236 protein-coding genes, 1 tRNA gene, 1 pseudogene and 1 riboswitch (2 of these 239 running past the window's edge) are annotated in these 226,474 nt (G+C 55.5%); of the genes and pseudogenes, 119 read left to right on the top strand and 119 right to left on the bottom strand.

Translation table 11 applies throughout. The features are described from left to right. From rsxG to QOY30_RS12860, 4 genes are all read left to right on the top strand, one after another. Window positions 1-482, top strand: the 3' portion of a protein-coding gene (gene rsxG / locus QOY30_RS12875; protein ID WP_283745023.1) for an electron transport complex subunit RsxG. The gene continues 148 nt to the left of window position 1, outside the view; only the last 482 of its 630 coding nucleotides appear in the window; its start codon lies beyond the left edge, outside the window; it ends in the stop codon at window positions 480-482. Continuing rightward, on the top strand, window positions 479-1,159 hold the full coding sequence (locus tag QOY30_RS12870; RefSeq protein WP_283745022.1) for an electron transport complex subunit E: 681 nt from the start codon (window positions 479-481) through the stop codon (window positions 1,157-1,159). Before rsxG ends, QOY30_RS12870 begins: the two co-directional genes overlap by 4 nt. Window positions 1,160-1,277: 118 nt before the next feature. Then, on the top strand, window positions 1,278-1,559 hold the full coding sequence (locus QOY30_RS12865; protein ID WP_283745021.1) for an RnfH family protein: 282 nt from the start codon (window positions 1,278-1,280) through the stop codon (window positions 1,557-1,559). Between the two features lie 21 nt (window positions 1,560-1,580). Further along, the gene (locus tag QOY30_RS12860; RefSeq protein WP_283745020.1) at window positions 1,581-2,819 is read left to right on the top strand and encodes a cation:proton antiporter; all 1,239 of its coding nucleotides are present in this window, start codon (window positions 1,581-1,583) and stop codon (window positions 2,817-2,819) included. 44 nt (window positions 2,820-2,863) lie between these two features. Here the strand turns inward: QOY30_RS12860 and QOY30_RS12855 are convergent, their stop codons facing one another. The 3 genes from QOY30_RS12855 to QOY30_RS12845 all read right to left on the bottom strand — a co-directional run bounded on the left by QOY30_RS12855 (window position 2,864) and on the right by QOY30_RS12845 (window position 5,151). Beyond that, window positions 2,864-3,298 carry a bacteriohemerythrin gene (locus QOY30_RS12855; protein WP_283745019.1) on the bottom strand — a complete coding sequence of 145 codons (435 nt, stop codon included), beginning with the start codon at window positions 3,296-3,298 and terminating at the stop codon, window positions 2,864-2,866. Then, window positions 3,295-4,155 carry an SIR2 family protein gene (locus QOY30_RS12850; RefSeq protein ID WP_283745018.1) on the bottom strand — a complete coding sequence of 287 codons (861 nt, stop codon included), beginning with the start codon at window positions 4,153-4,155 and terminating at the stop codon, window positions 3,295-3,297. Before QOY30_RS12850 ends, QOY30_RS12855 begins: the two co-directional genes overlap by 4 nt. A gap of 231 nt (window positions 4,156-4,386) precedes the next feature. Beyond that, window positions 4,387-5,151 (bottom strand): 3',5'-cyclic-nucleotide phosphodiesterase, encoded by a 765-nt coding sequence (locus QOY30_RS12845; RefSeq protein WP_283745017.1) that lies wholly within the window; start codon window positions 5,149-5,151, stop codon window positions 4,387-4,389. 126 nt (window positions 5,152-5,277) lie between these two features. On the opposite strand from QOY30_RS12845, the gene QOY30_RS12840 reads away from it, so the two are divergent. The 4 genes from QOY30_RS12840 to QOY30_RS12825 all read left to right on the top strand — a co-directional run bounded on the left by QOY30_RS12840 (window position 5,278) and on the right by QOY30_RS12825 (window position 9,863). Further along, window positions 5,278-5,514: an AbrB/MazE/SpoVT family DNA-binding domain-containing protein gene (locus QOY30_RS12840; RefSeq protein WP_283745016.1), complete on the top strand. Its 237-nt coding sequence runs from the start codon at window positions 5,278-5,280 to the stop codon at window positions 5,512-5,514. Window positions 5,515-5,516: 2 nt separating this feature from the next. Further along, on the top strand, window positions 5,517-5,915 hold the full coding sequence (locus QOY30_RS12835; protein ID WP_283745015.1) for a type II toxin-antitoxin system VapC family toxin: 399 nt from the start codon (window positions 5,517-5,519) through the stop codon (window positions 5,913-5,915). Window positions 5,916-6,255: 340 nt separating this feature from the next. Further along, window positions 6,256-9,195 carry an HsdM family class I SAM-dependent methyltransferase gene (locus QOY30_RS12830; RefSeq protein WP_283745014.1) on the top strand — a complete coding sequence of 980 codons (2,940 nt, stop codon included), beginning with the start codon at window positions 6,256-6,258 and terminating at the stop codon, window positions 9,193-9,195. Window positions 9,196-9,263: 68 nt separating this feature from the next. Then, window positions 9,264-9,863, top strand: a complete 600-nt coding sequence (locus tag QOY30_RS12825; protein WP_283745013.1) for a hypothetical protein — start codon at window positions 9,264-9,266, stop codon at window positions 9,861-9,863. Window positions 9,864-9,966: 103 nt separating this feature from the next. Here QOY30_RS12825 and QOY30_RS12820 read toward each other — a convergent pair whose 3' ends face one another. Then, a complete protein-coding gene (locus tag QOY30_RS12820) occupies window positions 9,967-10,869 on the bottom strand; it encodes an NAD(+)--dinitrogen-reductase ADP-D-ribosyltransferase (RefSeq protein WP_283745012.1) in 903 nt (300 codons plus the stop codon). Between the two features lie 109 nt (window positions 10,870-10,978). Between QOY30_RS12820 and nifH the strand changes: the two genes are divergently transcribed. From nifH to QOY30_RS12785, 7 genes are all read left to right on the top strand, one after another. After that, window positions 10,979-11,857 carry a nitrogenase iron protein gene (gene nifH, locus QOY30_RS12815; protein ID WP_283745011.1) on the top strand — a complete coding sequence of 293 codons (879 nt, stop codon included), beginning with the start codon at window positions 10,979-10,981 and terminating at the stop codon, window positions 11,855-11,857. A gap of 191 nt (window positions 11,858-12,048) precedes the next feature. After that, a complete protein-coding gene (gene nifD / locus QOY30_RS12810) occupies window positions 12,049-13,524 on the top strand; it encodes a nitrogenase molybdenum-iron protein alpha chain (RefSeq protein ID WP_283745010.1) in 1,476 nt (491 codons plus the stop codon). A gap of 83 nt (window positions 13,525-13,607) precedes the next feature. Further along, a complete protein-coding gene (gene nifK, locus QOY30_RS12805) occupies window positions 13,608-15,176 on the top strand; it encodes a nitrogenase molybdenum-iron protein subunit beta (RefSeq protein ID WP_283745009.1) in 1,569 nt (522 codons plus the stop codon). A gap of 104 nt (window positions 15,177-15,280) precedes the next feature. Continuing rightward, window positions 15,281-15,502 (top strand): putative nitrogen fixation protein NifT, encoded by a 222-nt coding sequence (gene nifT, locus QOY30_RS12800; protein WP_283745008.1) that lies wholly within the window; start codon window positions 15,281-15,283, stop codon window positions 15,500-15,502. Between the two features lie 118 nt (window positions 15,503-15,620). Continuing rightward, window positions 15,621-15,821, top strand: a complete 201-nt coding sequence (locus QOY30_RS12795; RefSeq protein WP_349496690.1) for a 4Fe-4S binding protein — start codon at window positions 15,621-15,623, stop codon at window positions 15,819-15,821. A gap of 118 nt (window positions 15,822-15,939) precedes the next feature. Continuing rightward, window positions 15,940-16,647 (top strand): dinitrogenase iron-molybdenum cofactor biosynthesis protein, encoded by a 708-nt coding sequence (locus QOY30_RS12790; protein ID WP_283745007.1) that lies wholly within the window; start codon window positions 15,940-15,942, stop codon window positions 16,645-16,647. Between the two features lie 15 nt (window positions 16,648-16,662). Continuing rightward, window positions 16,663-16,932 carry a DUF6129 family protein gene (locus QOY30_RS12785; protein WP_283745006.1) on the top strand — a complete coding sequence of 90 codons (270 nt, stop codon included), beginning with the start codon at window positions 16,663-16,665 and terminating at the stop codon, window positions 16,930-16,932. Between the two features lie 25 nt (window positions 16,933-16,957). Here the strand turns inward: QOY30_RS12785 and QOY30_RS12780 are convergent, their stop codons facing one another. The 3 genes from QOY30_RS12780 to crcB are packed head-to-tail and all read right to left on the bottom strand — an operon-like array spanning window position 16,958 to window position 18,084. Next, entirely contained in the window at window positions 16,958-17,287 is a 330-nt protein-coding gene (locus QOY30_RS12780) for a DUF190 domain-containing protein (RefSeq protein ID WP_283745005.1), read from the bottom strand. A 24-nt stretch (window positions 17,288-17,311) separates the two neighbouring features. Further along, a complete protein-coding gene (locus QOY30_RS12775) occupies window positions 17,312-17,689 on the bottom strand; it encodes an HIT family protein (protein WP_283745004.1) in 378 nt (125 codons plus the stop codon). Further along, window positions 17,689-18,084, bottom strand: coding sequence for a fluoride efflux transporter CrcB (crcB, locus tag QOY30_RS12770; RefSeq protein WP_283745003.1), 396 nt, complete (start codon window positions 18,082-18,084; stop codon window positions 17,689-17,691). Before crcB ends, QOY30_RS12775 begins: the two co-directional genes overlap by 1 nt. Before the next feature lie 73 nt (window positions 18,085-18,157). After that, window positions 18,158-18,234, bottom strand: a riboswitch (Fluoride riboswitch). 121 nt (window positions 18,235-18,355) lie between these two features. Between crcB and QOY30_RS12765 the strand changes: the two genes are divergently transcribed. Beyond that, window positions 18,356-18,778: an EamA family transporter gene (locus tag QOY30_RS12765; protein WP_283745002.1), complete on the top strand. Its 423-nt coding sequence runs from the start codon at window positions 18,356-18,358 to the stop codon at window positions 18,776-18,778. 118 nt (window positions 18,779-18,896) lie between these two features. Here the strand turns inward: QOY30_RS12765 and QOY30_RS12760 are convergent, their stop codons facing one another. From QOY30_RS12760 to QOY30_RS12740, 5 genes are all read right to left on the bottom strand, one after another. Further along, window positions 18,897-19,505 carry an HD-GYP domain-containing protein gene (locus QOY30_RS12760; RefSeq protein WP_283745001.1) on the bottom strand — a complete coding sequence of 203 codons (609 nt, stop codon included), beginning with the start codon at window positions 19,503-19,505 and terminating at the stop codon, window positions 18,897-18,899. A 144-nt stretch (window positions 19,506-19,649) separates the two neighbouring features. Then, window positions 19,650-20,690, bottom strand: a complete 1,041-nt coding sequence (locus QOY30_RS12755; protein ID WP_283745000.1) for a hypothetical protein — start codon at window positions 20,688-20,690, stop codon at window positions 19,650-19,652. A gap of 106 nt (window positions 20,691-20,796) precedes the next feature. Beyond that, complete coding sequence (locus tag QOY30_RS12750; protein WP_283744999.1) at window positions 20,797-20,946, bottom strand: hypothetical protein; 150 nt, start codon at window positions 20,944-20,946, stop codon at window positions 20,797-20,799. Window positions 20,947-21,270: 324 nt separating this feature from the next. Further along, window positions 21,271-21,738, bottom strand: coding sequence for a protein tyrosine phosphatase family protein (locus QOY30_RS12745; protein ID WP_283744998.1), 468 nt, complete (start codon window positions 21,736-21,738; stop codon window positions 21,271-21,273). 76 nt (window positions 21,739-21,814) lie between these two features. Then, window positions 21,815-22,465 carry a RipA family octameric membrane protein gene (locus QOY30_RS12740; RefSeq protein WP_283744997.1) on the bottom strand — a complete coding sequence of 217 codons (651 nt, stop codon included), beginning with the start codon at window positions 22,463-22,465 and terminating at the stop codon, window positions 21,815-21,817. A gap of 234 nt (window positions 22,466-22,699) precedes the next feature. On the opposite strand from QOY30_RS12740, the gene modA (QOY30_RS12735) reads away from it, so the two are divergent. Next, entirely contained in the window at window positions 22,700-23,470 is a 771-nt protein-coding gene (modA, locus tag QOY30_RS12735; RefSeq protein WP_283744996.1) for a molybdate ABC transporter substrate-binding protein, read from the top strand. A gap of 254 nt (window positions 23,471-23,724) precedes the next feature. On the opposite strand, the gene QOY30_RS12730 is transcribed toward modA (QOY30_RS12735), so the two are convergent. Genes QOY30_RS12730 through QOY30_RS12720 form a run of 3 tightly spaced genes read right to left on the bottom strand, consistent with a single transcriptional unit; the run spans window position 23,725 to window position 28,371 of the window. After that, the gene (locus QOY30_RS12730) at window positions 23,725-25,074 is read right to left on the bottom strand and encodes a di-heme oxidoreductase family protein (protein WP_283744995.1); all 1,350 of its coding nucleotides are present in this window, start codon (window positions 25,072-25,074) and stop codon (window positions 23,725-23,727) included. After that, a complete protein-coding gene (locus QOY30_RS12725; protein ID WP_283744994.1) occupies window positions 25,071-26,348 on the bottom strand; it encodes an ABC transporter substrate-binding protein in 1,278 nt (425 codons plus the stop codon). Before QOY30_RS12725 ends, QOY30_RS12730 begins: the two co-directional genes overlap by 4 nt. Window positions 26,349-26,358: 10 nt before the next feature. Beyond that, window positions 26,359-28,371 carry a TonB-dependent receptor plug domain-containing protein gene (locus tag QOY30_RS12720; RefSeq protein WP_283744993.1) on the bottom strand — a complete coding sequence of 671 codons (2,013 nt, stop codon included), beginning with the start codon at window positions 28,369-28,371 and terminating at the stop codon, window positions 26,359-26,361. 335 nt (window positions 28,372-28,706) lie between these two features. Here QOY30_RS12720 and QOY30_RS12715 point away from each other — a divergent pair, with 335 nt between their 5' ends. From QOY30_RS12715 to QOY30_RS12680, 8 genes are all read left to right on the top strand, one after another. Further along, window positions 28,707-29,516, top strand: coding sequence for a TOBE domain-containing protein (locus QOY30_RS12715; protein WP_283744992.1), 810 nt, complete (start codon window positions 28,707-28,709; stop codon window positions 29,514-29,516). Between the two features lie 10 nt (window positions 29,517-29,526). Further along, on the top strand, window positions 29,527-30,291 hold the full coding sequence (gene modA / locus QOY30_RS12710) for a molybdate ABC transporter substrate-binding protein (RefSeq protein ID WP_283744991.1): 765 nt from the start codon (window positions 29,527-29,529) through the stop codon (window positions 30,289-30,291). A 12-nt stretch (window positions 30,292-30,303) separates the two neighbouring features. Further along, window positions 30,304-30,990 carry a molybdate ABC transporter permease subunit gene (gene modB, locus QOY30_RS12705; RefSeq protein WP_283744990.1) on the top strand — a complete coding sequence of 229 codons (687 nt, stop codon included), beginning with the start codon at window positions 30,304-30,306 and terminating at the stop codon, window positions 30,988-30,990. Continuing rightward, on the top strand, window positions 30,987-32,075 hold the full coding sequence (gene modC, locus QOY30_RS12700) for a molybdenum ABC transporter ATP-binding protein (protein WP_283744989.1): 1,089 nt from the start codon (window positions 30,987-30,989) through the stop codon (window positions 32,073-32,075). Before modB ends, modC begins: the two co-directional genes overlap by 4 nt. Before the next feature lie 18 nt (window positions 32,076-32,093). Next, window positions 32,094-32,933 carry a ModD protein gene (modD, locus tag QOY30_RS12695; RefSeq protein ID WP_283744988.1) on the top strand — a complete coding sequence of 280 codons (840 nt, stop codon included), beginning with the start codon at window positions 32,094-32,096 and terminating at the stop codon, window positions 32,931-32,933. Next, a complete protein-coding gene (locus QOY30_RS12690) occupies window positions 32,930-33,379 on the top strand; it encodes a GNAT family N-acetyltransferase (RefSeq protein WP_283744987.1) in 450 nt (149 codons plus the stop codon). The genes modD and QOY30_RS12690 overlap by 4 nt, the downstream gene beginning before the upstream one ends. A gap of 153 nt (window positions 33,380-33,532) precedes the next feature. Then, window positions 33,533-34,303, top strand: a complete 771-nt coding sequence (locus tag QOY30_RS12685) for a 4Fe4S-binding leucine-rich repeat protein (RefSeq protein WP_283744986.1) — start codon at window positions 33,533-33,535, stop codon at window positions 34,301-34,303. 284 nt (window positions 34,304-34,587) lie between these two features. Continuing rightward, on the top strand, window positions 34,588-35,553 hold the full coding sequence (locus QOY30_RS12680; RefSeq protein ID WP_283744984.1) for a hypothetical protein: 966 nt from the start codon (window positions 34,588-34,590) through the stop codon (window positions 35,551-35,553). A gap of 77 nt (window positions 35,554-35,630) precedes the next feature. Here the strand turns inward: QOY30_RS12680 and QOY30_RS12675 are convergent, their stop codons facing one another. The 15 genes from QOY30_RS12675 to QOY30_RS12605 all read right to left on the bottom strand — a co-directional run bounded on the left by QOY30_RS12675 (window position 35,631) and on the right by QOY30_RS12605 (window position 51,260). Beyond that, window positions 35,631-38,714: an efflux RND transporter permease subunit gene (locus QOY30_RS12675; RefSeq protein WP_283744983.1), complete on the bottom strand. Its 3,084-nt coding sequence runs from the start codon at window positions 38,712-38,714 to the stop codon at window positions 35,631-35,633. Between the two features lie 3 nt (window positions 38,715-38,717). Then, entirely contained in the window at window positions 38,718-39,773 is a 1,056-nt protein-coding gene (locus QOY30_RS12670) for an efflux RND transporter periplasmic adaptor subunit (RefSeq protein ID WP_283744982.1), read from the bottom strand. Further along, window positions 39,770-41,065, bottom strand: a complete 1,296-nt coding sequence (locus tag QOY30_RS12665) for a TolC family protein (protein WP_283744981.1) — start codon at window positions 41,063-41,065, stop codon at window positions 39,770-39,772. The genes QOY30_RS12670 and QOY30_RS12665 overlap by 4 nt, the downstream gene beginning before the upstream one ends. Window positions 41,066-41,103: 38 nt before the next feature. Further along, the gene (locus QOY30_RS12660; protein ID WP_283744980.1) at window positions 41,104-41,532 is read right to left on the bottom strand and encodes an OsmC family protein; all 429 of its coding nucleotides are present in this window, start codon (window positions 41,530-41,532) and stop codon (window positions 41,104-41,106) included. Between the two features lie 7 nt (window positions 41,533-41,539). Continuing rightward, window positions 41,540-41,971, bottom strand: coding sequence for a hypothetical protein (locus QOY30_RS12655; protein ID WP_283746067.1), 432 nt, complete (start codon window positions 41,969-41,971; stop codon window positions 41,540-41,542). 5 nt (window positions 41,972-41,976) lie between these two features. Continuing rightward, window positions 41,977-42,207 carry a thioredoxin family protein gene (locus tag QOY30_RS12650; protein ID WP_283744979.1) on the bottom strand — a complete coding sequence of 77 codons (231 nt, stop codon included), beginning with the start codon at window positions 42,205-42,207 and terminating at the stop codon, window positions 41,977-41,979. Window positions 42,208-42,226: 19 nt separating this feature from the next. Next, entirely contained in the window at window positions 42,227-42,475 is a 249-nt protein-coding gene (locus QOY30_RS12645) for a YgaP family membrane protein (protein ID WP_283744978.1), read from the bottom strand. Window positions 42,476-42,533: 58 nt separating this feature from the next. Beyond that, the gene (locus QOY30_RS12640; RefSeq protein WP_283744977.1) at window positions 42,534-42,803 is read right to left on the bottom strand and encodes a thioredoxin family protein; all 270 of its coding nucleotides are present in this window, start codon (window positions 42,801-42,803) and stop codon (window positions 42,534-42,536) included. A gap of 2 nt (window positions 42,804-42,805) precedes the next feature. Then, the gene (locus QOY30_RS12635; RefSeq protein WP_283744976.1) at window positions 42,806-43,843 is read right to left on the bottom strand and encodes a permease; all 1,038 of its coding nucleotides are present in this window, start codon (window positions 43,841-43,843) and stop codon (window positions 42,806-42,808) included. 357 nt (window positions 43,844-44,200) lie between these two features. Continuing rightward, window positions 44,201-46,975 carry a sensor domain-containing protein gene (locus QOY30_RS12630; RefSeq protein ID WP_283744975.1) on the bottom strand — a complete coding sequence of 925 codons (2,775 nt, stop codon included), beginning with the start codon at window positions 46,973-46,975 and terminating at the stop codon, window positions 44,201-44,203. A 252-nt stretch (window positions 46,976-47,227) separates the two neighbouring features. After that, a complete protein-coding gene (locus tag QOY30_RS12625; RefSeq protein ID WP_283744974.1) occupies window positions 47,228-47,779 on the bottom strand; it encodes a hypothetical protein in 552 nt (183 codons plus the stop codon). 118 nt (window positions 47,780-47,897) lie between these two features. Further along, window positions 47,898-48,290, bottom strand: coding sequence for a hypothetical protein (locus QOY30_RS12620; protein ID WP_283744973.1), 393 nt, complete (start codon window positions 48,288-48,290; stop codon window positions 47,898-47,900). Window positions 48,291-48,461: 171 nt separating this feature from the next. Next, window positions 48,462-49,874, bottom strand: a complete 1,413-nt coding sequence (locus tag QOY30_RS12615) for a hypothetical protein (protein WP_283744972.1) — start codon at window positions 49,872-49,874, stop codon at window positions 48,462-48,464. Window positions 49,875-50,076: 202 nt separating this feature from the next. After that, entirely contained in the window at window positions 50,077-50,445 is a 369-nt protein-coding gene (locus QOY30_RS12610; RefSeq protein ID WP_283744971.1) for a hypothetical protein, read from the bottom strand. A 281-nt stretch (window positions 50,446-50,726) separates the two neighbouring features. Beyond that, window positions 50,727-51,260, bottom strand: coding sequence for a sigma-70 family RNA polymerase sigma factor (locus QOY30_RS12605; RefSeq protein WP_283744970.1), 534 nt, complete (start codon window positions 51,258-51,260; stop codon window positions 50,727-50,729). Between the two features lie 294 nt (window positions 51,261-51,554). Between QOY30_RS12605 and nifE the strand changes: the two genes are divergently transcribed. From nifE to QOY30_RS12540, 13 genes are all read left to right on the top strand, one after another. Next, window positions 51,555-52,961, top strand: a complete 1,407-nt coding sequence (nifE, locus tag QOY30_RS12600; protein WP_283744969.1) for a nitrogenase iron-molybdenum cofactor biosynthesis protein NifE — start codon at window positions 51,555-51,557, stop codon at window positions 52,959-52,961. 238 nt (window positions 52,962-53,199) lie between these two features. Then, complete coding sequence (nifN, locus tag QOY30_RS12595; protein ID WP_283744968.1) at window positions 53,200-54,753, top strand: nitrogenase iron-molybdenum cofactor biosynthesis protein NifN; 1,554 nt, start codon at window positions 53,200-53,202, stop codon at window positions 54,751-54,753. Between the two features lie 10 nt (window positions 54,754-54,763). After that, window positions 54,764-55,177 carry a NifB/NifX family molybdenum-iron cluster-binding protein gene (locus QOY30_RS12590; RefSeq protein ID WP_283744967.1) on the top strand — a complete coding sequence of 138 codons (414 nt, stop codon included), beginning with the start codon at window positions 54,764-54,766 and terminating at the stop codon, window positions 55,175-55,177. Then, window positions 55,174-55,584, top strand: a complete 411-nt coding sequence (locus QOY30_RS12585; protein WP_283744966.1) for a SoxR reducing system RseC family protein — start codon at window positions 55,174-55,176, stop codon at window positions 55,582-55,584. Before QOY30_RS12590 ends, QOY30_RS12585 begins: the two co-directional genes overlap by 4 nt. 24 nt (window positions 55,585-55,608) lie before the next feature. Further along, a complete protein-coding gene (locus tag QOY30_RS12580) occupies window positions 55,609-56,070 on the top strand; it encodes a NifX-associated nitrogen fixation protein (protein ID WP_283744965.1) in 462 nt (153 codons plus the stop codon). A 213-nt stretch (window positions 56,071-56,283) separates the two neighbouring features. Further along, window positions 56,284-56,502, top strand: coding sequence for a CCE_0567 family metalloprotein (locus QOY30_RS12575; protein ID WP_283744964.1), 219 nt, complete (start codon window positions 56,284-56,286; stop codon window positions 56,500-56,502). 11 nt (window positions 56,503-56,513) lie between these two features. Beyond that, a complete protein-coding gene (gene fdxB / locus QOY30_RS12570; protein WP_283744963.1) occupies window positions 56,514-56,804 on the top strand; it encodes a ferredoxin III, nif-specific in 291 nt (96 codons plus the stop codon). Between the two features lie 121 nt (window positions 56,805-56,925). Continuing rightward, entirely contained in the window at window positions 56,926-57,249 is a 324-nt protein-coding gene (locus tag QOY30_RS12565) for a (2Fe-2S) ferredoxin domain-containing protein (RefSeq protein WP_283744962.1), read from the top strand. A gap of 56 nt (window positions 57,250-57,305) precedes the next feature. Further along, window positions 57,306-57,617: a hypothetical protein gene (locus tag QOY30_RS12560; protein WP_283744961.1), complete on the top strand. Its 312-nt coding sequence runs from the start codon at window positions 57,306-57,308 to the stop codon at window positions 57,615-57,617. 7 nt (window positions 57,618-57,624) lie between these two features. Next, a complete protein-coding gene (locus QOY30_RS12555) occupies window positions 57,625-57,894 on the top strand; it encodes a nitrogen fixation protein NifZ (RefSeq protein ID WP_283744960.1) in 270 nt (89 codons plus the stop codon). A 2-nt stretch (window positions 57,895-57,896) separates the two neighbouring features. Next, window positions 57,897-59,435 carry a nitroreductase family protein gene (locus tag QOY30_RS12550; protein ID WP_283744959.1) on the top strand — a complete coding sequence of 513 codons (1,539 nt, stop codon included), beginning with the start codon at window positions 57,897-57,899 and terminating at the stop codon, window positions 59,433-59,435. Window positions 59,436-59,451: 16 nt separating this feature from the next. Beyond that, window positions 59,452-59,922, top strand: a complete 471-nt coding sequence (locus QOY30_RS12545; RefSeq protein WP_283744958.1) for an ankyrin repeat domain-containing protein — start codon at window positions 59,452-59,454, stop codon at window positions 59,920-59,922. Next, on the top strand, window positions 59,915-60,232 hold the full coding sequence (locus tag QOY30_RS12540; protein WP_283744957.1) for a hypothetical protein: 318 nt from the start codon (window positions 59,915-59,917) through the stop codon (window positions 60,230-60,232). Before QOY30_RS12545 ends, QOY30_RS12540 begins: the two co-directional genes overlap by 8 nt. 17 nt (window positions 60,233-60,249) lie before the next feature. Here the strand turns inward: QOY30_RS12540 and hpaR are convergent, their stop codons facing one another. Next, window positions 60,250-60,705, bottom strand: a complete 456-nt coding sequence (gene hpaR, locus QOY30_RS12535) for a homoprotocatechuate degradation operon regulator HpaR (RefSeq protein WP_283744956.1) — start codon at window positions 60,703-60,705, stop codon at window positions 60,250-60,252. Window positions 60,706-60,892: 187 nt separating this feature from the next. Between hpaR and QOY30_RS12530 the strand changes: the two genes are divergently transcribed. Together QOY30_RS12530 and QOY30_RS12525 are read left to right on the top strand one after the other, a co-directional pair. After that, window positions 60,893-62,107, top strand: coding sequence for an MFS transporter (locus tag QOY30_RS12530; RefSeq protein ID WP_283744955.1), 1,215 nt, complete (start codon window positions 60,893-60,895; stop codon window positions 62,105-62,107). Between the two features lie 168 nt (window positions 62,108-62,275). Beyond that, window positions 62,276-63,526, top strand: coding sequence for a dicarboxylate/amino acid:cation symporter (locus QOY30_RS12525; protein ID WP_283744954.1), 1,251 nt, complete (start codon window positions 62,276-62,278; stop codon window positions 63,524-63,526). Between the two features lie 109 nt (window positions 63,527-63,635). On the opposite strand, the gene QOY30_RS12520 is transcribed toward QOY30_RS12525, so the two are convergent. From QOY30_RS12520 to QOY30_RS12505, 4 genes are all read right to left on the bottom strand, one after another. Beyond that, complete coding sequence (locus tag QOY30_RS12520; RefSeq protein WP_283744953.1) at window positions 63,636-64,010, bottom strand: Gfo/Idh/MocA family oxidoreductase; 375 nt, start codon at window positions 64,008-64,010, stop codon at window positions 63,636-63,638. A gap of 116 nt (window positions 64,011-64,126) precedes the next feature. Beyond that, entirely contained in the window at window positions 64,127-66,922 is a 2,796-nt protein-coding gene (gene ppdK / locus QOY30_RS12515; RefSeq protein WP_283744952.1) for a pyruvate, phosphate dikinase, read from the bottom strand. A 188-nt stretch (window positions 66,923-67,110) separates the two neighbouring features. Next, the gene (locus QOY30_RS12510) at window positions 67,111-67,653 is read right to left on the bottom strand and encodes a flavodoxin (protein WP_283744951.1); all 543 of its coding nucleotides are present in this window, start codon (window positions 67,651-67,653) and stop codon (window positions 67,111-67,113) included. Between the two features lie 67 nt (window positions 67,654-67,720). Continuing rightward, window positions 67,721-68,278: a hypothetical protein gene (locus QOY30_RS12505; RefSeq protein ID WP_283744950.1), complete on the bottom strand. Its 558-nt coding sequence runs from the start codon at window positions 68,276-68,278 to the stop codon at window positions 67,721-67,723. Between the two features lie 118 nt (window positions 68,279-68,396). Between QOY30_RS12505 and greB the strand changes: the two genes are divergently transcribed. Next, a complete protein-coding gene (gene greB, locus QOY30_RS12500; protein ID WP_283744949.1) occupies window positions 68,397-68,957 on the top strand; it encodes a transcription elongation factor GreB in 561 nt (186 codons plus the stop codon). A gap of 153 nt (window positions 68,958-69,110) precedes the next feature. On the opposite strand, the gene QOY30_RS12495 is transcribed toward greB, so the two are convergent. From QOY30_RS12495 to purE, 4 genes are all read right to left on the bottom strand, one after another. Next, entirely contained in the window at window positions 69,111-69,245 is a 135-nt protein-coding gene (locus tag QOY30_RS12495) for a hypothetical protein (protein ID WP_283744948.1), read from the bottom strand. Between the two features lie 82 nt (window positions 69,246-69,327). After that, complete coding sequence (locus QOY30_RS12490) at window positions 69,328-69,561, bottom strand: hypothetical protein (protein WP_283744947.1); 234 nt, start codon at window positions 69,559-69,561, stop codon at window positions 69,328-69,330. 441 nt (window positions 69,562-70,002) lie between these two features. Further along, on the bottom strand, window positions 70,003-71,235 hold the full coding sequence (locus tag QOY30_RS12485) for a class II fructose-bisphosphate aldolase (protein WP_283744946.1): 1,233 nt from the start codon (window positions 71,233-71,235) through the stop codon (window positions 70,003-70,005). Window positions 71,236-71,245: 10 nt separating this feature from the next. Further along, on the bottom strand, window positions 71,246-71,794 hold the full coding sequence (gene purE, locus QOY30_RS12480) for a 5-(carboxyamino)imidazole ribonucleotide mutase (protein ID WP_283744945.1): 549 nt from the start codon (window positions 71,792-71,794) through the stop codon (window positions 71,246-71,248). Window positions 71,795-71,861: 67 nt separating this feature from the next. Here purE and QOY30_RS12475 point away from each other — a divergent pair, with 67 nt between their 5' ends. Continuing rightward, the gene (locus QOY30_RS12475) at window positions 71,862-72,272 is read left to right on the top strand and encodes a hypothetical protein (RefSeq protein WP_283744944.1); all 411 of its coding nucleotides are present in this window, start codon (window positions 71,862-71,864) and stop codon (window positions 72,270-72,272) included. Window positions 72,273-72,283: 11 nt separating this feature from the next. Here QOY30_RS12475 and QOY30_RS12470 read toward each other — a convergent pair whose 3' ends face one another. The 5 genes from QOY30_RS12470 to QOY30_RS12450 form a co-directional block, all read right to left on the bottom strand. Continuing rightward, window positions 72,284-72,586 carry a hypothetical protein gene (locus QOY30_RS12470; RefSeq protein ID WP_283744943.1) on the bottom strand — a complete coding sequence of 101 codons (303 nt, stop codon included), beginning with the start codon at window positions 72,584-72,586 and terminating at the stop codon, window positions 72,284-72,286. Then, window positions 72,583-74,922, bottom strand: coding sequence for a nitric oxide reductase activation protein NorD (locus tag QOY30_RS12465; protein ID WP_283744942.1), 2,340 nt, complete (start codon window positions 74,920-74,922; stop codon window positions 72,583-72,585). The genes QOY30_RS12470 and QOY30_RS12465 overlap by 4 nt, the downstream gene beginning before the upstream one ends. A 75-nt stretch (window positions 74,923-74,997) precedes the next feature. Continuing rightward, entirely contained in the window at window positions 74,998-75,801 is an 804-nt protein-coding gene (locus QOY30_RS12460) for a CbbQ/NirQ/NorQ/GpvN family protein (protein WP_283744941.1), read from the bottom strand. 131 nt (window positions 75,802-75,932) lie between these two features. Continuing rightward, window positions 75,933-76,289: a ribulose bisphosphate carboxylase small subunit gene (locus tag QOY30_RS12455; protein ID WP_283744940.1), complete on the bottom strand. Its 357-nt coding sequence runs from the start codon at window positions 76,287-76,289 to the stop codon at window positions 75,933-75,935. Between the two features lie 94 nt (window positions 76,290-76,383). Further along, window positions 76,384-77,805 carry a form I ribulose bisphosphate carboxylase large subunit gene (locus QOY30_RS12450; protein ID WP_283744939.1) on the bottom strand — a complete coding sequence of 474 codons (1,422 nt, stop codon included), beginning with the start codon at window positions 77,803-77,805 and terminating at the stop codon, window positions 76,384-76,386. 164 nt (window positions 77,806-77,969) lie between these two features. Here QOY30_RS12450 and QOY30_RS12445 point away from each other — a divergent pair, with 164 nt between their 5' ends. The 8 genes from QOY30_RS12445 to QOY30_RS12410 all read left to right on the top strand — a co-directional run bounded on the left by QOY30_RS12445 (window position 77,970) and on the right by QOY30_RS12410 (window position 86,889). Continuing rightward, complete coding sequence (locus QOY30_RS12445; RefSeq protein WP_283746066.1) at window positions 77,970-78,914, top strand: LysR family transcriptional regulator; 945 nt, start codon at window positions 77,970-77,972, stop codon at window positions 78,912-78,914. 105 nt (window positions 78,915-79,019) lie between these two features. After that, window positions 79,020-79,595 carry an RNA polymerase sigma factor gene (locus QOY30_RS12440; RefSeq protein WP_283744938.1) on the top strand — a complete coding sequence of 192 codons (576 nt, stop codon included), beginning with the start codon at window positions 79,020-79,022 and terminating at the stop codon, window positions 79,593-79,595. A gap of 38 nt (window positions 79,596-79,633) precedes the next feature. Further along, a complete protein-coding gene (locus QOY30_RS12435) occupies window positions 79,634-79,960 on the top strand; it encodes a hypothetical protein (RefSeq protein WP_283744937.1) in 327 nt (108 codons plus the stop codon). A 1-nt stretch (window position 79,961) separates the two neighbouring features. Then, complete coding sequence (locus tag QOY30_RS12430; protein ID WP_283744936.1) at window positions 79,962-80,624, top strand: NAD(P)-dependent oxidoreductase; 663 nt, start codon at window positions 79,962-79,964, stop codon at window positions 80,622-80,624. Between the two features lie 115 nt (window positions 80,625-80,739). Continuing rightward, entirely contained in the window at window positions 80,740-81,456 is a 717-nt protein-coding gene (locus QOY30_RS12425) for a TetR/AcrR family transcriptional regulator (protein ID WP_283744935.1), read from the top strand. A 55-nt stretch (window positions 81,457-81,511) separates the two neighbouring features. Continuing rightward, window positions 81,512-82,456, top strand: coding sequence for an efflux RND transporter periplasmic adaptor subunit (locus QOY30_RS12420; RefSeq protein WP_283744934.1), 945 nt, complete (start codon window positions 81,512-81,514; stop codon window positions 82,454-82,456). Beyond that, a complete protein-coding gene (locus QOY30_RS12415) occupies window positions 82,453-85,527 on the top strand; it encodes an efflux RND transporter permease subunit (RefSeq protein ID WP_283744933.1) in 3,075 nt (1,024 codons plus the stop codon). The genes QOY30_RS12420 and QOY30_RS12415 overlap by 4 nt, the downstream gene beginning before the upstream one ends. 33 nt (window positions 85,528-85,560) lie before the next feature. Then, window positions 85,561-86,889: a TolC family outer membrane protein gene (locus tag QOY30_RS12410; protein ID WP_283744932.1), complete on the top strand. Its 1,329-nt coding sequence runs from the start codon at window positions 85,561-85,563 to the stop codon at window positions 86,887-86,889. Here QOY30_RS12410 and QOY30_RS12405 read toward each other — a convergent pair. The 7 genes from QOY30_RS12405 to purM form a co-directional block, all read right to left on the bottom strand. After that, window positions 86,886-89,378: a bifunctional diguanylate cyclase/phosphodiesterase gene (locus QOY30_RS12405; protein WP_283744931.1), complete on the bottom strand. Its 2,493-nt coding sequence runs from the start codon at window positions 89,376-89,378 to the stop codon at window positions 86,886-86,888. The two genes, QOY30_RS12410 and QOY30_RS12405, sit on opposite strands and share 4 nt — an antisense overlap. A 5-nt stretch (window positions 89,379-89,383) precedes the next feature. Next, the gene (locus QOY30_RS12400) at window positions 89,384-89,491 is read right to left on the bottom strand and encodes a YfiR/HmsC family protein (RefSeq protein ID WP_283744930.1); all 108 of its coding nucleotides are present in this window, start codon (window positions 89,489-89,491) and stop codon (window positions 89,384-89,386) included. A gap of 143 nt (window positions 89,492-89,634) precedes the next feature. Further along, window positions 89,635-90,903: an RsmB/NOP family class I SAM-dependent RNA methyltransferase gene (locus QOY30_RS12395; protein ID WP_283744929.1), complete on the bottom strand. Its 1,269-nt coding sequence runs from the start codon at window positions 90,901-90,903 to the stop codon at window positions 89,635-89,637. After that, window positions 90,890-91,945 carry a DUF3108 domain-containing protein gene (locus QOY30_RS12390; RefSeq protein WP_283744928.1) on the bottom strand — a complete coding sequence of 352 codons (1,056 nt, stop codon included), beginning with the start codon at window positions 91,943-91,945 and terminating at the stop codon, window positions 90,890-90,892. Before QOY30_RS12390 ends, QOY30_RS12395 begins: the two co-directional genes overlap by 14 nt. Then, window positions 91,942-92,646 (bottom strand): DUF3108 domain-containing protein, encoded by a 705-nt coding sequence (locus QOY30_RS12385; RefSeq protein ID WP_283744927.1) that lies wholly within the window; start codon window positions 92,644-92,646, stop codon window positions 91,942-91,944. The genes QOY30_RS12390 and QOY30_RS12385 overlap by 4 nt, the downstream gene beginning before the upstream one ends. A gap of 3 nt (window positions 92,647-92,649) precedes the next feature. Further along, window positions 92,650-93,288 (bottom strand): phosphoribosylglycinamide formyltransferase, encoded by a 639-nt coding sequence (gene purN, locus QOY30_RS12380; protein WP_283744926.1) that lies wholly within the window; start codon window positions 93,286-93,288, stop codon window positions 92,650-92,652. Window positions 93,289-93,291: 3 nt separating this feature from the next. Then, on the bottom strand, window positions 93,292-94,335 hold the full coding sequence (gene purM / locus QOY30_RS12375) for a phosphoribosylformylglycinamidine cyclo-ligase (RefSeq protein ID WP_283744925.1): 1,044 nt from the start codon (window positions 94,333-94,335) through the stop codon (window positions 93,292-93,294). Between the two features lie 165 nt (window positions 94,336-94,500). On the opposite strand from purM, the gene hda reads away from it, so the two are divergent. The 9 genes from hda to panD all read left to right on the top strand — a co-directional run bounded on the left by hda (window position 94,501) and on the right by panD (window position 101,560). After that, on the top strand, window positions 94,501-95,163 hold the full coding sequence (gene hda, locus QOY30_RS12370) for a DnaA regulatory inactivator Hda (protein WP_283744924.1): 663 nt from the start codon (window positions 94,501-94,503) through the stop codon (window positions 95,161-95,163). A 100-nt stretch (window positions 95,164-95,263) separates the two neighbouring features. Then, complete coding sequence (locus QOY30_RS12365; protein WP_283744923.1) at window positions 95,264-95,917, top strand: hypothetical protein; 654 nt, start codon at window positions 95,264-95,266, stop codon at window positions 95,915-95,917. Between the two features lie 73 nt (window positions 95,918-95,990). Continuing rightward, window positions 95,991-96,653 (top strand): histidinol-phosphatase, encoded by a 663-nt coding sequence (locus QOY30_RS12360; RefSeq protein ID WP_283744922.1) that lies wholly within the window; start codon window positions 95,991-95,993, stop codon window positions 96,651-96,653. A gap of 85 nt (window positions 96,654-96,738) precedes the next feature. Continuing rightward, a complete protein-coding gene (gene pcnB, locus QOY30_RS12355) occupies window positions 96,739-98,085 on the top strand; it encodes a polynucleotide adenylyltransferase PcnB (protein WP_283744921.1) in 1,347 nt (448 codons plus the stop codon). After that, complete coding sequence (folK, locus tag QOY30_RS12350; RefSeq protein WP_283744920.1) at window positions 98,082-98,666, top strand: 2-amino-4-hydroxy-6-hydroxymethyldihydropteridine diphosphokinase; 585 nt, start codon at window positions 98,082-98,084, stop codon at window positions 98,664-98,666. The genes pcnB and folK overlap by 4 nt, the downstream gene beginning before the upstream one ends. A gap of 61 nt (window positions 98,667-98,727) precedes the next feature. Then, window positions 98,728-99,369, top strand: coding sequence for a deoxynucleoside kinase (locus tag QOY30_RS12345; protein ID WP_283744919.1), 642 nt, complete (start codon window positions 98,728-98,730; stop codon window positions 99,367-99,369). Beyond that, window positions 99,369-100,160: a 3-methyl-2-oxobutanoate hydroxymethyltransferase gene (panB, locus tag QOY30_RS12340; protein WP_283746065.1), complete on the top strand. Its 792-nt coding sequence runs from the start codon at window positions 99,369-99,371 to the stop codon at window positions 100,158-100,160. The genes QOY30_RS12345 and panB overlap by 1 nt, the downstream gene beginning before the upstream one ends. Further along, window positions 100,160-100,987: a pantoate--beta-alanine ligase gene (panC, locus tag QOY30_RS12335; protein ID WP_283744918.1), complete on the top strand. Its 828-nt coding sequence runs from the start codon at window positions 100,160-100,162 to the stop codon at window positions 100,985-100,987. The genes panB and panC overlap by 1 nt, the downstream gene beginning before the upstream one ends. A gap of 180 nt (window positions 100,988-101,167) precedes the next feature. Then, window positions 101,168-101,560: an aspartate 1-decarboxylase gene (gene panD, locus QOY30_RS12330; RefSeq protein ID WP_283744917.1), complete on the top strand. Its 393-nt coding sequence runs from the start codon at window positions 101,168-101,170 to the stop codon at window positions 101,558-101,560. Between the two features lie 103 nt (window positions 101,561-101,663). On the opposite strand, the gene purB is transcribed toward panD, so the two are convergent. The 6 genes from purB to QOY30_RS12300 form a co-directional block, all read right to left on the bottom strand. Then, the gene (purB, locus tag QOY30_RS12325; RefSeq protein ID WP_283744916.1) at window positions 101,664-103,034 is read right to left on the bottom strand and encodes an adenylosuccinate lyase; all 1,371 of its coding nucleotides are present in this window, start codon (window positions 103,032-103,034) and stop codon (window positions 101,664-101,666) included. Window positions 103,035-103,215: 181 nt separating this feature from the next. Next, window positions 103,216-104,268 (bottom strand): mechanosensitive ion channel family protein, encoded by a 1,053-nt coding sequence (locus QOY30_RS12320; protein ID WP_283744915.1) that lies wholly within the window; start codon window positions 104,266-104,268, stop codon window positions 103,216-103,218. A 16-nt stretch (window positions 104,269-104,284) separates the two neighbouring features. Further along, complete coding sequence (gene mnmA / locus QOY30_RS12315) at window positions 104,285-105,361, bottom strand: tRNA 2-thiouridine(34) synthase MnmA (RefSeq protein WP_283744914.1); 1,077 nt, start codon at window positions 105,359-105,361, stop codon at window positions 104,285-104,287. After that, window positions 105,354-105,800, bottom strand: coding sequence for an NUDIX hydrolase (locus QOY30_RS12310; RefSeq protein WP_283744913.1), 447 nt, complete (start codon window positions 105,798-105,800; stop codon window positions 105,354-105,356). The genes mnmA and QOY30_RS12310 overlap by 8 nt, the downstream gene beginning before the upstream one ends. A 64-nt stretch (window positions 105,801-105,864) precedes the next feature. Beyond that, complete coding sequence (locus QOY30_RS12305) at window positions 105,865-106,074, bottom strand: hypothetical protein (RefSeq protein ID WP_283744912.1); 210 nt, start codon at window positions 106,072-106,074, stop codon at window positions 105,865-105,867. Between the two features lie 99 nt (window positions 106,075-106,173). After that, window positions 106,174-106,259: transfer RNA gene (locus QOY30_RS12300), tRNA-Leu, on the bottom strand. Between the two features lie 234 nt (window positions 106,260-106,493). On the opposite strand from QOY30_RS12300, the gene queA reads away from it, so the two are divergent. The 6 genes from queA to QOY30_RS12270 all read left to right on the top strand — a co-directional run bounded on the left by queA (window position 106,494) and on the right by QOY30_RS12270 (window position 112,502). Further along, a complete protein-coding gene (queA, locus tag QOY30_RS12295) occupies window positions 106,494-107,516 on the top strand; it encodes a tRNA preQ1(34) S-adenosylmethionine ribosyltransferase-isomerase QueA (protein WP_283744911.1) in 1,023 nt (340 codons plus the stop codon). After that, entirely contained in the window at window positions 107,513-108,613 is a 1,101-nt protein-coding gene (tgt, locus tag QOY30_RS12290) for a tRNA guanosine(34) transglycosylase Tgt (protein WP_283744910.1), read from the top strand. The genes queA and tgt overlap by 4 nt, the downstream gene beginning before the upstream one ends. A gap of 86 nt (window positions 108,614-108,699) precedes the next feature. Beyond that, complete coding sequence (gene yajC / locus QOY30_RS12285; protein WP_283744909.1) at window positions 108,700-109,044, top strand: preprotein translocase subunit YajC; 345 nt, start codon at window positions 108,700-108,702, stop codon at window positions 109,042-109,044. A 42-nt stretch (window positions 109,045-109,086) separates the two neighbouring features. Further along, window positions 109,087-110,898, top strand: a complete 1,812-nt coding sequence (gene secD / locus QOY30_RS12280; RefSeq protein WP_283744908.1) for a protein translocase subunit SecD — start codon at window positions 109,087-109,089, stop codon at window positions 110,896-110,898. Between the two features lie 36 nt (window positions 110,899-110,934). Beyond that, a complete protein-coding gene (gene secF / locus QOY30_RS12275; protein WP_283744907.1) occupies window positions 110,935-111,867 on the top strand; it encodes a protein translocase subunit SecF in 933 nt (310 codons plus the stop codon). An 8-nt stretch (window positions 111,868-111,875) separates the two neighbouring features. Beyond that, window positions 111,876-112,502, top strand: coding sequence for a DedA family protein (locus tag QOY30_RS12270; protein WP_283746064.1), 627 nt, complete (start codon window positions 111,876-111,878; stop codon window positions 112,500-112,502). 3 nt (window positions 112,503-112,505) lie between these two features. Here QOY30_RS12270 and gluQRS read toward each other — a convergent pair whose 3' ends face one another. From gluQRS to clpS, 3 genes are read right to left on the bottom strand one after another with little or no spacing between them, the layout of a single operon-like run. Continuing rightward, window positions 112,506-113,441 carry a tRNA glutamyl-Q(34) synthetase GluQRS gene (gluQRS, locus tag QOY30_RS12265; protein WP_283744906.1) on the bottom strand — a complete coding sequence of 312 codons (936 nt, stop codon included), beginning with the start codon at window positions 113,439-113,441 and terminating at the stop codon, window positions 112,506-112,508. Next, the gene (gene clpA / locus QOY30_RS12260; protein WP_283744905.1) at window positions 113,416-115,674 is read right to left on the bottom strand and encodes an ATP-dependent Clp protease ATP-binding subunit ClpA; all 2,259 of its coding nucleotides are present in this window, start codon (window positions 115,672-115,674) and stop codon (window positions 113,416-113,418) included. The genes gluQRS and clpA overlap by 26 nt, the downstream gene beginning before the upstream one ends. Then, the gene (clpS, locus tag QOY30_RS12255; RefSeq protein WP_283744904.1) at window positions 115,675-115,977 is read right to left on the bottom strand and encodes an ATP-dependent Clp protease adapter ClpS; all 303 of its coding nucleotides are present in this window, start codon (window positions 115,975-115,977) and stop codon (window positions 115,675-115,677) included. It lies immediately after the preceding gene. Window positions 115,978-116,223: 246 nt separating this feature from the next. On the opposite strand from clpS, the gene QOY30_RS12250 reads away from it, so the two are divergent. From QOY30_RS12250 to QOY30_RS12175, 16 genes are all read left to right on the top strand, one after another. Further along, a complete protein-coding gene (locus QOY30_RS12250) occupies window positions 116,224-116,427 on the top strand; it encodes a cold-shock protein (protein WP_013029103.1) in 204 nt (67 codons plus the stop codon). Window positions 116,428-116,553: 126 nt separating this feature from the next. Next, window positions 116,554-117,096: a pseudouridine synthase gene (locus QOY30_RS12245; protein WP_283744903.1), complete on the top strand. Its 543-nt coding sequence runs from the start codon at window positions 116,554-116,556 to the stop codon at window positions 117,094-117,096. Between the two features lie 504 nt (window positions 117,097-117,600). After that, window positions 117,601-117,846, top strand: a complete 246-nt coding sequence (locus QOY30_RS12240) for an FmdB family zinc ribbon protein (RefSeq protein ID WP_283744902.1) — start codon at window positions 117,601-117,603, stop codon at window positions 117,844-117,846. Next, on the top strand, window positions 117,843-118,463 hold the full coding sequence (locus QOY30_RS12235) for a DUF502 domain-containing protein (RefSeq protein ID WP_283744901.1): 621 nt from the start codon (window positions 117,843-117,845) through the stop codon (window positions 118,461-118,463). Before QOY30_RS12240 ends, QOY30_RS12235 begins: the two co-directional genes overlap by 4 nt. Window positions 118,464-118,506: 43 nt before the next feature. Further along, window positions 118,507-120,303: an aspartate--tRNA ligase gene (gene aspS, locus QOY30_RS12230; RefSeq protein WP_283744900.1), complete on the top strand. Its 1,797-nt coding sequence runs from the start codon at window positions 118,507-118,509 to the stop codon at window positions 120,301-120,303. Window positions 120,304-120,305: 2 nt separating this feature from the next. Beyond that, entirely contained in the window at window positions 120,306-120,794 is a 489-nt protein-coding gene (locus tag QOY30_RS12225; RefSeq protein ID WP_283744899.1) for a guanyl-specific ribonuclease, read from the top strand. Between the two features lie 2 nt (window positions 120,795-120,796). Beyond that, window positions 120,797-121,171, top strand: coding sequence for a barstar family protein (locus QOY30_RS12220; protein WP_283744898.1), 375 nt, complete (start codon window positions 120,797-120,799; stop codon window positions 121,169-121,171). Next, a complete protein-coding gene (gene nudB / locus QOY30_RS12215; RefSeq protein WP_283744897.1) occupies window positions 121,171-121,620 on the top strand; it encodes a dihydroneopterin triphosphate diphosphatase in 450 nt (149 codons plus the stop codon). The genes QOY30_RS12220 and nudB overlap by 1 nt, the downstream gene beginning before the upstream one ends. Continuing rightward, window positions 121,613-122,710 (top strand): quinolinate synthase NadA, encoded by a 1,098-nt coding sequence (nadA, locus tag QOY30_RS12210; RefSeq protein WP_283744896.1) that lies wholly within the window; start codon window positions 121,613-121,615, stop codon window positions 122,708-122,710. Before nudB ends, nadA begins: the two co-directional genes overlap by 8 nt. A 57-nt stretch (window positions 122,711-122,767) precedes the next feature. Further along, entirely contained in the window at window positions 122,768-123,511 is a 744-nt protein-coding gene (locus tag QOY30_RS12205; RefSeq protein ID WP_283744895.1) for an endonuclease/exonuclease/phosphatase family protein, read from the top strand. After that, window positions 123,508-124,674: a cardiolipin synthase ClsB gene (clsB, locus tag QOY30_RS12200; protein WP_283744894.1), complete on the top strand. Its 1,167-nt coding sequence runs from the start codon at window positions 123,508-123,510 to the stop codon at window positions 124,672-124,674. The genes QOY30_RS12205 and clsB overlap by 4 nt, the downstream gene beginning before the upstream one ends. 146 nt (window positions 124,675-124,820) lie before the next feature. After that, window positions 124,821-127,307: a glycogen/starch/alpha-glucan phosphorylase gene (locus QOY30_RS12195; RefSeq protein ID WP_283744893.1), complete on the top strand. Its 2,487-nt coding sequence runs from the start codon at window positions 124,821-124,823 to the stop codon at window positions 127,305-127,307. Then, complete coding sequence (glk, locus tag QOY30_RS12190) at window positions 127,304-128,284, top strand: glucokinase (protein WP_283744892.1); 981 nt, start codon at window positions 127,304-127,306, stop codon at window positions 128,282-128,284. Before QOY30_RS12195 ends, glk begins: the two co-directional genes overlap by 4 nt. Before the next feature lie 261 nt (window positions 128,285-128,545). Further along, window positions 128,546-130,432: an ABCB family ABC transporter ATP-binding protein/permease gene (locus QOY30_RS12185; RefSeq protein WP_283744891.1), complete on the top strand. Its 1,887-nt coding sequence runs from the start codon at window positions 128,546-128,548 to the stop codon at window positions 130,430-130,432. Window positions 130,433-130,502: 70 nt separating this feature from the next. Then, window positions 130,503-131,417 carry a D-alanyl-D-alanine endopeptidase gene (gene pbpG / locus QOY30_RS12180; protein WP_283744890.1) on the top strand — a complete coding sequence of 305 codons (915 nt, stop codon included), beginning with the start codon at window positions 130,503-130,505 and terminating at the stop codon, window positions 131,415-131,417. Window positions 131,418-131,449: 32 nt separating this feature from the next. Then, window positions 131,450-131,761: a hypothetical protein gene (locus tag QOY30_RS12175; RefSeq protein ID WP_283744889.1), complete on the top strand. Its 312-nt coding sequence runs from the start codon at window positions 131,450-131,452 to the stop codon at window positions 131,759-131,761. Window positions 131,762-132,253: 492 nt separating this feature from the next. On the opposite strand, the gene QOY30_RS12170 is transcribed toward QOY30_RS12175, so the two are convergent. Beyond that, complete coding sequence (locus tag QOY30_RS12170) at window positions 132,254-133,657, bottom strand: aminotransferase-like domain-containing protein (RefSeq protein WP_283744888.1); 1,404 nt, start codon at window positions 133,655-133,657, stop codon at window positions 132,254-132,256. 143 nt (window positions 133,658-133,800) lie between these two features. On the opposite strand from QOY30_RS12170, the gene QOY30_RS12165 reads away from it, so the two are divergent. Next, the gene (locus tag QOY30_RS12165) at window positions 133,801-135,021 is read left to right on the top strand and encodes a 4Fe-4S binding protein (RefSeq protein ID WP_283744887.1); all 1,221 of its coding nucleotides are present in this window, start codon (window positions 133,801-133,803) and stop codon (window positions 135,019-135,021) included. A gap of 196 nt (window positions 135,022-135,217) precedes the next feature. Here QOY30_RS12165 and QOY30_RS12160 read toward each other — a convergent pair whose 3' ends face one another. The 5 genes from QOY30_RS12160 to QOY30_RS12140 form a co-directional block, all read right to left on the bottom strand. Beyond that, a complete protein-coding gene (locus tag QOY30_RS12160) occupies window positions 135,218-137,755 on the bottom strand; it encodes a diguanylate cyclase domain-containing protein (RefSeq protein ID WP_283744886.1) in 2,538 nt (845 codons plus the stop codon). 370 nt (window positions 137,756-138,125) lie between these two features. Further along, window positions 138,126-138,656, bottom strand: a complete 531-nt coding sequence (locus tag QOY30_RS12155) for an acyl carrier protein phosphodiesterase (RefSeq protein WP_283744885.1) — start codon at window positions 138,654-138,656, stop codon at window positions 138,126-138,128. A 47-nt stretch (window positions 138,657-138,703) separates the two neighbouring features. Continuing rightward, window positions 138,704-139,684, bottom strand: a complete 981-nt coding sequence (locus QOY30_RS12150; RefSeq protein WP_283744884.1) for a bile acid:sodium symporter family protein — start codon at window positions 139,682-139,684, stop codon at window positions 138,704-138,706. 37 nt (window positions 139,685-139,721) lie between these two features. Next, window positions 139,722-141,311, bottom strand: a complete 1,590-nt coding sequence (locus QOY30_RS12145; protein ID WP_283744883.1) for a gamma-glutamyltransferase family protein — start codon at window positions 141,309-141,311, stop codon at window positions 139,722-139,724. A gap of 167 nt (window positions 141,312-141,478) precedes the next feature. Continuing rightward, window positions 141,479-141,820: a hypothetical protein gene (locus tag QOY30_RS12140; RefSeq protein WP_283744882.1), complete on the bottom strand. Its 342-nt coding sequence runs from the start codon at window positions 141,818-141,820 to the stop codon at window positions 141,479-141,481. Window positions 141,821-142,073: 253 nt separating this feature from the next. On the opposite strand from QOY30_RS12140, the gene QOY30_RS12135 reads away from it, so the two are divergent. From QOY30_RS12135 to QOY30_RS12115, 5 genes are all read left to right on the top strand, one after another. Then, complete coding sequence (locus tag QOY30_RS12135) at window positions 142,074-142,391, top strand: ArsR/SmtB family transcription factor (protein ID WP_283744881.1); 318 nt, start codon at window positions 142,074-142,076, stop codon at window positions 142,389-142,391. Window positions 142,392-142,412: 21 nt separating this feature from the next. Then, a complete protein-coding gene (locus QOY30_RS12130; protein ID WP_283744880.1) occupies window positions 142,413-142,910 on the top strand; it encodes an arsenate reductase ArsC in 498 nt (165 codons plus the stop codon). 4 nt (window positions 142,911-142,914) lie between these two features. Continuing rightward, window positions 142,915-143,937 carry an ACR3 family arsenite efflux transporter gene (gene arsB, locus QOY30_RS12125; RefSeq protein ID WP_283744879.1) on the top strand — a complete coding sequence of 341 codons (1,023 nt, stop codon included), beginning with the start codon at window positions 142,915-142,917 and terminating at the stop codon, window positions 143,935-143,937. Between the two features lie 226 nt (window positions 143,938-144,163). Continuing rightward, on the top strand, window positions 144,164-144,478 hold the full coding sequence (locus QOY30_RS12120; protein ID WP_283744878.1) for a toxin-antitoxin system TumE family protein: 315 nt from the start codon (window positions 144,164-144,166) through the stop codon (window positions 144,476-144,478). Beyond that, on the top strand, window positions 144,462-144,830 hold the full coding sequence (locus QOY30_RS12115; protein WP_283744877.1) for an HVO_A0114 family putative DNA-binding protein: 369 nt from the start codon (window positions 144,462-144,464) through the stop codon (window positions 144,828-144,830). Before QOY30_RS12120 ends, QOY30_RS12115 begins: the two co-directional genes overlap by 17 nt. A 406-nt stretch (window positions 144,831-145,236) precedes the next feature. Here QOY30_RS12115 and QOY30_RS12110 read toward each other — a convergent pair whose 3' ends face one another. Continuing rightward, a complete protein-coding gene (locus QOY30_RS12110; RefSeq protein WP_283744876.1) occupies window positions 145,237-146,124 on the bottom strand; it encodes a phage exclusion protein Lit family protein in 888 nt (295 codons plus the stop codon). A gap of 457 nt (window positions 146,125-146,581) precedes the next feature. After that, window positions 146,582-146,899, bottom strand: a complete 318-nt coding sequence (locus QOY30_RS12105; RefSeq protein ID WP_283744875.1) for a MarR family transcriptional regulator — start codon at window positions 146,897-146,899, stop codon at window positions 146,582-146,584. 219 nt (window positions 146,900-147,118) lie between these two features. Here QOY30_RS12105 and QOY30_RS12100 point away from each other — a divergent pair, with 219 nt between their 5' ends. Then, window positions 147,119-148,279 carry an aminotransferase-like domain-containing protein gene (locus QOY30_RS12100; RefSeq protein WP_283744874.1) on the top strand — a complete coding sequence of 387 codons (1,161 nt, stop codon included), beginning with the start codon at window positions 147,119-147,121 and terminating at the stop codon, window positions 148,277-148,279. Between the two features lie 35 nt (window positions 148,280-148,314). After that, window positions 148,315-148,539, top strand: a complete 225-nt coding sequence (locus QOY30_RS12095) for a glutaredoxin family protein (RefSeq protein ID WP_283744873.1) — start codon at window positions 148,315-148,317, stop codon at window positions 148,537-148,539. Here QOY30_RS12095 and proB read toward each other — a convergent pair. Together proB and cgtA are read right to left on the bottom strand one after the other, a co-directional pair. Continuing rightward, a complete protein-coding gene (proB, locus tag QOY30_RS12090) occupies window positions 148,534-149,652 on the bottom strand; it encodes a glutamate 5-kinase (protein ID WP_283744872.1) in 1,119 nt (372 codons plus the stop codon). The genes QOY30_RS12095 and proB overlap by 6 nt on opposite strands. Next, on the bottom strand, window positions 149,649-150,731 hold the full coding sequence (cgtA, locus tag QOY30_RS12085; protein ID WP_283744871.1) for an Obg family GTPase CgtA: 1,083 nt from the start codon (window positions 150,729-150,731) through the stop codon (window positions 149,649-149,651). The genes proB and cgtA overlap by 4 nt, the downstream gene beginning before the upstream one ends. A 475-nt stretch (window positions 150,732-151,206) precedes the next feature. Between cgtA and QOY30_RS12080 the strand changes: the two genes are divergently transcribed. Then, a complete protein-coding gene (locus QOY30_RS12080; protein WP_283744870.1) occupies window positions 151,207-152,031 on the top strand; it encodes an abortive infection family protein in 825 nt (274 codons plus the stop codon). A gap of 196 nt (window positions 152,032-152,227) precedes the next feature. Continuing rightward, window positions 152,228-152,755, top strand: coding sequence for a hypothetical protein (locus QOY30_RS12075; protein ID WP_283744869.1), 528 nt, complete (start codon window positions 152,228-152,230; stop codon window positions 152,753-152,755). 83 nt (window positions 152,756-152,838) lie between these two features. Here the strand turns inward: QOY30_RS12075 and QOY30_RS12070 are convergent, their stop codons facing one another. Together QOY30_RS12070 and QOY30_RS12065 are read right to left on the bottom strand one after the other, a co-directional pair. Further along, a complete protein-coding gene (locus tag QOY30_RS12070; protein ID WP_283744868.1) occupies window positions 152,839-153,273 on the bottom strand; it encodes a hypothetical protein in 435 nt (144 codons plus the stop codon). Between the two features lie 87 nt (window positions 153,274-153,360). Then, on the bottom strand, window positions 153,361-153,723 hold the full coding sequence (locus tag QOY30_RS12065; RefSeq protein WP_283744867.1) for a hypothetical protein: 363 nt from the start codon (window positions 153,721-153,723) through the stop codon (window positions 153,361-153,363). A gap of 147 nt (window positions 153,724-153,870) precedes the next feature. On the opposite strand from QOY30_RS12065, the gene QOY30_RS12060 reads away from it, so the two are divergent. Then, the gene (locus QOY30_RS12060; RefSeq protein WP_283744866.1) at window positions 153,871-154,104 is read left to right on the top strand and encodes a helix-turn-helix domain-containing protein; all 234 of its coding nucleotides are present in this window, start codon (window positions 153,871-153,873) and stop codon (window positions 154,102-154,104) included. A 529-nt stretch (window positions 154,105-154,633) separates the two neighbouring features. Here QOY30_RS12060 and QOY30_RS12055 read toward each other — a convergent pair. Further along, complete coding sequence (locus tag QOY30_RS12055) at window positions 154,634-158,545, bottom strand: EAL domain-containing protein (protein ID WP_283744865.1); 3,912 nt, start codon at window positions 158,543-158,545, stop codon at window positions 154,634-154,636. Window positions 158,546-159,226: 681 nt separating this feature from the next. Further along, window positions 159,227-159,850: a tyrosine-type recombinase/integrase gene (locus tag QOY30_RS12050; RefSeq protein WP_283744864.1), complete on the bottom strand. Its 624-nt coding sequence runs from the start codon at window positions 159,848-159,850 to the stop codon at window positions 159,227-159,229. Window positions 159,851-160,004: 154 nt separating this feature from the next. On the opposite strand from QOY30_RS12050, the gene QOY30_RS12045 reads away from it, so the two are divergent. From QOY30_RS12045 to ltrA, 3 genes are all read left to right on the top strand, one after another. After that, the gene (locus QOY30_RS12045; protein WP_283744863.1) at window positions 160,005-160,190 is read left to right on the top strand and encodes a YjfB family protein; all 186 of its coding nucleotides are present in this window, start codon (window positions 160,005-160,007) and stop codon (window positions 160,188-160,190) included. A gap of 40 nt (window positions 160,191-160,230) precedes the next feature. Further along, on the top strand, window positions 160,231-160,581 hold the full coding sequence (locus tag QOY30_RS12040) for an HU family DNA-binding protein (protein WP_283744862.1): 351 nt from the start codon (window positions 160,231-160,233) through the stop codon (window positions 160,579-160,581). A gap of 483 nt (window positions 160,582-161,064) precedes the next feature. Further along, window positions 161,065-162,702: a group II intron reverse transcriptase/maturase gene (gene ltrA, locus QOY30_RS12035; protein WP_283744861.1), complete on the top strand. Its 1,638-nt coding sequence runs from the start codon at window positions 161,065-161,067 to the stop codon at window positions 162,700-162,702. Between the two features lie 240 nt (window positions 162,703-162,942). On the opposite strand, the gene QOY30_RS12030 is transcribed toward ltrA, so the two are convergent. The 3 genes from QOY30_RS12030 to QOY30_RS12020 are packed head-to-tail and all read right to left on the bottom strand — an operon-like array spanning window position 162,943 to window position 164,138. Further along, window positions 162,943-163,341 (bottom strand): tautomerase family protein, encoded by a 399-nt coding sequence (locus tag QOY30_RS12030; protein ID WP_283744860.1) that lies wholly within the window; start codon window positions 163,339-163,341, stop codon window positions 162,943-162,945. A gap of 20 nt (window positions 163,342-163,361) precedes the next feature. Next, on the bottom strand, window positions 163,362-163,670 hold the full coding sequence (locus tag QOY30_RS12025; protein ID WP_283744859.1) for a DUF2917 domain-containing protein: 309 nt from the start codon (window positions 163,668-163,670) through the stop codon (window positions 163,362-163,364). 51 nt (window positions 163,671-163,721) lie between these two features. Next, window positions 163,722-164,138 (bottom strand): MarR family winged helix-turn-helix transcriptional regulator, encoded by a 417-nt coding sequence (locus QOY30_RS12020; protein WP_283744858.1) that lies wholly within the window; start codon window positions 164,136-164,138, stop codon window positions 163,722-163,724. Window positions 164,139-164,736: 598 nt separating this feature from the next. Here QOY30_RS12020 and QOY30_RS12015 point away from each other — a divergent pair. Both QOY30_RS12015 and QOY30_RS12010 read left to right on the top strand, forming a co-directional pair. Continuing rightward, on the top strand, window positions 164,737-165,213 hold the full coding sequence (locus QOY30_RS12015) for a MarR family winged helix-turn-helix transcriptional regulator (RefSeq protein WP_283744857.1): 477 nt from the start codon (window positions 164,737-164,739) through the stop codon (window positions 165,211-165,213). 10 nt (window positions 165,214-165,223) lie between these two features. Beyond that, window positions 165,224-165,637, top strand: a complete 414-nt coding sequence (locus QOY30_RS12010; protein ID WP_283744856.1) for a DUF1398 domain-containing protein — start codon at window positions 165,224-165,226, stop codon at window positions 165,635-165,637. A gap of 152 nt (window positions 165,638-165,789) precedes the next feature. Here the strand turns inward: QOY30_RS12010 and QOY30_RS12005 are convergent, their stop codons facing one another. Next, complete coding sequence (locus QOY30_RS12005) at window positions 165,790-166,686, bottom strand: LysR family transcriptional regulator (protein WP_283744855.1); 897 nt, start codon at window positions 166,684-166,686, stop codon at window positions 165,790-165,792. A 180-nt stretch (window positions 166,687-166,866) separates the two neighbouring features. On the opposite strand from QOY30_RS12005, the gene QOY30_RS12000 reads away from it, so the two are divergent. Then, window positions 166,867-167,598: an SDR family oxidoreductase gene (locus tag QOY30_RS12000; RefSeq protein ID WP_283746063.1), complete on the top strand. Its 732-nt coding sequence runs from the start codon at window positions 166,867-166,869 to the stop codon at window positions 167,596-167,598. Window positions 167,599-167,653: 55 nt separating this feature from the next. Further along, on the top strand, window positions 167,654-167,947 hold the full coding sequence (locus QOY30_RS11995) for an SDR family NAD(P)-dependent oxidoreductase (RefSeq protein ID WP_283744854.1): 294 nt from the start codon (window positions 167,654-167,656) through the stop codon (window positions 167,945-167,947). Between the two features lie 116 nt (window positions 167,948-168,063). On the opposite strand, the gene QOY30_RS11990 is transcribed toward QOY30_RS11995, so the two are convergent. Next, entirely contained in the window at window positions 168,064-168,954 is an 891-nt protein-coding gene (locus tag QOY30_RS11990) for an aldo/keto reductase family oxidoreductase (protein WP_283744853.1), read from the bottom strand. Between the two features lie 101 nt (window positions 168,955-169,055). Between QOY30_RS11990 and QOY30_RS11985 the strand changes: the two genes are divergently transcribed. Then, entirely contained in the window at window positions 169,056-169,964 is a 909-nt protein-coding gene (locus QOY30_RS11985; RefSeq protein ID WP_283744852.1) for a LysR family transcriptional regulator, read from the top strand. 448 nt (window positions 169,965-170,412) lie between these two features. Here QOY30_RS11985 and QOY30_RS11980 read toward each other — a convergent pair whose 3' ends face one another. Both QOY30_RS11980 and QOY30_RS11975 read right to left on the bottom strand, forming a co-directional pair. Then, a complete protein-coding gene (locus QOY30_RS11980) occupies window positions 170,413-170,922 on the bottom strand; it encodes a PEGA domain-containing protein (protein ID WP_283744851.1) in 510 nt (169 codons plus the stop codon). Between the two features lie 252 nt (window positions 170,923-171,174). Next, on the bottom strand, window positions 171,175-172,542 hold the full coding sequence (locus QOY30_RS11975; RefSeq protein WP_283744850.1) for a hypothetical protein: 1,368 nt from the start codon (window positions 172,540-172,542) through the stop codon (window positions 171,175-171,177). Window positions 172,543-172,798: 256 nt separating this feature from the next. Between QOY30_RS11975 and QOY30_RS11970 the strand changes: the two genes are divergently transcribed. Next, window positions 172,799-173,479, top strand: coding sequence for a heavy metal response regulator transcription factor (locus QOY30_RS11970; RefSeq protein ID WP_283744849.1), 681 nt, complete (start codon window positions 172,799-172,801; stop codon window positions 173,477-173,479). Next, window positions 173,476-174,873 (top strand): heavy metal sensor histidine kinase, encoded by a 1,398-nt coding sequence (locus tag QOY30_RS11965; RefSeq protein WP_283744848.1) that lies wholly within the window; start codon window positions 173,476-173,478, stop codon window positions 174,871-174,873. The genes QOY30_RS11970 and QOY30_RS11965 overlap by 4 nt, the downstream gene beginning before the upstream one ends. Before the next feature lie 373 nt (window positions 174,874-175,246). On the opposite strand, the gene QOY30_RS11960 is transcribed toward QOY30_RS11965, so the two are convergent. The 3 genes from QOY30_RS11960 to QOY30_RS11950 form a co-directional block, all read right to left on the bottom strand. Further along, the gene (locus QOY30_RS11960) at window positions 175,247-175,765 is read right to left on the bottom strand and encodes an Lcl C-terminal domain-containing protein (RefSeq protein WP_283744847.1); all 519 of its coding nucleotides are present in this window, start codon (window positions 175,763-175,765) and stop codon (window positions 175,247-175,249) included. Window positions 175,766-175,953: 188 nt separating this feature from the next. Next, window positions 175,954-176,133 carry a hypothetical protein gene (locus QOY30_RS11955; RefSeq protein ID WP_283744846.1) on the bottom strand — a complete coding sequence of 60 codons (180 nt, stop codon included), beginning with the start codon at window positions 176,131-176,133 and terminating at the stop codon, window positions 175,954-175,956. Window positions 176,134-176,214: 81 nt separating this feature from the next. Further along, window positions 176,215-176,376 carry a hypothetical protein gene (locus QOY30_RS11950; protein WP_283744845.1) on the bottom strand — a complete coding sequence of 54 codons (162 nt, stop codon included), beginning with the start codon at window positions 176,374-176,376 and terminating at the stop codon, window positions 176,215-176,217. Window positions 176,377-176,744: 368 nt separating this feature from the next. On the opposite strand from QOY30_RS11950, the gene QOY30_RS11945 reads away from it, so the two are divergent. From QOY30_RS11945 to QOY30_RS11935, 3 genes are read left to right on the top strand one after another with little or no spacing between them, the layout of a single operon-like run. Then, window positions 176,745-177,224 carry a DoxX family protein gene (locus tag QOY30_RS11945; RefSeq protein ID WP_283744844.1) on the top strand — a complete coding sequence of 160 codons (480 nt, stop codon included), beginning with the start codon at window positions 176,745-176,747 and terminating at the stop codon, window positions 177,222-177,224. Between the two features lie 24 nt (window positions 177,225-177,248). Further along, complete coding sequence (chrA, locus tag QOY30_RS11940; RefSeq protein ID WP_283746062.1) at window positions 177,249-178,433, top strand: chromate efflux transporter; 1,185 nt, start codon at window positions 177,249-177,251, stop codon at window positions 178,431-178,433. Next, on the top strand, window positions 178,434-179,249 hold the full coding sequence (locus QOY30_RS11935; protein ID WP_283744843.1) for a transporter: 816 nt from the start codon (window positions 178,434-178,436) through the stop codon (window positions 179,247-179,249). 293 nt (window positions 179,250-179,542) lie between these two features. Here the strand turns inward: QOY30_RS11935 and QOY30_RS11930 are convergent, their stop codons facing one another. Next, window positions 179,543-180,163 (bottom strand): SOS response-associated peptidase, encoded by a 621-nt coding sequence (locus tag QOY30_RS11930; RefSeq protein WP_283746061.1) that lies wholly within the window; start codon window positions 180,161-180,163, stop codon window positions 179,543-179,545. Between the two features lie 247 nt (window positions 180,164-180,410). Here QOY30_RS11930 and istA point away from each other — a divergent pair, with 247 nt between their 5' ends. The 4 genes and pseudogenes from istA to QOY30_RS11910 all read left to right on the top strand — a co-directional run bounded on the left by istA (window position 180,411) and on the right by QOY30_RS11910 (window position 183,980). Then, a complete protein-coding gene (gene istA / locus QOY30_RS11925) occupies window positions 180,411-181,931 on the top strand; it encodes an IS21 family transposase (RefSeq protein ID WP_283742935.1) in 1,521 nt (506 codons plus the stop codon). Window positions 181,932-181,942: 11 nt separating this feature from the next. Continuing rightward, complete coding sequence (istB, locus tag QOY30_RS11920) at window positions 181,943-182,731, top strand: IS21-like element helper ATPase IstB (RefSeq protein ID WP_283742936.1); 789 nt, start codon at window positions 181,943-181,945, stop codon at window positions 182,729-182,731. Window positions 182,732-182,998: 267 nt separating this feature from the next. After that, a pseudogene (locus QOY30_RS11915) lies at window positions 182,999-183,430 on the top strand (LexA family protein); the annotation flags it as partial. A gap of 73 nt (window positions 183,431-183,503) precedes the next feature. Continuing rightward, window positions 183,504-183,980, top strand: a complete 477-nt coding sequence (locus tag QOY30_RS11910) for a hypothetical protein (protein ID WP_283744842.1) — start codon at window positions 183,504-183,506, stop codon at window positions 183,978-183,980. Between the two features lie 10 nt (window positions 183,981-183,990). Here QOY30_RS11910 and QOY30_RS11905 read toward each other — a convergent pair whose 3' ends face one another. The 28 genes from QOY30_RS11905 to QOY30_RS11770 all read right to left on the bottom strand — a co-directional run bounded on the left by QOY30_RS11905 (window position 183,991) and on the right by QOY30_RS11770 (window position 210,886). Further along, entirely contained in the window at window positions 183,991-187,392 is a 3,402-nt protein-coding gene (locus QOY30_RS11905) for a DEAD/DEAH box helicase family protein (protein ID WP_283744841.1), read from the bottom strand. Next, window positions 187,393-188,541 (bottom strand): restriction endonuclease subunit S, encoded by a 1,149-nt coding sequence (locus QOY30_RS11900; RefSeq protein ID WP_283744840.1) that lies wholly within the window; start codon window positions 188,539-188,541, stop codon window positions 187,393-187,395. Next, window positions 188,538-190,076 carry a class I SAM-dependent DNA methyltransferase gene (locus QOY30_RS11895; protein WP_283744839.1) on the bottom strand — a complete coding sequence of 513 codons (1,539 nt, stop codon included), beginning with the start codon at window positions 190,074-190,076 and terminating at the stop codon, window positions 188,538-188,540. Before QOY30_RS11895 ends, QOY30_RS11900 begins: the two co-directional genes overlap by 4 nt. 175 nt (window positions 190,077-190,251) lie before the next feature. Beyond that, complete coding sequence (locus QOY30_RS11890; RefSeq protein WP_283744838.1) at window positions 190,252-190,728, bottom strand: hypothetical protein; 477 nt, start codon at window positions 190,726-190,728, stop codon at window positions 190,252-190,254. Next, window positions 190,694-193,117, bottom strand: coding sequence for a hypothetical protein (locus tag QOY30_RS11885; protein ID WP_283744837.1), 2,424 nt, complete (start codon window positions 193,115-193,117; stop codon window positions 190,694-190,696). Before QOY30_RS11885 ends, QOY30_RS11890 begins: the two co-directional genes overlap by 35 nt. Next, a complete protein-coding gene (locus QOY30_RS11880; protein WP_283744836.1) occupies window positions 193,114-194,640 on the bottom strand; it encodes a tyrosine-type recombinase/integrase in 1,527 nt (508 codons plus the stop codon). Before QOY30_RS11880 ends, QOY30_RS11885 begins: the two co-directional genes overlap by 4 nt. Before the next feature lie 12 nt (window positions 194,641-194,652). Beyond that, window positions 194,653-195,930 (bottom strand): site-specific integrase, encoded by a 1,278-nt coding sequence (locus QOY30_RS11875; protein ID WP_283744835.1) that lies wholly within the window; start codon window positions 195,928-195,930, stop codon window positions 194,653-194,655. A 218-nt stretch (window positions 195,931-196,148) separates the two neighbouring features. After that, window positions 196,149-196,406, bottom strand: a complete 258-nt coding sequence (gene rpmA, locus QOY30_RS11870) for a 50S ribosomal protein L27 (protein WP_283744834.1) — start codon at window positions 196,404-196,406, stop codon at window positions 196,149-196,151. Between the two features lie 18 nt (window positions 196,407-196,424). Next, complete coding sequence (rplU, locus tag QOY30_RS11865) at window positions 196,425-196,736, bottom strand: 50S ribosomal protein L21 (RefSeq protein WP_283744833.1); 312 nt, start codon at window positions 196,734-196,736, stop codon at window positions 196,425-196,427. 82 nt (window positions 196,737-196,818) lie between these two features. Next, window positions 196,819-198,075, bottom strand: coding sequence for a transcription termination factor Rho (gene rho / locus QOY30_RS11860; RefSeq protein ID WP_283744832.1), 1,257 nt, complete (start codon window positions 198,073-198,075; stop codon window positions 196,819-196,821). A 163-nt stretch (window positions 198,076-198,238) separates the two neighbouring features. Continuing rightward, window positions 198,239-198,565: a thioredoxin TrxA gene (gene trxA, locus QOY30_RS11855; RefSeq protein WP_283744831.1), complete on the bottom strand. Its 327-nt coding sequence runs from the start codon at window positions 198,563-198,565 to the stop codon at window positions 198,239-198,241. A gap of 237 nt (window positions 198,566-198,802) precedes the next feature. Next, entirely contained in the window at window positions 198,803-200,140 is a 1,338-nt protein-coding gene (locus tag QOY30_RS11850) for an ATP-binding protein (protein ID WP_283744830.1), read from the bottom strand. Further along, window positions 200,133-200,801: a response regulator transcription factor gene (locus tag QOY30_RS11845; RefSeq protein WP_283744829.1), complete on the bottom strand. Its 669-nt coding sequence runs from the start codon at window positions 200,799-200,801 to the stop codon at window positions 200,133-200,135. The genes QOY30_RS11850 and QOY30_RS11845 overlap by 8 nt, the downstream gene beginning before the upstream one ends. Before the next feature lie 28 nt (window positions 200,802-200,829). After that, the gene (locus QOY30_RS11840; protein WP_283744828.1) at window positions 200,830-201,498 is read right to left on the bottom strand and encodes a cytochrome b/b6 domain-containing protein; all 669 of its coding nucleotides are present in this window, start codon (window positions 201,496-201,498) and stop codon (window positions 200,830-200,832) included. A 12-nt stretch (window positions 201,499-201,510) separates the two neighbouring features. Next, entirely contained in the window at window positions 201,511-202,005 is a 495-nt protein-coding gene (locus QOY30_RS11835; protein WP_283744827.1) for a diheme cytochrome c, read from the bottom strand. 10 nt (window positions 202,006-202,015) lie between these two features. Beyond that, complete coding sequence (locus QOY30_RS11830) at window positions 202,016-202,438, bottom strand: DUF1924 domain-containing protein (protein WP_283744826.1); 423 nt, start codon at window positions 202,436-202,438, stop codon at window positions 202,016-202,018. 122 nt (window positions 202,439-202,560) lie between these two features. Beyond that, entirely contained in the window at window positions 202,561-203,322 is a 762-nt protein-coding gene (locus QOY30_RS11825) for a class I SAM-dependent methyltransferase (protein WP_283744825.1), read from the bottom strand. Further along, window positions 203,319-203,864: a DJ-1 family glyoxalase III gene (locus tag QOY30_RS11820; RefSeq protein ID WP_283744824.1), complete on the bottom strand. Its 546-nt coding sequence runs from the start codon at window positions 203,862-203,864 to the stop codon at window positions 203,319-203,321. Before QOY30_RS11820 ends, QOY30_RS11825 begins: the two co-directional genes overlap by 4 nt. A 1-nt stretch (window position 203,865) precedes the next feature. Then, the gene (locus QOY30_RS11815; RefSeq protein ID WP_283744823.1) at window positions 203,866-204,651 is read right to left on the bottom strand and encodes a phosphatase PAP2 family protein; all 786 of its coding nucleotides are present in this window, start codon (window positions 204,649-204,651) and stop codon (window positions 203,866-203,868) included. Then, window positions 204,648-205,136 carry a YajQ family cyclic di-GMP-binding protein gene (locus tag QOY30_RS11810; RefSeq protein WP_283744822.1) on the bottom strand — a complete coding sequence of 163 codons (489 nt, stop codon included), beginning with the start codon at window positions 205,134-205,136 and terminating at the stop codon, window positions 204,648-204,650. The genes QOY30_RS11815 and QOY30_RS11810 overlap by 4 nt, the downstream gene beginning before the upstream one ends. Before the next feature lie 124 nt (window positions 205,137-205,260). Continuing rightward, window positions 205,261-205,581: a pyrimidine/purine nucleoside phosphorylase gene (gene ppnP, locus QOY30_RS11805; protein WP_283744821.1), complete on the bottom strand. Its 321-nt coding sequence runs from the start codon at window positions 205,579-205,581 to the stop codon at window positions 205,261-205,263. 27 nt (window positions 205,582-205,608) lie between these two features. Beyond that, window positions 205,609-206,100, bottom strand: a complete 492-nt coding sequence (locus QOY30_RS11800) for a macro domain-containing protein (protein WP_283744820.1) — start codon at window positions 206,098-206,100, stop codon at window positions 205,609-205,611. Window positions 206,101-206,123: 23 nt separating this feature from the next. After that, window positions 206,124-207,350, bottom strand: coding sequence for an argininosuccinate synthase (locus QOY30_RS11795; protein ID WP_283744819.1), 1,227 nt, complete (start codon window positions 207,348-207,350; stop codon window positions 206,124-206,126). Window positions 207,351-207,364: 14 nt separating this feature from the next. Next, window positions 207,365-207,706 carry a hypothetical protein gene (locus QOY30_RS11790; protein ID WP_283744818.1) on the bottom strand — a complete coding sequence of 114 codons (342 nt, stop codon included), beginning with the start codon at window positions 207,704-207,706 and terminating at the stop codon, window positions 207,365-207,367. Continuing rightward, window positions 207,703-208,632, bottom strand: coding sequence for an ornithine carbamoyltransferase (argF, locus tag QOY30_RS11785; RefSeq protein WP_283744817.1), 930 nt, complete (start codon window positions 208,630-208,632; stop codon window positions 207,703-207,705). Before argF ends, QOY30_RS11790 begins: the two co-directional genes overlap by 4 nt. Window positions 208,633-208,634: 2 nt before the next feature. Further along, window positions 208,635-209,810 carry an aspartate aminotransferase family protein gene (locus QOY30_RS11780; RefSeq protein ID WP_283744816.1) on the bottom strand — a complete coding sequence of 392 codons (1,176 nt, stop codon included), beginning with the start codon at window positions 209,808-209,810 and terminating at the stop codon, window positions 208,635-208,637. A 104-nt stretch (window positions 209,811-209,914) separates the two neighbouring features. Next, the gene (gene rpsT / locus QOY30_RS11775) at window positions 209,915-210,178 is read right to left on the bottom strand and encodes a 30S ribosomal protein S20 (protein WP_283744815.1); all 264 of its coding nucleotides are present in this window, start codon (window positions 210,176-210,178) and stop codon (window positions 209,915-209,917) included. 198 nt (window positions 210,179-210,376) lie between these two features. Further along, on the bottom strand, window positions 210,377-210,886 hold the full coding sequence (locus QOY30_RS11770) for a hypothetical protein (protein WP_283744814.1): 510 nt from the start codon (window positions 210,884-210,886) through the stop codon (window positions 210,377-210,379). A 461-nt stretch (window positions 210,887-211,347) separates the two neighbouring features. Between QOY30_RS11770 and murJ the strand changes: the two genes are divergently transcribed. Beyond that, a complete protein-coding gene (gene murJ, locus QOY30_RS11765; protein ID WP_283744813.1) occupies window positions 211,348-212,895 on the top strand; it encodes a murein biosynthesis integral membrane protein MurJ in 1,548 nt (515 codons plus the stop codon). A 108-nt stretch (window positions 212,896-213,003) separates the two neighbouring features. After that, window positions 213,004-214,284: a diguanylate cyclase domain-containing protein gene (locus tag QOY30_RS11760; protein WP_283744812.1), complete on the top strand. Its 1,281-nt coding sequence runs from the start codon at window positions 213,004-213,006 to the stop codon at window positions 214,282-214,284. Between the two features lie 191 nt (window positions 214,285-214,475). On the opposite strand, the gene cysB is transcribed toward QOY30_RS11760, so the two are convergent. Continuing rightward, complete coding sequence (gene cysB / locus QOY30_RS11755; RefSeq protein WP_283744811.1) at window positions 214,476-215,402, bottom strand: HTH-type transcriptional regulator CysB; 927 nt, start codon at window positions 215,400-215,402, stop codon at window positions 214,476-214,478. A 117-nt stretch (window positions 215,403-215,519) separates the two neighbouring features. Here cysB and QOY30_RS11750 point away from each other — a divergent pair, with 117 nt between their 5' ends. From QOY30_RS11750 to QOY30_RS11720, 7 genes are all read left to right on the top strand, one after another. After that, window positions 215,520-216,302 carry a sulfite exporter TauE/SafE family protein gene (locus tag QOY30_RS11750; protein WP_283744810.1) on the top strand — a complete coding sequence of 261 codons (783 nt, stop codon included), beginning with the start codon at window positions 215,520-215,522 and terminating at the stop codon, window positions 216,300-216,302. An 11-nt stretch (window positions 216,303-216,313) separates the two neighbouring features. Continuing rightward, window positions 216,314-216,502 (top strand): hypothetical protein, encoded by a 189-nt coding sequence (locus QOY30_RS11745; protein ID WP_283744809.1) that lies wholly within the window; start codon window positions 216,314-216,316, stop codon window positions 216,500-216,502. A gap of 5 nt (window positions 216,503-216,507) precedes the next feature. Further along, complete coding sequence (locus QOY30_RS11740) at window positions 216,508-218,343, top strand: nitrite/sulfite reductase (protein WP_283746060.1); 1,836 nt, start codon at window positions 216,508-216,510, stop codon at window positions 218,341-218,343. Next, a complete protein-coding gene (locus QOY30_RS11735) occupies window positions 218,340-219,149 on the top strand; it encodes a phosphoadenylyl-sulfate reductase (RefSeq protein ID WP_283744808.1) in 810 nt (269 codons plus the stop codon). Before QOY30_RS11740 ends, QOY30_RS11735 begins: the two co-directional genes overlap by 4 nt. A 15-nt stretch (window positions 219,150-219,164) precedes the next feature. Then, window positions 219,165-220,091, top strand: coding sequence for a sulfate adenylyltransferase subunit CysD (gene cysD / locus QOY30_RS11730; RefSeq protein ID WP_283744807.1), 927 nt, complete (start codon window positions 219,165-219,167; stop codon window positions 220,089-220,091). A 2-nt stretch (window positions 220,092-220,093) separates the two neighbouring features. Beyond that, window positions 220,094-221,347: a sulfate adenylyltransferase subunit CysN gene (gene cysN, locus QOY30_RS11725; RefSeq protein ID WP_283744806.1), complete on the top strand. Its 1,254-nt coding sequence runs from the start codon at window positions 220,094-220,096 to the stop codon at window positions 221,345-221,347. A 70-nt stretch (window positions 221,348-221,417) separates the two neighbouring features. Beyond that, complete coding sequence (locus QOY30_RS11720) at window positions 221,418-222,353, top strand: CobD/CbiB family protein (protein WP_283744805.1); 936 nt, start codon at window positions 221,418-221,420, stop codon at window positions 222,351-222,353. 598 nt (window positions 222,354-222,951) lie between these two features. Here the strand turns inward: QOY30_RS11720 and rsgA are convergent. Genes rsgA through QOY30_RS11700 form a run of 4 tightly spaced genes read right to left on the bottom strand, consistent with a single transcriptional unit; the run spans window position 222,952 to window position 225,710 of the window. Next, window positions 222,952-223,809, bottom strand: a complete 858-nt coding sequence (gene rsgA / locus QOY30_RS11715; RefSeq protein WP_283744804.1) for a ribosome small subunit-dependent GTPase A — start codon at window positions 223,807-223,809, stop codon at window positions 222,952-222,954. Continuing rightward, window positions 223,806-224,144 carry a 4a-hydroxytetrahydrobiopterin dehydratase gene (locus QOY30_RS11710; RefSeq protein WP_283744803.1) on the bottom strand — a complete coding sequence of 113 codons (339 nt, stop codon included), beginning with the start codon at window positions 224,142-224,144 and terminating at the stop codon, window positions 223,806-223,808. The genes rsgA and QOY30_RS11710 overlap by 4 nt, the downstream gene beginning before the upstream one ends. Before the next feature lie 7 nt (window positions 224,145-224,151). Next, window positions 224,152-224,457, bottom strand: a complete 306-nt coding sequence (locus QOY30_RS11705) for a c-type cytochrome (RefSeq protein ID WP_283744802.1) — start codon at window positions 224,455-224,457, stop codon at window positions 224,152-224,154. Further along, on the bottom strand, window positions 224,454-225,710 hold the full coding sequence (locus tag QOY30_RS11700) for a M48 family metallopeptidase (protein ID WP_283744801.1): 1,257 nt from the start codon (window positions 225,708-225,710) through the stop codon (window positions 224,454-224,456). The genes QOY30_RS11705 and QOY30_RS11700 overlap by 4 nt, the downstream gene beginning before the upstream one ends. Window positions 225,711-225,779: 69 nt before the next feature. Here QOY30_RS11700 and orn point away from each other — a divergent pair, with 69 nt between their 5' ends. After that, window positions 225,780-226,325, top strand: coding sequence for an oligoribonuclease (gene orn, locus QOY30_RS11695; RefSeq protein ID WP_283744800.1), 546 nt, complete (start codon window positions 225,780-225,782; stop codon window positions 226,323-226,325). 68 nt (window positions 226,326-226,393) lie between these two features. Here orn and hemH read toward each other — a convergent pair whose 3' ends face one another. Further along, a protein-coding gene (gene hemH / locus QOY30_RS11690; protein ID WP_283744799.1) for a ferrochelatase crosses the window boundary here: on the bottom strand, window positions 226,394-226,474 show its 3' portion. It continues 1,008 nt past the right edge of the window; the window shows 81 of its 1,089 coding nt (coding positions 1,009-1,089); its start codon lies beyond the right edge, outside the window — the gene reads right to left on this strand; the stop codon is at window positions 226,394-226,396.

The following is a 226,474-nucleotide window of genomic DNA, read 5'->3' as shown; positions in this document are numbered from 1 at the left end:
CGCTGACACAAGTATTGCCGGGTACTTACGATAACGATCTGTTGAAAGATACCGTCACCTTGCCCGGCAAGGACGGAGATGTGCTGGTGTACCGCGCACGCCATGAAGGCAAGGTTGAAGCCGTGGTGTATCGCATGATCGGACACGGCTATGCAGGAGCACTGGTGTGCGTGATGGGCGTGTCTCGCGAGGGCAAGATACTCGGTGTGCGCGTCATCAAGCACGCGGAGACACCGGGCCTGGGCGACAAGATCGATCCCGCCAAGAGCGACTGGATACATTCGTTCGAAGGCAAGTGGCTGGGCGAACCCGTGGCAGAAAAATGGGCAGTGAAGAAAGACGGGGGCGTGTTTGACCAGTTCGCGGGAGCGACCATCACCCCGCGCGGCGTGGTCAAGGCAGTGAAGCAGGGACTGGAATTCTTCGAACAGAATCGGGCGGCATTGCTTGATGAGGCAGCGGCGGAAGGAGCAGTGAAATGAGCGGAAATTACGGACGCATCGCGCGGGACGGACTATGGGACAACAACATCGTCTTTGCGCAGATACTCGGCATGTGCCCGACCATGGCGGTGACCAGCAGTGCCACCAACGGTCTTGGCATGGGACTGGCGACCACGGCGGTGCTGCTGGCTTCGAACGCGATCATCTCGGCGGTACGCGACCTGATCAGCCCCGATGTGCGTATCCCGGTGTACATCGTATTGATTGCCACTCTGGTCACGCTGGTCGATGTCAGTCTCAACGCATGGGCGCATGACTTGTACAAAGTGCTCGGACTGTACATCGCGCTGATCGTGGCGAATTGCGCCGTGCTCGGTCGCGCCGAAGCGTTCGCCGCCAAGGTGGGTGTCGGTGAAGCGGCGATGGATGGCTTGATGATGGGCTTGGGCTTTACCTTCGCGCTGACGCTGATCGGCGGCATACGCGAGGTATTGGGTGCGGGCACGCTGTTTGCCAATGCACATCTGTTGCTGGGCCCGGCCTTTGCATTTCTGGAAACGACGGTGATTCCGCATTACAAAGGTTACTTGTTGATGATCCTGCCGCCAGGCGGCTTCATGGTGTTGGGATTCCTGCTGGCAGGGAGGCGCGTTCTGGAAAGCCGACGGGCCGCACGCGCAGCGTCTGCAGCATTGCCTGAAGCGGCTGCAAGTTAGAACAAATCCTGTTCGTCCTGAGCTTGTCGAAGGATGAACGACGCATAAAGCTACGTATCATTTGTCGCTCACCCTTCGACAAGCTCAGGGCGAACGGCTAGATTAGGGAGTACGAACTATGCAAATTGGCGTGGCCTATTCCGAACCCGCGCAGCAACTCTGGCTGCGCATCGAGGTGCCTGACGACACGACAGTGCAGGGTGCCATAGAACAATCCGGCATCCTGAAGAAATTTCCGGATGTCGATTTGAGCGCATGCGCGGTCGGTATCTTCGGTAAAATTGCCGAGATGGATGCAGTACTCAAACCCGGCGATCGGGTCGAGATCTACCGCGCTATCACTGCCGATCCGGCTACCGTTCCTCGTCGTGTCATTGCCGGGGAGGACGACGAAGACTAAAGCAACCGATCAGGGAACGAGATGGAATCCTCCGCAGCTCTGGAACTCGCGAAACATACCTTACTCGTTTTTGGCATCATCCTCGGCATCGGGACGTTCTCCGGTCTGCTGGCCCGTCTGGTAAAGATTCCCGATGTGGTGGTTTTCCTGCTGGTCGGCATGCTGATCGGCCCCGGCGTGCTGGGCTTTGTGGACATCAAGGCGGATTCGACCGTCAACCAGCTCATCCTGATATTCGGTTCCAGCTACATCCTGTTCGACGGCGGTGCGTCGATCAAGCTCACGGTATTGAAAGAAGTCTGGATCACCCTGCTGGTGATCGCCACGGTCGGCGTATTGATCACTGCATTCATCACCGGCGTGGCGGCGTATTACCTGCTCGGCGTGCCGTTCATCGTCGCTTTGCTGTTGGGTTCCGCGCTGGCATCCACCGATCCGGCGACGCTGGTGCCGGTGTTCAAGCAGATCAGGATCAAGGAGCGCGTCGCGCAGACCGTGATGAGCGAATCGGCTTTCAACGATGCGATGGGGGCGATTGTCACCTTCACCGTACTCGGTGTGGCGATGGGCTCGGGCGCATTCTCCGTAACTGATGCGTTGGCGGGCCTGCTCAAGCAATCCGTGATCGGCGTCGTCATCGGCGCCGTGCTCGGCTATCTGGCCGCAGTGCTGACCTCGCATGAGAAATACAACTTTCTGCAGGAGTTCGCACCGGCCGTCACCCTGATGGCGGTGATCGGTGCCTACATGGGGGCGGACGGCCTGCAAGCCAGCGGTTTCATGGCGGTGTTCGTGTTTGGCATCATGATGGGCAATGTGGACTCGCTCGGTTTCAAGCGCAGCGAAAGCGAAAGCCACCAGCTCGAAGATTTTGTGATGACCACCGCATTCATCATGCGCATGTTCATCTTCATCCTGCTCGGTACGCAGGTCGATTTCGGGCTGATCAACCAATACCTGTGGGCGGGAATCGGTGTGGTGGTGATCTTCATGCTGGTCGCGCGTCCGGTCACCGTGTTCTTGTGCGCATTGCCGGATCGTCGTGCCAAATGGAGCTTCAAGGAAATGTTGTTCATGTGCTGGACGCGCGAGACCGGCGTGATTCCCGGCGCGCTGGCCGGCATGCTGGTCGGCATGAAAGCGCCCGGCGCGCAGATCATCGCCTCGGTCACTTTCATCGCGATCCTGATGACCATCCTGATCCAGGCCACCACCACCAAGTGGCTGGCGAGAAAGCTCGATCTGCTGGTTGAGGACTGATCCGGGGGCACGCCGAACAAGTCCCCTCTCCCACTGTGAGAGGGTTAGGGTGAGGGATGACCAGTGGAATCTTCACACTTACCCCCAACCTTTTTAAGATGCATCACCAGCGCACCATCCATCATCGCCAGATGCGTATCGAACCATTCCGGCAAACCTTCCTTCACATAAGCACGTACCAGCGGCAAGTGACCGCGTTTCAGGCTGCGGTTAAGTTGCTGCAACTCGCCCAGCACGCGGTGGTGTTCCCCTTCGTGTTCAGGCAGTCCGCGGTATTTTGAGGCTCGCATCAATACGCCTTCTGCCTTGAAATGCGCAGCGGTGTGATTGACCAGCGCCTGGAACAGTGCCGGAAATTCTGCATTTCCTGCAGCGATAAGCGCCGCGACTTGTTCGATGAATTCACGATGCGTGGAATCCATCTCTTCCATACCCAGTGTATGGCGAGTGTCATCCCATACCGCTTGATGCTTGCTCATGCGGCTGCCAGGCTACCGTTCCAATTTTGTGCGGCAGTCAGGAAATCCGTCACGTCTGCATTAACGATTTCGATGCCCATCTTGCCCAGGTAGCGTTTCTCCTTGTCGGTCGGGTGCGGAATGAGAGCCCAGCCTGCTGGTTTATCCGCGCCAAAAATGACATCTGAAAACACCATGCGGTCCGTGTCCCGATTAAGTCGCATGCCGAGCAGCAGATAGCGTTTGTTCTGGCGCAGGCGTTTGACGAACGACGGAATGGCGAAACCGCCCATCAGTTCGGTGATGTAATCAACGAAATCGGCATCCGATGCGATGTAGTTCGATTCCGGCAGCGGCGTTCCGAGCGGCTTGAACAGAATGGGGAGGCTGGTATCCACCGCTTCCTGCTCGATGGCAGAATAAGCTGTGCCGTCGTATTTGAAAAGCCGGAAGCGGTATTCCTTGCCGGACATGCGCGCAATGCCGACGATCAGCGTGTGCGGTGTGGAGGCATATTGTTTCTGCAATTGCGTGTCGCGGTTGGCATCGATGAGGTAGGGCAGTTTTTGCTGCGCCAGCCAGACATGCAATGCGGAAGTGCTCCATTGCGTATCGCGATAAGTCGCATCGAGGAATTTATTGACTGCCGAGCGGCCGCGCTTCAGTTCCACATTCATTGCGGCGCGCGGAAACTCGAACATCAGCTTGGGCGCCATCGGCTGGCCGTTGTTCATGGCAATGATCAGGCTGTCGCTGTCTGCGGGGATGGCTTTGCCCGTGGCCGGGTCGATTACGCCGTTGAGTGCGCCGGGGCCAAGGTAAGGGACGACGCTGCCATCGGAGAGGCCGGCGAAGATATTTTCGAACGAGGTGCTCATGGGGATGACTCCTTCTTGTGAATGACAAGTGAATCATTCGCAAGAAGCGGGCCAGAGTGTCCGTCCAGTATGGGCGCGGGTTGCAGGCCGACGGAGTTTGGAGGAAATGCGACAAAGCCGGAAACGTTGTCGCACAAGGGTGCCGGGGTAGGGCGCGAAACACCGTTCGTACCGACTCTTGATCCCCGTTCGCCCTGAGCTTGTCGAAGGAACGAACGGCGCTCCCATTCCCTAAAGCTCAAAAGCATGCCCGCGCTGCAGCATCTGCGGTTTGAAATTCCCGGCACTTTGCAGTACTTCGCGCATGGTGATTTCCTCATATCCGGCTTCCATATGCACGATGAACAGCTCTACCGGGTGATCCAGCAGGCGCAGTCCCCGCGCCAGAATATCGGCCGTGGTGTGCCCGGAGCGCTGCGCACCGACGGTATTGTCGTTGCGGAACGTGTTTTCGATCAGCAGATATTTCAGATTGTCGATGTGGTTCAGCGCCTGCCAGAAATCCGGACAGAAGGCGGTGTCGGCGCTATATACCCAGCTGGCTTGCCCGTTATCGACGCGGTAGCCGACACACGGAACGGAATGGCGTGCCGGTAGCGCGGTGATGAACCTGCTACCCATTTCTACCGTTTCGCCCGGCCGTATCGGCGTGAAAAGGATATAGGGACGCTCCGGAACAGGCTGCACGGTGTAGTCCGGCCATAAGTGGCCGTTGAACATGTGCTCCCTGAGGATGGCGATGGTCTCCGGCAGCGCATATACGGTCAGCGGCGCATCGCGGAAACTCCCTGCTGCATCCGCCAGCATGGGCAGGAAAGCACAGTGGTCGAGATGCGAATGCGTGAGGAATACGGTGTCGATGGCGACGGATTGCGCCAGGCTCAGATCGCCGGCACCGGAACCGGCATCGATCAGGATGTCGTCGTCCACCCGGTAGCAGGTGGTGCGAAGTTCGCCGGTGATGCTGGCGTTGCAACCGAGGGTGGTGATGCGCATGGTGGCTTCCTTGATAACAAGTTGTTTTGATAATCAACTACTTTTCCTCAGCCTGCAAGACTGTTGCCGGACATTATGTTGCGGTATTACAATTAAGCCCCAGGTAATACTTCGATCGGGATCATCATGACTACAACACTGACTAGCAAAGGCCAGGTCACCATTCCCAAGCAAATTCGGGATGCGCTCAACATGGAGCCGGGTTGTTCGGTGCAGTTCGGCGTCAACCAGGATGGCGATGTCGTCATCCACAAAGTCGGCGCGCGCACCAGCCGCAAGCCGGACCGCTTCGATGCTGCCCGCGGCAAGGCCGATGTCAAATGGCGCACCGATGACCTGATGGCACTGCTGCGCGCCGAGTAATAATGCTGCTCGTCGACACCAACGTCCTGATCGACGTGCTGGAAGACGATCCCGAATGGGCGGACTGGTCAATCGCCCAGTTGCGTGCCCAGTCCAAAGTTCACCCGCTGACTATCAATCCCATTATCTATGCGGAACTGTCACTGACGTTCTCCAGAGTGGAAGCCCTGGATGACGCCATCGAAAAGCTAGGGCTAACATTACTGGAGTTGCCGCGCCCCGCTTTATTCCTGGCGGGCAAAGCATTCGCGCAATACCGCAAGCAGGGCGGCAAAGCCAATAATGTGTTGGCTGATTTCTTCATCGGTGCGCATGCGGCGGTGCTGGGGTGTCCGCTGCTGACGCGTGACGCGCGGCGGTACCAGACATATTGCCCAAAGGTGAAGTTGATTACTCCTTGAGAGCTGGGGCGTAAAACAATTACGATGCCGAATCGCCGGTTGGCAATGAAAGAGCTCTAGTTGCCGGTTGACAACAGAACGTTCGTTCTCTACGATGTAGCTGTCATTCTGAACGTCAATTCCTGTGACTTTGTCAGGGAATAAATTGGATACGGGAAGGAAAACGTCATGGGCAGTAAATCTGCGTTTGCAAGGCCACTCACTAGTGGGGCTTGATTGCCAAATGATTCCGCCAACTTGGTTGGCATATAATGCAAAATTGGAAAATTTGGAAAATGGCGATGGGAACAATATTTTTCCAGCTTGGCGGAGAGTCTGGTGAAACTCAAGTGACGTGCGAATGCAGCATGAAATGACATCTCTTGGCGACGAGCTTATACAGTATGGGGCGCTTCGCTCGCAGTTGATCGATATTCGAGCCGACAACCAGCCCCGTGTTCTGAACTATCTCGATCTGCGAGCAGACTCTCCATTTTGGCGTCTTCCGATGGTGGTTGAGAGTCATGATCGCCCCTGTGTACATGTGTTTGATGGGCGTGATGGAGTTACTCAAGAGCAAATCAGCCATTGGTGCTGGAGAGTAGCGTTGCGAGGCGACGGTGCATGGATTGGCGTGTTAGAACCCGGCCTGCTTCGTGTGTTTCGTGCAGACATTTTAGGAAATAAGATAAATCCGGTTGAGGAGGCAGTAGCATACTCCGGTGAGTGTATTTTGCCGCGATTCCTGAATGATGTAAGTGCTGGCCAAGATGATGTGGCTCGCCGTCGCTATCTGACAAAACTATTGGAGAATTCGGCGAGGGCGGCAACTGAACTGGGGCTTTCGCAAATGGATGCCCTTTCACTGGTGGGGCGCGGGTTGTTCTGGCGTTTCCTTGTTGATCGCAAGCTGCTGACTGGTCTGGAGCCTGGTGATGTCTGCGAGTCTGCCAAGACTTGGGAACATTGCCTTGATACCAAGGCTAGGGCCATACGCACATTCCGCTGGCTGGATGAGACATTCAATGGGGGACTGTTGCCATTTGAAGTTTCTCCTCGTGATTTTGATCCCAAGGTTTATTCCTCCGTCTTGGGGAACATCGCGCACGGAGCGACTGAGCATGGCCAATTGCGTTTACCGACCGACTGGCAGGATATTGATTTTTCATTTATTCCAGTTGGCCTGCTCAGCGAGGTGTATGAAGCCTTCGCCTACAATATTGATGCTGCTGATGCGGCAGAAAAAAGCATTCATTACACCCCCTCTTATCTGGCTGACTTCGTTGTTACCCAGTCCTTGGAGCGATTGCCTGAAAATGTTCGGCCACGTATTCTCGATCCCGCTGTTGGTGCGGGTGTATTCCTAGTCATTGCACTACGCAAGCTGGTTGAGCGTGAATGGCGGCAAACCGGGCGTCGTCCTCAGCGCGGAAAAATTCGCGACATCTTGAACAGACAACTGGTGGGATTCGATGTCGATGGCAGGGCGCTACGCCTTGCAGAGCTTGCGCTGTACCTTACGGCACTTGAGCTTGATCCGAAGCCGAGACCGTTGAACGAACTCCGCTTCGATGCATTACGCGAGTCTGTTCTGTTCGACCTTTCCAAGGTGCCACATGGCAGTTTGGGGCCAATAGATAAGCGTTTCAGACACAAATTCGACGTCGTTATTGGCAATCCGCCATGGACGGCAAAATCTGGCGGTCTAAACGAAAAGAATGCTTGGGTAAGCAGCTCTCGCGATGTGGTTCGAGAACGACTGGGCGAAGATCGTGCTGCCACATTCGATTTCCCGGATACGAATATCGACTTGCCTTTCGTGTGGCGAGCTATGGAGTGGTCAAAGCCGAGGGGGAGAATTGCGCTTGTAACGCATGCGCGTTGGTTATTCGGCCTGTCAGAGCGTGCTGTGCATGCCAGAAACGATTTGATTCAGGCGGTTCGAGTTACGGGTATTCTCAATGGTTCTGCATTGAGAATGACAAAGGTGTGGCCAGGGGTCAGTGCGCCATGGTGTGTTCTTTTTGCGACCAATGAGTCGCCGAGCTTGAGCGATTTCGATAGCTACGTTTTTCAATTCATTAGTCCCGCTCAGGATGCTGAGCTTGCCTCGAAGCAGGCCCGTATCCGCATCGACTGGTTCGATTCATATACGGTGGCGGCGGAAGAGTTGCTTGAGTGTCCTTGGGCGCTGAAGGTGCGCTTTCGCGGGAATCGCTTGGCTGTGCGTGTGCTCCGCTCTATGCGGCAAACCGGTATCGAGCTACAGGTTTACTTTGAGCAGCTTGGGCTCCAGTTCAAGAACGGTTACCAAGTGGGGGGGGAAGCTCGTAAGGAGAAACAGCAAAGCTCAATCCACATGATGGGTATGCCGGATACCAAGACTGCAGGGCGGCTCGGATTCGTGATCGATGCCGATGCTCTTCCACGTTTCAGTCTGAAAAAGCTGCTGAGTCCACGTGATCCAGAAATTTATCGCGCCCCCCTTCTTCTTGTAGCGAAAAGCATTCCAGCAGATCGGCTTGCAATACGCACGAGTCGGGCAAGCGCTGATGTCGCTTTTCACGAGTCCTATCATGGGCTTTCGTTCGCGGGTATAGCCGAACCCGACCTTCTATCACGCTATATTCAACTCTGGCTCCAGTCTTCAGTTATGATCTTTTGCGAACTCTTGATGGATGGGCAATACGGAGTGGAGCGGGATGCAATTTATCAGGAAAGCTTGAGTCTGCTACCCATCGTTCCTCTGGAGGAGCTAAGCATTGCAGAGCGTGAACGTTTGTTGAGGCTGTCGAAGAAAATCAAAACAACATTGACGCAGGAGTTGGCAGACGAGATCGACGATTTTGTATTCGACACGTTCAAACTTTCATCACCCGATCGTGATGCGATCCGCGATACGCTGGTCTCTGGACTGCCTTCGTCGAATTCGAAGCGTAAGGCGGCGGGACTGGTATCTTCCATGGAGCGAGACAATTTTCTTTCTGTGCTACAGGATTCGCTCAATAGCGTGCTGTCTGCATCTGATTTGAGCGCAAATGTCCGGGAGCGCCCTGATCTCCAGTGGTCCCCCTGGCGAATGTTGGAGGTTTGCATTTCAACTGACGGACGCTGGGGCGATATCGAAGCACCTGTCGGCGATTTCCTGATAGAGGCTGAGATAAGCGGTGCGTCACTTGTGATCGTGAAAGCAACTGCCACGACATGGCTGATTGGCTTGCTTGATCGTTACGTGTGGTGGACGCCGACGCGGGCTCGGCTTCTTGCGACGGACCTGATGGTGCGACAGTCAGTGACATGAATTCGTCTTTTCGTAGGTCTTTCCCGCTTTCGGTTGTGCCGCCGGTTCCTTTTCATGAGCCAGATATAGTGGCTATCCACAAGCAGGCTATTGTGAGTGCCATTCGATGGGCATGGGACAAATTGAAGCGGACTGAGCCACTTTTACTCTCTGGCGGATCGGAGGAGGAAATTACTGAAAGACTTCAGACGCTATTGAACGAACGCAGATCGGGGCGTCGCCTTGCATCGTGGCTGCAGGATTTCGAAACCGTCGAAAGGGGGGCAAGCCAGCGAACTGCTGATGGGCGTATAGGCAAAAAGCCGGATATGGTTTTCCGACCGCCAGCCTATGACTCTGTGGTCAATACGACCCGATGGGGATGGTTCGTCGAATGCAAGATTGTCGATGGTGCGGCTTCTGTTACAGCTTATCGGGACAATGGCGTGTATCGATTTGCATCTGGTGAATACGCGGCATGGATGGCAAGCGGCGCGATGTTGGGATATGTTCGTGATGGGGCGAAACCCGTGCCGACACTGGATGGGCCTTTAAAAGGAAAGGTTGGCACGAAGTGGCATAACCTGGGGCCTGATTCGAGTCAAAGTACCAGCGAGCATGATCGCTCAGGCTTGGTTAATAAGTGCATTGATATAACGCTTACGCATATATGGCTTCCTGCTAAGTAGTTTTCATATTTCGAACTGTGGTGATGCGTTGCGTGAAAGGTGGCGCCAAGTTTGATGTGTATTATTGGATAGCGCTGAAAGGGCAAGCGAGTCTGAATTTAATTCAGTATGCCGCAATATTAACCTCATACAACCCGCCAATCACCGTAAATTCATCCTCCCCTTGCAACATCCCCGGCAGCAATCTCGTATAGCAAAACACTTTGGCAAGCGGCACTTGCGCGGAGAGCAGGTAGTCGCCGAACTCGTCAGCGCGTTCGCGGCTGGCAGTGAATGAGCTCAGGCTATTAAAGAGCACTACGCGACCTTTCTCATCCAGCGCGGATAATGTCTCGTAGTCGTCTACGCGGTTCACGCCGCGATACAGGGTGAGATGGGTCTCGCCGGGATGCTGTCGCGCGAGTTCGTACTGACAATAGGTGTAGAGCAGGTCGAACTGCGACTCCAGCGCGTTGGTGCCGTACAGCGCGCTGGCGCGCATTTCCAGGTAATGCCGATACGCTTCGCCTGACAGGTTGCGTATATGTCCTCCATGATGGCGCGGCAGCAGACCGAAGCGCGATTCCACCCAGCCCTTCAAGGCAGCCCCTTCCCGCCCATCCGCATCGAAGCTCCAGCCGCGCACCATGCGCAAATAGTCTGCCTTTTGCCGCTTGTGCGTCGCTTGTGATGTGTAGCCCGCCTGTTCCGGTTCGTCGAGATAGAACGAAGCATTCATGTGCATGGTGAAGGCGTCGGCGCGGTCCGTGGCGTCGTCGATCTGATCCAGCAGTTTGAAAAGTCCGCGGTGGAATTGGGCGACACCGTCGAGTTCTAGCGCGACGGGCGAACGTTGAAAGGTGAGGCCGCCAAGGATGTCGGCGGGCAGGTTGCAGCGGTTGATCGGCAGGCGCGCCGAGCGCGGCAAAACCGGATTCCGGCTTGTAGCTACTCCTACAAAGGCATCTGTCTTGTTGTGTTGTACATCCACCAATGCTTGTAGGGTTGATTTATTTTTCTCTTGCATTTCATGAGGTTGGATGTCTGTGGCGGCGTGGCACGGAGCTTGCGATGTACTGGGTGCGAGCGACAGTTTTCAATCGCAATTTAAATTCTGAAACTCTTAGGAGACTAACATGGCTCTGCGTCAATGCGCAATTTACGGGAAGGGCGGTATCGGCAAATCGACTACCACCCAGAACCTGGTAGCTGCTCTTGCCGAATCCGGCAAGAAAGTAATGATCGTCGGCTGCGATCCCAAGGCGGACTCGACTCGTTTGATTCTGCACTCGAAGGCACAAAACTCCGTGATGGAACTGGCTGCCGAAGCCGGTAGCGTCGAGGATCTGGAACTGGAAGACGTGTTGTCGGTTGGTTTCGGCGGCATCAAGTGTGTTGAATCCGGTGGACCAGAGCCCGGCGTTGGTTGTGCCGGCCGCGGCGTCATCACCGCCATCAACTTCCTCGAAGAAGAAGGCGCGTATGACGAGGCACTCGACTTCGTTTTCTACGACGTGCTGGGTGACGTGGTGTGCGGCGGTTTCGCCATGCCGATTCGCGAAAACAAGGCGCAGGAGATCTACATCGTTTGCTCCGGCGAAATGATGGCGATGTATGCAGCCAACAACATTGCCAAGGGCATCGTGAAGTATGCGAACTCCGGCAGCGTGCGTCTGGCCGGCCTGATCTGCAACAGCCGCAACACCGACCGCGAAGATGAACTCATCATGGCGCTGGCTGGCAAGCTGGGTTCGCAGATGATCCACTTCATCCCGCGCGACAACGCTGTGCAGCACGCCGAGATCCGCCGCATGACCGTGATCGAATACGATCCTACACACAAACAGGCTGACGAGTATCGCGCACTGGCGAGAAAGATCGTGGAGAACAAGAAGTTCGTTATCCCGACCCCGATCACCATGGACGAGTTGGAAGCATTGTTGATGGAATTCGGCATCATGGAAGCAGAAGACGAATCCATCATCGGCAAGAAAGCGGCTGAACTGGCTGCTTAAGTTGTAGGTCGGGTTAGCCGAAAGGCGGTGCGCAGTTGTTGGGAGCTTTGCTCCCCTTACAAATACGGCCTACCCCTTGCGGGTATAACCCGACAGTCTCAAATGATGTTGGGTTACGCCCTGCGGGCTAACCCAACCTACATAACCTCTGACAGACTCCACATATTGGTGGGTCATTTAAGGAGAATGAAATGACTGCATTAACACGCGAAGAAACCGAAGCCCTGATCCAGGAGGTGCTTGAGGTTTATCCGGAGAAAGCAAAGAAGGACCGCGAGAAACACCTGGCGGTCAATGATCAATCCATCGAACAGTCCAAGAAGTGCATCACCTCCAACCGCAAATCGTTGCCGGGTGTGATGACCATTCGCGGTTGCGCCTACGCCGGTTCCAAAGGCGTGGTGTGGGGCCCGATCAAGGATATGATTCACATTTCTCACGGCCCGGTTGGCTGTGGTCAATATTCCCGTGCAGGTCGTCGTAACTACTACGTCGGCACCACAGGGATCAATACATTCGGCACGATGAACTTCACTTCCGATTTCCAGGAAAAAGACATCGTGTTCGGTGGCGATAAAAAGCTGGCCAAACTCATCGGCGAAATCGAGCAGCTGTTCCCGCTGAACAAGGGTATCTCCGTGCAATCCGAGTGCCCGATTGGCCTGATCGGCGACGACATCGAAGCGGTCTCCAAGAAAGCTGCAAAGGAGATCGACAAGCCTGTCGTTCCCGTGCGCTGCGAAGGTTTCCGCGGCGTATCGCAATCGCTGGGTCACCACATCGCCAATGACGCGATCCGTGACTGGGTTCTGCCGCGCCGCGATGGCAAGGCATTCGAAGGCACACCGTACGATGTGGCCGTGATCGGCGACTACAACATCGGCGGCGACGCATGGTCTTCCCGCATCCTGTTGGAAGAGATGGGCCTGCGCGTGGTTGCGCAATGGTCCGGCGACGGCACCATCGCTGAAATGGAAAAGACACCTTACGTCAAGGTCAACCTGATCCACTGCTACCGCTCGATGAACTACATCGCGCGTCACATGGAAGAGAAATACAGCATCCCCTGGATGGAATACAACTTCTTCGGCCCGACCAAAGTTGCCGAGTCGCTGCGTGCCATCGCTGCGTTGTTCGACGACAAGATCAAGGAAGGTGCCGAGCGCGTCATCGCCAAGTACCAGCCACTGATGCAGGCAGTCATTGACAAGTACAAGCCGCGTCTGCAAGGCAAGCGCGTCATGTTGTACGTCGGCGGTCTGCGTCCGCGTCACGTGATCGGTGCCTATGAAGATCTGGGCATGGAAGTGGTCGGCACAGGCTACGAGTTCGGTCACAACGACGACTACGACCGCACCATCAAGGATATGGGCAACGCCACATTGCTGTATGACGACGTCACCGGCTTTGAATTTGAAGAATTCGTGAAGAAGGTCAAGCCTGACCTGGTCGGCTCCGGCATCAAGGAAAAGTTCATCTTCCAGAAGATGGGTGTGCCTTTCCGCCAGATGCACAGCTGGGATTATTCCGGCCCGTACCACGGCTATGACGGCTTCGCCATCTTTGCACGCGACATGGACATGACTTTGAACAACCCGTGCTGGAGCAAGATCACAGCACCGTGGTTGAACAAGGACGGTTCTGCAGCAGAAAAGAAGGCAGCGTAACAAATACCGGGCGGCGGTAACGCCGCCCACCTATCAATCTGTGCCGGCATCTGCGCATGAGCAGTGCGGCTAAGGAGATAAAAATGCAACAAGCTGATGACATCAAACCCTGTTATCCATTGTTCCGTCAGGACGAATACAAGGAATCGATAAGCAACAAGCAAACTCAGTTCGAAGAGCGCCACGAAGCGGACAAAATCCAGGATACGTTCACCTGGACCACTACGATGGAGTACCGCGAACTTAACTTCAAGCGCGAAGCGTTGACCGTGAATCCGGCCAAGGCTTGCCAACCACTGGGCGCGGTGTTGTGCGCACTGGGGTTCGAGAAGACCATGCCGTATGTGCACGGTTCGCAAGGCTGCGTGGCTTACTTCCGCACCTACTTCAACCGTCATTTCCGCGAGCCTATCTCTTGCGTGTCGGATTCCATGACTGAAGACGCAGCCGTATTCGGCGGTCAGAAGAACATGATCGACGGTCTGGAAAACTGCAAGGCACTGTACAAGCCGGACGTCATCGCCGTATCCACGACCTGTATGGCCGAAGTGATCGGTGACGACTTGAACGCCTTCATTCGCAATACCAAAAAGGCTGGCAACATTCCCGACGACTATCCGGTTCCGTTCGCGCATACCCCGTCTTTCGTCGGTTCTCACGTGACCGGCTGGGACAACATGTTCGAAGGCATCATGAGCTACTTCACGCGTAACAGCATGGAGGACAAGGTTCCCGGCAAGAACGGCAAGATCAACATTGTTCCCGGCTTCGAGACCTACCTCGGCAACTACCGCGTCATGCATCGCATGCTGGACGAGATGGGCGTCGAGCACACCATGCTGAGCGATCCGACTGAAGTGCTGGATACACCGGCTGATGGTCAGTTCCGCATGTATGCAGGCGGAACGACCCAGGACGAGATCAAGGAAGCGCCGAACGCCGTCAACACCTTCCTGCTGCAACCGATGCAACTGGACAAGACCAAGAAATATGTCGAACAGATATGGAAGCACGAACCGCCGAAGTTGAACATTCCGATGGGCCTGGAGTGGACCGACGAATGGCTGATGAAGGTCTCCGAAGTGACCGGCAAGCCTATCGCCGCATCGCTGGTCAAGGAGCGCGGCCGTTTCGTCGACATGATGACCGACAGCCACACCTGGCTGCACGGCAAGAAGATCAGCTTGTACGGTGATCCCGACTTCACCCTGGGCATGACCAAGTTCCTCACCGAGCTGGGCATCGAGCCGCTGCATGTGCTGTGCAACAACGGCAGCAAGAAGTGGACAAAGGCCATGGAAAAGATGTTGGCCGAGACTCCTTACGGCAAGAACACCCAGTTGTTCGCAGGTGCCGACTTGTGGCACTTCCGTTCGCTGGTGTTGACCGAGAAGCCCGACTTCATGATCGGCAACAGTTACGGCAAGTTCATCCAGCGCGATACCTTGCACAAGGGTAAAGAGTTCGAAGTTCCGCTGATCCGCATCGGCTTCCCGATCTTCGACCGTCACCACCTGCATCGTGCCACGACACTGGGCTATGAAGGTGCCATGCAGATGCTCACCACGCTGACCAATGCAGTGCTGGAGCGTCTGGACGAAGAGACCAGAGGCATGGGTACCACGGACTACAACCACGACCTGGTCCGCTAAGGCAGGAGACGGGAAACAGGATACGGGATTTAGCAAGAGCGGGTTGCGCCGCTCTCCTGAATCCTGTATCCAGAATCCTGGATCCTGCAACTCAAGGAGTTGTAATGGCAAACATCATGATCCAGGGCAGCAAAGGTGCGTACGTGTTTTATCTGCCCAAGCGCGACCTCGAGGACAACATCGTATCGATGGAGTTCGACACCCCGGAAAAGTGGGGTGGCGAGATCAGGCTTAACAACGGCGGCACGTATTACATTGAGCCGCAGGCTGCACCGGCCAGGTTGCCGATCTCCCTGCGTGCCAAGCGCCTGGATGCGGCGGAATGAAACCGGGAAGGGTTAAGGGAGAAGAGGGAAGGGAAAATGCGGATTTGATTTTACCCTTGAGCGCCGCAGGCGCGATCCCTTCCCCCTTTACCCTTCTCACATCAAAAGGAGAATCATCATGGCAATGAAGATCAATATGGATTTGTGTACCTCCTGCGGAGACTGTGAACCGGAATGCCCAACGGCTTCCATCAGTGTGAAGAAGGGGTTGTACATCATCAACGCGAGCGAATGTACCGAATGCGAAGGTGAATACGACAAACCGCAATGCGTGAAGGTGTGCCCGATCAAGGGTTGCATCACACAACTGGCGGCGTAACAACAGAGAAGGGTAAAGAGGGAAGGGATAAGGGTAAAAACATGTTCGGTTCTACCCTTGAGCGCCGCAGGCGCGATCCCTTCCTCCTTCTCTCTTCCTGAACTGGAGGTACCGAGCCATGACCACAACAGTGATTACCAAAACCGCGGCGTTGCGCATCGCGCAAGCTGCTCGTGCGCTTGCGGATGTGAACGCAGGCGCCTTTGCAGCCAAGCTGGGTGACAACCTCGGCCTGCCGATCACCGAAGAAAAGCTTGCCAAGGTCACCGTGGCTGATCTCAAGCTTATTCTTTCCGGTGAAGAAACCGTTGAACCGGACGTGGATAGCGCATCCATCAAGTTGGCCGTGCGCTATCTGTGGGGCGAAGCCGGCGATGCCGATAATCTTCCACCGATGGATGCCTATGTCGACGGGGAGATACCCGGCAGCCTGCGTGTGGCTGTTGCCTCGAACACTGAAGAAAATCTCGACGGCCACTTCGGCTCTTGCCCGCGCTTCCTGATCTACCAGGTCGGGCGCAATGACATACGCCTGATCGATGCGCGCTCGACGCTCATTACCGACGATGCCGAAGACAAGAATGTCGCCCGTGCCGAACTCATCAGCGATTGCCAGATTGTCTATGTGCAATCCATCGGTGGCCCCGCGGCGGCCAAAGCCGTGCGCGCCAACATCCACCCGGTGAAAGTGCCGGATGGCGGCAAGGCCCGCGTCACCTTGCAACGCCTGCAAGCCGTTCTTGATGCGCCACCACCCTGGCTGGCCAAGATCCTCGGCGTGGAAGCGAAATCGCTGAGCAAGTTCAGTGCGGCGGAAGATGACTGAGGCCATGCGATGATCGTGCCCGAGACATTGGAGAAGATTGCGAGCGCCGCTGCCGCGTCAGGCGAGCTGAGCGAAGGAACATTGCTCGCCTTGAAAAAAACCTGGCCGGATATTCGTTTCACGATCTGTAACGACGACGACATGCCGGCACGCTTGCCGGCTGCTTTGCAGCGCGAAAAATTCAATCTGTATCTGGTCAGCGGCAGTGAGCATTGCCTCAGCCTGACCGATGATCCCTTGCAGGCCATCGGAGTGGTGCTGGCTTGTGTGGATGAGGACTGTTGAGCTATCCAGGAAATATGACGATATCTTATTGGCCCGTTTCGCCATTGATCACGCCATATTCGGCGGGCAGCCTGACGTAGAACATGGTCAAGCCGGAGCTTCTGACCATCTCCAGAAGCCGATCCGCCTCATCATCATTCACGATGAATTCAACTACCACCGGCAGATCACCCGCCAGTTCGAAGAAGTGTTCTTCATGGAATATGCCGTGACGTCCGAAACCGGAGATGGCCTTGAAGGCTGAGCCGCCGTGCATGCCCATTTTCTTCGCCTGTTCCAGCAACCATTCGTACACCAGGGTGTGTTGGTGGTTGCGATTTTCGTGCATGTAAAACTTGAGAGACGTGCCTTTCATGATGTGCCTCCTCTGGATTGGTCTTTAGTAAGACTGCCTTGATGGAATTACGCCACGCACACCGCCGCGCGGGCTTTCCATGTCGCCCTTGTAGCGTGGAATGAGGTGCACGTGGACATGCGGGATCGTTTGGCCCGCCAACACGCCCACGTTGATGCCGACGTTGTAACCGGCGGGGGCATGTTCGCCGTCCAGGTAATGTTTCGCGACATTGAGCAACGACAATAGCGCAACTTTTTCCGCGTCACTGGTGAGGAAAAAGTCGGCAACATGACGCTTTGGGATGATCAGGAGGTGGCCCGGATTGACCGGGAATTTGTCCGGTTTGACATAGGCCAGTTCGTTTTCAATCAGGATGCCATCCGGGATGCAGAACGGGCAGTTCGGAATATCCGCAGTCATTACGCCACCCCTTTCGCCTTGAGCAGATTGACTGTCAGCATACCCAGTACCGTCATGACGAGCGAGCCGCCGAGATGGACAGTCGTGTGGGCCAAGGCCCAAAGATATTCGCTTCGGGAAATGAGCGTGACTGCTTCCGCGGAAAAAGTGGAAAAGGTGGTGAGCCCGCCCATGAAACCGGTGATGACAAACAGTCGCACTTCCGGCGGCAGGCCGGCATATTCGGTAAAGAACGCGACCGCCACTCCGACCAGATAGCCGCCGATCAGGTTGGCCGCCAATGTACCCAAGGGAAGCGTGGGGAAAACCGGATTGAGCAGAATGCCCAGCCACCAACGCAACCACGCACCCAAAGCCGCGCCGAAACCTACTGCAAGAAAACCGTAAATGCCCATGTCATTCCTCCGTCCGGATTGGTATCGATCCGGCAGAGCAGGCAGAAAAAATGCCTACCGCCCCGCTGCCGGGTTATCGGTAGGCATCATCAGCCCGGATGGGCGGTTCGGAGCAGGAACTCCGGGAGGCATGCCATCTCCGGGATGAAAGGTAACAAGCTTCTTCGACGATGTAAAGGTAGCCAGGCAAGGCATTTTCCCGGATCGGAATCATTCGGCTTCAATAACAGGATATAGTTTTACCCATTGTGCTTGCCGGAGGTTAATGATCATGTCTTGGAAATTGTTTGCGCTGGGTTCGGCTTTCTTTGCGGGATTGACGGCCATATTCGGGAAGCTCGGTGTCGAGGGTATCAATTCCAATCTGGCGACATTCATTCGTACCGTCGTGATTCTGGTCATGACGTTTGCGATCGTGAGCTTTCAGGGCGAATGGCGCTTTCCGCAAAGAACCATGGAAATGCGACCTGTCGTTTTTCTGGTGCTTTCGGCCATTGCCACAGGGTTGTCGTGGCTCTTCTACTACCGCGCTCTCCAGATGGCACCGGCCTCCATGGTCGCGCCGGTGGATAAACTCAGTGTCGTGTTTGCCATTGTGCTGAGCGTATTGTTCCTGGGCGAAGCGGTCACGCCCAAGTTGATCGTCGGCGGGACGCTTGTCGTTGCCGGAACGCTGGTTTTGATCTGGCCTTAGTCAAGACTGAATTAGGGGAATGCCCATCAAGTCTGTTTTCCCCCTCTCCCTCCGGGAGAGGGGGGCTTGCTCGGCATTTACTCAAGTTTGAAGATGTGATTCGATTGCAGTAGAACAGTCAGACTTTGGTGGCCTTGTACTGGCTGGATTCGATGATCTGGGAAAAGAAATCCATGAGTTCCGGATCGTGCTTTGCTCCGGTTTCCTTATGCAGGATAGCCATAATTTCCGGATGCGTTCTTGCGTTATGGTATGACCTGGTCACGGCCATTGCGTCGTAACTGTCCGCAATGGAAATGATGCGCGCGCATATTGGAATGCTTTCTCCCACAAGTTTGTCCGGATAACCCCGACCGTTGTAGTGCTCATGATGGTGACGGATCAACAGGGCGGCTTGTTGCGAGCCCTGGAGCTCGGTTGCAGCCATGATCTTTTCCCCGATTTCGGAGTGCTGCTTCATGGTTTCCCACTCGTCCGCATCGAACTGCGCGGGCTTCAACAGGATGTGGTCGGGTATCCCGATCTTGCCTATGTCGTGGAACGAAGATGCAATGTGAAGCGCATTGAGTTCGTTATTGGAGAGGCCGCAATGCACGCCGATTTCACGGGAAAGGCCTTGCACACGTTCGGAATGAAGCCGGGTCAACAGGTCGCGATAACCCAGTGCAACCGACAAGGCTTTGGTGTACATGTACAGTGCATTGAAAACCGGATCTTCCAATTCCATGCCGAGCCTCCGAAGAAAATCCCCTGCCGCTCTGGATTCATCACTGATGCAATGCGACACCAAAGACAGGATGGTTAATGCTGTACCGGATAAGACACTGGTTGCGGCATATGGTTCTGTACAAGCTTGAATGCCCTCGCCGAGTCACTTCGCCTCTTGCGCCATTCGTACCCATTTGCTATTGAAGATTGGCGGAATCGCTCCCGGGGTCATTTCAGGACGACTGCCTATCTGGCAATCGGTGCTGTTGATCTGGTTGAACCACTCCCGGAACCGCAACATGCTGGCAGGATTCATGACGCATGTTTTCTGGCCGAAGGGATGCCCGAGCTGGAACAGCAGATGCCCGATCTCATGCGCCAGATACGCACCTGCCAATTCTGCTGCGTCTTCTTCGGAATATTGTTCACCGCCGCGCATTAGCCTGGTGGTCTCTGAATTGTCCTGGAAAGGGAACGTGCTGAAGTAGATATAAGCGCCATACTTGCCGGTGCGGCTGTACGAGGTTGTGCCTACCGTGACGCCCCCGCGTATGGCTGAATGGATGTCGACACCATAGTACTCGGCGCTCGTAATCAATTGATTGGTCAGCACCAGATCATACGGCAGGTTCCCATAACCCAGAGTGTCCCAATAGACCCATTCGTTATAGGGCGAGGCATCTAGCACGGGCGCACCGTCAGCCGCGTTGAGATGTCGCCATTGCTGCAATCGATCGAGCATGACATTCGCCAGCAGCTCGGAGAGTGCCATCAGGTCCTTTGGATGAGCATCCGCGGGCAGATAGGGTGCAGCGAAGGCAAGCGCATCCTGCAGTTTCGTTCCGCGTTGAGTGAGTGTCGTATTGATGCCCTCGGCCAATTTCTGTTTGTCGCCAGTACCCGATTTGAAATCGTATATGGAAGACATACGCTCTTTCATGATGGCCGGTGGGATGAGCGCAAACAACCGGTCAATCCCAATTTCCGGAATATCGGTGAACTCGACGTAGACGCCGAAATCCTTCCAGACGGTCAGTTGGGCGGATGCCAATATGATGCGCAGATGGTCCGGTGAAAATCGCGCAAGGCGCGGGTTGGTGGCGTTAACGACGCGGATCCTGACTGTGGAGCCCGACTTGATCGGCGCGACGGACGATTTTTGCCATTCGTTGGCAACATCCCCCTTGCATCCAAGGAGCAACATGATTATTCCCATGCTCAGATACTTAAATAGCAAGATGCTCCTTTCAGTCATGAAAAAAGTTTGATCCGGTGCTGCACTTTCTGATCTCAAGCCGAAGCTGTTGAAACTACAAACCCATGATGATCAGTATCCCTGATGCGATGGCAACGACAGACATAATGGTACCCATTCCCGAAAAACTGAAATGAAGAATGTGCGCCAGCCCGGTGACGATGAGCCAGATTGCCAGCAGCAACACTCCGATGCTTCTTTTCATTGCGAGACTCCCAAGTAAATTTATTTTTAGGGAAACGCCGATCAAGTCCGTTCGCCCTGAGCCTGTCGAAGGGCTCGTTCGATAACACTCTGAACGTTGGGCATCCTTCATTCATGGTTCGACAAGGCCTTCAGTCCTGAGCCTGCCGAAGGGTCACCACGAACGGAGGACTTAATCGGCGTTTCCTTAGTTATGTGCCGGACTGCGAGTCCGGGAAGCCCAAGGCTACCAACATTTATGGCATTTGTATTCCACTAAAATTTGCAGGATGGAGTAGGCAGCGAATTCCGCCGGATGATCAGTCATGAAAAATGGCCGCTCTCGCTACCTTGGCAGCTTCGATTCCAATGCCCTGCGAATGAAGGCTTGCCAGGTTTCGTTCGGCACCCAAACCTCTCGCATCGGGAATGCCGCATCCTCTTTGTTGTCTCCCAGACGCATCCTGCGATAGAGATAGACGAAAGCAGAGACGCGCATGTTCTTCGCGCAATGCACCCACACCTTGCGTCCCTCGAACGCCTTGAGCACACCGAAGAACTGATCCAGCTGACGCAGTTCGGGCTGCTCCCAGGCCACCGGAATCTGGACATAGGCTATGCCCTGCAGAGTGATGAGCTCGGCTTCGCCGGGCAGCGCATTCGATGAAGTCGGCGGTGCCAGATTGATGACCGCCTCGATCCCGAGCGCAGGTAGGCATGCGATGTCATCTTCGGACAGTTGGCCGGAAGTCCAGAGCCAGTCGAAGACCTGGTGGATATTTTCGGCGTCGGTTGGTGTATTTATTTTCGACATCGTTGGCTTGTAATGGAATCCGGGCTACGCGAGATGAAAGCAATTCGAAGCCGTCATTTTTAACATTAACGTTGAATTAGGCGACATTATTGAGCGGAGGAGTAGAACGAGCCGCAAAGAAAATTGCCGCTCCATAGATGAGCGAAAATAGAACAAAGCCAACGACAGCCCATGTCTTTGCGCAGGGCACTACAGCGACAGGTGCTAATAATCGAAGCATTTCCCACGCTATAACTGACAGCCAGAGAACTATGGTGTAGTCACTTAGGGCAATAGCAACCTTGCTTACGGAAAACCTGCGACCACGTAACCAGAAGTTCTTGTGAACTTGGACACTCTCCGGTCGGGAAAACATAGGCCCTGTAATAGAAGGTTCGATTCTCTCGACTTTTGTTTCCCATGACTCTTGCCAGAATTTTCCGCCCCTGTTGCCGAGTGACCAAGCGAATGAACATACAAAGCCGAAGCAAGCCACCACAACAGAAATGTCTGAACCGTAGCGACGTAGTGTGGCATAAGCAACGAAGGCAGAAGCAATGAATCCCCAGAAGAAAAGAGATCGACTCCAGAACAGCTCAATTTCCAGCTTTCTGGTTTCGACTGCTGTTTCGTATGCCTTCATGAGCATTTGAAATTTTCGATCATCAATGAGCTGAGCCTGTGGATCGCCATAGCCATTTCCATCGCTTGTTAATCTATCGAGTTCTTGCGAAATTTTGTGAGGCATAGCTATTCCCTTTTTGGTATTGGAATGCAGAAAGTGTTGGAGTCGATATCTTTCCCGGACCGAACCGTACCGTACCTGCGCAATGCCACACGGTCAATATGCCTGAAGGTCTATAACCAGCCACTTGGCTGTCGTCTTTTGACAGCATAGTGGAATGGCTAGTAGTTCCACCAGATACATTTCACCGTACATCATCCAGCTTGTTATCATGGCAACTATTCCAATCAGGAGTTGATGATGCAAATTTCATTGCGCGGCCCTATCTTTATTGTTGTCTTGTTGCTGTGCGGGCTCATGAGCTTGCCGGTGCGGGCGGGTGAGGTCAGCATTGCGGTGGCATCGGATTTCGCTGCACCGATGGAGCGTCTCGTGCCTTTGTTTCAAAAGGACAGCGGGTACACGGTGAAAGTCGGTGTTGCCACCAGCGGAAAATTGTATGCGCAGCTCAAGGGTGGTGCAGTGTTCGATGTGTTCCTTTCCGCAGACGAGGAGACTCCCAAGCGCTTGCTGCAGGAAGGATTGGCAGTTGCCGGCTCGCGTTTTGTTTATGCCACAGGCAGGCTGGTGTTGTGGAGTGCGCAGCCCGATTTCGTGGACGACAAAGGCGCGGTGCTCAACAAGGGCAATTTCAACATGCTGGCAATCGTCAATCCCTGGTATTCGCCATACGGTGTAGCTGCGAAAGAGACGTTGACGAAATTGACGATGTGGAATTCGATACAGGAGAAACTGAGCAAGGGCGAAAACGTCACGCAGACCTATCAATTGGCCGTGACCGAGAAAGCCGATCTGGCTTTCATCCCGATATCTCAGGTCATGCGCGACGGCAAGGTGACTCAGGGTTCATGGTGGCTGGTGCCCTCCGAGCTGCACAAGCCCATCCTGCAAAGCGCGGTGCTGATGTCCGGCGCAAAGGATCAGGCTGCAGCGAAGGCCTTCCTTGCTTTCCTGAAGAGCGAAAAGGCGCGGGCGGTGATGCACGGGTTCGGGTATGAGTTGCCGTGAGCGGCTCGGTCTTCAACAGATCGCAACAATAAATGGACAGTTTCGAATTGCAGCGGGCGCTTATTGATCTTTCCAATATGCATTACACACACATCTTCATCAGTCGTCATTCCGGCGCAGGCCGGAATCCAGTCAATTAAAAAAACCCGCGCAGTGGGACAAAGCAGCAGATACGGCTTTGCCCGCTACGCGGCGCTATCAATCAAGCTGGATTCCGGCCTGCGCCGGAATGACGGTCTAATGAACTATTTGGATTAAAGCGACTCCAGAAATTTGAGCAGCGCATTCCGATCATCCGCAGCCATGTTCTTCACCGCGCTTGCCGCTGCCGCCCCTTCTCCGCCATGCCACAACACTGCTTCCAGCAGGGTTCTCGCGCGTCCGTCGTGCAGGAAACCGGCGCGCGGTTCGACCTTTTGTGCGAGGCCGATTCCCCATAACGGCGGGGTGCGCCATTCGCGGCCTGTCGCCAGGTAATCCGGGCGATGGTCGGCAAGTGCTTCGCCCATGTTATGCAATAGCAGATCGGTATAGGGATGGATGGTCTGGTGCGACAACGCCGGGAGCGAGGCAAATTCGCCCGTCTTCAGTTGCGGCACATGGCAGGCGCTGCATTGTGCCTGCCTGAACAGCGCTGAGCCGCGTTGCACTTGCTTGTCCCCGGCATTGCGCTGGTGCGGTGCGGCCAGGGCAAAGTGGTAGAACTCGGAAGCGTCCAGTTGTGCCTTGCTCAATTCCGGATTTCCGGCAGAGGGTGAGTGCCGGCAAGCTTCCTGTTTTGCGGTGCAGTTCTCGTCCGGGAACAGTGGCGAGGTGATGCCCATGTCGCCGACGTACGCGCCGGCGATCTGCTGGCGCAAACTCGGTACATTGGCTTTCCAGCCGAAACGGCCCAGCACGGTTTTTTGCTGTTCTACATCCCAGACGCGGTTGACCTTGCCCTTGATGCCTTGAGGCTTGGGCGCATCGGCCAGGGCAACGATGTCCGCTTCCGGCACCGCCTGCAGCAGGCCGAGTCCGTAGAGCGGCGGGGCGACGCGCGGCGAGGTCAGCATGTCGGGCGGGAAATCGCCGTATGCCAGATCGACGAAGGTGATCTCGGGTGTGCGCAGCATCACTTGTTCGCCGCCCTTGAGCTGGACTGCGCGTTCGGTATACCGCACTTCGGCTCTGCCTTCGCCTGGCACACCGGGAACGCCGTTCTCGTTCAGTTGCCCGCCGTATGCTGGATCAGGTTTCGGGCCGCCGTGTTCGTCCGCGCCGGGGATGCTCAGGCGCACCAGCATGGTCCGCATCGGTTCCTGCGGCGTGGAAGGTGCAAACCCGCGGCCGTTTCCGGCGTGGCAGGCGATGCAGGAGAAGCGGTTGTACAAAGGCCCGAGTCCGGCGATCTCGCGATTCTCGCTGGGAGGGATCACCCAGACTTGCCGCACCAGGCTGCGTCCCTTGAAGAATTCGGCACGGTCCGCTTCGGGCACTGAGGGTATCGGCTGGGCATAAGCTTCGCGCGTGGCGTCATCCGTGGTGACGTCGGATTCGTCGGCCACCGCAGGGCGCGCCAATGCCAGCAAACAAAACACCAAGACGGCATTCCATCGATTCATGGCCGGGCTCCCGATATCGATAGCGCGATCTGCGTGGCTTGTGCGTAATGTTCTGCAATTTCCGCATCCCACTCTTGCTCAAGTGTTTCGCTATGGCTGTCGTGCTTGATGAATGTCTGCTGAAGTACTGCGTCGTTTGACTGTGCCGCCGTCAGCGGCAGCCAGCTGGCTTTTTGCTTTGCTTCCTGCAAGCGAGGATCGCCGGGGGATTTTTGTTCTGCCTGATGGATTGCAGTCCACATCGCTTTCAATTCAGTGTGGTGATGCGTGATCAATGCATCGAACAGCGCTCCGACCAGTTCCTGTCGCTTCAGGCCGGTAGCGAGGTCATAGTCGTAGGAAGCGCGCTGCGCAGCAGCAAACGGATCGAAATAGCCATCCGGCTTGGCGGCATAAACCGCCGGCCGCACGGGCAATTTGCGGATGTCGGGATGGAACAGCAGTTTTTGCCCCTGTTCGGACAGCACAAAACTGACAAATGCGCGTGCACCTTCAGGATTTGCCGCGTCGCGAAAGATCGCCACATGCGCCGGGGAGTAGCCGACTTTTTCAGGATAGGTGAAGCGCAGGGGCTTGCCGTTGGCGATCGCCGAGACGGCGAAGAAATCCATGGTCATGCCCACGGCGATGCGCCCGCTGCCCACGTCGTCTGAAATGAACGTGGCTCCTGCATCGGCAAGGCTGGCATTGGCGGCCACCTGCTCCAGCACGCTCCAGCCTTGCTCCCAGCCGTAGCCTTGCAGCAGCGTATCCACCAGCATGGGGGCATAGCCGACTTTGGACGGGATCGGCAAAACGACATGGCCGCTGTAAGCCGGTGCAGCCAGCGACTTCCAGTCGGTCGGCACCGGCAATCCCAGCCGCTGCAACTCGGCGGGGTGGTAGGCCATGCCGTAACCGGCCGTTTCGCTGGCGACGTAATAGCCATCGGGATCCGATATCTGGAAACCGCCGATCTTTTTCGGGAGGCCACCCAAATCGATATCCAGTTTGCGGAATGCACCTTCCTTGGCCAGCACCGCGAAATTGCGCTGGGCCGGCGTCCAGTACACGTCCACGGCACTGTGCGGCTGGTGCAAGTACGTCATCGCATCGCGCGATTGCCGCCACAGGATCTCCAGACGGTATTGCGGATACGCTTGTTCGAATGCCGCCTCGAATTGCGTGATGACTTCCTGCGGGTAGCTGGACAGTACGACCACCTTTTCAGTTGCGCTGGCGAGTTGCGACATCAGCAGCAGGCAGGCGGTCAGGATCCATTTGATTTGCGTCATGGCTATGCTCCTAGAATTTGAAGGTGGCGTTGGCGAAGTAATTGCGGCCTTCCATCGGGTAGCCCTCGACCAGCATGTAGTTCTTGTCCAGCAGGTTGTTGACGCCGAATTCGGCAGACCATGCCTGGTTGAATTGGTACATGCCCTTGAGATTGGCGATGCCGAAACCGCCGGCAAGCCTTTTGCCGTCGGAGGAACTGTAGCGCGACGAGTCCGCTTCCACGCTGCCGAGTATGCTCAACGGCGCGCTGGCCTGCCACTTGGTATAGGCAAACAGCTTGCGGTTCGGCACATCGGTAAGAATGATGTTCGGGTTGCTCACGTTGGTGCGAATGAGCAGGGTGTAGTTGGCACCGATCTCCACGGTCTCAGTCAGCGTGTTGGTGACTCCGAGTTCCGTGCCCTTGGTGCGCACATTGCCGGCGTTCTGCATCTGCGTGCAGACCGTGGCGGTAGCGCCGCACAGCGTGACAGGCGTGATCGCCACGGCCTGGATCATGTTCTGCACGTCGTAGTAGAACACCGCCGCATCGAACCTCGTTTTTGGAGCGACCAGGCCGGAGGCGCCGAGTTCATAGTTGGTTGAGGTCTCAGTCTGTAATGCGGCATTCGGTATCGCCGTACCAAGGCGGTAGGAGTATCTGTCCTTGATGGTCGGGAAGCGGCTCTTGCGCGAAACGGTGGCGTGAATTTCGTCGGTGGCGGAGGCCTGGTAGAACAGTCCGAGCTGGGGGTTCCAGGCGGACGTATTGTCTTTCTGGAAATCGACGATCTGGCCGGCCAGGTAGTTTTGCGCCTGAATGGTGTTTCGCGCATCACGGCTCACCCCGGCTACCAGGTCAAGTTTGCTGGCAAGGTGCTGGGTATCTTCCACACCGAACGAAGTAGTCTGATCCTTGAAGTGCTGGATCGGATTGCCGAGGTTATGTTCGCGATGGATGTCTTCCTTTAAATGGGCGGCCATTTTTAGTGTGTTGCTTTCCATCGGCTTGGTGCCGAACTCCGCACTGAGCCCGTCGCTGTAATCGTCATACCAGCTCTGGTAGAACGGGAACGCACTGAGTGTAGTGTAGGTACCGTTGCTGAAGTTCTGGATCGAGTTCTGGAACTTGTCGTAATAGGCCCGCACCTTGAGATAGGAGTTATCGCCGATGCCGGTACGGGAGATCAGGTACAGGCTTTCCTTGTTCCAGTAAGGCCACTGCCAGAATTTCGCGCTGTTGGTGGTCGGTGTGTCGGTGCCTGCATAGACTGGATCTCCTTTTTGCCCTTGCTGGTTGATGTAGTTGACCGTGTATTCATCACCAGCTCGCGGCGTCCAGCCGAATTTCAGATTGATCTTTTTGTCGCGGTTATAGGAGTTGTCGCGGTTGCCGCCATTTTCATACTTGGTCGGCTGGAAATCACCGGAGAGCTGATACTGGTTTTTGTCCAGAAACGATGTGCCGACCTGCCAGTACCAGGTGCCGTGATTTCCACCGGCGTTGGCGTCGGTATGGAATCCGTTGTAACCCAGTCCCTTGTTCAGGTACAAACCGGCAGTGACGTCGCCTTCAAGTTCCTTGCCCGGTTTGCGGCTGACCAGATTGATCGCGCCGCCCAGTGCATTGGGACCGTACAGCACGGAACTGAACCCTTTGGATACTTCTATCGCGGCCAGATCGAACGTGTTGAAACGGCCCAGATCGACATAGCCATCGTAGGACACATATACCGGGATGCCATCCACAAACACCGGTACCTGGCGCAGATCGAAACCGCGTATCGTCGCCATTTGCTCGTTGCGCGGGCCGCCGTCGGTCATCGTCACGCCCGGTAGCAGATTGAGCGCCTTACCGACTGTTTCGCGATTGAATGTGCGCATCTCTTCCTGATCGATGGTTGTTGTTGTACTCGACGCGGCGTCAGAACTGGGTGCAGATACCAGTACCTCGCCTAGGCTAAATGTCTCCGCTGATGCAGAATGGGCGCAGGCAAGCATGCAAGCCAGCCATAGCGGTCTTAGTGTCCAATTGGTTTTCATTTCGGGCCCCTTTGTATTAAGTGATTTGGTTATGTAAATTAGTACATAACGTAAACGCATCCCAGCAAGTGGCGTGCCAGCAAGGCAGAAATCGCCGGACTCGTTGTTTCGTTAATATTGCGTTAAGGGTGGGGGTATTTTGATGGGCTGCAGGTTTGTAACGAACTCACCAATTTGTACAGAAAGCTACAAGGCAGGGCGTTTCAAGGTTGTGCATGCACCTGACGGGACTGGCCGGAATCAGCTATAGACATGGGATGAGTATGGGTGTTGCCTGTTGTGGCATCGCTTTTGCTCCCCGTTAGGTGGCACAAGGTATAACGTGTGAGGACAACATGGCTCAATCGATTGCAGAAAAGAAAACCGGAAGCGGAGTCGTTTCCAAACTGAAGATCGCCAAGGGCCGACGCTGGGACCACCTGGAATTGCTGGAGCGTATCGACGCGACAGGTTCCATCACGGCGGCGGCAGGCGCCATGGGCATGAGTTACAAGGCCGCCTGGGAAGCGGTGGAAGCGATCAACAATCTTTCCGAGCAGCCGCTGGTGGAACGCAAGACCGGCGGTTCGAAGGGCGGAGGAACGACGCTCACCAACTATGGCCGCCGGGTGGCGGGAGCGTACAGGCGCCTGGAGCAGGAGCGCGAGCAGGTGCTCAAAAAACTGGCGGAAGTGATGGACGACTTTGATCAGTATTACCACTTGATAAGGAGATTCGACATGAAGACGAGTGCACGCAATCAGTTTCTGGGAAAAATAAAAAGCATCAAGCTTGGAGCAGTCAACTCTGAAGTCGTGATGGACATCGGCGGCGGCGATTCGATTGCTGCAGTGATCACCAACGAGAGTGTGGAACATCTCGGATTGAAAGTCGGCACGGAGGCCTATGCGATGATCAAGGCGCCCTGGGTGATCGTGACCACTTCGGAAGGATTCAAGACCAGCGCGCGCAACGAGTTGCACGGTACGGTGGTGCGCTGCCAGGAAGGTGCGGTGAACGGCGAGGTCATCATAGAACTGGCAGGAGGCAAGACCGTCGCGGCCATCATCACCAACGACAGCATCAAGTCCCTGGGGCTCAAGGACGGCGTAAAGGCTTGTGCACTGATCAAGGCTTCGCACGTTATCCTTGCAGTCAATGCTTAAGGGGCAAGGAATGGTATCGAATAAATCTGGCTGGCTGGTTGCGCTTGGGTTGTTGTTGGCTATGGTGGTCCGGCCGGTAGTAGCAGGCGAAGTCAATGCCGCCGTGGCGGCCAATTTTGCGGTGCCGATGCAGCAGATCGTCGAACTGTTCCAGAAAGAGAGCGGGCATACGGTGAAGGTGAGCCTAGGTTCCAGCGGCAAATTCTATTCGCAGATCAAGCAGGGCGCGCCGTTCGATGTGTTCCTGTCCGCGGACGAGAAGAATCCCAGGCTGCTGGAAGAGGAAGGGCTGACCGTTCCCAACTCGCGTTTCGTCTATGCCTTTGGCAAGCTGGTGCTGTGGAGCGCGCAGCCGGGTTATGTCGATGACAAGGGAGCCGTGCTGGGCAAGGGCAGTTACAAAAAGCTGGCTTACGCCGACCCCAAGCTGGCCCCCTACGGTTTCGCCGCGAAAGAAACGCTGGAAACACTCGGGTTGTGGGATGCCGTGCAGGGCAAACTCGTGACGGGCGAAAGCATCGCGCAGACCTACCAGTTCGCAGCGACGGGGAATGCCGAGCTGGCCTTCATTGCGCTGTCGCAGATCACCAGGGATGGAAAGGTGAGCGAAGGTTCCTGGTGGCTGGTGCCGGCATCTATGTACAGTCCCATCAGCCAGAGCGCAGTGCTGTTGAGTTCCGCAAAGGACAAGGTTGCGGCGCAGGATTTCCTTAATTTCCTGAAAAGCGATAAAGCCGTGGCGATCATACGCAGCTTTGGCTATGACTTGCATTGAGGTGAAGTCTTCATGACCGCGTTGGATCCCGACGACCTGCAGGCTGTTTGGCTGACGCTCAAGCTGGCGGGTGTCGTCACGCTGTTGCTGTTGTTTGTCGCCACGCCGCTGGCGTGGTGGCTGGCGCACAGCCGCAAGTGGTACAAGGGCGCGGTGGCAGCGCTGGTGGCATTGCCGCTGGTATTGCCGCCGACAGTGCTCGGCTTTTACCTGCTGTTGCTGATGGGGCCGCATGGTATCGTGGGCGAGCTGACCGCAGCCTTGCATATCGGTGCGTTGCCGTTCACCTTCACCGGCTTGGTGATCGGTTCGGTGCTGTTCTCGATGCCTTTTGCGGTACAGCCCATCCAGAACGCGTTCGAGGCGATGGGCAAGCGCCCGCTGGAAGTAGCCGCCACCTTGCGTGCAGGCAGGTGGGATCGCTTCTTCAGCGTGGCCTTGCCGCTGGCGCGTCCGGGTTTCCTCACCGCGATCATCCTCGCCTTCGCGCACACGGTCGGCGAATTCGGCGTGGTGCTGATGCTGGGCGGCAACATCCCCGGCGAGACGCGCGTGCTCTCGGTTGCCATCTACAATCATGTCGAGGCGATGGAATACAGTGCAGCGCAGTGGCTTGCGGGTGGCATGGTGCTGTTCTCGTTCATCGTGTTGCTCTCGCTGTATCTCACGGGCGGCAAGTCGTGGAAAGTGGCGCGATGAACGCGAAAGCGGCGGGCGAGATCCAGGTATGTTTCAAGTTGCAACTGGAAAGCTTCTTACTGGATGCCGACTTCAGCGCGCCTGCGGTCGGCGTCACCGCCTTGTTCGGCGCCTCCGGTTCCGGCAAGACTACCCTGCTGCGCTGCATCGCCGGATTGGAACGTGCTACCGGCACGCTGCATGTGAACGGCGATACCTGGCAGGACGAAACGATATTTGAGCCTGTCCACAAACGCCCGCTTGGTTATGTGTTCCAGGAAGCCAGCCTGTTTCCGCACCTTTCGGTGCGCGCCAATCTGGAATATGGACTCAGGCGCATTCCTTTGTCTGAACGAAAAGTGCCGCTGGAGCAAGTGGTGGAATGGCTGGGTCTGGGGCGCCTCATTGAGCGCGGCGATCCGGCAAGACTCTCCGGCGGTGAGCGCCAGCGCGTTGCCATCGGTCGTGCGCTGCTCACCAGCCCGCGCATCCTGTTGATGGACGAGCCGCTCTCGGCACTCGACGCCAACAGCAAACAGGAAATCCTGCCGTATCTGGAACGTCTGCATCGCGACCTGGAGATCCCCGTGCTCTATGTCAGCCACGCCATGGATGAAGTGGCGCGACTGGCCGACCATCTGGTGCTGCTCGATCAGGGGCGCGTGATTGCCAGCGGGGCGCTAGGCGATATGCTGGCACGGCTCGATCTGCCCACTGCGCATTTCGACGACGCAGGCGCGGTGATCGAGGCGGTGGTGGTGCAGCACGATGAAACCTATCACCTGACGCGGCTGGATTTTTCCGGCGGCAGCCTGTGGGTGGGGCAAGAGCAGCAGCCATTCGGCAGCAAAGTGCGGGCCCGCGTGCTGGCACGCGATGTCAGTATCGCCACGCAACAGCCGCACGGCTCCAGCATCACCAATATCCTGCATGCTCGCATTGCGGAGATTCGCGACGAAGGGCCGGACAAGGTGATCGTACGCCTGGCGGTTGGCGAGTCGCATGTACTGCTGTCGCGCATCACGCGCCGCTCGCGCGACCTGCTCAAGCTTTCAGTCGGGATGGATGTGTTCGCCCAGGTGAAGAGCGTGGCGTTGATGGCGTAATGAGGAGGTGAACAGGACATGAACTATCTGGCATTGACGGATGAAGAACTGGCGTACTTGCTGTATGACGATGTGCCTTGCGGCGATCTCACAACAGAGACATTGGGCATAGCACAGCAGACGGCGCGTCTGGAATTCCGTGCGCGGCAGGAAATGGTGGTATGCGCCATCGAAGAAGCTGCGCGCTTGTTCACTTTGAGCGGTGCGAAAGCCGATGTGCATGTGCATTCCGGGCGGCATGCAGGCAAAGATGAGCTGTTGCTTGAAGCGCAGGGCAATGCGCAGATTCTGCATCGGGTATGGAAAACGGCACAGGTGCTGGTGGAGTGGGCGAGCGGTATCAGTACGGCCAGCGCCGCCATCGTAATTGCCGCATCGCCTGTTGCAGTGGCATGTACTCGCAAGAACGTGCCCGGCACCAAGGCACTGTCGGTCAAGGCGGTACGCGCCGGAGGAGCGACCATGCACCGCCTCGGGTTGTCGGAATCGATGCTGCTGTTCCCGGAACATCGCATGTACCTTGATGAAACGCCCGCAGCCACTGTGGCGCGGATCAAGCGCGCAGAGCCGGAAAGAAAGCTGGTCGTGGAAGTCGTCACCGTCGAGGAGGCGGTCGTCTGGGCCACAGCCGGTGCAGAGGTGTTGCAGCTGGAAAAATTTGTGCCGGAATCCGTTGCCGAATGCCGCGGCACGCTGGATCGGGCCGGGCTTAAGCCGGTACTTGCGGTGGCAGGCGGCATCCGGGCCGACAACGCCGCGGCCTATGTGCGAGCCGGTGCAGACTTGCTGGTGACGTCTTCACCTTACACTGCACCGCCCAAGGATGTGCAGGTGCGCTTTTTCAAAGTGACGCCATGATTGCGATTGACTTTGCAACAGAGGATGACCTGCCGCAACTTGCCGATCTGCTCGCCGAGTTGTTCACACTGGAAAGCGATTTTCAGCCAGACCGCGACAGGCAGCTGCGCGCCCTGCGCCTGATACTTGGCGAACCGGCATTGGGCAGATTGTTTGTGCTGCGCGTTGACGACAAGGTGGCGGGCATTGCGAATGCACTGCTTACCGTCAGTACGGCGGAAGGGGGACGCGTCCTGTTGCTGGAAGATGTGATCGTGCGCAGCGAACATCGCGGCGGCGGGCTGGGACGTCGGCTGGTCGAGCATGTGCTGGCTTGGGCGCAGGAGCAAGGCATGACGCGCGTCACCCTGCTGGCGGACCGCGACAATCATGCTGCATTGGATTTCTACCGCAGGCTGGGATTCGAACATTCGAACATGCGGGTGTTGCGCAAACCGCTGGCCTGAAATACATCGTTTTGTAGCAATCGTTACAAAAACTTCCCATCCTCTTCTTTTTGAATCTACTTCCATTTCCCGTCCTTGCTGGGTTTGCAGCCTATTTCACCTGCTGGCACAATGGTTGCTCATCTCCATCACAGGTTTATTGCGGAGCGACAATTGAAAGTCTTGAACATGTCGGAACGTCATTCTGAGGTGTCGCCGTTGATCGATGTCATGCGCGCCGACTGCTCGGTATGTCCCCATCGGGTATTGTTGGCGGAAGGTAAATGTGTCCCCGGGGACATCTGCCTGACTGCACAGAGCGGTCGGCAGATCGACCGCTTCCTGCGGCGCAATCCGCAGATTGCACAGGGTTATCTGGCTGATGGATTCTGGGAACGCCGTGCCATCGCTGCACGCTATGCGCCGCTGGAACTGATGCGGCAGATGCCGCGCGACGTGGACGAAGTGGTGCGCCGTGTGGTGGCGAGCCGCTTGCCGATCGATGAGCTGGACGACTACCTGCACGACACCGACCGCGAAGTGCGCATGACGGTGGCCGAGCGCATCGCGCCGGAGCGCCTGACCGCTTTTATCGGTGACGAGGATTATCTGGTGCGCTTGCAGGCGGCGAAGCGCCTGCCGCACGGGCAGTTGCGGCGCATGGTGGGTGACGAGGACAGGGAAGTGCGCAAGGAAGTGGCGCGGCGCTTGCCGTCGTTTGCCTTGGGCATGATGGCCAAAGACGAGGATGCGGAAGTGCGGCGTATCGCCGCGGCGCGGATGTTGCCGGCCGATGCGGCAAAGATGCTGGCAGACAGCGATTGGGTCGTGCGTCTGGAAGCGGCGCAGCTCGCGCCTCTTGAAAACATTGCCGGACTGGTGGACGATGACGAGCCGGATGTGCGCGCTGTCGTGCGCCAGCGATTGAATGAAGTGCGCTTCTAGAAATTCAAAGTTCTAAGCAAGACAAGGCGCGAGCAACAAATTGCGACGCAGCATATGCGGCCATGACACGGTGCGGCAAGGCCGTCTGGTGCGGGAATGACCGCCAGCGCCATCTCCCGCAAGCTGCTGCTTCGCAGTAACGTGTCGATGGCACATATGTGAGGAGTAATTTTTGTGAGTAACGTCGTATTGCGACGAAGCGGGGTAAGCAGGCAATCCGCGAAGCGGATGCTCGCAAATTTGGATTTATAGAAGTGCGCTGTATTTTTGCCTGGAGATTATGAATGAGTATCTATACGCTTGACGAAACCACTTTGCGCAACCTGGCGGAAGAGATCGAAGCCATCCCGCCGCGACCGCATCACAGCACACTGCTGGAGATCGCCAATCGCATTCGTCCCGGCTGCACCTTTCGTTATGCGCTGAACCGCGGCGGCTGGTATCGTCCCGGCGGAGTCATCGCCGCCGACGGTACCCGCATCGCCGAGAGCCTGGTAACCTGGGCGAAGATCGAACTGGCTGCCTGCGACGGTGATATGGGCGAACTGGTCGAGCGCCATGCAGGCAAAGGATTGCTGGCGACGCGCCATACCGGGCGTACGCATTACTTTGTTGCTGCCTACGGGCCGGCCCCGGCGGATTTCCTGCAGCTTGAAGTTGAAGAGTTGCAGGAAGTGCTGGATCGCAAGTTGATCGATACCGACAAGCCGCCCGAAGACCTGCAGGAACTCACCGAGCCTATCGCTCCCGAAGTGCTTGAAGGTGAGGCCGTTGCCGCGCCGCGTTACCGGTTCAGGCGGCTGATCGATATGCAGCAGACCGTTGCCAGAACATCGCCCGCAGGATCGCACCATGCCGGATTGCCGCGCTTGCTTACGGAATGGGCGCACAGCAGTGCCGCCGCACGCGGGCATTTCAGCGACCATTGGATCGTTGCGTTGCGCGAACACCAGGATCGCTATCGCAACCCGGTGATCACGGCTTCACTGGTATCGCGCCATGCGCGCGAACTTAAACCGTTCCAGTGGAACATCGATCTTTCCGGAGTGGAGATGAATGCACAGTTGCAGGCTTTCGATCGTGCCGCCGGATACACGTCGGCCTGGTACGCGCACCTGATCGCCGGAACCATCACGCCGCCCAAGGTTGCCTATGCCGTGGCGCGCGATCTTGAAGCCGGGTTCAGTTACCTGCCGGATACCGAGGCGGCGCTGATAAGGAGCTGGGTGGCGGAGCCGTACTCGGTCTAAGCAATGACATTGCATAGTCCTATCCTCATGCGCGGCCTGCGCAATTTCGGCAGCCTCCGAAGCTCATTCAAGCAGGATCATTGATCGCTTTTTTTCTTGCTTGTCACCCAAACGTAAAACATGGGCAAGTAGAACAGGCTCAAGAAAGTGCCTATCAGCAGGCCGCCGATAGCGGCATCCGCCAACGGTGAAAGCCGCTCCAGTCCGATGGCGCGCTGCATCGCGATCGGCACCATGCCCGCGATGGTGGCCAGTGCGGTCATCAGGATCGGCCGGTAGCGCAGGCGGATCGAACCTTCGGCGGCGGCAAAGGCATCCTGACCCTCGCGCCGCCGTTCCTGAATGAAATCGACCATCAGGATCGAATTTTTGATGATGATCGAGAACAGGAGCACGGTGCCGAGGATCGCCGGCAGTGCCATGGCCTTGCCGAACGCGAGCAGCCCCCAGATCGCGCCGATGGCCGACAGCGGCAGAATCAGGATGGACAGCACGGCCAGGCCGATGCTGCGATAAGCCGGCACCAACACGCCGAACAGCACCATCATGCCGAGCCCCAGTCCCAGCCCCATCAGTTTGCTCGACTCCTGCGCGCTGGCAAAGTCGCCGAAATCTTCGGCGCTGACCCCGGGCGGCAACACCTTCTGCACAGCGGCCATCGCGTTCGTGCTGAGGAAACTGATCGGCACGGTACTGCGGAAGCCATACACGTCCAGGCTGTAGTGAATGCCATCGGTGGAGATTACTGCCGTGGAGGGTTGCAAAAACAGATGGGCGACATCGCCCAGAACCGCGCCATGGCCTTCGGACAGGCGGATGGGCAGGTTCATGAGCGCCTGGGGCGTTTCACGATAGGGTGCACCGAAATACAAGCGTACCGGAATGCTGCCCATGCTGGGCAAACGACTGAACGCGGCTACGGGCAGTCCTTTCATTGGCAGTTGCGCGACGATCTGGTCTGGCGTCACGCCCAGATTGCGCAGCTTGGCGTCGTCGAATTGCAGTACGGCTTCCTCGCTGTCGCGATCCCAGGTCGTGGATACCGAAGTGAAGCCGGGTATCTTCAGCATGGCTTCGCGTGCCTTGTCCGCGGCGTCCGGCAGCAATCGCCAATCGTCTGCAATTAGACGGATATCGACGGGCGCCTTGATGCTGGACAGCGCGGTAGCGCCGTAATCATACGCATCGGCCGTCACCATGCCGGGAATCTTGTGCAAGGCCTCGCGCAGATCGGATTCGATCTGCCAGCTTGTTTCCGTGCGGTGCAGGCGGTCAATGTAGGTCAGCGTATAACTCGCCTCGCCCGGCAACTGGCCGGACCCCAGCGACAGCACGCCCGGTTCCGAGCCGTAAACCACATCCCATCGTGTCAGCCGCGCATCCTGGTCTAGCGACTGCTCAAATGATTTCAGGCGCGCATCAGCATCCTGCACGGTGACATTGCCGCCGAACTTGACGTGCACGCGCACGATGCCGGTATCCATCGGCGGCAGCGCTTCGCGCCCGATCACAGGCAACACGGTGCGCGCGCTGAATATCAGCAATGCCAGTGCAGGGAGCAGGAAAATCACGCGCCGCACGGTGCGGCCACCAAAGGCGAAGTGCAACAGACCGGTATAAAGCCCCGCACCCGGCCCGACGAAACGCTGGTAGCCGCGTTCGATGGCTTGTTCCCAGCGTGATTTCGGGGGAAGCCCGTTGCGGTACCAGAACATCGAAATGCGCGGAATCAGCGTAACAGCCAGGAAATACGAAACGAATACCGCAATCAGCACCGGGAAAATCAGATGGCTGAAGACTTGTTGCGGGAAGCCGCCGACAAACATCAGCGGTGCGATCACCACGGCGGTGGCGATGGTTCCGATGAAGACCGGGGAGAGCACTTCCTGCGTCCCGTTGTGGACGGCAGTCTGCACATTCTCGTGCAGTTCGCCCAAATGACGCTCAATATTCTCCAGCACCACGACCGCATCATCCACCAGCATGCCCAGCGCCAGGATGATGCCGGTCATCACCAGCACATTGAGTTCCTTGCCGGTGAGCCACAATACCGCGAGCGTGAGCAGGAATACCAGCGGAATGCTGATCAGCGCAGTCACCACCGCGCGCCAGTTGGCGAGAAACAGCAGAATGACCAGCGCCACAAATATCACCGCGTCGCGCAATGCCTCGATCATGTTGCTGTTCGACATTTCGATCAGCGGCCCCTGGGTATCCGCGACGCTGAAATCGATGTTGGGGAAACGGGCTTGCACATCGGGCAGCACTTTCATTGCGCCGTTGATGGTGCTTTGCACGCTGCCGCCGGGTGCGCGCTGAATGGCGACTGCAATCGCAGAACCTGCCTTGCTATGGAATGCGGAATAGCGTTCCGCAGAAGACAGGCTGATGCTGGCCACATCGCCCAAGGTCAGGCCGCCGGTCAGGGGCAGGGCGCGCAGCGCATCCACGCCGTTGCGTTCGCCATAGACCGTCAGCGTCAGCATATGGTTCTCGCCCTGCGCGGTGCCCACCGGGTAATCGCGGTCAATGCGGGCGATCAGTCCCTGCAGCGTTGCCGGGTCGATGTGATAGCGCGCCAGTTTGAGCGGGTCGAAGTCCACGCGCACGGCGGGCTGGTATCCGCCGAAAATGTCGACGTTGGACACGCTGGGCTGTGTCAGGAACGCCGTGCGTATGTCGTTCTCCGCCAGCAGGCGTATTTGATCGAGCGTCAGGCCGCTGCCCGGCTTGGGCGTCAGTGCAAGTGTCAGCACCGGGTTGATGAAAGAACCCACGGCGTATTCGCTGGACGCGCCGGCTTCGGGGGGGATTGCTGCCCGCGCCTGTGTCAGTGCATTGCTCACATCGAGCAACGAGCGGTCGAGTCCCTTGGTGTACTCGAACTCGGCGGTGACGATGGACACTTCGTTCTTGTTGATGCTTTGCACATCGCGCACATCGGCGAGCGTGTAGAGCTGCTGCTCGATCGGGCGGGTGACGCGCTGCGTCACGGTCAATGCCGAGGCGCCGGGCAACTGGGTGATCACGGTGACGGAGGGGCGGTCCACGTCGGGGTACATGTTGCGCGGCATGTTGATGTAGCCGATCACGCCGAGCACCGAACCGATCGCGAGGATCACGCCCATCAGCAGGGGGCGTTTATAAAAAAACTCGAACATGGCTCAGTGCACTCCGGAGATGTTGTAAGGCGCGCCGCCAGCCAGCCGGTTGAGTACATCGGCACTGGAGCAGGCAACGCGCACGCCGGCCAGGTCGCGGGATATCGCTACCGCTCCCTCCATCCCGCTGGCAAGCAGATTGATGCTTTGCACCGTAGCCTTGTCCGTGCCGTTAGCCGGCAGGCGCACGAGGTCTGCGCGACTGCCGTCGTTGTTGATCATGCACTCGCCGGGGATGAATATGCCCTTGCCGGTGAAGCTGACGATGCTCACATCCACCTTGCTGCCCGGCATCAGCCCAGCTACGCGCGCCTCCCAGCGGCGCAATCCCTGCCCGGTGGCTTCCGGCCATGGATGTACGGCATACATCTTGCCATTCAGCAGCAATCCGCCAACCGCAATCATTTCCGGCGCATCCACCAGCACCCGCTGCGGTCCCAGTGCGACTACGCGCAATAGCGGTTTGCCCGGGGTGGCGATGTCCCCCGGCTGCGCCAGACGCGCGGCAACCACGCCATCGAAGGGAGCGACCAGGGTGGCATTGCGGAGATTTTCCCGCGCGACGGTTACACGGGTTTGCGCGGCAGCCACGGCTGCTTCAGCCACTTGCACTTGTTCCTGGGAAACGCCGCCGATCTGGTAAAGTTTTTGCGATCGCTGCAATCGATCCTGTTCTACCAGCAAGGTGCTTTCGGCAGCGGCAAGATCTGTCTTGAGCGAATTCCCCTGGGACTGGTTGCCATCGGACTGGCTCATCTCGATTGTCGCCAGCAAGTCTCCGCGTTTGAAACGGCTTCCTTCAAACAGCGGCATGCGCACGACGTAGCCGGACAGGCGACTGGACAAAACGCTCTCGTCCACGGCTTCCACATCCGCCACGGCGGGGCGTGTCAGGCGCGTTTCCGCTTCTGCCAGGGTGCGATCCTGAATCACCGTGGCCCAGGCAGAAGGCGGCAATTCGGCTGACAACACCTGATGTTGATGCCGCATCAGGAACACTCCTGCAGCAATGAGCAGCAATACAATGACCGAAACGGGAATGATTTTTTTCATCTTCATGGTGTAATTTCCAGGGAGTGGATGTATTCGGCGGAGGGAGTGCCGAGCAGGACTTGCATGCCCGACCACGCTGTTGCTGCCTGGGCGCGTGCATCGGCGTATGCATATTGGACGTCAAGCAGATTGCGCTCCTGATACAGGAGTTCGTCCATCGTGCTGGCGCCGAGATGCCATTTTTCGCGCTGGATCGTAACGACCTCCTGCCGATGTTCTACCTCTGCGGCAAGTGCGCTGGCGTTCTCTATGGCAGACTGATAATTCGCTTCCAGGGTGGCAATTTGGGCGATCGTATCGGCCTGCGCGGCCTGAGCCTGTTGTTCCGCAACCCGTGCACGCTGCGTCGCGGCTGACGCACTCTTCATGCCTACCGGGTCGATGGGAATATTCATGTTGATACCGACCGACCATACATTGTGAGGTTGTGTCACCAGGCCCCCACCGTTGAAGTTGGCGTATTGACTGTCGACGCTGAAGGCAGGGTAAAGATTGCGGTGTGCTTTTTGATTGGCTGCATCCGCCGTTTTTTGCTGTTCATTAGCCAATAACACAGGCAGGCTTGACTGTGCATCGGTATTTTGCAATACCGGAACGCCAATATTGGCGCTGATCACGGGGTTGGTCGCATTGGCCGAGGCTTTGAGCGCTGCGACGGCGGCGCGTTGATTACCCGAGAAAATGGCCTGCTGTGCCGCAAGGCGGGCTAGGTCGCTTTGAACCAGACTCAGGTCAATCTTGGCCGTACGCCCGAGTTTCACTTCCTCCCGTACGCGGTCCGCATACACTTCAAGTTGCTTCTGCTCGGCCTGCAATGCCTGTGACTGCGCTGCCAAAGCCTGCAGGCGCACATAAGCGCCCAGGGTCTGGTGCAGCCGCAGCAGGGTTTCCTGTCGCTCAAGCAGCTGTGCCGTTGCCCTCCCTGCTTGGGCCTGTTGACGTTCTGCGGCAATGCTCCCGAACACGTCTACCGGCAAGTGATAATTGACGCCGTACTGGGTGATGTCGTTCGACACCGGTACAGGTAAAGGCGTCACTCCCGGCGCAAAGACTCCCACTATCCTGGGTGACTCGTAACGGGTTTGCCCGGCGAACACGCTGGCTTGCCCGAAGTAACGCATGTTCGCCGCAGTAGCATCGTCGCCCGCGGCCTGGGATTGGAACTCGCGTGCCGAAATTCCCGGGTTGTCGAGTGTCTGCCGCAGCAGATCAGTCAGATCGCTTGCCTGTGCAATACCGGACAGACCGATGCCGAGTAATGCGCCCAATGCGGTTTGTTGCCAGTCATATTTCTCCATAATCAACTAGTGTGCCAAGAGGGATTTAATGTGTGGTGTCATGCCTGATTCTTTCCGTGCAATTTGCCGGTCAGTTGCGTGCCCGGCGCGATGGTATTGAATACCGTTCCATATTTCCTGACGTTGTCGTGCAACAGTTCCAGCCGCCGCTCGTTTTCGTCGGTATCCACGATGATCTCATAAGTGATGGACTCCATCTTCGGCGGTACATCCTGCCGCACGCCCTCCACACGCACTTCCACGCCGCGCAGGGAAAATTTCAGTATCGGCGTCACGCGCTCGATGCCCTTGATGATGCAGGCAGACAGTGCCGCCAGCAGCAGTTCGGCGGGATTGAAGGCATCCGCACGGCCGGCGAGATCGGTATCGAGCATGATTTCTGCCGACTTGCATTGCGCCAGGCTGCCGTGCGCATCGACACGCGCGGTACTCACATGGAAAATCATTTTCCGGTTCGAATCTTTCATTGCCAACTCAATTTGAAAAAAGCTGCCACCAGCGTCGGCGGTTATTGGGCGTTGGCGCATGGGTTTCGATCAGCGCGGGCGGAGTCGTACTGAGTATCCAGCCGGGCGGAGAGGGCGCCGCATTGCCGCTGCAGGACGAACCCATGTGGTTCGGATCGTAGACCTTGATCAGCGTCGGCTGCTCCGCATTGTCGGCATAGACGATCCCGCAATAGTTATAGTCATGATCGTGCCGCAGCAACGCATCCAGCGCGTCGATACGGCGTGCCAGTTCATCGCCGTTCAGCGCGGCGGTCGGCAACTCTTCACCGAGTTGGTAGAAATACCATGTGCCGGATTTGACGCGCGCCCACAACGCGTCGAGCTGCTGCCATTGCAGCATGCCTGCGAATGTACCCTTCAGTCGCGCATGGAATGCCGCGGGATCGGCGCCATCCATGGTGTTCACAGCCAGCCCGCGATCTTGTCGCGGCTAGGCACGCCACCGGCATGCACGACTTTGCCATCCACCACCACGCCAGGCGTGGACATCACACCGTAGGACATGATGGACTGGAGGTCTTCGATCTTTTCCAGTTCGACCGTCACGCCTTTTGCTTTGGCAGCATCTTCGATCAGCTTCAGCGTGGTCTTGCAGTTGGCACAGCCGGTGCCGAGGACTTTGATGTTTTTCATGTTGTGTTCTCCTTGAAGCTTAGCAGCAGGATTTGCCGTCTTTTGAGGGGGCGCAGCATTCACCCTTTTGCAGCCCGAACGCCTTCAGCACTTTGACCAGCGGACAAAATCCGGTGAATCCCATTTGGAACAGGTTGAACCCCACGAACAAGGTCAGCCATAACCAGCTTGCATGCGACAGGTCTGCCTGTCCCATCCAGTGGGCCAGCCCCACGCTCAGCATGACCATGAATCCGGCAAAGATACTGACGATGCGATTTATTTCCATGATACGGTTCCTCTTGCTTCAGGCGTGTCACCAAATTCCGGGTGGCACAAACGGATACTCAAACCAATTGCTTCAGTCGTGCTTCAATCTCTTCGGTACGCGGCAATCCGCTGAAGATCATTTTTCCTTCATACAATACCAGCGGCGTTTCCACATCGGGAATGTCGAGTGCGTCGATATCCTTGCGTACCTCCAGCATCAGCCGTATACCTGCGCCGCCTGCCGCACAGGACAGGCGTTTCTCCATGCGCAACAACGGCTCGCCCGTGCCCGCCAACGTCAACTTGATCACGGGCGCATCATCAGGTGAATTGGCACAGGAGGACATCTTCACACCACCGCGTTGAATACATAGCCGACCAGCATGATACCCAGCGCCACCACACCGACAAAGGTTGCGATCAGCCTGGGTTTCAGCACCTTGCGCAGGATGACCATTTCCGGCAGCGACAGCGCGATCACGCTCATCATGAACGCCAGCACCGTACCCAATGCCGCGCCCTTGGCCAGCAGCGCCTCGACGATGGGGATGATACCTGCGGCATTGCTGTACAACGGTACGCCGATCAATACGGAAAGCGGCACCGACCACCAGGCTTCCTTGCCCATAAAACCCGCCATAAAGTCGGCAGGCACATAACCGTGTATGCCCGCGCCAACGGCAATACCGGCCAGCACATACAGCCAAACCTTGCCGACGATCTCGCGCACGCTGGCGAACCCGGCGTCGATCCGGTCCGGCAAGGTCAGCGCATCCGCGCCGATCATTGCCTGTGTATGCGCCATGTTGCGCACCCAGTCTTCCAGGTGATGCTCCATCTTCAGTTTGCCGATGATGAAGCCCGCGACAATGGCGATCGACAGACCCAGTCCCATATACAAGGCGGCGATCTTCCATCCGAACAGGCCGAACAGCAGCGCCAGCGCGATCTCGTTGACCATGGGCGCGGAGATCAGGAAGCTGAACGTCACGCCCAGCGGCACGCCGGCCTGTACAAAGCCGATGAACAGAGGCACGGCGGAGCAGGAACAGAACGGGGTGACGATGCCCAGCGCGGCTGCCATGATATTGCCGATGCCTTCATGCCGCCCCGAGAGCAGGGCACGGGTGCGCTCCGGGGTGAAATGGGAATTGATCATGCCCATGACCATCACCACCCCGACCAGCAACAGCAACACCTTGGGTGTGTCGTACAGGAAAAATTGCAGTGAATCATAAAGATGGCTGCCGCGCGCGACGGGCAAGGCATCCACCAGCCAGTGCGACAACGGCTCCAGCGTTTTGTAGAGCATGAACCACAGCACGGCGGCAATCAGCAGGAATACACGCGGATTGCGGCGCTGTAGGGGCAGGGTGTGGGCAAGCATTCGGTTTACTCCGGTTCAGTGTGTTCCTGCCAGAGGAGACGAACGAACTGGAAAAAGGATGCAGGTATTTTTTAGGGTATCCGTAATTTGCGGTTGATTCAGATTTGTGATGAGCGTCCCAAATCAGGCCCCCTGAGGTGGAACGGCGCAACGACCGCTTTACACCAAGTTTGAGACGTTCAATTCGATGAAACTTGCTGAGCTTGAATGTCTCTTGATAACCCTGAGGAGACATATGATACTCAAAACGCAAAGCCCGAAACCGTCATGGAAACTGGCCGCGTTCGACCCTATGTGCATAAGCGAGATTCACTAATGCTTCGGGGGCGATTCAAATACTGGTAACGGTATTTGCTGTCAGCTCCGTTTCAGCAATGCTTCAAATTCCTCAATCGGTACGGGTTTACTAAAAAAGTAACCCTGATAAGCCGTACACCCATTTCGTTTGAGGAAGTTCAAATGATCCTCGGTCTCTACGCCTTCGGCAATTACATTTAACTGAAAATTCTTCGCCAAGTTAATAATTGACTGCACCATCAATGCGTCACTTGGATCAGTTGTAATATCTCTCACAAAACTCTGATCAATCTTGAGTTGATCTATCGGCAACCGTTTCAAATAGGACAACGATGAATAACCGGTGCCAAAATCATCGAGTGACAACGTACAACCCAAACTCTTTAATGCATTCATTTTTGTGATCACATCAACAACATCTTCAAGAACTACAGCCTCTGTTAGTTCAAGTTTTAGTCGCTTCGGATCAACCTGATGTTGGTTCACGAGTGAAGAAATGTAATCCACGAAATCGTGTTTCTTGAATTGCGCCGCACTGATGTTGACAGCCAATATCAGATGGTTAGTATCATTCCGCTTACCCCATAGCGCTAATTGCTTGCAGGCCGTCTCTAGCACCCAATTTCCGATATCCAGAATCAAGAAGCTTTTCTCAGCAACAGGAATGAAATGTGCCGGAGAAACCAAACCATTCACCGGATGTATCCAGCGGATCAATGCCTCTGCTCCTATAGCACGGTTTTCATCGTCGATTTGAATCTGATAGTACAAGCTTAATTGATTTCTCTCGATGGCATGGTGCAAGTCCATTTCCAGATGGGCATGTTTTTCCACCGCCAACTGGATGGCTGGATCAAAGAAAAATACCGCATTGCCCGCTGCATTCTTAGCTTGATACATCGCTAACTCGGCAGATTTGAGAAGTTTATCGACCGATTCCTCATTATCGTGATACATGCAAACACCAATACTGGCGGAGCTTCGGAATTCACGCTCTTTTAGCTTGTAGGGCGCTACTAATGTGGAGCGCATTTTTTCGGCAATCAGTGCGACAGCACTTGAAGCCTGTTCAGCGTCGGCGTCAATTTTTTCTATCAGCAGCACGAACTCATCGCCACCGATTCGCGCTAAGGTGCACTTGTCATGCACAAAGTGAGCTAAACGACTAGCCACTTCAATAATGAACATATCGCCGTAATCATGGCCCAAGGTTTCGTTTATGATCTTGAAGTTATCCATGTCAAGAAAGATCAGAGCACCATAAGTATTAGTAATCTTGGATTCGGAAAGGGCCTCCTTTAGTCGATCAAGCAAGTGGTTTCGGTTAGGTAGTTGAGTCAAGGTGTCATAAAACGCCAGACTGTGTATTTCCCTTTCCGCCTGTTTACGTGAAGTAAGATCAGTGAACATGGAAACATACGATGTCGTATTACCAGACGCGTCTTTAATGACCGAGATGCTCAGCCATTTGGGATAGATCTCGCCATTCTTGCGCCGGTCCCATATCTCGCCATTCCAGCCCCCCGTGCTATAGATAGAAGTCCACATGGCATTAAAAAACTCGGCGTCATGGAGACCAGAACTCAGAATTCTTGGATTCTTTCCCAATACCTCGGCTTCGGTATAGCCGGTCAACTTGGTAAATGACTGATTGCTTGCGATAATCCTGTTATGTTCGTCAGTTACCAGCATCGCTTCACTACTGTTTTGGTACACAAGAGAGGCAAGGCGCAACTTTTCGTCCAATTCCTTGCGTTCCGTGATGTCTTCAGCAATTCCTAGTACGGCGGGTTTGCCAGTTTCGGCAAACTTAAACGGGATTTTTGTGGTTTTTAGAATTCGGGCTTTTCCATAGGCATCTAGAAAATGCTCTTCGATGAATAAAGGATTTTTCGATTCTAAGGTTTTCCTGTCATCGTCCAACATCTTGGCTGCCTCAGCTTTATCAGGATGCACCTCTGCATGCAGTTTTCCCGTTACCTCTTCCACACTCATGCGATAGTTCTTGGCTACCGCTGAGTTAACCATTAGGTATCTTCCTTCTGCATCCTTTACAAATAACATCTCCGGAACAAGATCAATAATTTGCCGAAGACCTACTTTAGTTGTTTCTAAAGTCTTCTCAAGTTGTTTACGCTTTAGCCGAATTTCGAGCGCCAAAGCGACGCCCATTAGTATAATCATGGCAACAATGCCAAATGTACCAACCTCAATGAAGTTGATAACTTCCAACGCCACAAGAATTTCTTCAATGGCGCCAAGCATAAATAACCCAAGGGCAAACAACATCCACAAGACAGCGAGTTGTCGAGTACGTTTATACTTGCTAATAGTTACATAGAGTGCATAACTGAATGAAAGCAGGATTCCGGAAACCAAGACGTAATACCAATTGCTGATAACACCATCCCCGTGGGTTACAGTTTCATCCCACGGCAGTTGCAATTGAAAAATTCTATCAATGTGACTGTAAAGCACACTGTACGGCTGCATCAGATTGACTATAAACAGTATGCAGAAAAGTATGCTTAAGCCTTTGACAAGATATGATGACTTCTGTTCTGAATAACAATCGAAAAACCATGAGAAGAGAAGAAAAAATAAAATGACAGCAGCGTTATTTCCCCTCGTTCCTGAAATATATTCATTTATGTTGGTCGCTTGAAGATACTCAATTAAATAAAATATTCCCGTTAATACAGTCAGGCAAATTGCGCTAAACAACATCTGCATGCGATCGCGCGGATGACTCAAAGCGCTGACCAAGTGATAAACTGTGGCGTAAACAACGATGCCAAATAGAACACACAGACTTTGAATTACGAGTTCATTCATGGCTAGATGTCATCTTTATATTTTCTCAAGGTCAATTCGTTATCTTGGGAACTTCCATCAGATCCGTTATGAGCGCCAATTAACGACTCCTTTCATTAAGGTTTTGACCTAATTGAGAGGCATACCTGAAAGTCTCGTTGTGGCCGCGTTCTGCCCTTCGTCCATAATCGTGCTTAATGTCTGTTCCACTGCCAAAGCTGCCATTCAGATTCTGACAAGCGACATCAAATTACTAGATCTTGACTTTAGTTCCTATCTATTTTCTGACTTCGGAGTTACATGCCAACCGAAGCAGCTTGCCAGTTTATTCGGAATACCTGGAGCGTTCTTAAGAGTCCATTCCTTGATGGCATTCTCTTCATGTATCGTGGCAGCACCACTCCATGCCGCAACTGGCTTAGTAATCATCGGATCGCCCGAATAGAAAAGATAGGGTTCATCTGAAACATAGTTTTCAATGTAGATAATTTGCCACTTTCCGAACTTTAATGATTGGAGAACATCAACTTTATGCACTTTTTCTTCGTTGGCAATAATTGGGGCAAGCTTGGCCTTTTGTTCTTCACTTAGGCTACTGTCTACGCCATCACATGGATTGGGTGTCATGCTGGCAACTGAAGCAGTTGATGTTGAAGAAGGTGATCTGCTTGCTGCAATCCGATCTTTGGAAGACAGAACTGGCTCAATTGTGAAAGGCAAGGTGCCGGACCAGAGCGCCGAAAAGAACCATACCAAACCTAGAAGTAATGCCAAACCAAGCATGTCAGCCAGTTGAGGTGTTATCCATTTAGATATTTTTGCCATAGCTCTTCAAAGATTCACTACAGTCCGTTATTGGCCGGCTGGAGTCCTTCGACCATGTTACCAGTGACAGTCTGCTTCACATCAGTCTGCAGCCACTCGTCTTTCATTTTCTTCGCATCTAATGGGTAATCAAACGAAAAGCAATTAAGCCGGCCGCACCCATGGCAAAGATCCCGAGTACAGTATAGATAACAACATAGAAATAGAATCGACCAGGCGAATCCACCTTTCTAATAATGAAAAACTTATTCGCATTCAAATACGAGCGACTGTATTGTCTAGCTCGCACTTGACCAGACCTCAACAAACACGGCACTTCGCCAAGAAGCCCAATCGCGCATGCTAAAAATATGATGCCTAGAACGGGTGCAGTTATTTTTTGAGCGATTACACCCAGAAGCAATCCAATAGTTACCAAAGCGACTGCAATCCATGTATGCAGGCCACGAGCCATACCCGTGGAAACCAGCGAGCTTTCAACTTCAATCTCCGGAGGATGATTTGGAATCAAGTTTTATGTCTCCAATTGGCCGCGAGTTGCCTGTTTGCATTCGCAAACATTGATGTCCGTAACTTGTTCAACTTCAGACCTTCATTATTCATTTTATCTTCAGTCCCAGGTTAACCCTCAAGGGACAGTCATTTTCGAAAAACACCTAGTAGCTTCCTAGCACGGTTATATTTATATGATAGGTCTTTCTCCATTAAGCTGCCTTTCATATCTGTATTGATTAACTCTTTTTTCTTTTTCCTCTCTTTTTACTTGCTCATACAACGGAGCGAATACTTCCTCATAAACATCAATTGAAATCTGTGCGGCAATTTCCCCGTTCCCTCCTTCATTACATAAACATCTCGAAACTAATTTACTTGTCGGCGTATGGCAATGAGGGCAGTCACTATAGGTCCGAAGAAATTCCGTTAGCCGTGCTTCCATTCCAACGGGGTGATATTCCTTCGCAAAACTTCTTGAATACTCTTTTTCAACGTAGCAAAGAATTACGTATTTTTCAGACTTGTGTATATGGGTAAAAACATACTTAACCTCTGCCCTATCTTCATAAGGGATAGGCAATTTGAATGGTGAAGAAAGTTCCTTTCGTGAAGATACCGCATTCGTGTTTATATGAGACAAGAACGTTTTACGCGCATGGGCGACTGTTGTAAAACCTCTAAAACAGTCTTTGATTGCTTTTTCTATGGGGGAGAAGCGAAAAGATGCGGAACGTGAGTGGTAAAACCCTATATCAGTAACATCGTACCCATCGACATCAGGGTCAAGTAGCAATGCATAGCTTAGCAATTGGCGCAAATGCTGAATTGTCAGAGGCTTTACTGAAGTTTTTATATCAGTTAGAACTGATCGACCATTGCACTCGATTATGCAATCAAAATCAGCGCCATTGACAAGCCTTGAGTTAAAAAAAGACTGATTAACATTGTTGATTCGAGCTTTATAAATCTCGCTACTCGGGTCGTGCCAAGATTTAGAAAACAATCCAATTAGCGATGCAATATCATCAGCGTAGGATTTTCCTCCCAATGACTGGTAGAAAGCATCGAAGGTGTACCACGCGAGTTTATGTTCCAGACTTTCTCCATCTATAGTCTTTATCCAAGCGAGTAATTCTTCTGATATTGAGCTAGATAGTGCTTTGGGTAGATGTTCAGAGCGATACAGATGCTCCAAGACTGCTAATGCTGTTGCTGAATATACAGACTTTTCATTAGCAGCATCTCTGCCATCAAGATAGAACTTGCCTATGTCGAAAAGTGCACTAAAGAATGCAGGCTTTAAAATGCGCTCTGACTCCCACAGGATCATCGTATGATTTGCTCTAACCGTCTGATATGCGAAGCTGTCTTCAAGGCGTATTGAATTATTTGTAATCGTGTATCGAAGTAAATAATCTGTTGCAGTTCCACCAAACGAATACGAAGTTATGGAGCTGGGTTTATATGACAACGGAAGCGACTGCTTATCATTTCGCAAACTTTGAGATAGGTGAGCCATCATTCCAGATTTATCCTCAAATCTTTCGAAAAACTGGCGTATGGGACTGTCTTTTTGTTTGAGTTGACTTGTTAGTGACATTTCAGAATCCCTTCACATTTGCAAAGATTTTGCAATCCATGCCTTATATTTTGTGTCACTCGCAGGCATATAAATCAGAGAGTATCTTCGGCGCTTTAAGCATACATCGACGGCTGCTATTGGCCGCATTCTGCCTGTTCGACATTGCCGATGCCAATGTCTGCTGTTTTACCATTAACCGCCATAAGTGCTAGAGGCAACACTACTTTGAAATCAAATGATGGGGAGGTTGGTCTACGTACTCACCATCAACCGCGTCATACCACAAGAGCTTTCCTGTGGTTCTCTCAACCCTGAGTCTGACAACTATGGGTTGTACCCTCGGGTCACCGCCGCACTTTCCTCCATGATGCTCACTTATGCCAATGTTATAAACTAAATTTGTTGAGTCTATTACCGCATACCCTAAACATTCCTTTGGGGTGTTCGAGTAAAGAAGACCATTAGCAATTACGTTCTTAATGACGATATCAATGGCTTCTTTTTCATTTGCCACTAATGTATTGGCGACTGCTGTATCCGTTATCAGAAAAGTAATAGCGCACAGAATTATCCAACTGATTCGTTTCATGCTGCCCCTTTTTCAGTGATGAAGCCCATATTTGGAGGACACCTGCGACCGTCCGGTTTTGGCCGTGAGTTGCCGAATTCTCCTCGCAATTTTGACTGGCAGCAATGTTGCGGGGAGGGGACATTGATTATCCCAATTTGAAGCTCGGCTGATGACACAAACGAGACATTCATAATCATAGCAAATCAACACAAATACAAAATTACATGCCAGATGGTTCTTGACCAAACTCAGTCGCAGATTACGGATATCCTATTTATCGGGCTGCGACTGCTAACCGATCAGCGTGGAACGTGGCCCAGTACTCGTCCTTGTTCGTCGAAACGTACCTGGCAGGCAGTGCTCATGCGGGCGCGCATCCGTTCCCGGGCGCGCAACAGCCGCGATTTGACAGCGGGGAGAGAAAGCTGCTGTGTGGCTGCGTAGTCCTTTTGCTTCACACCTTCGAGATCGCATTTTTCGATGATGTCGCGGTCTTCCGGGGTGAGTTCCGTCAGCACGCGAGCCACGCAGGCACTGAGTGCCTGGATCGGTTCGCGGGTCGGTTCGGGTTGCGGCAGGTCCTCCGGCAATTCGATGACATCGCGCCCCAGCCGGAATTGATCGACCAGCGCATTGCGGGCCACTTGAAACAGCCAGGCACGGGAATTTTCGAGCAGGCAGAACTGCTTGCCCTGTTGCATCGCTTTGACGAACACCTCCTGCAACAGATCGTCGGCCTGATGCGCATCTTTGGAACGATGCCTGAGGTAATTGCGCAATTCGCTTTCATACGCAGTCCATGCGTGCAGCACACAGGGCAGGGAGGTTGTCATGCGCACCCCCGGCCTTGAAATGGCAGCATGAGAGGATAAATAAGCGTTGTAGTGTTGTGCATGAAGCGTTGCATGTATTTCATTTGGTCGAGGCGTCGAAGCAAGGAACAAGTCCGGGCTATGTTTTTATGCTACCAGTTATCGAGCGTGGGTTCATCCGGGCGTTTTTGGTGTTTTGTTGGTCTTGTCGGGTTTGCTACAAGACATTTCCCGATAAACCCCATTGAAATCAAGCCGCTGTCCTTGGCACGGCATTTGCGAATACGAGGGTGTCATTACCTGTGAGTGAATGCCATGCAAGCCAAGGATATCGCCGAACTGCTGAACGAACCGGCGTGCACACATAATACCAAGTCGAAGTCGGGCTGCGCGCGACCCAAGCCGGGTGCGACGGCGGGCGGCTGTTCCTTCGACGGGGCGCAGATCGCCTTGCTGCCGATCGCGGATGTGGCGCATATCGTGCACGGCCCTATCGCCTGTGCGGGCAGTTCCTGGGACAACCGCGGCACTCGTTCTTCCGGCCCGACGCTGTACCGCATCGGCATGACCACCGACCTCACCGAGCAGGATGTCATTATGGGGCGCAGCGAAAAGCGCCTGTTCCATGCCATCAAGCAGGCGGTGGACAGCTATTCGCCCAAAGCGGTTTTCGTTTACAACACCTGCGTGCCCGCGCTGACCGGCGACGACATCGGCGCGGTGTGCAAGGCCGCGGCGGAAAAATGCGGCGTGCCGGTAGTGCCGGTGGACTGTGCCGGTTTCTATGGCACCAAGAATCTCGGCAACCGCATCGCGGGCGATTCCATGTTCAAGTATGTGGTGGGTACGGCAGAACCCTTGCCGGTGCTGCCCGAACAGCAACGTCCCGGCATCACGGTGCACGATGTGAACCTGATCGGTGAATACAACATCGCTGGCGAATTCTGGAACGTGCTGCCTATGTTCGATGAGCTCGGTTTGCGCATCCTGTGCACCTTGTCCGGCGACGCGCGTTTTCATGATGTGCAGACCATGCATCGTGCCGAAACCAGCATGGTGGTGTGCGCGAAGGCGCTGCTCAACGTGGCACGCAAACTGCAGACCGAATACAAGATCCCGTTCTTCGAAGGCAGCTTCTACGGCGTGACCGATACCTCGCAGGCGTTCCGCGATTTCGCGCGCCTGCTCAACGACCCTTCGCTGACCGAACGCACAGAAGCACTGATCGCACGCGAGGAAGCGAAGATCAATGCCGCACTCGATCCCTGGCGCGAGAAGCTGCGCGGCAAACGCGTGCTGCTCTATACCGGCGGCGTGAAGTCGTGGTCCATCGTTTCCGCCTTGCAGGATCTGGGCATGGAAGTGGTCGCCACGGGCACCAACAAATCCACCGAAGAAGACAAGGAACGCATCCGCGAGATCATGGGCGAGAAGACCAAGATGATCACCGACGGCAGCCCGAAGGCGCTGCTAGGCGCGGTCAAGGAATACCAGGCAGACATCCTCATTGCAGGCGGACGCAATATGTACACCGCATTGAAGGCGCGCATTCCCTTCCTGGACATCAACCAGGAACGCGAATTCGGCTACGAAGGTTACAGCGGGATGATCGAACTTGCGCGGCAGCTCGCGCTGACCCTGCAGAGCCCGGTGTGGGAATCGGTGCGCAAACCGGCGCCTTGGGCGAAAACTTCGGTACCGGGTGTGGAGTTGGGGGCGTGAACATGAGAACTGATCGTGATTTGTTTAATCCGTTCGCACTGAGCTTGTCGAAGTGTGGGCGGATTAAACAATGCTCAGTGATGATGTGCGAAATAATTTTGGCATGTGTAGGGTGGGCACGTTTTTTGTGCCCACGCGTTTCTCGATTGCTGTCCCGCGTGGGCACAGAAGCGTGCCCACCCTACGTCTATTCGTTTTTGCTGGATTCCGGCCTACGCCGGAATGACGGGAGCATGACATGGCCGAGATACTGAAACGCAACAAAGCACTCGCGGTGAATCCGCTCAAGGCCAGCCAACCGGTCGGTGCATCGCTCGCATTCCTCGGCATCAACAAAGCGATCCCTATGATGCACGGCTCGCAGGGCTGTACTGCATTCGGCAAGGTGTATTTCGTACGTCATTTCCGCGAGCCGGTGCCGTTGCAGACCACGGCGATGGATCAGGTGTCCACGGTGATGAACGCGGACGAGAACGTGTTGCTCGGATTGAAGGCCGTGTGCGAAAAAAGCAAACCGGCGCTGATCGGATTGCCTACAACCGGGCTATCTGAAACACAGGGTACGGACATCAAAAGGCTGGTGAAGGATTTTTACGCGGCGAATCCAGAGTTCGCGCATATCCCCATCGTGCCGGTGAATACGCCGGATTTCACCGGCTGTATGGAAAGCGGGTATGCGCTGGCGGTTAAAGCGACGCTGGAGGTATTAATTCAGAGTGTTCCCCCACCCCAGCCCTCCCCCGGGGGGAGAGGGAGCTTGGTCGGCAAGCGCAAGAAACAGGTCAACGTGCTGGCCGGCTCTTTCCTCACGCCCGGCGATATTGAACACATCAAGGAGCTGATCGAGGCGTTCGGCCTGCGCCCATTGGTATTACCGGACATCGGCGATTCGCTGGACGGGCATCTCACCGAAATGGAAAGCAGCCCGTTGACGGTTGGGGGCACTCCGGTGTCGGATATTTCCAGCATGGGCGAATCCATCGCCACGCTGGTGTTGGGCAACTCGCTGTTTGAAGCAGCCGATTTCCTCAAGGAACAAACCGGGGTGCCGGACTACCGTTTCAACAGTTTGATGGGGCTGGATGCAGTGGATGGCTTCGTCGCGGCACTGGCCGGGATCAGCGGCAAGCCCGTGCCGGAGAAGATCGAGCGGCAGCGTACACAGTTGCAGGATGCGATGGTGGACAGTCATTTCATGCTGGGTTTTTCACGCGTGGCCATCGCCGGTGATCCCGATCTGCTGTATGGATTCGCCAAGCTGGTGACGGAGATGGGTTGTGAGGTGGTTGCCGCCGTGGCACCCGCACGCGCCAACATCTTGCAGGAAGTCGCTGCGGCGCAAGTCGCGATAGGCGACCTGGAAGATATGGAGAACGCGGCAAAGAAAAGCGGCGCGCAACTCATCATCGGCAATTCGCATGCGGCTGAAAGCGCGCGACGCTTGGGTATTCCGCTGCTGCGTGCCGGTTTTCCTCTGTACGACTTGATCGGCGGCTACCAGCGGCTTTGGGTCGGTTATCGCGGCACGCGTCAGGCCCTGTTCGATCTGGCCAACATGGTGGTGGAACACGGGCATCACGAGACGGAACCCTATGTCTCAATTTATTCCCAGCGGACAGGAAATGCTACGCATTTCCCCCACCCGTGCGTGGATGTTGCCGCTTTAGCGGCTTTACAACCACGGCCCACCCCTTGCGGGTGTAACCCTCCCCCAGTGGGAGAGGGGACAAACGCGAAAGACAATTTCGGAGAGGTGTGTCGTGCGACACCTGCGACTGGTCACACCTATTGAGGAGGCAGACATGACGGTAAAGATCGCTTTTGCCAGCAGTGATCGCCGCGCGGTCAATCAACACTTCGGCGCAGCCGAAGCGTTTGCGATCTATGAGCTCGATGCGAGTTCGACACGCATGATCGAAGTGGCCGAGTTCATGGAAACCGCGATGGACGGGCACGAGGGCAAGCTCGCCGCCAAGGTCGAACTGCTGGGCGATTGCGCGGCGGTGTACTGCAATGCAGCAGGCGCTTCGGCCATCCAGCAATTGCTGGCCAAGGGCATCCAGCCGATGCGCGTGGACGAGGGTACGCTGATTGATGAGTTGTTGGCGGGATTGCAAAAGAACCTGGCCAACGACCCGCCCGTATGGCTTGCGAAGCATCTCAAGAAACAGTCGGGTGCCGGGCGCTTTGCCGAAGACGAGGAATGGCAGGAATGATAGAGACGACTGCACGCGTGGTGTCAACAGACAACGGCACGATACTCGTCGAGCCGAGCAACGAGTCCGGTTGCGGCGGTTGCAAGTCGCGCAGTGCGTGCGGCGTGTCCGGGTTGGGGAAATATTTTTCCGGCAACCGCAAGGCGATCGAAGTGCATTGCGATTCAAATGTGCGTGCCGGTGATGAGCTGCAGTTGAGCATGAGCGAGGGCGACATGCTCAAGTCGGGACTGCTGGCATACCTGTTGCCCAGTGTGCTGGCGCTGGTCGGTGCGGGTGTCGGAGCATCTCTGGATATGGGCGACATTGGAGCAGTGCTGGGCGCAGCTTTGGGCGTTGTGGCGGGATTGTTGTTGGGGCGGCTGTCCGGTTGGGTACCGCATATGTACGCGAATCGAAAAGAGTAATCATTCAACCGAAGGAGAAACACCATGAATCAGGCAGTAGAACAGGACCCGTTGTTGACCACCGATTTCATCAAGGAGATGGTCAAGCAGATGCGCGCCATCGACAGCTATGGCACTTACGACGGCTGGCCCGCCGACCGTATCCTGGCGCCTTATGTAGTGACCAAGGAACAGCGCCGTGCGATCCCGGTGATCGGCGATCCGGACGAGATCATGCTGTCGCGCATCAAGGCGTTCTACAACGCGGTCTCATCCCTGATCGAAAAGGAATGCGGCCTGATGGCGGTGCCCAGCATCAACATCACACATGAAGGCTTTGGACGTGCATTGATCACCGTGGGCAAACTGGTGGTGATGGACCGTACCCTGCGCGACGTACACCGCTATGGTTACGAAAGCCTGTCCAAGATGAAGGATGAAGGCGACAAGCTGTTATCCGTGGCGCTGGAGATCATTGGCAAGTATCCGGAAGTGGCGGGACTTTAATCAGGATACGGGATTCAGGATACGGGATTCAGGATACGGGATTCAGGATACGGGATTCAGGATACGGGATTCAGGATACGGGATTCAGGATACGGGATTCAGGATACGGGATTCAGGATACGGGATTCAGGATACGGGATTCAGGGAAAGGTGGGGCTGCGGGTTTTCTGAATCCTGTATCCCGCATCCTGAATCCTCTCCGAAGGAGCGAACATGACTGAAGAAGAACTGAAAACACTCGACAAGGAAGTGAAGCGGCTCAAACGCATCTCCAGCGAATGGGCTTCGCAGTTGCACGATCTGGTCGAGGACAAGTTGCCTGCCGGGTACGAGCAGATCCCCGGCATCGCACAATCGACTTACGACGCTTGCCAGGCGTGGGCAACAGCAAACGCGAAATTGGCGGCAGCACAGAAAGAAGCACAGGGATAAAGGAAAGAGATATGTCCAACATCACCGGTATCACCCGAGGCGGTACGCCTTACGAACCCACCTTCGTCACCGCGCTCAATGCGGCCAATTGCATCGGCTGCGGCCGTTGTTACAAGGTCTGCCCGCGCAAAGTGTTCGAGCTGGTCGAACGCGGCGAGGATGACGAGAACTATGACGAGGATGAAGACAACAGCATGGTGATGACGCTTGCCAATATGCTGGATTGCATCGGCTGCGGTTCCTGTTCGCGCGTTTGCCCGAAACAGTGCCATACGCATTCACCTTTGGCGGCGGGAGCTTAATGGACATGAAGCAGATATTTTTTCTGATGAGATTCGTCATGTCCATTTCCCTCTCTCCTAGCTCTCTCCCGCAAAATGGGCGAGAGGGACGCTGTCTTGCTGCGCAAGAGAGGATTTGAGCATGGCAAGGCCAGCAAGACATGTATTTGTGTGCTCGCAGAACCGGCCTGCCGGTCATCCGCGGGGCTCCTGCGGACAGAAAGGTTGCAGCGAAGTGGTGGATGAATTCATGCAGCAGTGGCAAAAGCGCCAGTGTTTTGCGCAGGTGTTGGTGACGCCGAGCGGTTGCATCGGGCCTTGCAGCATGGGGCCGAACATATTGGTCTATCCGGAAGGCGTCATGTACAGCAACGTGACCAAAGCGGATGTGAGTGAGATATTTGACGGGCATCTGCTGGGCGGCGTGCCGGTCGAGCGGCTGAAAACGCCTGCCGACATATGGTAGCTCTAGCTTCATCGTTTCGGCTTCCTGCCAAACTTGAAGTGTTGGCCGAACGTGTCGTGTCTGCGCTGCAAAAAGAGGCGACCAACCATACTGCGACCGGCGCTGCACCGAACATCGAGTTCGCCGCCTTGCAGTTTACCCGTGTAATCGATCCGGGTAATCAGCTGCCGGGTTATGAAGGTGTGTGGCGTAATTCACGCAATGACAGGTGCGGTACACTGACCATCAACAGCGACAACAGCTTCTATGCCGAGTACGATCTGTTCTGCCCGCATCCGCGCGACCCGCGCTGGTTCGTCGAAATGGTGACGGCGTGGGGAAACGAGGAAACGTTGCGCAGTGAAGCGACATTGATACCGAGTGTATGAGGTGGCTATGAGCAGATTTCAAATGGGGGATATGGTCTTTGCGGCACATGACCTGTTCAACGAATCATTGGAAGAGACCGGCGAGAGCAGCATCCCCGGTGTCGAACCGGACGCGTTGCTGGCAGCAGCAGGCACGCGCGGTGTGGTGGTCAACGTCGGCCATGCGCAGGAAATGCCCAACGAAGAGATATATCTCGTGCGTTTCGAGATGGATGCAGATGGAACACTGGCCGAGCCCATCGGTTGCCTGAACGACGAGTTGACCGGATTAAGTTGATAATGAGAGATACCCGTGTCGCTACCGTGATTGAATATCACACGCGTAGCAAGCACGCTCTGGATCGTTACGCCGCCGGCCCCGGTACCCTGGACTGGGAAGCGCAGCCCAAAGCGTTCCGCGATTGGACAGGAACGGAGCAAGTCGCACTGCCGCGCGATGTCGTTGTATCCAATATCCCCTGGGGTGAACTTTCGGTTGCGCGCGCACCCTTGCCGCTGAATACCGCCAATCTGGGATCATTGTTGCGCTTGTGCGTCGGCCTGACTGCGTGGAAAGAATACGGCGGTTCGCGCTGGTCTTTGCGCGCGAATCCTTCATCCGGCAATCTGCATCCCACCGAAACCTGGCTGATCTGCGCGGATGTGGCCGGTATAGAAGACGGCTTGTATCACTACCAGAATCTGCACCATGCACTGGAAAAACGCGCCTGGGGAAGTGCGGCTCAGGCACAAGGTCTATGGCTGGGCTTCAGTTCCATTCATTGGCGCGAGGCGTGGAAATACGGCGAGCGCGCCTTCCGTTATTGCCAGCTCGACCTGGGGCATGCACTGGCTGCCGTGAGTTATGCCGCGGCATTGCACGGCTGGCGGCCCCGCCTGTTGAACATGGGTTCGGCGGAGATTGCAGGGCATTTGGGATTGGACCGCGCTGCCGATTTTATCGGCGTGGAAGACGAAGAGCCTGAGGTGATCATCGCGCTGGAAGCCGGTGCAGAAGAACTGCCCGGCAACTGGCAACACTGGACAGGCAAACCCGGCCTGCTCGATACCAGACCTTTATATCAATGGCCGGTGATCGATGAAGTGGCCGAAGCGACCCGCGGAGCGCCGCCTGTCGCCGATCCGTTGATCGCTGAGCCGCCTGCTGTTCGCGAATGCAATGGAGATATCCGGGCTGCCCGGGTCATCCTCAAACGCCGCAGCGCGCAGGCCTTCGACGGCCAGTCGGTGATGCCGAATGCCGTGTTCAAGAGAATGCTTTCGGGCTTGTTGCCGGGTGGTTCGCCGGTGTGGAATCTCTGGCCGTTCGCGGCGCGTGTGCATCCCGTGCTGCTGGTGCACCGGGTGGAAGGTGTCGCGCCCGGTCTGTATGCAATGCCGCGATCCGATGCTGCCAAGCCCTTGCTGCAAGCAGCCTTACGCGAGATATTTTCCTGGCAACCCTCCGACCCAGAGTTGCCCCTGTTCCAGCTGGTCGCCGCGCAAACCGGCAAGACTGCGCGCACCTTGTCCTGTCATCAAGACATCGCCACGCAATGCGCCGTCGCTTTCATGCTGGTGGCGGAATTCGCTGCCCCGGTTGCTGCCGATCCCGCTGCGTACCGCCACCTGCATTGGGAAGCCGGCATGCTGGGACATGTGATCACGCTGGAAGCAGAAGCCGCAGGCTGGCGCGGCACGGGCATCGGCTGTTTCTTTGACGATGCCGACCACGAGGTGCTGGGCCTGAAAGACGACGGGTTCCAGGTGATATATCATTATGCAGTCGGGATGGCGCTGGATGATCCGCGCATATCGACTCTACCCGCATATGAATGAATCACAAGGAACACGCATGAATGACAATCAACTCAGGTGCTGGCTGCTGCAGGCCGGATTCAGGACTTCCGACGTATTGCAAACCGGAGTCAATAGCGCGTTGCCCAATGGCACCACGCCATTGATGCACGCTGCACGCACGGGTGATATCGAGGCGCTCAAGGGACTGCTGGCACGCGGTGCGGATCCGGCTTTGATGAATGCGGACAGCAACGGCGCGTTGTGGTTCGCCTGCTTTGCCAACAGTGAAGCCTGCATCGCGGCACTGATCAATGCGGGCGCGCCGCTTGACAGCCAGAATGTAAACGGAGCCACCGCGCTGATCTATTGCGCCTCGGCAGGCAAGGCGCCGCTGGTCAGGCAATTGCTGGAGGCGGGCGCCAACCCGGACCTGATGACGCTGGACGATTTCACTGCATTGGAGCTGGCGTCCAACCTGGAATGCCTGAGAATGCTCAAGGTGGCGAGGAGTCCGGCGCATGCCTGAGCAACCGTTCAGCGTAAGCGGAACCCGGCATCGTCTGCTGGGCAAGCAGATCGAATTGCAGTTGGCACGGGATTTCGTCCTGAAATTCACGCCGGCAGAGGCATCCAGCCTTTCATTCGCGCTGGTCGCCGTGCGCGACGGCATCAGTCCGGAACGCGAAATCTACATGAGTCCTATCGCCAGCGATGAGGCATTCGTCGGAACGGTACTGGATCATGGGATTAGCATCGCGATGCCGGTCGGCGCGCTTGAGCTGAACTGGTCCAAGGTCGGATTGCTGGCCGAATCACTGGCGGCGGCGATCGCTTAGTACGTCCGACGCCGGCGTCAGGGCAGATCGACCTGCTTGACGGGACGGTTCTTCAGGTCGATGAATTTATCCAGCACCGCAAACAGGTCGGTAAATATCTGCTTGCCGCAGGCCTGTTCGAGATAGGAATATTGTTTGTCGATCAGGGGGCCGATCTTGCTCAGCAGTCTGGTTCCCTTGCGCGACAGATGCACGATCACGCGGCGCTGGTCACCCGGTATACCGTCGCGCTCGATCAGTTCGACTTCTTCCATACGCGACAATATGCCCGCCATGCTGGGACTCGAGATCTGGCACATGTCGCAAAGCTCTCGCGGTTCCATCTGTCCGTGTTCATCCAGCGCGCGCAATATCCGCCATTGCTGCTCGGTCACGCCGAAGTGGTTGAGGATGGGCCGAAAATGTGACATCAGGCTGTCCCGCGCTTTCAGCATGCGCTGGGGCAGGTTAGGGTAGGTGATGTGGTGCTTCAAGTTGTTCTCCGTTTCAACACGTGCATGGTCTGGAATTCAATCGATTTTGTCGGGCCAATTGTACATGCTGGCTCACTCATACAATGCCTGCCCGCAGGGTCATTTCACCTGCGGCGGGCAAGACCAACAATTTATTTTGGTATAGTTCGCCGACTGTTATCGAAAACAATGTGCTTCTGAAAATTCCATGTTGCGTTCTCTTGGCCGCTCCGATGTTCTGACCACGACCCTGGCTGCTGCCGGCATATTGATGGTGACCATGGGCGCGCGCCAATCGCTGGGGCTGTTCGTCGGGCCGATCGGCACGTCGACGGGGCTGGACATTGCGACCATCAGCCTGGCCCTGGCCATCGGGCAGTTCACCTGGGGTGCGATCCAGCCTGTCGCCGGCGCTGTCGCCGACCATTTCGGCCCGCGCGCCGTGCTGATCGGCGGGCTACTCCTGCTCGCTTTGGGCAGTGCCGTCACGCCGTTCGTGCATTCCGGTTTCGGGCTGACCTTTACACTCGGACTGCTTGCTGCCATAGGCGCGGGTGCGGGCAGCTTTTCGGTGCTGATAGGCGCGGCGGCGCGGCGCCTGCCCATAGAAGCGCAGGGTTCGGCTTCGGGTGTTATCAATGCCGGCGGTTCCTTCGGCCAGTTCGTCTTTGCGCCGATCCTGCAAAAACTGATTCAGTCGGTGGGCTGGATGGGCGCGATGTGGACGATGGCGGCAATGACCCTGACCGCGCTCCCTCTGGTCGGCAAGTTGACCAGGCCGGTGGACAAGCCGATCACTCACACGGATGCAGATCACGGAGTGCTGAAAGCGATCGGCAGCGCGATGAAGGATCGCAGCTATCTGCTGCTACATGCAGGTTTCTTCACCTGCGGTTTTCATATCGCTTTCCTGGTCACGCATTTGCCGGGCGAAGTCCATCTGTGCGGGCTGCCGCCTTCGGTGGCAAGCTGGTCGCTCGCCATCATCGGTCTGGCCAACATATTCGGGAGCCTCTACGCGGGCTGGTGCATTGCGCGCTACCGCAGCAAATACATCCTGGCAGCGATGTACGCTTCGCGCGTGCTTCTGATCGGGTTCTACCTGTTGATGCCGCGCACAGAGCTGACCTTCTATCTGTTTGCGGCAGGCCTCGGCTTCACCTGGTTGGCGACGGTGCCGCCGACCGCGGCCATCGTCGGAAAGCTGTTCGGCTTCCGCTATCTGGCGACGCTGTTCGGACTCACGCTGTTGACCCACCAGATCGGCGGCTTCTTTGGAGCTTACCTGGGCGGGCTTGCGATCAGCCGGTTCGGTGACTTCGGCTGGATGTGGTACGCGGACATGGCGCTCGCCACGTTTGCCGCCATCATCAACCTGCCTATCCGTGAAGCGCCCGTTGCCGCAAAGTTATCACTGGCCTGACTGAAAACTCATCGATATCAAGGGGTAAGCGGCGAGCATCCGGTTCGCGTTTACCGATACCGGAAAGATCAGGGTTGCCTTTGCTTGCGTAAGCCGGAATACTGGGCAGCCTTTTTGGCCAATAAAACTAAATCTGGGGGGCTGGGTAAGTCACCCAAGGGAGAGAATATGAAGCGCTTGACCGGTCATTTGTATTTCTGGGTTCTGCTGGCCATTCTTGCCGGGGGCACGCTGGGCTATTTTGCCCCCGCCACTGCGGTGACACTTAAACCGCTTGGCGATGGCTTCATTGCCCTGGTCAAGATGCTGATCAGTCCGGTGATTTTCTGTACGGTCGTCCTCGGCATTGCCGGAGCCGGCGACATGAAGAAGGTCGGCCGTGTTGGCGGCAAGGCGCTGCTCTATTTTGAAGTCGTATCGACGATAGCGCTGGCCATCGGTTTGACGGTGATGAATCTTATCCGGCCGGGCGCCGGCTTCAATGTCGATCCGACAACTCTCGATGCCAAGGCCGTGGCCAATTACGCCAAGGTGGCCTCGGAGCAAAGCTCGGTGGACTTCATTCTCCACATCATTCCCAAGACCTTTACCGACGCCTTCACCGGTTCCGGCGATCTGCTGCAGGTGCTGCTGGTCGCCATCCTGTTCGGTTACGCGATGATGCACATGGGCAAGGCAGGGCAGCAGGTGCACCATTTTATAGAGGAGTGTTCGCATATCTTCTTTGCGATGATGAACACCATCATGAAAGTGGCACCGCTGGGTGCCGGAGGGGCCATGGCTTTCACCATCGGCAAATACGGCATCGGTGCACTGAAGCCGCTGGCAGCACTGATGGGCAGTTTCTACCTGACCTGCCTGCTGTTCATCATCATCGTCCTCGGCACCATAGCCTTGCTGGTCGGGTTCAATATCTTCCGGTTCATTTATTACATCAAGGAAGAACTGCTGACCGTGCTCGGTACTTCCTCCTCCGAGTCGGCGCTGGTGCCGTTGATGGGAAAACTGGAGCGGCTCGGCTGTTCGAAATCGGTGGTGGGTCTGGTCGTGCCCTCGGGCTATTCGTTCAACCTTGACGGCACCAACATCTATCTCACCATGGCGGCACTATTTGTCGCCCAGGCACTCAATATCGACCTCACACTGACTCAACAACTGTCCATCCTCGGCGTCGCGATGCTGACTTCAAAAGGCGCTTCCGGTGTGACCGGTGCCGGGTTTATCACGCTTGCCGCGACGCTGGCTGTCGTGCCGTCTATCCCGGTGGCCGGTCTCGCGTTGATACTCGGCGTCGACCGTTTCATGTCGGAAGCACGCGCGCTGACCAATTTCATCGGCAACGGTGTCGCCACGATCGTCGTCTCGAAATGGGAAAAGGAATTGGATCACGCGGTACTCAAGGATGAGTTGGGCGCCTAGTGCGTCTTGACGTTCTCCGGTCATCCGACCGGAGAACGTTGCGTCAAGTTCATTAAGTTTTTTGAATCAGCTGCCATGCATCTGCTCTCTTGCTGCAGAAACGAGCGGATTAATAGCCGGTTTTTCGTCCCTGTATGACAGGCATATCAGCATCACTGATCAGAGACCAGATCAGCCGAGCAATGGACTCGGAGGCAATGACCGTGTGGACATTCTGTGTGTTCAGGAATTTTTCACGCAGTTCCTTGCGTGTTTCCGGCAAGCCGGTCAATTCGAAGACAATGTCGATCTTGTCGCCCATGGCGGCGATCTCATCCAGACTGGCGATCCTGATTCCGTTTGCCACGGCTTGAGCTTTGGCTGGTGTGTCTGCGCGTTCAGCAACGCAAACCAGATTGATGTTTTGTTTCTTCTGCAGCATCGCGTCGAGAAAAGCCGATCCGATCCGGCCCAGTCCGATGATGGCAATATTCTGTTTGTTCATACTTCCTCCCAAGGTTAGATCAAGTTACAACAAGACGCGAACGAGAAGCAGCATATGAACATTATGGGGGGCGTCTCGCGCACCCCGCATCATTGCTGTTTCCGCATTGAATGGAATCAGCTCGGTTCCTTGTACTCATTTTCCAACAGCTTCGCTTGCGCTGCAGCGAGACGGGCAATAGGCACGCGCGGACCGGAACATGAGACATAGTTAAGCCCGACGTGATGACAGAAACGGATGGAGCCCGGGTGTCCGCCATGTTCGCCGCAGATGCCGATCTTCAAGTCGGGATTGGTCTTGCGGCCCCTTTCTACCGCCATTTTCATGATCTGTCCCACTCCCTTGATGTCCAGCACTTCGAACGGATTGTCTTCCAGAATGCCAGTTTCGTTGTATGCGGGCAGGAATTTGTTTTCCGCATCTTCGCGGCTGAACGAAAAGGTAGCTTGCGTCAAGTCGTTGGTGCCGAAGGAAAAGAACTCGGCGATTTCCGCCATGCGTCCGGCACGCACGCAAGCACGTACTACTTCCAGCATGGAACCGAACTTGAATTGCACATCAATGCCGTGAGTCGCGTTTACTTCTGCATGGATGCGTTCCACGTAACTATGGATGCGCTTGAGCTCTTCCACAGTCGCCACTTGTGGCACCATGATCTCGGGGTAGATAACGAGCCCTTCCTTTGCGCACAGTGCGGCGGCTTCGAGTACAGCACGTATCTGCATTGAGTAGATCTCGGGATACGTGATGCCCAGACGCACGCCGCGGTGGCCCAGCATCGGATTGACCTCGGCCAGTGCGCGGACTTTCTTCAGGACTACCTCTTTCTTGCTGATCACATCTTCTTCCAGATGCGACTCTTTGAAGTCATTCAGGCCGCCCATGAGTTTGGTCAGGCCGTCTGCATATTGCTGATATAGCTTGGGATTTAGTAGCTTGAGGGTCTCGGGCAGTTCTTCCAAGCCCTTGATGGTGTCGCGCAACTGGTGCAAGTGTGCAATCTCCAGTTCAAGTTGCGCGGCGGTCGGCAGGAATTCGTGCATGGGCGGGTCGAGCAGGCGCACCGTGACGGGCAGTCCCTTCATCGCCTTGAAGATTCCCTTGAAGTCGGCACGCTGTATCGGCAACAGACGATCCAGCGCTGACTGGCGCTCTTCCTGCGTTTCGGCCAGGATCATTTCCTGCACGATGGGCAAGCGGTCAGTGCTGTTGAACATGCGTTCGGTGCGGCACAGGCCGATGCCCATGGCACCGAACTCACGCGCGCGCTGTGCATCCCCGGGTGTGTCGGCGTTCGCCATCACTTTGAGCCGGGACATCTCGTCCGCCCAGGACAGCAGTGTGGCCAGTTCCTCGGAGAATTCTGCCTCCACCGTCGGCACTTCACCCGCATACACATGGCCGGTACCGCCGTTGATCGTGATGACATCGCCTTCCTGCAGGACGGTGTCGCCGATCTGGGCACTGCGCAGCACGTCGTTGATGACGATCTGCTCGCAACCCGAGACGCACGGCTTGCCCATGCCGCGCGCCACCACCGCCGCGTGCGAAGTCTTGCCGCCGCGGCTGGTCAATATGCCCTGTGCCTGGAAGAAGCCGTGGATGTCCTCCGGCTTGGTTTCCTCGCGCACCAGGATGATCTTCTCGCCGGCGCGGCCGCGCGATTCGGCAGTGTCGGCATCGAACACGATCTTGCCGGATGCGGCGCCGGGCGAGGCGGGCAGACCCTGCGCCAGTGACTTGCCGTGGAAGTTCGGCGCCAGTTGAGGCACCAGCAACTGCTCCAGTATGGCCGGTTCGATACGCAACAGCGCGCGTTCCTTGGTGATCAATCCCTCGTTGAACAATTCCACCGACGTGCGCACCATGGCGCGCGCGTTCATCTTGCCGTTGCGTGTCTGCAGGCAATACAGGATGCCTTTCTCGATCGTGAACTCGAAATCCTGCACTTCGTGGTAATGCGATTCCAGCCGGTTGTGCAGCGTGATCAGCTGGCGGTAGATCTCCGGCATTTCCTTTTCCATCTCGGCGATGGCCTTGGGTGTGCGTATGCCCGCCACCACATCCTCGCCCTGCGCATTGGTCAGATATTCACCGTAGATAAGGTTCTCGCCGGTGCCGGGGTTGCGCGTGAAGCCCACGCCCGTGCCCGAGTCGTTGCCCATGTTACCGAACACCATGGTGCAGATATTCACCGCGGTGCCGTTGGCCTGGTCCTTGGTGATCTTGAATTGCCTGCGGTAATCCACCGCGCGCTTGCCCATCCAGGAGCCGAACACGGCGCCCACGGCGATCTCCAGTTGCTCGTAAGGATCCTGCGGGAAGGGTTTGCCTGTATGGCGTTCCACGATGGCGAGGAACTCCTTCGCCAATTCCTTGAGATGGTCGACATTCAGGTCCAGGTCCTGCGGTGCGCCGTATTTGCGCTTGATCGCGCTCATGCTCGCATCAAAATGTTCGTCGCTGATATCGAGCGCGATCTTGCCGAACAGCTGGATGAAACGGCGATAGGTGTCGTAAGCGAAACGCTCGTTGCCGGTCTGCTTGATCAGTCCCTTGAGCGAGACTTCATTGAGGCCGAGATTGAGGATGGTATCCATCATGCCGGGCATGGACATCGACGAACCGGAACGCACCGAGACGAGCAAAGGGTTCTTGTCGCTGCCGAAGCCCTTGCCGGTCTTCTTTTCCAGCGCCTGCATGTGCGTCCTGACGGAGTCCATCAATCCCGCGGGCAACTGGTTCTTTTCCAGATAGGCATTGCAGGCATCGGTGGTGATGGTGAAACCGGGCGGGACGTTCAAACCGATCTGCGTCATCTCGCACAGGTTCGCGCCCTTGCCGCCGAGCAGCATCTTGTTCTTGCCATCACCCTTTTCAAAATCGTAAATGTATTGATTGCTGCCGGTCATGGTGAATCTCCCTCACAGTGCATGCGTAAAAGAAACCAAAGTACTTCGAGTGAACTATAGCGGTCGTGGAAGCCGAGTTTATTGCTGGCATATTGTGACAGCTCGCACGGGAGTGCATTGACGCATATCAGGGTCAATAATTAAAGGGGGGAGACTTGAAAAAAATGGAATTGCAGGCGGGGAGCGTCTTAAAGCGGCAACCCGAAATCCGGCGAAATCTGTTTCAACCAGGCATCCAGCCGTGCATCGCTGAGTGCCTTCTGGTTTTCCTGATCCAGTACCAGGCCGACGAACTGGCCGTCGACAAGGGCCTTGGACGCAATGAAATCATAGTCATCGGCAGGCCAGGCGCCAACCATCTTTGCGCCACGGGCAGTGAAAAACTCATACAGTATGCCCATTGCATCCACAAACTCTTCAGGGTATTTGTCCTGATCGCCAAGCCCGTATAGTGCAATGGTCTTACCACTGAAATCCACGTCCTTGAGTTGCGGCAAAAACTCTTCCCAGCCGCCCCCCATGCAATCGGTGGAAAGACCGGGCAATTGCCCGCCACCCAGCGTGGAAGTCCCGAAGACAAGATGGGTATAGCCGGCCACCAATTCGGCGCTGGCCTTGTTGACGTTGAGCGCCTCGGCCATGGTGTCATCGTCATAGCGTTTCTTGATCAGCTTGGCGATGCGCCGGGTGTTGCCGGTGCTGCTGGCGAAGAACAATCCGATGCGTGACATGGATACTCCCTGTTAAAGCTGCCGATTGTTGTGAATCCAACAATCGACAGGTGATGCGACAGAAGAATCAGACCGGACCGCGTCCCGCGCGCTTCAGTTCGACCGTCCGCGTCAACGCTTCCTCGAACGACACTTTGTCGCCCTTGGGCTTGTAGTCGGCCAGTGCCTTGTAAACCGTGACGATCTTTTCGGTCGCGGACTGGCCCTTGAAGTCGCCCTTGTCCAGCGCCGCGATGTCGATCAGCTCGTTCCAGATCAGGCCTTCCTGCATGCCGATGGCGGCGATGCTCAGGCCGCCGGCCTCGATCACCAGTGGCTTGTTGATGTTCACCACGAACAGGATGACGCGCACGTCCGGCGCGAAATCGGCCTGGTAGTAGGCCAGCACCTTGGGCAGCAAGGCGAGTTCATCAAGGCTGCCCACGTAGAGCTTGATCTTGTCCTCCTCGGCCAGCACGATGGTGTTCTTGATGGTGGCCGTAGGCGGTTTGCGGTGACCCAGTGCATCGCCGACCTCGCCCAGTGCCAGCACCAGATCGCCGCGGTAAGCCGCATAACCGGCTTCGGCTTCCTTGAAGTTCATGTTGAACAGCAAACCTTTTTGTTCGTATGTGTCGAATAGCATGGGGCACCTTGTCGTAAAAGAATGTTGGAGCCTTGTGTTCAGCAATATCCGTACCAATGTTGAGGGTGCTTTTCAGTTACTATTTGAGCCGTTAATCCAGACCTGTTATGCAACAACGATGAGCAAAGCTTTTACACGCGATACCGATGACGAAGACGACGATGAGCTGGCGCCATTGCCGGCGATTCCGGCCGGCACCAAGAACTACATCACCCCGGCGGGCTATCGCCGCCTGAAAGAGGAATACATGCAGCTGCTGGATGTGGAACGTCCTGCACTGGTGCAGACCGTCGCCTGGGCGGCGTCCAACGGTGATCGCTCGGAGAACGGGGACTATATATACGGCAAGAAGCGGCTGCGCGAGATCGACCGGCGTTTACACTTCCTTGCCAAGCGACTGGAGAATTCCGAGGTGATCGACCCGGCGCAGCGCAAGGGTTGCGAGCAGGTTTTCTTCGGTGCGACGGTGACGGTATGCCACGGCGACGGCACGGAACGTACTTATAGCATCGTCGGCATCGACGAGGCGGACGTGGGCAGCGGGCGCATCAGCTGGGTGTCGCCGCTGGCGCGCACGCTGCTCAAGGCGCGCGCGGACGACGCTGTGATGTTGCAACTCCCCGATGGTGTCGAAGAGTTGGTCGTGGTTGAAGTTGTCTACCGGAGCATTGATCTGTAAATATTGAAGGTCCGCAAACCTCATTGCCGTTCGTGAAGTTCCGCGTTGTGCCAGTAACCGACATTTTACGGGTTGATTCTTCAAACTCCGGGAGCCATTGATGGGCAAGTTTGATCCGTTTGGATGATTCAGTTTAACCAAACGTATTTCTTATTATCGAAACAATACTCCCGACAAAATCAAAAAAGCAAACACCATTCCCACCATGATTAAAACTGCCACGTACACAAGTTCACGATTTTTTAAATTTGCGTCGTCTTCAGGCGCAATAAATTTCAGAGTAGACATTTTGACTCTCCTTGTTAATCAGCCAATTTCAAACAGCCTCCATCGAATGCGGTTCAAACATTCGATGGCTACACCTTTTTACTTATTTATCAGGTTTGGTAACGCCACATAAGATTGCGCCTATTGCCAGTCCTATCAGCAATCCTGCCAACCCGATATTTCCGCCAATAGAATCCTTGAATTCGTCCCCGCCAATCATCCAAGATACGAAAAAGAAGAAGAGGGCAATGGAAAACCAGATTACTTCTCCAACGGACAAAGCGAACAAGTTCGGGCTTCTGGAGAAATGTACATCGTGTAAATGAATGGAGTGCATGATCGTCTCCTTCTTCGACATTAGTAAGAACTACTAATTTCAAGACCAGCTAATCTGTCAAAAGACATTAGCTAGGGAATTTATACTCCTTTCGAAACGAGTTGTACATCATGCAACGTCCATGGCTGGCGCGTACACATGCAGAACTTTTTTGAGTAATCATCGCATAGAGAAATTATTGAAAGAGTGACCTTCTGCTTGTCGAAAGAAGAAGGTCGGCATTGAGCAATCACTGCCCGAAAGCTACCGGTCGACATCGACGGATTAACCGTCATTCATGTTCTCAAACAATTTATCAATGCTGTGCAGATTGAAGCGCTCATGCAGGCGGTCAATCCTATTTTGTGAGAAAGATTTTCTCTTGATCTGGGAGCCTGCAAATATTTTGTATCGACCTATCTCCCGGCAAGTAGGGATCGAATTGATTACGACAAGATCGACTCAGCCCCTTGCCGCGAGCTTGACTGGCGCTGCCGTGAACGAGGCCGCCGGAGGCTGGATCTCCGCGAAATCCAGCGCGATCCATTCTGTAGCAACGGAGAGAAAGACCTTGCGGGCAAAACTCTGCTGTGCCGCGTGATTCTGGAAGACCTCGATGGCGGACTGGCTGGACAGGGTGACTGACCAGCAGTAGTGATACTTGCCGTCAGGTTGCAGGGCCTGTCCAATGCGGATGTTGCGCACGCCGGGTATCGTCAGCATGGCAGCCTTGCCCTCGCGCATGATGGAAGCGATCTCGATGTCGGAGGTTTCATTGGCAGTTTTGTAGAGGACGATGTGCTCCACTTCCTGCCAGGGGCGGCACTGCGCCAGCACTTCCGCTGCCCGTCCGCCGCTGCCCCAGATGCGGATGCAGCGTTCGGTCTCTTCGCTTACGGCTTCGCGTACGCCGGTCATCAGCGTGCTGTAGCTGTCGCCTGTATTGGCTGCCGCGTTCTCTCTGATCCGCCGGCCAGCGACATCGGCCAGGCCTGTGTAGTAATTGATCTTGGCTATGCCGTGAGAAATGAGCCGCCTGAACTGCTCATCGCTCAGACCGGTACCGCCGTGTATCACCAGGGGTACATCAACCGCTTCGCGTATCTTGTCCAGCCGGTTGTAATCGAGCTTCGGCGTACCCTTCATCCGACCGTGCACCGTGCCAACCGAGACTGCCAGGCAATCCACGCCCGTGCGCTCCACGAATGCCTTGGCCTCGACCGCGGATGTGTATGCAAGCTCACCCGGATGTTCCTCGGCACTTTCTCCCTCCACGCCGGGCACATAGCCCAGCTCGCCTTCCACGGTGATGCCGCAGGCATGGGCCATGGCAACGATGTCGCGGGTCTGCCGCAGATTTTCCGAGAACGGCAGCATGGAAGTATCCACCATGACCGCGTTGCAGCCGGCCGCAATGGCGTGCACGGCAGATGCCTGACTGGTGCCGTGGTCGAAGTTGATCGCCACCGGCACGGCTGCCCGCCGTGCGACCGCAACCACGGATGGTACGAACAGGTCGAAATCGTGTCCGGAAAAATGCGATGCGATCAGGTTCAGCACCACCGGCGCCCGGCTGTCTTCGGCAGCCTGCATCACGCCCTCCAGAAAATCCTGGTTGGCCACGCCAAACGCACCCACCGCATAATTGTGGCGGTGGGCGTGATTGACGATGTCGGCAAGATGAACGAGGGGCATGGCAGCGTCCTTACTTCTTGGCGTTCAGTTTAGCCAGTGCTTCGTCCGCGGACAGGTCATAGCGCGCGCGTTCCTTTTTCGCCGCGGCTTCCAGCGCAGTATCGATGGCGGGAAACTTCAGCGCGAGGATGCGTGCGGCCAGCATGGCCGCATTTTTCGCGCCGTCTACCGCCACCGTGGCGACTGGCACGCCCGGCGGCATCTGCACCGTGGACAGCAAAGCATCGAGGCCGGACACGACGCCGCCCGAAAGCGGCAGGCCGATCACCGGCAGACGGGTGTGGCCTGCGATCACGCCAGCCAGGTGGGCGGCCATGCCCGCGCAACCGATCAGCACCTGCACGTCTTCCTTGTGCGCACGCTGGATATAGGCCAATACCTTGTCCGGCGTGCGGTGGGCAGAAGCCACCACGATCTCGCTGGCGATGCCGAGTTCGGTCAGGGTGTCGCGCACCTTGACCACGGTGGGCAGGTCATTGGGGCTGCCCGTGAGGATGCCGACCAGGATCTTCCCTGCCGGTTTGCTGGAAGTAGTTTTCGCTGATGCTGTTTTCGTCATTCGTGTTCTCCTGTGTATCGATCAAAACATGGATAATTATTGCTGACTGCCATTCCTGGGGGTGTTCATGGAAATCACCTGCTACCGCAATCCCGAGATCGCGCGCGAGCCGCGATCCCTGCCTGCCGCAACCTATAACCTGGCGCATACGCTGCTGTCGCGCACGAGCTCCGGCTGCCTGTTCATCCCGATCCGCGCCATGCAATACCTGGCGATACTGGATGCGGAAGAACTCGTATTCCTCGACGGCGAACGCAAGTGCTGGATCGACATCGCCTGGCGCAACTTCCGTCCGCAGCAGCGCAACTCGCTGGACGATCCGGTTGCCTATGAAGCGGTCTACTATCAACCCTCGGCAGCCGGACTCATGGCACGCCTGCAAGCAGAACTGCCGCGCGCACTGAACGATCTCGCCGCCAAGGGGCGCTTCGACGGCATCGCGCGAGTCATTAAATTCACTGCACCCGAACGCGACTGATCGTCGCCACCTTATTCGTCCTCGCCCAACTCCGCATTCCATCCCCGGTCTCGCGCCGTGGTGATGGCTGTCGCGTATAACTTCGTATGGCGTTCGCGCAGATCTTCCGGCAAACGGCTGGGCAGATGCGCATAGGGCTCCCAGGCCGCGTACACCTTTTCGTACAGGTTCTGCATGCGTGCCGAATCCCAGCCCGCGCAGGTTTCCGTTTCCGGCAGGATGCCGAATACCCAGGCATCGCGCACGAGTCGGCCCAGATGGGTCAAACCTGCATTGGTGTCCTGGTCGATCCCGATATATGTCTGTAGTGTCATCTCGTCAGTCCTGCGTAAAGCATTGGCAACTTCTCTGGCAAACGTTCTACATGGTCCACGACCATGTAGTTCCGTGCCCCGAATATCCGCGAGACGTATTGGTCCGCTCGCGGGTCGAGTGACATGCAGAAAGTCGTCACGCCCGAACGCGTCATTTCCTCCACGGCTTTCTTTGTGTCGTAACGCAGATACTGCGGATCGCGCACGTCGACATCCGCCGGTTCGCCATCGGTGATCACCAGCAACAGTTTCTTTGCCGATTTCTGCAGCTTCAGGTAATGCCCTGCATGACGGATGGCCGCGCCCATGCGCGTGGAAAGATGGCCGCTCATGCCCGCCAGTCTCGACTTGGGCACTTCATTATAGGGCTGGTCGAAATCCTTGAAGCGGGCATATTCGACATTGTGGCGACCGTCGGAACAGAAGCCGTGGATCGCGAACGGGTCGCCAATCTTGTGGATGGCGTCCGCCAGCAACACGGTGGCCTGGCGTTGCAGATCCAGCACGCTGTAATCCTGCCCGCTGACCTTGTCATTGGTGGATTCCGACAGGTCTAGCAGCACCATGACCGAAATGTCGCGCACCTTGCGTACCGAGCGCATCATGATGCGCGGATCGGGCTGCTCTCCCATGCGGATATCGATCATGGCGCGGATCGCCGCATTGACATCCAGCTCGTCGCCGTCCTCCAGCTTGCGTATGCGCGTCACGCCTTGCGGTTGCAGGGCATCGAGCAGGAACTTCAGCCGGCCTATGGTGCGTTTGTGCTGTGCGGCGATGTTGTCGATCAGCTGCAGGTCGCCCGCCTTGGGTCGTTTCTCCAGCACCGTGGCCCAGCCCGGACGCTCGAGCTGGATCTGGTAGTCCCACTCGGCATAGTGGTACGGTTCGGAGACCGGCTCCTTGCCTTCCAGTTCGTTGTACGACTTGCCCATGTCCTCGTAGGGGAAGAGTTCGGTGCCGAGCACCCAGATCTCTTCCGCATCGTCGCCCGCGGTCTCGACATCGAGTTCGTTGGCGAATTCCATCAGGCTGACGTGCTTTCGCACCTGCTTCGGTGCTTCATAACCGGCCGCCATCGCCTTGTCGAAATCGAATTCCTCGAATTCCCAGAAGTAGCGGTTGTCGTCGCGGTAGGGCGCAGTCAGCACATCGCTGCGCGGGTTGAAGGCGATGCGCTTGGTGCGGAACTCGTGCGCCAGTTGCACACCGATGTCCCAGGATATCTGGTTGCTGTCGAGGCGATCCGTGGCCTGCTTGAACAGAACGCGTCCTTGCGCGATCCACGGGTCGCTGTCCTGGTAGTTTTCGTCCAGCAAGGCGCGCGCCAGGCGGTTGAGATAATCGCCGGCCGACTCGCCCTGGCCCGCCTCAATGGAGTGCAACTGCACCCACAGCTTCTTGAGGCCCGGGAACCGGTTCGCTGCCAGTGTTTCCACTCGGGCATCCTCGATGACGCTGATCACCGCCATCTGCCATGGATTGAGCGCCTCGGCCGAGATCGGCTCGCGCGTGTAAACGAGATGCGCCGCACTGTGCGCTGCCGCGGCACGGTATAACTCAAGCCCCGGCAGCTTCGTTTCACCGATAGTGAAATCATCGTAGGCATCGGGGAGGTGGATGAAGTAACCCTCCACATAGGGACGATAGCCCTCGCGCGACTCGAAATCCCCGGAGGTCGGCTTCATGAAGAAATCCCTGGCCCAGAGTGCGCGCAGATACATATTGATACGACGCTGCACATCGATGAAGAGCGTGCCCTTGCGTTCCTTCTGCAGCATCGCCAGCGATTCCTTCGACTGCAGGCTGAAGTAGTTGGCCTGCTCGGGATAGTTGGTGCGGTGCGCATGCGCGCCCCACAATGCCCAGCGGCGCAGGCCGCCCAGAGTGAGCTGGCTGAAAAGTTTTCCCAGGTTCTCCAGCATCGGGCGCACGCCGCGCGGCGCCTGTGCCAGAAGCGTGGAGAGGAACTGCAGGTAAGCGCGGAACAGCGCTTCATCGCCGAGGCGGTTGGCCGCCGTGGGCGCCGTGCTGAGCACCAGTTCGATCACGGCGCCCGAGGTCTTGGAGGCCAGCGCCAGTGCGATCTGCACCAGGTCCGGCACGGCATCTTCGCCGATCTCCTTGGCCACCAGCGGCGCGTGGTCGATCCAGGTGGCAACCAGTTCATCTCCCTTGCCGAGACTCTTCAGCGCTGCGGCGCCTTTCAGGTAATTGTCCAGGCCGCGTGCACTGAATACTTTGGCTGCATCCGGCCAGGCGGCGCGCAGGCTTTCCTGCAACTCCGGCGAGAGCGTGTCGAGCAGTTCCTGATAGTCTCCAAGATTGATCGCCATGGTTATTCCGTCACCAAAGACATTAAGTTATACGGGTTCGATTGGCCGCTGTGCGGCCTGATGCGTGCCGCATGATCAAAAGAACGTGGTCACCGCCGCGTCCAGCGCATCGCGCATGTCCGGGTCGTCGGTGATCGGCCTTACCAGTGCCACGCGGCAAGCCTTGACCGGATCGACACCCGTTGCGATCAGGCTGCCCGCGTAAACCAGCATGCGCGTCGAGATACCCTCGTCGAGACCGTGTCCCTTGAGGTTGCGCGCGCGTTCGGCGATCGATACCAGCTTGCCGGCCGTTTCCGCATTGACGCCGGTTTCATGCACGACGATCTCGGTTTCGACGGCGTGTTCGGGATAGTTGAAGTCGAGGCCGCCGAAGCGCTGCTTGGTGGATTGTTTCAGGTCCTTCATCAGGCTCTGGTATCCGGGGTTGTAGGAGATCACCAGCTGGAAATCGGGGTGGGCGTGCACCAGCTCGCCTTTCTTTTCCAGCGGCAGCACACGGCGGTTGTCGGTCAGCGGGTGGATCACCACGGTGGTGTCCTGACGTGCCTCGACCACTTCATCCAGATAGCAGATCGCGCCATGGCGGGCCGCGAGCGCGAGCGGGCCGTCCTGCCAGCGCGTGCCGTTGGCATCGAGCAGGAAGCGTCCCACCAGATCGGAGGCAGTCATGTCTTCGTTGCAGGCCACCGTGATCAGCGGCCTGCCCAGTCGCCAGGCCATATGTTCCACGAAGCGCGTCTTGCCGCAACCGGTGGGGCCTTTCAGCATCATCGGCATGCGCACGGTGTAGGCGGCCTCGAACAGTTCCACCTCGTCCGAGACGGCGCGGTAATAGGGTTCCTTTTCGATACGGTACTGCTGGATGATGTCGCTCATTCTTGTCTCCGTCTATCGTTTAACACAAGGGCAGAAGCGGCCGACTCGCAGACGCTTGTGTCCATATGCGAAACACTTCTGATCGCGGTTAAAAACCCTGCCGCCCGAACCGGCGCGGCAGGAGTACTGCATCAAACCGTCTTGCCGCGGAAGATCACCATGGCCGCGCCCTGCGACTGGTTGAAGTTGTTATAACCAATCAGGCGCACGTGGTTGTTGGGGTTGGCCTTGTGACAGGCTTCCGCTTCGGCCAATACCTTCGTCACGTCGGTTTCGCCGAACATCGGCAGCTTCCACATGTACCAGTAGGAGTCCATCAGGTATTCCGGCTCGATATGCTCGATGGCCGGGTTCCAGCCTTTGGAAACCAGGTATTCCACCTGCTTCCGGATCTGGTCGGCGGTCATTGCCGGCAGGTAGGAGAATGTCTCGAACTTGCGGCTGGCAGGGTCGGACAAACGTGATTTGTAATCCATTACTTCGCTCATGATTCCATCCTTTTGTAGCTTGGGTCAGGCGTAGCCGTAACCCAACGTTCTTTGAATTGCCGGGCATCGCTTGCGCGCCGCCCGACCTGCGTTTTTACTTGTGGGCCACGTCCAGCTTGTCGACGGTGTCGAATTCGAACTTGATCTCTTTCCAAGTTTCCATGGCGATCTTCAGTTCCGGGCTGGATTTTGCGGCTTCGGTCAGGATGGACTTGCCTTCCTTCTCGATGGCCACACCCTGGTTGCGGGCTGCCACACAGGCTTCCAGTGCGACGCGGTTGGCTGCCGCACCGGCAGCGTTGCCCCACGGGTGTCCCAGCGTACCGCCGCCGAACTGCAGCACGGAGTCATCGCCGAAGATGTTCACCAGCGCGGGCATGTGCCATACGTGGATACCACCGGAGGCAACCGGCAGGACGCCGGGCATGGAGCCCCAGTCCTGGTCGAAGAAGAGGCCGCGGCTGCGGTCTTCCTTGATGAACTCGTCGCGCATGGTGTCGATCCAGCCCAGCGTTGCTTCGCGGTCGCCTTCCAGTTTGCCGACCACGGTGCCCGAGTGCAGGTGATCACCGCCAGACAGGCGCAGGACCTTGGTCAGCACGCGGAAGTGGATACCGTGGTGCGGGTTGCGGTCCAGCACGGCGTGCATGGCGCGGTGGATGTGCAGCAGCATGCCGTTGTTGCGGCACCAATTGGCCAGACCGGTATTGGCAGTCAGGCCGCCGGTCAGGTAGTCGTGCATGATGATCGGTGCGCCGATCTCCTTGGCGAACTCGGCGCGCTTGTACATCTCTTCCGGTGTCGGCGCCGTCACGTTCAGGTAGTGGCCCTTGCGCTCGCCGGTCTCGCGCTCTGCTTTCAGTGTGGCTTCATGCACGAATTCGAAACGGTCGCGCCAACGCATGAACGGCTGGCTGTTGACGTTCTCGTCGTCCTTGGTGAAGTCCAGGCCGCCGCGCAGGCACTCGTACACGGCACGACCGTAGTTCTTGGCGGACAGACCCAGCTTCGGCTTGATGGTGCAACCCAGCAGCGGGCGGCCGTACTTGTTCATCTTGTCGCGCTCGACCTGGATGCCTTGGGGAGGGCCGCCGCAAGTCTTCACATAGGCGATGGGGAAGCGCACGTCTTCGAGGCGCAGGGCGCGCAGCGCCTTGAAGCCGAACACGTTGCCGACCAGCGAGGTCAGCACGTTGACGACGGAGCCTTCTTCGAACAGGTCGATCGGGTATGCTACGAAAGCATAGAAGCAGGTATCATCGCCGGGCACGTCTTCGATGCGATAGGCACGGCCCTTGTAGTAATCGAGGTCAGTCAGCAGGTCGGTCCACACTGTGGTCCAGGTGCCGGTGGAGGATTCGGCCGCGACCGCAGCAGCAAGTTCTTCGCGGTCTACGCCGGGCTGCGGGGTGATCTTGAAACAGGCGAGGATGTCGGTATCCAGCGGGGTGTATTCCGGCGTCCAGTAAGTTTGCCGGTATTCTTTGACTCCGGCGTTATAGGTCTTGACTGCCATTGCAATCTCCTTCTTTCAGGTTGAACAGATATCCTCCGCTATGGAAGACTGATGGCTCCGAAGAGCGTGTCGCCACTGTAGACAAGTTCAACCATAAATAATAATTGTAATTTTCGATGCAAACGATAGACTTATATCTATGGTTTATTGAGTAAACGAACATGATGAAAAACGCAACATTGCGCCAGCTCAAGGTATTCGAATCGGTTGCGCGCAACCTCAGTTACACCCGCGCCGCCGAAGAGCTCTACCTGACCCAGCCGACAGTATCGATACAGATCAAGCAGTTAACCGATATCGTCGGGCTGCCCCTGCTGGAACAGATCGGCAAGCGGGTCTACCTGACCGACTCGGGACGCGAGCTGCTCAAGGTCTGTCGCGAGATCTTCGAGGGTCTGTCCCGCTTCGAGATGCTGGTCTCGGATATGAAGGGAGTGAAGGCGGGCAAGCTGAGGCTGGCCGTCATCACTACTGCCAAGTATTTTGTGCCGCGGTTGCTCGGACTGTTCTGCCAACGCTTTCCCGGTATCGATGTGTCACTCAAGGTGACCAATCGCGAGCGGGTGTTGCAGCGCATGGCCGACAATCAGGACGACATCTATGTGCTCGGTACTCCGCCCGAAGATATGGACATACAGGTGGAACCTTTCCTGGAAAATCCGCTGGTGGTGCTGGCTGCAAGCAATCACCCTCTTGTTTTGGAAAAGAACATTTCGCCGCAACGCCTGGCTGAAGAACCCTTTCTGATGCGCGAACCCGGTTCCGGTATCCGCCTGGCCACCGAACAGTTTTTCGGCGAACGCGGGCTGCAACTGAAAGTCAGGATGGAACTGGGCAGCAACGAGGCGATCAAGCAGGCAGTAGCAAGCGAACTGGGCATCGCCGTGTTGTCGGCCCATACGCTCACGCTGGACCGCAACAGCGAGGAACTGGCCATTCTCGACGTGCAGGGCTTTCCCATACAGCGTCACTGGTATCTGGCCTACCCCAAAGACAAACAGTTGTCTGTGGTCGCTTTGGCCTTCCTGGAATTCCTGCACAAGGAGAGCAAGCTGATCGGTGAGAAATATCTGCAGGGGATCCCTGGCTTCCCGTCGCAGAGAAACTGAAGATACATTGCTTTCACCCGTCGCCTCCAGACGGCCGGACACGCGCGCTTTGAGATTTTTTTCACAACACGACAATATTCCCATCCGTGATCCGTCTTCACAGGCATGGATACGACACTAACCGCGAATGCGCTGATGGCCGAACAGGATAAACGCATCACCGAAACCATCTCGCAAGAGCGCGGGCGGCTGCGGAATTTCATCCGGCGGCGCGTGCCGGACACGAACGAGGCAGAGGATATCCTGCAGGATGTGTTCTTCGAGTATGTCGAGGCTTACCGGCTGCCCGAGCCGATAGAGCAGGTGGGTGCGTGGCTGTTCCGCGTGGCGCGCAATCGCATCATCGACCGTTTTCGCAAGAAGCGCGAGGTGGCATTGCCGGAGATGCCGGACGAGGAAGAAGACGGACATTGGCTGGACGAAGTGCTGCCGTCGGCGGATGCAGGCCCGGAAGCGGCCTATGCGCGGTCGGTGCTGCAGGAAGAGCTGTTTGCGGCGCTTGAGGAGTTGCCCAGGGAACAGCGCGACGTATTCATCGCCCATGAACTGGACGGGCGCAGCTTCAAGGAATTGGCAGCCGAAAAAAATGTGGCGGTGAACACGCTGCTGGCACGCAAGCGATATGCGGTGCTCCATCTGCGGGCTCGCCTGCAAACGATCTACGACGAGTTTGATTTGTAGAACGGCCATAATGAATTGGATATTCAAGGAGAGATGAAATGAACTGCAAAGCAAAATGCTGGAAGATTGGTTTATTGGTGGTGGCAGGCATCGCGGCGCTGGGCTGGGTGGTGATGGCGTTGTGGAACTGGTTGCTGCCGACCTTGTTCTTTGGCGTCAGGGAAATCGATTATGTGCAGGCGATGGGCGTGCTGCTGCTGAGCAAGATATTGTTCGGCGGATTTCGCGGGCACTGCGGCGGGCATCGCAAATGGCATCAGCACCGCCTCGAAAACATGACGCCGGAAGAGCGCGAGAAATTCCAGAACGGGATGCGCGGCTGGTGCGGCAAAGGCAAACAGGAAGACGCTGCGGCCAAGGAATGACATGACCATGCGCATCCTGTTGCTGGGGGCGACCGGACGGACCGGACGCCACGTCCTTGAGTATGCCTTGTCGCAAGGCATCGAAGTGGCTGCTCTGGTACGCCGTGCGGCGGCGATCACCGTACACTCGGACAAGCTCACGGTGGTCGAAGGTTCGCCGATGAATGCAGACGATGTCAGGAAAGCCATCGCGGGCTGTGATGCGGTGGTCAGTGCGCTGAACAACAACCGCACTTCGGATAATCCGTGGGCCAGGCGGCTCAGTCCGTCTCTGTTCATGACGCAGTCGATACGCACTTGTCTTGCGGCAATGAAAGAGATGGACATGCGCCGCATCGTGGTGCTGAGTTCGGTTGGTGTGAACGACTCGTTCGATGATGCGGTGTTCGTCATGCGCTGGCTGATCCGTAACACCAACCTGCAATACACCTTCCAGGACCACGATGCGCAGGAATCCGAGTTGCGCAGGTCGGGCATGGACTGGACCGCGGTGCGTGCGGCGCTCTTGAATAACGGAAAGAGACTCAAGACACTGGTCGAGAGCTACTACAACGAGCCGAAACCGGCGCTGACGATCTCGCGCCTGCACACGGCGCGCTTTCTGATCGATTGCCTGAACGACCCGGCCACTTTTCGCAAGGCACCGACTATCTCCGAACGGTAGAAGCAGGTCATGGCAAAGGGCAAGCATTAATCTGTCATAAAAGTAATTCAGTCGATTGACTTAATCAACCGACTGAATTATTCTGTTTAATATTCAAACAATTCCGGGGTGAGGCATGACCGCAGAGAAAGAAACCCGCTGCCTGCTGCTGCAAACAGCACAACGCCTGCTCGGCCATCAGCCCAGCGCGCAGGAAGAGACGCGCTGGCGCCTGCTACAAGCCGCAACCGAGGTCTTCGCCGAAGTCGGTTACCACGCCGCGACCACGCGCGAAATCTGCAAACGGGCCGAGGTCAATCTGGCCTCTATCCATTATTACTTCGGCGACAAGGCGGAACTGTACCGCGAAGTGTTCCGCCTGCCTTTCCTGAACGAATGCAATACCTTTGCCACGCTGGACATCGCGCAGGTATCCCTGGAGGTAGCGCTTCAGTCTTTCTATGGCTGGCTGTTTCCTCCGACAGTGGAGGAAGACCCGATGCGGCAGCTCTTCATGCGGTTGCATGCGCGCGAAGACGCGGAGCCCAGCGGCGTGCTGGGCGATGCCATGGTGCAGGCGTTCCGCCCGAATCACGAAAAGATGCAGGCCTTGTTGTGCCGGGAGTTCGGCCTGCAGAAACCCGATGCAGATCTGGACAGATTGACTTTCGGAGTCATCGGCCTGGCGACTTTCTATTTTCACAATCGAATGGCGCTCGATTATTTTGCGCCGAACCTGATTAGCGGGCAGAAGGCACGGGAGACGATGACGGAAAGACTGGTTGGATACGCCGTTGCGTTGATCGAGGCAGAACGCAAAAGACGCGCAACCGCGGCTGGCGCTGACAAATAAGCGGCCTGGCCCTGCCTGCACGGACACCAAAATTGTTTTGAGAGGAAGCCCCGGAATGAACATGCATATCAAACGCAAACCCATGATCATCAGTATCGCTTTGCTGGCTTTGGCGCTGGCTGCCGGTAGCGCGTGGGTGATCGACACCGGTACTGCCAAGGCCGAGCCGACTGTTCCTGCCGAAAGCCGTCCGGCGCTGACGGTGCGGACGACCGTGTTGCAGCAGGACAAATGGGGACGCACGCTGTCAGCCAACGGCAGCATCCTGCCGTGGCAGGAGGCCGTCATCAGTGCACAAGTGCAAGGGGTGCGTCTTGCGGAGGTCAAAGTCAGCATCGGCGATCATGTGAAACAGGGCGATGTGCTGGTGACGCTGGATAATTTTGCGCGCCTCGGCGACGACCCCGCGGCAACCCATTCCGCGCAGGGTCGCATCGTCGCGCCCTATGACGGCGTCATATCGGCTGCCAGTGCCAATTCCGGTTCCATGTCCCAGCCTGGTGCCGAACTGTTCCGGCTGATCCGCAACGAACGCCTGGAGTGGCGCGCCGAGCTGACTGCGGAAGAGTTGATGCTGTTGCGCAAGGGAATGACGGCTGAAGTCGCTGTGGGCGAGGGCCGCGTCATCAGGGGCACGGTCCGTGCCATTTCCCCGGCGGTGAATTTGCAGTCGCGTTACGGCTACGCACTGGTCACCCTGCCGGACAGCACGGGGATCATCGCCGGACTTTTTGCGCATGGCACATTCGATATCAGCAACGGCAAGCGGAGCTTGCTGTCATTGCCACAGTCGGCTGTCCTGCAGCGCGGCAGCATGACTTTTGTGCTGGTGGTGGGAGCGGACGGCCATGTGCACGAACGCGAGGTGAAAGTCGGGCAGCGCAATGGCGATCGCGTCGAGATCAAACAGGGACTCAAGCCGGATGAACCGGTTGTCGAAAGCGGCGGGGCGTTTCTGACCGAGGGTGATGTCGTTCAAGTGGTGAAAGCTCAGGCATGAACGTTTCAGCCTGGTCGATACGCAACCCCATTCCGGCGGTTCTTGGCTTCATCATGCTCACCTTTCTGGGCGTGATGGCGTTCAAGGCCATGAAGATCCAGTTGTTCCCCGATATCGATCTGCCGACGATCACTGTGACGGCCTCGATGCCGGGTGCGTCGCCGGACCAGATGGAAGCCGAAGTGGCGCGCAAGATCGAGAACGCGCTCGCCAGCGCCCAGGGATTGAAACACCTCTACACCCATGTCACCGACGGAACCGCCATCGTGTCCGCCGAATTCAGGCTGGAGCGGGATACGCGCGTGGCGCTGGAAGACGTGCGATCTACGGTCACGCGCATCCGCAGCGATCTGCCGAAGGAGATGCTCGATCCGGTCATCACCAAGGTGGAGCTGAGCGGCAAGCCGATCGTGACCTATACCATCGCCGACCCCGAGATGAACGAGGAGGAGCTGTCCTGGTTCGTCGATAACAACATCACCAAGCTGCTGCTGGGCGTAAAAGGTGTCGGGGCGGTAAACCGCGTCGGCGGTGTGACACGCCAGGTTCGCGTCGAGCTCGATCCGGCCAAGTTGCTGGCGTTGAACATTACCGCCACCGAGGTTTCAACCCAGCTGAGCAAGATACAACAGGAAGCGCCGGGCGGGCGAACCGATCTCGGCGGCATGGAGCAATCCGTGCGTACGCTGGCAACGGTGCAGACTGCCGAACAACTGGCACAGATGGAGATCAGCATCCGCGACGGCCGTCGCATACGCCTCGATCAGATAGCCGATGTCAGCGACTCCATCGCCGAAAGGCGCTCGGCCGCGCTGCATGACGGCAGGGAAGTGGTAGGCTTCGAGATCGTCCGTTCGCTCGGCGCCAGCGATGTCGAAGTGGGAAACGGCGTAGCGAAAGCGCTTGAAACCCTGAAGCAGACGCACCCGCAGGTCACCGTGGAACGCGTGTTCAATACGGTCGACCAGGTGTACGAAACCTACAGGGGCTCGATGGAGATGATCTTCGAGGGCGCGCTGCTGGCGGTGATCGTGGTGATCTTCTTCCTGCGCAACACGCGCGCCACCATTGTGGCAGCGACCGCTTTGCCGCTGGCGGTCATTCCCACCTTCGCGGTCATGTATGTGTTCGGTTTCACCATCAATTTGGTGACGCTGCTTGCCTTGTCGCTGGTGGTCGGTGTGCTGGTGGATGATGCCATCGTCGAGATCGAGAACATCATGCGCCATCTGGAGATGGGCAAGACGCCTTACCAGGCGGCGATGGAGGCGGCCGACGAGATCGGCATGGCGGTGATCGCGACGACTTTCACGCTGGTCGCGGTATTCCTGCCGACGGCCTTCATGAGCGGCATACCGGGAAAGTTCTTCGTGCAGTTCGGCTGGACGGCGGCCGTGGCGGTGCTGTTCTCGCTGGTCGTGGCGCGCCTGCTGACGCCCATGATGTCGGCCTATTTTCTGCGTCCGCGCGAGCTGCACGCGACGCCGAAATGGCTAGAGATATACCTCAAATGGGCGCAGTGGTGTCTGGGGAACCGCTTGAAGACGCTGACCCTGACGGCTGTGTTCTTTGTCGGTTCGTTCGTGCTGGCCGGCACCCTGCCGACGGCTTTCCAGCCCAAGGACAACCTGTCGCAAACCCAAGTGACACTGACCCTGCCACCGGGAACCAGGTTCGACCAGACTTACGCATTGGCCGAACAGGCGCGCAATATCATCATCAAGAATCCTAACGTGACGTTGGTCTATACCGCCATTGGTGCCGGCTCGACAGGGGGTAATGTATTCGAGCCGAGCGGGGCGTCTGACGTACGTAAGGCTACGCTGTCCATCCAGTTGAAACCCAGGAAAGAACGAAAATTGCGCAAGCAACAGATCGAGGATCAGTTGCGCGAGGCGTTGAGAGTGTTGCCCGGTGTGCGATTCAAGGTCGGACTGGGTTCGTCCTCGGACAAATACCAGCTTGTATTGACCAGCGAGAACAGCGAACTGTTGAGCCAGTACGCGCTGAAGGTCGGGCAGGAGCTGCGCACGATCCAGGGCATCGGCAACGTGGTTTCAAATTCCAGCGTTCTGCGTCCGGAACTGGTGGTGCGCCCGGACTTTGCCCGTGCAGCCGATCTGGGGGTGACTTCCAGTCAGATCGCCGAGACCTTGCGCGTGGCCACCAGCGGCGATTACGAGCAGTCGCTGGCCAAGCTCAACCTGCCGGACCGGCAACTGCCCATCGTGGTGAAGCTGCGCGACGATGCACGCCAGGACATCCAGTTGTTGTCGCACCTGGTGGTGCAAGGCTCGCGCGGACCGGTGCTGCTCGGCAATGTGGCGACCCTCAGCCTGGAAAGCGGCCCTGCCGAGATCGACCGTTACGACCGCCAGCGCAACATCTCCTTTGAAATCGAACTGGCCGGGCAACCTCTCGGCAAGGTGCAGGCAGCGGTGCTGGCCCTGCCTTCCATCAAAAACATGCCCGCCGGGGTGGAGTTGGCACCGGTCGGCGATGCGGAAATGATGCAGGAGCTTTTTGCCAGCTTCGGCCTGGCGATGTTCACCGGTGTGATGTGCATCTATATTGTTCTGGTGCTGCTGTTCAAGGATTTCATGCAGCCAGCCACGATACTGTGCGCGCTGATACTGTCGATTCCCGGCGCGTTCCTGGCATTGTTCCTGACGCACACCGCGATCTCGATGCCGTCGATGATCGGCATCATCATGCTGATGGGGATCGCCACCAAGAATTCCATTCTGCTCGTGGAATACGCCATCGTCTCGCATCGCGAACGCGGCATGACCCGCAGCGAAGCCTTGCTGGATGCCTGCAAAAAACGCGCACGCCCCATCGTGATGACGACCATGGCAATGGGTGCCGGCATGATGCCGGTCGCGCTCGACCTCGGCATGGGCGATGGCAGCTTCCGCTCGCCGATGGCGATCGTGGTGATCGGCGGTCTGATCACGTCGACCTTCCTGAGCCTGCTGGTGATTCCGGTGGTATTCACTTACGTGGATGATCTGATCGAATGGATGCGGTCCAGGGTCAAAAGATTCAGCATGGCACGTGCTTCACAATAATCGCTTGGCCTGACCTGAAGATTGGAGCACGCATTGAAATATACCAAAGTGACATTGATCATCCTGCTGGCACTGGGGACGCAGTCCCCGGCGCAAGCTGCTGATCTGGTCGATATTTACCGCGCGGCACAAAATCAGGACGCAGTGTTCGCCTCTGCCCGCGCCGCACAGCAAGCGGGCATGGAGAAATTGATACAAGGGCGTTCCTTGTTGCTGCCCAGCGTCACTTTCAACGCGAATACGACCAGCAACGATGTGACGATCAACTACGGCACGGCGTCTCCGATTTTCGTAAGCGGGGGTATGAGATACAACACGCACGGCTATGGCGTCAATCTGGTGCAACCGCTGTTCCGCGAGCAGAATTGGGCGGCATACAACCAGTCCGAATTGCAGGTGGCTATATCGGAAGCGCAGTTCAAGCTCGCCGAGCAGGATGTCATTATGCGCAGCGCGCAAACTTATTTCGACGTGCTGATCGCCCAGGATACTGTGCAGCTGACGGCGGCGCAGAAAACCGCCATCGCGGAACAACTGGATCAGGCCAAAAGCAACTTCGAGGTGGGTTCGGCCACTGTCACGGACACTTATGAAGCGCAGGCGCGTTTCGACTTGATCGTTGCCCAGGAACTGGCTGCCGCCAGCAACCTCGAGATCAAGCGTCGCACCCTGCAAAAATTGATCAATGCCGAGGTCAACCAACTGAATGTGTTGAGTGGCGCGTTCAAGCTTGAAACCCCCGATCCGACCGATGTGCAGAAGTGGGTCGCCGTTTCGCAGCAGGGAAATTTCCAGATCGTCCAGGCTGAGGCGGCCTATCAATTGGCAGAACAGGAGGTAGCGCGCAGTCGTGGCGGAGACATGCCCACGGTAGATCTGGTCGCGAGCTACGGTTCCAGCACCGCGACCGGCGGAGTATTTGGCGCCATGGACACCCGCAGCACTGCGATAGGTGTGCAGCTTAACGTTCCGTTATTTCAGGGCGGAGCGATACAATCCAGGTGGCGCGAGGCCGAGTCGAATCGCGAAAAAGCCAAACAGGATCTGGAAAGTACGCGCCGCAATATCGAACTGCAAACCCGTCAGGCTTATCTGGGCGTGGTCAGCGGGATCGCCCAGGTACAAGCGTTGCAACAGGCATTGAAATCCAGCGAAAGCCTGTTGGAGGCCAGCAAGCTGGGACATGAAGTGGGTGTGCGCACCAATCTGGACGTGCTGAATGCGCAGCAACAATTATTTTCGACAAAGCGCGATTTATTCCAGGCTCAATACAGCTACCTGGTCAGCCAGCTGCGATTGAAAGCAGCCGCTGGCAATCTTGCCGAGGCAGATCTGATCAGCGTCAACCAATCTCTTCATTAAGCGCAGTACGTCGAGGTCTTGAGCATGGCCTCGAACTCGTGTGCCGGGAGCGGGTGCGAGAAGAAATGACCTTGCCCATAATCGCATCCTGCCGCGGCAAGCAGATGGCGCTGCGTAGCGGTCTCGATTCCTTCCGCGATCACCTTCAGTCCCAATTTGTGCGCCATCACGATGATGGCCTCGCACAAAGCCATATCATCCGAGGTGGCGGTCAGGTTGCGCACGAAGCTGCGATCGATCTTGATGTAGTCAATGTCGAATTTTTTGAGGTAGGACAGTGAGGAATAACCCGTGCCGAAATCGTCCAGCGCGACCTGGATACCGGCATCGCGCAAGTCGAGCAACTTTGCCTGAACATTGTCCGTTGCATCCAGCAGCAACCCCTCGGTGATCTCTATCGATATGCATTCCCCGGGCAGCCCCAGCTGCTGCAAATGGGGGAGCCATTCCTGGAAGTAGCGGTCGTCGTTGCGGAACTGGATCGGCGATTTGTTCACGCTGATCTGGAACTCGGAATGATGTGTCTCACGCAGGCGCTGCACCTGGACGGCGGCTTGCCTGAACACCCAGTCGCCGATCTCTACGATCATTCCCGATTCTTCAGCCAGCATGACGAACTCTACCGGGTTGATCAACCCGCGCGTGGGGTGTTGCCAGCGTATGAGTGCCTCGGCTTTGTGAATGCTGCCGCTGGCCATTTCGACGATGGGATGATAATGCAGGCGGAACTGGTTGCCGGAGAGCGCACCGCGCAAATCGTTGATCAGGTGCATGCGCTTCAATGCGGCTTCCTGCAGGCTGTGGGTAAAGTAGCTGTAACGGTTGCGTCCGGCACTCTTGGAGGCGTACATGGCCTGATCCGCGTTGCTCATCAGTATTTCCAGATTGGCCGCGTCATCGGGATAAAGCGTGATGCCGATACTGGCGGAGACATAGGCAGTATCTCCGCCTATCTTGAACGGGGCCACCAGCGTGTCTATGATGGCCTGTGCGATACGCTCAATGCACGTCGGGTCGTTTAGTTCGGGCAGGATGACGGTGAATTCGTCCCCGCCCAGCCTGGCGACCGTGTCGGATTCGCGCACGCATGCGGCGATGCGTTGTGCCGCATCCGCCAACAGGATATCGCCCTTGTCGTGGCCCAGGGTGTCGTTGACCTCCTTGAATTTGTCCAGGTCGATGAACATCAGCGCCAGCGGCGATCCGTCGCGGTTGGATTTTTTGATCTCATGCTCGAGCCTGTCCTGGAACATGCGGCGGTTGGGCAGGGCGGTAAGCGGGTCGAAGTTGGCCTGTTTCCAGATTGTTTCTTCCGAACGCTTTTTCTCGGTGATGTCCTGGCTGACGCCGGTCAGCTTGAATTTGAACCCCTGCTCATCGTTCAACGATTTAAAACGGATTCTCATCCAGCGTATATTGCCGTCTGCGTTCAGAGTGCGTACCTCGGTTTCAACCACAAAATCGGCTTCCCTGGAATCGAGCTCCAGCTGGATATGGTCGCTGATGCGATGAGCATCTTCCGGATGGACAAAGCGTCTGGCGAAATCCTCATAGGAAAGACGATAGCCGCCGACTTCCTGGGCGGTGGTCGAGTGTAGCGAATAATACTGGTCGTTGAAGGTGAATTCGCTGGTGAGTACGTTATATTCCCAGTATCCCAGGCTGGATATTTTTGCCGCCAACGCCAGCTCGTCATGGGTCTTGGCCAATTCCGCCGTGCGCTTACCCACTTCCCTTTCCAGCCTGTCCTGATGGCGCAGCAGGCTCTCGTCGCGATCCTGGATCTCGCTCAGCATGTGATTGAACGCCATGATCAGTTCGCCGATCTCGTCGTTCGTATGCTGTGGTACGCGCAGTTCATAGGTCTTTTCGCTGGCGATGGTGCGTGCCGTATCGGCAACGTTCCGTATGGGCTGTGAAATGACACCTTGCAAACGGATCGCCAGAACGTAGATCACCAGCAGCGACAGGGCTGCGACGACCAGCCCGGTCTCCAGGTCGATCAGATGGTTGTTCCAGCTCTCCGAAAGGTCCGCATGCAACAGTAAGTAGCCGACCCGTTCTCCGTCGCGCGTTATGGGGCGGTACAGGTCGGCACTCCTCGACCAGAGTTCGGAGCGTGTTTGCAGGGCTTCGACTTGATAGTCGGCAGGAGCCGGTTTGGCTGCACCATGGCGACTCCACGCGGCGAGTGCATTGCCGTTGGCATCCAGCAGCCATGCGGAGTCGATCTCGCGATGGCCTTGCAGGGATTCGAGCATGCGCCTGGCTTCGTTACGGTCGTCGAACACCAGTGCGGCCTGGGCATTCTCAGCCAGGATTTCGGAGATGCCGGAGAGCTGTTGCAACGATTCATTCTGGCTGCTGCGCAGGGAACTGGCAAACAGCGCGGAAAAGCCGAGCAGCAGACAGATCGTGCTGCTCAGCATGATGAGGAATACGAGCTTCCTGCTCAGGGACCAATCGGACAAGTTCGGGAAGATATCCATGACCATCATTTTCCGAAGATATTGGCAGCCAGGTTCAGCATCCGGCTGGAAAGTCGCAGTCCCGCTATCCGGGTCGACGCGAGATTGATTTCGAACTGTACCTTAATTTTCATGGTAAACCTGCCCGATTCCTCCCTGCGGGCATGTTACGTTTGATTTTAGCGATTTGTCCTTGGCCAGTTTACCGTGTTCTGCATACTAATTATCTGATTGATATATAAATTAAATCAACAAGTGCTTGGGGGCGAGCAGTATTTTATGCACCTTTGCGTTCCAGCACGGCTGCGAAGAAGCCGTCGGTATTGTGTTGTTGCGGGTTGAGCTGCAGATAGTCGCCCATCGCGAGGTCGATATGCTGTTGCCGTAGCACTTCGCTTGCAGGCAGCAGGGCGAAATCGGGATGCGTTGCGAGGAATGCCTGCACGATGCCCTGGTTCTCCTCGTGCAGGAAGCTGCAAGTGGCATAGACCAGGCGTCCGCCCTGTTTCAGCAATCGTGCGGCGGAATCCAGAATCGCTGTCTGTTTCACATTCAGCTCGGCTACACTTTGTGGCGATTGGCGGAACTTCAGGTCGGGGTTGCGGCGCAGCGTACCCAAACCGCTGCATGGCGCATCCACCAGCACGCGGTCGATCTTGCCGGCCAGGCGTTTCACCTTGCTGTCGTTCTCGTGCGCGATGAGCTGGGGTTGCACATTGGACAGACCGGAACGCTTCAGGCGCGGCTTCAGGTTGGTGAGGCGTTTCTCGGAAACGTCCCAGGCATAAAGGCGTCCCTGCGAGTTCATCATCGCGCCGAGCATCAGCGTCTTGCCGCCAGCTCCGGCACAAAAATCCACCACCATGTCGTTGCGCTTCGGGGCAAGCAATAATCCCAGCATCTGGCTGCCTTCATCCTGCACCTCGAATTTGCCGGTGAGGAACAGCGCATGTTTGTTCAACGCCGGTTTGTATTTGAGGCGGATGCCCATGGGCGAGTAGGGCGTGGCCTGTGCATCCAGACCGTCAGCCTGCAGGGCCTGCAGCACTTCGTCTCGCCCGGCGAGCAGGGTGTTCACGCGCAGATCGAGCGGGGCGGGCTGCTGCATGGAACGTCCCAGTTCAAGGATCTCGGCGTCGCTGTGTTGCGTGCGCAGCTTGTCGACGATCCATTCCGGCAACTCGGCCTGGATGGAAAGCGGCAGATCGTTCGCGTTGATGCTCTTTACGCTGCCCAGCCAATCCGCTTCTTTCGCCTTGAGCAGCGGCTCCAGTTCGCGCAGGTTGTACCCGCCGAACTTGACCCAGTAGGCCAGGGTCATGCGGCGTGCCGTGGCCTGCCCTTTGTCGAGTGTGCAGCCGTATTCGAGCAACAGGCGGTGACGCAATACCCCGAACAGGGTTTCGGCCACCAGCGAGCGCTCGTTGGAACCGATGCGTTCTGCCTGGAAGAAATGGCGCAACACGGCATCGGCCGGATGTTCCATTTTCAGCGCATTGCGCAAAGCCTGTATGACCAGGTCGAGGCGGTATTCAGTTAGCAACATCTTTTCTCACTCCTTCTTCTTCCGACACGCGGATGTCGGTGATGACAGCCTCGCCGGAGACTTCGCCGTTCTTTTCTGTAAATCGCAATTTTACCGGGAACAAACGGTATTCACGTGCCAGCCAGATATCCAGGCCTTCTTCGTTGGCAGCATGCATCTTGTGCAGATGCACGGTCAGCAGTTTTCCGAGCGGCGTGTCGATGGTTTCGTCGACGCCAACCTCGAATTGATAATGTTCGATCTTTTTGCCGTTGCCGACGGAGACGGCGGCGATCTCCGTATGGGCCAGCGGGGGGAACTGGTACATGACGCTCAGGATATCCTGGGTTTCCGGCGGCAGTGTCATTTCAAGGCCGTTCGAGAAGCGTGCGCGCTGTGTGGCGTGGTCGAATTCCACCGCATTGCGTTGCTTGCCGATCCTTTCCTTGCGCTCTTCCGAGTACAGATCCGGCTGCAGGCCGTCCTTGCCGTAGCGGCCGCTGCTGTACTGGTCGAGTTCGTAGCTTTTGAAAAGTTTGACAATGCCGGCGGTCGAGGTTGTGGCTTGTAACACATAACGGCCGTCGTCGATGTCCAGCGTGTGTATCGATTCGCCGACACGGAAGTTGCTGGTTCCCTTGTTGATCGCAAACGTGAGGCGTGCATGCATGGGTAACGGCGGCCGGTCGGTCGGTTTGTCGGTGTCGGCGGCGAGTGTCGCCGTGTCGACGGGCGCGCTGGCAACAGCGGGTTCGCTTGCGGCAACAGGTGTGCTTGCTGCCGGAGTGACGGCTTGTGGCAGCGGTTCGGGCTGGGGTTCTGGCTGGGGTTCTGGCGCAGGAGCCGCCTCGATCTTCTGTGCCGCAGGTCTGGTTTTGCGTTTCGGTTTGGGTTTTGCAGGGGCGGAAGGCAGCGCCTCAAGCTTTGCAGTCAGTTGCGGTAACGAGGGGTTGAAATTCGGCAACTGCATGTTCGGTCCCCACAGTACCAGGCTGTGCAACAGCAAGGAGACGACGATGGCAAACGCGACGCGGCGCGGCGCGGTGTCCAGCTTGAAATTCACTGCGTGATGCTCAGCGCGGTGAGGACTTGGGTCAGTTGATCGCCGTTATCCTCGGTCAATATGATCTTGCAGGGAAAGTTGCCGTCCTTGACCGACAGCCAGACCTCCGTCTTCCACGCAGTCGCTTCCGCCGGGGTGCTCAAGTACAGTGTCTCCAGGGTACCCGTCGGGATGGTCAGCATCTGCCCTGCTTGTATCAGGTAATGGCGCGTATCGATCTTGCTGCCGTTGGTGATATGCATCGTCAATTCTTTGTGCTGCTGCAGCAGTGGAACATAACGGAACTGGTACAGCACGCTCAAACGGTCCTGCGTATCGGGGGGTAAGTGTTCGGTGCGCTGACCTTGTTGGTCGCTGAGTGCCAGATTGGATTTTTTCCAGTCGAAGGTTGCTGCGGTGTTCTTGATTGCTTCCTTGGAACGCTTATAGGTGTAGGTGTGCGGACGCAGGCCATGTGCGGTAACGTCGCCTTCGCTGACGACAGCGATCGTTTCCGGCTTGAGTACGGCAAGAAGGCCAAGCGGTTTGGTGGCACTCTCGATGCGGTAATGATTGCCTGTGCGTATGAACTTTTCTGTAACCAGGGCGATCTTGACGCCCCGGGTGGTTACTTCGTAAGAGGCTTCGATTTGCCGCGCAACCGGGGTGGCGAACAGCGCGGGAGCGATACAACATAACAATAGTGCGACGAGTGTGCGCATGGCTTATTCCAACCCCGGAAAGATGAGTGCTGCGCCCGGTTGCTCCAGACGGTTGCCGGAGACACGGCCTTCTTTATTCAACCAAACCTGGCCGCGGCACAGCCAGCGTATGGCTTGCGCATAGATGCGGTGTTCCTCGTGCAAAACGCGTTCAGACAGGGTTTGCGGAGTATCGCTTCGCATGACCGGTACTGCCGCCTGGATGATGATGGGGCCGTGATCGAGAGTGGGCGTGACAAAGTGCACCGTGCAGCCGTGGATCTTGATGCCGTCTGACAGGGCGCGCTCATGTGTGTCGATGCCGGGATAAGCCGGCAACAATGAAGGATGGATATTGACCAGCTTGCCGCGGTAGCGTTCAACGAAATGGTCGGTGAGGATGCGCATGAAACCCGCCAGTGCAATCACATCGGGCGCATGGCGGTCGATCGCTGCCGCCAGTGCGGCATCGAAGGATGCGCGGTCCGGATAGTCCCGGTGGGCCACGACGGCGGTCGGGATGTCGTGCATTCTGGCGATCTCCAGCCCTTGCGCATCGGCACGGTTGCTGATGACGGCCGCGATTTTGCATGGCAGGTTCGCCTCCAGCAGTGCCTGCATGTTGCTGCCACGGCCGGAGATGAGGATGACGATATTTTTCACAGCTTAGCGGACTTGGGTCTGGTGCTCGTCGCCGTTGCGTGCGCGGATGACGCCGATGCGCGATACCGTTTCACCGGCCGATTGCAGATGCCCGATCGCGGCATTCGCATCCTGCGCGCCGACCACCACCACCATGCCGATACCGCAGTTGAAGGTGCGGAACATTTCCTGCGCTTCGACGTTGCCGCCTTCGCGCAGCCAGTGGAATAGTTTGGGCATCTGCCAGGTTGCGGAGTCGATGTCGGCGACCACGTTGGCGGGCAGTACGCGCGGCACATTCTCGGTGATGCCGCCGCCGGTGATGTGTGCCATGCCTTTCACGGTGAGCTGCTGCATCAGCGACAGCAACGGTTTTACGTAAAGACGAGTCGGCGCCATGATGCAGTCCGCCAGTGTGCGTTCGCCGTCGAATTTGGCGTTCAGGTTGGGTTTGCTGCGTTCAATAATCTTGCGCACCAGCGAGTAGCCGTTGGAGTGTGCGCCGTTGGAAGCGAGGCCCAGTACCACGTCGCCCGCGACAATATGCTCGCCGGTGATGATCTTGCTCTTTTCCACCACGCCGACGGCAAAACCGGCGAGGTCGTATTCGCCTACGGGATACATCCCGGGCATCTCGGCAGTTTCGCCGCCGATCAAGGCACAGCCGGATTGCTCGCAGCCGGCTGCGATGCCCTTGATCACTTCGGTGGCGGCGGGCACGTCGAGCTTGCCGCAGGCGAAATAATCGAGGAAAAACAAGGGTTCTGCGCCCTGTACCAGGATGTCGTTCACGCTCATCGCAACGAGGTCGATGCCGACCGTGTCGTGGCGGTTCAGCTCGAACGCCAGTTTGAGTTTGGTGCCCACGCCGTCGGTGCCGGACACCAGCACGGGTTCCTTGAACTTCTTCGAGATCTCGACCAGGCCGCCGAAACCGCCGATACCGGAGAGGACTTCGGGGCGCATGGTGCGCCTGGCAAAAGGTTTGATGTTCTCGACCAACTGGTCGCCCGCGTCGATGTCGACCCCGGCGTCGCGGTAGGAAAGGCTGTTGGTGGGCTGGCTCAAGTTGAGTTCTCGCTTTCTTAAAGGTAAAGTGCGGCACGTTTTCAAGCCGTGAATTTTACCCGAAATGACCCCATCCCGCTTTGCTGCCTTGCAATGCCAAGCCCTCTCTGCCGTTCCGTGCCGTGCGCAAGGACACTGTCGGACGAAAGAGCTGCACAACAAGCCATGACGCAATTGTTACTGGGCATCGCCCCCGAATGGATACCCACACTGGACAATTTTGTGTCCGGGCGCAATGTCGAACTGCTTTCCGTGTTGCGCCGGGCGCCGGCAGCGGAGCAGGGCGAGCGCGGCCTGTATATATGGGGAGAAACCGGCAGCGGCAAGAGCCACCTGTTGCAGGCGGTGGTTGAACAGGCACGGGCATCGGGGCTGACGGCGCTTTATGCCCGCGGTGAAGTGCCGGATGCCGCCCAGGTAGTCGCTATAGACGATGTTGAAAGGCTGGATGAGGGGAGGCAAATCGATTTGTTCGCTCTCTATAACCGGGTGCGCGAAAGCGGCGGCATGCTGGTCGCAAGCGGCATGCAAGCGCCCGCGTTCCTGTCCTTGCGCGACGATTTGCGCACCCGCCTTGGCTGGGGTCTGGTGTATCAGGTTCATGCGCTGAGCGATACCGAAAAGGCGCAAGCCCTGCAGCAACATGCCCGGGCACGCGGTTTCGAATTGCCGAACGAAGTGACGAGCTATTTGTTGCGCCACGGGCGGCGCGATCTGCCTGCCTTGCTGGCGACACTGGATGCACTGGACGAACATTGCCTGCGCCTGAAGCGTGCCGCGTCCGTGCCGTTGCTTAAGGAAGTGATGCGCGGCGATTTGGCTGTGTAGCAACTCCGTTACAAATCTGAGAGAATTGGTTACGGAGGGGGTTCAACTTATTAAAACCAATATGATTAATTGATTTTTTAAATGGGGGGGTAACTGAATTATGAAGAAGCAAATCTTGTGTGCGGCAGTAATGGCGGCAGTCTCGGTACCGGCTTTTGCGGGGACTGATGTCGAAGCTCATGTGTCCACTTTGGGTTTGGGCTTGGGGATGGGATTCCAGACGACCGACACCATCGTGGCACGAATCGGTTTCAACGAATTCAACAAGAGTTTCAGCACGTCTTCGGGCAGCTTGAACTATGACGGGAAGCTGAAACTTTCCAGCCTGGATGCGCTTCTGGATTGGCATTTGTTCGGAGGGGCGACGCACCTGACTGCGGGTATCATGTCCAACAATAACAAGTTCAATTTGACTGCCACTCCCACCGGCGGATCTTATACGATTAACGGACAATCCTTTACAGCCGCGCAAGTTGGAACATTGAACGGCGAGGTTGCTTTCAACAGCGCCGCACCTTACCTGGGTTTTGGCTGGAACAGCCAACCGAAAAACAAGGGGTTGTCGTTCAAGTCCGACTTCGGTGTCATGTTCCAAGGCTCGCCCAAGGCAACATTGAGCTATACGGGTAATGGTGGCGGAAATGCTTCCCAGATCAATAGCCAAGTGGCTGTTGAACAAGCCAACCTGAACGACAAACTGAAAAACTTCAAGTACTACCCGGTGATTTCGGTCGCCGTCGGTTACGCATTCTAAATTCATCAAGCAGGCTGTTCGGAAGCCAGGCCGTGTAGCGTTCAGGCCTGGCTTCCTGTTTTGGGAGAGAGCAGTGAATCTGGCTTTATTCGATCTGGACAATACCCTGTTGAGCGGCGACAGCGATTTCGAGTGGTCGCAGTTTCTGGTCGAGCAGGGGGTGCTTGAGCGCGAGCTGTTCGAGGCGAAGAACCTCGCGTTCTACGAGCAATACAAGGCCGGCACGCTGAATATCACGGAATTCCTCGATTTCCAGCTCAAGCCGCTGTCGCACCATGCGCGCAAGGTGCTGGATGGTTGGCACGAGGAGTTCATGCGTTGCAAGGTGCGTCCCATGATGGGGCAGGCAGCACGCGATCTGGTATCCAGGCATCAATCGACTGGTGATGTCTGCGTGATCGTCACTGCCACCAACAGTTTCGTGACCGGGCCCATCGCGCGGGAATTCGGCGTGGAGTACCTGATCGCCACCGATCCTGAACAGATAAACGGAGAATTCACCGGACGCGTCGCCGGCGTGCCGAGTTTTCGCGAGGGGAAAGTGGTGCGCATGGAAAGCTGGCTGGCAGAGCGCGGCTGGAACTGGGGGAGCTTCGATCAGTCCTGGTTCTATAGCGATTCCCTGAACGACCTGCCGTTGTTGTCCAAAGTAAAACAGCCGGTTGCCGTCGACCCCGACGCGACCTTGCGCGCTCATGCCGAAGAACAAGGCTGGGCGGTCATCTCGCTGCGTTGAAAGGCTGCCGGAAGGCGGCGGTGTATAATCAAGCCTGATGTCCATAGAATCGCCGCCCCCGCGGCGATTTCAACTTTTACTGACGATGATAAAACGACTGATTAAACGGGTATTCGGCAAAGCTGCTCCGGTACGTGTAGTGGGTGCGGCACATGTGATCCCCTTTGACGAACACAAGGTGAGCAGCGACGGCATCAGCTACGGCGCAAAGCGCGTGACAGACGGGCTGCAGGCAGCGGGATTCCAGGCTTTTGTGGTCGGTGGCGCGGTGCGCGACTTGTTGCTGAACCGCCAACCCAAGGATTTCGACGTGGCCACCGATGCGACTCCGGAAGAGGTGAAGCGCGTGTTCCGCCGCGCGCGCATCATCGGGCGGCGTTTCCGGCTGGTGCATGTGATGTTTGGCGAGGAGACGGTGGAGGTTTCCACTTTCCGTCGCGCCATTGATGCGGAAGATGCGGAAACGGACGAACACGGGCGCATCCTGCGCGACAACGAATTCGGCGACCAGAAACAGGATGCGGCACGCCGCGACTTTACTGCCAACGCGTTGTTCTACGACCCCGCCACGCAGGAGATATTCGATTACCACCACGGCTACGAAGATGTCCGCGCCAACACCCTGCGCATGATCGGCGATCCGGAAGTGCGTTACCGCGAAGACCCGGTGCGCATGCTGCGTGCGGTGCGTCTCTCTGCCAAGCTGGGCATGAAACTGGATCCGTCCACTGCCGCGCCTATCTCGAAAATGAAGGAGCTGTTGAGCAATGTGCCTGAAGCGCGGCTGTTCGACGAGATGCTCAAACTGTTGTTGTCCGGCCAAGCCTTGCCCTGTGTGAAGAAGTTGCGTGCCATGGAACTGCATCACGGCATGTTGCCGATGCTGGATGTGATCCTGGAACAGCCGATGGGCGAGAAGTTCGTCATGCTGGCGTTGCAGAACACCGACCAGCGCATCGCCGAGGAAAAACCTGTTTCTCCGGCATTCCTGTTCGCCGCCTTGTTGTGGCATGAGGTGCTGGCGGCATGGAAAACCAGGCAAGAAGCGGGAGAGAAGCCGATCGGTGCGATGCATGCGGCGATGGACGAGGTGCTGGAGCGGCAGCGGGCGCAACTCGCCATCCCGCGCCGCTACGACACGGTGATGAAGGAGCTGTGGCTGCTGCAGCCGCGCTTCGAGCAGCGCGGCGGGCAGCGTCCGATACGCCTGCTGGCGTTGCCGCGCTTCCGTGCCGCTTATGATTTCCTGCTGTTGCGTTGCCAGAGCGGCGAAGTGGAAGAGGAACTGGGTACGTGGTGGGAAGAGTTTCAGCATGCCAATGACGAGCGCCGTGCCGAGATGTTGCTGCCGGATACCGGCGGACCCAAAAAACGCCGCCGCCGCACGAAGAAGCCCGGTGCAGCCGCCCAATCTGAACTGCCGATCGAGTGATGGAGCATCTCCAACAGGTTACCGACGAAGCCGGCCATTTGCGGGAGGAGGCGCCCCGCGGCCACTCCCGCACAGAAGGGCTCCGCCCCACCGCGTCGTGGCCGCACACCGCGTTCATCGGGCTGGGCAGCAACCTTGCCGATCCGGTCGCGCAGGTTTCGCGTGCACTGGATGCGCTGGATCATTTGGCGCAGTCGCGGGTCGCGCGGCGCTCTTCGCTGTATCGCAGCGCACCGGTGGGTTTTCTGGCACAGCCGGATTTCATCAATGCCGTTGCACAGCTGGAGACCGGGCTATCCCCCCGCGCCTTGCTGGATGCGCTATTGGCACTGGAGCTTGAACAGGGGCGCACGCGGGAATTCTGCAACGCGCCGCGCACTCTGGATCTGGATGTATTGCTTTATGACGATCTGATTCATCACGAGCATGGTTTGACCATCCCGCATCCGCAGATGCACCTGCGCGCATTCGTGTTGCAACCTTTGCTGGAGATCGCGCCGGAAAGAGACATTCCGGGTGTCGGGACAGCAGCTGCCGCGGCAAGGCAATGCAAGGATCAGCAACTGGAACGGTTGGTTTAGCCACGGAGATGTCAGGGCGACAAGTCGCGCTTGTGGTCATGATTTGAAGGATTCTTGAAGAATGCCTCTGGAAAAATATCGATACATCGTGGTGGAAGGACCCATCGGCGTGGGCAAAACCAGCCTTGCCCAGCGTCTCGCAGACTATGCGGAGGTGCAGCCCTTGCTGGAAAAGCCGCAGGAAAACCCTTTTTTGGCGAACTTCTATCAGGACCCGGTGCGTTATGCGCTGCCTACGCAGCTGTTCTTCCTGTTCCAGCGCATCAACGAAGCGCGCGACCTGGCACAGATGGACTTGTTCCGCAGTCGCACCGTCTCCGACTACCTGTTCGAAAAAGACGAGTTGTTCGCGCGCCTGACCCTGAGCGACGACGAATACAAGCTGTACCAATCCATATACCAGGGGCTGTCGCCGCAGGCGCCCACGCCCGATCTGGTGATCTACCTGCAGGCGCCCACCTACACCTTGTCCGAGCGTGTGCGGCGGCGCGGGAATCGTTACGAGCGGACCCTCCAGGACGATTATCTGACGCGCCTGGCCAACAGTTACGGCGAGTTCTTTCACCAGTACGACGAAGCGCCGCTATTGGTGGTGAATAGCGAACACCTGAATTTTGTGGATAATGACGATGACTTCAATCTGTTGCTGGACCGCATATCCAGGATGCGCGGACGCCGCGAATATTTCAACGTAGGTGCATGATGCGAAAGACCCTCACGACATTGCAGACCATGCGTAACAAGGGCGAGAAGATCGCCATGCTGACTTGTTACGATGCAAGTTTTGCCACGCTGCTCGAAACGCAGGGTGTGGATGTGCTGCTGGTAGGCGATTCTCTCGGCATGGTATTGCAGGGCCACGAGACGACCCTGCCGGTCACTATCGAGGATATGGTCTACCACACGGAGTGCGTGGTGCGCGGGTCGGAGCAGGCATTCATTATCGTCGATATGCCTTTTGGTACTTCGCAAGCCAGCCCGCGCGAAACATTCGCGTATGCGGCGCAGCTGATGGCGGCCGGTGCGCAGATGGTCAAGATCGAAGGCGGCACAGAGATGGTCGAGACTGTGCATTTCCTGACTTCGCGTGGCATCCCGGTATGCAGCCATCTCGGTCTTACCCCGCAATCGGTGCACCAGCTGGGCGGCTACAAGGTGCAGGGCAAGGGCGATGTTGCCGCGCAAAAAATGCTGCAGGATGCACTGGCACTGCAGCAGGCGGGCGCGGGCATGGTGTTGATGGAAGCCATACCGGCCGCGCTGGCGGCGGAAGTCACCGCGCAACTCGGCGTTCCCACCATCGGCATCGGCGCGGGCGCGGATTGTTCCGGACAGGTGCTGGTGGTGTACGACATACTGGGCATCTATCCCGGCAAGAAGGCGCGCTTCGTCAAGGATTACATGCAGGGTGCGACTTCCATCGCGCAGGCAGTGGCGAACTACGTTGCCGAAGTGAAGTCTGGTGCGTTTCCCGCTGTGGAAAATAGCTTCTGATGCAGCTCGTTCATTCCGTATCCGAACTTCGCGCAAGACTGGCGGGCGAGCAATCGGTCGCCTTTGTGCCAACCATGGGCAATCTGCATGAGGGGCATATCGAACTGGTGCGCATTGCGCGGCAACGCGGCAGCTGTGTTGTTGTCAGCATTTTCGTCAACCCGATACAGTTCGGCCCCAACGAAGACTTCGACAAATACCCGCGCACGCTGGATGCAGATTGCGCGAAGCTGCAGGGGCTGGCTGATGTCGTGTTTGCGCCGGCAGTCGAGGAGATGTATCCCGAAAAACAAACGATCTTTGTCGAGCCACCGCCCATTTCCAGGGAATTATGCGGCGAGTTCCGTCCGGGACATTTTCAGGGCGTGGCAACGGTCGTGCTGAAGCTGTTCAATCTGGTGCAGCCACAGGTTGCCATCTTCGGCAAGAAGGACTATCAGCAACTTACCGTTATCCGACAAATGGTTACCCAGCTCAACCTCCCCATCGAAATCGTCGGCGCGGAGACATCGCGCGCAGCGGACGGGCTGGCGCTTTCATCGCGCAACCAGTATCTGTCAGATGCCGAGCGAACCGAAGCCGTATTACTGAGTCAAACATTACGTGGGATGGGAACAGCGCTGGCGGGTGGGGCTGCCGACTATGCAGCGCTGGAGCAGGGTGCAAGTGCGGCGCTCGCCAAGCGCGGGTGGCAAGTGGAGTATGTTGCGGTACGCAAGCAAGCCGATCTGGGCGTTCCGGGAATGGAGGAACGTAAGCTGGTGATATTGGCGGCTGCGCGTTTGGGCAAGACCCGTTTGATCGATAATCTGGAAGTTTGTCTTTGACGTCCGGAAGTTTATAATGCGCGCCCCGGATCATGGGCAGAGTTGAAAATTGCTTTTCTCGTTTGTTCTTTTTCCCGCCTGCGGGAGATAACCAGCGACTTGGCTGGCGTTGTTTGCCAGCTTAGTCGGATGGCTAGTAGGAACATCAGAGTTAGAGAGAGGGCTATGGAGGAAATGACCATGCAGAGAACCATGTTACAGGCAAAATTGCACCGCGTACGCGTGACGCAGTCCGAACTGCATTACGAGGGTTCTTGCGCCATCGACGATGACTTGCTGGATGCCGCCGGTATCAAGGAATACCAGGCGATCGACATCTACAACGTCACCAACGGCGAACGCTTCAGCACTTATGCCATCCGAGCCGAGCGCGGTTCGCGCACCATCTCGGTGAACGGTGCGGCAGCACACAAGGCCAATGTCGGGGATATTCTGATCATCGCCACGTTCTCCATCTACTCCGAACTGGAATTGCAGAAATATCATCCCGTACTTGTTTACGTGGATGAGAAGAACGGCATTATCGGAAAACGCGACAAGATACCCGTCCAGGCAGCCCAGGCGGCAGCCTGAATGAAAAAGCCCCGCTTCGGCGGGGCTTTTGTTTGGGCGTCGTTTCGATAACCTTAATCGGTGCCTTGGCAGCTTGCTGCCAGTCGGATGGTTAGCGGCTTCTTCAGATGCGTTTTGCCAGCTCTGCAGCCTTGCCGATATAGGTTTCCGGACTCAGTGCCTGCAGGCGCTGCTTCTCTACAGCGGGGATGTCCAGTGTCTGGATGAAGGCACCAAGGCTATCACGGTTGATTCCACCCTTGCCGCGCGTGAGTTCCTTCAGCTTGTCATAGGCGTTCTCGATGTTGTAGCGGCGCATCACGGTCTGGATCGGTTCCGCCAGCACTTCCCAACTGTTGTTCAGGTCTTCCGCAAGGCGTTGCGGATTGGCTTCCAGCTTGTTCAGTCCCTTCAGGCAGGATTCGTAGGCCAGCAGGGTATAGCCCAGCGCCACGCCCATGTTGCGCAACACGGTGGAGTCGGTGAGATCGCGCTGCCAGCGCGAGACAGGCAGCTTTTCGGAGAGGTGTTTCAGCAGGGCATTGGCGAGGCCGAGGTTGCCTTCCGCGTTCTCGAAGTCGATCGGGTTGACCTTGTGCGGCATGGTGGAAGACCCGACTTCGCCTGCCACCACTTTCTGTTTGAAATAGCCCAGCGAGATGTAGCCCCAGATGTCGCGGTTCAGGTCGATCAGGATGGTATTGGCGCGGGCATAGGCGTCATACAGCTCGGCCATGCAATCGTGCGGTTCGATCTGGATGGTGTAGGGATTGAAGGTCAGTCCGCGTGCCTCGACAAAACGCTGGGCGAAGCCTTCCCAATCGACGTTGGGGTAGGCGGACAGATGCGCGTTGTAGTTGCCCACCGCGCCGTTGATCTTGCCCAGGATCTCGACCGCAGCGATACGCGCTTGGGCGCGGCGCAGGCGGTGCACGACGTTGGCCATCTCTTTGCCCAGGGTGCTGGGGGTGGCGGTCTGGCCGTGTGTGCGGCACAGCATGGGCAGGTCGGCGTGCTCGTGCGCGAGATGTTGCAGGCGCTCGATCAATACTTGCAGTGTGGGCAGCATCACTTCGCTGCGCGAGTGGTTGAGCATCAGTGCATGGCTCAGGTTGTTGATGTCCTCCGAGGTGCAGGCAAAATGGATGAATTCCAGCGCCTTGGCCGTTTCCGGAATGGCAGCCAGCTTGTCACGCAGCCAGTATTCGATGGCTTTCACGTCATGGTTGGTGCGGCGTTCGATGGTCTTGATCTGTTCCGCATCGGCTTCGGAGAATTGGGCGGCGAGCTGCACGAGGTGCGCGATCGCGGCGGGGGAGAGCGGCGGGAGTTCCTTGATGCCGGCTTCATTGCTGAGTGCCTTGAACCACTCGATTTCTATCAGTACGCGGTAACGGATCAGGCCGTATTCGCTGAAAAAACCGCGCAGGCTTTCAACTTTGCCGTGGTAACGCCCGTCCAGGGGGGAAAGTGCAGTGAGTGCCGAAAGTGTCATGATGGTTTTGCTGGGAGAAAAGTTTCAGGCGCGCATTTTACGTGAAAGCGTGCCAACGGGCACGGCATGTCTTAACCTTGGCAAGGGAGCTTGCTGTGCCCGTTGCCCCCCTTTCCAACTTTTCCCCGCGCGCGGGAGAAAGGGCGAACGAGACAGGCAATAGTCAATTCCCGCGCAAGTGTCAGGCAGCAGGTTGATTCAAATACAGTGTGCGCGTCGGGAAGGCGATTTCGGCACCATGCTTGGCGATGATGCCCGATACGTTGAGCAGCACCTCCTGTTTGATCGCGTGGAATTGCGCCAGATTGGTGGTCTTGCAGAAAGCCTGAATGATGAAATTGAGCGAGGAGTCGGCAAACTGATCGAAGGCGACGAACATGTCCTGCCCGGGATCGAGCTGCGGGTGGTTGCTCAGCATGGATTTTACTTCTTCGACGATGGAACTCATTTTGTCCAGATCGTCGTAACGCAGGCCGATGGTCTCGCGGATGCGGCGGTGCGACATCCGCGACGGGTTTTCAACCACATTGGCGGTGAACAAGGCATTGGGCACATAGATCAGCGTCATGTTGGTCGAGCGGATACGGGTCTGGCGCCAGCCGATATGTTCCACCTTGCCTTCGATCTGTTTGTCCGGCGATCGTACCGTCTCGCCCACATTGAACGGGCGATCCAGATGGATCATCAGGCCGCCGAAGAAATTTGCCAGCAGATCCTTGGCGGCGAAACCGACGGCAATACCGCCCATGCCGCCGAAGGCCAGCAAGCCGGAGATGCTGAACCCGAGAGTCTGCATCACTGCCAGCACTGTAACCATCACCACGACGATACGCGAGACTTTGCTCAACGCATCCACCGTGGAGCGATCTATTTCCTGTCCCTTCTGGGCACCTGCGGCAATCACGTTGTTTGCCAGCTCGCGGATCAGTTTGAACAGGAACCAGGCGGAGCAGACCACGACGCCGATGTCGCGGGCCGGCGGAATATATTCCAGCAATTGTTCGCCGGTCTGGCGGTGGATCAGGTGCAGCGCAAAGGAAATGCCGGCCAGCCAGATCAGCACGGGCAGCGGTCGGCGCGCCGCGGCGATCAGCGAATCGTCCCAGACATTTTCGGTGCGTGCCGCGATGATCTCGGCGTGTTGCAATGCACGGCGTGCGATGAAGTGCGCAGCGATGGTGGCAGCGAGTACCAGCAGCAAACGGATGATTTCAGGGCTCAGATTGACGGACATAAAGTCACCTTGGAGTTCATTTGATGATACCGCCGCCCAGACAGATTTCACCGTCATACACCACGACGGATTGGCCGGGCGTTACCGCCCATTGGGCTTCTTCAAAGGCGAAGTGCGTTGTATCGGCTGCGCCAAGCGCGATGCGACAGGCTGCATCTTGCTGGCGGTAGCGTGTCTTGGCGGCGTAACCACGTGAGGCATCCGGAGCATGGCCGCTGATCCAGTGCATATCCAGCGCGTCCAGTTTTGGGTTGAGCAGCAAAGGGTGGTCGTGTCCTTGCACTACGATCAGGCGGTTATGCTGCATGTCCTTGCCCGCAACGAACCATGGTTCGCCTGTCGTTTCGCGCGAGCCGCCGATACCCAGTCCCTGGCGCTGGCCGATGGTGTAGAACGACAATCCCATGTGTTGCCCGACCACCTTGCCGTCCGGCGTTACGATGTCGCCCGGCTTTGTCGGCAGGTAGCGGTTGAGGAACTCGCGGAATGGCCGCTCGCCGATGAAGCAGATGCCGGTGCTGTCCTTCTTGGCATGGTTGGCGAGATTGTGTTCGCGGGCGATTTCGCGCACCTGGGATTTGAGCAATTGTCCCAGCGGGAACATGGCTTTGCACAGTTGCTGCTGGTTGAGCCTGTGCAAAAAATAACTTTGGTCTTTGCTGCCGTCTTTGGCTTTCAACAACTGGAACGATCCGTCCGCTTCGCGCACTTGCGCGTAATGTCCGGTGGCGATGGCGTCCGCTCCCAGGCGGATGGCGTGATCCAGGAAAGCCTTGAACTTGATCTCCGAGTTGCACAGGATGTCCGGGTTCGGCGTACGCCCGGCTTCGTATTCGCGCAGGAAATAGCTGAACACGCGATCCTTGTATTCCTTGGCGAAATTTACCGCCTCGATGGTGATGCCGATCGTATCGGCGACTGCCACGGCGTCGATCAAGTCCTGGCGCGAGGAACAATATTCGCTATCGTCATCGTCTTCCCAGTTCTTCATGAACAGGCCGATGACCTCGTAACCCTGTTGTTTCAGCAGGAGTGCGGTGACGGAAGAGTCCACGCCGCCGGACATGCCGACGACGACGCATTGCTTACTCATAATGAGTGATGAGTTCCAGCGGGTAACGTTTGCCAGCCAGATAGTCTTCCACACAGCGCAGGATCAGCGGGCTGCGGTGACGTTGTTGTGTGGCACGGATCTCCTCCGGCGTCATCCATACGGCGCGCACGATGCCTTTATCCAGGGAGCGTTCGGGATGATGGGCCAGGATGCGCCCTCCAAAGGCAAAGCGCAGATAAGTGATATCGGAAGCGGTTGAATGCCAGCGATAGACCCCAATCAGATATTGCGGCTCGAATTCATAGGCCGATTCTTCCAGGACTTCGCGACTGGCACCGGCCGAGAGGGTTTCGTTCGGCTCCCAGTGTCCTGCGGGTTGGTTGAACAGCAGGCCTTGCGGGGTATGTTCTTCCACCAGCAAGAACTTGCCATCCTGTTCAAGGACGGCGGCGACGGTGGCGTGAGGTTTCCAGATCATGACGGGATTTTAAACGAAATAAAAAAAGGCAGGGTCGCCCCTGCCTTTTTTGGGTGAAGCGCTATTACTTGGCAGCTGCTTCAGCCTTTGCTTTCTTGGACTTCTTTGCTTTCTTTGCTTTCTTTGCTTTCTTTGCTGGCTTTGCTTCGTCTTTAGCGGCAGCAGGAGCAGCGGCAGCAGCAGGAGCAGCAGCAGGAGCAGCAGCGTCAGCAGCAACAGCAGAGAAGGAAACCAGGGCGAATACAGCAGCGATCAGAGTGGACATCAGTTTCATTTGAGGCTCCATGAGTAGTTGATAAACGTTTATGACACTACTTGTGTCGGAACCTATAACGCGGCGACTTCTGGTCGCGTTGACACGAATATCGAAATTTGGTGCCGGGGGGGGAATCGAACCCCCACGCCCTTTCAGGCACCGGATTTTGAGTCCGGCACGTCTACCAGTTCCATCACCCCGGCAAGAGTGTATTTCCCATGCTGCACCGGCTTTTCGCGATGACCACCGCTCTTGCGGTTTTAACTTGCTATGCAAGTTGGCCTGCGCGTCATGTCGCCAGAAAGCGACACTGGTGAGCCCGGTACAACGTCTACCGGTAACACCACCCCGGCTAGGGAAGGGCGCGAATTATCCATGAAACGCATGTCCCCATCAACTACAATGCGCGTTTTTCTTCCAACTACACCTTGGTTTTCATGCGTACCGACGATTTTGACTTCATTTTGCCCGAGCGCCTGATTGCGCAGCATCCGCCTGCACAGCGGGGGGCGAGCCGTTTATTGCAGGTACGGAAGTCGGGGTTGAAAGACAGCCAGTTCGCCGATTTGTACGGACTGGTGCGCGAACATGACCTATTGGTATTGAACGATACGCGAGTATTGAAGGCGCGTTTATTTGGCGAAAAAGAGAGCGGCGGCAAGGTCGAGGTGCTGGTCGAGCGGATACTGGATGAGCATAACGTCCTGGCGCAGGTGCGGGTCAGCAAGACGCCCAAACCGGGTAGTCTCCTGCTGTTGGGAGGGACGCTGCGGGTGCGGGTACTGGGGCGCGAGGGCGAGTTTTTCCATTTGCGATTTGAAGATGCGGAAACGGTGACAGATTTGCTGGAACGGCACGGGCATTTGCCTTTGCCGCCCTATATTACTCATGCCGCCGGGGCCGAGGATGACACGCGTTACCAGACTGTGTTCGCCCGCGAACCGGGTGCGGTAGCCGCGCCCACGGCCGGACTGCATTTCGGCGAGGCCATGCTGCAGGCATTGCGTGATAAAAGAGTGGGTATTGCCTATGTGACCTTGCATGTCGGCGCGGGCACGTTCAAGCCGGTGCGCGCCGAGAACATCGAAGAACACATCATGCACAGCGAGCGCTATTCGATTCCGCAAGCCACGGTGGATGCCATTTCTCAGGCCAGGGCCAGGGGCGGGCGCGTGATCGCGGTAGGTACCACCAGCCTGCGTGCACTGGAAAGTGCGTCAGCGGGTGGCGAATTGGTCGCGGGCTCGGCCGAAACCAGCATCTTTATCACTCCCGGCTACCACTTCAGGGTAGTGGATGTGCTGCTGACCAATTTTCACCTGCCGCGCTCCACGCTATTGATGCTGGTGTGCGCTTTTGGCGGAATGGACAAGATGCTGGCCGCATATCGCCATGCGGTGGAACAGGAATATCGCTTTTTCAGTTACGGCGATGCGATGTTGATTGAGAGGGAACAATGAAATTTACCTTACATAACACCTCCGGTGCGGCACGGCGTGGCACGCTGGACTTGGCGCACGGCAAGCTGGAAACGCCTGCTTTCATGCCGGTTGGAACCTACGGCACGGTGAAGGCGATGTCACCGTTGGAATTGAAAGACATGGGCGCACAGATCGTGCTCGGCAATACCTTCCATTTGTGGCTGCGTCCGGGGATGGAGGTCATTGCAGCGCATGGCGGTTTGCATCGCTTCATGGGCTGGGACGGCCCCATCTTGACTGATTCCGGCGGTTTCCAGGTGTTCAGCCTCGGGCCGCTGCGCAAGATCACCGGCGGCGGGGTGGAGTTCCGCTCACCGGTGAACGGAGACAAATGTTTCCTGTCGCCGGAAGAGTCCATGCGCATCCAGAAGGTGCTGAACTCCGACATCGTGATGATCTTCGACGAATGCACACCGTATCCGGCGGATGAGCAGGTGGCGGGCGTGTCCATGCGTCTCAGCCTGAGCTGGGCGGAGCGCAGCAAAAAGGCGCATGAAGGCAATTCCAACGCACTGTTCGGAATTGTGCAGGGCGGGATGCACGAGCATCTGCGCGATGAATCGCTGGCGGGCCTGGCCAGCATCGGTTTCGACGGTTTTGCCATTGGCGGCTTGTCGGTGGGCGAGCCGAAAGAGGATATGTTGCGCATTCTCAAGCACACCGCGCCGCAACTTCCGCAGGACAAGCCGCGCTACCTGATGGGCGTGGGTACTCCGGAAGATCTGGTCGAGGCGGTCGGCAACGGCATCGACATGTTCGACTGCGTGATGCCGACGCGCAATGCACGCAACGGGCATCTGTTCACCCGTTTTGGAGATGTGCGCATCAAGAATGCACAGTACCGTATGGATACCCGGCCTCTGGATGAACAGTGTACCTGCTATACCTGCCGTCATTTTACCCGGGCCTATCTGCATCATTTGCACCGCCTGAACGAGATACTCGGCGCGCGCCTCAATTCCATTCACAACCTGCATTACTACCAGGAGTTGATGCGCGATATCCGCGCCGCCATTGAGGCCGGGCGCTATGCCGAGTTCCAGGCCGCGTTCCGGCTGGCACGCGCCGGTTCATGAGGGGCGGTGCGTAGCAAAACAGTCATGCCTTCCATGATAGAATGCCCGCCTTTGATTTTTGAACCCTAATTTTGACAGGAGTAATTATGATTTCCATCAGCGAATTGTTTATCGGCAATGCTTACGCGGACGGTGCAGCTGCCGGCCCGCAAGGCAGCGATATCATGCAGTTTCTGCCCTTGATTGGCTTGGTGGCTGTGTTTTATTTTCTCATCCTGCGTCCGCAACAAAAGCGCGCGAAAGAGCAGAAGGCCATGATAGAGGCACTGCAAAAGGGAGATGAAGTCGCCACCATGGGCGGCATACTCGGAAAAGTGACCAAGGTCAGTGAAGACAACATTGCCATCGAGATCGCCGACAACGTCGTTGTTCAGGTGCAAAAGGCCGCAGTTCAGAATGTCCTGCCCAAGGGTACGATCAAGTCGCTCTGAAAAGCCGAAGTCCTTCTAACGCTGCAAAATTAAGGTGTCGCAATGAACCGCTATCCGCTGTGGAAAACTCTGCTGGTACTAGCCGTGCTGGTGCTGGGTTTTGTATATACCCTGCCCAATTTTTACGGTGAAGCGCCTGCTGTACAAGTGTTGCCGCTACGTTCCAACCTGAAGGCGGATGCGGCGTTGCTGGCGCGTGTGGAAGATATACTGAAGGCTGCACAATTGAATCCGGACGCCATGTCGCTGGATGCCACCAGCGTCAAGGCCCGTTTCAATGACACCGACACCCAGATCAAGGCGAAAGATGTGCTGCACGCGCAGCTGGGTGACGACTACATGGTGGCGCTCAATCTGTTGGCGCGTTCGCCGCAGTGGCTGACAAGCATGAATGCATTGCCCATGTACCTCGGTCTGGATCTTCGCGGCGGTGTGCATTTTCTGTTGCAGATCGATATGAAAGGCGCGCTGGATAAATCCCTGGAGTCGGATTCCAGCGATATACGCAGTTCCCTGCGTGAGGCGAATATCCCCTATTCCGGCGTGAGTCGCGACGACAGCATGATTACCACCAGGTTTCGCGATGCCGACTCGCGCAACAAAGGCGAGGCGGAACTCAAGCAGCGTTTCAGCGGACTGGAATTCAGCACGCGCGAGGAAAGCGGGGAATTCTTGTTGCTCGCCCGATTCAGGCAGCAAGAGCAGATACGCATTCAGGAGTCTGCCGTACAGCAGAATCTGGTCACGTTGCGCAACCGCGTGAATGAATTGGGTGTGGCCGAACCGGTGATTCAGCAGCAGGGTGCGGACCGCATCGTGGTGCAACTGCCTGGAGTGCAGGACACCGCGCGCGCCAAGGATATTCTTGGGCGTACCGCCACGCTGGAAGTGCGTTTGGTGGATGACGAGCATCATTATGCCGAGGGAGGGATCATTCCTTTCGGCACCGAAGTTTTCAAGGATCGCGACGGCACTCCGCTGCTGGTGAAGAAGTCCGTGATCCTGACCGGCGAGCGCATCAATGATGCGCAACCCGGTTTCGACAGCCGCAACAACGAGCCGGCGGTGCACATCAATCTGGATGCGATCGGCGCGCGCAAGTTCAAGGAAGCGACACGGGAAAATGTCGGCAAGCGCATGGCCATCATCCTGTTCGAGAAGGGCAAGGGTGAGATCGTCACCGCGCCGGTGATACGCGAGGAGATCGGCGGCGGGCGTGTGCAGATCAGCGGCAAGATGAACACGGAAGAGGCCAAGGATACGTCGCTGCTGTTGCGCGCCGGTGCCCTGGCTGCGCCGATGGAGATCGTCGAAGAGCGTACCGTCGGCCCCAGTCTCGGTGCGGACAATATCAAGCGCGGCTTCGACTCCACCAAAATCGGCTTCGTGGCCATCTCCGTGTTTATGGTCATCTATTACCTGATATTCGGCGGTGTTTCCGTGCTGGCGCTGGGCGCCAACCTGCTGTTGCTGGTGGCGCTGATGTCCATGCTGCAAGCCACGCTGACACTGCCGGGCATGGCGGGTATTGCGCTGACGCTGGGTATGGCGATCGACTCCAATGTGCTGATCAACGAGCGCATCCGCGAGGAACTGCGCAACGGCGTGCCTCCGCAAACGGCGATACACGAGGGATACGAGCATGCTTTTGCCACCATACTGGACTCCAACATCACCGCGCTGATCGTGGGCGTTGCGCTGTTCATGTTCGGTTCGGGGCCGGTCAAAGGGTTTGCAGTGGTGCTGTGCCTTGGCATCCTGACTTCGATCTTCAGCGCGGTGCTGGTCTCGCGTTTGCTGGTTAATCTGATCTATGGCCGCAAAGCACGCCTTAACAAGGTCGCGATAGGTTAGTCCGCTCGCGTAGCGAGACGCATAAGGGAATAAGACATGGAACTCTTCAGAATCAAAAAAGACATCCCGTTCATGAGCTATGGTCGTTACACCACGACTATCTCGCTGGTGACCTTCCTGTTTGCGGTGTTCTTCCTTGCTACCAAGGGGTTGAATTTCGGCGTGGACTTTACCGGCGGTACGGTGATGGAAGTGCACTACGCGCAATCGGCCGAACTGGACAAGGTGCGCGGGCAACTCGACAGTATTGGACTGAACACTGCGCAGGTTCAGAATTTCGGTTCCAGCAAGGATGTGCTGATTCAAGTGCCGCTCAAGCAGAACAAGGCGGGTTCGAAGCTGTCCGATCAAGTGATGGAAACTTTGCATCAGCAGGATGCCAGTGCCGAACTGCGCCGTGTCGAGTTCGTCGGGCCGCAAGTGGGCAAGGACCTGGTCGAGAACGGCGCGATGGCGCTGTTGCTGGTTTCGCTGGGGATCGTTGGTTATCTGTGGCTACGTTTCGAGTGGAAGTTCGGGCTGGCTGCGATCATCGCCAACCTGCACGACGTGGTCATTATCCTCGGCTTCTTCGCCTTCTTTCAGTGGGAATTCTCGCTCACAGTATTGTCGGCAGTACTGGCGGTGCTGGGATATTCAGTGAACGAATCGGTGGTGGTATTCGACCGGATCCGCGAGAATTTCCGCAAGATGCGCAAGACCGAAGTCAACGTGATCATCGACAACGCTATCACCCGTACCATGTCCCGCACCGTGATCACCCACGCCTGTACGCAGATGATGGTCACTTCCATGCTGTTCCTGGGGGGCGAGACGCTGCATTATTTCGCACTGGCATTGACGATCGGCATTCTTTTCAGTATCTATTCTTCGGTGCTGGTTGCGAGCCCGCTGCTGCTGATGTTCGGCGTATCGCGTGAAGACTTCATCAAGCCGGAAAAAGCTGAAGTTGAAGAAGTGTTGCCCTGACCGTGAGCATGATCCTGCTTGATATCGTCCTGCATCTGGACGCGCATCTGCTGGCATTGGTGCACGACTATGGCATGTGGGTCTATGCCATCCTGTTTGCCATCATCTTTGCAGAGACCGGTTTGGTTGTCGCGCCATTCCTGCCCGGTGATTCGCTCCTGTTTGTCACGGGGGCATTGTGCGGTATGGGTTCGCTGGAACTGCAGGTGCTGATGCCGCTTTTGATGCTGGCGGCTTTCGGCGGGGACAACACCAACTACTGGATCGGTCGGCACTTCGGTATCAAGCTGTTCAAACACGACTCGCGTTTTTTCAAGCATGAGCATCTGGAAAAGACCCAGGCTTTCTACGCGAAGCACGGCGGCAAGACCATCATCTTTGCGCGATTTCTTCCCATCATCCGCACTTTTGCCCCGTTCGTGGCGGGTATCGGCAGCATGAGCTATCGTTTGTTTCTTATGTTCAGCGCATTGGGCAGCATTGCCTGGATTGGCAGCCTCACGTTGGCCGGTTACTTCTTCGGTAACATTCCTGTCATCAAGAATAACCTCACCTTGCTGATCATCTGCATCATCTTCATCTCGTTCATTCCCGCGCTCCGCGAATACATCAAGCATCGCAGGCAAGCGAGGTAAGCCTTATTTCATTGTGGCAGCGTCTGAAGATGGCAATGCTCGTATTCCGATAAGCCTTTCAGGATGCCAATTCTGAATTGCCCACTCCAGGACCGTTTCCACACTGCTACCGGCCATCGTCGTTGGCGGTTGCTGCTTCAGGAAATTTAACACTCTTAGCAACGTTGGCGCAGGATGCGTCTCATCGACCGGAGCAGCCAGGGTTTGTTTGCTCAACTTCTCCCCCGACTCGTTCACCGCGACAGGTAAGTGCAAGTATTGCGGAATGCGCAGGCCGAGCAAGTGCTGCAGGTATATCTGGCGCGGAGTGGAGTCCAGCAGGTCTGCACCGCGCACGATGTGCGTGATGCACTGGAATGCATCGTCAACTACCACCGCAAGTTGATAAGCGAACAGACCATCCGCCCGCTTTACCACGAAGTCGCCTATTTCGTTTTCAAGGTATTGGGTGCAGCAACCCTGAAGTACGTCATCAAACTCAACCGCTTCGTTGTTCGTACGTACTCGCCAAGCCCGTGCTTCTCGACCAATCGGAATGCCATTGCGACAAGTGCCGGGATAGACCGGCCCCTCAATACCGTTCAAAGCCGAATCCGCAATCTCCTTGCGCGTGCAACAGCACGGATAGGCCGCACCATTGGATTGCAGCATGCGCAGCGCGTCCTCATAAGCAGCTGTTCGTTGGCTCTGGTAGAGAACGGGCTCATCGCTATGCAGCCCAAATGCATCCAGAGTGCGCAGGATGTTATCTGCCGCACCTGTTACACAGCGCGGTGTATCGAGGTCTTCCATGCGTACCAGCCAGGTGCCGTGGTGATATTTCGCATCGAGATAGCTGCCGACAGCGGCCACCAGCGAACCGAAGTGGAGATGGCCGGTAGGGGAGGGGGCGAAGCGCCCCCGGTAACCGGAATCAGACGGGGACAGTTTCTTCCTCAAACTCCAGCACTACCTTGCCGTCCTTCACATCCACCGTGACCTTGCCGCCATTCGCCAACTTGCCAAACAACAGTTCGTCTGCCAGCGCGGAGCGGATGGTATCCTGGATCAGGCGTGCCATTGGGCGTGCACCCATGAGCGGATCGAAACCGTTCTCGGCGAGGTATTCCTTGAGCGCGTCGGTGAACATCGCATCCACTTTTTTATCGTGCAATTGTTCATCCAACTGAATGAGGAATTTGTCCACCACGCGCAGAATGACTTCCTTGGATAAAGAAGCGAAGGAAACGATTGCATCCAGACGGTTGCGAAATTCCGGTGTAAACATCTTCTTGATATCGACCAATTCATCACCGGCAGACGTAACCTGGGTAAAGCCGATCTGCGTCTTGTTCAAAGCTTCGGCGCCTGCATTGGTGGTCATGATGATAACCACGTTGCGGAAATCGGATTTGCGCCCGTTGTTGTCGGTGAGCGTGCCGTGGTCCATCACCTGCAACAGGATGTTGAAGATGTCCGGGTGCGCCTTTTCAATCTCGTCCAGCAGCAGCACGCTATGCGGTTGCTTGCTGATGGCTTCGGTGAGCAGCCCGCCCTGGTCGAAACCGACATAGCCGGGAGGCGCGCCGATCAGGCGCGACACGGCATGGCGCTCCATGTATTCTGACATGTCAAAGCGGTGTATCGGCATGCCCATGATGTAGGCAAGCTGACGCGCCACTTCGGTCTTGCCGACGCCGGTGGGACCGGAGAACAGGAAGCTGCCGATTGGTTTTTGCGGGTTGCCGAGGCCGCTGCGCGACATTTTGATGGCACGTGCGAGTGCATCGATGGCTTTGTCTTGGCCGAATACCGTGGCTTTCAGGTCCCTATCCAGATTTTTCAGGGCATTGCGGTCATCATGCGACACGGTGCGCGTCGGGATGCGCGCAATCTTGGCAATAATTTCTTCGATTTCGTGCTTTCCCACGACCTTTTTCTGTTTGGACTTGGGCAGGATGCGTTGGGCTGCTCCTGCTTCGTCCAATACATCAATGGCCTTGTCCGGTAAGTGGCGATCGTTGATAAAGCGTGCAGACAATTCGGCGGCGCTGGTGATGGCGGCGGCGCTGAACTTGATACTATGGTGTACTTCAAAACGTGATTTCAGACCTTTGAGAATCTCGATGGTCTGTTCTACAGACGGCTCTGACACGTCAATCTTCTGGAAACGGCGAGATAGCGCCGAATCCTTCTCGAAGATGCCGCGATATTCCTGATAGGTCGTGGCGCCGATGCACTTCAACGCGCCGCTGGAAAGTGCGGGTTTGAGCAAGTTGGAGGCGTCCATTGTGCCGCCGGAAGCGGCGCCGGCTCCGATCAACGTGTGGATTTCGTCAATGAACAGCACCGCGTTGGGGGCGTCTTTGAGTTCTTTAAGCACAGCTTTCAGGCGTTGCTCGAAATCGCCGCGGTATTTGGTCCCGGCCAGCAATGAACCCATGTCCAGCGAGTAGACATGCGCATCTTTCAAAATATCCGGTACGTCGCCTTCAACTATGTTGCGCGCCAGTCCCTCGGCTATTGCCGTCTTGCCCACGCCGGCTTCACCTACCAGCAGCGGGTTGTTCTTGCGGCGGCGGCACAAAGTCTGAATTACGCGCTCCAGTTCAACATCGCGACCTATGAGCGGATCGACTTTGCCTGCCAAGGCATGGGCGTTCAGATCCAGAGTGTAATTTTTGAGCGCACTGTCGCTGCTGTTTTCCTGCTCGGCATCCGATTCGTTCGCGGTTTTTTGCGTGGAGGGCTGGATTTCGGCAGTCTTATTGATGCCATGCGCGATGTAATTCACCACGTCGAGACGGGTGACCGCGCGCTGGTTGAGGAAATATACCGCGTGGGACTCCTTTTCCCCGAACAGTGCAACCAGAATGTTTGCTCCGGTCACTTCTTTCTTGTTGGTGGACTGCACATGCAGGATGGCACGCTGAATTACGCGTTGGAAACCTACAGTGGGCTGAGTGTCCACCTCGCCGATACCGGGGACGACCGGGGTATGAGTCTCGATATGTTGCACCAGCACGGCGCGCAACTCCTCAATGTCCGCCCCGCAGGCACGCAGCACGTGCGCAGCGGAAGGATTATCCAGCATCGCGAGCAACAGGTGTTCGACGGTGATGAATTCGTGCCGTTTCTGGCGGGCTTCGACGAATGCCAGATGCAGGCTGACTTCCAGTTCTTGCGCGATCATTTAGTTTTCCTCCGTATGACATCGTAAAGGATGTCCATGCTGCGTTGCAAACGCCGATACCTGAGATACCTTGGTTTCAGCGATGTCTTTTGGGTACACGCCACATACGGCGGAACCCTTATTGTGTATTTGGAGCATGACTTGCGTCGCGCGTTCCTGACCCATCGAAAAAAAAGTCCTCAAAACCTCAATGACGAACTCCATAGTGGTGAAATCATCATTGAACAGAATCACCTTATAAAGCTTGGGCGGCTTGGTTTTGCTGCGCTCCAGCAGGTTTACGTTTTCTTGCTTGGTTGCCATTGTTTGCTATTCTCACCCGGTGCACAACTCCATATTTGACGATTAACGCGGGTTTTTCAAGTCAATTCGCTAATAAATTGTATTTTGCCCTTGACGTTGTAAGTTCAAGTGGGGTAAAAAGCGTTCGGGTGTTTGAATCAAAGTATCTGCTAGTGCTGGTTTTGCCATGTGCGGTCCCATTTGCGATCTTGGAATTCAAACAATTTGACGGGATTCCACCCGTTGTTTTTTGTAAGGAAGTTAAGCATGGCAAACGGTACTGTTAAATGGTTCAACGATGCAAAGGGTTTTGGTTTCATTACTCCCGATGATGGCAGCGAAGATTTGTTCGCGCATTTCTCCGCGATCAACATGAGCGGCTTCAAGTCTCTCAAAGAAGGTCAGAAAGTGACTTTCGAAGTTGTTCAAGGACCAAAGGGCAAGCAAGCCTCCAACATTCAAGCGGGTTAATCCCTGTTTGAGTTGTAAAAAAGCCCGCCACGAAAGTGGCGGGCTTTTTTATCACATTACATTTGAGTTGCCGGAACATTGCGGTTCTTTATGGAAAACACGGCATTGCTGTGCCGTAAGTAGAAAATGAGTCGGATTTTGCTGTTCAACAAGCCGTATGGAGTGATCTGCCAATTCAGCCGCGACGGTCTGCATCCGACATTGGCGGATTACATTACAGCTCCGGGTTTCTATCCCGCAGGTCGTTTGGATACCGGCAGCGAGGGGCTGTTGTTGCTCACTGACGACGGCAAGCTGCAACATCGCATTACCGATCCAAGTCACAAACTGCCCAAGACTTATTGGGTGCAAGTGGAAGGTATTCCAGACGAAGCGGCTCTGGAACGCTTGCGAGGCGGTGTGCAGTTGAAGGATGGGTTGACCCTTCCGGCACAAGCAAGTCTGATGGAAGAGCCTGCCGACCTCTGGTCACGCGACCCGCCGGTTCGCTTTCGCAAAGACATTCCTACCTGCTGGCTGCAACTCACCATACGCGAAGGCAAGAACCGCCAGATTCGACGCATGACGGCTGCAGTCGGCTTTCCTACCTTGCGCTTGATACGTCATGGGATCGGGGAATGGTCACTGGACGGGATTGCACCAGGAAAATGGTCTGGCACCGATATATAACATTGTTTTTAGTATGGATTTATGGTTGTCTGCCTGTCGTCAGTTGTTGTCATTCCTTCGCCAATATTCCATCAAACCGTCGGTCTTGCCCTTTGCGGACAGACAATTTCAGCTTTGGCACAGCTGTTGCATTACTAAATTCGACGATTCCGGTTATGCGGGAGCGAGCGAATGGAGGATGCATGAAACCGATTTGGCTTGGGATTATTTTTATTCTTGTGTACGGCTTGTTTTCCATGAAAAGTTACGCAGCTGAGGAAGTATCGGCTGAGTACACCGTTTTTGCGGGGAGCGGGCACTTTTGAATTCACCCTGCGCAGATGAATAGATGAACGGGATGCTCGTCCTGATTAATGCATATTCCAGATATATCCGCTGCAAATGGAACAGGGTGCAGGCGCATGGCATGAGTTAGTATCGTTGAAATGCTGCTGCGATAAACCAGCTTCTTCCTATTCGGGGGCGCGGGGTATAATGCGCGCCTTTCAAATGCAGGAGCAGGACATGCCCATCTATGAATATCGTTGCAGCAGCTGTGGCGCACAAAAAGATGTGATGCAGAAGATCAGCGACGCACCGTTGACAAAATGCCCGGAATGCGGCCAGGAAGCCTTCGCCAAGCAGATCAGCGCGGCTGGCTTTCAGCTAAAAGGTAGCGGTTACTACGCCACCGATTTCAAGAACAAGCCAGCAGTTCAGTGCGAGCCGTCAGCCTGCTCGGCCTGTCCGGCTGCAGGCACTCATTCGTGAAGAAATACCTGCTGACAGGTTTACTCGTCTGGGTGCCGCTGGGCATCACCCTGTGGGTCTTGAACCTCATCATCAGCACTCTGGACCTGACTCTGACCTTGTTGCCGAGGCATTGGCATCCGGATGAATTGCTGGGCATCCACATTCCCGGCTTGGGCGTCATTCTGACAGTAGTCGTCGTGCTGACTACCGGTTTGCTCGTTCGTAACGTATTCGGCCAGCGCCTACTGACCTATTGGGATGGCCTGTTGCGCCGTATCCCTTTCGTCAATGCCATCTACAACAGTGTCAAGCAAGTCAGCGATACGCTGCTGTCGGAGAGCGGCAGCGCTTTCGGCAAAGTATTGCTGGTGCGCTACCCGCATCCCCAGACATGGTCATTGGCATTCCAGACCAGCGTGCCCGGGGAAGTGACGCGCGTCCTGGCAGGTGACGAGTATGTCGGCGTATTCGTGCCGACCACGCCCAGTCCGGTGAACGGTTTCTATTTTTACGTAAAGAAGTCCGAGACTATCGAGCTGGACATCAACGTGGATGCGGCATTCAAGGCCATCATTTCGATGGGTGTGGTTACCACACCTGAAACGGCGGCCAAACCGGCCAAACCGAATAAGTAATTTCCCTTTTGTTTTTTTTTGATCAATCTGAACTGAATCATCTATGCGAACTCATTACTGCGGGCAACTCAATGTTTCCAACCTCGGCCAGACCGTCACCCTGTGCGGCTGGGCACATCGCCGCCGCGATCACGGCGGTGTAATCTTCATCGACCTGCGCGACCGCGAAGGCCTGGCACAGGTGGTGTGCGACCCGGATCGCGCAGACATGTTCAAGATTGCCGAATCGGTGCGCAACGAGTACGTGCTGAAAGTGACTGGCCGCGTGCGCCGCCGCCCGGAAGGCACCGAGAACAAGAACATTCCCAGCGGCGAGATCGAGCTGCTGTGCCATGAAATCGAAGTGCTGAATGTCGCCGTCACGCCGCCGTTCCAGCTGGACGACGAGAACCTGTCCGAAAACGTACGCCTCACGCACCGTGTGATCGATTTGCGCCGTCCGCAGATGCAGAAGAACATGATGCTGCGTTACCAGACGGCCCGTGCATTCCGCCGCTACCTGGACGACAAGGGTTTCATCGACATCGAAACGCCGATGCTGACCAAGTCCACACCCGAAGGAGCCCGCGATTACCTCGTGCCGTCGCGTGTGCATGCCGGCGAGTTCTTTGCCCTGCCGCAGTCGCCGCAATTGTTCAAACAGCTGCTGATGGTGGCCGGCTTCGACCGTTACTACCAGATCACCAAATGTTTCCGCGACGAAGACTTGCGCGCCGACCGCCAGCCCGAATTCACCCAGGTGGATATCGAGACATCCTTCCTGACCGAAGAGCAGATCATGGAGTTGATGGAAGAAATGATCCGCACGGTGTTCAAGGAAGTGCTGAACGTGGCGCTGCCCAACCCGTTCCCGCGCATGAGCTATGCGGAAGCGATGAACCGTTTCGGTTCGGACAAGCCCGACCTGCGCGTGACGCTGGAGATCACCGAGGTGACCGACGCCGTGAAGGATGTCGCGTTCAAGGTGTTTGCCGGTGTCGCCAACTCCGAGAATGGCCGCGTGGCGGCTTTGCGCGTGCCTAACGGCGGCACGTTCACGCGCGGCGAGATTGATGAATACACAAAATTTGTCGGCATATACGGTGCCAAGGGGCTGGCTTACATCAAGGTCAACGACGTTACGCAACTGAACGAGACCGGCCTGCAATCGCCGATCGTGAAGAACCTGAACGAAGCCGCGCTGAAGATCATCATCGAGCGCACTGGTGCTCAGAATGGCGATATCATTTTCTTCGGTGCGGACAAGGCAAAGATCGTCAACGACGCGCTGGGCGCTTTGCGCAGCAAGATCGGCCACGAGAAAGGCTACACCAACGGCAAGGCGTGGGAGCCGCTGTGGGTGGTTGACTTCCCGATGTTCGAATACGACGACGAAGCCAAGCGCTGGAACGCCTGCCATCACCCGTTCACCGCGCCCAAGGACGAGCATCTGTCCATGCTGGAAAGCGATCCGGGCAAATGCCTGGCCAAAGCCTATGACCTCGCCCTGAACGGTTCCGAGATCGGCGGCGGCTCGGTGCGTATCCACAAAGAAGCGGTGCAGAGCCAAGTATTCCGCGCGCTCAATATTGGCGCGGAAGAGGCCCAACTCAAGTTTGGTTTCCTGCTGGATGCATTGCAATACGGCGCACCGCCTCACGGCGGCTTGGCCTTCGGCCTTGATCGCATCGTCACCATGATGACCGGCTCCGAATCCATCCGAGACGTGATTGCCTTCCCCAAGACGCAGCGTGCACAATGCCTCCTGACCCAGGCGCCGTCACCGGTGGATGAGAAACAACTGCGCGAACTGCACATCCGTTTGCGCCAGCCAGCGGCGACCGAGGCGCCCAAGGAATAAGGATGCCGCGCGTGACTCGAGCGCAGTGGTGGCTGCTGATTGGCTTGCTGCTGTGCTTGCCGTTTGCGCAGGCGCGCAGCCATCATTCTCATGGTTCCGTTGCTAACGCACCCATCAGCCTTGCCGAGCTGCCAACGGAAGCGCGCAATACCCTGCAACTCATCAAGAACAATGGTCCTTTCCCTTATTCGCGCGACGGCGTGGTGTTCAGCAACTACGAACACGTGCTGCCGCAGCAGCAACGAGGTTATTACCACGAATACACCGTGAAATCGCCGGGCGCACGCAATCGGGGTGCACGGCGCATCGTCTGCGGCATCGCACCCGCAAGGGGTAGGCCGATGGGTTTACCCGTAAAGGGTACGCCGCCAGACACTCGCCCTCCGGGCGATCTTGGCGCAGCCCCGCTGCTGCGCAGCGACCCATTCGCACTGCCGGAGTGCTATTACTCCGACGATCATTACCGTTCTTTCCGTCGTATCAGGGAGTGAGCATGAGCGATTTGTGCAAGCGGCTGCAGAGCGTGAGCGAGGCTGGGGTATATCGCCTCAATTGTTCCCTGGAGGATTTGCGCGCCAGCGCGACGGAAGGCGGATTCGCCGTGTTCGAGGCGGATATCGCGAATGCCAGCGGCAAAGGTGAGGTGCTGGCAGAGTTGGCGCGCGCGATAGCGGCACCAGACTGGTTCGGTCACAACTGGGATGCGTTGGCCGATGCATTGGGCGATCTTTCCTGGTGCCCCGCATCCGGATATGTATTGCTGCTGCAGGGCGATCCGTCAGGCGAGGCAGTGCTGGATGACATCCTCGACGCCACCATATCGTTCTGGAAGCTGCAGGACAAAGCGTTCTGGGTGTTCATCGCATAATGCCTGCATATAAACAACCCATCTCGGTGCTGATCGTCATCCATACTTCGGCGCTCGACGTGCTGCTGATGGAGCGTGCCGACTATCCGGGTTATTGGCAATCGGTGACCGGCAGCCGCGATGATGAAGAGACCTTGCGCGAGACCGCGATACGCGAAGTGAAAGAAGAAACCGGACTGGACGCGGCGCGCTATGTGCTCACCGACTGGCAGGAGCAGAATGTGTACGAGATCTATCCTCGGTGGGCGCATCGCTATGCTCCCGGAACAACTCATAACACCGAGCATGTGTTCGGTTTGCAACTCCCGCAACAAGTCGCAGTCCAACTATCGCCGCGCGAACACCTGAACTACCAGTGGTTGCCTTGGGACGTTGCGGCGGACAAGGTATTTTCGCCGAGCAACCGTGCGGCGATCCTGCAACTACCGGAACGTATCCAACATGGCTGAAAACATCATCTCCATCGCTTACGATCATCCCGATGCCGCCCAGACCAGTTGCAGCACGGCACATGCATGGGCGAAAAAGCCGCGTGAGCCGGATGCGGCCGAAAAGGCCGAGTTGATCGCACGCATCAAACGCATGTTGAAGGAACAGGATGCCGTGCTGGTGTCGCATTACTATGTAAATTCGGACCTGCAGGATCTGGCGGAGCAGACGGGCGGGATCGTTTCGGATTCCCTGGATATGGCCAACTTCGGCCACCAGCATCCGGCCAAAACGATTGTTGTTGCAGGCGTGCGCTTCATGGGAGAGACCGCAAAGATACTGAATCCGGAAAAGCGCGTGCTGATGCCTGATCTCGAAGCGGAATGTTCGCTGGACTTGGGATGTCCCGCAGACGAGTTTGCCGCCTTCTGCGATGCCCATCCCGACCGTACCGTGGTGGTGTATGCCAACACCAGCGCAGCAGTCAAGGCACGGGCCGACTGGATGGTGACGAGTTCGATCGCAATGCCGGTGGTCAAGCATCTCAAGGAACAGGGCAAGAAGATATTGTGGGCGCCGGATCGCCACCTCGGCAACTACGTGCAGGAACAGACCGGGGCGGACATGCTGCTCTGGCAAGGCTCGTGCATCGTGCACGACGAATACAAGGCGAAAGAACTCGTCGAGTTGAAAATGCTGCACCCGCAGGCCAAAGTATTGGTGCATCCGGAGTCGCCGCGTGCCGTGATCAAACTGGCCGATGTGGTCGGCTCCACCACGCAGCTGATCAAGGCGGCACAGGGTTCCGGCGCCAGAGAGTTCATCGTGGCCACCGACAACGGCATCCTGCACAAGATGCGTACCCTGTGTCCTGACAAGATATTCCTCGAAGCGCCCACCGCCGGGGTCGGTGCGAACTGCACCAGTTGCAGCCACTGTCCGTGGATGGCGATGAACGGCTTGATCAATCTGGCGGAAGTGCTGGAGCGCGGCAACAACGAGATCCATGTCGACCCTGCCATCATTCCGCGTGCGGTGTTGCCGATCCGGCGCATGCTGGATTTTGCCAAGCTGATCAAACTCCCGACCAGCGGAATCGGCAACGCCTGACAGTACCGGGCGCGAGGTTGGCGCACGTTCAAACGCTGATTGGGTAGAATGGCGTGCATGACCACGCTCAAGATCGCCACCTACAACATTCATAAAGGTTTCTCGCAGTTCAATCGCCGCGTGGTGCTGCACGAGTTGCGCGAACGATTGCGCGAACTGGATGCCGACATCCTGTTTTTGCAGGAGGTGCAGGGTGCGCATGCGGGTCATGTACAGCGTCATGCCGATTACCCTTCCGGTCCGCAGCATGAGTTTCTTGCCGATGAATTTTGGGCGCACCATGCTTACGGCATGAATGCGACATACGATGAAGGACATCATGGCAACGCTATTCTCAGCCGCTTCCCCATTGTGCAGACTTTCAACAAGGATGTTTCCGCACATCGTTTCGAGAGTCGTGGCTTGTTGCATTGCGAAGTGGATATGGAAGGGCTGCGCGTGCATTGCCTGTGCGCCCATTTCGGCTTGTTCGCCAAGGGGAAGCGCGTGCAGATGCGCGCTCTGGTCGAATATGTCCTGAACGAGATCCCCTCCGGAGCCCCGCTGCTCATCGCGGGCGACTTCAACGACTGGCGCAACCAGCTGAGTCTAACGCTGGCCCAAGAACTTGGCGTGCAAGACGTGTTTGACCTGCAGGAAGGAAAGCCAGCGCGCAGCTACCCATCCAGAGTCCCGCTCTTCAGGCTGGACCGCATCTACGTGCGCGGTTTCAGTGTACAAGGATGCGATGTGCATATTGGCGGTAAATGGCTGCGGTTATCCGACCACGCCGCGCTTTCCGCGCAATTGGAAAGACAATGAATCGTATCCACCGGGTATCGGACAACGAACTGACGCTGCTGCAGAACGGAGTGGCATTTTTCCCTCAGCTATGCGCCGATATCGATACCGCAAAACATTCCGTCTATCTGGAAAGTTATATCTTTGCCTCCGATGTGATCGGGCATCAGGTTGGACTCGCCTTGCAACAGGCTGCAGAGCGCGGCGTGGTGGTGCGGGTATTGCTTGACGGCTTTGGCTCCGCCGAGTTGCCGGCATCTTTTGTGGATGGTTTGCGCAAGTCAGGGGTGGAAGTGCAATGGTTCAGGCGCGAGATTTCACCTTTTACCATGCGCCGTAGCCGCATGCGCCGCCTGCGGCGCATGCATCGCAAGCTCGCAGTAATGGATGGGAAAGTGGCTTTCGTTGGCGGCATCAACATCATCCACGATATTCCCGCGAAACTGGACTTCGATGCACCGCGTCTGGATTACGCAGTGAGAATACAGGGGGAGCTTGCGGGCGAAGTGCAGGCAGTGATGCAGCGCCTGTGGGAGATGGTGTCCTGGGCTGCATTCCGCAAGCGCGTCAAGGAAGAGGGATGGCGCCTGTATCGGGTCAAACAGCGCCCGGATTCCAATGTAAAACTGGTATTGCGCGACAACGTGCGGCATCGGCGCGACATCGAGCGCACCTACCTCAAAGCCATTACGGGTTCAAAACGCGAGGTTGTCATCGCCAACGCCTACTTTCTTCCGGGGCGCCTGTTTCTACGGTCACTGATTCATGCGGCGCGGCGCGGCGTGCGTGTGGTAGTGGTGGTGCAGGGCAAAGTGGAATACCGCTTGCAGCATTATGCGACCCTTGCCTTGTACGGGCGCTTGCTTGATGCGGGCGTGGAGATTTACGAATATCACGCCAGTTATTTGCACGCCAAAGTCGCGGTCATTGATGGCGAGTGGGCGACGGTAGGCTCTTTCAATATCGATCCGTTCAGCCTGTTGTTGGCGCGCGAGGCAAACCTGGCCGTCAATGACGCGGGTTTTGCCGGTGATTTGCTCGGCAGTCTTATGGATTCCGTCAAGCGCGATGGACGGCGTGTGAATCTTGCTCGCCCCAACCTCGCCACGCGCTTTTTGTCACTGATGAGTTACGGACTGATACGTTTCATCATTGGAGTTCTGGGCCTCTCCAAGAGGCACTGATGGAACTGGCGAAAGGAATCGTCGGTTCGCAGCGGCAAAGCAACCGGCTTCGCTCCCCGAATTGACACTGCCTTGCGCCGCGCGGAGAATCCGGACGAGAGTTGTCTCACATCCAACTAACGCTTGCACACCACACGGGGAAAGCGATGAGAAGCAAAGCGGCACCGCAACATCGAAACGCGGGCATGAACAAGGAGGCGATTGAAGACTCGCTTGTCGATCACCTGATCTACACCAGCAGCAAATACCACACCGATGCCACCACGTTCGACTGGTTCCAGATCACGGCGCTGACCGTGCGTGACCGCCTGGTAGAGCGCTGGATGGAAACCATGCAACGTTATTACGAGCAGGACGTCAAGCGCACTTACTACCTGTCCCTTGAATTCCTGATGGGGCGTACGCTCAGCAATGCCATGCTCAATCTGGGCATCGAAGAGCAATGCAAGGCTGCTCTCTTTGAATTGGGACTTGAATTCGAGGCGATCTCCGAGATCGAGACCGACGCGGCGCTGGGCAACGGCGGACTCGGCCGTTTGGCTGCATGCTTCCTCGATTCCATGGCTACGCTAGACCTGCCTTGCTACGGCTATGGCATTCGCTACGAATACGGCATGTTCCGCCAGAGCATTGAAAACGGCGTACAGATGGAACATCCGGACAACTGGCTGCGTTACGGCAATCCGTGGGAGTTCCCACGTCCCGAATTGTTGTACCCGGTCAAGTTCCACGGCTGCGTGGTGGAGTACAAGCATGAAAACGGTCTATTGCGACATCACTGGGTCGATACCGATGATGTGATGGCGATGGCCTATGACACCCCGGTCCCCGGCTATGGCGGCAAGACGGTCAACAACATGCGCTTGTGGGCGGCGAAGTCCTCGCGCGATTTCGATTTGCGCTATTTCAACCAAGGTAACTACATTCAGGCCGTCGCCGACAAGAACGAGTCGGAGAATCTGTCCAAGGTACTGTATCCGAATGACTCCAATGAGATGGGGCGCGGACTTCGCTTGAAGCAGCAGTATTTCTTCGTCAGTGCTTCGCTGCAGGACATGCTGTTCCGCTTCAAGAAGAACCACGACAGCTGGGATCTACTGCCGGAAAAACTGGCAGTGCAACTGAACGATACGCATCCGTCCATCGCCGTTGCAGAGTTGATGCGCCTGATGGTCGATGTCCATCACCAGACATGGGATCAGGCGTGGAGTCTGACTACCCGCATCTTTTCCTACACCAACCACACGCTGATGCCTGAGGCGCTGGAAACCTGGCCGGTGGCGATGATAGAGAGCCTGTTGCCGCGGCACATGCAGATCATCTACGAGATCAACCACCGCTTTTTGCAGCAGGTGATGCACCAGTTTCCCGGCGATGGCGACTTGTTGCAACGCTTGTCCATCATCGACGAGCGCGATGGCCGCCATGTGCGCATGTCCCATCTTGCCATCATCGGCAGCCACACGGTGAACGGAGTTGCCGCACTGCACACCGAACTGATGAAACGCACTATTTTTGCCGACTTCGAACGCGTTTCGCCGGGCAAAATCATCAATATCACCAATGGCGTCACGCCGCGCCGCTGGCTAAACCAGGCCAATCCGGGCCTGGCCAGGCTGATCACCGAACGGATCGGGAACGAATGGCTGACCAACCTCGACCAATTAAAGAGATTGCACGAGTATGCGGATGAGGCCGGGTTTCAGCAGCAGTTCCGTGCCGTCAAACTGGCGAACAAGGAACGCTTGGCGGGGCTGATAAGAAAGAAGCTCGGTATCGAGGTCGATCCCGCTTCGCTGTTCGATATCCAGGTCAAACGCATACACGAATACAAGCGGCAGATGCTCAACGTGTTGCATGTCATCACCTTGTATAACCGGATCCGTAGCGGCGTCCATTCCGATTTCGTACCGCGTACCGTGATCTTCGCGGGCAAGGCGGCACCCGGCTATGCGATGGCCAAACTCATCATCCGGCTGATCAACGATGTCGCGGATATTGTCAACAACGACCAGCAGATGGGCGGCAAACTGAAGCTCGTGTTCATACCCAACTATGATGTATCGAAAGCCGAGCACATTGTGCCGGCTGCCGATCTTTCCGAACAGATATCCACTGCCGGTACCGAGGCTTCGGGCACAGGCAACATGAAGTTGTCGTTGAACGGGGCGCTCACCATTGGCACGCTGGACGGCGCCAACATCGAGATACGCGATGAGGCAGGTGCGGAGAATTTCTTCCTGTTCGGCCTGACTGCCGAGGAAGTCGCAATGCTGCATAGGCAGGGTTACGACCCCCGCGGATATTACGACGGCAATGCAGAGTTGAAACAGGCACTGGATATGGTTGCGTCGGGCTATTTCTGTCCGGACGATGCCGGGCGATATCGGGATATCGTCGATGAGCTGCTCACACGCGACCGTTTCCTGGTGCTTGCAGACTACGCTTCCTATGTTGCCTGCCAGGACAAGGTGAGAGAGTTGTTTCGCGACCAGAATGAATGGGCGAGGCGCGCCATCCTCAACGTGGCCGCAATGGGGAAGTTTTCCAGTGACCGTACCATACGCGAATATGCAGAACGCATCTGGCATGTCGCTCCGATAGAACCGACAGGAAAGATCGATATTCCATGAGCAGGGCAGTCGCAGGCGACATCGGGGGAACCAAGACGCGACTCGCAATCGTCCGGGTCGTCGGTACTCGGGTGAGTATCGAGCGAGAGATCATCTATCCCAGTCGCGACTTCGCCACTTTTGAGACTCTGCTGGCGGATTTTCTGACAGGCATGCAAGTGCCTGCGCATGCGGCATTCGGCATAGCCGGGCCGGTGCAGGGCAGGGCTGTACGCACCACCAATCTGCCTTGGTACATCGACGCTGACGTATTGCAGCAGCGCTTTGGTTTCAAGGTTTGCACATTACTTAACGATCTGGAATCCATCGCCTGCGGACTCGCGGCTCTGGGAGATGCAGACCTGTCGAGCTTGCAGCAAGGAGACGCAGATGCCCGAGGCAATGCCGCCATCATCGCCGCCGGAACGGGACTGGGTGAAGCGGGCCTTTATTGGGACGGGCAACGGCACCATCCCTTTGCCACGGAAGGGGGGCACACCAGTTTCTGTCCGCAAGACGATCTGGAAATCGATTTGTTGCGATATTTGCAGCGCCTGTACGGGCATGTCAGTTGGGAGCGCATCGTCTCCGGCATGGGGCTGGTCGAACTGCATCAGTTTTTGTGCGCCTACCGCAAATCAGCCGTGCCACCGTGGTTGTCCGATGAAATGCGGGCGGGAGATGCGGCAGCCGCAATTTCCAGGGCTGCTGCGGTTGGTAGTGATGATATCTGTATCGAGACGATGGATCGCTTTGTGCAATTTTATGGCGCGGAGGCAGGCAATCTCGCGCTGAAGGCCATGAGCCGCGGTGGAATGTATGTTGGGGGCGGCATCGCGCCCAAGATATTGCCGATGTTGCAGCGCGGCACGTTCATTGAGGCATTCCTCGGCAAAGGACGAATGCGCCATGTGCTGGAGGCGATGCCGGTGCGGGTCATTTTGAACGAGCGGGCTGCATTATATGGTCCGGCACTCCGCGCTACACGCCCGGAATGATGCACGGCGGAGGTGCATTAGGCGACATTTTGGAGCAGTTCATTTCAACATCCTTCATTCCGCAAAGGCATAATCCTTTTTGAATCAAGGCTAAGCAAGATTGGCATGGTGCTTGCTATAAATTATCCGAGGGCGGACTCGAGGCTCCACTCACCGCTTTCATGTATCTCCTCCTGTATTTGGGCATCCTCGCGGATGCCCATTTTTTTGGGAGGAGGGCGGCAGGCTATAATGCCTGCTGTCATTTAATGTAATGCCCAGATGAAACATTATTCGAGTTCTTCATCCGCCCCAACGCGCACCGATTGGCGGGTCATTCGCAGCATGCTCCCCTATCTAATGGAATTCAAAGTCCGTGTGGCGGCGGTGATCGTGCTGTTGGTGCTGGCCAAATTGACCAACGTCGCTGTGCCGCTCGTGCTCAAGTCTATCGTGGATGCAATGGGCAAGCCCAAGGCGATGCTTGCCATTCCGGTGTTTTTGGTCGTGGGCTATGGTTTGTTGCGGTTGTTCAGTACGCTTTTCGGTGAGTTGCGCGATGCCCTGTTTGCCAAGGTCACGCAACGTGCCATCAGGCGGGTTGCCCTGCAGGTTTTTGAGCACCTGCACAGCCTGAGTTTGCGTTTTCATCTGGAACGGCAAACCGGCGGAGTGTCGCGCGACATCGAACGCGGTACGCGCGGCATCAGTTTCCTGCTTACCTTCCTGTTGTTCAACATCCTGCCGACGCTGTTGGAGATAGGTCTGGTGGCGGGTGTCCTGTTTTACAAATACAACCCGTGGTTTGCCATCATCACGTTTGCCACGCTGGTGCTCTACATCGCTTTTACCCTGACCATCACCGAATGGCGCATGGTGTTCCGCCGTACCATGAACGACATGGATTCAAAAGCCAACACGCGCGCCATCGACAGTCTGATCAATTACGAGACGGTCAAGTACTTCGGCAATGAAAATTTCGAAGTCGAGCGTTACGACGAACAGATGCAACGCTGGGAAGTCTCTGCTGTGCGCAACCAGACTTCGCTGGCGACGCTCAATGCCGGGCAGAGCATCATCATCGCCATCGGCGTGACTCTGCTCATGCTGCTGGCGGCGGACGGGGTCGTGAAGGGCACCATGACCATCGGCGACTTGGTTCTGGTCAACGTCTACATGCTGCAGCTCTACATGCCGCTGCATTTTCTGGGCTTCGTCTACCGTGAAATCAAGAACGCCCTGGCCGATATGGAGAAGATGTTCCGTCTGCTGGACGTGAATCGAGAAGTGCAGGATGCGCAGCATGCACTGCCGCTCAGGTTGAACGGTGCTGCAGTGCGGCCACGACACGGTGCGGCGGAGCCGACGAGTGCGGGAGTGGCCGCATCGCACCCCCTCCCGCAAACGGCTGACTTCGTCAGTAACGTGTCGGGGGTGCGCTTCGAGCACGTCAATTTCTCGTACGATCCGGCGCGCGAGATATTGCACGATGTCAGCTTCGATATTCCTTCAGGACACACGATCGCGGTGGTGGGCGCTAGCGGGGCGGGCAAATCCACCCTGTCGCGCCTGCTGTTCCGTTTCTACGATGTGAATGGGGGAGGCATCTCGATAGACGGACAAGATATCCGCAACGTAACACAGACGAGCCTGCGCGCGGCCATCGGTATCGTGCCCCAGGATACCGTGCTGTTTAACGACACCATCTATTACAACATAGCCTACGGTCGACCGAATGCCACCCGCGCGGAAGTGATTTCTGCCGCACAGTCGGCACATATCCATACATTCATCGAATCCCTGCCGCAGGGTTACGATTCCATGGTGGGAGAACGCGGACTGAAGCTTTCATGCGGGGAGAAGCAGCGTGTCGCCATCGCCCGTGCCATCCTCAAAAATCCGGCGATACTTATCTTTGACGAGGCGACTTCGGCTCTGGATTCCAAGTCCGAAAAAGCCATACAGGACGAGTTGCGCAACATCGCCCAGAACCGTACCACGCTGGTAATTGCCCACCGTCTGTCGACTATCGTTGACGCTCATCAGATTCTTGTGATGGACAAAGGCCGTATTATCGAGCGCGGAACACATCGTAACTTATTGGAAAAACAGGGAATTTATGCCCAGATGTGGGCCTTGCAGCAGCAGGAAGAGCCTTTGGCCATTTAGTCACACTCGTTGAATCTTATTGATTTTTTAAGGTATCCTCCGAGTCATATTCAAGAATCAAAGGGGAATCATGCGTAAAAAGATCATCATGCTGGCTTTGCTCGGTCATGTGTTGCTGGCACATGCAGCTGACAATGAAGGCACTGACACGACGATAGTGCGCGACGACCAGTCAGCCAGCGCAGCATACAGTCGTATGCCGGCTCCAAGGCTGCAGTCTGCCATCGCCATGATCTATGATGAGCAGGATCAGCGCCCGATCTATTCCAAGAACTCCGAAAATGTCGTGCCCATTGCATCCATCACCAAACTGATGACGGCAATGGTGGTCCTGGATGCAAAACTGCCGATGGACGAACTGATCAGCATCAGTGCGGAAGACCGGGATCATTTGAAAGGGACACGATCACGCATGCGCAACGGCATGACGTTGACGCGTGAAGAACTGATCAAGCTGGCTTTGATGGCTTCCGAGAATCGTGCAGCCGCAGCTTTGGCGCGCACCTATCCGGGTGGAACTCCGGTGATGCTGGCGATGATGAACGCCAAGGCGCGCGAATTGGGAATGAATTCGACCCATTTCTTTGACCCGACAGGATTGACCAGCACCAATGTTTCGACTGCGCAGGATCTGGTCAAAATGGTCATGGCAGCGCAGGGCTACCCGGATATCCAGCGCTGCACCACGACGGGTTCTCACATTGTGCAAGTGGACGAGCGCCGTACGTTGCATTTCAGCAATACCAATCCCCTGGTGAGGAACTCCCAATGGGAGATCGGTATCAGCAAGACAGGCTATATCAGCGAAGCAGGACGTTGCCTGGTCATGCAGGCCAAGATCACCAACCGTCCGGTGGTTATCGTGCTGCTGGATTCCTGGGGCAAGCGCACCCGTGTCGGCGATGCCGTCCGCATCAAGCATTGGATGGAGACCGCAGTTTCGGGCAATGTGCGGCATGCCAGCTATCGCAGATATAACCAGTGATCAGTCCGGCGTACACCGCCTTGAAATAGGAAATGCCCTGCCAGGAACTTGGCAGGGCATTTTTATTCCAGACTTTGGAAAACTTGTCCGGCTTCCAAGCTTATATAACCATCCCCAACATCCTCCCGGCGCTGACCGAGCTCAAAGCTTTGTCAGAACAACGTCACGCATTTGTCGCGGTTGACATATGCCATGCTCCAAGCGCTTATTGTCAGAATCCATGCGATCATTTTGGCGATAAGCGAATTTATTATCAGCCAATCCATTTGCAAGACGACTGTAAAAGCAGTGATGTTGAAGGCGATGATCATATAAATGATTACCAGTGGCAGCTTGAACATTAATCTACCCTCTTGTTTGATTAAAGAATGAATCCTGACTTGTTGTGCATTGATTCTTTGTCCCATATCGCCCGATCCCGTTTGGGCGTCATACAATCGATCCACTTTTCATGACGCTGACTATCTGAACCATTTATCCAACAATCCGGAATACATGAGTACATAGAACAGTGCTATACCACCTAGAATCCCCAACTCCAGCGAATGCAGTACTGACATATTATTTCTCCCTTTTCTGATTTGGCGAACGAGCTTGCTTCTTGTTCGGGAGTAACCTTACATGATGAAGATCTGACAATACATGTACAGTTAATTAGATATTCAATGGTACTGTACTGGTTCCTGCGCCGTGGCAATTGTCGATATCGTCCAGAGCGGCAATTGTCGAAAATTTAGAAAATACAACTAAATCAATTAATTGTATTGATTTTGTGCCGTTGGTGGCGGGTGCTTGCATGCGTGCGATCGGGAGTTCTGCCGACACTGCGATTCAAATTATTTTTGCAGGCAGCCTGATAGGAATTCGAAAGTGGCGTCGTCATTGCAGTGCGCGACGTTGAACCTGAACCAGGGGGAAGGTTCCTGGTGCGGCTTGAACATGTGTCCGGGGGCGAGCATGATCCCTTTTTTGGCTGCGAGGCTTGCGATTTCTGCTGAATTGCATTGGTCATCCATCTTTGCCCAGATGAACATGCCGCCATCGGGTTCGCAATGCAGCGTGAAGCGCAGTCCCTCCAGTCTGGAAATGGTGGTCTGCCTTGCCAGCAACAGCTTCGCCCGTAGCTTGTCGAGGTGTTTTCTATAGTGTCCTTCGGTCAGGAGTTGGTACATCAGCCGTTCGCTGATCTCGGAAGTGGTGAGGCCGGTCAGTAGTTTGACGTCGCACAGGCTTGCTGCGAGTTCGGGGCTGCATGCGAAGTAGCCGACACGCAGACTGGCCGATACCGTTTTTGAGAAGCTGCTGACGTAGATCACCCGGTTGAGCTGATCGAGTGTCGCCAGACGCGTCAATGTTGCCGGGTGGAAGTCGCCGTAAATGTCGTCCTCCACGAGCATCATGTCGTATTTTTCGGCAAGCTGAAGCATGCGATAGGCGACGGCCTGACTGATGCTTGCGCCTGTCGGATTGTGCAGGATGGTGTTGGTGAAAAATATCTTCGGACGATGCTCCTTGATCAATTCTTCCATTGCATGGGTATCGGGGCCGTCGACATTCCAGGGCACGCCCACGATCTTGGCGCCGAACGATTTCAAGCCGCCAAAAAGGATGAAATATCCGGGATCGTCGACCAGCACTGCGTCTCCGGCCCGGATGAAATATCGGGCGATCAGATCCATGGCATGCGTGACACCGGAAGTCAGAACGATCTGGGAAGCGCCGGCAGCAATTCCGATACCCGACAACTTGTTGCTGAGCAATTCCCGCAACGGCAGATAGCCGCTGGGCGTGCCGTAGGCCGTCATGAATTCGCCGTCCTTCAGCGACAGCGTACGCAGGCTCTTCTTGATCCCCGTCTCTTCCATCCATGCGGCAGGCAGCCACCATGCTCCGGGCATTGTGCTGCTGGAACGGTGCTCGAGCGAATTCCTCAAAAGCCACACGATGTCCATCACGCTGTCTGGTTCGTATGAGTTCTCCATCGCAACATATGGGTTCTGGCGTTGCGATACATAGAATCCCGACCCCTGTCTCGACTGCAGATAACCCATGGCCACCAGCCTGTCGTAGGCCTGTACGACCGTAAACCGGCTGATGCCATGATCGTGGGCGAAGTTCCTGATTGAAGGCATGCGCGTTCCGGCCCGGATGGCCCTGTCATCAACCATCTTTTTCACCGCGTTGGCAATCTGGTCGATCAGCGGCAGAGAGTCGTTCGAATCCAGGCTTACGATTGGCATGGTTTGTGTGCCGGTACAGGGCTGTTGTATAGGTTGATAACTGTATATGTACTGTATTGCAACTGTTCTGTAATGTAAACGCCAGTATCGTCGGATACATATCAATCGCTTCTGAACGAGAGCGGGATTAAATGGGGAAACAGATGGCCACACCGCAATTCCAGCCGAAATATCATTGGAAGAGAAGAGGAACGCAGTTCGGCATGTTGCTGCTGATCATCCTGATACCGATCTTCGGGCTGTTCCGGATCGATTTAGCCACCGCAAGTTTCTTCATCCGGGATCTCCAAGTGGATTGGACAAATTATCCCTTCCTGATTGGACTGGTCACTGTGGTTTGCACCGCCATCATCCTCACGTACATGACTGTAGGCTCGGTCTTTTGCGGGTGGGCCTGTCCGCAAAACCTGTTTTCGGAAATGGCGGACGGCTTGACCCACAAACTTCTTGGCAAGCGTGCAGATGTACGCATAGACGGCCCGGGAATGATCGTGGCGGCTTCCAAGAACAAGGTAATCAACTGGCTGATCCTGGGATCGAGTTTCCTCGTTGCCTCCGCGGTTCTGGCCTACTTCTTACTGATGTTCTTTTATACGCGCAGCGATATGTGGGATTTCCTCACCGGCGAATCAAACCGGCGGTCCGGCATGACCGTCATGTACTGGATAACGACCTTTTTCATCTTCATCGATATCGCCACCGTACGCTATCTGTATTGCGACTATCCCTGCCTGTATCGTGTCTGGCTCAGGTTCTTCAGGAGCCCGGATGCACTCCATATATCCTATGATGCTTCACGCTCGTCAGCTTGCGAAAAATGCAATTACTGCGCAACGACCTGCATCACCGATATCCAGCCGACCAATATCAGGATCACCGATACCTGCGTTGACTGCGGTGAATGTATCGATGCGTGCGACCGGCTGCATGCAAAATCCGGATTAAACGGGCTGCTGAGTTTCAAAGTCAGTGAAATCAAAGTCAGTGAAATCGGAAACGGCATGCCCCGGCGCAAAGAACCGGGTAAATCCTTCGCATATTCCAAATGGCTGGTGGGCGCATTCTTCCTGCTGGGATGCACCCTGATGGTATGGGGAGGGGAACTGGCTTCGCAAAAAATCCTGGACAAAGAAAAGCTACTGCAAGAGAACCGGGAGATTCAGAGGATATCCCGCGTTTGCAACGCACAGTGCGCTACGCTGCAGGTCAAATGCAATAGCAAAAACATGGCAGGATGTTACCGCGCCTCAGCCTGCATGTGCGAATGTACGCTGGAGCAAGATCCGACAAGCTCCTCCGCCGACTCGTTGCGGCAATGTGTTCAGAACGGTACTGCCCATGCACATGCGTTGGGAAGTCTCTGATCAAATCGTTGGCAGTTTCGTTTCTTGTTTGAGGAAGCGAAGATCGAACACAAAGTACCGAATAGTTCCGGCCAAAACGATCTGTGCGTTGTGAGTCTTTTGGCTAACCGCTGTTGACAGAACTCTCTCGTGTCGTCCAGCCATTCGTGGAAATCGCCGGTAAATCCGTCGACGTCCACAAGATACTCCTGTTCATTTATGCGCCAGCAGATTGGATTGCCGGTCCGTCAGTTGGACAGTAGAACCGTATCTGATTTTTTCCTGTGTCTTTTGCCTGATACATCGCAACGTCGGCCCATTGCAGAATGTGGACCGGACTTTCCTCGTGATCGAGGAACACCATCACGCCAATACTTGCAGTGCAATGATGACGGATAACAAGGTCGGCATCCGTTTCGCTTTTAAGGGTAAGCACATAAGGCTCCGCCAGGCTGACACGGATTTTCTCGGCTATAAGCCGTGCTTGGGAAGTCGATTCAGCCTTGTCGACATCAAGCTCCTTGAGCAGTATCACGAACTCGTCGCCGCCAAATCGGGACACGGTATCCATTGCACGCACGCAGCTTTCCAGGCGGCTTGCCACTTCGACGAGCAAGAGATCGCCGGCCATGTGCCCAAAGTTGTCGTTCAGCGATTTAAAGTTGTCCATATCGAGGACAAATAGTGCCGCATAACGGTTACTGCGTTTGCTGGCAATCATTGTCTGCTCCAACCGGTCATTGAACAAACGACGGTTGGGAAGATGGGTCAGGACGTCATAGAAGGCCAAATCGTGAATCTGATCCTCGGCCAATTTTCGATCTGTGATGTCATAGAACCAACCCAGAGTGCATTGTCTTTGTTCAAATTCCAATGGCAGGAAAGAGGCTAAGGCCCATTTATTTTCCGAGGGCTGATTGGGATTCCGCAACTCGATCAGCTTGTTGCTGATGCTCTCTCCCTTGCGGAGTTGTTCAACAATTTCATCATAATCCTGCGGGTGCGCGTAGTAGTACCTTGGATTGACCCCAACTACCTTGTCACTCGAGACGCCAATCAAATTGGCATAACTCTGATTGGCAAATATCACTCTGCCGGAATCGTTTGCCGATATGCGAATGGCAATGGGGCTGTTTTCCAGTATGAAGTGGAAACGCGATTCACTTTCACTCAGCTTTCTGGTTCTGTCACTTACCTGCGCTTCAATGCGCGCGGTATATCCTGTTCCAAGCAACAATAGTGCGCCAATCAGACCCGTACCCAAAATGCCGAAAGTAAGTACGGCAAAACTTTGCCAGCCCCGATGGTGTTCAAAATATGCCCGAGTCGGTGCCGTTTCCAGTTGGTAATGACGGGTTCCAAATTTGAAAACCTGATTCTTCAGAACTTGAGTGGATTCCGTACTGAAATTGTTATATAAAACTTTCTGCTCATCCAGATCAACGAGCCGCGTATATATCAAAGGGCGCATTCCCGTCAGTATTGCATTCATGAAATCGTCCATGCGTAATACAGTCAGGACAACACCGGAATGGTTGTCATGCGAGTGTACAGCCAGCATGATCAAAACCCCAGCCTGGGACTGGGCATCTTGCACTAAATGCACCGCCTCTGTTGAAACAGAATTCTCGCCTTGTATCGCCTTGGTCAGGGCCTCATGACGTGCCGTATTCGAGGCAAGATCGAATCCAACAGCGGATTCGTTGCCCACCAAGGGTTCAATGTAGGTCACAGGATAGAAAATTTCACGCTCACCGGCCCGCACCAATTGTCCGGCAGTATTGCGCTCGCGAATTTCGAACTTTGGCAGATCTTTTCGCTGCTCAATCTCGAAACTACCGCGGCTTTCAATATCCACCCGTGGCACCCACTCTACTGCCTGAATCATGGGAAAACGCTTGAGTGCCTTTTGAACGAAACGGTGAAATTCCTGCCTGGTTACATGCCCGTGCTCATCGTGGAGAAACAGTCCCGCCATTTCATCCAGCAAGCCATCTTGTTCTTCCAGCTTTGTATTAACCTGATTGAATGCTTGCTGTGACAACTGTCTGAAATCCGATAACGAGTCGTTATATTCCCATTGGTTAGCCTTCAGAAAAATCACCACAAATAGTGCGAAGATCAGCAGCATCGGGACTGCAATAGTGCGCATGCGGCTTCGCCAAAGCGCACGAGGTTCGGCAGCCACTGTCATGACAATGGGCAGCATCACTACAACGCCAAGTGTGTCGCCGATCCACCAGGAGGTCCAGTTTGAGCCAAAGTTTGCAGCATTGATGCTGCCGAGAAGCCAGAGGCTTCCCGCCGAAAGCGTTGCACTTGTCAAACATAAAACCGGCGACAATAAAATAAAGCGCAGAATCTCGGAGCCATGATCAAGTGCCGCAGGGTAGCCGATTACACGCCGCAGCATCCAGTCGCCAATCCCTGCTTGCAGCGTTGACGCGACGGCGATGGCGATGGCAGCCGCAAACCCGATGGTGTTGATTTGCTGGTTGCTTGAATAGCCCACCCAGATATTCAGAAGCAAAGCGCCTGCAAAAATCCACGGCAAAGTTTTTCTTCCACCAATCAATGCAGCAGCAACTGCAATTCCGGCAGGGGGAAATATTGGAGAGGCATAGCCGGGTGGAAGGGCCAACATTAAACCAAGTTTGCCGCTGACTACATAGACAAGGGTTAACAAAAAGTAAACCATTGAACAGCGCGCGCAGCTGCCGGAGATGGGCACGGAGGTTTTAGCGCTATCTGTCATGTGGCGACAAGTCGTTTGCCAGGATGGGCAGGACAGATTTTGTACATGGCATGAAGACCATTCCATGCGAAATTGGAACAGACCTTTCACCAGAGAAGTACGGCTTGGTATTCATTATTTCTTGAAACTTATAATTTGCATCCAGATTCACGGGATGCTCCTCCTGACATGGCTTGAATTCTACACAGATGTTTTAGGGGTGAAAATTTATCTTTCCGGGGAATCGGGAGAGTTATTGTTGCCTACCCAACCGAGGAATAGGGAATAGGTGCAAGATGTTCAACTTTCCGCCAATGACCGATGCTTGCCTGTTCACAGTTGAATTGGCAAACATCTTTTGTTTCACCCAAAGCGGCTTGTACGTTACGCATTACTTGGTCAGCCACTGCCGGGAGAACTCTCTCGTGTCGTTCAGCCATTCGTGGAAATCACCGGCAAATCCCTCAACGTCCGCAAGAAACTCCTGCTCGCCATGCGCCAGCGGATTGGGCTGGCGGGCGCGCCGCGACATGCGGGCCAGTACGTCGGCGATGCCTTCGATGTGCGCGTAGCTCGCCAGCCAATCCTCTTCCGCCATCAGGGTCAATGCACGATGCGAGGAAACGGGGAGGTCGTTCAGCCTGTCTTCGATCAATCGATAGACCCCTGCGCAATACTCATCCAGCGGCCGGTTGTGTATGGAGCTCCAGTTTCGCGCGAGCAGATGATCGTAGAACACATCGACGAGCACACCGGCATAACGACGGCGATCTGCCGAGACGCGTGAACGGCTGCGGCAAAATGCCGGATTCGACTCCGCGTAGCTGTCGATCGCGCGATGTAACGCAACCCCCTTCGCCAGGTCATCCGGCAATACTCCGGGCAAGGGGCCTTTGATCCAGTCCCCGATGACGCCTCCCACGACCAGGGCGGGCGTGTCGCCTGCAAGCAGGGCGTGCGCCAGGAAATTCAATTCGATTTGTCCGCGGCTTTGCGATGGGCCCAGTGCTGCGCGATCACGCCACCCGCCGCGAGTTGCAGGGGGTGATAGATCATGATGGGCATGAGGATGAGGCCCAGGGCCGGATTGGCGCCGAAGATCAGGTGGGCCATGGGCACACCGGAGGCCATGCTCTTCTTGGAGCCGCAAAAGACGCTGGCGATGCGGTCCTCGGTGGTCAACCCGAGCAGATGCGACAGCCCTCGGGTCAGCAGCAGCACCAGCAAGAACAGCAGCCCGGTGCCGACGATGGTTTCCAGCAGCGCGATGGAGCCATAGCGGGACCATATGCCTTGATGCACCGAGTCGCTGAATGAGGTATAGACCAGCACCAGGATGGTCAGCCGGTCTGCGATCTGGATACGGCCTCTGTTGCGGCCGGCCCAATCGCCCAGCAATGGGCGCGCGAGCTGTCCCAGCACCAGGGGCAGCACCAGCCACAGCAGCAGGTCGACGATCACCGGCCCGATGGCGAAGTCGGCGCCGCTGTGGCCCAGTATCCACGCCATCCACAGCGGCGTCAGTATCACGCCGATGAGGCTGGAAAGCGTGGCATTGAACACCGCCGCGGGCACGTTGCCGCGGGCCGCCACGGTGAGCGCCACGGAAGAAGAGACGGTGGACGGCAGGGCGCACAGGTAGAAAAAGCCATCCTGCAGATCCACCGACATCCAGCCGCCGCTGAGTTTGATCAGCCCCCACCCCAGCAGCGGGAAGATCAGGAAAGTGCTGGTCTGGATCAGGAGATGCACCTGCCAGCGCAGCGCCCCGTCCCGCAGCGCGAGGAGGCTCAGTCCGAGCCCGTTGAGGAAGAAGATCAGGGCGATGCCTGCCTTGTTAAGTAACTCCGGATGCAGGAAGCCGTCGTGGGCACCGGGGTCTGGCCACAGAAAGGCCAGACCCACGACCGCCAGCATGCCCTTGAGGAACCAGTCGAACTTGAATTTCATGCCGGATGTCTTTTCTCGTGATTGATGATGGACGGCATCACCATGCAGCCACGCTGCCGTCGCTGCGCGGGTCTTCGCCGCCCTCGATCCAGCCTTGCGGATGCAGCACCAGCGCGCCGGCATGGCCCATACGCTCGTCGAAGTCCGCCACCACTTCCACAGGATGTCCCAGCTTGCGCAGGGCGTCGATGACAGCCTGCGGGTAACGCGATTCCAGTTTCAGTGACGCGCTCTGTTCCGCCCAGGTGCGGCCCAGCAGCCAGCGCGGTGCGGCGATGGCCGAGCGCACGTTGTGGCCGCCCCATACGTAGCGGGAAAACACCGCCGCCTGGGTCTGCGGCTGGCCTTCGCCGCCCATGGTGCCGTAGACCAGCAGGCGCCCGTCGTCCAGCGCGGCCATGGCCGGATTGAGCGTATGGAACGGCTTGCGTCCCGGTTCCAGGCTGCGCAGGCGACCGGGCCTCAGGTCGAAGGAGCAGCCGCGGTTCTGCCACCAGATGCCGCTGCCCGGCAGCACGACACCGCTGCCGAATTCGAAATAGATGCTCTGGATCATGCTCACTGCCCGTCCCGCGGCGTCCACCACGCCCATCCAGGTAGTGTCGCCATCGGAGACGGGAGCCGGCCACGGGCTGGCGTGTTGCAGAGGTATGGCTGCAGCCGCGGCATCCAGCGTCTTGTCACTTAACAGCGCGGAAGGATCGACTTTCATGTGTGCCGGGTCGGTCACATATTTGTCCCGCAGCAGGAAGGCCTGCTTGGTGGCTTCCACCAGCGCATGGATGCCTTCCGCGTTGTCGGGGTTCCAGCCGCTTTGGCGGATGCGGTCGTAGATGCCGAGGATCAGCAGCGAAGCCAGTCCCTGAGTCGGCGGTGCCATGTTGTACACAGTGGCATCGGACAGGCGCAGTTGCAGCGGCGGTTTGATCCGGGCCTGATGGCTGGCCAGGTCGGCAGCGGTGACTGGGCTGCCGATGGTGGCCAGGTCGGCCCCGATCTGCCGGGCCAGTTCCCCGCGATAGAAATCTTCAGATCCCGCCCGGGCCAGCTGTTCCAGCGTGTTCGCCAGGGCCGGAAAGCGGTGGCACTGGCCATATGCCGGGACTTGCCCCTGGTTCAGGAAAGCCGTGGCGAATCCGGGCTGGGCGATGAGATCGGGCAATTTTGCGCGGGTACCTTCCTCCTGGCCATGGGTAACAGGAAAGCCTTCCCGTGCGTAGCGGATCGCGCTTTCCAGCAGGCGCGCGAACGGCAGGCGACCGCCCCAGCGCGTGCGGCTGTAGTCATAGGCGACGCCCCAGCCGGAGACCGTGCCCGCAACGGTATTGGCGGCCAAGGGGCCGCGCCATGGAATGCTGTCAAGGCCGTTGTACAGCTCCCGGGTGGCATTTGCACCGGCCGCGCCGCAGGCGTCTATGGAGTCCATGGATTGTCCCGGCGCGTGCAGCAGCCAGAAGCCGTCGCCGCCGATGCCGGTCATGTGCGGATAGACGACCGCCAGGGTGGAAGCCACGGCGATGGTGGCTTCGATGGCGTTACCGCCTTCGCGCAGGATATCGAGGCCGGCCTGGGATGCCAGGGAATGGGGCGCGACGACAGCGCCGCGGTTGCCGAGAATGGGATTCATGGTGTAAGGCATCTCCGTTTCATTTGTATGGCCTGCTGTCGGCAGCCGTGCTCGCCCATACCGGTGCGGCAATCTCATGACGCGATCAATTAATACTGGATTATGGCAGGCCTGGAATAATGGTGGTATCCGGTTGGCCTGTGCCGGTAGAGCAGAGGGTAATTTATTTAGAACGGAAGGTCTTTTATCAAGCGTTTAATTAATGCGTTGGCACTGTCTTCCAGCATCGATTTTGGATATTTCTCGCAATACGCATCCGTCCAGTCCACGATCGATATTTTGTCCGAGTTCTTTATAAAGTCCCGACCGAGCATATCGCCATATGTGGCATTTGCCCCTGATAAATAGCCATTGAGCCAAATTGCGTAGGGTTCTGCATCGGCAGGCTGGCTTCGTTTGTCTTGCCACTGCTTGCAGGAAATCGATCCAAGAACGGTATTTGCGTTTGCCTTACCCGGCATCGAGCTGAAAGCCAGAATTGCCAGCAGTATGTAAAAAGCGCTTTTCATGAATTTCCTCCGATTTCTTTAACGCCTCATTCAACGGCGCGGCGGGCGCAGTGCGATGACAACGACTGCAACCAGTACGGCGAGAATGATCAATTCAATAAACATTTAAGTACCCGGCAATAAGGAGCAAGCAAATTTTAGTGACGCATCTATGCTAGCACGAATGCCATTTGCCGATTTATTGCCCGCAACGGTTGCGGCCAGTTTAACATTTCGATAATATTAGAAATGTAGAATCTTGCAAGAGGTGGAGATGAAGATCGGATTGGCGGTAGGGGCATTGGCGGCATTGGCGCAGGAGTCGCGTTTGTCGATCTTTCGCTTGCTCGTGCAGGCGGGGCAAGAGGGCGTGGCGGCCGGAGTCTTGGGAGAAAAACTGGGCATTCCGCCGGCAACGCTCTCGTTTCACCTGAAGACGTTGACGCATGCCCGGCTGATCAAGTCCCGCACCGAAGGGCGCTTTGTGATCTACAGCGCCAACTTCACGGAGATGGACAAGCTGATTGCCTACCTTACCGAACATTGCTGCGCAGGCGACGCGACGCAGTGCGCCCCGATCAATAAATGTTGAAACGTGAAAAAGGAAGAAGACATGAGTGAAAAGCAATACAACGTGCTGGTGCTGTGCACCGGCAATTCGGCGCGCAGCATTCTGGGCGAAGTGCTGTTCAACCACCTGGGCAGAGGCAGGTTCAAGGCCTACAGCGCGGGCAGCAAGCCCGCCGGGAAAGTCAATCCGGGGGCCTTGGAACTGCTGCAGCAGCAGGGCTACGGCACCGAGGGGCTGCGCAGCAAAAGCTGGGACGAGTTCGCCGCGCCCGGCGCGCCGGAGTTCGATTTCATCTTCACCGTGTGCGACAACGCTGCGGGCGAGGCCTGTCCGGTGTGGCTCGGACATCCGGCGACGGCACACTGGGGCATCCCCGACCCGGCGCATGTCGAGGGCGATGAAGCCAGGCGCGCGGCATTCAGGAAGGCATACGAGCAATTGGCGCGCCGCATCCAGTTGTTCATGAGTCTGCCGATCGACAAACTGGACAAGCTGGTGCTGAAAGAAAAACTCGCCGAGATCGGGCGCATCAAGGATTGACACCATGAGCATCTTCGAACGTTACCTGACCGTTTGGGTTTTCCTGTGCATCATCGTCGGCGTGATTCTGGGCCAGACGATTCCAGCGCCGTTTCACTGGCTGGGCGGCCTGGAGGTCGCCAAAGTCAATCTGCCTGTCGGCCTGCTGATCTGGGTGATGATCATTCCCATGCTGTTGCGCATCGACTTTGGCGCGCTGCATGAGGTGCGCAAGCACTGGCGCGGCATCGGCGTCACGCTGTTCATCAACTGGGCGGTCAAGCCGTTCTCCATGGCGCTGCTGGGCTGGCTGTTCATCCGCCATCTGTTCGCGCCGTATCTGCCGGCGGAACAGCTCGACAGCTACATCGCCGGACTGGTGCTGCTGGCCGCCGCTCCCTGCACCGCGATGGTGTTCGTGTGGAGCCGCCTGGTGAACGGCGAGCCGCTGTTCACGCTGAGCCAGGTCGCGCTCAACGATACCATCATGGTGTTCGCCTTCGCCCCGCTGGTGGCGTTGTTGCTGGGCCTGTCGGCCATTGTGGTGCCGTGGGATACGCTGCTGGTGTCGGTCGTGCTCTACATCGTGCTGCCGGTAATGCTGGCGCAGGTATGGCGCAAGCTGCTGTTGGCGCGCGGCGAGGAGGAGGCATTGCAGCGCACGCTGGATATGCTCGGTCCCGTTTCCATTTCTGCGCTGCTGCTGACGCTGGTGCTGCTGTTCGCCTTCCAGGGCAAGGCCATCGTCGAGCAGCCTCTCGTCATCCTGATGCTGGCGGTGCCTATTACCATCCAGGTGTATTTCACTTCCGGCTTCGCATACTGGCTCAACCGGCGTTTCGGCGAAGAACACTGCGTGGCCGGACCGTCTGCGCTGATCGGCGCGTCCAATTTCTTCGAACTGGCCGTGGCGGCGGCGATCAGCCTGTTCGGTTTCGAATCGGGTGCGGCACTCGCCACCGTGGTTGGCGTATTGATCGAAGTGCCGGTGATGTTGTCGGTGGTGTATCTGGTGAAGCGCAGCAAGGGGTGGTACGAAGAGGTTTGAAGTGGTTCAGGCCCGTCCCGAATCACACGGACAAAAATGCAGGTATGCCGGAAATTGGCGCCAATAGGCGATCTTCAATGTAATGCCGTGAAAGCGTCCGTCATTCGGCAATCTTCAATGTGTGTGCCTGAAGATAGCCGTGCCTGTTGGGCTGCAGCTACATGATGCGGGATATCCCTCCGAAGTGATCATTCAGGTTATTGCCTCCAGGCAATATATTGCTAGAATGCCATACATGGAAGCGCAACTCGTCATCAAGGACAGAGTACGTAAGGGCAATGCGCTCATCGAGCGGGTTGTCTGGGTGGTTCCCGTTCCTGTGAGGGGCTGCTTGCACCGCTTCAAGTATCGGCTGTACTGCGGGCGGAATGGCGCAACCGTAGTGCGCTATGACAATGAGTCGGGCAAAGGCGACCATCGGCATCTGGGCAGGAAAGAACGCCAGCAAGCCTACCTGTTCACCACGCTGGAGCAACTGATTTTGGATTTCGAGGCGGATGTCATCCGCCTGTCAGGAGAAAAAGATGAAAGCGATCATTGAACTGACCAGTTGGAAAACTTCCCAGGCGCGTGCCGTGCGCGCAGCCAAAAGAGCCGACGCAGGCAAGCCTGTGTCGGTCGATTACCACCTCGATTTTGATTCAATGGCGAGTCTTTTTTCGGACATTACCCCGGCGCGAATGCAGGTGATCGAAGCCTCCAAGCAACTCGGTGCGCTCAGTGTTTATGCTTTAGCCAAGGCAATGAGGCGCAATTACTCGAACGTGCATCGCGACGTAAACAAACTGCTGGAGCTTGAACTTCTGGCACGTGATGAAAATGGGAAAGTCTATGTGCCTTGGAAAGACGTGGTACTGAATGTTTCATTGACCGGGGACTCGCTGGCCGCGTGACGCCTCCATGCAAGCGCTGATGCAAGCCATACCGCAGGCAATTTGTGATGACGCCCCCAATGGCCGACAAGGTTTGCGAATTTATTTCGAAACCGATCCCATATTGCTTTGGAATGGCATGCAGGTGGGCGTCCGCTTGAGTGATGGGTTAGGCCGAACATATTAGCCAAGCACTTAGCTCTGATAGTGGCTATTTTCTTCCCCAATGAACTTCTTGTTCCCTGACTCGTGTAGCGCTAATAAGGGGTGGCCGTGGCTGGAGCCAGTATCCCTCCACGTTGGAACTTTTCCAGATACGGTCGTAATTTGCTCCAGCGAGAATACAAGGGATCAAGTTCGCTCCGCCCCATCATCACACCTATTTCGTGGTAGGCAAAGCGAGGCTCACCCGATGGGTCGTTGTAGATCAAGACATTTGAGGCGATGGGGTCCCCAGATTTTCAAGTGCCCCACTCAGCGAAATAAAGCAGGCGACAATCATCTGCCGGACGGTCTCGGGCAAGTGGACTTCCGTTGGCGCGTGCCTCTGCATCAATATTTGCATGATTCCATTTGTTGTTAGGAATCTTGCATAGCTCGTTGGATATTTAGATGGGTTGAAATTAAGGGTCAATGTATCCAAGTATATTAATGCGATAAACATTCCCGCAATATATTGCAGACGCGCTTTGAATCTGACGTTGTTCGAATTGATAAAGGGTTGTTCAGTTTCATTATTGATGATGTGATCAAATGCTCTCTCAAACATAGCAAAAACTGAAGTCGTAGCGGTGCTATCTGCATCCATCTCGAGTGTGCGCAGGGTAAGGTTCTTATCGCCGTCATCTCGTGAGAACTCAGGAAAGTGTGGAGACAACTTAAACTCAAGGTGGCCGTGTGAAACGTGTGCCACTTCATGAGCAATGATGTACGCAAGGGCGGCCTGAAAGACGGCTCTGCCTTGTGTTGCGATGTTGAGATGAGAAATGTCTGCCGTATGAAAGACTATATCCTTCGTAATATCTAGTAGATATTTTCCTGCATAGTCCCGAGTCTCGACGATCTCGGTTTCAGCTAGTGGCTTTGCGAGTTCTGGAAGTGATTGCAGCCTGAGACAAAGCGTCAGCAGATAATAGAATGCGCGCTGATCAACTAGCACAATGAATTCGTCTTCCTTGACTCGTGTAACCTGAAATGGACTCCTGGATGCCACTACAGCAAAGGTGAGGACCCCACGAATCGAATGCATTTGCAGTAGTGCTTCAATAATGCAATTTGCCTCATGAAGAACGGCAAAATTGATCGTCGGCCTCATCGCGTGAATATATGTAATGAGCACCGCTTAGGCGACCATTGTGCACGGCCGCAATGGCTTCATCGGAGGCGTAGTGCGATGTCATCTTTGGCGTTCACTGGATGAGCAGTCCCGATTTTTAGGGAATGCGCCGACCGATGTTTTCCTTGCGAGTGGGAGGTATTGGGGTCGTGTGCGGCCTAACAATCATGGGACGGACCCACCGGTCCGTGTTATAAAAATAGTGAGGCGCACATTCTTTTTATAACCGAATGATTCATTAGAGCTCCACCGTTTTGTCTGTCCGCATATGCATAATAGTACGGGTGGGGGCGAATGTCTTCTACTAGCTGCGGTAGCTCAAGTTGCGAAATTGCCGTCGCTAAAGCTGCCGTACGCGAAGGGCTTTTCCGGCCGAAAATCGAACATCCAGAAAAACACAGCCATGCAATGAGTGGCACAAAGCCAGTGTGTAACGCTAACTTTCTTCGGCGAGGCAGCGCATCACCCGGTGCCAGCCTGCCTCGGCATTGCTTCCGGCCTTTTCGAATGCGGCTTGCAGTAGTTTCATCTGGGTGCCGGTGAGCTGGGCTTCCAGCTTGCTCCCGTTCGCGGTGAGCGACAGCTGGCGCACCCGGCGGTCATGCTCGGCGGTATCCATCGCGATCAAATTCATCTCGATCAGCTGGCGCAGGGGCGCGTTGAGTGCCTGTTTGCTGACGTCGAGTAGCGCGAGCAGCGTGTTGACCGATATCTGCGGGTTGCGTCCGACGAAGTAGAGGATGCGGTGATGCACGCGCCCCAGGCCGCGCTGGTCGAGTATGCGGTCGGGCGGGTTGGTGAACGCGCGGTAAGCGAAATAGAACTGCTCGATCGCAAGGCGTAGTGCGTCCTCGCGCGGCATGGCGGAGAGGGGGTCGGTGCTAGGTAATTGGTCAACCATATTGACATGATAGGCGAGTGGCCGCTAGACTGTCTATAGGTCAAGCTTATTGACATTAATGGATGGCTCGTTATGAACGCTTCGCTTTTTCAGGGGGAACCCCGCTTTTCATCCCGCACGCGGGATCTGCATGCCTCGCCGATACGCGAGATTCTGTCGGTGGTGGATCGCCCCGGCATGATCTCGTTCGCAGGCGGATTGCCTGCCATGGAGAGCTTCCCCCGATTCGATCTGGATGCGATGCCGCAGGCTATGCTGCAATACGGCCCCAGCGAAGGCGAATGGGAGTTGCGCCAGCGGGTCGCGGATGATCTGAATGCGCGGGGTTTGCGTTGCAGTGCCGAGCAGGTGCTGATCCTGTCGGGTTCGCAGCAGGGAATCGACCTGGTCGCAAAGTTGTTCATCGATCCCGGCACGGCGGTCGCGGTCGAGTCGCCGACCTACCTGGCGGCATTGCAGGTGTTCCGGTTCTTCGGGGCGCGTTTCCTGGCGTTCGATGCGGATGCGCTGGATGCGCAGACGTGTTTTCGGGAAAAGCCTGCATTCGCCTATGCCATCCCCACTTTTCAGAATCCCAGCGGGCGGTGCCTTGATGCGAGTCAGCGTGATGGACTGGCTGCGGCTTGCGATGCGGCACTGGTTCCGTTATTCGAGGATGATCCATACCGTGATCTGGTGTACGACCCCTGCGAACGCACGCCGGTTTGCGCGCGTCTCGAACGTGCGCCGTGGATATATCAGGGGTCGTTTTCCAAGAGTCTGGCGCCGGGTTTGCGCCTCGGCTATCTCGCCGCTTCGCCGCAGTTGCTGCCGTTCCTCACGCGGCTCAAGCAGGCCGCCGATCTGCACAGCAACCGTGTCAGCCAATGGCTGGTGCTGCAACAGCTTAACGATCCGGCCTGTGAACAGCGTTTGCAAGAACTGGCACGACGCTATCGCGAGCGCCGTGATGCCTTTGAGGCCGCACTGCGCCGCCATTTCGGAGACCTAGCCAGCTGGCAAGTGCCGCCCGGTGGTCTGTTCTTCTGGCTGACGCTCAATCGCTGCATCGATACCCGGTTGCTCTTGCCCAGGGCGATCGAGGAGGGCGTTGCCTTCATGCCGGGCGAGCCGTTTATGCCGCGGGCGATGGAGAGTTGCGGCCAGTTGCGTCTCAACTTCAGTCATGCCAGCGAGGTTCAGGCCGAGTCCGGCCTGGCGAAGCTGGCGGCGCTGGTGCGCAGGTTTGAGTGACGGGTTGCAGTGGGCAATCTGAATTAAAATGAACCATGGAAATAAAACTTTACGGCACCGCATTCTGTCACCTGTGCGAGCAGGCAGAAGCTGTCTTGCGTGAGATCGGTATTGAGGCTGATTACATCGATATTGCGGACGACGACGAACTGATGGAGAAGTACGGTATACGCATTCCTGTGTTGAAACGCGCGGATACGGGTACTGAGCTGGGGTGGCCGTTCGATGCAGTGGCCATTTCCCATTTTTTGGCGTTATAGCAAAACCAGGTTGTCCCTGTGTATGAGCTCCGGTTCGTCGACGTAACCGAGAATGCTCTCGATCTCTCCACTGGCTTTGCCGGCGATGCTGCGGGCTTCGTCGGCGTTGTAGTTGGCCAGGCCGCGCGCGATGTCTCTGCCGCTTTCATCAAGAATCGCAACGACCGCGCCGCGCTGAAATTCTCCGCTGATCTGAGTGACACCGATAGACAACAGACTTTTGCCGTCAACACGCAGGGCTTTCACTGCGCCCGCATCCAGCGAGATTCTTCCGCTTACCTGTAGATGATCTGCGAGCCATTGTTTGCGGGCATCCAAAGAGAGTGCGGCGGCAGTCAGCAGCGTGCCGATAGATTCGCCTTGCAGCAGCCGCGGCAACACATCGCGTTCGTGGCCGGAGGCGATGACGGTGTGTGCCCCGCTGCGGGCCGCTCGTTTGGCGGCGAGTACCTTGGTGATCATGCCTCCGCGTCCGATGTGGCTGCCTGCGCCACCGGCCATCGCTTCGAGTGTGGCGTCGCCTGCCAGCGCGACACTGATGAGCGTGGCACCGGTGTCTTTGCGCGGATCGGCAGTATAAAGGCCGTCCTGGTCGGTGAGGATGACCAGCGCATCGGCTTCGATCAGGTTTGCGACCAGCGCGCCTAGCGTGTCGTTGTCGCCGAATTTGATCTCGTCGGTGACCACGGTGTCGTTCTCGTTGATGATGGGGATGACGCCGAGCTTGAGCAGGGTGCGCAGGGTTGAGCGTGCATTCAGGTAGCGTTCGCGGTCGGCGAGGTCGGCGTGGGTCAGCAGCACTTGTGCGGCGTTCAACTGGTGCCAGCGGAAGCAGCTTTCATAGGCCTGTACCAGGCCCATCTGACCGACTGCAGCAGCAGCCTGCAACTCGTGCACAGCGCTAGGACGTTGCTTCCACCCCAGCCGCTGCATGCCTTCGGCAATCGCGCCGGATGACACCAGCACCACTTCGCAGCCTTGCGTGCGCAAGGTGGCGATCTGTTGTGCCCAATTGCCAAGGGCATCCATGTCCAAACCGGTGCCCTGGTTGGTGACGAGGCTGCTGCCGACTTTGACGACGATGCGTTTGGAATGGGTCAGAACGGATTTCATGCTAAGGGGTCGTGAATATTGATCTCGGTCTCTTGCGCACTTTCAGTGACGGCGTCCTGCTCTTGCGCGGCTATCTGGTTGATGTGTTCCATGATAGCGTAAGTCAATTCCTTGCAGCCTTCACCGTTGATGGCGGAGATGGCGAAGTAACGCGTGTCGTCGCCGAAGGCCTTGAGGAATGCCGCCACTTTTTCCGCGCGGTCATTTTCCTGCAGCAGATCCAGCTTGTTCAATACCAGCCAGCGCGGCTTGTTATACAAGGCTTCGTCGTATTTCTTCAACTCGTTCAGGATGGCATGCGCCTCATGCACCGGATCGACGCCCTCGTACATCGGTGCGATGTCGACCAGATGCAGCAACAGGCGCGTGCGGGCCAGATGGCGCAGGAACTGGTGTCCCAGTCCGGCACCTTCGGCCGCGCCTTCGATCAAGCCGGGTATGTCGGCAATGACGAAGCTCTTTTCTTCCGATACGCGCACGACACCCAGATTGGGGTGCAGCGTGGTGAACGGGTAGTCAGCAACCTTGGGGCGCGCGGCGGAAACGGAGCGGATAAAGGTCGATTTGCCCGCGTTCGGCATGCCAAGCAAGCCGACATCGGCGAGCACTTTCAATTCCAGTTGCAATTCGCGGCGTTCGCCTTCTTCGCCCGGTGTGCACTGGCGCGGCGTGCGGTTGGTGCTGGATTTGAAATGCAGGTTGCCCAAGCCGCCCGCACCACCCTTTGCGAGCTGAATCTTTTCGCCGTCATGAGTGAGGTCGGCGATGATCTGGCCGCTGTTGACGTCGGTAATGACGGTACCTACCGGCATGTGCAGGATGACATCGTCGGCACCTTTGCCGTAACAGTCCGCGCCGCGACCCGATTCGCCGTTCTTGGCACGGTGCATGCGCGCGAAGCGGTAATCCACCAGCGTGTTGATGTTGCGGTCGGCAACCGCGAACACACTGCCGCCGCGTCCGCCGTCGCCGCCATCCGGCCCGCCCTTTTCGATGTATTTTTCGTGACGAAAGCTGGCCGCACCGTTACCGCCGTTGCCTGCGATGACTTCTATTTTTGATTCGTCGATGAATTTCATAATGTTGTAGGTCGGGTTAGCGCAGCGTAACCCGACATTTCATCAAATATCGGAAGTTGTCGGGTTACGCTGCGCTAACCCGACCTACGGTGTTCCAAAAATAAAAAAACCGTATGGCGAAAATATATATCGCCGCGCGGCGCGTTGCTGCCGTAACTGCATGTATATAAGTAAATATACTATTTTGTTATTGACGATATATGTTACAACTATATAAATAATGTAAATTAATTGTGCGAAATATACCCCAATTCAGCTATTTTCTTACATTTTAGCGGGTCGCGAATATTACACCCAAAGTACAAAATTTATCGTTACAAATCCAATTTCTTTAAAGCCGACGTTCGCCAAATACCGCAAGCGACCCATATCCGACTAATAGCGGACCTCGGCTTGATATTCCATTTGATTCACGGCACGATGTGCCGATGAGAACACTTTCTTTCATAGCGTCGTTAGAGTAAGGAGTTGCGCAATGGCAGACCATCCGCCGCTAACGGAAGCCATCATTGTCGCGATGGCACGCCTCGTTGATGACGCACAAACAGAAAAGCGTGAACCAAGTCATTCCGATATCGAGTTTCGAATTGATCAGGCAAAGCTCACATCTGCGGATCCTGGAAGACAAGGTAAGCCTGTTGGCAAGTCCAAGCGGGTTCGTGGCACTCTAAGCTGGGCGCTTTCCAATAACATCCCTGCTGGAGAGGCGTTGGTTGCTGGTCTTGTTTCAACAGTTCAAGGCTACGGCGGGTTTCGCCCCAAATCGAGTAATTACTGCGGCGAAGAGGCCATTGTGAATCTGACTGCGGCTTTTTTCGCACAAGGCTGGGAACTCACTGCGGAAGGCACTTTACAGCCGCGCCTACTCGAATCCTTTACAGGCAAGGCATTAACTTCAGCATTGCTCGCATACGCAGATCGGGCTCGGCGTGGCTCTCTCGACAGCCCCCTTCTCGCCGGTACCGCTAAAGATCTTCTGGAGGCAACAGCGTCCCATGTGTTAGTGCAAAAGTGGGGCACACCTCCAAGCACGTCAAATTTTCCAACTCTTTTGGGTCAAGCGTTCACTGCACTTGGCTTTGCAACCCCGAGTATTCCGATGGTTCCCGGTGAGCCTGTCGAAAAGCGCATAGAACGCGCAGCTTATGAACTTGGTTGCTCATTGAACGCCCTGCGAAATAAGCAGGGTACGGGGCATGGACGCCCATGGGTTAGCACTGTCACGCCTTCGCAAGCACGGTTTGCTATCGAGTCAATGGGCAGCATTGCATCCCTTATGCTGGAAGCGCTTACGCCGTGAGGCTGATACCTACCGTTATGGTCGAGATGGACGCTTCACTGCGGAGCAGCTCGCGCCTTTCAATTGGTTCACGGCACGATGCGCCTATGAATAGACTTTTACCACAGATTCGTTGCGCGTCCTGAGCATGGTTCCCCGACCAGACATAAGCGACAAAGTCATTCACTTCACTCGTGGCGCGAGCTATGACGATGCGTTGATCAATCTCCTGACAATTGTTGGTGAAGGTCGGCTGCTCGGTGGCGCCGGAATGATCCGCGGTGGTTATAGGTGCGTTTGCTTTACAGAGGCACCGCTTCCTGCAGTTGCAGGCGGATTTGTAAATACGGAGTCTTTTTCTCGCTACTCGCCTTTTGGGCTGATGTTTGATAAATCTTGGCTCTATGCCAAGGGGGGCCGTCCAGTGATCTACCAACCCGACATTGACTTCAACGCATTGCCGGAAGAAATGCGTTGGCGTCATGTCCGTTACGAACCAGTGACAGCGCCTCCAATCGATTTCACATGGGAACGGGAGTGGAGAATCCGCACAGACCGCTTGAACTTCTCGCCGGCCAATGCCGCAATCGTTGTGCCGAATGAAGAATGGGAAGCCTTCATTCTCAGAATCTGGGACTCCCAGCAAGATTTGGAAGTCGAGTCATATTCCGTACTGTTCGAGCAAACCATTGTCGAGCAGTTACGCGACCCATTTCCTTGGCGTCTCGTGAGGCTGTCACCATGACGCACGCCCTTTTATTCTAGAGGTCTGTCTGCAAGCTACGCTTATCGACGCCCTCCGCTCTTCGGGTTCCGGCAGTAGAGTTATCATCCCGTCACTTTCTTAATGTTCTCCAAAGAAATGCTGAACCGCTGAATAAACTCTTCTGTGGCGTCTTCAACCTCGACTCGATTGAATCGACACCAGTTGCCAAGTACATATTGGGCATCGTCGCAGAATCCTAGCGGGCCAACTAGCTGGTATATCCGGCCGCTGCTGGTAATGCCTCGCATCGTAACAGGATCGAATGATTCGATTTTGCTTGAAACAGCACCATTGACCTCGATGCTATTCCGTCCAACGAAATGAAGGCCGAAGCGATCTTCAAAACCATTGGTTTTAACAACCTTAAAAACTTGCCATGCCTCTAGCCACTTCTGTGGTTCTGCCTCAACTGAAGCGGTTCCCCAGATATTGGGGTGCTTCTCCAAATCGGCGATGAATGCACCTAGTTGTGGTTTTATTGACTTGTCGTTACTCATGGCTCCTCTTAACCTCCTGTGAGTTCTCCATCATTAGCTTGACCTGGATAATTGTTGCACCTGACGGGTTTCTTCAGGGAGCAACTGCTAATGCCCCCAAGCGACCCGGTTCGTAAAAATTGTTTCCATTGTCGCTGGCACAACGTCTATATCGGCGCTCCGGCGAGCTACCTCGAGCGCAATTTCAATTTGCAGATACTGTAAGTATTCGAATAGCTCTTCTAGCAAGAATGAACCTTCCGATTGCCCAGACTTTCCGCACAAAAGTTGGACAATGATGGCTAACGGCGCACTGAGGTAGCTATGGTCGCTGTCGGTCTCTTCCTGCAACATCTCAATATCTCGTGCAAGCATACCTAACCAATTGTCTGACAAATTGCAGGGTAACGCAGCTTCTGGGCTTTGATCTAACACTTCGCGCTTAAGCTGCAGGAGATCGCTCTGTTCCATTGCCTGTATCCTCAGTCTGTACTCAGTTCACATTTGGAAGCGAAGACAAGAATTGGAGATTCGAACGACGATGACTCTACCGCACAAGATCCAAATTGTCACTCATAGAGCGTGGCCCCATAGTAACCAAAGCCATAGCATGTTTCTATGGCTAGGCAAATTAAAATCGGCAAAAAAGACCCTCGGGTGTTGTTTGGCTCTCGGCTGGTCGAACTGCGAAAGGCACGTGAATGGTCTCAAGAACATCTTGCTCTTGAGAGTGGGCTTGCTCGAAGTTACTTGGGCGGCGTGGAACGAGGCCAGCGCAACATTGCGATTGTGAATATTTGTAGATTGGCAGATGCGCTGGGAATTGAGCCGTCAGAACTACTGAGATTCTGATTGCCATTCATTTCATCCATAGATCTAGTCAAGATAACAGCCCCAGTTTCGCCAACATCCATTTACGAGTGGCTGCTTCGCGGCAGGCAGAATGGCAACATGAATTACCGCTGGGTGCCATTTGCCGTCGCTCTGGGCTGTTGGGAAAGCTCACTCTTCGGCCATAAGGGACATCGCCCGTTTGCTGAAAGGGTTGTTTGCGCAGGTCGGGGGGATGTCCGTTGTCCATACAGAAGCGGTCGTTGCCAGGCAGTGTTTTGGTGGTGATAAAAGGTCCCTTCCTAACCCACTCCGGTCATAGCCCTTAACGAATTCATTGCGGCAAAGTGGACATCGACGAACTCACACATTCGAACAATAGCCGACACCAAGAGGATTTCAATAAAGGCACACTTCTTGGTCTAAGCGGACTATGAAGGTGTGCTGAAAAGCCTGTATGCGAACGCTGCAGTGATGTCCGCTGTACCGCCGCGGCTTCAACACGTATCGTAAAACGGGGCGTATTGGACGCAAAGTCAAACCAACCGACTTATTGGTTGTCACTTGTTTGGTTGGCCGAGTTGCTCAGGAAGCGTGCTTCAAATATTTCTGCAGGTACAGGTTTGCTGAAATAAAATCCTTGCATTTCATCGCATGTCAGTAAGCGAAGCAGGTGCGACTGTTCTTCGGCATCAACGCCCTCGGCGACCACCTTGAGCGCAAGCGAATGCCCCAGGTTAATGATCGTTGAAACCAATGCCAAGCCTTGGGGACCTTTGGTCATGTTAACTACAAAGGAGCGATCTATTTTTAGTGTATCTACCGGGAGCTTCGATAGGTAACTGAGTGAGGAAAAGCCCGTACCAAAATCGTCAATCGCGATGGTAACGCCCAAATCACGGATTGCTTGCAGGGTAGAAATATTGCGCTCCAAGTCTTCCATAAACACGCTTTCCGTAATTTCCAGTTCCAGTCCTTCTGCCGCACGGGATTCGTCGCCAATTTTGCGTTTGATCTCTGCAACAAAATTCTGATTGCGTAGCTGGAGCGGAGATACGTTCACGGCGATTCGCATGGAAGCCAGGCCAGCATTGCGCCAACGCAGGTTATCTTCGATCGATTTACGCAAAGCCCAGCGCCCGACTTCAAAAATCAAACCGGTCTCTTCCAGCAGCGGGATAAACTCGCCCGGCAATACCAGACCGGTACGCGGATTGTTCCAGCGAATCAGCGCCTCGGCAGCAACTACTTTACCGCTCGTCAGGTTTACCTTGGGCTGATAGTGAAGCACGAACTCCTCATTATCAATCGCTTGCCGCAACTGATTCTCAAGAGAGAGTTTTCCGGAAACCGATTCGGCTATTCTCTTCGTGTGGAACTGATAGCGGTCTCCGGTCTTCTTTGCGATCTTCAGCGCAGCCTCGGCGTTTCCAAGCAGCGTTTCGGCATCTGTACCGTCATCGGGAAACATGGCAATGCCAATCTTTGCGCTGATTCGAATCTCGGCATCATTGAATACAAATGGATGTCCCTGCAACGCCGCCTGCGTCTTTTCCACCAACCTTCCGATATCGCCGTCCTGCCTGACATCCGGCATCACCGCCGCAAAATGATCTTCACCGATTCTTGCCAGCAGGTCCGAGTCCTTGACATAGTCAGCCATCCATTTAGCGATCTGTACCAGGAACACGTCGCCGATGCCTCGTCCCAGGCTGTCATTAATCCTCTTGAATCGCTCCAAGTCCACCAGGAACAGTGCTAGTTTCTGTTCGGGCTTTCTGTTGTGGATGAATTGCCGCACGCGCTCGAGAAAAAGACTGCGGTTCGCCAGCCCGGTAAGGGCATCGTAATAGGCGAGGTAATTGAGCCGCTCCTGCTTATTGATGTGATCGATTGCAAATGAGATGTCGCTGGTCAACTCGGCAAGCAATTGCATTTCTTCAGCGAGGAAGAACTCGCTTTCCGCGGCATACAGCGCAAGCACGCCCACCGCCTTGTCTTCTACAATCAGCGGTAACACTACCATTGAGTTGATACCGGCTTCTGCATACGGGCGGGCGAAAAGTACTGCTGGGTCATGCTGCGAATCGTTGGATACAATCGGCTTTTTTTCCCTGATAGCACGCGCGACCATTGTCATGGCCGCAAGTTCATTCGACGACAATATTTGCTTAATGTCGGCCATCAGCGTGACATCCTTACCTTCCGCGGCGACAGGAACAATACTGCCACTGGCACTATCAACCATTGCCACCATGGACATGCGGAATCCTCCCGCCTCGGTTGCGATTTTGCACGCCTCTCGGAATAGGTCATTGCGGTCCTGCACACGGACAATCAGAGAATTGATCTGGCTGAGCACCGCGAGTACACGATTCAGGCGCTTGATTCTGTTTTCGGCCGTCTTGCGCTCGGTAATATCCTGAAAACTGCCGCGTATCCTGATGACTTGCCCGTTTTCTACAATTGGAGTGGCCATGGTGCGAACCCATTTATGCGTGCCCGATGCAGTTACCATTTCCAGCTCAAGATCGTAGGGTGCGCATTTGTCGATCGCCTCGTGCAAGGCAGACTCAATTAGTTCGCGGCTCTCGCCGTGATAAAAGCTCAGGCCAAAAGAGGCATTGGTCGCGCTACGAGGTTCGACTTCATGAATGAGTGCGACTTCTTCCGTCCAGACCCCTTCGCCGGTTCGAGGGTCAAACGACCAGCCACCGATGTGGGCCATGGCGCTCATCTCCATGAATAACGCATCTTGTTCCTGAAGTTTCCGCTCATTATTTTTGCGCGCGGAAATATCAATGCCGATGCCGAGCAGGCAGAACATGCCATCCGAGACAATGCGCTGTCCGATCAGTAAATGGGGAATCATCACGCCGTCCTTGTTTCGCAACGACGCTTCTGTCGACACGGTTCCTGTTTCGAAGACATCGGCAATTTGTTGTTCAACCGACGATCTCTCTTCCTCAGCAAAAAAATCGAGCGGATGCATCGTCGAGATCTCGGCATCGGAATAGCCGGTTACCGTTTTCCAGTTCCCGTTCCATCGCAAGAATTGCCGCCGCTCGTCGAATAGATATACGATTCCCGGCATGCTCTCAATCAAGGTGTCCGAGAACGCTTTCTCTCTCAGCGCTGTGATTTCAGATTGCTTGCGCGCGTCTTGGAGTTCGAAGTTGTCCGTCGCAAATGAGATATCCCGTGCCGCCTCGTCCAGCACCAGAACTTCGTCTTCCTGAAAAAAATCGGGCTCACCTACATATACGTTGAGCGTGCCTATGACCTGTTCGTTTTTACGGATAGGGAACGAGGCGGAAGCGCGAAAACCGCAGCGTTTGATTTCAGCGCGCCATGGAAGTGTGACTGGATCTTCCAGCAACTTGTTGCAGATGCAGGGACGGCCCGTGCGAAAAGAAGTTCCTGTGGGGCCACGTCCTTCAGGGCTGTCGCTGGCGTAGACTTTGATTTTGCAAAGATAATCAAATTGGTCCCCGTGGGCGGCTATGGGTACCATCTGCTGGCTTTGAGGATCATGCCAGCCGATCCAGGCCATTTTCAGCTCGCCATAGCCAACCAGCAATCGGCAGGCATTCTGAAATAAGTCGTCGCGTGTTTTTGCGGATGGTATCGCCTGGTTAATTTGAGCCAGTGCCGCATATAGCCGCGACATCTTCACGATTTCACGCTGCCGAGCCTTTAATAACGTGATGTCGCGTGCGATCTTGGAGGCGCCGATGACCGCACCTGTTTCATCCTTGATCGGGGATATCGTGACCGACACATCGATCAACCGCTGATCCTTGGTCAGTCTCACCGTCTCATAGTGGTCTACTTTTTCGCCGCGCCTGATTTTCGCCAAAATCTGATCTTCTTCGCCATGTCGGTCGGCAGGAATCAGGCACAGGACGGACGTACCTATCATTTCACTGGCGGTGTACCCGAATATTCTTTCGGCGCCGGCGTTCCAGCTGGTAATGAGGCTGTTCAGGTCTTTACCGATAATGGCATCGTCCGAAGCTTCGACAATCGCCGCCAGCCGGTTTGAATAGGTTGCAGAACCTTCTTGCAGGTAGAGTGGACGAATGACCGCCAGCACGTCGCCGCCAGGCATTCGTGCCGACGTCAATTCCGCGTTGAATCGTGAGCCGTCTTTGCGATGAAGCTGTATGTTCCCATTGTGCCCCACGGTGGCTTGCGCCTCGTTCAGAGCAGATTCGACAATTTGAGTATCGGATTGATCTACCAGATTGGACACCTGCATTCCGCACAGTTCGTTCCCGGCATAACCCAACATCTCGCACAGATGCGAATTGACATCAATCAGGCGACCGTTAGCGTCGGCCACGAAAATGCCATCGGGCTCGACTTCGGCGAGTGTTCGGTAAAGACTCTCTCGCTTCTGTTGCCACAGCGCTTCATCTTTACGCAGACTCGTTTGCTCATTCGCGTGCTCATCTATCATGGCATGACACCTCCGTGCTGCACACCGACGGCAACATCGCCACTCAACCTTATTGCGCTATGCATTGACCCGGCGATCTCAATGGGTATCCCTGCAAGTCACCATAAAAACCTTGCAGAGGGAACACCCTTCCAGCCGCATACATTGTCATTAACTCGTTATTGCGTCAGGGCAATTTAAAGTTGCTGCGAATGTGGAGACTGCATCATCGTGCGCTAACTTGACTATTAAAGTCAATCATTATCATCAGACGTTTTCGCCAAATTTAAGACTCGTTACAACTGTGTGATGAACGGGATGAGTCGCGATGTCGCGAGGTCGGTTTGGCACGAAGCGGATTTAATACCTTGCTAAACACCTGCCACAAGCGGACGTCCATAGCCAATTGAATTTAGCTGGGAGCAACAGCCGCTAGTCCTAGAATCGATAACTCCCCGTGTTGGGTGTGACCGTCTGGGAATGGCACGTTCCAGTAGTGGGAATGGCACGTTCCAGTAGTTCGAATTGCGAAATTGCCTTCGCTAAAGCAGACGTATGCGAAGGGCTGTTCCTGGCCGGTTTGAGTCAATTTCCATGCCCAGTTGCGGACGACCGCTCCCGCCTTGGTTGCGGTCATACGCAATGTCGAATCCTCGCTGATTTATGTCTGCCAAGCAACTCCAAAAAGTATATAGGCCGTATCTACACCTCGGTCTGTTCAGCCATCTCCAGCGCATCATCAACTTCGACCCCAAGATAGCGAACCGTACTCTCCACTCTGGTATGGCCAAGCAATATCTGCACTGCTCTGAGATTCTTGGTTCGGCGATAAATCAACGTAGGCTTGGTTCTACGCATCGTATGCGTGCCATAGCACGTCGTATCCAGGCCAATATCGCTGACCCATCTATGTACAATTCTTGCGTACTGGCGAGTCGATAGATGAGTGGAGCCATTTATCCGGCTGGGGAAGAGATGATCTTCTGACTTCAAACCAGCGATCTTGATCCAATTCACCAGGGATGCGCGTGTCGGCTCTGTGATCTCGAACTGAACGGGCCGTTGCGTCTTCTGTTGCAGGATGATGGCACGTGCGGCGATGTGTTCCCCATGTGATATGTCCCGCACTCTAAGACTCATCAGATCGCATGCTCGGAGCTTACTGTCGATGGCCAGATTGAATAATGCAAGATCTCGCGAATGTTCACCCAGTTGCAGCCGGACGCGAATAGCCCAGATATCCGGCAACCTGAGTGGCGCTTTCTGACCAGTCAGCTTTCCCTTGTTCCATGGCTCATGATGACGAACAGCAATATCGGTTTCCATGATTATCTCCCAGTGAAAGAGGGGGATCACTTTGCGCCTTCCTGGGGGCGGCAATCAAGCCGTCCATTATGGGACTGGATGTACCTGTATCAGAATCGGATTGATTTGGCTTGTCTGATGGGAGTATGCTGACAGCCAGTTAGGAGTAAACGCAATGAATATCAGCCCAGCACCAGCTCTAGCAACTAGTGTCACCGCCGGAACGTCAGTTCTGAAGAAGGCGATCGACATGCAGGCACAAACGGCCTTGATTCTAATTGACTCAATTTCTCAGACACCGGCGGTAAGCTCGGCAAATCTTCCTCCCAATCTAGGCCAAAACATCAATACAACCGCCTGAAATAGTCCCGCCAGCTGCTTTTGTCAGCCACTCCGTACCTATGACACGATCAGAACTACTTACACAGCTTGCGCTCAAGCATCCGCAACTAACCGCCTCGGACGTCGAATTGGCGGTCAGACAATTACTCGATGGCATTGCCATGACACTTCAAAACAAAGGCCGGGTCGAGATTCGTGGTTTTGGCTGCTTTGTTATAAACCATCGGCTACCACGCACAGGTCGCAATCCAAAGACTGGCGTAACTGTCAAAGTAACCGCCAAGGATGTGCCGCATTTCAAAGCCGGCATTGCGACACGAAGTCGCGTACAGAAGTTGTTTCTGCTTCAAATGAAGAAACCATCCGTGTCACCGGATGAATCTAGGGGTCTGAATAAAGAGCGGCCCTGACACTGTAACGAAGTGCCGCAGGGCACGGGGTATCAATCGCGAGAGGCATACCCTTCTGACAGCCATGCGTCGGTGAAGTGCTAGATAGTCGGTATGGTGAAAACATTTGAATCTGCGATAAAGATCGTAACTGAAAGCAAGCGGAAGTGGCTAATACGCTTGAACCAAAACGGTAATGGAGGTGGGAACAGCGTCTTGCCGGTACGCTTTCGTGACCCATACACCTCCCGGTCGATAGCAGGCACCTAACCCGACGTACTTCTGTACGTGGAACGTGGAAACCCCGTATCGCTCCCTTCGGGGACAGCGGACTGTAAAGTCCGCCCATGGTGATGCGGGCACAGGAACGAGGAAAAAGCGAATGCCGTTCTGTAACGGGATGGATAGGGGTTGAAACATCACCCCACGCGAAAGCGGGCAGACTTCCTTATGGTCTCTCCTCACAAGAGAGTTGGCAGAACCATCCAAACGGGGGGAAAGCAAATGAACGCTGCAACATTGGCGTGTGCATCTTCCGGCATGACGTGGGACGACATCAGTTGGATCGACGTCCAGCGTCAGGTAAGGCGGCTGCAAGCGCGTATTGTGAAGGCAACACAGGTCGGCAGATACAACAAGGTGAAAGCCTTGCAATGGATGTTGACCCACTCGTTCAGCGGCAAAGCATTAGCCGTCAGACGCGTGACTGAAAATAAAGGCAGGAACACCCCCGGTGTGGACAAGATCACATGGAAAACACCGGCGGCAAAGATCAACGCGATCGCGTCGATGAAGCGACGGGGATATTCGCCGCTTCCGCTTCGGAGGGTATTAATTCCGAAGAAGAATGGCAAAACAAGGCCGCTTGGCATTCCCGTAATGAGGTGCCGCGCCATGCAAGCGCTATATCTGCTGGCGTTGGAACCCGTTGCGGAAACCACCGCTGACCTGCACTCATATGGGTTCAGGCCGGAGCGCTCAACTGCCGATGCAGGAGGGAAATGCTTCAACTCCCTCGCGCAAAAGGTAAGTGCGGAATGGGTGCTGGAGGCCGACATCAAAGGCTGTTTCGACAACATCAGTCATGACTGGATGATCGCCAACATTCCTATGGACAAGGCGATTCTAAAGAAATGGCTCAAGGCGGGATACGTTTATCAAAACGAACTCTTCCCCACAGACGCCGGCACCCCGCAAGGGGGCATCATCAGTCCGGTTCTGGCAAACATGACGCTTGACGGCCTCGAAGCGATGCTAGCGGAAAAATTCCCGAGAGCGAGACAGCGAGGACTGAAAATGAACATGGTGCGTTACGCGGACGACTTTATTATTACCGGCCACTCGAAAGAGTGGCTGGAGCATGAGGTCAAGCCCGCAGTGGTTGAATTTCTAGCGGAACGTGGATTAGTCCTGTCGCCGGAAAAAACCAAAATAACGCACATCAGTGATGGGTTTGATTTCCTCGGATGGAACATTCGCAAATATAACGGCACGTTGCTGATAAAGCCGTCTAAAGCGAACATCAAAGCGCACCTTGATAAAATTCGAGAAATCATCAATGGCAACAAGTCGGCTAAACAGGCCAATCTGATAAGGCTGCTCAATCCTGTTTTACGGGGATGGGCGAATTACCATAGCCATGTAGTCGCCAAGAAAACCTTTGCTTGGGTTGATAGTCATGTCTGGTCAATGTTATGGCGATGGGCGGTAAGAAGACATCCAAATAAAGAAGCCCGATGGGTTAAAGATAAATACTTTAAATCCAGAGGTAGTCGAAACTGGGTATTTGCCGCAACAGAAAAAATAGAAGATGGAACGCGAAGAGAATTCATCTTGCTGCGAGAATCGGACACGCCAATACAACGGCATGTCAAAATCAAAGCCGATGCCAATCCGCATGATCCACAATGGGAGCCGTATTTCGAATCCCGATGGGGCAAGAAAATGCTGCGCTCAACAAGAGGTCGGCGGAAGCTTTACTGGGTCTGGCTCAGGCAAGATGGCATATGTCCTACCTGTCATGATGAAATCACAAAGGGCATCCCGTGGGATGTTCGCTACATTGTGAAAAAATCCGAAGGCGGTTCGGACGCATCGAGCAATCTTCGAATACACCATCTCAATTGCCGTAGGAGTCATTAGTATGCCGAAAAATATAGTTGTGAAACCGGGTATTGAAAAAATGCCTTTGCAGAGGCTTGAGCCGTGTGGATCGAAAGACCCATGCACGGTTCTGAGGGGGCTGGGCGCGGGTAACCGCGTCCGGCTACCCAGCAGGAATTGCGTGAGCGCGTGAATCCCCGTTAGCCAAATTCTCACTGCCATCCACGTAGAATTTGATTATTTACGACATTGCGTTTTCCATCGCTGCCCGCGCTTGGATTATCTGACCGAGCTATGGTATCGGTATTCCTGTGTCTCCCCACCATATCCATATGACGTAGCACGTACATCTTCGACGTAGATGTAACTTACTTCATGAAGGTTGCCAAGCAACGTACTGAATGCATCGAACGCCTCGCGGATATATTGAGCCTTTTCTGCTTTGGTGTTGGTCTCGTCAGTGATCTTGATATCGAAATAGACGCTAGATTTGCCAAGTTCAGAAAGCGACTTTCCACCAATGATCCAGTCATCCGGGTCGACGTATTCAATGGCAATGGACGTCACTTCTGGCTTTTTGTGCAAGATTCGCGCAGTCAGTTCCAACAGGATGCCGGAGATGGACTGGGTAAGGCCCACTGATTTCTTTGCGCTGACTTTGACGTTCAGGATAGGCATATTATTTCCTTTCTAGTTAATTAGCTATGCAACCATATGGGCCGAAAAAAGGCAAAAAACCAAGCAAATCGATTTCCTTCATGAATTGACTTCGGTTCCTCGCTGACCAGGTGGGCTGACCCGGATGGCATACCTTGTATGAGAGTCAGTCCATTGCTGAGGATACGTAGCCGTTCTCCCTTGGCTAACAAGAAATCATCAGCCAGTCCTTCGACTGTGAGCCAGATTCTGCCTTCGATACATTCCAGATGGACATCGCGCGCGCCTCTAAAAGCGATCTTCCGACCTTCTGCAAGCTCAATCACCATGTTTCCTAATGCGATTTGCATGATTTCTACTCCTATAGTTAGCTATGCAACCATATACAGCAAAAATAACACTCACTTAAGGGCGGAGCGCACATCCCGAATCTTGGTTACTGTGTCAGCAAAAACGTCCGGTCCCAACAGTTTCTTAAGCCGCTTACTGACTTGAACGCTGGCTTCATTTAGTGACGAATGCATGGCGATTGCAGGCGCCGTTGGGTAGATGGCCTGTTCACGCCCGTCACGTTCGGTGCTTCTGCGTTCGATCAATCCCTTTTCCTTAAGACCGTCCAGTGCCCGCGTCGCTGTGGGCCTGGAAATTGTCATAGCATCGGCAAATTCGCATTGCGTTAAACCAGGCCGGTCCAATATAGCTCGGAGCAAAAATGCCTGAGGTGGCGTCAAGTCGAACGGCTTAAACGCCTGCGCCCATTCGCTTTCGAGCTGGCGGGCTAGTGACGCAGTATTAAAGTACAGGCAATGATCAAACATGGGAGCAATGTATACCATAGTAATTAGCAATGCAACTATTATTACCTGCACGCTATGATCTAGATACAGGTCTATATATTCTTTGTAGTTGCCGGGCCAATCGATTTAAAGCAGGATGCCGGTCTGACTGACTGCTTACAAGCGGGGAACAGACCTTCGCTGAATAAGCGATCATGGGACGTTTTTCGGCCAAAAGGGGTCTGTCGCGACAGTCTCCTTTTCGGAAGGCAATATCGCGAAATGAAGTACCGCTGCGTGTTCTTAAGAGACAGATGGAGTTCTCGAAAGCAGACGTAGGGCGCCACAGTTAGTGCGACTGCGCGCGTCGATAATCTGCGGGTTAAGTTAAATTGTGCCCAAGTTGACGATAATGTTGCTACATCACTAATTGAATCGGGTTTCGACCCGCCTTCGATCTTCGACATTTTAAATTTCCTTGTGAATATTCAATGTCATTTGCGCAAATCCATTTTTGAATCTCACCATATTTTCAAAAGCCTCGCTTAAAAATAGCTATTGACGCAATTTTCATTCGCCAATAATTTCATTGACAACTGTTTCCGTGGAAACTACAATTCAATTCGCGGAGGAACTGATAATGACCGTCAACAGAAAACAAAAACTTAAAGCAAGCAACTTGAAATCCCACCTCGGGTTTTGGATGAGGTTGGTTTCGAATAATGTCTCGCAATCATTTGCTCGTAAATTGGAAAAAATGGACGTGACTATTGCCGAGTGGGTGGTCATCCGAGAAATGTACAGCGGTGACGATACAACATCACCAGGTGTGGTTTCTGAACTGACCGGATTGAGTCGAGGCGCCGTTTCGAAACTCATCTCTAAACTGCTAGAAAAAAAATTGGTAACAAGAACCGAGGCTGTAGAAGACCGCCGGTATCAGGATATCCAGTTGACCGAGGCGGCAATAACAATGGTCCCTAAGCTGGCTAAATTAGCCGACGCCAATGATGAAGAATTCTTCGGTGTGCTGTCAACTGAAGAGCGTGAAGCGTTGGCAGCATTACTCACTAAAATAGTTATACACAGCCAATTGAAAAAATATCCCATCGATTAAGGAGTAAAAAATGAACAACGCAATTGAAAATCTTAAATCAGCGCATCAAAGAGCTATGACTGGCAGACCAAAGGTTGGTGGTTTTCCTTATTTAGCAGAAACTCTTAGACGTGCGGGCGTAAAACGCAATTTCTGGTTTCTGCCATCCTGCCAAAGTCTCTACGTAACAAATCTTGGCCCCGTTGCTGTACAAGGCACACCGTTAATAGAAGGCATGGTGGACGTACCCCCATTCAACCCCCAAGCCCTTATTACAGCGCTGCGCATAGATCAGGCTGGAGAAAGCACCTTTCCAGAATTCCTGATCGCGAGCTGGAAAGCCGGAACTGTGAAATACGACGTTGATTTAATCGCTCGGACAGTCACTTACTACGGTGTCGATGGTGATAGCTACGTTGAATCGTATCCATTAGTTGAAGTATAGATTTGTTACCCGACACGTCGTGTCGGTATTTACTCATAAAGACGGAAAGCCTTATTAGCTAGGCAAAATAACGACTTTTCTACTTATTCAATCTTGAATACAACGTCCCAAAGAATCACCTTCTGGGGTAACTTGGGCCGCATGTCTTACACCTAGTGAGCAACACTAAATATATTCGCCAGCCAGTCAACGAACACGCGCACCCTGGGAGATAGTTGTTGCCGATGAGGATACAACACTGAGACCTTTGCAGGAGCAGGACGACAGTCAGGTAGAACCTCACGAAGTTCGCCCGTTGCAATGAATCCAGCTATGCCGTATCTTGGTGCCTGTATCAATCCAAAACCTGAACGGCAGCATGCCACGTAGGCATCAGCGTTGTTGACAGAGATTTTGCCGCCAATATCAATTTGACGAACCTCGTTGTTGACCTTGAATTCGAAAGGATAGAACTTTCCGGTCTGTGACGAGAAAAAATTCACGGCATGATGCCGGTCTAGATCTCCAATTGTTTGTGGCTCCCCGTATTGCTTCAGGTATTCTGGACTGGCAACTGTCACTTGCTCCAACATGGCAAGTCGCCTCGCTATCATTGACGAATCTTGCAATTCGCCTACGCGTAGTACGCAATCAACACCTTCCTTGACTAGATCAACTAATCTGTCACCGATGCCTATTTGTAGTTCGATGTTAGGGTAACGCTCGCAGAACTGATTTAGCTGCGGCAACACGAAATGACGTGCTAGCGTACCGTGCATGTCAACCCTTAACAAGCCGCCAGGCTTGGCGACGGCATCCGTGAATACATTTTCCGTTTCTTCCAAATCGGCTAGCAGTCGCGCGCAGCGAGCGTAATAGGCTTCACCATCTAGTGTCGGTGTCACTAGGCGGGTGGTTCGGTTAAGCAACCTCACTCGCAGGTGCGCTTCAAGCTGCTTGATGGCATTTGTCACCGTCGATTTTGGATAACGCAGATCCTCGGCGGCACGGGTAAAGCTTTTTAGCTCGACGATGCGAGCAAAAATTCGCATTGACTCAAATTTGTCCATAGCAGCTGCTAATTGTTAACGAATATGGAATAGTGTTGTCGATTATATCTAGTTTATCCACTGCTGGTTAATTGGCATCATGCGGCCGTTGCCTGGCAATAAAGACTTATGGGAGTCGGAATCGACAGGGCAGCTTACGAAGCGCTGAAACTCAACCTCAAGGAGACTCATTTGAACAACGTGAACAAGAAAGTAGCTATCGTCACTGGATCATCACGTGGAATCGGAGCTGTGGTAGCTCAACGTCTCGCCTCCGACGGCTTTGCCGTCGTGATCAACTATTCGGGTAGCGCGGTACCCGCCGAGGCGCTGAAGCAACAAATCGTGCAAGCTGGTGGTTGCGGTCTGGTGGTTCAAGCAGACGTCAGCGATGCGGCTGCCGTGCGAGCCATGTTCGACGCCGCTGAAGTGGCCTACGGTGGAGTCGACGTATTAGTCAACAACGCTGGGATCATGGTGACAACAACAATTGGCGAAACCGATGATGCAACGTTCGACCGGCAAGTCGCGATCAATCTAAAAGGCACGTTCAATACGATGCGTGAAGCCGTCAAACGCTTGCGGGATGGTGGTCGCATCATTAATTTTTCGTCGAGCGTGGTTGGTTTGTTACAGCCGACCTATGGTGTTTATGCTGCTACTAAGGCAGGCGTCGAGGCGATGACCAGCGTGCTTGCCAAGGAATTACGAGGTCGCAACATCACTGTCAATGCTATCGCGCCAGGGCCGACGGCCACCGACTTATTCCTTAACGGAAAGCCGCAAGAACTTGTCGATCGTTTGGCTAAGTTGGCACCTCTAGAGCGTTTGGGCCAGCCGCAAGACATAGCCTCCTCGGTCGCCTTCCTGGCGCAAGACGACGGAAGCTGGATCAATGGCCAAACGCTGCGCGCAAACGGTGGAATCATTTAGATGCCTCGCACAATTCTATGAAAGAAATTTTTTGACTGCATCGAAAGGAACAGCCATGAAACAAGTTATCGTTATTACAGGTGCATCGAGCGGTTTCGGTGCACTCACCGCTCGTGCGCTTGCTCGTGCCGGAAATATTGTCTACGCCAGTATGCGGGAAACCAAAGGCCGAAACGTACCCCAAGCTACGGCAGTGAGAAGCTATGCAACAGAATATAGCGTCGATTTGCATCCTCTCGAACTCGACGTTTCCTCCCCAGAATCGGTCGATGCGGGAATTGCCAGCATCATTTCCGAGTGCGGTCGGCTCGATGTCGTGATACATAATGCTGGACACATGCCTCACTGACGGGCCGTCGGCCATTGCCGACGCTGACCTTGGGACTTCTGCTGAGCGCGGAGAAGTCGACGTTCGCCACCATGTTATATGACCGATGCGCACTTAACGGTCGTTCATGTAGAGCTTCATTCGTTAACTAATCTCGATTCTATTGAATCGACACTATTCAGTTCGGCTAAGTCATCTTTGGAAAGAACCAAGGCTGACGCCGCAAGGTTCTCGCGTAGATGTGCTACCGACGAGGTGCCGGGAATCAGCAGAATGTTAGGAGAGCGTTGCAGCAGCCAAGCTAGAGCGACCTGCATTGGCGTGGCCTCAAGTCGACCCGCAACAGCAATCAGCGTGGACGATTGCAACGGTGTGAACCCGCCGAGTGGGAAGAAAGGCACATAGGCAATGCCCTTTCGGGCTAGGTCGTCGATCAGCGCGTCGTCGTCACGATGTGCCAAGTTGTATTGGTTCTGCACGCAGACGATGTCGCAGATCCGACGGCCTTCTGCGATCTGAGTGTGAGTGACGTTGCTCAGCCCGATATGACGCACCAAGCCCTGGCGCTGAAGTTCGGCCAAGACAGTGAGCGGCTCCTCGATCGATCCCTCGGCAGGACCATGCACGTTGAACATGCTACGTAAATTGATCACGTCGAGTACATCCATGCCCAGGTTACGAAGATTGTCGTGAACCGCCTGAGTCAGTTCTTTTGGCGATAAGGCCCGGTTCCATGATCCATCCGCGCCGCGCCTGCAGCCGATCTTGGTGACAATAACGAGACCGTCACGATACGGGTGCAGAGCTTCGCGGATAATGTGGTTGGTGATGTGCGGGCCATAGAAATCTGCGGTGTCAACATGATTGATTCCGCTGGCAACTGCCTCACGCAACACTGCCAACGCCGCGTCATGATCCTTGGGCGGTCCGAAAACGCCACGGCCTGCAAGTTGCATGGCTCCGTAACCAAGTCGTTTAACTGCATTGTTGCCAAGCTTGTAGGAGTTGGATTGATTGATGTTAGACAAAGTGAAGACTCCTGTGGGGTTGCATGTGAACTCATAATAGTTGCGGTACGTTTGTTCGACAAGCCTGTATAATTAGCACAGGTCGTACGCTACAGCGAACAATGAATATCGACTTTAATGACTTGAACGCCTTCGTCACAGTGGCCCATTCAAAGGGTTTTCGCGAAGGCGCACGTGCGAGTGGTGGCAGTGCATCGGGCCTCAGCGAATCAGTACGTAGGCTGGAAACACACCTCGGTGTCAGGCTGCTCCATCGCACTACACGCAGCGTTATGCCGACCGAGGCGGGGCAACGCTTTCTCGATCGGCTTGGGCCTGCACTGAACGAAGTGCAGGCTGCACTCGACTTAGTGAACGATTTTCGCGACCGACCAACCGGCACATTGCGGCTTAATGTTCCTGTCAGTGCAGTACGATTGGTGCTGCCAGCAATTGTGCCGCCTTTTCTTGCTGCCTATCCAGATATCCGACTGGAGATAATTGCCGACGACAACTTCGTTGATATCCTAGCTGCAGGTTGCGACGCGGGTATTCGATACGAGGAACGGCTAGAGCAAGACATGATTGCCGTGCCGATCGGACCTCGGGTTCAGCGTTTTGCAACGGCCGCATCACCTGCCTACCTTGAACGTTGTGGTCGACCCACGCACCCACGCGACTTACTCCAGCACGAATGTTTGCGCAGCTGCATCAGCAGCGGCGCGATGACGCCGTGGGAATTCGAACGTAAGGGGGAGGTGCTTCGGGTCGATCCTTCCGGCCCACTCCTCGTACAGGTCGGCACGGCAACCGATCTTGCAGTCGACGCGGCAATCGCCGGTACCGGCATCATCTATCTTTTTGAAGACTGGCTACGCCCACATATTGACAGCGGAGCACTGGAGCCAGTCCTTGAACCGTGGTGGTTGAGCTTCTCCGGGCCCTTTCTTTACTACCCCGGTCGTCGCCTCTTGCCTGCGCCGCTGCGGGCATTTATTGATTTCATCAAACAGTCAGCAAACCACCTCTAATACAGACAAATGTCCGAAATGGGGGAGCGAATTTCAATAGCCGACTGTCGCAAACGAGTTATAAGTGTGAAGTCGACAAGTTATAAACCGGACTCAAACATTCTTAATCACCAATTATTTTGTGGAACCGTCGGTGTCCGCAGTGGCCGAGAATTGTGCCTCCATTGAATTTCTTTTGACTGTCTCTTTCGGGTCGATTGTGTGAGTTCGCCAATGACCGCTTTGTGGCAACGAATTCGTTAAGAGCTATGACCGGAGTGGGTTAGGAACGGCAGGTTGTGAATGTCTCCTTCCGAGCAGGCTAGAGACGGTGGCGCTAACGAAGGCAATCAGTCACAATTCGGCCAATTCCTGTCAGTCGCAACTGTCCGCAATCTGGCATCGAATTATCAGAGCGGCATAGCTGCCCTATACCAATACATAGCCTTACCATCCAATACAGATCAGATTAAAGATCGTTGAGGACGCGCGCTCTCGCCTTCTCCGCTTCTTCTCCAGTTATTATCCCTTTGTTCAAAAGATCCTTGATTTTATCCAGCCGTTGCTCAACGGTTTCGCTAACGCATGGAGAATCACTGGAGGTTTGAGATGATGTTGGAGTTGAATCCCCGCAGTTAAGCTGCGCATGTAATCCGGCATCGATTATCTTTGGGCTGATCGTCTTGGCGAAATCCAAACAACCGTCTTTCTTGATGATTACCTTGCCGTACTGAGGTTCCTCCTCCTTGGGGTAGGTGAGCGGGAATACATCCTTACGGCTGATTGTAAGGGGAGTAACACCGAGTTTTTGGCCCATCACGTAAACCCCAGCCCCGGACGGTTCAGAGTCAATCTTGATGGGTTGGTCTTCAGTGGATCGGAAGAAATTCCCGACACTGTTGCTCACGCCTTCCGTGGATGAACAACCCGCTGTGAACAAAAGAGTAAATAACGCAATAAACTTTCTTGAATGATTCAAAAGCCAACTCCTTCCATTCACATAACGATTTTTATAGTTTTGAGCCCCATAAATCGGAAACAAAGGACTTTACAAAGGCCAAGCGACGGACGCCAGTAAAGCCAACCTCGGAACGCTGCCAAAAGATCAAGGTTATTCATTTGGCCTGGGTGGCTGATTATATGCATCCCCACGGCCAAAAGCGTTGCGTTTAGTTTTTGAACGCATAAAAAATGGCCGGCCTATGCCGGCCTGAAATCTCAGGAGAGAGAATCAAAATGCCGCTATAAGATGAAGACTGGTCAAGTTATCACCCATATAATTTGCTCCTTGAATCGATTGGGATGCCGCACCATACATATCGCCACTGTATTTTGAATAGCTCAAATCCGCCCTGACGTTCAAGCTGAATTTGTAGGTAGCACCGATGAGCAACGCGTTGTCTGTTGCGTTACTGATTGAACCGAAAGCAAACCCGCTATTCGCTCTGCGTAGGCCAGCCTGCAATGTAACTCTTGAAGTGATACCGAGCTCGGCGCCCAAATTGAATGATGAGCGCGTGGCTGTTCCGGGGTTAAAAATATTGCCCTGAAACCCATTAACCACACCTGATGGCGCACCGCTGCTGGGCGCTCTTGCATAGGAGGCAATGAAGGTCAGCGGCAATCCGCCTACATTTCCCAGCAACTGCGTATCGATTGCGCTCGCTTTGGTATCAAACACTCCATTTGCTATTGTGAACCCTGAAACAGGACTTTGAATGAAAGGGGATGGAGATGAGGCGCAATTGCCGCCCACTATTCCTGGTGTATTACATGTCGAAGCAGCAGTCCCGTTCCATAGCTGAACCCCTACGCCAAAATCAAATCCTGGAATCAGGTCCCCAGGAGTGGCTGCAAGGCGGAGATAATTGGAAGACGGACTGCCTGAGCCAGATTGGTTATCGGGCATCCATTTCCCCAGGACAGCGAACCCATTTTCATTGCTGGCGATTAAATCGATTCCCTGGGCTGGAAGTCCGGTGTTGAGATACTGTTGTGCGGAAATCACCGGCATGTCGAACTGGTTAAATAGATGAACTGCGTTTGCACCGGTGTTCATCACCTCAAGACCAAACGAAGGCCCGTAAACGGAAGTTGAATAGATAACGCCGCCGACTTTTGCATCACCCACATCGTAAACCATAGGCATCTTATAATTAAGCAGGCCGGACGGGGTTGGATAGATATTGAGTTCTGCCTCAAAGCCAATATGCTCGCCTACTCGCCCCCCAAAGAAAACGCTGGCTGACTGCAAGGCTTGAAATTGGCCATTGTTGTTGTTTTTGGTGGTAGCGGTAGCTGCCGTGGTTGGGCCATTGGTTTTTGTATATCCCGAGTAAGCCTCAATCGCTGCGTTCAGAGTGGAAGGGATAGAAAGGCCCAATTCGCCCGTAATTTGTTCTTCGGCTCCGATCATGGTGAAGCCGCCTTCCTTGAAAGCGCGGCCGAAGCTGTTCAAAACAGGGAAGTGCTGGTAATGGCAAGCATCACATGCCATACCGGTTTGGCGGGCAAACGCGGGAATAGCTTGCGCTTGCGGTGCCCAAAATGCTGCTGCCATCAAGGCATAGCATGCAAACAGTATTTTATTAAAGCTCATAGTTATAAGACTCCCTAAATTTAATTGGTAAAAATTGTCTTTAAGTTGATCTACTCTCACTCCACCGATAAATTAAACTGCGGCTTGGCATCATTACTAACTTCGGGATGCAACATGCAAAGTTTGCTGCACTTAAATCTTGACGACTACCGCCTGTCAGTTTGATGATCCGAACATTACAAATTTGTAATCTTCAAAAATTGACTTTTCACCTTGTATACTTCGTAAGCCCTCTCATAATTAGGTCAGGTATGACATGAAAATACTTATCATCGAAGATGAGCCGAAGACGGGGAAATATCTCAGGCGGGGGTTGGTAGAAGCTGGTTTTGTAGCTGATATCGCTGAAGATGGGCAAGATGGACTGCATTTGGCATTAACAGAAAGTTATGACCTCGCAATAATTGACGTGATGCTACCCGTGATCAATGGATGGGAAGTTCTGAGCGAGATTCGGCGCGTCGGCAAGCAGTTCCCCGTCCTGTTCCTATCCGCGCGCAATCATGTGGATGACCGCGTCAAGGGGCTGGAACTGGGGGCCGACGACTATCTTGTAAAGCCTTTCGCCTTCTCCGAACTGCTGGCGCGGATTCGAACATTATTGCGGCGAGGAAGCGTTAATCAGTCACTTGAAAAACTCACAGTCGCTGATTTGGAACTTAATCTTTTGCGGCGCACCGTCACGCGTGCTGGCAAGCGGATCAACATCACCTCCAAGGAATTCGTGCTGCTCGAATTTATGATGCGGCGGCAAGGGGAGGTCCTGCCGCGCTCGTTGATTGCATCCCAAGTCTGGGATATGAACTTCAATAGCGATACGAACGTTATTGATGTCGCTGTGCGCCGCTTGCGCTCCAAGATCGATGAGAATTACGAGGTTAAGCTCATTCGCACCATGCGCGGCATGGGTTACATAATGGAAGCTCCAGAACCATGAAACTACCCGTTTCACTGACATTACGCCTCAGCCTGCTATTTGCTGGTGCGACAGCCTGCGTTCTGCTCGTTTCCGGATTGTTGTTCGAACGCGCAGTCGAAAAACAATTTCATAAGCACGACATGGAGGAAATGAACGGCAAGATGGATATGGTGCGTGAAGTGTTGAGCAACAAGACTTCCTACGAATCCATAAAGGCACTTAATCCGCAATTGCGCTATGCGATAGTAGCAGGCCACCCAGATATGACAATCACGGTGGTTGATAATCATGGAACTTTGCTGTTTTCAGTCGGGCAAGAGAAGATGGTGAAGCTTTTACTCGACGGTTCTGGAGTAACCAAAACACAGCCAGTGACATTGTCACTCGACAATCATACGTTCCGGATCGCTACTGATAGCCTTGAGCTTGGCATACCGTCCAGCCGGCCTGCCAACGTAGCAATCTCTCTCGACATAACAAGCGATCAGGAATTTATTGAAGATTTCAAGATGTTCTTATGGATCGGCATTGGTGGGTGTACGCTAGTCATGGGGGTGCTGGGTTGGATGGCTGTGCGAAGGGGACTCTTGCCGTTGAAGCATGTGTCGACGATGCTGGCAGACATTTCAACCCATCGACTGGACAATCCAATACTGATATCAGAAATCCCACGAGAACTGCAAGAGCTCATATCCGCATTCAATAAGATGCTGGCTCGGCTCAACTGCGCGTTCCAGCGGCTGTCAGAATTTTCCTCCGATATTGCCCACGAACTGAACATGCCGATTAACAACATGATGGTGCAAACGCAGGTTACCTTGAGTTGTGAACGCGAGGCCATGGATTATCGTACCAATTTACAGTCCAACCTGGAAGAGCTTGAACGTCTGTCGCGAATGGTATCGGACATGCTTTTTCTCGCCATGGCTGATAATGGATTGATTGTCCCAACACGAGAGGTGATTTATCTGCACGCTGAAATGGTAAAGTTGTTTGATTTCTATGACGCTCTGGTCGGCGAGCGCGGTGTACAGCTTCATGTGAGCGGAGCAGCAACGATAGTTGGCAACCGACTGATGATCCAGCGCGCTCTGTCTAATTTATTATCGAACGCCATCCGTTTCACTCCAGAAGGCATGGCGGTCGATGTCACCATTAGTGAAGATATGGACAACGCTATGATCACCATTGAGAATCCTGGACAGGAAATCCCTGCTGAACACTTACCCAAGATTTTCGAACGCTTCTACCGCGCCGACCCATCCCGTCGAGAAGGGGATACCGAAAACGTGGGGCTGGGACTGACAATCACCAAGTCTATCGTCGAGATACACGGCGGCACGATCAGCGCCAAGTCTGAAAAAGGGCGAACGTGTTTCACGATTATGCTTCCGCAGCATGGTCTTAATTGATTTCGTAGCGAACATTGATTTAATAGAATTGACGGGTAGCCCATGGCAATCAATTGCTCATTGCTCGCATGGCATACCAAAAGCACATCAACCTCTGTATGGCAAAGTAAACCAGCAACACCACTGCTAAGCTTGATAGAAATCCGGTCATAACATCCGATGGAAAACACGCGCTGAACTCATTCTGACAATTTCTGCCCACCATATAAAGGACGCGCGTGCCACACTCCACCTGTGGCTCAAAATAGGCATTTGCTAGCTATATCCAACATGACAAACGATGAATGCCTACTGGGCATATTGGCGCTCGATGAATTCCGTCTCCGATTACGATGCATTTCCAGCCACCGATTGCATGGATAAGGAATTAATATCACTTACCATCCCGAACTAACCGAACTGGAAGGGTTGTACCTGTAATTGAAGAAGTGTAAGCAGCGCCGCCATCGAATGGAACGAACCACCCTCCCAATACGCCATCTGTCGTACTCGACCAGTAAGAAAGATTCCTTACATCCATATCTGGGAACGTAGTATCGTCAATTGCCGGTCTTTGATTGCTCTCAGCTTTCTTCTGGTCAATCAATGTACTTAACTCTTCTTTCGATGGTACCCGCCATACCTCATTACCTTGTTGCTGTGCTTCATCAAAGGTAAATTGTTTGATGATGCCGACACATCCAGCACCTTGTTTCCATTGTTGTCCGACACTACAACGCTGCCAAGTTAGGTCGGTTTTCTTATCATAAGCAGTATCTGCTTTAACTACGTAGCGAAGGTTTTCTTTACCTGAAACATTTACCTGATTTTTTTGGGCAGCAAATGCAGAATTTATCGCAAACGCTAATATTGCCACCCTGATTAATGATTTTACAATGCATAACGTACCCATCAACTGCACCTTTAACTTACCAACATTTAAATGTGGCCATTTCCGTATGGGCGCGACTTGTATGTAACCTGCCTCATTAACTTCATCGACCTTTCACCACCCATACCCCTTGCATCCTGACTTGGAATCTTTGAAAAGGCAGTTGAATTCTGCGCCACAAATGATGAGATGCGACCAACGATAGGCGACTAGGTATAGATTTTGCCAACTTGGTTTCCCGCAAGTTTCTTTGCGAGGCTGTGCAGATTATTGACGCATATGACTGCAATTTCTCTTGCCTCATTCGGAAACTCATTCTTATCTGAATCCAACAATGCAGCAGTTGCGGCGATTTGATTTGCTAATTTGAATTGGTCAACGGTATTCATATGCTTCTCCTCTTAAGGAAATATTGGAATTTAAGTTCCTTACATAGATGCGGGCATTGACATCCAAAAACTAATTCCAGATCAAAGCTCAATGAGGACCAGTTTTCGCGCCTTCGTTGCTTCCTTGTCGGTCACTAAACCTTTGTTCAGAAGATCCTTGATTTCATCCCGCCGTTGCTCAACGGTTTCGCTGTTAAAAAAGAATATTCTTGGTTGTCTTGGAGATGCGAAGTTCATAGCCATCAAATTTCTCCAGCGGCGTTCATTCCTTCGTATTCCACTTGGCTAGATGTTTAATGGCACATAAGATTGCATCCAACATTCCGTCAGTTCGATGACTTGCACATTACAAATTTGTAATCTTCAAAATTAATCGTTTTGCCATGTACACTATGCATTCCTAATTAAATTAAGGTGTGGCTCGGCATGACGGGGGATTCAGCAATAACGAATGGTCGTAGTCGTACTACGAGGTGTCATTCAGGAGTGTTCTTCAATCAGGACGTCTGGTCACTACAGAATGTCAAAATGTATTTCCCGCTTATGAATCAGCATTCCAACTATTGATACTATATCGAGTGGAGTAATCGACGGAATGCTGGAGATAAACTATGAAATCTGATCTGTTAATGCGGTTAACGGCTTCATCCCCATCACCTGCAAATCTGTTGATTCGTCTTTCACTGGGCTTGGTTTTTCTGCCCGAGGGTATTCAGAAGCTGATTTTTCCTGAACTGCTGGGCGTTGGTCGCTTCATTAAAATCGGTATTCCCAGCCCGGAGTTGATGGGACCTTTTGTTGGCGGTGTGGAGATGATCTGTGGTGCGCTAATCCTGGTTGGATTGTTAACGCGACTCGCAGCCATTCCTCTTGTCATTATTATGCTCGTGGCACTAGCCTCGACTAAAATCCCGATCCTGCTTGGCCATGATTGGTGGATGTTCCATGTAAGTTCGTTGCCTCGCTATGGCTTCTGGAGCTTCATGCATGAAACACGAGCCGACTGGGCTATGTTGATGGGCGCATTGTTTCTATTTATTGAGGGTGCGGGAAGATGGTCACTGGACAATTCTTTACACAACCGCACTTGATAAGTCTGGCTGACGTGAGCAAGGATATCTATTAAACACCTGATTGAAATTTTCCTGATCTTTCTTCGGCTTGGGTTTACCTCATTTGGCGGCCCTATTGCGCATCTCGGGTATTTCCGTCAAGAGTTCATGGAACGACGAAAGTGGCTGGACGAGCACGCTTATGCCGATCTGGTTTCGCTGTGTCAATTTTTGCCTGGACCTGCCAGTAGCCAAGTCGGCATTGCCATTGGCTTGTCTCGGGGTGGGATTCCGGGCGCGATTGCAGCATGGCTTGGTTTCACTTTGCCTTCCGCGATTATGCTCGTGCTCTTCGGCTTGGGGCTGTCACTCGTTGGCGATACGCTCGGAACTGGCTGGCTGCATGGACTCAAGATTGTCGCTGTGGCGGTGGTGGCTCAGGCGCTTTGGGGTATGGGGAAAAGCCTCTGTCCAGATAAGGCGCGGGCAACTATTGCTGTATGTGCTGCAGCCATCGCAACGTTAATACCCTCATCACTTGGTCAGATCGGTGCAATAGTCGCCAGCGGCCTTGTTGGCTGGGCATTTCTTCGAACTAAAAATGCACTGCCGCACAGTTTCATCCAAACTAAGACCAGCAGAACCACCGGGATGATACTGATTGCGATTTTTTTCCTGATTCTGTTTTTGCTCCCCGCTGTGGCGGTAAGTTCAAACAGCTACGTCGTCAATTTGTTCGATAGTTTCTATCGTGTTGGTTCACTAGTCTTTGGCGGTGGACATGTTGTGCTGCCATTATTGCAATCGCAGGTTGTGCCTTCGGGGTGGGTATCCAATGACGTCTTCCTCGCAGGCTATGGCGCAGCGCAGGCCGTTCCGGGACCGCTGTTCACATTTGCCGCCTATCTTGGTGCTGTCTCTACGCAAGCACCTTCCGGCTGGGTTGGGGCGGGGATTGCTCTTGTTGCGATATTCCTGCCGTCATTCCTGCTGGTCATTGGAATCCTCCCATTTTGGGAGAGTCTGCGTGGTCACCGTGTGATGCAGCGATCAATGCTTGGGATTAACGCGGCAGTTGTCGGTCTGTTGCTTGCGGCTTTTTACAACCCTGTGTGGACCAGCGCAATTCGAAGCGCTACTGACTTCTGCCTGGCTGCTTTCGCCTTTCTACTGCTTGTATTCTGGAAGCTTCCACCTTGGTTGGTCGTAATACTTGGCGCAGTAGTTACCGGACTGGGGATTGGTTAAATGCAGGAGCAGGAATTTGTGAGAATACAATTAGCAGAGAAATTAGTTTTGGGAACGAAGCTCTGTCACGTCAAATGTGCTATTGGCGCAGCGATCATGTGTACCATGCTGTTGGCCTCGCGCTTTGCAATCGCTGGCCCACCATTCCTGACGGATGATCCTGAGCCGGTCGAGTATCAGCACCACGAGTTCTATATCAGCTCAATTCAGGTGAAAACTCAAGACGGCAGCGTCGGTACGCTTCCCCATTTCGAATACAACTATGGTGCTGCACCCGATTTGCAACTTCACGTTCTGACACCCTACGAATTCAATAGTCCGACAAATGGAACTCTCCAGCGGGGATTGGGTGACATCGAACTGGGTGCGAAATACCGCTTTGTGCAAGAAACTGACAATCGTCCAATGGTAGGCATTTTTCCGCTTGTCGAAGTGCCGGTCGGCAATGCAAACAAGGGACTTGGAAACGGTGCCACCCAAGTGTTCCTGCCAGTTTGGGTGCAGAAGAGATGGGGAGAGTGGCAAAGTTACGGAGGTGGTGGTTACTGGATCAACAACGCTTTGAACGCCAAGAATCACTGGTTTTTCGGATGGCAATTGCAGAAGGATATTTCGGAGCAACTTACGCTGGGTGCAGAGATATACCACAGTACTGAACAGGCACCCGGCTTAGGATCAAGTTCCGGATTCAACATTGGGGGGTTTTATAACTTTGATGAGAACAACCACCTGCTTTTTTCTGCTGGCCGAGGCTTGACGAATATTACTATGACAAATCAGTTTTCGTCTTATCTTGGGTATCAATGGACTTGGTGATTCTGTCCGCTTCGAGGCAGAGCATTTACATGGTCGAATGGCTGGTATGGGAGAGAAGAGAAGGTCAACCTTGAAAATAGAGTGCCCGATAGCGGCCGCTCGTCACAGACGGCAATGGGTTAGGAAGGGACCTTTTATCACCACCAAAACACTGCCTGGCAACGACCGCTTCTGTATGGATAACGGACATCCCCCTGGCCCGCGCAGGCTGCCTTTTCAGCAAACCGCTGATGTCTCCTCGGCCGATAACCCGTCTTCGGTCAGTTCTGAGCGTACAGATGAATCAAATCATTTCACCTCGGTTCGGCCTGGAGGACTTCCATGGAAGGTGCAGCAATCAATTTTGTTGCTTCGTCAACTGTGCCTCGTAGCCAGATGTCCACATTTGCGGGCTCGATTGAGACGACACTACGCTTGTCTTGCTGGCCACGTGGCAGCTTCGGATCTGGCTTATGCATGCGTGACATCAATGGATGGTCGTCGGCATTGATGGTGAGCATCGTATAGCTTTCGTGAATTGCGCCCGTTTTTTTGTCGATCCAAGTGTTCCAGAGACCGGCCAATCCCCAGGGCGTGTCATCTGCACGGCGGAAGCTCCACCATACGTTCTTGCCAGTCTCCCAGCAGGGCTCGTCGAATGACAGCGCCGGGATGATGCATCGGTATCCCTTAGCCCACGACTGCTCGTAAGACGCTTTGCTCGTGATTTCCTCAAATCTAGCATTGTTGGTTGAATAAGAAAGTTTCGCAGCCTTGGCGAACCAGGGTATCAATCCCCATTGGCCTATGACGAGCTCGCGATCATTCGAGTCCGTTGATGCCCTGATGAACGGACCTGGGGCGCGGGGGTATACCGGAACGGATTTCCACCAGTCAGGCTGGTTACGTCGGCCTATCTCCCAGTGGCGCTCGATGGCCGCTTCATCGGGCGAAACGTATCTATTGTGAACTTTCGGCGTTAGGGAGCCATTTCATTTCCGGCATTAAGGAGCCAGTAGATTGTCGGCATAAAGGCGCCACTTTATTTCCGGCGTAATGGCGCCACAGGATTTCCGGCGTTAAGGCGCCACTTTGAACCCTGATCAGGGGCTCGAACTTTCATTAAGCAACTAGACTTCCGGCATTTTGCCGGGAGAGGTTGTGACTAAACGGAGGTTCGAGATGTATCAGTACCGAAATGTTTTGGTGCGCATGCGCCAAGGCGATTCTGATCGGGATATTGCCCGGTCCAAAACGATGGGACGCAAAAAACTCGCACAGGTTCGCGAGATCGCCAGCGAACGTGGCTGGCTTGCCCCCGAGTTTCCTTTGCCCGATGACGGAGTGCTGTCCACGCTGTTTGAGCGCAGGGAGGCATTGCCTGTCAGCTGTATTTCAACGCTGGAACCCTGGCGTGATCAGATCACCAAGTGGCATGCGGCCGGTATTCAGGGCACCACCATCCACGCCACGCTGGTGCGCAATCACGGTTTTACCGGCAGTTATTCCTCGATGTATCGCTTTCTGGGGCAACTCGTTTCCCTGCAGCAGCCGGATGTTCCGCTACGCCTGACGTTCAAGCCTGGCGAAGCGGTTCAGGTTGATTTCGGTGCTGGTCCGCTCATCACCGATGTGTACACCGGCGAGATCTTCAAGACCTGGTTCTTCGTGATGACCTTGTGCTGGTCGCGTCACCAGTATGCCGAGTTTGTCCGCGACCAGACCGTGGCGACATGGCTGGGCTGCCATCGGCGTGCGTTTGAGTCGTTCTCGGGCGTACCCTCACGCGTCATCATCGACAATGCCAAGTGCGCCATCACCAAAGCCTGCGTCTATGAGCCGGATGTGCAACGGGCGTATGCCGAATGTGCGGAAGGATATGCGTTCAAAATCGATCCTTGTCCTCCACGGGATCCACAAAAAAAAGGAATCGTTGAGGCAGGCGTCAAATATATCAAGGGCAGTTTCCTGCCGCTGCGCGAATTCCGCGATCTGGATGACGCCAACCGCCAGTTGCAGGCGTGGGTGATGAACGAGGCGGGCAACCGCATTCACGGCACGACCCGCGAAGCCCCTCTCAAACGCTTCGCCGAGGTGGAGAAAAGCCTGCTCAATGCTTTGCCCAGCGTTCCACCTGAGTTGGCCAGCTGGGCCAAGGTCAAAGTCCACCGTGACGCGCACGTCCAATACGAGACCAACCACTATTCGGTGCCGTTCCGGCTGATCGGATGCGACCTGTGGTTGAAGGCGACCGGCACCATGGTGACGCTGTACCGCGAACACGAAGCGGTTGCCAGCCATGTGCGACTGACGGGGAAAGGGCTGCGCGACACCGTGACCGACCATATGCCGCCCGAAGCGCAGGCGTGGCAAATGCAGGACACACAGTGGTGTTTGAAATCGGCCTTGCAGATTGGTCCGGCCTGCCATGCCATGGTGCATGCCATGTTCGGCGACCATGTCTTGATCAAGATGCGTGCTGTACAGGGCGTGCTGCGGCTCAAACAGAAATACGGCGCAGCCAGATTGGAAGCGGCCTGCCAGCGCGCCAACCATTACGGCACGCCGGGCTACAAGGTGGTCAAGATCATTCTTGAGAAGGGACTGGATCAGCTCGCGCCGCTGGCAGCCTTCGACGCACTGGCCACCACATACACCCAAGGCGGCCGATTCTGCCGCGATACCCAAACCATTCTTCAATGAGGACTACCATCATGCATCCAATTCCCGAACTGACACCCCTGCTCAAACAACTGCGCCTGTCCGGCATTCTGGACTCACTCGAGGCCCGCAACCGCGAAGCCATCGACCGCAAGCTGGCCTACACCGATTTCCTCAGCTTGCTGATTCATGACGAAGTCGCCCGGCGGGAGCAAAAGAAACTGGATATGCGACTACGACGTGCAAGCTTCCGTAACCAAAAAACACTGGAAGGATTCGATTTCGACCGACTTCCCAATCTGAACCGCTCGGCAGTCCATGATCTGGCGACTTGCCGTTTCATTGAAGAGAAAGTCGCCGTATTGATTGTGGGTCCGTGCGGCACCGGCAAAAGTCACCTGGCGCAGTCGCTGGGTCATGCGGCTGCACGCCAGGGCTATGACGTGCTGTTCATCACGCAAACCCAGCTCCTGAGCAGCTTGCGCGCAGCTCAGGCGACTGGCAATTATGCGCGGCGATTTAAATCCCTGGTCAAAGTGCCCCTGCTGATCATTGACGATTTCGGACTCAAACCCTTGCGTTCGCCTGAAGATGAAGACTTCCATGACTTGATCGCCGAACGCTACGAGCGTGCCGCCACCATTCTGACCAGCAATCTCGACTTTGATGAATGGGGTGAAGCATTCGCCGCAAATAAAATGATCGGCGCAGCGACGCTGGACCGATTGCGCCACGGTGCGTATCGCGTGGTGCTGGATGGAGAGAGTTACCGCGACCCGAAGCCAATGCCGGAAAGGTCAAAAACGCCGACAGGGAAAGGAGGCAAACCTACTCAAGCCTGAAACAGCTACACCAGCAGCAAAACAGAGTGAAAATGCGATTGCAAAAACAGCTCATTTCACGCATTCTTTACCCCCAGTTTGAGCCCCTGATTTGGCACTTCAAAGTGGCGCCATTACGGCGGAAATCAGTGGCGCCTTAATGCCGAAAAGTGACATCTATTGCACATCGGAGTGATCCATCCTGTCTAGTGTTGAGTTTCGGCAACCGAATGGCTGCCAGTTTACTTGGATATTTTTGGATATTGACTAGAGAACGAACGTTCTGTAATGTATGCAGGACGTCATCAGCACTTCACAGGCAGCATCATGAGCAGCAATCTCGGTTCCAACAGCACTCTCCACCAACATACCTGGCAACCCGTTGTATCCGGGTCAAGAAGCATCCCTATGTTTTCTCATGCCGTACCGGCGGGGTTCCCATCTCCGGCTGACGACTATGTCGAAGACGTCCTCGATCTCAATAAACTGCTGATTCAGAACAAACCCGCCACTTTCTTTCTGAGGGTCAAAGGCGATTCCATGATCAATGCCGGCATTCATGATGGCGACATCATCGTAGTAGAGCCTTGGTTCAAGCTGAAAGACCTGGCCAGAAAGCATGGCATCGTTGCCTTGTCTTCCAACTACGCCTTATATGCCGACATGAGTAATCGTGTGATGACCGTCCTGCGTGATTTCAGCCCGCGGCAGGAGGTATACCGTCGGCCTTGTGGGACTAGCGCTCGAGGATTATGAGCTTGGCCAAGCCGTCCCAGCCGTTGAAACGGGTACGATGAACCGTTCAGCCTCGCTCCTCATTCAGGCCGGCTTCAACTCTAGAATTGCTGCCATCAAGGCTGTTACCGACATGGCGGCAACTTTTACCTCTGGCCACGAATTGAGGCTCTGGCTCAATTCCGAAGCAGTTGCCGTTTGGGGAGCACTGGCGAATTGGCCCACTGCCGAGACCAAGGCGATGTGGATTGAATTCACGCAAAGTTTCATACCATCTTCCGACCGGATATGGACCGAGCGCCGCTATTCGGTTGGTGTCGCATGGTATGGTGCGTCCCCGCCACCCAGCACCCCTGTAAGACTCCATCATTTGAGCGGACAACCAATTGTCCTGTCTGCGGATGGGTTACCCCTCGGCGCATTGCAGGCCACTCTCAGTGCGGATCCGTGTGGTTTGGTTCGCGCCACCGTATCCCAAGAAATCGACAAGATTGACCTGATTTATCTAGGATCGGACGACTTGTGGCAGGTGTGAACGGGGGGGCTTACGCCACCGCACTCTTCCGAATCTCAGTCAACACCTGCACCATCTGATCCACCTTCGCCGACGGAAACACCCCCTCCGGCCCCAATGGATTGATGTCGGTAAACGGCGACTCATACAGCCTGTCCGGCTCCATCACACCGTTCTCAGTCAGGTAATCGACGACAAGGTTGATGAACTCAATCTGGTTAGCCGTCACCGCAGTCCCCGAGATGAACTGGCTGAATGCCTGCTTGGCTGTTTCATGGTCCAACCCCACCAGCGAGCGGATGAACATACCCAGCCCATGGCTTTGTTCCTTGGTGCGGTCAATGATTGCCTGTGTGCCGCCAGCTTCAACCAGCATGCGTTCCAGTTCATCGAGGTCGGAGGGAGTGAGCGGCTGATTGCGGCGCAGGCGTTGCAGCGCCAGGTGGCTTTCATGCGCCTTGAGGAATTGGCGCGCCTTGTCGCGGAAGCGCTCGAAGTTCATGCCGATACCCATTTCCGGCAGTTCAATCGTGGTGCCTTCGCCCAGCTCGTCTTCAAAGTCGGTGTAAACGACGATGCGCTTACCTTTTTCGATGAGCTTGATTAACGTGCGCAGACGTTTGCGTGCCGTCTCCAGCATGGCAACGGTGACATCCGTCCACCATTCCTCGCCCATCATCGACTGAATCAGCACGATGTGCGCCTTGATGGCCGGGATGCTCCGCTGATCTTCCAGCGCGCTGGCAATGGCGATGATTTTGTCGCGCAGGCTGGCGAAGTCTGACTTGGCCTGCAAAATGGAAAGCTGTGTACGCAGCACCAGCAAATCAAAACGCTTGGCCTCTTCGTCTTCATCAGCCATCTCGGTCGGCAGATCCGACACGTATTGCGCCAGCTCGGTAAACTCTGCCACGCCCAATTTATGCCACGGTTCAGTCTGGGCATATTTTTCCACCAGCCTGCGTTGTGGCCGCACCACAAAATTGTCGATGTTCATCGCCGCCACCTGCGTATGCAGCATCTCGGCCAAATCGCGGCGCAGCGTCTTGTCGTCACCGGTATCGCCATACGCGTCTTCGACTTGCCGCATGGACTGCTCATCGGTGAACTGGTTATCCAACTCACCTATCAGTTGCAGGCGCGCCTTGAACAAGCGCGTCCCTAGCGCTTCGTTGGACGAACCGTCGGTCACATCCGGGTTCTGGGCGAAAAATTCCAGATTCTGGCAGTAGTCGAAAATGTAAAAGAATTTCTTGTCCTCATTCGGCCCGAACACATTGGGACACAAGCGCGTGCCGCGCCCGACCATCTGCCAGAACTTGGTCTTGGAGCGCACCGCCTTGAAGAACACCAGGTTCAACACTTCCGGCACGTCGATGCCGGTGTCCAGCATATCCACCGAGATAGCAATATGCGGCATCTTGTCCTTGGCGGAGAAGTTGTCGATCAGGCTTTGTGCGTATTCGGTCTTGTAGGTAATCACCCGTGCAAACTCGCCCTTGTAGTGCGGATAGGCATTATTGAAACCCTCGGCAATAAATTCGGCGTGGTCGTTGTTCTTGGCGAAGATGATGGTTTTGCCTAGCCGGTCGCCACCCGCCACCTTCTGACCGCGCGTCATCACATGCGCCAGCACCTTGTCCACGGTGTCGGTATTGAACAGCCACTTGTTGAGCGCTTCGGCACCGACTTCATCGGGCGCAGTGCCGTCTTCGTTCCATTCCAGCGCGTCCCACTGCTCCTGCTCATCTTCCGAAAGCTCATCGTACTTGATGCCCTCGCGCTGAAACTTGAGCGGCACGGAAACAGCCTCGGGCGGAACCAGAAACTTATCGGACACCGCATCGTCGAGCGAGTAGGCATCGGTCGGTACGCCGCTTTCAAGGTCGAACAGCCCGTAAGTGTTGTGGTCGATTTCATCCTTGGGTGTCGCCGTCAGCCCCACCAGCTGACTGTCGAAATACTCGAAGATGGCGCGATATTTTTGATACACCGAGCGATGCGCCTCGTCGATCACGATGAGGTCAAAGTGCCCCACACCAAAACGGCGCTGGCCTTCCTTTGCCTCATCAATCAGCCCCATCATGGTGGGATAGGTGGAAAGGTAAACGCGCCCCTCAGTATCCTTTTCGGTGACCAGATTCACCGGCGAAGAATCCGGCAAGTGCGTCTTGAAGGCATTGACCGCCTGCTTGACCAATGCCACACGGTCGGCAAGAAACAGCACGCGCTTGGCCCAGTTGCAGCGCATCAATACATCGGCGAGTGCAATCACCGTGCGTGTCTTGCCCGCCCCGGTAGCCATCACTACCAAGGCTTTGCGCTGGCGGTTAGTTTCGATGGCTTCGCCGATGCGGCGGATAGCGCGGGTCTGGTAATAGCGCTCGACGATGGCCTCGTTAATCGGCGCGGCTGCCAGCGATTTGCGCGTGGTTCTGCGCTGTATCATCAACTCCAGCTCGGCCTTTTTGAAGAAGCCTTGTACCGAACGCGGCGCATAGCTTGCATCGTCCCACAGCCAATGCTCATAGCCATTGGTGTAAAAAATCACCGGGCGCTGCCCATACTTCGCTTCCAGGCAATCGGCATACAGCTTGGCTTGCTGCTGCCCCACCTTGGCATCGCGTTTGGTGCGCTTGGCCTCGATCACGGCCAGCGGTTTGCCGTCATCTGCCCACAACACATAATCGACAAAGCCGATACCGGAATCGCTGGGCATGCCGCTCACTTCAAACTCGCGGTCTTGCGGCTTATCCAGCGGCCAGCCCGCTTCCTTCAGCAGCAGGTCGATGAAGTAGTCGCGGGTTTGTGCTTCGGAATAATCGTGGGTGTCGAGTTGTGCGGAGTTGGCTTTCTTGGCGGCAGCAATTTCCTCGCGCAGCTTCTTCAGTTCCTCATCCAGTGCCGTCTTGTCGGCCAGCAGCGTGGTGAGCTTTTGGTCGCGCTCGTGCAGTTGCGCTTCCAGCTTCTGCAATTGGTCTAGCGTCTGCGCCGGCGCGGAGGAAGGCTGCGGCAGCGAGGCAGGCGAAAAACTCAGCGTGGGATCAGGGCGCGACTTCTTGCCATAGGTACGCGCCAGCCAGTAGCAAACATGGAATAGCTCTCGTGTCGCCGTCAGCGCATCGGCAGGCATGATTTTGCGCGTGCTGTGTACCGCCAGATTGCCAAGGTCTTTGATGAGCTTGGTCTTGGTGAACACTGCATCGCCCGTTGCCTTGCGGAAAGTGGGCTCGTGGATAAGCGCACTCAGGTGGTCCTGGTATGGCAGCTTGAGGGTTTTGTCGTAGGTATACAGCCATGCCACTGTCAGCTCCAACGCGCGACGGGAATAAAAACAGGATGCACGGGCATCCGTATTCGCCATTCCTTCTGCTTGGGTAGCTGCTTCAAACAGCAATGGCCATTCAGACTGAAGGAAGGCGAAGTTGCTCATTCAGAGTTCTCCACTGAAGGCGCGGTGAAGGAGGGATGCAAAGAGAGTATCGAGTTCTGCAAGTGCACTGCGGTTAAACGTAATAAGGCTATTAACGGTATTGATCATTTTTTCAAACTGACTTTGCAAATCAAGAGATGGGACAAAAACAGGTAACTTCCTAAGTCTCCCAAGTGTTATTTCTCGAAAAGTTGCACCTTTAACCTGAGATTGAATCCATGCTTGAACTGATACTGTCCGTAAATAACTAAGTAGGTATGCTGAATAGACTTCAGGTCCGGGGGCTATCCTAGCAGTACCTTGGGTTAGATTTGCGCCCTCTAGTGATTTAGGCACTAATGCAGTTGTACCGACAGTAGCGCGGATACTCATAACTATATCGCCCGCTGCAATAGCTGACCGTGAGTATGAAGCTGCTATGTCGCGGCTTGTTCGGGCAAGCTGGTGTTCTAAAATTTCCCCATTCTTTATATCCCCTGTCCGCACATAGGGGACACCATCTTCAACTTCCTTGCCTGCTTGCACAATTCCATAAGTAACGATTCTCCCGGGAGCTACAACATCAGCTAACGCTTTGCACTGCCCAGCCTGTATCGGCTTTTGGGGGTCTCCAAACATCTCAATGAAAATAACCTGCGTGAGGCTATCCAGTTGTGCCAAGGCTTCCCTGCGCTTAACCCTCAGCGCATCGGCGTGGTCAAGGATTGCGGCAATGCGAATTTGTTCGGGGAGAGGTGGGAGGGGTATTTCAATTTCTCTGACACCCTTAACGGATAGATGCTTAACAGTGACAAATGGCGTTGCGTCTTCAATCTTTTTTAGCGCATTCGGTAGATAGTGAAAGAGGTAGTTCTCATTCAGAACGGATTCACGAGCTTTGATTTTGCACACCCGCTGGTTTAACAACGCTGGCCCACCACTCCATTTTGCGGCATTAAAGTTTCCATCCATTCCGATGACTATTTCGCCATTCTGAACAACAAATTCATCTCCAAATTTTCCGGAATATCTTGTTTCCGTAAACCCTCGAACCACATCACGAATTCGGATTAAGGGCATACCTTCAGAGTCGCTGAATAGCTCCGACTTAAATGCGTACCCTGAAAGAATATCAGCAGCTTCGCCAAGTTTCACTTTAGCTACCGTCACCCTAGCAGCTCCTCTAGCTCTTTCATGCCCGCAGCAATCTCTGCTTCCAGCTTGTCCAATCTTGCCATAACCACTTTAGGTGACTGGTGCTCCACTACATCATGCACCACCTCTTTGTAGCGGTTGAGCGATAGGTCGTAACCATTGGCGGCAATCTCCGCCTTGGGTACGCAGAAGCTCTGCGTAGTGCGAGGATGTTGCAACTCTTCACCCTCGCGTTGTTTCCACCGTGCCAACACATCGGGCAGGTTGTTCTTGACGTGTTCGGCTTCGGTTAATGTTTGGGCGGGGATAGCACCGAGCTTGTCCTCTGACAGCAGCGGTTGCCGCTTGTCGTCCAAGCTCCAGCCATCGGCCTGCATGTCATAAAACCAGACGTTATCCGTGCCGCCTGAATTGGTCTTGGTGAATATCAGTATGCCGGTAGAAACACCCGCGTAAGGTTTGAATGCGCCGGAGGGCAGCGAGATGACGGCTTCCAGCTTGTGGTCTTCGACCAGCATGCGGCGCAGTTCTTTGTGCGCGTTGGATGATCCGAACAATACGCCGTCCGGCACGATAACGGTGGCACGTCCACCGGGTTTGAGCAGGCGCAGGAAAAGTGCCAGGAACAGCAGCTCGGTCTTTTTGGTTTTGACGATGGCTAGCAGGTCTTTGGCGGTGTTCTCGTAATCGAGCGAACCGGCGAATGGCGGGTTAGCGAGGATGAGTGAATATTTGTCTTCATCCCCGGCGTGGTCTTGCGCCAGCGAATCGCGGTAGCGGATATCGGGGTTGTCAACGCCGTGCAGCGCCATGTTCATGCTGCCGATGCGCAACATAGTGTTGTCGAAGTCGTAGCCGTGGAACATGCCGTGGTGGAAGTGCTTGCTGGATTTGGCATCGCGCAGGATTTCGGGGTGATGCTGGCGCAGGTATTCACCCGCCGCCACCAGAAAACCGCAAGTGCCGCTGGCCGGGTCGCAGATGATGTCTTTGGGGTTGGGCGCGGACATTTCCACCATGAGCTGGATGACGTGGCGCGGCGTGCGGAACTGACCGTTCTGCCCGGCGCTGGCAATCTTGCCCAGCATGTATTCGTACAGGTCGCCCTTGGTGTCGCGGTCTTCCATCGGAACGTGGTCGAGCAAGTCCACCACCTTGGCGAGCAGTGCCGGGGTGGGGATGGTGAAGCGCGCATCTTTCATGTGGTGCGCGTAGGTGGAGCCATCGCCGCCCATTGTGCGCAGGAAAGGAAACACATGCTCGCCCACCACGGTGTACATCTCGGCAGGTGCGAAGTGCTTGAAGCGCGACCAGCGCAGGTCGTTGTAGTCCCGCTTCTTGGCATCCTTGCCCTCGGGGAAAATGCGCCGCTCTATCGGCTTGCCGAGGCGGGTGGATTTGTTTTCTTCAAGGGTGTGCAGGTCATCCAGCCTGCGCAGGAACAGCAGATAAGTGATTTGCTCCATCACTTCCATCGGGTTGGAGATGCCGCCCGACCAAAAGGCGTTCCAGATTGAGTCTATTTGGCTGCGAAGTTCGCCGGTGAGCATGAGTCTTCCCTGATTATCTCTGTTGTTCGAAAAGTGCGCTGGGGTTGATTGGCAATCTATTTTTTACAAAATAAATCGTTCATGTGTCTCTCCCAACAAAATCGAAGTAGCGAATTGCAAAAGTATACATCGTAGCCGCAGTCCTCCCTTTACATTTTGGGCATTTTGTCAAAAGTCATTTGCCCTTTGACGACTCTTCGAGGAGGACGCGAAGGTCAAACCTAGTGTTGAGCACGGCGTCCAGGTCATTAATTTTGCGCGAGCGCTCCGCCTCCAACTCTTCCGTAAGTGCCAGGACTTTTGCCTCCAGGTCAGCAATTCGTTTTTGCATGATCGATCTCGGCGCTGTCTTGTATTTTGGTGCGGAGTCATGTTGTTTGCGCCTCTGGGTTTCTTTGGCTAAATCGAAGGCCTCGGAGATCAGTTTGCGTCCATCCCATGTCTTCTGGCTGAGCATCTGCCGGTTGAAGCCCTGCCCGAATCTCTTCTTGCTATGAGCAATGACGTTTTCCCAGGTGACCGGAATATCGGCATCCGGCATTCGCTCGATCATCTTGCAGATCTTGCCGGCGAGATCTTTGGTCAGGATCTCTTTTCGCCCTAGCTTTGAAGTCGTCTCACTCATCGTTATCCCCTGTTTCTTCTCCATCATCGTCGTCATCCTGGGGCAGCAAGTCACGCTGGTCCTTGAGGCCGTGCTCCTGCGGGGCGAACTGGGGGTAGATCTTGAAGTGTTCTTCCAGCGCTTCTTCTATAGCTTGCCGCCCGCCATGCGCGTCAACTGCACGCTCCAAGCCTGGGGCGGCATGCCGCGTGGGGTTGTGGTACTTGATCTGCGCACCACTAGGAACATCAGGGTCATCCAGGCGCAACACGAAGCCCTTGGAGACAAAGGCCTCTTCCAGCCGGGTTCTGAAGCCGACGTCTTGGATCTGGTCCTTGATTGAATGGAAATGGTCGATTAGCCAATCCGCCATATGACTGGGGTCAAGCCCATCGCCCACAAGCGCGAGGATGTGCCGTGAGAGCTGATGATCGTCGTCGGCGATGCCACGGTTGCGAGAAACGATCAGATTCTCCAGTTGAGCCACGATTGCTCGGTGCATAACGTCTTTGCGCTCCCGAACGCGCTCGTTGGTGGGCAGGTGTCCCTTAACCACGGTATTATCGTTACAGGGAAGGCACGAAGAGTAGGCTCGGCAGGGGTTCTCATGGTGCTGGTGTGTACACATGCCGAACCAAGAAGGATACATGACGATGATCTGCTCAGCAGTCCGCGCCACCGGCCTGTTCTCGGAGGCGGTGCAGATGGCATTCATGCTTGTGACACTGACGCCGGCGTCGTGGACCGTCACGATCTCGGGCTTGAGGCCGCACTCTTCCTCCATACGCCGGCTTTCAGCCAGCCCCTTCGATAGATCCCGAAGCTCTTGCATATCGGGCATGGCACTGGCCTCCGCTTGCCACTCCGGTGTGTTGAAGTCATAAGTCTTGAGCTGGGACAGTTTGAGCCGGTTGGCCCATTTATTGATGAGCACATCGGATAGCTTATTTCCATGGTGCTTGGCCATCGTTGTCAGCCAGCGGCGAGGGTCGTGGGTATCGATCTCGGCGATCTTGATCTTCCCATCAACCGGCATGGTGATGCCCAAGTTCTCGAAAAGAGTAGGAACGCTCCAAGTTATTGTTGCATGTCGCTTTAGCCTTTTCCTGATAAAGCTGTAGTTGACCGCCTGCGGGAAGCAGGGCGATGTGTTTTTTAAGTGATCGAAGAGGAAAAGCATCTTGGACAGATCCCCCTTGTAGAGAGTCAACTCTGTAACGGCGCGGCACTTAGCCATCGCCACGCGCACCAGATCGAGCAGGTGCGATTCGACATTGGACCAGGGTAAAACGTCAATTTTGGTGACGCGGCCATTCGGGTTCGGCGCCTTGCGTACCGCATGCCGAAGCTCCGCAAAGATCGTGGATTCCATAGAAACTCGAACTCGCGATGTGTCCAAGCGCAGAATCTTGCTTAGGTCGTCTCGAGAGATATCTCTGCCGCGCAGGTATTCCAGTTCTGGCGTCAGGTAAAGCTTGTCGGGGTTTTGCTGATACCATTCGACCAGCATCCTGGAGCGATTGCCGTGATTCTTGACGACCTTAAGGCAGTAGTGGAAAAAATCAATCATGAAATTTAGTACGGGCTTGGGGCTCCATTGGGCACCTTTGCTGCCTTTCATGGTCACCAGCAGCATCTGGTGCGCAGCGTGAATTCCGTCCAATTCCTTGTCCTCGCTTCGGCGAACGTAGTCGTCGATCGTCACGTGATCGTCGATGGCTAGGCACAGGATCTCATTCACGCGCGAAGGAGCACACATTTCAAGCCCCATCATCGCGATTGCTACTTTGTCGGCGGCTGACAGTAGAGGATGGTCGGCAAGAAGTGCATTGAACGCTTCGTTTAACGCCTCGATGCGGTGATCGAGGACGGCCGCCTTGGCCGCCCTCCAACGTTTTTGGTGATCATGTTGAATCGCCAGCAATTCTTGCTGCGTTTCGTGGCGCAAGTTGAACCGCAGGAATGGCAGCACCCCTTTTGATGTGAGCAGGTCGATGTCGCGGCTTAACTGCAGCAACTCTTCGAGTTTACCCGACGCAGAACTAGGCTTTTCGTGGGCGGCGTTCAGAGCCATGTTCTCGATCGAACGCAGGGCAGCATTGTCGAGTTCGAATAGGTTTTGAGCTGCGATCGCGGATAGGAGGCGAACGTCTCGTATTGAATATTTCACCTGGTTGGTTTTTGCACCCAGCACCCTTTCAGCGGCGACACAGCGGAGCGCATCAACAAAACTCGGATCCTTGCCGGCGAAATCGGCCAGAGGTTCAGTCAGACGGAAGTCTATGATGTCACCACCATGTCGCGTGCGAAGTGGCCAATCGTTCGCATCGAATTCAACCAGCGGATAGCGCAGCGCCATCCGGCGCTTGCAATCTTCGCGCCAGGCATCCAGCGCCCGCCGGTAGCGCAACAGGTCGAGCTCGGAGGGATGGTTCATCGTGCCTCCTTGGCTGCCAGTGCGTTTCGGTATTGCTCGGACGCAGCCACGACCAAAAGGATGAAGAGCCTTGCCTCCTTATACGTCTTCAGTAGGTGCTGGTAGGGCAGACCGGCGCCCTCGTATTTCTTGATATCGGCTTCTACGACTTTCAGGTTCACAGCGTGGTCGACGTCATAGCATGGGATATAGCGGGGGCATGGGTAGCATGCAATCGGAGCGTACTGGCATGCGATCCGGCGTCCGCATTCTCCAGTTAGTTCCGTTTTCCCATTTTCCATATCGAGGCTCCGAATCGCCTTGCCCGGGTCGACCGGATCGTGCACGGAGCGGAAATTTTCGATGACTGGGAAATGCGCGGCGAAGGCAGGTTCCATCGCATCACTCAGCTCCTTGATCAGCCCGTGGAAAGCAATGTCGACGTAGGCTTGGCAGGTTTCGTCGTTGGCGTGCTTGAGGACAGCCTGGATAGTCTTGCTTGAACAACCAAATGTGGCGAGTTGTGTGCCGACCGTGTGGCGCAGGGCGTTGAAGTCGAACCTGATCGATTTGTGAAGCCGTCTGATAGGATTCAGGTATCCGCTTCTAAAGGAACTAACATCAGTTCTCCCGTAGTGCTCCCGGGCATGCTCCGATTTCCAGCGGCCGTCCTCGCCGACGGGGCGGTAGGGAAACAGAGCAAGTCTGTCGTGATCAGCCGCGTCAACCAGATGACCGTAGGTTCGGGTGACGTGGATACGCTGCAACGCGAGAAGCTCGCCGACGCGAGAATTGAGCGGGTAGGGTATTTTCTCTGTTGCGTAAATTCCGGTCTTGGCTGGCGTGACCAATAGAAAGTAGGATTTGACATTGGTGTCCTTGTCAATGTCGATCATTAAATCACCGAGCGTGAGATGGCGGTAGCTCTTAGGCCGCGCAAAGATGTGGAAGGCGAGCTGGAGGAACGAGAAATGGCCGATGTCGATTCGGTCTTCTTCCCACGCGTCCTCCGCCGCACCGAGAATTTGGACACATGCGGCGCGGTTGAGCGCCTTAGCAAGAATCCGGGAGATAATTTCGCCCTGATACCCCTTGTCTGGAATCTTTGTCGGGAAGTCGCTTGCAACGAGGTCGGAGGCGAACAGCGCCGAGCGACGGTACAACTTGAAATACCGCTTTAAAGTATATAGGTCACCCCGATTGATTTCGGCAAGGATAGTGCGCAAGGACAGCAGGAAGGCTTGGTCGACAGTTGCCACCTTCCCGTCCAGTAACTCTTGCTTATGAATTTTCAGGAAGATGGATTGGAGGCCTTTGCATTCGGAGTACACGGAGGCGATTTGGACTTGATTCCGTCGTTCCAGAAGCAAGTCTTTGAGCGTGAGCAAAAAGGAATCCTCGTAGCCGTCTCGCAGGTCGGTCAGGTCGAATGAGACTGTCGTCATGCGACGGTCGGTCCTTGGTCCAGTCTCCTCATTAATTTCCCAGGCAAGCGGCGCCTTATCGTCCCATTTCGCGACGGTACCGCCGATGGTTTGTTTCATGAGTGTCATCGCCTACTCCATTTCTCGTGCCGCCGCCACGTCTGCTATAAGTTGCTCGTAGAACTGCATCAAATCCACGCCAGCTTGGTCCGATAGCGCTCGATTGGCATATCGCTGTGGCTGACTACTCTCCATCGTCCACCCAAAACGCGTCTTCATGGAGTCCAGCACCCCGTCTTCCGTACCTTTCATCTCCAGGAAGAAACTGGCTGCGGAATGACGCAAAACATATCCGTAAAATTCATATTGGGACTGGTCGGGGAAATACGGGTCGTTGCCGATATCGAGCAAACCCTGTTGGGCAAGGCGTTCCCCCAGGCGCTTGAACATTGCCGTGATGGAGGAGCGATGCTTAATTGGCTCACCCTTCTCGTTCAGAAAAAGAAATCCAAGACTTCGGTTTCTCTGATGTTTTGCCAGGATAGGGTCTCTCTCGAAACGAATATAGTCGTTGATAGCATCCGTCGTAAACGGATACAGCGTGAGCATCGTTTCGGAGGCCGAATTGATACGAGTTGTATCTCCCAGTTTCAGCACCGGGGCTCCGGTCGTCGTGCGACCTTCGCGACGTCTGCGATGATCCTGAATAGCCAGATACTTTTCCCGGAAGTCCGCCCTTGCGATGTTGCCGATAGCCCCTGGCCTCACGCCCTCGCAAGCTACCAATACCATTGCCCGATCCCGATACAACGTCGCAGAAGTTTTACCGCCGGCTGTCAGGAATAGGGATTCCGGTTCCAGTACCACTTTGCGGATCAATTCGAGAAACCGGCGAGAAGGAAGGCTTCGAATTGTCAGATGATGGTTCTGTTTAGTGCCATGTATTGCTTTCTTCAAACGATCTTGAGTCTGTTCATAGGCTTCCTTCAACACAATGCGCAGGTTTTCAGAGCGAATATGGGGATCCAGAAAAACTTCCCAATAAAACTTGAGGTAATCGGCGATGGCGATAAGACTCTTGCGGGCCGTATTGGGCTGCAAAGCTTTTGGTAGTTTGTCGGGCTCTATATCCGCCATGGCGCTTGTAAGCAAAACGACCTTGCGATTGGATAGCAGCTCGATTTCTTTCAGCTTCCTGTAACAAAGTCCCGCGAGACTTTTGCATTCATTGTGGGTCAAGCACCGTCCTTCCAACGCGCGAACCGCCAGTTCAATATTGTGGGAAGCTAGGAGGCGATAAAATATGCGCAGTGCTTGGGAAGCCTTTTCCCGCGTGTGTGGGTTGTCCAGTTCGTCAGTCAGATATTTGCTGAACGGGTAGTGGATGGCCCCGTCATCGTGCAAAAGCAAACAGTTTCGTTTTGCGTAAACTAGCCGCATATAATTACAAATAATAGATTATATGAAGCCACCATATCATGGATACAAAAAAAGACAAGCAAATAGCTTGTCTTTTTATTTTGATGCGCCTCTAGATATGTTTCAGGTGAGTTATATTACTTCACCCCTATATCCTGTCCATCTAAAGCCCTACCTCGCGATAGGGCTCATTTTAACTGCTTGAATGCTTAAGCAGCGACGATGCTGACTGTCTTGCGCTTCAAAGCACCCTTGACCGCAAACACCACCTTGCCGGTGATCTTGGCGAACAGTGTGTGATCCTTGCCCATACCGACGTTGTCTCCCGCGTGAACCTGTGTCCCGCGTTGACGCACGATGATGCTGCCCGCGCTAATCAATTCGCCGCCGTAGCTCTTAACACCCAGACGTTTCGAGTGTGAGTCGCGGCCGTTACTGGTACTACCCCCGCCTTTTTTCGATGCCATGTTCTAGCTCCTTCGGAATTAAGCCGAGATGCCGTCGATGCGGATCTCAGTAAAGTTTTGACGATGTCCTTGATGTTTCTGGTAGTGCTTACGACGACGCATCTTGAAGATGGTCACTTTGTCGTGGCGACCGTTGGCGATGATGGTCGCCTTGACGGTAGCACCGCTCAGCAGAGGCTGTCCAACGGAGACCTTGTCGCCATTGCCAACCATCAGCACTTTGTCCAATACGATCGCGCCGCCGACGTCGCCGTCTATGGATTCGATCTTCAGAGTTTCACCTTCGACAACGCGATATTGCTTGCCACCGGTTTTGATTACTGCGTACATAACGACCTCGCTTGATGCGGTTTTTCAGAGCCGCGCATTATACATAAACATGACCAACCGTCAAAACCCTTTTTTCAGGGGTTTAACGCTTCATCGAGTCGAAAAATTCGGCGTTGTTCTTCGTTGCCTTGACTTTATCCAGCAGGAATTCCATCGCTTCCAGCTCATCCATGGGGTAGAGCAGCTTGCGCAGTACCCAGATACGCTGCAGCAAGTCCTGCTTGATGAGCAGTTCTTCCTTGCGCGTGCCCGAACGGTTGACGTTGATGGCCGGGTAGATGCGTTTTTCGGCCATGCGGCGATCCAGGTGGATCTCCATGTTGCCGGTCCCCTTGAATTCTTCGTAGATCACGTCGTCCATACGGCTGCCGGTATCCACCAGGGCCGTGGCGATGATGGTCAGCGAGCCGCCTTCCTCGATGTTGCGCGCCGCGCCGAAGAAGCGTTTGGGGCGTTGCAGGGCGTTGGCGTCCACGCCGCCGGTCAATACCTTGCCAGAGGAGGGGATCACGGTATTGTAGGCACGTGCAAGACGGGTGATGGAGTCGAGCAGGATGACTACATCCTTTTTGTGTTCAACCAGGCGTTTGGCTTTTTCCAGCACCATTTCGGCGACCTGTACGTGGCGCGTGGCTGGTTCGTCGAAGGTCGAGGCGACTACTTCGCCGCGCACGGTGCGACTCATTTCAGTTACTTCCTCGGGACGTTCGTCAATCAGCAGCACGATTAGCGTCGCATCCGGATTGTTGGCCGAGATGGAGTGCGCGATGTGTTGCAGCATCACCGTCTTGCCGGACTTGGGCGAGGCCACCAGCAAACCGCGCTGGCCTTTGCCGATGGGCGCGACGATGTCGATGATGCGTCCGGTGATGTTCTCCTCGGCACGGATGTCGCGTTCCAGCGTCATGTGCACAGTCGGGAACAGCGGCGTCAGGTTCTCGAACAGGATCTTGTTCTTGGCGTTCTCGGGCGGTTCGCCGTTGACTTTATCCACCTTGACCAAAGCCACATAGCGTTCACCCTCTTTCGGGGTGCGGATCTCGCCCTCGATCGAATCGCCGGTATGCAGGTTGAAGCGGCGCACCTGGCTGGGGCTGACGTAGATATCGTCCGGCCCTGCGAGATAAGAAGTGTCCGGGGAGCGCAGGAAACCGAAGCCGTCCGGCAATACTTCCAACGTGCCTTCGCCGAAAATGCTCTCGCCTTTCTTCGCCTGATTCTTCAGCAGCGCGAAGATCAGGTCCTGCTTGCGCATGCGGTTGGCATTGTCGATTTGGTTGGTGGTGGCCATTTCCACCAGTTCGGTGATGTGTTTGGTCTTGAGGTCGGATAAATGCATATGTGGATGAGGCGCGATGGCGCTAGGTTGTGAAGAGTTGCCAGGAATGTGTTGTTACGGGGTTTGCGGGATATTCCGCGCCGAACTGCTTTGAGCGTCTTTAATTATTTTTCAGTAGGATTCAGGACGAAACAGAGCAGTTACGGGCGGCAGACTAAAGGGTTCAGATGTGGCTGTCAATGAAAGCGGTAAGTTGTGACTTGGATAATGCACCGACTTTGGTTGCTTCGATGTTGCCGTTCTTGAACAACATCAGCGTCGGAATGCCACGAACGCCGTATTTTTGGGGGGTTTGCTGGTTTTCATCCACGTTGAGTTTGGCGACGTTCAGGCGCCCTGCATATTCCTTGGAGACTTCATCCAGGATAGGGGCGATCATTCGGCAGGGGCCGCACCACTCAGCCCAGTAGTCTACCAGTACGGGCAACGGTGACTGTAGCACCTCGGCGGTAAAAGTGGCATCGGTGACATAACGGATATGTTCGCTCATGTTTGGTTCTCGCTTTGGTTTAAATATTTTAGATATTGGGATTTAGGTACGGTCTTTTGCCGCCTGGAAGTACAACTGGACTGGGCGGCATCCTAACCAAAAAAATCAGGGTTGGGAAGGGCTTCGGAGCGCGCTTCCTAACCCATTGATGGTGCTGGCTTTAGTTACAGTCGTTGACCATATCAAAGGATGTCATGCGAAGTGAAACTTAAGTATGCGGTTGAAAGTGGGATGACATCATGACGTGAAAGTCACTGTCACGCGCAGCCCGTTACCGTCTTCATTTTGAGCCAGTTGCAGGGATGAAGCATGAATCTCGGCGATGCGCTTGACGATCGAGAGTCCCAACCCGCTGCCGCTGGCGCTCGTGCCTAACGGGCGATAAAAACGCTCCGCTACTTTTTCCAATTCCGCTTCCGGAATCCCCGGACCATTGTCGCTTACCGAAAGGAAAATCCGTCCCTGTTCTTGAGTGATTTTCACCAGAACCGATGTTCCGGGCGTGGTATGGCGGACGGCATTATCGATCAGGTTGCGCAGCATTATGCGTAGCAATAGGGGATTGCCGCGTACTGTCGCTTCCGCGCCTTCCGTCAATTCGAGTCGCACATTCTGGTTTAGTGCAGCCGGTGCAATCGCGGCAATCACTTCGGCAGCAATTGCCCTGAGTTGGCACGGCTCTGTTGTTTCATCGCCCAACGTGTCGATGCGTGCCAGAGTCAGCAACTGATCGATCAGGTGGGCGGCACGGTCGCAACCGAGAATCGCGTTGTCAAGCGCGCGAATGCGTTCGGCGTCGGTGGAGGCAGTGCGGGCCACTTGCGCCTGAGCCTTGATGCCTGCCACCGGGGTACGCAGTTCGTGCGCGGCATCTGCGGTGAAGCGGCGCTCTTTTTGCATGGAAGCATCAATGCGGATGAACAATTTGTTGAGACGAGCGATTAACGGTGCCACCTCGCGGGGGGCTGTGCCGACCTCCAGTGGCGCAAGGTTGTCCGGTTCGCGCTGAGCAACTTCGCTGGTCAGCCTGACCAGCGGGCGCAGGCTGCGCGTCACAGACAGCCACAGCAGAATTGCCAGCAACGGAAGCGAGAACAATAGCGGCTTCAGCAAATTGCCGGCAATGGCGCCAGATAGTTCGTCGCGTTCTTTGGTAAGCTCGGCCACATGGATCAAATTCTCGCCGGAGTCGTCCCAGGTGCTGAATACCCGCCAGCGCTGCCCGTTGATGATTTTGTCGCTGAAACCGCTCCTGACATCGGATAAAGGCTCTTCTGGCGCATTCGCGGAATGCAGGCGCAGCACTCGTCCTCCAGTCCAGACCTGAAATGCAACTCTGTGGGCATATCTGTTCAGTAATGGCGTGTGTTCGGCTTCGACTTCATCGAAGTCATGTGCCTGGACGACAATCAGTGCGGCGGACTGTGCGAGGTGTGCATCCAGTATTTCGCCGAATTCCTCGCGTGCATCGAAATAGGTGAACGCAGCCGCGGCGATCCATACCAGGAGGACAGTTGCCAAAGCCAGCACCAGCAGTCTTTGCTTTAACGAGCCCCGTCCGCGCATTTCAAGCATTTTTGCCTTCGGGTATCAAGTAGCCTACGCCGCGGATGGTCTCGATCAATCCCGGAAACAGCTTGCGCCGCAAATGGTGGATATACACCTCAACAGCATTGCTTTCGACTTCTTCGCCCCAGGCATAAAGCTGTTCTTCGATCTGGGTACGCGACAGCACTCTGCCTGCATTGAGCATCAGGGCATGCAGCACGGCGAATTCCTTGGCGGGAAGCTCGATCACCTGATCGCGATAAAGTACGCGGTGTGCGGCGGGTTCCAACTTTACGCCGGCGACCTGCATGGCAGGCGCAGGCTTGCCGCTGCCGCGTCGAATCAGTGCACGCAGGCGGGCCGCCAGTTCACCCATGTCGAACGGTTTGGCCAGGTAGTCGTCCGCACCGGCGTCCAACCCCTTTATGCGGTCATCCACCGTATCCATCGCGGTCAGGATCAGCACCGGTATCGGGATATTGCGGCTGCGCAGACGCCGCAATACCTCAAGCCCGGACATGCGCGGCAGGCCCAGATCCAGCACTGCGGCGGCATAGGGTTCGGTACCGAGGGCCTGGTCGGCCGAGACGCCGTCTTTCATCCAGTCCACGGCGTAGCCGGACTGTTTCAATCCAGCCTGGATCGCATCACCCAGCAAGGCGTCGTCTTCGATCACCAGTACGCGCATATATTTCCCGGTTAACTAACTGCAAGCCTTAATCGTCAGCATGTGGATGTTCAGCCTGTGTCACATTCACGTTTTGCGGTGTCGGTCCGGTTGCGGGATAGCCCAGCCAGAACGCCACGACCGACGCAAGCATTATGACACCCAGCCATGCATGAGCGCGACGGATACCTTCGTTGGGCAAGCCCGATTTCAGGCCGGTAATCATGGACCGGACCAGATTCTCGCGATGCATTACGCTGCTCAACACGACGCCGGCGACATGCAATGCCACAACCGCCAACATGGCATAAGCCGCCATCTCGTGCAATTCTTCCAGCGCATCTCCGCCGCTATCCTGAAACACAATCACACCGGCTAAACCGGTCAGCAGCCCCAAGGCCAACAGCGCAAAGACTGCCACACTGCCTGCCGGGTTGTGCCCCATATAATGGGCTGGTTTGGCTTTAAGCAGAGAGGTCACATAAGCGGCGATCTCGCCGGGTTTGAACAGGAAGGAGCGGAAGCGGGCATAGCGCGAACCGACAAACCCCCAAACCAGCCTGAATGCGATCAGGCCAAGCAAGGTATAACCCAGCACCACATGAATGTCGCGGTAGCGTTCCGACTCGGCAGTCAGGAAGGCGCCCGCAAAAGAAACGGCCAGCAGCCAGTGAAAGATCCGCGTCGGTATATCCCATATCAAGATACGTTGACTCATGGTGTTCTTCCTTTATTTGGGGATTCTGATGTTGCGTTCGCTGTAATTGCCGCTTTCCGCCTGGGTATGGCAGGCCGCGCAATTGGCAGCGCTTTTTACCTTTGGATTGTTCCAGGCACGCGCCGGCACCTCGTCATGCTCACGCTGGAACCAGCGGGTTTCGGTGATGCGTAACAACGGCTTGCCGGTTGCTTTATATTTTTCGCGACCCGCATTTTTTTCCAGGAAAGCTCCAATCTCGCGGGCGACAGCGGGGTCCAGGCTGGCATCGCTGCCGAAGTGTTTGTCCAGACCGGATATCACGGCACGCCATGATTCGGCTGGAAGCAAGCGCGGCGGAAAAGCCACATGGCAGGCTCCGCATTCGGTTTGCCACCGGGCGTTTGTTGCGAGAGGGGCGCGTTCATCGTCGTCGTCATCTTCGGCATGAGCGATCGATATCATTACGCTCATCAGCAGAACGACAACGCCGAAAATTCGAAAAAGGTGTTGAGAATCGAACAGCATGGCGATCTCCTTAGTTTTTTATGGTGAGCAGATAGGCCAGTACGTCGCCTTTTTCCTGCGGGGTACAGACGCGACCCAGCACGTCGTTGCAGTTGCGCTTGAACCATTTTTCCACTTTTGCGGAATCGGTGAAACGTTCCGGATTTGCGGCAGGGGCGAGGGGCTTGATGATTTTTGAGGTCTTGGCATGCTTGCCGGACGCACCCGGATTTTCCGTATGGCATGAAGAGCAACTCAACTCATTGCCGTGCGTCTGCTTGAAGAAACGTTCGCCGCGCTCGGCCGAGAATCCCTGAAAAGCCGTATTGGAAGATTTTGCCTCGGTTTTGAGGGCAGTCAACACATCGTCCGGCGTTTGCGCCGCAGCAGACAGCGACGTCAAGCCTGCGACAGCCACAAACACCAGTACAAGTACATGAAATATGCGAATCATTTTCGGGCTCCTTGGTTGCATTACGAGGAATGCAGGATAGGAGTGCAAGCTTAAATATTGCTTAAGCGGGAATTCGGGAATGAAAAGCGGTTTCGAGTAACGCTGGCGATGCGGCTGCAGCTTTACATGCGCCAGAAATGCAGCGTCGAACGATGCAGGTCATCGACGGTGACGCTTTCCTGCGGCGGGTGGTCGGGCACGGCGAAGGTGTTGCTGATGAACAGGCTGCCCGGACGCATCTCCTGTCTGGCCTTGTTCCACAGTGCGTCCATCGGCACGGGCGAGAGATAGGCGAACACCACGTCATATTGCGACAGGTCGCAATCCCACAGGCTGCCCCGATGTACCGAGCAGTTATGGCAGCCGCGCAATTTGATGCGCAGCCAGCTCCACAGGAAGGGCAATGGTGCTGCCTCGACGCCATGATAGCGCCCATGCGGGTGGGTATGGGCGAGATGGGTCAACACGCCGCCGATACCGGATCCGAGATCGATGAAGGTAAACGGTTGTTCTGCGGGCAGCTTGCTCTCCAATGCCCTCCATACCTTGTTGCTGGACAGATAGAGCGGTACCTGCGTGCGGAAAGTGCTCCAGTACACGGCCAGCATGACGAGGAAAGCGGCGAGAAAGAAGCCGGGCGGCATGTCGAGTGCCAGCATCAGTACCAGCGCAGGGGCGAAGGCAAACTGGATGAACAGCCACCAGCGTGCCATGCCTGCAATGTGGCTGAGCACGGCCGCCAGTGTGCCGCAGAACAGGGCGGCGACCAACGGTGCGGGATGCAGCGAGGACAGGCGCAAAGTCATGACAACGAGCATGACTGCCGTCAGTTGCAGCAACAGTGCGATGATCGAGGGGGGGAGCTTCCTCAACAGTGTGGTCACGCACGCACCAAACCGGCTTCGACCTCGTCCCGTTTGGCCTTGCCTGCAAGGCGCTCCACTAGTGTCAGCGCAAAATCCATTGCCGTGCCGGGGCCGCGCGAAGTGATGAGCTTGCCATCTTCGACCACAGCCTGGGACTGGCGCAAGACTTTAGGGAAAGCGTCGAGCGAACCGGGGAAACTGGTCGCGCGCTTGCCGTCAAGCAATCCCGCTGCTGCCAGAACCGAAGGCGCCGCGCAGACGGCGCAGACAAAAAGATCGTCTGCCGCCATGCGTTGCACCAGCTTGATGATGCGCGTATCGGCCTTGAGGTTGTTGGTGCCGGGCTGGCCACCGGGCAGCACCACCATGTCGAAACGGCGCTTGAGCGCTTCATCCAGCGAGGTGTCAGGAATCAGCATGGTACCGCGGCTGCCGCGTATCGGTTGTCCGTCCAGGCTGGCGCTCACGGTTTCGATACCGGCGCGACGCAAGATGTCGAGAACAGTAACGGCTTCCAGTTCTTCGCTGCCGTTTGCCAAAGGAACGAGTACGGTTTTCATGTCAGAAGGCCCCTGCAATGCGTAGGCCGATTAAACCCCTGCCAACGTCAGGAAGCAAGGCTACCTTGCCGGAACGCAAGTCACTGTTATAGGAAACCACGCTCTTGCCGACCAGTGTGCCGATCATCGCACCCGCGACCACATCCGATGCGAAGTGTGCCTGATGATAGATGCGGGCGAGGCCGACCAGTCCGGCGATGGAATACGATGTGCAGGTCACCCAGGTTTGATCGTAATGGTCGGAGATGACCGAGGCGAGCGCAAACGCTTCCGTGGCGTGGCCGGAAGGAAAAGAAGAGTTGATATTGCTGAACGGCTTGAAATTGGATGCGCCTGCGTTGTCGCGCGGGCGGCTACGTCCGGCAACCAGTTTGATGGCGGGGGTGACGATGCCGCTGGCAATCAGGCTGGCAGCGAATGCATCCTGCGCAACCTGCATTGAGGTCTTGTCATCGGCGAGCGCACCAACCAGATAGAAACCGCCCACGACGCCTGCCGCGTAAGGCTTGCCGAATCGTTCCACCTGGGTGAGGAAAGAATTGTTGCCGGAATGGCGACGCATCTCGTCGCTCAGAGGGCGGTCGATGATCAGCGCCGTTCCAACCACGGCAAGCGATGCCCATCCGGCTGAGCGCCAATCCGTTTCATCCCAGCGTGCCGGGGCGGTGACGACGTGCTTCACATCGTCGATCAATATTTCAGGGTAGGAAAGTTCGTCTGCGCTGGCCCTGGATATTAAACACAAGGCCAGCAGTACGAAGAAAAAAAGGTGCGGAATGCGCTTCAATCGCGGAAGTTCTGATATTGCAAGGGAAAGTCGGTGATGGTCTTTTTGACGAAGGCGATGGCATCCTGCAAGTCATCCCGGTTCTTGCCTGTCACACGCACGGTGTCGCCCTGGATGCTGGCTTGTACCTTCAACTTGCTGTCTTTGATGTGTTTGACGATCTTCTTCGCCAGCTCGATTTCGACCCCCACCTTGACTGTGCAGCTGCGTTTTACTTTGTTGCCGCTGACTTTCTCGATCTTGTCGCTGATGTCCAGGCATTTGATATCCACACCGCGCTTGGTCAGCCTGCCGTTGAGGATGTCCTGCACCTGGTTCATCTGGAATTCATTGTCGGCATGAACGGTGAGCACCAGCTCCGCCTGTTCGACCCGCGCATCGGAACCCTTGAAATCGAAGCGGGTGCCGACTTCCTTGTTGGTCTGCTCGACCGCATTCTTGACTTCGGTCTTGTCTACTTCGGAAACGATGTCGAAAGATGGCATGGTGTGCTCTCTGTAAAATAAACCGTCGTTTATGCAGGGTGCAATAAATGTAGCACATTGCACCGGATGCGTTACAGGCGCAATGCCCGTTGGTTATTGCGCCCTACGTTCCTGGGGTTATAAATCAGCCGAAGCTGCAAACGTAGTGGACTGCGTCGGCGCCGGTATGAATATCGAAGCTGCCTTTGGCGGCAACCTTGAAACTGCTGCCTTCGGCGTAGGTCTTGAAACCGGATTCCCCGGCAATTTTCACCTGGCATTCGCCGCCGCTGATCTCCATCAGTTCCGGGCTGTCCACATTGAAGGTAAGTTTGCTGTTGGGCAGAACCACGCCGACGGTCTTGCGCGAGCCGTCCGGGAAGAACACCGAGTGCGACACACACTTGCCGTCGAAGAAGACATTGGCTTTCTTGCCGACGCTGACGTTATCGATTTTGTCTGACATGCTGGGATTTCCTTTTGGATTGTTTGATTATTTCGGGGGTTCGCTGGCTTTTACGCCTTTTTGGTAATTGGCATACACATACACAGGAATGCCGAGGTCGCCCAGATGTTTTTCGATTATCGGCTTCACATCATCCCAATTCAGGCCGCCCACGCCACAGGCCAGACGAGGCAAAGCGAGGCTGCCGACTTTTTCTTTCTGCACAAAATTGCGCAGGGCATGCAAGCTGTGGTTGATGTGATGTAACGTTGCATTGCCGGGTTTGCTGCCGTGAGCATAAGCGGCATCCTGTGTGAACAGATTGACCAGGTAGCGTCCGTCGACGCTCATCCATGTCCACAACTCACCGGACTTGGGATGCTGGGTCTGGCAGTAGTGGCGGAAATCCTTGTACATGGCCGGCATGCGTTCGCGCAACTGCAGCGCGAGCCCCTGATGGAAATCATCATTCGGCGCCACGCCCTGCACGACGGCCTTTGCGCCACTGAATAAAATGTCACCGCTCAGTTCGTGAAGCATACCGCCTCCATAATGTACGAAGCTTATTTCCGGTTTTTCAGGTTTGCCGCGATGCGCAAACGCAGTGCATTCAGCTTGATGAAGCCGCCCGCATCCTTCTGGTCGTAAGCACCCTTGTCGTCCTCGAAAGTGGCGATGGTCGGGTCGAACAACGAATCGGTTTTGGAATCGCGGCCAACGACGATCACATTGCCCTTGTACAGTTTGACGCGCACCCAGCCGTTGACGCAGGACTGTGTTTGGTCGATCAGCGTTTGCAGCGACTTGCGCTCCGGACTCCACCAATAACCGTTGTAGATCATGCTGGCGTAGCGCGGCATCAGGTCGTCCTTGAGATGGGCCACTTCGCGATCCAGCGTGATGGATTCGATAGCACGGTGCGCCTTGAGCATGATGGTACCGCCTGGTGTTTCGTAACATCCGCGCGATTTCATGCCGACGTAGCGATTTTCCACCAGGTCCAGGCGGCCAATGCCGTGCTTGCCGCCCAGTTCGTTCAGTTTGGTCAACACTTGAGCCGGGGACAACTTGCTGCCGTTCAGTGCCACGATGTCGCCGTTGGAGAATTCGAGATCCAGGTATTCGGCTTTGTCCGGTGCATTCTCCGGAGACACGGTCCAGCGCCACATGCTTTCTTCGGCCTCGGCGGCCGGGTCTTCCAGGTGGCGGCCTTCAAAGCTGATATGCAGCAGGTTCGCATCCATGGAGTAGGGCGAGCCCCCGTTCTTGTGTTTCATGTCGATCGGGATCCCGTGCTTTTCCGCATAGGCCAGCAGCTTCTCGCGACTCAGCAGATCCCATTCGCGCCAGGGCGCAATGATCTTGATACCTGGCTTCAGCGCGTAGGCGCCCAGTTCGAAGCGCACCTGGTCGTTGCCTTTTCCGGTCGCACCGTGCGAGATGGCATCGGCACCGGTCTTGTTGACAATGTCGATCAGGCGCTTGGCGATCAGAGGGCGCGCGATGGAAGTGCCGAGCAGGTATTCGCCTTCGTACACGGTGTTGGCGCGGAACATTGGAAACACGAAATCTCGCACGAATTCTTCGCGCAAGTCGTCGATGAAGATGTTTTCCGGCTTGATGCCGAATTGCAGTGCCTTCTGGCGTGCGGGCTCCAGTTCTTCGCCTTGGCCGAGATCGGCGGTGAAAGTGACAACTTCACATTTATAAGTATCCTGCAGCCACTTCAGGATGACCGAGGTGTCGAGTCCGCCAGAGTAGGCCAGTACCGCTTTTTTGATGTCAGACATGTTTATCAACCCAGTTAATCAATCATTAGTTCAAAAGAAACGACAAATCCGACTATGACCATGAGCGCAATGGCTGCCAGGAAAATGATATCGGCAACCTGCTCCAGCTTTTCGGCCCGGTCTGGATGGCGAATGGAAAAGTAGGACAGCATGGCGCTTGCCAGGAAAAACAGGCTGTCGAAAGCCAGCAAGTCGTCGACATGCCTGCTGATGCTGTGTTTCGGGATGAGTTGCGACACGCTGATGACCGTCATGCAGACCCCGATCATGGTGGCCGAAGACGGCAGGATGTGGTCGGCCAGCCGGCTTTTCTGGCTGTGAATCGCGGGTTCCTTTTTCGAGGAATTGTCGCTCATGCCGATATTTTTCCCAACAACAGGTATTCCATCAGCGCTTTTTGTGCGTGCAAACGGTTCTCCGCCTCGTCCCACACGACAGATTGGGCGCCGTCGATGACTTCCGCCGAGACTTCTTCGCCGCGATGCGCGGGCAGGCAATGCATGAATAGTGCATCCTTGGCAGCGACGCGCATCATGTCGCTATCGACTTGCCAGTCGGCAAAGTCTTTCATGCGTTCTTCGTTTTCCGCCTCGAAGCCCATCGAGGTCCACACATCGGTGGTTACCAGGTTGGCGCCGCGCGCGGCTTCCATCGGGTCGGTAAATTCTTCGTAATGGTCTTCGCCGAACAGGCCGGCGCGCTCCGGCTCTACCTCGTACCCCGGTGGCGTGGACACATGCACGTTGAAATCCAATATCTCGGCCGCCTGCAGCCAAGTGTTGCACATGTTGTTGGAGTCGCCGATCCAGGCCACGGTCTTGCCTTTGATACTGCCGCGATGTTCGACATAGGTATAGATGTCGGCCAGCACCTGGCACGGGTGGTATTCGTTGGTCAGGCCGTTGATGACAGGCACGCGCGAGTTGGACGCGAAGCGCTCGATGATGTCCTGTTCATAAGTGCGGATCATCACGATATCGCTCATGCGCGAGATGACTTGGCCGGCATCTTCCACAGGTTCGCCGCGGCCCAGTTGGGAGTCCCTGGTGTTAAGGTAGATGGCCGAACCGCCGAGCTGTTGCATGCCCGCCTCGAATGACAGGCGGGTGCGCGTGCTGGCCTTCTCGAAGATCATCACCAGCGTGCGGTCGGTTAGCGGCCAGTATTTCTCGTAGCGCTTGAAGCGCTCCTTGATGATGCGGGTGCGCTCGAACAGGTATTCAAGTTCGCCGCGGCTCAGGTCCTTGAATTGCAGGAAATGCTTGATGGGTTTGCCGCTCATGTTCACTCCCGCGCCAGAAATTCCATTACCAGCGGGCACAGAATATCCAGCAACTGTTGCGCTTCGGTTTCGGAAAAGACCAGTGACGGCAACAGGCGGATCACATTGTCTGCGGTCACGTTGACGAGCAGGCCTTCTTCACGCGCCTTGCCGACGATCTCGCCGCATGGCTTGTCGAGCTCTATGCCCAGCATCAGCCCTTGCCCGCGCACGGCGACGATGCCTTTTACGCCGCCTAACCTGGTCTGGAATTGCTGTTTGAGCCAGGCGCCCAATTTGGCTGCGTGATCGAGCAGCTTGTCCTGTTCCATGATGTTCAGCGTGGTCAGTGCAGCGGTCGACGCCAGCGGATTGCCGCCGAAAGTCGAACCGTGATTGCCGGGCTTGAATGTGCCGGTTGCCTTGCCTGCAGCAAGGCACGCACCGACGGGTACGCCGGAGCCCAGGCCTTTGGCCAGGGTCATTACGTCCGGCATGATGCCGGTGTGCTGGAACGCGAACCATTTGCCGGTCCGGCCCAGGCCGCACTGCACTTCGTCCAGCATCAGCAGCCATTCGTGCTCGTCGCAGATCTTGCGCAAGCCTTGCAGGTAGCTGATGTCCGGCGTGCGGATGCCGCCCTCACCCTGGATTGGCTCGACCAGCACGGCAACGATGTTGGGGGTGTGCGCAGCGACCTGCCGGATAGCGTCCAAGTCATCGTAAGGGACGCGCACGAATCCTTTGACCAGCGGCTCGAAGCCGGCCTGCACCTTGCGGTTGCCGGTGGCGGAAAGGGTGGCCAGCGTCCTGCCGTGGAAGGCCTTTTCCATCACGATGACGGTCGGCGTGTCGACGCCGCGCTGGTTGCCATACAGCCTTGCCAGCTTGATGGCTGCTTCGTTCGCCTCGCAGCCGGAATTGCACAGGAACACTTCCTGCATTCCGGAGAGTTCGCACAATTTGTCCGCAATCAGTTCCTGTTCGCGGACCTGGTAAAGGTTTGAAGTATGGATCAGCTTGCCGATCTGTGCTGTAAGCGCGGCTGTAAAGCGCGGGTGCGCATGCCCAAGGGTGTTGACCGCGATACCGGAGAGGGCATCCAGATAGCGCTTACCATTGACGTCCCACAACCAAACTCCTTCACCGTGGGTGAAGGTAACGTTTTGTCGAGCATAGGTGTTCATCAAATGTGACATGGCAAGGTTTCCCGGTCTTGTTGTATCTCAGATGTTCGAACTATAAACAAAAAAGGCCGACAACATCGTCGGCCTTTTGTCGCAGACTGGTCGTCTGCAATAAATCAGGCCATCGCCTTGATAGCAGCGGACAAGCGGCTCTTATGTCGGGCAGCCTTGTTCTTGTGGACGATCTTCTTGTCGGCGATGGAATCTACCACACTGGTTGATTCGCTGAACACGGCTTGTGCAGCAGCCTTGTCGCCGGCCTCAATCGCCTTGGTTACCTTCTTGATCGCGGTACGCAGTTCGGAACGCAGGCTGGCATTGTGCTGGCCTTGCTTGACTGCTTGTCTTGCACGTTTTCTAGCTTGTGCGCTATTTGCCATGACTACTACTCCTTGAGAATTCGGCTTTTCAGAAAGGGGCGCATTCTAGAGGCTCAAACAAGGTTTGGCAAATCCTTTTTGCTGGCCGTGCTTCCGGGCTTGGCGATCAGACTATGAAGCCACGGTGCAACTGAATTGTTGCCTTGGGTGAGTCTGTTGGCCGACCGGACGTAAGTTAAGGACTGTCTTTACCAAAAATCAGATCACTTTGAGCAGTGAAGAGCTCAGTTCCTCGGCACGGCGTCGGCCTTCGCCCGTTTCGACGATGGCTTCGTACCAGGGTATGAAGCTTTTGCGTAGTTCCTCGTGGGTCTTGGCTGCAGAAGCCGCTTTGACAATTGAAAGATGGGCCCACTGGCCGCAGAACGTATAGAGCGTGTTCAGGATGAAGTGTTTGGCCATTTCCATCTCCTTGGGGTCCGGTGTGTCGGGAATTTTACGGAAGGTGAATTCCCTTGGCGCGCTTTCGTCAGCCTTGGAAGCCTGTGCAGCGGCTTCCGGCTGCCTGATTGGCTCGATATAAGCGCTTTCCTCAAGCAATCCAAGTGTTTGATCAAGATCGTCGGCCAGCGCCAATTCACGAAGCGCATCGACAGAGCGTTTCCCGTCAACCAGGATCAGAATTCGCCTTACCCGCAGCGACATGTCGCTGGTGCGTTTCCCGATCTCTTCAACCCCTTTTTGTGTCTTAACAAATACCTTGCTCATTTGCCATTTCCTCCCAAAAAACCGCCACTGTCTTTTTTAATTACTTGAGCGGAATCCGTTGCGCGTTAGAAAAGCTGTTGTTCAAGTGGCCGCATGAGGCGGCACAACCGTTGGATACAAGCGACTCATTACCCCTGTTTCAATCTTGACGTGTAGCCAAAATGAAGAATGGGTTGGAAATACGTAAGTAGTTCAGGGGAATGTCGGCTATTGCTGCTCGCCCAGTGTAAGGGCGAATGCTTACAACATGCTGACTGGCTTAATCCCATCGTTCGATATCTCAACAGGGATGGTGGACTTAAACCGGCTTTTCCGCCGGATGGTTCGGTCGTGCAATAGGGCGATGCTACAATTGCGCCCATTTTAAGGATCGGGAAGTCCAAATTGCCAGATAGTCACGATCGTTCTTCCGACCTTGCCGACTCCGTCATTCAAGGCGTGGAAAATATCCTGAAGACTCGATGAACCTGCTTAAAGCCCTTGCTGCGGTCAGCAGTCTGACCCTTGTTTCGCGCATCCTGGCCTTTGTGCGCGATATTTTGATTGCGCGCATCTTTGGTGCCGGCATGGCGAACGATGCATACATTATTGCCACCCGCTTGCCCAATATGTTGCGTCGCCTGTTTGCCGAGGGAGCATTCTCGCAAGCTTTTGTGCCGATCTTCGGCGAATACAATAAGCGGCGGGGGCATGACGATACCAAGCTGCTGGTGGACCATGTCACGACCCTGCTGGCGCTGGCGCTGTTTGTGGTGACACTGATCGGCATCGTTGCAGCGCCTCTTATCATCTATTTAACCACTGCGCCGAGCTTCGTGAAGGACGTGGAAAAATTCAATCTCACTGTGCATCTGTTGCGCATTACTTCGCCCTATATTTTCTTCATTTCGCTGGTATCGGTGGCGGCCGGCATACTTAATACCTACAACAAGTTCTGGGTGCCTGCTGTTGCGCCTATTCTGTTGAATGTCTGCTTGATTGGCGGGGCGTTGTGGATCGCGCCGAACTTTGAGCAACCTATTGTGGGCTTGGCATGGGCGTGGTTTATTGCGGGCTTTATACAGTTGGCTTTCCAAATCCCGTTCCTGAAACGGATCGGCATGCTGCCAAGCTTCCGTTTTAGCCTGAAGGACGAAGGCATGCGGCGTGTTTTCAGGAAAATGGGGCCGGCGGTGTTCGGCGTTTCCATCGCCCAGATCAGTCTCATCATCAATACGGTCTTCGCTTCGTCGCTGGGGACAGGCAGCGTGTCCTGGCTGTATTACGCGGACCGTTTAATGGAATTCCCCTCGGGCTTATTGGGGGCTGCGCTCGGTACTATCCTGCTACCTTCGCTTTCCAAACACTATGCTGACAACAGCCCGGCGGAATACTCCAAATTGCTGGATTGGGGATTACGGCTTGTCTTTATGCTCACGCTACCCGCCGCCTTGGCATTGGGCCTTATTGCCGTACCCTTGTTGGCGACCTTCTTTCAGCATGGCGCATTCCTTGACACCGATGTGATGAAGACGAGTCACGCATTGATTGGTTACAGTATCGGCCTCATCGGTATCATCGCAGTGAAGATTCTCGCCCCCGGATTTTATGCGCGACAAGACATCAGGACGCCGGTCAAAATCGGCATCGCCACGCTGATTGCCACGCAACTGATGAATTTGCTGTTTATATTCGGGCTGGAATTACACCAGGCAGGGCTGGCGCTTTCTATTGGTCTCGGCGCCTGCTTTAATTCCGCCATCCTGTTCTATTTGCTGCGCAAACGCGGCATATATCAGCCCGAGCCTGGTTGGGGGGAATTCTTCTTCAAGCTGTGTATTGCCTTGATCGCACTGGCATTGACGCTCTGGTTCGGCATGGGCAGCGAACAACACTGGCTTACCAGCCACGGCTGGACACGCATCATTCACCTCTCATGGCTGGTGGTGCTGGGCGTTGTGGTGTACTTTGCCGTGCTGTTTGCACTGGGTTTCCGGCTCAAGGACTTTTCCAGGCGGGGAGCCATGTAGTTTGTTTCACCAGTCGACGGCTGAATGGTCGGTTGCCCGCCCGGTATGCAAGAATCAACATAAATATAAGAAAATTTCTTTCCATATTAGGTTAGAACGGGAGTGAGCATGGCTATACAAAGAACCCAGGGATATCCGGTCTTGATCATTGGCGCCGGACGGGGAGGCTCCGCACTGCTTGAAATGTTTCTTGAAGACAGCCTGGTCAAAGTTATAGCCATAACAGATACGAATCCTGAAGCTCCCGGGATCCAGCTGGCAAAAAAACACGGGATTCCAATCTATACAGGCGCTGCCGAGGCGCTGCAGGCCTGCAAGGACTACCCGGACTGCATCGTGTACAACCTGTCGCACGACGATTCGATCGCCGAAGAGGCGTTCAAGGTTTTTGGCGACAGAAGGGTGGCCAGCGGACCCGAGGTCAAGTTGTTCTGGCAGATGGTCACGAACCTGAAGCAGATAAAAGGCGATCTGGAGAAAAGCCAGAATCAGTTGCAATCCATCATTCACAATGTCATGGACGGCATCATTACGATCAATGAGTCTGGAGAAATTCAAGGATTCAATCCGGCAGCGGAGGCTATTTTCGGCTATTCGCAGCAGGAAGCGATCGGAATGAATCTGAGCAAGCTGATGCCGGAGCCGGATCGAAGTGCGCACGGCAGCCATTTAAACCGGTATTTACAGACGGGCCGGCCCCGGATACTTGGCGTACGAGGGCGCGAAGTGATGGCCGTCCGGAAGAACGGTGATGAGTTTCCCATGGAACTGTCCGTTTCCGAAATGGTGTTGGGTGGACATCGCTACTTTATCGGTATCCTCAGGGATATAACCGAACGGAAACGGGCCGAGAAAAAAATCGCGCACCTGGCGCACTACGATTACCTGACCGACCTGCCGAACAGGGCAATGTTGCTGGATGTCCTCAACCATTCGGTTGCCCTGGCCAAACGGAACAAGAACAAAGCTGCCGTCCTGTTTCTCGATCTCGATGGATTCAAACGGATCAACGATACACTGGGGCACGATGCGGGTGACCTGTTGCTAAAGGGTGTTTCCATAAGGTTGAAGAAGACTATCAGGGATTCTGATACGGTAGCGCGGGTGGGAGGGGACGAATTCATCATCGTGCTGGACAGTATCGGAACAGATGACAATGCCGCGCAAGTGGCCGATAAAATAATCGCTGTCCTGTCGAAGCCATTCGACTTAAAGGGGCAGGCATGTCACGTGGGAGCCAGTATCGGCATTTCGCTGTTCCCTGAAGATTCCGATAATCCTGTAAACCTCGTGAAGCAAGCAGATGAGGCTATGTACCTTGCGAAGCAAAGCGGGAAAAATACCTACCGGTTCTATCGGGATATCGTGCTCAAACGATCCGGCGAATGAGCATTTCGGCGTGATCCGGCCAGTCGTTATTAGCCGTTCAGCAACCTCTGAATTCTGCTAAGGAAGCGCTGATTTAATCCTCCGTTCGTGGTGAGCTTGTCGAACCATGAATGGAGGATTAAATCGATTCAGTGAGTTAATTCAAGAGCCCTTCGACAGGCTCAGGGCGAACGGATTAAATCTGCACCTCCCTAAGTCGTCAGATGCAATGCTGCCGATACCACATCGCGTGTTAGGTGCGGTGCGAACAGTTCGATGAAATGATAGCCGAAGCCCCTCAGGTATTGGTTTTTGCGAATCGCGATGCGTGTGGTGCTGGGCTGGAACAGGTGTCCGGCGTCGATCATGCGCAGGTGCCTGTCCCGGTCCGGAATGAAGGCCATCTGCGCCACGATGCCGACGCCCAGTCCCAATTCCACATAAGTTTTGATCACATCGGCGTCGATGGCGGTAAGCGCAATATTGGGTTCGATACCGGATTCCTTGAATGCCTGATTGATCTTGTTGCGGCCGGTGAAAGCGAAGTCGTAGGTGATGATGGAATATTGCGCCAGCTTTTTCAGCGTCAGGCGTTTTTCCAGCAACAAGGGATGTTTGGGCGGTACGACCACGCAGTGGTGCCATTCGTAGCAGGGCAGGGTGATGAGCTCGTCGTATAAGGCCAGGCTCTCGGTGGCGATGCCAATGTCTACCTCACCGCTCAAAACCTGCTCGGCGATCTGGGTCGGACTGCCCTGGTGCAAACCGAGCTTTACGCCGGGGTAGCTCTTCGTGAATTCCTTGACCACATTCGGCAAGGCATAACGTGCCTGCGTGTGGGTGGTGGCCACTGTCAGGCTGCCGCTATCCTGGGTGCGAAACTCCTGCCCGACCTGTTTCAGATTCTCCGTTTCGTGCAATACGCGTTGGGCGATTTCAAGCACCGCCTTGCCCGGATCGGTGATCGCGACGATGCGCTTGCCGTTGCGCACGAAGATATCGATTCCCAACTCTTCTTCCAGCAGCTTGATCTGTTTGCTCACCCCGGGCTGCGATGTATACAGCGCATTGGCGGCGTCCGAGATATTCAGGCCGCAACGCACGATCTCGTTCATGTAACGCAGTTGTTGCAGGTTCATGGGCGATTCCGTATATGGCAATAGGTTATAAGATATTAACATAAAAGTATTTAGCAATATAAAGAGGCCCACCTAGAATGCGTCCCATATCAAGGATACGGGCGCGGTGCAAATCAAATGGATTGGCTATTCACAATTTCCGGCTTTCTGGTCGGGCTGGTCGTCGGGGTAACCGGGGTCGGTGGCGGGTCGTTGATGACCCCCTTGCTGGTGCTGTTCTTCGGCGTCACGCCCGCGACGGCGGTCGGCACCGATCTGCTGTATGCCGCGCTGACCAAAACGCTGGGTGGCTGGGTACATAGCCGTAACGGCACGGTGGATTGGAAAGTCCTGGGCCTGCTGTCCCTGGGCAGCTTGCCTGCAGCATTGATCACCATTGCCCTGCTGAAATACCTCGCGCTGGATGAGAAGACCTTGCGCAGTCTGGTGACCGGCGTACTGAGCGTCGCTTTACTGCTGACTGCCGCTGCGCTGTTGCTAAAAGACAGTATCAAGAAGATTGCACAGCGCAACGACGGCACGGTATATGAACTGCACCACCGTCATCTGTCTGCAGCGACCGTCGCGACCGGTTTCGTCGTCGGCTCATTGGTTGCCATCTCTTCAATCGGCGCCGGCGTACTCGGTACGGTGGCGCTGCTGTTCCTGTATCCGCGCATGGCCGCGGCCAAGGTGGTGGGAACGGATATTGCCCATGCAGTGCCGCTCACAGCAGTTGCGGGAATAGGGCACATGGCGCTGGGTACGGTCGATTTCATGCTGCTGGGCAGTCTGCTGCTGGGTTCATTGCCCGGCATCTATATCGGCAGCCATCTGAGCGCAAAGGTCCCGGAGAATTTCTTGCGCCCGATCCTGGCAGCGATGCTGTTGATCATCGGTACCCGACTTGTTTTGAATTGAAAGGAATATATATGAGCTTGAATACACGCAACCTGTCCGATTCCGAAGAGATCGATCGCTTCGAAGAGGCAATCACCATTTTCAACGCGGGCGATATCGACCCCGACCGCTTTACTGCGATACGGTTGCAGCAGGGCGTATATGGCCAACGCCAGCAGGGCGTGAACATGCTGCGCATCAAGGTGCCGGGGGACGCTTGAACGCCGTGCAACTGGAGGCACTGGCCGATATCGCGGAAGAATTCTCGCAGCACCAGATCGCGCATGTGACCACGCGCCAGAGCATCCAGATTCATTACATTCCTTTGATAAAAATGCCGTCGGCGATGCGTCGTCTGGCCAAGGCCGGCATGACCTCGCGCGAGGCTTGCGGCAATACCATCCGCAATATGACGGCCTGCCCCTTGGCCGGCGTATGCCCGAAAGAGCACGTGGACGTGAACAGGCATCTGGAGGGTGCCACCGTGCACTTCCTGCGCAACCCGCTCAATCAGCAATTGCCGCGCAAATTCAAGATTTCGTTCTCCGGTTGCGAAACCGATTGCGCGCAATCGCTGCTGCACGATTGCGGCGTTATTGCGGTGAGCAAGGACGGCCAGCCCGGCTTCAGGATCAGGGCCGGCGGCGGGCTGGGGCACAAGCCGCGCGAGTCCATCGTGGTCGAGGAGTTCATTTCCGAGAGCGAGTTGATGTTTGCCATGGAAGCATTGGTGTCGCTGCACAACAGGTATTCCGACCGCACCAAGCGGGCGAAGTCGCGCATCAAGTTCCTGGTCGAGCGTTTCGGCGCGGAAGGCTTCGTGGAGAAATACCGCGAAGAGTTTGTACGCACCAAACAGGCTTTGGCCGATCAACCTTATCCGCAAGGAGAATGGCGCACGCCGACCGGCAATGAAGCGCCGGGGCAAGGCGCACCGCGCAAGCTCTTTGCGCAACGCCAGGCCGGGTTGTTCGTGTTCCCCATCGCGTTGCCCATCGGCGACGTGAAGGCGGACCAGCTGCGCGGCCTGGCTGCCTTGCTGCAGGCGCAGGGGCTGAGCGAGATACACACTTCGCAGGACCAGAACCTTGCGGTGTTCAACGTGCCGCAGGAGAAAGTGGCGGCATTGCGTAGCGGCATCGCGGCTCTCGGCCTGTCCGAGCCGAAGGTCGGCGACAACGTGGTGGCCTGCCCTGGCACATCGACCTGCCGCCTGGGTATTACTTCCAGCACGGTGCTGGGCCCGTTGCTGTCCGGCGGCAAGGCCGACCTGAACATCCGCGTATCCGGCTGCCATAACGGTTGTGCGCAGCCGGAGACGGGCGATATCGGCATCTACGGCGAAGGCAAGCGCATGCACGGCAAACTGGTGCCGCACTACCAGATGTACTTTGCCGGGAAGGGCACCGCGGGCGGTGCGCTGGCATTGAAGGGGCCATCGTTGCCGGTGGCGCGAGTCAAACAGGCCATCGAACGCGTGCAGGCGGCACATCTGGCCAGCGGCGAGAGCAGTTTCTTCGTGTGGGCGCGCGCGCAGCAGCCGGATTACTTCAAGGAACTGCTGGCCGACCTGGCCGAGGTAAAGGCTGAACAGCTCGAAAGCGTGATGCGAGATTACGGCGACAAGGCTGATTTCCGCGTGCTGCAACTGGGTGGCGGCGAGTGCGCGGGTGCATCGCAGGTGCTGATCGGTGCGAATTTCTTTGAAGCCGCGCACGAACGCGAATACCGCAATGCGCTGGTATTCCAGCGCAAATACAGCGAGGCGGCGCAGTGCAACGAGTCCATCCTGCGCTTGCTCGGTTCCGGTGTGGCACAGCTGCTGGGTGGTGCGCGCCAGGATGATCTGGCGCAACTCTCCGCACAGCTTAATCTGCTGGCACCGGAAGAGATTGCTGGCGAGTTTGCACATGCAGCTCTTGAACTGGCGGGCAGTGTCGATATCGACAACGACGCGCTTGCGCTAGCCAGTGCAAAAGTGGATGCGTGGACGGTCAAGGTGGCGGCATTCGCGACCGAGAAAGACGGGCAACTGGATTTGAAGGAGGCATTGCCAAAATGAGTACCGATAACAGGATCGAACTGGACAACAAGATCGCCGACGCCATCGCGGTGCTGCATCAGGCTGCCAGCGAATTTGCACCGGTGGCCTTTGCCAACAGCCTGGGGGCGGAAGATATGGTGCTGACCGACCTTATTGCCAGGCATCGACCGGACATCCAGATGTTCAGCCTGGATACCGGGCGCCTGCCGAAAGAGACCTATGACTTGATACAGGAAGTTGGGCAGCAGTACACGATTCCCCTGCAGGTCTACTTTCCGAATAGCGCACTGGTGGAGGATTATGTCGCGCAGCATGGCATCAACGGATTCTATGACAGTGTCGAGAATCGCAAGGGATGCTGTTTTGCGCGCAAAGTGGAACCGTTGCGCCGTGCGCTCGCAGGCAAAGGGGCATGGATCACCGGCATGCGCCGCGATCAGGCGGTGACGAGAGGCACGCTGGAGGTTACTTCCTTTGACACCGACAACGGCTTGCAGAAATTCAACCCGTTGCTGGAATGGTCGAACAAGGACGTGTGGGCATACATCCGGCTATACGATGTGCCGTACAACAAGCTGCACGACCAGTTCTATCCCAGTTTGGGCTGCGCTCCCTGCACACGCTCCGTCACGCCGGGCGAAGATATCCGTGCAGGACGCTGGTGGTGGGAAAACCCCGAAAACAAGGAGTGCGGCTTGCATGTCAGCCAGGGTTCAAAGGTGGCGCACGGTTCTGGAGTACGAGGCACTTCGCTGCAGGCGAGTCGTGAACGCATCATCGAGATTGCGTCACAGGCCAATATGAAACAGGAGGTCTCCGCATAGTTGTGGGGTCAAAAAATGAAACTGATTGAAAATATCGTGAACAAACACACCTTCACCCACCTGGATGCGCTGGAGAGCGAATCCATCCACATCATGCGCGAGGTCGCGGCCGAATGCCGGAATCCGGCGCTGCTGTTCTCGGGCGGCAAGGATTCCATCGTGATGCTGCGTCTGGCAGAAAAGGCGTTCCGTCCGGCGAAATTTCCCTTCCCGCTGGTGCATATCGATACCGAGCACAACTTCCCTGAAGTGATAGCGTGCCGCGACAAACTGGCGCGCGATCTGGGCGAGCGTCTCATCGTGCGCTCGCTGGAGGACTCCATCAGGCGCGGCTCCATCGTCATCAAGGACCCGGATAAACCGCGCAATCCGTACCAGTCGGTGACACTGTTGGAGACCATCGCCGAGTTCGGCTTCGACGCCTGCATGGGCGGTGCGCGGCGCGACGAGGAAAAGGCGCGAGCCAAGGAGCGCATCTTTTCCTTTCGCGACGAGTTCGGGCAGTGGGACCCGAAGAACCAGCGGCCGGAGCTGTGGGATACCTACAACACCCGTGTGCATGCAGGCGAGAACATCCGCGTGTTCCCGATCAGCAACTGGACCGAAATGGACATCTGGGAATATATCGGCCGCGAGAAGCTGCACATTCCCAATATCTACTTTGCACATGAACGCGAAGTGATTCGTCGCGGTGCTTCAGTCATTCCGGTATCGCATCTGGTGCAACCAAAGCCAGGCGAAAAAGTGGAAGTGCTCTCGGTGCGTTTTCGCACCGTGGGCGACATGACCTGTACCGCCCCGGTCGAATCAGTGGCACGCACGGTGGACGAGATCATCGAAGAGACCGCGACCACACGCATAACGGAGCGCGGCGCGACCCGCATGGATGACCAGACTTCCGAGGCATCCATGGAACTGCGCAAGAAAGAAGGATATTTTTGATCATGAACAATACGACACAACTGTTACGTTTTATCACCGCCGGCAGCGTGGACGACGGCAAAAGCACGCTGATCGGCCGTTTGCTGCACGACTCGAAATCCATCTTCGAGGATCAGTTCGCGGCAATCTCCAGAACCAGTGAAAAGCGCGGCATGGCGGCAGTCGATCTGTCGTTGCTGACCGACGGTCTGCAGGCCGAGCGCGAGCAGGGCATCACCATCGACGTGGCCTATCGCTATTTCGCCACGCCCAAACGCAAATTCATCATCGGCGATACGCCGGGACATGAACAGTACACGCGCAACATGGTGACGGCGGCTTCCACCGCAAATCTGGTTGTCATCCTGATCGACGCACGCAAAGGCGTATTGGTGCAGACGCGACGCCATACCTATCTTGCCAGCCTGGTCGGCGTGCCGCATGTCGTGCTGGCCGTGAACAAGATGGACATGGTGGATTATTCGCAGGCACGCTTCGACGAGATTGTTGCCGAGTACAAGAAATTCGCCGCGCAATTGCATCTGCATGACGTGACCTGCATCCCGATGTCCGCGCTGAACGGCGACATGGTGGTGGATCGCGGGGATAGCCTGGAGTGGTACAAGGGACCGGCCTTGCTGGAATTGCTGGAGAAAGTCGAGATCGACCACGATGTGAATACCAGCGATTTTCGCTTTCCTGTGCAATGGGTGTGCCGCCCGCAGACTGAGGAACATCATGATTTCCGCGGCTTCATGGGCCGCATCGAAGCAGGGGACGTGTCGGTTGGCGATGAAGTGACGATCCTGCCGTCGGGCCGCTCTACCAGGGTCAAGGAGATCGTGACTTACGACGGCAAGTTGCAAACCGCCTTCGCGCCGCAGTCCGTGACCATCACGCTGGACGACGAAATCGATATTTCGCGTGGCGACATGTTTGTGCGCACCAGCGCGCATCCGCCCAAGGTGGACAAGGAATTCGAGGCGATGTTGTGCTGGCTGTCGGAAGCGCCGCTGGACCGTAACCGCAAGTATCTGGTCAAGCACACTACGCGCACGGCGAAGTGCCTGTTCTCGCGCCTCGACTTTCGCGTGGATGTGAATACGCTGGAGCAGCATGCTGCCGACAAGCTGAACATGAACGACATTGCGCGCGTAGCGCTCAGGGTTCAGCAGCCGCTGGTGTTCGACAGTTACGGGATAGACCGGGCGACGGGCAGCTTCATCGTCATCGACGAGGCGACCAATAACACGGTGGCGGCAGGCATGATCGCGTAGTCCGAGGTGCGGCAGGTTCTGCGCTTGTGGTATCTTTCTCCCTATTCGAGTTAGATGTCCCGTTTAAGCCATGAGCCTGCTCTCTCTGATCGCCGCTTTGTTATTGGAACAGCTGCACCCGCTTTCATCCCGCAAATACCTCTACAACTGGCTTGCCGGCTATGTGAATTTCTTCCAGCGCAATTTCAACGCGGGTGAGGCCAAGCATGGACGCATTGCCTGGATACTTGCTGTGGGCCTGCCTTTGATACTGGTTACTTCAGTGCATTTTCTTTTGCTGAGGGTGCATCCGGTCTTCGCCTGGGCGTTCAGTGTGCTGGTGCTCTACCTCACGATGGGATTTCGCCAATTCAGCCACTATTTCACCGACATTCATGTGGCCTTGCGGGAAAAACAATTGGACAAGGCGCGCACGCTGCTCGGAGAATGGCTGGGAAAGTCATGTGAAGAATTAAATTACGAAGAAGTCGCCCGTGTGACCATAGAGCAAGCCTTGCTGGCTTCGCACCGCAATGTATTCGGCGTCGTATTCTGGTTCGTCGTCTTCATGATGCTGGGATTGGGGCCGATAGGTGCGATCCTGTATCGTTTGGCATTGTTCCTGTACAAGCGCTGGGGCACGCAGGATGAAGCGGACTTCGGGAATTACGGCGTGTTCGCCAGGCAGGCGTATCACATTATGGAATGGCTGCCGCTACGCCTCACCGCCAGCACCTTCGCCATCGTCGGCAATTTTGAGGATACTGCTTACTGCTGGCGCAACCAGGCACAAAACTGGCCCGACCCTGAAACTGGCATCCTTCTCGCCAGCGGTGCCGGCGCACTCGGCGTCAGGCTGGGGCAAACCATCGTCCAGGATCAACAACCTGAATTTCGACCTGAGCTGGGTATCGGGGATGAGGCTGATGCCGACTTCATGCAAAGTGCGGTCGGGCTGGTATGGCGTGCATTGGTATTCTGGCTGTTCATGCTGCTTTTGCTGACGGTCGCGAATCTGCTGGGTTGAAATCTGGCAGTTACCCAAGCAAGCGCTCGCCGGACCTAAGTTGCTGCATCGAATTCCTCAAATCGCTGATCCCCTGCCGATTGCCATCGATTCCAGCCCGGAATTTTACTCAAAATTAACATTAATCCCTTATTCATTGTTGATTATATGGATTATTTTTTGATAATTATTCTTGACGTAATCAGTCAACCAATGCGACTATTTCCTTGCCACACGATTTGCTTTGCCACGGTCACAAAGACTCATGGTTTTCAATCGGAGCAGTAAAAATACTGCTGTGGTATGCGCAAATTTCTCTTAACTAATTGGGGGGTTCAATCGTGTCTTCATCCATGATCTTTTTGCCGCTGGTACTGTCGCCATTCATCATTTTGTGTTTCATGATTTTCTTTACCGGAGACTCCAAGTAATAATCGATTAGCGATTATCTTTACTCCATTACGCAATGTTATTTGGGTCCTGACGCAAGTCAGGACTTTTTTTTCGAATTAGTGGATTGCTTCGACTGGCTTGCAGTTGTTACCAGGGACGCGTGGGTAAGAGTGCACAGCACTGTAGCACTCCTTGATAACGGCGATCAGCCAGGGTGTCCCTGAATTTAGTGTGCCGTTATCTGTTGAAACAGCTTCAGTCTCCGCAGATCGATTTTTCCTTCTTCCGTTGCCTTGCGTATCGCGCAGTCCGGCTCGTGCGAGTGGCTGCAATTGGCGAAACGGCACTGGCCGAGGTAGGGCAAAAACTCGGGGAAACTTCTTTCTATCGCGGCAAAATCCAGGTGATGCAGGCCGAATAACTGCACGCCGGGACAATCGATCATGCGACTGTTGGCATTCAGATGATACAGCCGCGCATGGGTGGTAGTGTGCTTGCCGGAATCGAGGACCGTGGATATCTCGCGCGTCGCGGCAAGCGCATCGGGGATCAGCGCGTTGATGAGGGTGGATTTCCCCATGCCGGACTGACCGACCAGTACGCTGGTGTGGCCCTGCAAATAAGGCAATAGCGGCGCTACATCCTGCTTCGCGGAGAGCTCCAGCACGCGGTAGCCGATTTTCCCGTAGGGAGCGAGTTGTGCGCGTGCTGCTTCGATTTGCGGCAGATCGCACTTGTTCAGCACGATGAGTGTTTCAATGCTCTGGTCATGCGCGGCAATCAGGCAGCGCGCCAGCAATTCATCGTTGAAAGAGGGTTCGGTGGCGACGACGACAATGATCTGGGTGACATTGGCAGCGATGATCTTCTGCTTGTAGGCATCGGATCGATACAACAAAGTGGAACGCGGAGCGATGCTGTCGATGACCGCCTGGCTGGCGCTGGTGCGCTCGATCTCCACTGTGTCACCGCAAGCGACGTCGCTCTTTTTGCCGCGCGGTACGCATTCAAGTATCTCACCGCCGGGCAGCTCTGCCAGATAGTGACGCCCATAGGCGGCGATGACCAGCCCTTGCAGCTTCAAATCGTGAACAGCGCTTCCACTTTCGCGGCGCAGATGAAGTCGTTCTCGGACAAGCCGCCGATGGCGTGGGTGGAATATTCCACGCGGCACTTGTTGTAGCCGACCGTCATGTCGGGGTGATGGTCTTCGCGGTGCGTCATCCAGGCCACCGCGTTGACGAAGGCAATCACCTGATAATAGTTCTTGAACTCGAAGGTCTTGCTGATGCGGCTGTCGTGCAGTTCCCAGCCGTCGAGTTGTTTGAGCAGGTTCTTTGCTTCATCCTGGCTCAGCGGCGGCACACCGCCCTCGCAGGGTTTGCATTGTTTGTTGGTCAGATCACAGGCTGTAGTCATGTTTGCCTCACTTGAAGTGGTAGTAGTTCTGGTTCAGATGTGCTGCAAGGTCCTGCTCTTCCTGGGCGGAAAGGTTGGCACCCACCACGCCGGAGCAGAATTTGATACGCGGGACGAGTTGGTCGACAGTGCGCACGATGCGATCGGGGCGGGTGAAAATGGCACTTCCGTCGCCGCCCACCTTGCCTTTGTGGCAACTGTCGCACTCATATTTTGCGAACAGTTTTTTGCCGTTTGCTGCATTGCCTGTGGCGAACGGATCGGCATGTGCGGTACTGGCGGCGAATAACAGCAGGAATACATACTTCTTCATTTTCGGGCTCCAATTTCTTGCAGATGCGCGATGCGTATCGGTGCGGGTGGATGGGATTCGTAAAAAATGGCATACAGCGAATCGGGTGTCAGTGTCTTGGCATTGTCCTGATAAAGCTTGACCAGTGCGTTGACGAGTTCCTTGGCGTCGGTCTGCTGGGCGGCGTAGGCATCGGCCTCGAATTCGTGCTTGCGCGAATAGGCCGAGGCGATGGGATGCAGCAAAAAAGTGAATACCGGCAATGCCATGAAGAACAGCAGCAAAGCCAGCGCGGTGGATTCGCTTGCGATGCCGAGACCCTGGAAGAACCAGTGTGCATGCAGCAATTGCGCCAGCAACCAGAGAAAGCCGAGGCTGACGACGAAGATGAGAATGTAACGTTTTAGTATGTGGTGAAGCTTGAAATGCCCGAGTTCATGTGCCAGCACGGCGTCGATCTCATTGGGAGCGAGGCGTTCAAGCAATGTGTCGAAGAACACGATGCGCTTGGTTTTGCCAAATCCGGAGAAATAGGCGTTGCCGTGGGAACTGCGCTTGCTGCCGTCCATCACAAACAGGCCGCTGGCGGCGAAGCCGCACTTGTCGAGCAGCGCCTTGATGCGCGCTTTCTGCGTTTCGTCCTGCAGCGGCTCGAAGTCGTTGAACAGCGGCGCGATATACGTCGGGTAGATGAACTGAATCAACAGGCTGAATACCACCCATACGCCCCATACATAGAGCCACCAGAGTTCGCCCATGCGTTCCATCAGCCACAATACGCCGAGCAGCAGCGGCAGGCCGAGCGCGGCGCCGAGCAGCAGGTTTTTGAGCGTATCCAGCAGATAGAGTTTGAGCGTCATCTTGTTGAAGCCGAAGCGGGCCTCGATGTTGAAAGTGCGATACAGATCGAACGGCGACTCCAGTATGGATTGCAGCAGCAATACCGCAACAATCAGGGCAGTACCCTGTATCAGCGGGCCGCTGAAAATGCCGGATGTCCAGGTGTATAGCCACTGTATACCGCCGCCGAGCGTGAAAGCGAGCAACAGCAAGCTTTCGAACAGGATGGTCAGCATGTCGAGATGGACCAGGGCGCGGGTATAGTCGGCGGCCTTCTGGTGTGCGGCAAGTTCGATCTTGTCGTGGAAGGCGGCGGGGACTTCGGCACGATGCGCGGCGACATGAACGAGCTGGCGGTAGGCCAGCCAGAATTTGATGACGACATTCGCGGCCAGCGCGAATAAAAACAGGGTAGTGAATTGGGTTGCGGTCATGGTCGTTGGATTGAGTGGCGCGGCTGTGCGACAATGCGCCGGACTTCGAATTAATAACTGTGGTGAATTATGGCACAAAATCAAAACAACCTCGTCTGGATAGACATGGAGATGACGGGGCTATTGCCCGATACGGACCGCATCATCGAAGTGGCGCTGGTGGTGACCGATGGCGATCTGAATACCGTGGCCGAAGCGCCTGTGCTGGTTGTGCACCAGCCCGACAGCGTGCTCGACGGCATGGATAACTGGAACAAGTCCACACACGGCAAATCCGGACTCATCGACAAGGTCAGGGCCTCAACGCTCGACGACGCGATGGTGGAAGCGCAGATGATCGAATTTCTCAAAGAGCATGTACCGACGCGTACCTCACCGATGTGCGGCAACTCCATCTGCCAGGACCGCCGCTTCCTTGCGCGCTGGATGCCGAAGCTGGAGGATTATTTCCACTACCGTAATCTGGATGTGAGCACGCTGAAAGAGTTGGCGAAACGCTGGAAGCCGGAAGTGGCGAGCGGGATCAAGAAACACGGCAAGCACGAGGCGCTGGCGGACATCTATGAGTCCATCGCCGAGATGAAACATTACCGCGAGCACTTCATCAAACTGTAAATTTCTGGCAGGCTGAAGCGATACGGCGGCGAGGCAGATCGCGTCCGCTCATCGCCGGTACATGCGGATCAGAGCTTCGCTCCTGCAGCCTGTGCCCGCTGGAGGCTTAGCTTCAGTTCGTCAGCCTTCGGTTCGTCCAGCCAGCCTTG

Origin of the sequence: Sideroxydans sp. CL21 (assembly GCF_902459525.1) — a bacterium.
In the GTDB taxonomy this organism is placed as follows: Bacteria; Pseudomonadota; Gammaproteobacteria; order Burkholderiales; family Gallionellaceae; genus Sideroxyarcus.
The sequence above is the reverse complement of the archived record's forward strand: the minus strand, read 5'-3'. Positions and strand labels throughout refer to the sequence as shown.

Coding starts and splice junctions, on each gene's coding strand:
- QOY30_RS12870 (WP_283745022.1), top strand. CDS start 479: ATGAGCGGAAATTACGGACGCATCGCGCGGGACGGACTATGGGACAAC.
- QOY30_RS12865 (WP_283745021.1), top strand. CDS start 1,278: ATGCAAATTGGCGTGGCCTATTCCGAACCCGCGCAGCAACTCTGGCTG.
- QOY30_RS12860 (WP_283745020.1), top strand. CDS start 1,581: ATGGAATCCTCCGCAGCTCTGGAACTCGCGAAACATACCTTACTCGTT.
- QOY30_RS12855 (WP_283745019.1), bottom strand. CDS start 3,298: ATGAGCAAGCATCAAGCGGTATGGGATGACACTCGCCATACACTGGGT.
- QOY30_RS12850 (WP_283745018.1), bottom strand. CDS start 4,155: ATGAGCACCTCGTTCGAAAATATCTTCGCCGGCCTCTCCGATGGCAGC.
- QOY30_RS12845 (WP_283745017.1), bottom strand. CDS start 5,151: ATGCGCATCACCACCCTCGGTTGCAACGCCAGCATCACCGGCGAACTT.
- QOY30_RS12840 (WP_283745016.1), top strand. CDS start 5,278: ATGACTACAACACTGACTAGCAAAGGCCAGGTCACCATTCCCAAGCAA.
- QOY30_RS12835 (WP_283745015.1), top strand. CDS start 5,517: ATGCTGCTCGTCGACACCAACGTCCTGATCGACGTGCTGGAAGACGAT.
- QOY30_RS12830 (WP_283745014.1), top strand. CDS start 6,256: ATGCAGCATGAAATGACATCTCTTGGCGACGAGCTTATACAGTATGGG.
- QOY30_RS12820 (WP_283745012.1), bottom strand. CDS start 10,869: ATGCAAGAGAAAAATAAATCAACCCTACAAGCATTGGTGGATGTACAA.
- nifH (WP_283745011.1), top strand. CDS start 10,979: ATGGCTCTGCGTCAATGCGCAATTTACGGGAAGGGCGGTATCGGCAAA.
- nifD (WP_283745010.1), top strand. CDS start 12,049: ATGACTGCATTAACACGCGAAGAAACCGAAGCCCTGATCCAGGAGGTG.
- nifK (WP_283745009.1), top strand. CDS start 13,608: ATGCAACAAGCTGATGACATCAAACCCTGTTATCCATTGTTCCGTCAG.
- nifT (WP_283745008.1), top strand. CDS start 15,281: ATGGCAAACATCATGATCCAGGGCAGCAAAGGTGCGTACGTGTTTTAT.
- QOY30_RS12795 (WP_349496690.1), top strand. CDS start 15,621: ATGGCAATGAAGATCAATATGGATTTGTGTACCTCCTGCGGAGACTGT.
- QOY30_RS12790 (WP_283745007.1), top strand. CDS start 15,940: ATGACCACAACAGTGATTACCAAAACCGCGGCGTTGCGCATCGCGCAA.
- QOY30_RS12780 (WP_283745005.1), bottom strand. CDS start 17,287: ATGAAAGGCACGTCTCTCAAGTTTTACATGCACGAAAATCGCAACCAC.
- QOY30_RS12775 (WP_283745004.1), bottom strand. CDS start 17,689: ATGACTGCGGATATTCCGAACTGCCCGTTCTGCATCCCGGATGGCATC.
- crcB (WP_283745003.1), bottom strand. CDS start 18,084: ATGGGCATTTACGGTTTTCTTGCAGTAGGTTTCGGCGCGGCTTTGGGT.
- QOY30_RS12765 (WP_283745002.1), top strand. CDS start 18,356: ATGTCTTGGAAATTGTTTGCGCTGGGTTCGGCTTTCTTTGCGGGATTG.
- QOY30_RS12760 (WP_283745001.1), bottom strand. CDS start 19,505: ATGGAATTGGAAGATCCGGTTTTCAATGCACTGTACATGTACACCAAA.
- QOY30_RS12755 (WP_283745000.1), bottom strand. CDS start 20,690: ATGTTGCTCCTTGGATGCAAGGGGGATGTTGCCAACGAATGGCAAAAA.
- QOY30_RS12750 (WP_283744999.1), bottom strand. CDS start 20,946: ATGAAAAGAAGCATCGGAGTGTTGCTGCTGGCAATCTGGCTCATCGTC.
- QOY30_RS12745 (WP_283744998.1), bottom strand. CDS start 21,738: ATGTCGAAAATAAATACACCAACCGACGCCGAAAATATCCACCAGGTC.
- QOY30_RS12740 (WP_283744997.1), bottom strand. CDS start 22,465: ATGCCTCACAAAATTTCGCAAGAACTCGATAGATTAACAAGCGATGGA.
- modA (WP_283744996.1), top strand. CDS start 22,700: ATGATGCAAATTTCATTGCGCGGCCCTATCTTTATTGTTGTCTTGTTG.
- QOY30_RS12730 (WP_283744995.1), bottom strand. CDS start 25,074: ATGAATCGATGGAATGCCGTCTTGGTGTTTTGTTTGCTGGCATTGGCG.
- QOY30_RS12725 (WP_283744994.1), bottom strand. CDS start 26,348: ATGACGCAAATCAAATGGATCCTGACCGCCTGCCTGCTGCTGATGTCG.
- QOY30_RS12720 (WP_283744993.1), bottom strand. CDS start 28,371: ATGAAAACCAATTGGACACTAAGACCGCTATGGCTGGCTTGCATGCTT.
- QOY30_RS12715 (WP_283744992.1), top strand. CDS start 28,707: ATGGCTCAATCGATTGCAGAAAAGAAAACCGGAAGCGGAGTCGTTTCC.
- modA (WP_283744991.1), top strand. CDS start 29,527: ATGGTATCGAATAAATCTGGCTGGCTGGTTGCGCTTGGGTTGTTGTTG.
- modB (WP_283744990.1), top strand. CDS start 30,304: ATGACCGCGTTGGATCCCGACGACCTGCAGGCTGTTTGGCTGACGCTC.
- modC (WP_283744989.1), top strand. CDS start 30,987: ATGAACGCGAAAGCGGCGGGCGAGATCCAGGTATGTTTCAAGTTGCAA.
- modD (WP_283744988.1), top strand. CDS start 32,094: ATGAACTATCTGGCATTGACGGATGAAGAACTGGCGTACTTGCTGTAT.
- QOY30_RS12690 (WP_283744987.1), top strand. CDS start 32,930: ATGATTGCGATTGACTTTGCAACAGAGGATGACCTGCCGCAACTTGCC.
- QOY30_RS12680 (WP_283744984.1), top strand. CDS start 34,588: ATGAGTATCTATACGCTTGACGAAACCACTTTGCGCAACCTGGCGGAA.
- QOY30_RS12675 (WP_283744983.1), bottom strand. CDS start 38,714: ATGTTCGAGTTTTTTTATAAACGCCCCCTGCTGATGGGCGTGATCCTC.
- QOY30_RS12670 (WP_283744982.1), bottom strand. CDS start 39,773: ATGAAGATGAAAAAAATCATTCCCGTTTCGGTCATTGTATTGCTGCTC.
- QOY30_RS12665 (WP_283744981.1), bottom strand. CDS start 41,065: ATGGAGAAATATGACTGGCAACAAACCGCATTGGGCGCATTACTCGGC.
- QOY30_RS12660 (WP_283744980.1), bottom strand. CDS start 41,532: ATGAAAGATTCGAACCGGAAAATGATTTTCCATGTGAGTACCGCGCGT.
- QOY30_RS12655 (WP_283746067.1), bottom strand. CDS start 41,971: ATGGATGGCGCCGATCCCGCGGCATTCCATGCGCGACTGAAGGGTACA.
- QOY30_RS12650 (WP_283744979.1), bottom strand. CDS start 42,207: ATGAAAAACATCAAAGTCCTCGGCACCGGCTGTGCCAACTGCAAGACC.
- QOY30_RS12645 (WP_283744978.1), bottom strand. CDS start 42,475: ATGGAAATAAATCGCATCGTCAGTATCTTTGCCGGATTCATGGTCATG.
- QOY30_RS12640 (WP_283744977.1), bottom strand. CDS start 42,803: ATGTCCTCCTGTGCCAATTCACCTGATGATGCGCCCGTGATCAAGTTG.
- QOY30_RS12635 (WP_283744976.1), bottom strand. CDS start 43,843: ATGCTTGCCCACACCCTGCCCCTACAGCGCCGCAATCCGCGTGTATTC.
- QOY30_RS12630 (WP_283744975.1), bottom strand. CDS start 46,975: ATGAATGAACTCGTAATTCAAAGTCTGTGTGTTCTATTTGGCATCGTT.
- QOY30_RS12625 (WP_283744974.1), bottom strand. CDS start 47,779: ATGGCAAAAATATCTAAATGGATAACACCTCAACTGGCTGACATGCTT.
- QOY30_RS12615 (WP_283744972.1), bottom strand. CDS start 49,874: ATGTCACTAACAAGTCAACTCAAACAAAAAGACAGTCCCATACGCCAG.
- QOY30_RS12610 (WP_283744971.1), bottom strand. CDS start 50,445: ATGAAACGAATCAGTTGGATAATTCTGTGCGCTATTACTTTTCTGATA.
- QOY30_RS12605 (WP_283744970.1), bottom strand. CDS start 51,260: ATGACAACCTCCCTGCCCTGTGTGCTGCACGCATGGACTGCGTATGAA.
- nifE (WP_283744969.1), top strand. CDS start 51,555: ATGCAAGCCAAGGATATCGCCGAACTGCTGAACGAACCGGCGTGCACA.
- nifN (WP_283744968.1), top strand. CDS start 53,200: ATGGCCGAGATACTGAAACGCAACAAAGCACTCGCGGTGAATCCGCTC.
- QOY30_RS12590 (WP_283744967.1), top strand. CDS start 54,764: ATGACGGTAAAGATCGCTTTTGCCAGCAGTGATCGCCGCGCGGTCAAT.
- QOY30_RS12585 (WP_283744966.1), top strand. CDS start 55,174: ATGATAGAGACGACTGCACGCGTGGTGTCAACAGACAACGGCACGATA.
- QOY30_RS12580 (WP_283744965.1), top strand. CDS start 55,609: ATGAATCAGGCAGTAGAACAGGACCCGTTGTTGACCACCGATTTCATC.
- QOY30_RS12575 (WP_283744964.1), top strand. CDS start 56,284: ATGACTGAAGAAGAACTGAAAACACTCGACAAGGAAGTGAAGCGGCTC.
- fdxB (WP_283744963.1), top strand. CDS start 56,514: ATGTCCAACATCACCGGTATCACCCGAGGCGGTACGCCTTACGAACCC.
- QOY30_RS12565 (WP_283744962.1), top strand. CDS start 56,926: ATGGCAAGGCCAGCAAGACATGTATTTGTGTGCTCGCAGAACCGGCCT.
- QOY30_RS12555 (WP_283744960.1), top strand. CDS start 57,625: ATGAGCAGATTTCAAATGGGGGATATGGTCTTTGCGGCACATGACCTG.
- QOY30_RS12550 (WP_283744959.1), top strand. CDS start 57,897: ATGAGAGATACCCGTGTCGCTACCGTGATTGAATATCACACGCGTAGC.
- QOY30_RS12545 (WP_283744958.1), top strand. CDS start 59,452: ATGAATGACAATCAACTCAGGTGCTGGCTGCTGCAGGCCGGATTCAGG.
- QOY30_RS12540 (WP_283744957.1), top strand. CDS start 59,915: ATGCCTGAGCAACCGTTCAGCGTAAGCGGAACCCGGCATCGTCTGCTG.
- QOY30_RS12530 (WP_283744955.1), top strand. CDS start 60,893: ATGTTGCGTTCTCTTGGCCGCTCCGATGTTCTGACCACGACCCTGGCT.
- QOY30_RS12525 (WP_283744954.1), top strand. CDS start 62,276: ATGAAGCGCTTGACCGGTCATTTGTATTTCTGGGTTCTGCTGGCCATT.
- QOY30_RS12520 (WP_283744953.1), bottom strand. CDS start 64,010: ATGAACAAACAGAATATTGCCATCATCGGACTGGGCCGGATCGGATCG.
- ppdK (WP_283744952.1), bottom strand. CDS start 66,922: ATGACCGGCAGCAATCAATACATTTACGATTTTGAAAAGGGTGATGGC.
- QOY30_RS12510 (WP_283744951.1), bottom strand. CDS start 67,653: ATGTCACGCATCGGATTGTTCTTCGCCAGCAGCACCGGCAACACCCGG.
- QOY30_RS12505 (WP_283744950.1), bottom strand. CDS start 68,278: ATGCTATTCGACACATACGAACAAAAAGGTTTGCTGTTCAACATGAAC.
- greB (WP_283744949.1), top strand. CDS start 68,397: ATGAGCAAAGCTTTTACACGCGATACCGATGACGAAGACGACGATGAG.
- QOY30_RS12495 (WP_283744948.1), bottom strand. CDS start 69,245: ATGTCTACTCTGAAATTTATTGCGCCTGAAGACGACGCAAATTTAAAA.
- QOY30_RS12490 (WP_283744947.1), bottom strand. CDS start 69,561: ATGCACTCCATTCATTTACACGATGTACATTTCTCCAGAAGCCCGAAC.
- QOY30_RS12485 (WP_283744946.1), bottom strand. CDS start 71,235: ATGCCCCTCGTTCATCTTGCCGACATCGTCAATCACGCCCACCGCCAC.
- purE (WP_283744945.1), bottom strand. CDS start 71,794: ATGACGAAAACAGCATCAGCGAAAACTACTTCCAGCAAACCGGCAGGG.
- QOY30_RS12475 (WP_283744944.1), top strand. CDS start 71,862: ATGGAAATCACCTGCTACCGCAATCCCGAGATCGCGCGCGAGCCGCGA.
- QOY30_RS12470 (WP_283744943.1), bottom strand. CDS start 72,586: ATGACACTACAGACATATATCGGGATCGACCAGGACACCAATGCAGGT.
- QOY30_RS12465 (WP_283744942.1), bottom strand. CDS start 74,922: ATGGCGATCAATCTTGGAGACTATCAGGAACTGCTCGACACGCTCTCG.
- QOY30_RS12460 (WP_283744941.1), bottom strand. CDS start 75,801: ATGAGCGACATCATCCAGCAGTACCGTATCGAAAAGGAACCCTATTAC.
- QOY30_RS12455 (WP_283744940.1), bottom strand. CDS start 76,289: ATGAGCGAAGTAATGGATTACAAATCACGTTTGTCCGACCCTGCCAGC.
- QOY30_RS12450 (WP_283744939.1), bottom strand. CDS start 77,805: ATGGCAGTCAAGACCTATAACGCCGGAGTCAAAGAATACCGGCAAACT.
- QOY30_RS12445 (WP_283746066.1), top strand. CDS start 77,970: ATGAAAAACGCAACATTGCGCCAGCTCAAGGTATTCGAATCGGTTGCG.
- QOY30_RS12440 (WP_283744938.1), top strand. CDS start 79,020: ATGGATACGACACTAACCGCGAATGCGCTGATGGCCGAACAGGATAAA.
- QOY30_RS12435 (WP_283744937.1), top strand. CDS start 79,634: ATGAACTGCAAAGCAAAATGCTGGAAGATTGGTTTATTGGTGGTGGCA.
- QOY30_RS12430 (WP_283744936.1), top strand. CDS start 79,962: ATGACCATGCGCATCCTGTTGCTGGGGGCGACCGGACGGACCGGACGC.
- QOY30_RS12425 (WP_283744935.1), top strand. CDS start 80,740: ATGACCGCAGAGAAAGAAACCCGCTGCCTGCTGCTGCAAACAGCACAA.
- QOY30_RS12420 (WP_283744934.1), top strand. CDS start 81,512: ATGAACATGCATATCAAACGCAAACCCATGATCATCAGTATCGCTTTG.
- QOY30_RS12415 (WP_283744933.1), top strand. CDS start 82,453: ATGAACGTTTCAGCCTGGTCGATACGCAACCCCATTCCGGCGGTTCTT.
- QOY30_RS12405 (WP_283744931.1), bottom strand. CDS start 89,378: ATGGATATCTTCCCGAACTTGTCCGATTGGTCCCTGAGCAGGAAGCTC.
- QOY30_RS12400 (WP_283744930.1), bottom strand. CDS start 89,491: ATGAAAATTAAGGTACAGTTCGAAATCAATCTCGCGTCGACCCGGATA.
- QOY30_RS12395 (WP_283744929.1), bottom strand. CDS start 90,903: ATGTTGCTAACTGAATACCGCCTCGACCTGGTCATACAGGCTTTGCGC.
- QOY30_RS12385 (WP_283744927.1), bottom strand. CDS start 92,646: ATGCGCACACTCGTCGCACTATTGTTATGTTGTATCGCTCCCGCGCTG.
- hda (WP_283744924.1), top strand. CDS start 94,501: ATGACGCAATTGTTACTGGGCATCGCCCCCGAATGGATACCCACACTG.
- QOY30_RS12365 (WP_283744923.1), top strand. CDS start 95,264: ATGAAGAAGCAAATCTTGTGTGCGGCAGTAATGGCGGCAGTCTCGGTA.
- pcnB (WP_283744921.1), top strand. CDS start 96,739: ATGATAAAACGACTGATTAAACGGGTATTCGGCAAAGCTGCTCCGGTA.
- QOY30_RS12345 (WP_283744919.1), top strand. CDS start 98,728: ATGCCTCTGGAAAAATATCGATACATCGTGGTGGAAGGACCCATCGGC.
- panB (WP_283746065.1), top strand. CDS start 99,369: ATGCGAAAGACCCTCACGACATTGCAGACCATGCGTAACAAGGGCGAG.
- panC (WP_283744918.1), top strand. CDS start 100,160: ATGCAGCTCGTTCATTCCGTATCCGAACTTCGCGCAAGACTGGCGGGC.
- panD (WP_283744917.1), top strand. CDS start 101,168: ATGCAGAGAACCATGTTACAGGCAAAATTGCACCGCGTACGCGTGACG.
- purB (WP_283744916.1), bottom strand. CDS start 103,034: ATGACACTTTCGGCACTCACTGCACTTTCCCCCCTGGACGGGCGTTAC.
- QOY30_RS12320 (WP_283744915.1), bottom strand. CDS start 104,268: ATGTCCGTCAATCTGAGCCCTGAAATCATCCGTTTGCTGCTGGTACTC.
- mnmA (WP_283744914.1), bottom strand. CDS start 105,361: ATGAGTAAGCAATGCGTCGTCGTCGGCATGTCCGGCGGCGTGGACTCT.
- QOY30_RS12310 (WP_283744913.1), bottom strand. CDS start 105,800: ATGATCTGGAAACCTCACGCCACCGTCGCCGCCGTCCTTGAACAGGAT.
- QOY30_RS12305 (WP_283744912.1), bottom strand. CDS start 106,074: ATGAAACTGATGTCCACTCTGATCGCTGCTGTATTCGCCCTGGTTTCC.
- queA (WP_283744911.1), top strand. CDS start 106,494: ATGCGTACCGACGATTTTGACTTCATTTTGCCCGAGCGCCTGATTGCG.
- tgt (WP_283744910.1), top strand. CDS start 107,513: ATGAAATTTACCTTACATAACACCTCCGGTGCGGCACGGCGTGGCACG.
- yajC (WP_283744909.1), top strand. CDS start 108,700: ATGATTTCCATCAGCGAATTGTTTATCGGCAATGCTTACGCGGACGGT.
- secD (WP_283744908.1), top strand. CDS start 109,087: ATGAACCGCTATCCGCTGTGGAAAACTCTGCTGGTACTAGCCGTGCTG.
- secF (WP_283744907.1), top strand. CDS start 110,935: ATGGAACTCTTCAGAATCAAAAAAGACATCCCGTTCATGAGCTATGGT.
- QOY30_RS12270 (WP_283746064.1), top strand. CDS start 111,876: ATGATCCTGCTTGATATCGTCCTGCATCTGGACGCGCATCTGCTGGCA.
- clpA (WP_283744905.1), bottom strand. CDS start 115,674: ATGATCGCGCAAGAACTGGAAGTCAGCCTGCATCTGGCATTCGTCGAA.
- clpS (WP_283744904.1), bottom strand. CDS start 115,977: ATGGCAACCAAGCAAGAAAACGTAAACCTGCTGGAGCGCAGCAAAACC.
- QOY30_RS12250 (WP_013029103.1), top strand. CDS start 116,224: ATGGCAAACGGTACTGTTAAATGGTTCAACGATGCAAAGGGTTTTGGT.
- QOY30_RS12245 (WP_283744903.1), top strand. CDS start 116,554: ATGAGTCGGATTTTGCTGTTCAACAAGCCGTATGGAGTGATCTGCCAA.
- QOY30_RS12240 (WP_283744902.1), top strand. CDS start 117,601: ATGCCCATCTATGAATATCGTTGCAGCAGCTGTGGCGCACAAAAAGAT.
- aspS (WP_283744900.1), top strand. CDS start 118,507: ATGCGAACTCATTACTGCGGGCAACTCAATGTTTCCAACCTCGGCCAG.
- QOY30_RS12225 (WP_283744899.1), top strand. CDS start 120,306: ATGCCGCGCGTGACTCGAGCGCAGTGGTGGCTGCTGATTGGCTTGCTG.
- QOY30_RS12220 (WP_283744898.1), top strand. CDS start 120,797: ATGAGCGATTTGTGCAAGCGGCTGCAGAGCGTGAGCGAGGCTGGGGTA.
- nudB (WP_283744897.1), top strand. CDS start 121,171: ATGCCTGCATATAAACAACCCATCTCGGTGCTGATCGTCATCCATACT.
- nadA (WP_283744896.1), top strand. CDS start 121,613: ATGGCTGAAAACATCATCTCCATCGCTTACGATCATCCCGATGCCGCC.
- QOY30_RS12205 (WP_283744895.1), top strand. CDS start 122,768: ATGACCACGCTCAAGATCGCCACCTACAACATTCATAAAGGTTTCTCG.
- clsB (WP_283744894.1), top strand. CDS start 123,508: ATGAATCGTATCCACCGGGTATCGGACAACGAACTGACGCTGCTGCAG.
- QOY30_RS12195 (WP_283744893.1), top strand. CDS start 124,821: ATGAGAAGCAAAGCGGCACCGCAACATCGAAACGCGGGCATGAACAAG.
- glk (WP_283744892.1), top strand. CDS start 127,304: ATGAGCAGGGCAGTCGCAGGCGACATCGGGGGAACCAAGACGCGACTC.
- QOY30_RS12185 (WP_283744891.1), top strand. CDS start 128,546: ATGAAACATTATTCGAGTTCTTCATCCGCCCCAACGCGCACCGATTGG.
- pbpG (WP_283744890.1), top strand. CDS start 130,503: ATGCGTAAAAAGATCATCATGCTGGCTTTGCTCGGTCATGTGTTGCTG.
- QOY30_RS12175 (WP_283744889.1), top strand. CDS start 131,450: ATGCCCTGCCAGGAACTTGGCAGGGCATTTTTATTCCAGACTTTGGAA.
- QOY30_RS12170 (WP_283744888.1), bottom strand. CDS start 133,657: ATGCCAATCGTAAGCCTGGATTCGAACGACTCTCTGCCGCTGATCGAC.
- QOY30_RS12165 (WP_283744887.1), top strand. CDS start 133,801: ATGGCCACACCGCAATTCCAGCCGAAATATCATTGGAAGAGAAGAGGA.
- QOY30_RS12160 (WP_283744886.1), bottom strand. CDS start 137,755: ATGACAGATAGCGCTAAAACCTCCGTGCCCATCTCCGGCAGCTGCGCG.
- QOY30_RS12150 (WP_283744884.1), bottom strand. CDS start 139,684: ATGAAATTCAAGTTCGACTGGTTCCTCAAGGGCATGCTGGCGGTCGTG.
- QOY30_RS12145 (WP_283744883.1), bottom strand. CDS start 141,311: ATGAATCCCATTCTCGGCAACCGCGGCGCTGTCGTCGCGCCCCATTCC.
- QOY30_RS12140 (WP_283744882.1), bottom strand. CDS start 141,820: ATGAAAAGCGCTTTTTACATACTGCTGGCAATTCTGGCTTTCAGCTCG.
- QOY30_RS12135 (WP_283744881.1), top strand. CDS start 142,074: ATGAAGATCGGATTGGCGGTAGGGGCATTGGCGGCATTGGCGCAGGAG.
- QOY30_RS12130 (WP_283744880.1), top strand. CDS start 142,413: ATGAGTGAAAAGCAATACAACGTGCTGGTGCTGTGCACCGGCAATTCG.
- arsB (WP_283744879.1), top strand. CDS start 142,915: ATGAGCATCTTCGAACGTTACCTGACCGTTTGGGTTTTCCTGTGCATC.
- QOY30_RS12120 (WP_283744878.1), top strand. CDS start 144,164: ATGCCATACATGGAAGCGCAACTCGTCATCAAGGACAGAGTACGTAAG.
- QOY30_RS12115 (WP_283744877.1), top strand. CDS start 144,462: ATGAAAGCGATCATTGAACTGACCAGTTGGAAAACTTCCCAGGCGCGT.
- QOY30_RS12110 (WP_283744876.1), bottom strand. CDS start 146,124: ATGAGGCCGACGATCAATTTTGCCGTTCTTCATGAGGCAAATTGCATT.
- QOY30_RS12100 (WP_283744874.1), top strand. CDS start 147,119: ATGAACGCTTCGCTTTTTCAGGGGGAACCCCGCTTTTCATCCCGCACG.
- QOY30_RS12095 (WP_283744873.1), top strand. CDS start 148,315: ATGGAAATAAAACTTTACGGCACCGCATTCTGTCACCTGTGCGAGCAG.
- proB (WP_283744872.1), bottom strand. CDS start 149,652: ATGAAATCCGTTCTGACCCATTCCAAACGCATCGTCGTCAAAGTCGGC.
- cgtA (WP_283744871.1), bottom strand. CDS start 150,731: ATGAAATTCATCGACGAATCAAAAATAGAAGTCATCGCAGGCAACGGC.
- QOY30_RS12080 (WP_283744870.1), top strand. CDS start 151,207: ATGGCAGACCATCCGCCGCTAACGGAAGCCATCATTGTCGCGATGGCA.
- QOY30_RS12070 (WP_283744868.1), bottom strand. CDS start 153,273: ATGAGTAACGACAAGTCAATAAAACCACAACTAGGTGCATTCATCGCC.
- QOY30_RS12065 (WP_283744867.1), bottom strand. CDS start 153,723: ATGGAACAGAGCGATCTCCTGCAGCTTAAGCGCGAAGTGTTAGATCAA.
- QOY30_RS12060 (WP_283744866.1), top strand. CDS start 153,871: ATGGCTAGGCAAATTAAAATCGGCAAAAAAGACCCTCGGGTGTTGTTT.
- QOY30_RS12055 (WP_283744865.1), bottom strand. CDS start 158,545: ATGATAGATGAGCACGCGAATGAGCAAACGAGTCTGCGTAAAGATGAA.
- QOY30_RS12050 (WP_283744864.1), bottom strand. CDS start 159,850: ATGGAAACCGATATTGCTGTTCGTCATCATGAGCCATGGAACAAGGGA.
- QOY30_RS12045 (WP_283744863.1), top strand. CDS start 160,005: ATGAATATCAGCCCAGCACCAGCTCTAGCAACTAGTGTCACCGCCGGA.
- QOY30_RS12040 (WP_283744862.1), top strand. CDS start 160,231: ATGACACGATCAGAACTACTTACACAGCTTGCGCTCAAGCATCCGCAA.
- ltrA (WP_283744861.1), top strand. CDS start 161,065: ATGAACGCTGCAACATTGGCGTGTGCATCTTCCGGCATGACGTGGGAC.
- QOY30_RS12030 (WP_283744860.1), bottom strand. CDS start 163,341: ATGCCTATCCTGAACGTCAAAGTCAGCGCAAAGAAATCAGTGGGCCTT.
- QOY30_RS12025 (WP_283744859.1), bottom strand. CDS start 163,670: ATGCAAATCGCATTAGGAAACATGGTGATTGAGCTTGCAGAAGGTCGG.
- QOY30_RS12020 (WP_283744858.1), bottom strand. CDS start 164,138: ATGTTTGATCATTGCCTGTACTTTAATACTGCGTCACTAGCCCGCCAG.
- QOY30_RS12015 (WP_283744857.1), top strand. CDS start 164,737: ATGACCGTCAACAGAAAACAAAAACTTAAAGCAAGCAACTTGAAATCC.
- QOY30_RS12010 (WP_283744856.1), top strand. CDS start 165,224: ATGAACAACGCAATTGAAAATCTTAAATCAGCGCATCAAAGAGCTATG.
- QOY30_RS12005 (WP_283744855.1), bottom strand. CDS start 166,686: ATGGACAAATTTGAGTCAATGCGAATTTTTGCTCGCATCGTCGAGCTA.
- QOY30_RS11995 (WP_283744854.1), top strand. CDS start 167,654: ATGAAACAAGTTATCGTTATTACAGGTGCATCGAGCGGTTTCGGTGCA.
- QOY30_RS11985 (WP_283744852.1), top strand. CDS start 169,056: ATGAATATCGACTTTAATGACTTGAACGCCTTCGTCACAGTGGCCCAT.
- QOY30_RS11975 (WP_283744850.1), bottom strand. CDS start 172,542: ATGAGCTTTAATAAAATACTGTTTGCATGCTATGCCTTGATGGCAGCA.
- QOY30_RS11970 (WP_283744849.1), top strand. CDS start 172,799: ATGAAAATACTTATCATCGAAGATGAGCCGAAGACGGGGAAATATCTC.
- QOY30_RS11965 (WP_283744848.1), top strand. CDS start 173,476: ATGAAACTACCCGTTTCACTGACATTACGCCTCAGCCTGCTATTTGCT.
- QOY30_RS11960 (WP_283744847.1), bottom strand. CDS start 175,765: ATGGGTACGTTATGCATTGTAAAATCATTAATCAGGGTGGCAATATTA.
- QOY30_RS11955 (WP_283744846.1), bottom strand. CDS start 176,133: ATGAATACCGTTGACCAATTCAAATTAGCAAATCAAATCGCCGCAACT.
- QOY30_RS11950 (WP_283744845.1), bottom strand. CDS start 176,376: ATGGCTATGAACTTCGCATCTCCAAGACAACCAAGAATATTCTTTTTT.
- QOY30_RS11945 (WP_283744844.1), top strand. CDS start 176,745: ATGAAATCTGATCTGTTAATGCGGTTAACGGCTTCATCCCCATCACCT.
- QOY30_RS11935 (WP_283744843.1), top strand. CDS start 178,434: ATGCAGGAGCAGGAATTTGTGAGAATACAATTAGCAGAGAAATTAGTT.
- istA (WP_283742935.1), top strand. CDS start 180,411: ATGTATCAGTACCGAAATGTTTTGGTGCGCATGCGCCAAGGCGATTCT.
- istB (WP_283742936.1), top strand. CDS start 181,943: ATGCATCCAATTCCCGAACTGACACCCCTGCTCAAACAACTGCGCCTG.
- QOY30_RS11910 (WP_283744842.1), top strand. CDS start 183,504: ATGAACCGTTCAGCCTCGCTCCTCATTCAGGCCGGCTTCAACTCTAGA.
- QOY30_RS11905 (WP_283744841.1), bottom strand. CDS start 187,392: ATGAGCAACTTCGCCTTCCTTCAGTCTGAATGGCCATTGCTGTTTGAA.
- QOY30_RS11895 (WP_283744839.1), bottom strand. CDS start 190,076: ATGCTCACCGGCGAACTTCGCAGCCAAATAGACTCAATCTGGAACGCC.
- QOY30_RS11890 (WP_283744838.1), bottom strand. CDS start 190,728: ATGATGGAGAAGAAACAGGGGATAACGATGAGTGAGACGACTTCAAAG.
- QOY30_RS11885 (WP_283744837.1), bottom strand. CDS start 193,117: ATGAACCATCCCTCCGAGCTCGACCTGTTGCGCTACCGGCGGGCGCTG.
- QOY30_RS11880 (WP_283744836.1), bottom strand. CDS start 194,640: ATGAAACAAACCATCGGCGGTACCGTCGCGAAATGGGACGATAAGGCG.
- rpmA (WP_283744834.1), bottom strand. CDS start 196,406: ATGGCATCGAAAAAAGGCGGGGGTAGTACCAGTAACGGCCGCGACTCA.
- rplU (WP_283744833.1), bottom strand. CDS start 196,736: ATGTACGCAGTAATCAAAACCGGTGGCAAGCAATATCGCGTTGTCGAA.
- rho (WP_283744832.1), bottom strand. CDS start 198,075: ATGCATTTATCCGACCTCAAGACCAAACACATCACCGAACTGGTGGAA.
- trxA (WP_283744831.1), bottom strand. CDS start 198,565: ATGAGCGAACATATCCGTTATGTCACCGATGCCACTTTTACCGCCGAG.
- QOY30_RS11850 (WP_283744830.1), bottom strand. CDS start 200,140: ATGCTTGAAATGCGCGGACGGGGCTCGTTAAAGCAAAGACTGCTGGTG.
- QOY30_RS11845 (WP_283744829.1), bottom strand. CDS start 200,801: ATGCGCGTACTGGTGATCGAAGACGACGCCTTGCTGGGTGATGCGATC.
- QOY30_RS11840 (WP_283744828.1), bottom strand. CDS start 201,498: ATGAGTCAACGTATCTTGATATGGGATATACCGACGCGGATCTTTCAC.
- QOY30_RS11835 (WP_283744827.1), bottom strand. CDS start 202,005: ATGCTGTTCGATTCTCAACACCTTTTTCGAATTTTCGGCGTTGTCGTT.
- QOY30_RS11830 (WP_283744826.1), bottom strand. CDS start 202,438: ATGATTCGCATATTTCATGTACTTGTACTGGTGTTTGTGGCTGTCGCA.
- QOY30_RS11820 (WP_283744824.1), bottom strand. CDS start 203,864: ATGAAAACCGTACTCGTTCCTTTGGCAAACGGCAGCGAAGAACTGGAA.
- QOY30_RS11810 (WP_283744822.1), bottom strand. CDS start 205,136: ATGCCATCTTTCGACATCGTTTCCGAAGTAGACAAGACCGAAGTCAAG.
- ppnP (WP_283744821.1), bottom strand. CDS start 205,581: ATGTCAGACAAAATCGATAACGTCAGCGTCGGCAAGAAAGCCAATGTC.
- QOY30_RS11800 (WP_283744820.1), bottom strand. CDS start 206,100: ATGCTTCACGAACTGAGCGGTGACATTTTATTCAGTGGCGCAAAGGCC.
- QOY30_RS11795 (WP_283744819.1), bottom strand. CDS start 207,350: ATGTCTGACATCAAAAAAGCGGTACTGGCCTACTCTGGCGGACTCGAC.
- QOY30_RS11790 (WP_283744818.1), bottom strand. CDS start 207,706: ATGAGCGACAATTCCTCGAAAAAGGAACCCGCGATTCACAGCCAGAAA.
- argF (WP_283744817.1), bottom strand. CDS start 208,632: ATGAGCGGCAAACCCATCAAGCATTTCCTGCAATTCAAGGACCTGAGC.
- QOY30_RS11780 (WP_283744816.1), bottom strand. CDS start 209,810: ATGTCACATTTGATGAACACCTATGCTCGACAAAACGTTACCTTCACC.
- rpsT (WP_283744815.1), bottom strand. CDS start 210,178: ATGGCAAATAGCGCACAAGCTAGAAAACGTGCAAGACAAGCAGTCAAG.
- QOY30_RS11770 (WP_283744814.1), bottom strand. CDS start 210,886: ATGAGCAAGGTATTTGTTAAGACACAAAAAGGGGTTGAAGAGATCGGG.
- murJ (WP_283744813.1), top strand. CDS start 211,348: ATGAACCTGCTTAAAGCCCTTGCTGCGGTCAGCAGTCTGACCCTTGTT.
- QOY30_RS11760 (WP_283744812.1), top strand. CDS start 213,004: ATGGCTATACAAAGAACCCAGGGATATCCGGTCTTGATCATTGGCGCC.
- cysB (WP_283744811.1), bottom strand. CDS start 215,402: ATGAACCTGCAACAACTGCGTTACATGAACGAGATCGTGCGTTGCGGC.
- QOY30_RS11750 (WP_283744810.1), top strand. CDS start 215,520: ATGGATTGGCTATTCACAATTTCCGGCTTTCTGGTCGGGCTGGTCGTC.
- QOY30_RS11745 (WP_283744809.1), top strand. CDS start 216,314: ATGAGCTTGAATACACGCAACCTGTCCGATTCCGAAGAGATCGATCGC.
- QOY30_RS11735 (WP_283744808.1), top strand. CDS start 218,340: ATGAGTACCGATAACAGGATCGAACTGGACAACAAGATCGCCGACGCC.
- cysD (WP_283744807.1), top strand. CDS start 219,165: ATGAAACTGATTGAAAATATCGTGAACAAACACACCTTCACCCACCTG.
- cysN (WP_283744806.1), top strand. CDS start 220,094: ATGAACAATACGACACAACTGTTACGTTTTATCACCGCCGGCAGCGTG.
- QOY30_RS11720 (WP_283744805.1), top strand. CDS start 221,418: ATGAGCCTGCTCTCTCTGATCGCCGCTTTGTTATTGGAACAGCTGCAC.
- QOY30_RS11710 (WP_283744803.1), bottom strand. CDS start 224,144: ATGACTACAGCCTGTGATCTGACCAACAAACAATGCAAACCCTGCGAG.
- QOY30_RS11705 (WP_283744802.1), bottom strand. CDS start 224,457: ATGAAGAAGTATGTATTCCTGCTGTTATTCGCCGCCAGTACCGCACAT.
- QOY30_RS11700 (WP_283744801.1), bottom strand. CDS start 225,710: ATGACCGCAACCCAATTCACTACCCTGTTTTTATTCGCGCTGGCCGCG.
- orn (WP_283744800.1), top strand. CDS start 225,780: ATGGCACAAAATCAAAACAACCTCGTCTGGATAGACATGGAGATGACG.